A 221,827-nucleotide genomic window follows, 5' to 3' on the forward strand; every position below is an offset into this window, starting at 1 on the left:
CACGCCCACGAGCAGGGCGATCACGACGGTGAGCGCCATGGCGAGCACGGCCAGGGGCACGGTGAGCGCGAGGCGTTCGAGGATGAGGTCGAGCACGGGCGAGCTGTAGGCGTAGCTGTCGCCGAGGTTGCCGGTGAGCAGGCCGCCGATCCAGTGCCAGTAGCGCGTCCACGCGGGCTGGTCGAGGCCGAGCTTGGTGGCCAGGGCGGCCACGGCCTCGGGGGAGGCGTCGGGGCCCATGAGCATCTGCGCGGCGTTGCCGGGCAGGATCTCGAGCACGAGGAAGACGATGACCGAGGCGCCGATCAGGGTGCCGATCAGCGTCAGCGTGCGCTTCAGCAGGAACAGGCCCATCTCAGCCTCTCAGGTCGCTACTGGGGAGGCAGGGCGTCATGCTGCCGAGATGCATTCGGCGATGGCGCGGCCCACGTCCACGGTGTTCGCGGTGCCGCCCATGTCGCGGGTGCGGGGGCCTTCGCTGAGCACGGTCTCGATGGCGGAGAGCACGGCGGCCGAAGCCTGTGCATAGACGGGATCGTCGCCGCCGAGGTGGTCGAGCATCAGCGCGGCCGACCAGATCTGGCCGATCGGGTTGGCGATGCCCTTGCCCGCGATGTCGGGTGCGGAGCCGTGCACCGGTTCGAACAGCGACGGGAACTTGCGTTCGGGGTTGAGGTTGGCCGACGGCGCGATGCCGATGGTGCCGGTGCAGGCCGGGCCCAGGTCGGACAGGATGTCGCCGAAGAGGTTGGAGGCCACGACCACGTCGAACCAGTCGGGGTGCTGCACGAAGTGCGCGCACAGGATGTCGATGTGGAACTTGTTCGTCGCCACGTCGGGGTAGCGCTTGGCGATCTCGGCCAGGCGCTCGTCCCAGTAGGGCATGGTGATGGAGATGCCGTTCGACTTGGTTGCGGCCGTCAGGCTCTTGCGCTTGCGGCGGTTGGCGAGCGTGAACGCGTAGTCGATGATGCGGTCCACGCCGGTGCGGGTGAACACGGCTTCCTGGATCGCCATCTCGCGCGGCGTGCCCTCGAACAGGCGGCCGCCCACGGAGGTGTATTCGCCCTCGGTGTTCTCGCGCACCACCAGGAAGTCGATGTCGCCGGGCTTGCGGTGCGCCAGCGGGCCGGGCACGCCGGGCATCAGGCGCACCGGACGCAGGTTGACGTACTGGTCGAAGTCGCGGCGGATCTTGATGAGCAGGCCCCACACGGCGATGTGGTCGGGCACCTTGTCGGGCGCGCCCACGGCGCCGAAGTAGATGGCGTCGTGGCCCTGGATCTTGTCGGCCCAGTCGGCCGGCATCATCAGGCCGGTGCGCACGTAGTGGTCGGAACCCCAGTCGAAATGGTCGTAGGAGAAATCGATGCCGAAGCGGCGACCGACCGCGTCGAGAACGCGCAGCCCTTCGGGCATGACCTCGACGCCGATGCCGTCTCCGGGAATGACTGCAATCCTGTGCTTTTTCTGCATTGACTCAACCTGTTCAAAGTTCGTTTCGTTCGGGGGCACCGGCGCTCGTGACGCGGGCTTTCGAAAAAATTCTAGAAGCGAGAAACGGGCCTGCGCAGGGGGTTCGCACCCAGTTCGCCTTGACAAAATAAGAAGGCTGTGTCGACGCGTTTCCCTATAGAAATGAAGAAATCGTGTGTCACGGAACTGACTTCGAATTCGAATAATTAGAAGGCGAAAGCTCCCGATGACTCTCGCATGAAAGCCCTTGAGCCTCCTACATGAAGGCTTTCTGAAGCAGCCCGCGCGGCCCTGCCGGATACTCCGCGCGCTCGCGAGGCGCTCCGCAGAGACCGCTCGCCAGGAGACCCATGAATTTCTTGTCCGTTGCCGCGAAGGCGGTCGCACGCCGCATCCGACGGTGGCTCCAGCCCTCGCTGGTGCGGCGCCTGCTGTTCGCGCAGATCGCGGTGGCGGGGCTGCTGTGGTGCGCCACGCTGGCGCTCTTCCTGTATGACTCGAACCGCCTGCCCGAGCTGGTGCGCTACGACAAGGTCTTCGAAAGCATCATGGCCTGCGCGCAGAACCTGGCCTTCGATCCCGCGCGTCAGCAGCAGACGCTCAAGGCCTTCGACATGGCGCTGCAGGAGACTTCGAGCGACTTCAAATCCGATCAGGATCGGGCGCCCGTGCTGCAGGTGTGGCAGCAGGGCCGGCTCATCTACAACTCCGCGCCGAGTGCGCCGCTCATGCACACGCAGATGCCCGGGCGGGTGGAGCAGGTGCGCGCCGGCGATCGCGTCTGGCGCGCCCGCGCGATGACCTCGCCCCTGCTGGACACACGCGTGATGCTGGCCGAGCCCGACGTGCTGCGCCTGAACTTCACCATCGAACACCGCAGCTACTACCTGCTGCCGCTGGCCATCAGCCTGCCGTTCGTCGTCTTCCCGGCCTGGCTCTCGGTGATGCTTGCGCTGCGGCCGTGGCGGCAGGTGACGAAGGAGACGGCCGAGCGCGGCCCGGCCGATCTTTCGCCGCTGACCTTCGAGCCGCCGCACAAGGAACTGCAGCCCTTGGTGAACGGCATCAACGGCCTGCTGCGCAGCGTGCGCGACCGGGCATCGCGCGAGCGCGGCCTGATCGCCGACGCGGCCAACGAGCTGCGCACCCCGCTCGATGCGATGCGCGTGAACGTCGAGGCGCTGAAGGCCCGGACCTCCGACCCCGGGCAACGCGAGCTCATGGCCAACCTGCTGCGAAGCAACGACCGCGCGGCACGGCTGGTGGGCCAGCTGCGGCAACTGATGCGAAGCGACGAGATGCCGCTGGACGCCTTGCCCGCGACGCTGGCCTTCGATGCGCTGGTGCGCGACCGCATTCCGCTCGTCGAGGCACTGGCGCGGGCGCGCGGCATCGCGCTGGAGTTCGCCTCTGAAGTACCCGAACCGGTGCCGGTGCACGGCGAGAGGGAGAGCCTGATCTCGATGGTGAGCAACCTGGTGGAGAACGCCATCAAGTACAGCCCCGATGGCGGCACTGTCACGGTGCGCGTCGGGCGCGAGTCATCGGATGCGGTGCTGCGCGTGACGGACCAGGGCCCGGGCATTCCGCCCGCGCTGCGCGAGCGGGTGTTCGACCGCTTCTTCCGCAATCCGGACCAGACGCAGTCGGGCAGCGGACTGGGGCTGGCCATCGTCAGGTCGGTGCTGGAGAAGCATGGCGGGCGCATCGAGCTGTCCGACGGGGAGGGCGGGCGCGGCCTGCGCGCGACCGTGTGGCTGCCGCTGTCGGCTGGCTGACAAGCGGGCGCATCCCTCTTAGGATGGGGCGATGCGAACACTTCAACTCCCCACCGGCGGCGAGATGCCGGTCCTGGGCCTGGGCACATGGCGCATGGGCGAAGACGCGAAGCGCCGCGCCGACGAGGTCAAGGCCGTGCGCGAAGCCATCGTGCTCGGCTATCGCCTGATCGACACCGCCGAGATGTACGGCGAGGGCGGCGCCGAGACCGTGCTGGGCCAGGCCATCGCCGAGGCCCTGCGCGCGAACGATGTGCGGCGCGAAGAGCTCTTCATCGTCAGTAAGGTCTATCCGCACAACGCCAGCCGGCGCGGCACGCGAGATGCCTGCGAACGCAGCCTGAAGCGGCTCGGGCTCGACGCGCTCGATCTCTACCTGCTGCACTGGCGAGGCAACCATCCGCTGCGCGAGACGGTGGCGGCGATGCATTCGCTGGTCGACGATGGCCGCATCGCGCACTGGGGCGTGAGCAACTTCGACATCGACGACATGGAGGAACTGGAGGAGGCAGCCGGTGGCGATGGCCCGGCTTGTGCGGCCAACCAGGTCTACCTGTCGCTGGGCGAACGAGGGCCCGAGTTCGGCCTGCTGCCTTGGCAGCGCGAGCGCGGCATGCCCTTGATGGCCTACAGCCCCATCGACCAGGGCGCACTGGCCGAGGACGATGGGCTGGCGGAACTGGCCGAGCGACTGGGCGTGACGGCAGCGCAACTCGCATTGGCTGCCGTGATCGCTCGGCCCGGTGTGGCTGCGATTCCGAAGGCGGTTCGCAGCACCCACCTGAAGGAAAACCTGGCCGCTGCCGAATTGAAGCTCGATGGCGTGACCCTGGCCGAACTGGATCGCCTGCATCCGCCGCCGAAGCGCAAGACGCCCCTGGCGATGATCTGAGCGCCGCCGGCGATCAGTGGGCTTCGGCCTGCTTCGCCGCGGCGATCACGGCGCTCTCATCGTGCTTCGCGCCGTTGAGGAACAGGTTCAGCAGCACCGCCGCGATCGACGCCAGCAAAATGCCCGACTCGATCAGCGAGTGGATGGCGTGCGGCATCCATTGCTTGAAGTTGGGCGCGATCAGCGGAATCATGCCGATGCCCAGCGAGACCGCGACGATCATCGCGTTGTGGCGGTTGTTCCTGAAGTCCACGCCCGAGAGGATGCGGATGCCGGTGGCGGCCACCATGCCGAACATCACGAGGCCCGCGCCGCCGAGTACCACGGTGGGCAGCGATTCGACCAGCGCCGCCATCTTCGGCAGCAGGCCCAGCACGATCAGGATGATGCCGCCGGCCACGCACACATAACGGCTCTTGATGCCGGTGACGGCCACGAGGCCCACGTTCTGCGAGAAGCTGGTGTAGGGGAAGGTGTTGAAGACGCCGCCGATCAGCGTGCCCAGGCCGTCGGTGCGCAGGCCGCGCGCCAGATCCTTCTGGCTGATCTTGCGCTCGGTCATTTCGCCGAGTGCGAGGAACATGCCTGTCGATTCGATCATCACGACGATCATGATCAGCGTCATGGTGAGGATCAGGATCGGATCGAACTGCGGCATGCCGAAGTGGAAGGGCAGCACGATGTCGACCCACGCGGCCTTGCCCACCTTCTCGTAGGTCATGAGGCCGGTGAGCGAGGCCACGACGGCGCCGATCACGATGCCCAGCAGCACCGAGATGTTGGCGACGAAACCCTTGGCGTACTTCACGATCAGCAGGATCGACACCAGCACCAGCGCGGCCACGCCGAAGCCCGAGAGGTCCGCGTACTTGGGATTGGGCACCGTCGGCAGGATCGCGAAGCCCTTGGGCACGGCGGGAATGGAACTGCCGGGCGAGGTCACCTCGGCGAGCCACTTCGCATAGACCGGGTCGACCAGCGCGGGCGCGGTCGGGCCCACGGGGTTGCCGAAGATCCAGTTGATGCCCACGCGCATCAGGCTTATGCCGATGACCGCGATGATGGTGCCGGTGACCACCGGCGGGAAGAAGCGGAGCATGCGGCTGACCAGCGGCGCGATCAGTATCGACACCACGCCCGCGCCGATGATGGCGCCGAACAGCAGCTGCGCGCCGTTCTGGCCGGGGTTGGCGTTGGCGATGGCCACCATGGGCGCGACGGAGGCGAAGGTCACGCCCATCATCACCGGCAGCTTGATGCCGAAGAACTGCGTGGCGCCCAGCGCCTGGATCAGCGTGGCGATGCCGCAGCAGAACAGGTCGGCGGAGATCAGCAGTGCAACTTCGTCGGGGCTGAGCTTGAGCGCGCGGCCGACGATCAGCGGCACCGCGACGGCGCCCGCATACATCACCAGCACGTGCTGAAGGCCGAGGGCGGCGAGCTTGCCGGTGGGCAGCCGCTGATCCACGGGATGGACTGTTGAGGGGGTGCTGTCGGCCGTCATCGTGTTTCTCCTGCTGCGGCGAGAGAGGGATTGATCGAGGAGAGGCGGGCGACACGGCTCGGCATGCGCACACCTGTTTGTGTACGCCAAACTGTATACAACTTATGCAACAATCCGGATTCAGGAAAACCCGTATCCGGTCCGGGGCCTTGCCCCGGTCGTTTCTTGCTATGCGACGGGGTAGGGGCCGTTGTCGAAAGCCTCGGCGTGATAGCCCTTGCTGCCCACTTCGCGCGCGAGCTGGCTGCGGAAATCGCGGCCTTCGCGCAGGCTGCGCAGCACATGAGCGAAGTCATGACGCGGCTGCCATCCGAGGTCGCGCCGCGCGAGTTCGTTCACGTAGACGCGATCGAGCTGCCGGGGCAGCGTCCATCCCTGCTTCGCGTAGAGCGCCCCCGCCTCGGGAAACAGGCGATGCAGCACGGCGGAGGCGTTCTCCCGCAGCATTTGCAGGTCGTCGCGCGCGAAGGGCGTGGTGGCCGAGACGATGTAGCGGCCGAAGCCGATGCGCGGTGCGTGCCGGGCCGCAAGAAGATGCGCCTGCACTACGTCCTCGATGTCGGCGCGGCGATGCAGCAGCTCGTTGGCCTGCGCATTGTCCAGCGAGTGCAGGCTGCGCGCCGCGGCATCGTCGTCTTCCTCGGGGAAGAAGCGCGAAGTCTTGAGCACCACCACTGGCAGCTGTTGCTTGCGATGAAACAGCTCGCACAGGCTCTCGGCCGATGTCTTGGTCACGCCGTAGATGTTCTTCGGAGCGGGCGTCACGTCCTCGGTGATCCACGCAGCCGGCATACCCTCTGCAGGCGTGAGCGCGGAGCCGAAGGTGCTGGTCGTGCTCGTGAACACGAACGACTCGACACCCGCGGCGACAGCCTCTTCGAGCAGCACCAGCGTGCCCGTGATGTTGGTGTCGACGAACTCCTGCAGGCTGTGCGTTGCCACATGCGGCTTGTGCAGCGTGGCAGCGTGGATGACGGTGCGCACGCCCTTCATGCAGCCGCGCACGAAGGCGCGGTCGACGATGGAGCCGGTGCGGTCGGTGAACCCGGAGGAAGCGATGTCGATGCCGCGCGCCGCCTGCGAGCTTGCGCGCAGCGTGCGCATCAGGGCCTCGCCGAGGTGGCCTGCGCTGCCGGTGATGAGGATGGTCATGGCCGCAAGACTAGCTGCGGCCGCATGGACCGTCCACGCATAAGTTATGCGCGATTCAGGCGCGTGGCCTTGCTTCCCGCACCGTGAGCCCGGAGGCTGCCTGCTTGGCGTCGTGCTTCGCGATGGCCGCTTCGCTCGCCACGTCCTCGGCGTGCCGGAACATGCCCGGCGGAATGCGCACCGCGCCTATCGCCAGCGTGGCGAATGGCGTGAAGCGGACCACGCCGTGCCGGTCCTCGCCCTCGATGCCGCCGGACTGCCGGTCGGCTTCGTCGTAGAGGCCGGGCGCCTGCCGGTTGAACTCGGCGATCAGCCCGGCGCAGCGCCGGTGCCAGTCGGGGCTCTGGAACAGCATCAGGAAGTCGTCGCCGCCGATGTGGCCGACGAAGTCGCGATGCGCATCCGCATGCTGCGTCGCCAGCCGCGCGAGCAGCAGGATCATCTCGTCGCCGCGCCAGTAGCCGTAATGGTCGTTGAACACCTTGAAGCTGTTCAGGTCGGCATAGCAGGCCGAGAAGTCGGCGCCGCTGTCGAGCAGCCGCGCGATGTGGATGTTGATGGGGATGTTGCCCGGCAGCGAGGTCAGCGGGTTGGCGTGCCGCGCCGCCTCGATGCGCGCCTCGGTGACCGCGCGCACCAGCTGGTCGCCCGTGCCCAGCCCCGCATAGCGCTTCTGCTCCGTCACGATGAAGCCTTCGCTCAGGTAGCGCTGGTCTTCCGACATCAGGATGCCGAGCAGGCTCTCGACGTTCTCCTCGCGCTCCACGATCAAGGGCGTGCTGCTGCCATAGGCCAGGCAGGGACGCCGGCCATGCACCTCGCGAAAATACAGCCGCGCATAGTCGTTCATGAACGACTGCCGGTTGATCAGCGCGACCGGCGTCGCGCCCTCGACCACGGCCAGCGCATGCAGCTGTGGGTGCTTCTGGAAGACGGCCGCGACCTCGTCGACCGGCGTCAGCGGATGGAGTGCGGGCGCCTGGATGATCGACAGGCTGCGCAGCACATTGGGCTGCGAGGTTTGCGATGCGTGCGGCATCACCGCGATGCGGCTGTCGGTGATGGCGGCCGATACGGGCTCGGGCAGCGCCGGCAGCAGCCGCGGCGCCGGCGGGCCGAACAGGAAGCCCTGGCCGTGGGCGATGCCGAGGTCTCGCAGCACGCGCAGGTCCTTGGTGTTTTCCACGCCTTCAGCGATGAGTTCGCTGCCCATCGCGGTGCCCAGGGCGACGATGGCACGCACCATCGCCACGCTCTGCGGGGAGTCGCAGATGCCCTGGGTCAGCAGCTTGTCGAGCTTCACGAAGTCGGGCTGCAGGTCCTTCCAGCGCTGCAGGTTGGAGTGGCCCTGGCCGAAGTCGTCGAGCGCGACGCGCGCACCCAGCGCATGCAGCGCCTTGACCGCATCCTGCAGCGCTGCTGCATCGGCAGCGGCGGATTGCTCGGTGAGTTCCACTGTCACGTCGCGCGCCGCGATGCCGTGGTCTGCCGTCATGCGTTCGAACCGGCAGGCGCCGCCGGAGGCGTCCATGGCTTCGATCAGGGTGTCGGCGCTCATGTTCACGAAGAGCCGGCCCGGCTTGTCGAGCCGACCCCAGTGGGCGAATACCGCCTCCATGCAGTGCAGCTCGAAGCCCGTCAGCCGAGATTCGGCGGCCGCCTGTGCGAGCAGCGCCTCGGGGCCGGGAAGGGCGATGCCGGCGCCGCTGCGGATCAGGGCCTCGTGACCGAAGATCGTTCCCTGGCGCAGGTCCACGATCGGCTGGAAGAACGGAGCGATCGCAGGATGCGACGGGGCGCTGGGCGGGGAGGGCCGGGGCATGCTGTGGAGGTTGTTCGTCGGCGGCTCTCGCGCGGAAGAAAACAAGCAAGTAGCCTTTTTGGGCTACAGAATGCCGTATTTATATGACAGGTGCACGGGCCGCCCTGCCACTGCCGGGGTCAGGCGACGGTGGTGACGATGCGCCCCGCGCGCCCGTCGGACAGCGCGATGCGCTCCCACAGCACGCGTCCGGGAAGGATCGGCACGACGCGGTCGGTGTTCGGCCCCGTGGCGATCTCGAGCGACGACAGCTCGCCCGCGTGCCAGCCCAGAGCGTCGAGCGTGGCCTCGGCTTCGAGGATCTCCTGCGAGGCGTAGCCGATCAGCGAGCGGCCCATGAATTCGCTGGCGTCGGCGCGCCATTCGGCCTGCCGCGAAGGCGATGCGGCCAGCAGCCGGTGCGTGCGGTCGCAGACCAGGTGCACCTTGCGCGTGGACGATTCGACCAGCCGCTTCAGTGCCGCGTCCTGCGCCGAGTCGCAGGCCGCCGCGAGCAGCCTGTGCGCCATGGCTTGTTGTGCCGGCGAGAGCGTGAGCTGCCCGCGCTCCCAGCGCGACACCGTCGCCTGGTTCACGCCCATCAACTGCGCGAAGTGCGTCTGCTTGATGCCGCGCAGCAGCCGCATCTGTCGCAGCGCGAGGCCGAGGTTCTTCCGCATGCCGGGTCAGGCCAGCAGGGCCTTGACCAGGTCGAGCTGCCGGTCGGGCTTTTCGGTGCCGAGCTCGAGGCTGGCCTCGATGCGCTCCAGGTGCTCGGTCATGCTCTTCACGGCGGCTTCCACGTCGCCCTTGCGGCACAGCCGCAGGAACTCGGCGTGCTCGTCCGACGAGCAATGCGGGTCGTTCGACGAGTGGTACAGCATCGCGATCAGCGAGCTGCGCGCCACCAGTTCGCGCACCAGCTCGGCCAGCGTACGGTTGCCGGTGGCTTCGGCCAGCGCCACGTGGAAATCGCCCAGCAGTTTCTCGCGCACGGTGCCCATGGTGGTTGTCTGGCGCAGGGCGGTGCGCTCGAACTTGATGTGCTGCTCCAGCGCCTGGTAGTCACGCGCCTTGGCACATGCGATGAAGAGGCGCACCACCTCGCTCTCGAGGATGCGCCGCACGGCGAAGACCTCGCGAGCCTCCTCCACCGAGGGCTGGCTCACGAAGGCGCCCTTGTCGGGAATCATCTCGATGAGCTTGTCCTTCGACAGCATCAGCAGGGCGGCGCGCACCTTGGTGCGGCTCACCGAATACACGCGGCCCAGCGCTTCCTCGCGCAGCCAGGTGCCGGGCGGCAGCCGCTTCTCGACGATCGCGGTGGCGATGTCGTTGGCGATGCTCTCGATGGAGCTGTTCTTGTCGGTCACGGCTGAGCCGTTCTCGTCCGGAACGGCGGCAGCGGGGGGAGCGGAAGGTTTGGAACTGGCGCGGGGCATGCGCGGATTGTGGCCTAGCGCGAGAGTGTGAAGCTTTCGAGCGCACCGATGATGGGCTTCGGCAGGGGCTTTGCGAGCTCTCCGCGCTTGCTGGTGCGCAGCTTCAGCGCGACCAGCGACTCGATGAGCTTGGTGCCGGCGGCCACGCCGTCGATCACCGGCACGCCCAGCACGCCCTCGATGTGCTCGCACAGATCGGTCATGCCGGCGCAGCCGAGCACGATGCAGTCGGTGCCATCTTCGTCGAGCGCGCGGCGGCACTCGTCGACGATGCGCTCGCGGGCACGCGAGCCGGGCTCCTCCAGTTCGAGCACCGGCAGCTCGCAGGCGCGCACGTTGGCGCAGAAGCGCTCCATGCCGTAGATCTCGGCCAGGTGCCAGGCCTGCCCGATGGTGCGGCCCAGCGTGGTCACCACGCTGAAGCGGCTGCCGATCATGCTGGCCAGGTGCATCGCCGCCTCGGCGATGCCCACCACGGGACCGCGCGCCAGCTCGCGCGCGGCCTTCAGGCCGGGGTCGCCGAAGCAGGCGATCACGTAGCCGTCGATGCCGTCGCGCTCGCCCGCCGCGATTTCCTGCAACAGGCCCGGAACGGCCAGAGCCTCGTCGTAGTGGCTTTCGATGGACACCGGCCCCATGGCCGGGCTCACTGCGACGATCTCGGTGCCGGCCTGCGCCACGGCCCGGGCGCAGGCACCGATCTTCTCGGTCATGCTCCAGGTGGTGTTCGGATTGATGATCTTGATGCGCACGGCGCGGTCCCTTTCTTTCTGTCTATCTGACTAACCGATGATTCAAGTCTTGTCGCTGCGGTTCAGCACGGCATAGATGATGAAGCCCAGGCCCATGCCGATGAACCACGCATAGTTGGCGGCGCCGCGCAGCGTCGGCACCATCACGCAAAGAATGGGCACGATGGCCGCAGGCACCAGCGCCTGGATCGCCTTCGGGTTGTAGCCGCCGCTGTACCAGTACTCGCCCTTGGGGCTCATGCTGTAGAGCGCGTCCACGTCGATGCGCTGCCTGCGCACGATGTAGTAGTCGGCAATGAGGATGCCGAACAGCGGGCCGATGAAAGAGCCGAGGACGTCGAGCGTGTAGTGGATGACTTCGGGGCTGTTGTAGAGGTTCCACGGCGTGAGGAACACCGAGCCCACCGCAGCGATCATGCCGCCCGTGCGCCAGCTGATGTGCTGCGGCGCCACGTTGGAAAAGTCGAACGCGGGCGAGACGAAGTTCGCGACGATGTTGATGCCGATGGTGGCGATCATGAAGGTCAGCGCGCCCAGCACCACGGCGGTGGTGCTGTCGATCTTGCCCACGGTGTGCACCGGGTCGGTGATGAGCTCGCCGAACACCGGCAGCGTGGCCGCGGTGGTGATGACCGTCAGCAGCGAGAAGAACACGAAGTTCACCGGCAGGCCCCAGAAGTTGCCCTTCTTCACCGCCTCGAAGCTCTTGCCGTAGCGCGAGAAGTCGCCGAAGTTGAGCATCGGGCCGCTGAAGTAGCTCACCACGAGTGCAATGGCCGAGAGCATCACGGGCAGCGCGTCCCAGCCCTGGAACTTGATGCCGCCCAGGTTCAGGTCGATCTTGCTCCAGCCGGCCTTCCACACCAGCCAGCCGCACAGGATGGCCATGACCACGTACACGGCGGGACCGGCCCAGTCGATGAACTTGCGGATGGCGTCCATGCCGTGCCAGAACACGAAGGCCTGCAGGACCCACATGACCATGAAGGCGACCCAGCCCAGGGCGGACAGGCCCGCGAAGCCGTACCTGGTGACCTCGGCGTAAGGCGCCAGGCCCGGCGCCATGTGCAATGCGAGCACCATGAAGGCCGCCGAGGCGAGATAGGTCTGTACGCCGTACCAGGCCACCGCGATCAGTCCGCGGATGATGGCCGGGATGTTCGCGCCCAGCACGCCGAAGGGCGCGCGGCACACCACGGGGTAGGGCACGCCCGTCACCTGGCTGGGCTTGGCCACGAGGTTGCAGAAGATCTGCACGATCACGATGCCCACCAGCAGGGACACCAGCACCTGCCAGCTCGACAGGCCCAGCGCGAACAGGCTGCCCGCGGTGATGTAGCCGCCCACGCTGTGCACGTCGGACATCCAGAAGGCAAAGATGTTGTATTGGCCCCAGGTCTGCTTCTTCAGCGGAGCGAGGTCTTCGTTGGTCAGGCGCGGGTGGTAGCCGGGCTTGATGATGGCGTTGGATTCCGCGTGCGGCGCAATGCCGGCTTCGCTCGCCCCCGCGGGGGCCTGGCTGACGACTGTGCTCATGGTCTTCTTCCTCGTGCGAGTGGGTGGATCAGGACCTGTTTTGACGCAAATTTCGCGCCGGTTTTTCGGATGCGTTATTTGTATACAAAAAATGGGCGCAATCAAGCTCATTGGAGAACTCATATATCGGTGTAATCCCTGAGGTCTTGCGTTGGCGTCGGGTGCGGACCGGGCCGGGCGCCTCGGAACGGGGCGCGGCCGCGCAGCGGTGCACCCGTGAGGTGCACCGCTACGCGGCCGGTATCGCCCGATGCGGCGGCGTGAGGCGTGCGACGACCTTACTGGCCGTGCTCTTTCTTGTGCGGGGGAGCGCCGCGTTCATGGGGAGCCGGGGGATGCTCGGGGTGCCCATGTGGCGGCGCGGGCGGGCGCGGCCTCGGTACAGGAGCCGGCGCGGGTCTTGGCGGACGCCCTTCATGCGCCATTCGAGGATCTTCCCCGCGCGCCATACGGTGCGGCTCCACGGCGGCCGGCTTCGGTTGCTGGGACATCTCCGCGTGAGCCTGCGCGGGTGTCGGCGAGGCCATCGCTGCCTCGGGCCTCCTGGCGGGCGCTTCGGACATGAGCGGCTCGGGGCGTGCCCGAGGCGCGGAGGGCGGCTGCGAAGGCGGGCGAACCGCGGCAGTCTGCTGTGCGGCAGGAGCGCCCGGAGCCGTAGGGCGCACAGCCTCCGCCGGCCGTGCCACGGGTGGCGGCTGGCGGTCGGCCGGCAGCGCGGCGATCGGCTTCGGGCTCGCCGGAACGGGCGCCATCGAATGCACGACGGGCGGGAGCGCGGCGGCAAGGTGGGCGCTTGCCGGTATCGCAGCTTCGAACGGCCGTCCATTCGCAGTCGCGCTGGCTGGCGCCACCACTTTCACTGTCTGGTTGTTGTTGGTGATGTTCGTGACGTTGGTGATGTTGTTGACGGTCGTGTTGTTCGTCACGTTGTTGATCGTGGTGTTCTGCACGCGCATGCCGACGTTGGTAACGGGCGGCGCACTGACGACCACCGCCGGCGGCGTACCGATCGGCGCGGGCACGATCAGGCCGGGCCGCGAACCGGGAGGCGCGGGAACGAACACGCCAGGCGGCCCGATCGGAGCGATCCCCGCCACCACGCCGGCCGCCGCGATCGACACCGCGAGGCTCAGGCCCAACGGCGGCGGCACGAATGCAACGCCCGGCGGCGACCAATGGCCGGCGACGAAGACCACCACGTTGTCGCGATGCTCGTAATAGGGTTGCACCCATGCATAGCCCGGCTGTGGAGGCGCAGACCAGCGGCCCGCGGCCCACACCCAGTTGCCGTGCCATGTCCAGTAGCCGCCGGTCCACACGGCGCCCACGAATGGCGAGGGCGGTGGCACTTCCACGAGCATCGGCGGCGGAGCCCATGCCACCGCGATGGCAGGAGGCTGATACAGCGGCGGATCGACGTACACGCTCACGACCGGTGGCGCGGCGACGGCGACGTGTGCGGGCTGAACCACGGTGCGCACTGCCGTGGCCGGTGGTTGAACGACACAGCCTGCGATCAGGCTCACCATCAGAATTCCGGCGAGTTGAAAGGCGGGCAGAGAAGATGCTTTTCTCATTCGATATTCCCGGTGATGTGCACGTGGCACAGGGAACGACCCAACGGGCTCTCGAGAGCCGCCGATGACAGCGCCGGAATGAATTTCATGCGGTAACGATATTTCCACTGTCAAGTCGATCCGTGTCAGGCTGCGCTCAGCCTGGATCCCCTCGACGAGGAAGAAATCGAACGCTACACAAGCAGGAAGATGAAAGGACCAGTCATCTTCCTAAGTAATGAATTAGATCAATGATTTGCAGCAAACATATAACGGCACGGTAGTTCCATCTTGGCGCCTTGGAAGGAGAAACTGTGCGGCTGCTGGATTCCCAACTTTCGCTCGAGAACGAATCGGGTGGTTCATTCATCGGGGCTTCGAAAGGTCGAGTTAAGGGGCTCGCCGAAGATATCGATGCCACCCGGATATTGCTCGTCGATCATCGCTCCAGCTTTTGCGATTCGATGAATGAAGCGTTGCAACAGCGGGGGCTGCTGATCGATACGGCACGCGGCACCAATGCGATGGAGACTCCCGCGCTCGCACGGGACTATTCACTGGTTCTGCTGAACTCCATGCAACTCGGCGCCGCAGGACTCAGTGCCGTGCGATCGATCCGGCGAAAGACGAATGCGCCGCTGCTTGTTCTTACCGAGCGCGACAGCGTCGCCTTGCGCCTGGCGGGGCTGGAACTTGGCGCGAGCGACTATCTGGTCAAGCCTTTCACGATGCCCCAGCTGCTGGCGCGCATCAGGGCATTGGCGCGCAACAGCGTTGCACGTCCTCAGCCGATACTTTGGCTGGATGATCTGGAAATCAACGAGCGAGATGCGACGTGCTCCCGCGATGGCAAGGACCTCGGACTGACCAGGATGGAGTTCGTGCTGTTGCTTGCGCTGCTTCGCAATCAGGGGCGCGTGATGTCGCGCGAAACGCTCGCCCGCGAAGTCTGGGGCACGGAGTTCGATCCCGCCACCAATGCGATCAACGTGGCCATACTGCGCCTGCGCAACAAGGTCGATGCGCCCTTCGACGTGAAGCTGCTGCACACGGTGCGAGGCAAGGGCTACGTGCTCGAGCTCAGATCCGGCTCCTGAGCCGACGATCGGCAAGCAGCAGCCCTGCCGTCCGTCCTACGGCAGCTCGCGCGCACTCACAGGGTCTGCCGTTGGCGGCAGCGCACCGCGCAACGGGCTCGGCGCGAGCTTGCGATCGTCCGTGGCGGCGCGCGGTGGAGGGATGAGTTCGGTGCCTTCCATGCGGGTGCTGCCGTTTCGTCCCTGCGCAGGTACCGGCGGTGTTGCCGGCAGCAGCGGCGCCGCATCCACCGCGCGCAGCATGAGGTTGCCGGTGTCCGGCTGCGTGCGCTGCTGCATGCTGCGGATCTCGTCGTAGCGGCCATAGGAGAAGGACTCGATGGCGTCCGCATCGCGCATCACGGCGGGACGCAGGAACATCATCAGGTTGCTCTTGGTGCGCGTCCGGTTCTCGTTCTTGAACAGGTTTCCCACCACCGGCACGTCTGCGGCCAGCGGTACCTTCTCGATGGTGTTGTTGTAGGTGTCGGAAAGCAGGCCCCCGAGCATGACCAGGCCCCCGTCTTCCACCAGCACGTTCGACTCGATGGAGCGCTTGTTGGTGGTCGGCCCGTTCTGGTTGTTGACCGTGTTCTGGTCGACCGTCGAGGCCTCCTGGAAGATGGTGAGCTTCACCGTGCCGTTCTCGTTGATGGTCGGGCGCACGCGCAGCGTGAGGCCCACGTCCTTGCGTTCCACGGTGGTGAACGGATTGACGCCGGCCGAGCCGGCCGCGCTCGCGTACTGTCCCGTGACGAAGGGCACGTTCTGGCCGATGACGATACGGGCCTCCTCGTTGTCCAGCGTCAGCAGGTTGGGCGTGGAGAGGATGTTGGCATCGCCGTCGCTGCTGAAGAAGTTGGCGATGGCGCCCAGCACGTACTGGCCGCCGATCCTGCCGCCCACGCCGATGTTCAGCCCCGGCGCGATCTGGCCCGCCACGCCGGCGGCATTGCGTGTGGCCAGTGCCTGGGTGAGCGCGAGGATGTTGTTCCTGTTGAGGCTGGAGTTGGTGCCGATGACCGCGTTGCGGCCCAGCGCGCTCTGCCACTGCACGCCGAAGCTCGCGGCCTTGCTGGCGTTCACCTCGACGATCAGCGCTTCGATCATCACCTGCGCGCGCCGGCCGTCGAGCCTGTCGATCACCGCGCGCATCTGCCTGTATTGCGGCTCGGGCGCGGTGATGATCAGCGAGTTGGTCGACGGATCGGCCTGGATCTGGCCGCCGGTGGACGGCTGGTTCGCGTTGTTCAGGGGCGCGTCGGCGGCGCTCGAAGCGCTGCCCTGGCCGCCGCCGTTCAGGCCCACCGGCGAGGCTTGCTGTCCTTGCTGGGGCGAGCCGCCGCCTGCAGCCTGGGACGCGTTCTGCTGGCCCGCCGCCATCGCGGCACGCAGCGTAGCGGCGAGCCGCACCGCATCCGCATTCTTCAGGTAGACCACGTAGATGTTGCCGGCGGCGCCGTTGCCGGTGTCCGCCGGCGCGCGGTCGAGTTTGTCGATCAGCGCGCGCACGAGCTGCATGCGCGCCGGGTTGGCCGCCCGCACGAGCACCGAGTTGCTGCGCGGATCGGCCATCAGGGTGGTGCGGAACGATGTGTCCGCTGCGTTCACTACAGGCATCGCATCCGGTGACCCTGGCATGCTCGACATGCCGGAAATGGCCGGCCCGCCCGATGCACCCGAGCTGCCGCCGTCGATCAGCCGCTGCAGCATCGGCACGATGTCGGCGGCGAGTGCGTACCGCAGCTGGATGATCTCGACGTCTGATGCGTTTGGAACATCCAGCGACGCGATGACGCGCGCGAGCCGGCGCATGTTGTCCGCGTAGTCGGTGATCACGAGCGAGTTGGTGCCCGGGTTCACGTTGATGCTGTTGTTCGGCGCGATCAGTGGACGCAGCACCGGCAGCAGGTTGTTCGGCGACTCGTAGTTGAGCCTGAATATCTGCGTGACGACCTGGTTGCCGGCGTTCGGCGGGATGGCGCCGATCGAGGTGTTGACGCTACCGCTTTGCAGCTTGGCGCTGGCCTCGGGCACCACCTTGTAGAGCCCCTCGGCTTCCACCAGGGCGAAGCCCCGCAGCCGCAGCGCAAGGGCGAACTGGTCGAAGGCCGCGGCCGGAGGGATCGCGCGTTCGGTGACGAGGTTCATCGTGCCCTTCACCCTCGGGTCGATCACCACGTCGCGGCCGGTGACCACCGCCATGGTGCGGGCCACCGCCTCGATGTCTGCGTTGAAGAAGTTCAGGGTGATGGGCTCGCCGCCGGCGGGCGCTGCCTTGGCGCTTGCGGGCGTGCGAGCCTGCGTCGGGGAGGCGGCAGCGCCGGCGGACTGCAGTGTGACCTTGAGCGAACTGCCCTGTATCTCGGTCTTGTATGAAGCGGGCTGCCACAGGTTCAGCACGACCCGGCTGCGCTCTCCTGCCTGCACGACATTGATCGAACGCAGGTTGGCCTGGTTCACTTCGACGGCCGCGCGGCCGACTTCGCTGGCAACCCCGGGAAAGTCGAGCGCGATGCGCGGTGGGTTCTGTATGGCGAATCCGCCGGGCAGCTCATCGAGCGGCTGCGCCAGGTCGATCTGGACGACCGCGGTTCCATGCTGCACGTAGCCTGATACCGCCTTGACGGTGTTCTGCGCATGGGCCGCGCCCAGTGCGCCGCAAATCAGCAAGCCGAGGCATGCGGCGCGAACGCCGCGCGCGCCGTTGGGTGACGCCCTCATGCGTCAGTGCCCGCGCAACCTGGGGTCGCAGAGGTACTTCGCAGCTGCAAGGCTCGTCCGCCCTGGTATGACGCGGGCGGGTTCTTCGTGCATGTTCGAATCGCGAGGCAAAACGGCATCAGGGCCGACAACGATGGTTTGAGTTTCCGCACCGATCCACATCGTTGCTGCTTGGGGCTATGCCGGAAGACGGATGCGCTGTCCGGTACTTCCGGGCACGGATGCTCGCCGATCTGCCTTCATTCCACTAGCCATCGAAATGAGATTGAGAACCTCATTTTTGCACGCAATCGGCCAGCGCCCGGGCCGGGATCGCCGGCAATGCAATGGCCCATGAGGCGAGGGGACGCTGGCGCCAGGCGCGCGGGGACCCGTAAGATGCGCTCGCCCGCAGCGGCCGCCGGCCGCGCGTGCTGCAACCGCGTCGTTCCATGCTCGAACTTCTTACCGACCCTCAGGTCTGGATCGCCTTCGCCACCCTGACCGCCCTGGAGCTGGTCCTGGGGATCGACAACATCATCTTCATCTCGATCCTGGTCGACAAGCTGCCCCTGGCCCAGCGGGAGTTCGCGCGGCGCATCGGCCTTTTCATGGCCATGTTCATGCGCATCGGGCTGCTGCTGGTGCTCGCCTGGATCGTCGGCCTGGTGGCGCCGCTGTTCACCGTGTTCAACCAGGAGATCTCGGGGCGCGACCTGATCCTCATCCTGGGCGGGCTGTTCCTGATCTGGAAGAGCACGAGCGAGGTCCACCAGTCGCTCGAAGGCGAGCATGAGCACAAGCAGAGCGCCGTCAAGGCGACCTTCGCCTCGGTGATCCTCCAGATCATGATCATTGACCTGGTGTTCTCGCTCGACTCCATCATCACCGCCGTCGGCATGGTGGACGACGTGCGCGTGATGATCGCCGCGGTCATTGCCTCGGTGCTGCTGATGATGCTGTTCGCCGGCCCGATCGGCCGCTTCGTCTCGGCCCATCCGACCATCAAGATGCTGGCGCTGTCCTTCCTGGTGGTCGTGGGCGTGGTGCTCGTGGCCGAGGGCTTCGACCATCACGTGCCCAAGGGCTATGTGTACTTCGCGATGGCGTTCTCGCTGATCGTGGAAATGCTCAACATCCGCATGCGCACCAAGGCCGCCCGGCGCGTCGAACTGAACCCGCCGCGCATGCCCGGCGATTGAGCCGGGGCGCGCGGCGTTCGGCCGCCCGGCTACTGCGCGGCGACCTTCACGAACACCGGGTTCGAATAGAACCAGAGGTCGCTGTAGTTGCGCGCGTTGATCGCGTTGAAGCGGGCCACGTTGTCGGTGCCCGTGGTCTGCGCGTCGAACAGCGGCTCGCCGCCGGCCGTTTCGTTGGGCACGTCGGTACCCAGGTTGGTGCCGCGCAGGCGGAAGTACTGGTTGTTGCCGGCCTTCACCGTGTAGCTCACGGCGAAGTAGCCGTCGGCGTCGAGCTTCCAGTCGGCGCGCGTGAAGCGCTTGAGCACGCGCGTCGACGGGTTGGTGTCGCGCGAGTAGCCCGGCGTGCCCGGCAGCTCGGGGCCGGTCACGTCGCCCGCGATCAGGTCGATGTGGTCGACCACCGGCTTCACGTTGGCGAAGATGCCGCTGCCGAGCTGGTACTCGAAGTTGTTGCGCTCGGGGCTCTTGAAGCGGATGGTGATCTTCAGGTCTTCGCCCGACTTGGCGCCCAGCTCCGAACCCATCTCGCCCGTGCCCTTGGTGCCCTGCACCTTGAAGTCGAGCGCGTCGATCAGGCCGCCGTTCACCGCGAAGAGCTTGCCCGAGCGCATGGCCGCGAGCAGCGACTTCGGGTCCTTGATGTCGCCGAACAGATGGTTCTTGGCGTACTCGCCGGGCGCGTAGCCGCTGCTGTACAGGCCCTTCGAGATGGTGAAGTGGTAGTCGGAGTCGGCCACGTTCCAGATGCGGCGGCCTTCGGAGAGCAGCGCGTCCCAGGTGCCGCCGAGCTTGGCGACGAGGTAGTCCACGCCGCCGTAGGTGCGCGAAGGCAGGTTGGCGTCGGTGTAGGCACTCTCGTAGCCGCCGCGGTTCGGCTCCATCTGGTTGCCGACCATGCCTTCGAGCGAGAAGACGATGTTCGGCGCCAGGTCGTTCATCTCGCGCAGCTGCGCGATCGTGTACTTGCCGGGGTTGCGCGACGGGTGGTTGACCTGCAGGTAGCTGGTGTCGGGGTAGTTCTTCTTGAGCCAGGCGATCGCCCCCATGGTCTCGGCGTGCGTGTTGTAGCCGGTGCCGGCCTTGGGGCCCCAGGCGGCCACGTCGGCGGCCGGGAAGAGCGCCGGATCGCGGTTGGTGAAGAGGTACTCGAACTGGCTCACGGCCTTGAGCGCGGCGTCCGACATCGGGTTGTCGGTCAGGATGCCCACGTTGCCGTGGTCGTGCGAGGGCATGTCCCATTCGAAGGCCGCGAAGATGGTCTTGTCGGCGTACTTGCCGCTGGCCTGCAGCGCCTTGATGCGCGGCACCTGGTACTTGGCCATGCCTTCCGAGAACGGGATCGCCGAGGTCAGCTTGTTCCCGTCGTTGTCGTAGGAGAACAGGCGCAGGTGGTCCGAAATCGCGGCCCAGTCGAGCCCGAACTGGTCGAAGGCCTTGGCCAGCACCTGGTCGAGCGTGTTGACCTGCTGGGTGTCGTCCGACTGCATCGTGTGGACGTGCAGGTCGCCGACGGTCCAGCGGCCGGCCGGGGCGGGTGCCGCCGGGGGCGCCGCGGCCGGCGCCGGTGCGGGCGCGACCGCGGTGGGCGTGCCGGCGCTGGTGGGGAAGAGGGCCGGGGTGCTGGAGCCGCCTCCTCCACCGCAGCCGGCGAGCATGAGGGTGCCGATGGCGAGCGTGGAGAACAGGGTGCGGCGCAACGGAAGGACGCGCGGAAGAACGCGCGGGAGGCAGGGGATGGGGAGGGCAGTAGGAAGATTGGACATGGCAGGCCGAAAAAGAAGCGACGCGTACCTGAGGTGCGCGTCTCCGGGAAAGCCGCGAGTTTGGGAGGAGGCGATGACGTCCCGATGAAAGTTAAACGAAAGTTCGTTGTCACCACGCACCACTTGGGCGCCGATACGTCCTGCGCTCTATAAACTGTGCGCTTTCATGATTCCCCGCGCGCCTTCCCCACAGCTCTTCGCGTCCGTCGACGATGAGGTGCTGTCCCGCATGGTGCGCACCGACCAGATGGTGGCGGTGCGCCGCAGCGTGCTCGCCGCGATTCCCATCAACGTGGTGCTGAGCTGCGTCGCGGCGCTGGTCGCCCTCAACGCGGGCCGCGCGTTCGAAGGGATGTGCTGGCTGCTGCTGTCGCTCATGGTGAACGGGGTGCGCAGCTACATCTGCCGCTGGCCTTTCGCGCCGTGGCCGGGCATCGTGCCCGAAGCCGGCATCGCGACCTCGCCGGACGCTCACTCCGTCGAATGGCATCTGCGGGTCGCGGCGGCCATGGCGGCGGTGTCGGGCTGCGTTTGGGCGCTCATCCCGCTGTTGTGCGACGGGTACTCCTCGCCGCAGGCGGTGTTCTACCTGACGGTGGTGTGCGGCATCTGCGCAGGGGCCGTCACCTACGGCATCGCTTATGCATTCGTGCCTATCAGCTTCATCGTGCCGGCGCTGCTGTCGGTGGCCGGCTGCCTGGCCTATGCGGGCGGCTTCGACAACCTGAGCCTGGCGGCGATGGTGCTGCTGTACCTGGCGGCGCTCGTGCGTGGCGCGGTGCACAGCGACAGGAATTTCCGCGCAAGCAGCCGCATCCGCAACGAGGCCACCGCCATGGCGGTGCAGCTGCGCAAGGCGCACGCGCAGTCGCTCGACGCGACGCAGCAACTGGCCTTCCGCGCTTCGCACGATTCGCTCACCGGCCTGCTCAACCGCGAAGGCTTCACCGACGCGGCCACCCTGCACCTCGCAGCGCACGACGGCCGTCAGCACGCCGTGCTGCTGCTGGACCTCGACGGCTTCAAGGCGGTGAACGATGCCTTCGGCCACAAGGTTGGCGACCGCGTCCTGCAGGACGTGGCCCACTGGCTGCAGCGCGAAACTGCCGAGATGCAGGCCGTGCTCGGCCGTTGGGGCGGTGACGAGTTCGCCTTGCTCTACTGCCTGCGCAATGAACGCCAGGCGCCGCCCGAGATCGCGCAGGCGCTGATCCGCTCCATTTCCTTCGCCACGGCGCACTACGGCGGCCACCTGGGCGTGAGCATCGGCATTTCGCTCTCGGGCGAAGCCGAGGTGGCCGACATGATCAGCTTCGCCGACGAAGCCCTGCATGAGGCCAAGCGCACCGGACGCAACCGCTACCAGGTCTTCGACAGCGCGCTCAACCAGCGCCTGGCCACGCGCCGCGACGTGGAGCGCGACCTGCTGCAGGCCATCGAATCGCGCGGCATCGGCGTGTGGTACCAGCCGATCATGAGCAGCGACGGCAGCGAGGTCCACAGCCTGGAGGCGCTGATGCGCTGGAACCACCCCCGCCACGGCCACATCGCCCCGGAGGACGTGATCTACGCGGCCGCGAGCACCGGTGTGGCCGAGCCGCTGCTGCGGCACCTGGTCGACGAGGTCTGCCGGGGCATGCGCCAGATGGAGGCCGCCGGCTCGAGCCTCGCGGCCGTGCCGGTGGCCGTCAACGTCTCGCCGCGCGAAATGGCACAGCTGGCGGTGGACGACATCGTGCTCGGCATGCTGAAGCTGCGCGGCATCGCGCCGCGGCGGCTGCAGATCGAGATCACGGAAGAGGTGGCGCTCGACACCCACGCCACGCGCGGCCGGCTGAACGCGCTCTCGGCCGCGGGCGTGGCGATCGTGGTCGACGACTTCGGGGTGGGTTACTCGTCGCTGGCCTCGCTGCGCAGCGAATATGTGCGGCAGGTGAAGATCGACCGCAGCTTCATCCTCGATCTGTCGTCCTCGCCGAGCAACGAGGTGCTGGTGGATGCCATCGTGCAGCTCGGCCACTCGCTGGGCGTGCAGGTGGTGGCCGAGGGCGTGGAGACGCAGGCCGAGCTCGACGTGCTGCGCAACCTGGGGTGTGGGTTGGTGCAGGGCTATCACCTCGCGCGGCCCGCGCCGCTGCCCGAGGTGATGGCGTGGGCCGCCGCGCGCTCGGCGCCTGCGCCCGCCAGGGCAGGCTGAGCTGCCCCCGCCCGACCCGTTTGATTACGCCAGCAGGTCGCTGAGCGTGCGCGCGATCACCTTGGTCGCGCGGCGCAGGTCTTCCAGCACCACGCGCTCGTCGCTGCGCTTGGCGTGCGATTCGAGCACGGTGCGCGGGCCGGCGCCGTAGATCACGCCGGGAATACCGGCTTCCACGTACAGGCGCACGTCGGTATAGAGCGGGGTGCCCATGGCCTTGATCGGCTCGCCGAACAGCTCGCCGCCATGCTTCTGGATCGCGTCGACCAGCGGCTTGTTGCCCGCCAGGGGCTTCATCGAGTTGGCCAGCAGCAGGCGCTTGATCTCGACGGTGATGCCTTCGCTCTCGGCGGCCGCGTCGGCGATCACCTTGCGGATGGTGGCTTCGACCTCGACCGGATTCTCCTCGGGGATCATGCGGCGGTCGAGCTTGAACACCACCTTGCCCGGAACCACGTTGGTGTTGGTGCCGCCCTCGATGCGGCCGACGTTCAGGTAGGGGTGCGTGATGCCCTCGACCTTCGACGTGACCTGCTTGTAGAGGGTGTTCTGTGCATAGAGCGCGTTCAGGATCTTCGTGGCGCCCTGCAGCGCGTCGATGCCGGTGGCGGGCACGGCGGCGTGCGCCATCTTTCCGTGCACCGTCACCTCCATCTGCAGGCAGCCGTTGTGCGCCGTGACCACTTCGTAGCTGAAGCCGGCCGCGATCATCAGGTCGGGCTTGGTCAGCCCCTTCTCGAGCAGCCAGCCCGGGCCCAGGATGCCGCCGAACTCCTCGTCGTAGGTGAAGTGCAGCTCGATGCTGCCCTTGGCCGGCTTGGCCACCGCCTCGAGGGCGCGCAGCGCGAAGGTGAAGCTGGCGAAGTCGCTCTTGCTCACGGCGGCGGCGCGGCCGTAGAGGCTGCCGTCGACGATCTCGCCGCCGTACGGGTCGTGCGTCCAGCCTTCGCCGGGCGGCACCACGTCGCCGTGCGCGTTCAGCGCCACCGTGCGGCCGCCGTCGCCGTACTTGCGGCGCACGATCAGGTTGGTGATCGATTCGAGGCCGTAGTCCTTCACTTCCTGCGCGGGCACGGCGTGCTTCTCGGCCGTGAGGCCGAAGTCGTTCAGCAGCTCGGCGGTGCGCTCGGCGTGCGGCGCGTTGTTGCCCGGCGGCGTGTCGGTGGGCACCTGCACCAGTTGCTGCAGGAACTTCACTTCCTCGTCGAAGTGGGCGTCGATCCAGGCGTCGAGCTTGGCGTAGTCGGTCATGGCTTTTCTTCTATGTTTCAGTGGGCTTGTTCGGTCGCCAGGTTGTCCAGCAGGAGCTGGAAGGCCTCCACGGCGAGCTGGATGTCGTCGTTGGTGCTCGATTCGAGCGGGTTGTGGCTGATGCCCGAGTTGATGCCGCGCACGAACAGCATCGCCTGCGGCATCACCTCGTGCAGCTTCATGGCGTCGTGGCCGGCGCCGCTGGGCATGCGAAAGAGCGGAATGCCCAGCGCGTCGACAGCCTTTTCCCAGCGTTGCTGCCAGGCGGGCGCGCTGGGCGCGGCGGCCGCGCGCATGGTTTCCTCGAGCTCGTAGCGAACGCCGCGGCGCTCGCAGATGTCCTTCAGCGCCGCGACCACGTCGTTGGCCAGCGCGTCGCGCTGCGCGTTGTTGGGCGCGCGCAGGTCGAGGCTGAACTTGCAGCGCCCCGGTACCACGTTGATGGAACCGCTGGGCACTTCGAGCATGCCGACGGTGCCGACCGAGTCGCCGTCCTTCGCAGCGCGCTGCTCGGTGTAGAGGATCAGCTCGGCCACGGCCGCGGCCGCGTCGCGGCGGCGGTCCATGGGCGTAGTGCCGGCGTGGCTGGCCATGCCGATCACCTCGCCCACGTAGCGCACGCTGCCGTTGATGGAGGTGACGATGCCCAGCGGCAGGTCGAGCTCGGTGAGCACCGGGCCCTGCTCGATGTGCACCTCGACGAAGCCGAGGTAGCGGGCCGGGTCGCGCTGGATCTTCGGAATGTCTTCCTGCTTCAGTCCCGCGTGCTGCATGGCCTCGCGCATGGTGATGCCGTCGACGTCCTTCTGGTCGAGCCAGCGCTGGTCGAAGTGGCCGATGAGCGCGCCCGAGCCCAGGAAGGTCGCCTTGTAGCGCTGGCCTTCCTCTTCGGCGAAGCCCACCACCTCGAAGGCGAAGGGCAGGCGCCTGTTCTGGCGCTTGAGCTCGCGCACGCAGGCCATCGGCACGAAGATGCCGAGGCGGCCGTCGTACTTGCCGCCGTTGCGCACGGTGTCGTAGTGCGAGCCGGTCAGCAGGGTCTTTGCGTCGGGCGTGGCGCCTTCGTAGCGCCCGACCACGTTGCCCACGGCGTCGATGTGCACCGAGTCGAAGCCCACGTCGCGCATCAGCGCACTGATCTGCGCGGCGCAGGCGCGGTGCGCGTCGGTCAGGTAGGTGACGGTGAGCTGGCCCTTCTCGGCATAGCCGGGGTCGGTGTGCACCGAGAGCTGCTCCTGCCAGTCCCACACGTCGTTGCCGAGCGTGATGTCGGCGGCGAACTTGTCGTTCAGGCGGATCTCGGCGATGCGATGGATGTTGCGCAGCGCCTCGCCGAGTTCGAAGTCGGGGTGGTTGTGCAGCCGGCGAGCGAAGGTCTCGATGATCTCGCGCTTGGCCAGCCCGGTGCCGCGCGGGCCGCGCACCGCGAGGATGAAGGGAAAGCCGAACTTGGCGTTGTAGTCGGCGTTGAGCTGCTGGATCTTCGCGAACTCCTCGGGCGTGCAGTCGGTCAGGCCGGCCTTGCTCTGCTCGTTGGTCGATTCGGCTGTCAGCGTCTTGCTGACCATGGCCTTGCCGGCGAGCTCGGGGTGGGCGCGGATCAGGCCGATCTGGTCATCGGCCGACGAAGCGGCCAGCGCCTGCACCAGCGCGTGCTTGAGGTGCGCGAGCGAGCGGAATGGGCGCGCGGCGAGGGCGCGCTCGGCGATCCACGGCGAGTGCTCGTAGATGCCGTCGAGCAGTGCGACGGCATCGGCCGGCGCCGCGGCGTTGAGTTGGGCGATGGTGAGGCTCATGATGCGGCTCCGGCTTCAAAGGGATGCGCCTGCTTCCAGTGGCGCGCGATGTCCACGCGGCGGCAGACCCACACCTTGTCGTGCTTGGCGATGTGATCGAGGAAGCGCTGCAGCGCGGTGATGCGCCCGGGCCGGCCGAGCAGGCGGCAATGCATGCCGATGCTCATCATCTTCGGGCTGTCGTCGCCGTTCGGGTCGCCTTCGGCATAGAGCGCGTCGAAGCTGTCCTTCATGTACTGGAAGAACGGGTCGGCGTGCGAGTAGCCCTGCGGCAGCGCGAAGCGCATGTCGTTGCAGTCGAGCGTGTAGGGCACGATGAGCTGCGGCACGACGGTGCCGTCGGTCTTCTGCACCTTCATCCAGAAGGGCAGGTCGTCGCCGTAGTAGTCGCTGTCGTATTCGAAGCCGCCGTAGTCGGCCACGAGGCGGCGGGTGCGGGGGCTGTCGCGGCCGGTGTACCAGCCCACGGCGCGCTCGCCGGTGAGCTTCTCGATGGCTTCCATGCCCAGGCGCATGTGTTCGCGCTCGGTGGCCTCGTCGATGTTCTGGTAATGAATCCAGCGCCAGCCGTGGCAGGCGATCTCGTGGCCCAGTTCCTTGAAGGCGGCGGTCAGTTCGGGATAGCGCTGCAGCGCCATGCCCACGCCGAACACAGTGAGCGGCAGCCCGCGCTTCTCGAACTCGCGCAGGATGCGCCATACGCCGGCACGCGAGCCGTACTCGTAGATGCCTTCCATGCTGATGTGCCGGTCGGGGAAGCTCGCCGGGTTGAACATCTCCGAGAGGAACTGCTCGGAGCCCGCGTCGCCGTGCAGCGTGGCGTTCTCGCCGCCTTCCTCGTAGTTCAGCACGAACTGCACGGCGACGCGCGCGCCGTTCGGCCATTGCGCATGGGGCGGGTTGCGGCCGTAGCCGATCAGGTCGCGCGGATAGGGCAGGGTGGAGTCGTAGACAGTCATTGTGTGGATCAGGACAACGCCAGCGAGATGTCGTTGGTCGGGACCTTGCGGTCGAAGGTGAGGTTGGCCTCGACGTGCTCGAGGTGTTCGGTCATGAGGCGCACGGCGCGCTCCTCGTCGCGCGCGGCGAGTGCCTTCACGATGTCGGCGTGCTCGTCGTTGGAGTGCTCGGCCGCGCTGGCGCTCTGGTACATCAGCGTGATGAGGGCGCAGCGCGAGATGAGCTCGCCCAGAATCTGCGCCAGCACCTGGTTGCCCATGAGCTCGGCCATGCGCACGTGGAAGTCGCCCAGCAGCTCGGTGCGGCCGGAGACGTCTTCGCCCGACACGGCGGACTTCTCGAGCGCCACGTGCTCCTTCAGCGCCTTGATCTTGGCCGGGGTGACGGTGCGCACGAACTCGCGCGTCATCTCGGCCTCGAGCATGCGGCGCACCGCGAACACCTGCTTGGCCTCGTCGACCGCGGGCGCGGCCACGAAGGCGCCGCGCGCGGGCTCCAGCCGGATGAGCTTGTTCTGCGACAGCTGGAACAGCGCCTGGCGCACCAGCGTGCGCGAGACGCCGAAGTGATCGGCCAGCTTCTGCTCGGCCAGCTTGGTGCCGGGCTGAAGCCGGTGCTCGACGATGGCCTTCGTGAGGGCATCGACGATCGAACGGGTGGTGGAGGACTCCATGTTTTTCATGATAGACCCAAAGCCGGTAACTGTATACACTTTTGTCCACCGGAATTTCCCGCACCCGCCGATCCGAGCTTTTCGGACTTTCAAGGAGCGCCCCATGGGCCTTAGCACTCACGTACTAGACACGATGCACGGCGGCCCCGCGGCCGGCATGGAGGTCGCGCTGTACACCACCGACGGCGACGCCGCCACGCTGGTGAAGCGCTTCACGCTGAATTCGGACGGCCGCAGCGATGGCCCGCTGTACGACAACAACTCGCTGAAGGTCGGCACCTACCGGCTGGTGTTCGACGTGGCCGGCTACTTCAAGGCCCTGGGCGTCAAGCTGCCGGAGCCGAACTTCCTGAACAAGGTCTCGCTGGACTTCGGCGTGGCCCACACCGATCAGCACTACCACGTGCCGCTGCTCGTGAGCCCGTGGAGCTACTCCACCTACCGCGGCTCCTGAGCCGGGGCTTCAGTCGCCTTGTTGCTGGCCTTCGGTCAGGGTGTCGAGTTGGAAGCGTCCGCTCTCGTCCCACAGCCAGGTGTCCGTCCACGTGACGGAGCCCAGGCGCGTTGCCGGAGGGAAGGGCGACGCCTTCAGCACCGTGCGCTCGATCTCGGCAATCACTTCGGGCGCGTGCTTGGGCGCGCGCAGCCAGTGCATCGAACGCACCTTGCCGCCAGCGTCGATGTTCACCTCGAGCGTGCCGACCGCGTACAGCACCGGCGGCAGCTGGCCCTTGTAGATGCGCGAGCGGTTGGCTTCATAGACATGGCGCGCGGCATCGCGGCGATAGGCGCGCGCGGAAGAAGCACTGGATGCGGACGGCACCGGCCCGGCCCCGACATCGCCGCTGGCCCCGCTCAGCTGGCCGGGCACCGACCCGGTGGAGCCGCAGCCGGCAAGCCAGAGGGCCGAAACAACAGAAGCTGCAAGTGCGAGGCGGCGAGGCGTAAGCTGGCGATTCATGGCCGGGTTTATACCGTGAGTCGTCGCGCGCCCGGCAACCGAAGGTATCGATGACGATGAGCGGTGCGGTCGATCAATTGCTGGCGCGCCTGCGCCATGAAGACGCGGTGCTGGTGCGCGTCGAGTCCACGCAGGGCTCGGCGCCGCGCGAGGCCGGGACCTGGATGGCCGTGTGGGCCGGCGGCCTGACCGCCACCATCGGCGGCGGGCAGCTGGAGTTCCAGGCGACCAAGGAAGCGCGCGAGCTGCTGGCAGGCACGCGCAAGCCCTTCGACGGCATCCAGCGCTATCCGCTCGGACCCAGCCTGGGGCAGTGCTGCGGCGGGGTGATGTTCCTCTCCTACGAACGCATCACGGCCTCCGATGCGCCGAGGCTGCAGCAGGACCTGCTCGCTCAGCTCGAGCCGGTGGCCCTCTTCGGCGGCGGGCACGTGGGCGCGGCGCTGGCACGCCTGCTGTCGACGCTGCCGTTCTCGGTGCGCTGGATCGACAGCCGCGACGGCGTCTTCCCCGACGGGCTGCCCGCGCAGATCGACACCGAGCATTCCGAGCCCGTGCAGGACGCCGTGGCCGCGCTCGCGCCGGGCAGCCGCGTGCTCATCATGAGCTTCAGCCACGCCGAAGACCTGGACATCGTCATCGCCTGCCTCAAGCGCCTGCGCGAGCGCAACGACTTGCCCTACATCGGCCTGATCGGCAGCAAGACCAAATGGGCCACCTTCAGCCACCGGCTGGAGGCGCGCGGCTTCACGGCCGACGAACTGGCCCGCGTCACCTGCCCGATCGGCGTGCCCGGCATCACGGGCAAGGAGCCCGAGGTCATCGCGGTGGCGGTGGCGGCACAGTTGTTGCAATCGCTGGGCTGAACAGGGTTTTCCCGGCGGTCGCATCCCCAAAAAACCGCACCCTTCCTTGCCAAAACTGTATACACTTTCGGTCCACAACAAGCCGCAGCGGAGCGAGGCCCATCTGCCCATGGAGCCTGCGTTCGCGGCACTTTCTCTGCTTACAGCGCCCGCGGTGGTGAGCAGGCTGAAACCCTTTCCTGGCGTCCTCACGCGCCAATCGGGTTGAGAGAGAAGCATATGGAAAGCTACTACCTCGACTGGGCCAACCTGCTGCTGCGCTGGGTCCACGTCATCACCGCCATCGCCTGGATCGGCGCCTCCTTCTACTTCGTGATGCTGGACAACAGCCTCGAGAAGCCGCAGGACCAGGAATCGCTCGACAAGGGCGTGGGCGGCGAGCAATGGGCCGTGCACGGCGGCGGCTTCTACAACATGCAGAAGTACGCGCTGGCGCCCAAGAAGCTGCCGGACCACCTGCACTGGTCTTACTGGGAGAGCTACTCCACCTGGATCACGGGTTTCTCGCTGTTCACCATGTCGTACCTGTGGAACGCGAGCACCTACCTCATCGACAAGTCGAAGATGGACTGGCAGCCCGGCGCCGCCATTGCCGTGGCGCTGGCCTTCTTCGTCGTGTTCTGGATGGTCTACGACGGCATCTGCCAGATCTTCGGGCGCCGCAAGCACGGCGACACCATCGTCGGCGTGCTGATCGCCGTCTTCATCGCCTTCGCGACCTGGCTGGCCTGCCAGTGGTTCGCGGGACGCGCGGCCTTCCTGCTGGTGGGCGCCATGATGGCCACGACCATGAGCGGCAACGTGTTCTTCTGGATCATTCCCGGCCAGCGCAAGAACGTGGCGGCGCTGCGCGAAGGCAGGCCGGTGGACCCGGTGCACGGCCAGCGCGGCAAGCAGCGCAGCGTGCACAACACCTACTTCACGCTGCCGGTGCTGTTCGCGATGCTGAGCAACCACTACAGCTTCGCCTACACGCACAAGTACAACTGGATCGTGCTGCTGCTGATCATGCTCGGCGGCGCGGCCATCCGCCAGTTCTTCGTGGTGCGGCACCGCTTCAAGCTGGGCAACGCGGGCAATCCGCTGCCCTATGCGCTGGTCGGCATCGTGGTGCTGGGCCTGACGATCGTGTGGATGAAGCCAGAGCCGGTCGCCGCGCCCGCGGTGGCTGCTGCCGCTCCGGCCGTGCAGTTCAAGGACGTGCAGAAGGTGCTCGAGCAGCGCTGCTTCATGTGCCACGGCCCTGCCGTGCAGATGAAGAACGTGCGCGTCGATTCGCCCGAGCAGGTGGCGGCCCACGCGCAGGCCATCTACCAGCAGGTGGTGGTCACCAAGATCATGCCGATGAACAACGCCACGGGCATCACCGACGAAGAGCGGGCCCTGGTCGGCCGCTGGTTCCAGGCAGGCGCAAAGACCAACTAGTCAGACAGAAGTTGACCGGCGGCAAGCGGGGCCGGTCGCGGTCCGCAGCACAATCGCCGGATTGGAGACAAAGCAGCAATGACGACCGCATCGACCCCGGCCTTCGGCCCCGCCCCCGATCCGCGCGAAGCCCCGCGCGCCTTCCTCGAACATCTCTACCGCGTGGCGGTGGACCGCGCGCTGCCGCTGTCCACGCTGGGCGCCCACCTGCCGCCGCCACCCAAGGGCCGGACGCTGGTGCTGGGCGCCGGCAAGGCCGGCGGCTCGATGGTGCACGCACTGGAGGCCCTGTGGCCGGCCGACGCGCCGCTGTCGGGGCTGGTCGTCACGCGCTATGACCACATTCCGCCGCGCCCGGAAGGGCTGCCGCAGCGCATCGAGATCGTCGAGGCCGCGCACCCCGTGCCCGACGCGGCGGGCCAGCAGGCGGCCGAGCGCATCCTCGCGCTGACGCAGGGCCTCACAGCCGACGACCTCGTGCTGTGCCTCATCTCCGGTGGCGGCTCGTCGCTGCTGGTGCTGCCGGCCGAAGGGCTGACGCTGGCCGACAAGCAGCGTATCAACAAGCAACTGCTCGAAAGCGGCGCCGGCATCGGCGAGATGAACTGTGTGCGCAAGCACCTGTCGCGCATCAAGGGCGGCCGGCTGGCGGCGGCATGCGCGCCGGCCCGCGTGGTGACGCTGACCATCAGCGACGTGCCCGGCGACGATCCGGCCGTCATCGCCAGCGGCCCGACCGTGCCCGACGCCACCACCTGCGCCGACGCGCTGGCCATCCTCGACCGCTACGGTATCGAGGTGCCCGCGCCGGTGCGTGCGCGCCTCGAGAGCGGCGAACTCGAGACGCCCAAGCCCGACGACGCCGTCTTCAAGGGCCACGAGACGCACATGATCGCCACGCCCCAGCAGTCGCTCGAAGCGGCGGCGCGGGCGGCGCGCGAGGCCGGCATCGAGGCGCACATCCTCAGCGACGAGATGGAAGGCGAGTCGCGCGAAGTCGGCAAGGTGCATGCCGCGCTCGCACGCGCCGTGCCGCACCGCGGCGAGCCTTTCGCGCGGCCCTGCGTCATTCTTTCGGGCGGCGAGACCACCGTGACGATCCGTCCCCGCCAGCCGGGCCAGGCCAAGGGCAGGGGCGGGCGGGCCGGCGAGTTCTGCATGGGACTGGCCGGCGCGCTCATGGGCCAGCCGCAGGTGTGGGCGCTGGCGGCCGACACCGATGGCATCGACGGCGTGGAAGACAACGCCGGTGCCTTCGTCACCCCGGACACGCTGGCGCGCGCCACGGCCGCCGGAAAGAAGCTGTCCGACCACCTCGACCGCAACGACGCCTACGGCTACTTCGACGCCATCGGCGACCTGTTCGTGACCGGGCCCACGAACACCAACGTCAACGACTTCCGCGCGCTGCTGGTGCTCTGAAGGAGTCGGGCGAGGCGCCCGCTGGTCGTCGAGCACCATGTCGATGCGCCTGACCGCCGCAGCGATCGGCAGGCGACGGCCGCCCAGGCCGAGACCGCATGCAGGCGAGGTTTGTGAACTCGGGTTAACCTATGCCCCCGGCGGCCTCAGGCTGCCGTTGCCGTATGTACACCCGCCAGGGTGCCGCGCCGCACACCCAGAATTCCCCATTCTTCTTTTCATCATCCAGTCCTGAAGGAATAGCTCGCCATGACCGCCACCTACACCGACACCCGCCTGCTGATCGACAACGAGTGGGTCGACGCCACCGGCGGCAAGACGCTGGACGTCGTGAATCCCGCCACCGGCAAGGCCATCGGCAAGGTGGCGCATGCCAGCATCGCCGACCTGGACCGCGCCCTCGCCGCCGCGCAGCGCGGCTTCGAAACCTGGCGCAACACCCCCGCCAACGAGCGCGCCGCCGTCATGCGCCGCGCCGCGGGCCTGATCCGCGAACGCTCCCTCGAAATCGCCAAGCTGCTCACGCAGGAGCAGGGCAAACCGCTGGGCGAGGCCAAGGTCGAGACGATGGCCGCCGCCGACATCATCGAGTGGTTCGCCGACGAAGGCCGCCGCGTCTACGGCCGCATCGTGCCCTCGCGCAACCTGGCCGCGCAGCAGCTGGTGCTGAAGGAGCCGCTGGGCCCCGTCGCCGCCTTCACGCCCTGGAACTTCCCGATCAACCAGATCGTGCGCAAGCTTGGCGCGGCGCTGGCCACCGGCTGCTCGTTCCTGGTGAAGGCGCCCGAGGAAACCCCGGCGTCGCCCGCCGCGCTGCTGCGCGCCTTCGTCGACGCGGGCATCCCGCCCGGCGTGGTTGGCCTGGTGTTCGGCAACCCCGCCGAGATCTCGAACTACCTGATCGCCCACCCGATCATCCGCAAGGTCACCTTCACCGGCTCGACCCCGGTCGGCAAGCAGCTGGCCGCGCTGGCCGGCCAGCACATGAAGCGCGTGACGATGGAGCTCGGCGGCCATGCCCCGGTCATCGTCGCCGAAGACGCCGACGTGGCGCTGGCCGTGAAGGCCGCCGGTGCCGCCAAGTTCCGCAACGCGGGCCAGGTCTGCATCTCGCCGACCCGCTTCCTGGTGCACAACAGCCTGCGCAACGAGTTCGCCAGCCTGCTGGTCAAGCACGCCGAAGGCCTGAAGCTCGGCGACGGCCTTGCCGAAGGCACCAACCTCGGCCCGCTGGCCAATGCGCGCCGCCTCACGGCCATGGCCTACGTGCTGGAAGATGCCCGCAAGAAGGGCGCCACGGTCGCGACCGGCGGCGAACGCGTCGGCGATGCCGGCAACTTCTTCGCGCCCACCGTGCTGACCGACGTGCCGCTGGACGCCGACGTGTTCAACAACGAACCCTTCGGCCCCATCGCCGCCATCCGCGGCTTCGACACGCTGGAAGAAGCGATCGCCGAAGCCAACCGCCTGCCTTTCGGCCTGGCCGGCTACGCCTTCACCAAGTCGATCAAGAACGCCCACCTGCTGAGCCAGAAGCTCGAACTGGGCATGCTCTGGATCAACCAGCCGGCAACGCCCTCGCCGGAAATGCCTTTCGGCGGCGTGAAGGATTCGGGCTACGGCTCGGAAGGCGGCCCCGAGGCGCTCGAGGCCTACCTGAACACCAAGGCGGTTTCGATCCTCGGCGTTTGAGTTTCACTCTTCGGCGGTGGCATTCCAGAAGGCCTGCTGCACGCCGTCGAGTGCCTCCAGTTCCTCGATGACGCGGTCGAGCTCCTCGGGCTCGACCGCCGTCGCGTAGAGCGTCGCACCGATCTCGGTGTCGGCCGGCCCGAAGGGGTGCTGGTCGACGTCGCGCACCGGGTAGTTCGCGGCCTCCAGCAGCACCAGCAGATGGTCGAGCACGTCGGGCCGCGCCGCGCGCGAGCAGATCACGCGCACCACGTACGTCGCTTCGCTGCTCTCCTCGCTGATCGGCTGGCGGTTGATGCGGTTCACAACCGGCCGCAGCAACGTGTTGCTGGCCAGCACGAACAGCGCCGCAATGAGTGCTTCGCCGAGCAGGTCCGCGCCCGCGCAAGCGCCCACCGCCGCCGACCCCCACAGCGTCGCCGCCGTGTTCAACCCCGTGACGTTGGCGCCTTCCTTCATGATCGCGCCCGCGCCCAGGAAGCCGATGCCCGACACGACATAGGCCACCACGCGCACCGCGCCCCCGCTGCCGTCCAGCCGGTAGGCCATGTCGACGAACACCGCCGCGCCCACGGCCACCAGCGTGTTGGTGCGAAGGCCCGCCGTGCGCTGCCGTATCTGGCGCTCCAGGCCGATCACCGAGCCGAGGATGAACGCAGCGGCCACGCTGATGAAGGTGTCGAGCAGCGAAGCCAGGTTGATGTTGTGGATGGCTTGCATCGATGGATTCCCTCTTGTTGTTGATGTTGGTGCCGCAGTTTGAAGCCGCCCGGTGTCATGAACATGTCATGCAGCCCGGACGACCACGGGAAGTCACTGCCACCCGTACCTGCGCGCATACCACCCCTTCACCGCCTGCGTCAGCAGCGCGTAGCCCAGCAGCATCGCCGCCAGCCACGGGAAGTACGCCAGCGGCAGCGCCTGCAGCTTGAAGTAGTGCGACAGCGGCCCCATCGGCAGCCAGATGCCCACGGCGGCGATGGCGGCGCCCATGATCAGCAACGGCCATGCGGCGCGGCTTTGCAGGAACGGGATCTTGCGGGTGCGGATCAGGTGCACGATCAGCGTCTGCGACAGCAGGCCCTCGACGAACCAGCCTGACTGGAAGAGCGTCTGGTGATCCACCGAGTTGGCGGCGAAGACGAACCACATCACCGTGAAGGTGAGGATGTCGAACACCGAGCTCAGCGGGCCGAAGAACACCATGAAGCGGCCCAGGTCGGCCGGGTTCCAGCGCTGCGGGCTCTTGAGGAACTCGTCGTCGACGTTGTCGAACGGGATCGCGATCTGCGACACGTCGTACAGCAGGTTCTGCACCAGCAGGTGCAGCGGCAGCATCGGCAGGAAGGGCAGGAACGCGCTTGCCACCAGCACCGAGAACACGTTGCCGAAGTTCGAGCTCGCGGTGAGCTTGATGTACTTGAGCATGTTCGCGAAGGTGCGGCGGCCCTGGATGACGCCTTGCTCCAGCACCATCAGGCTCTTCTCGAGCAGGATGATGTCGGCCGACTCCTTGGCCACGTCCACCGCGCTGTCCACCGAGATGCCGATGTCCGCGGCGCGCAGCGCGGGCGCGTCGTTGATGCCGTCGCCCATGAAGCCCACCACGTGCCCGTTGGCATGCAGCGCGTGAACGATGCGTTCCTTGTGCGCGGGCGTGAGCTTGGCGAAGACCTGGTGCGCCTCGACGACCAGCTTCAGGTCGGCATCGACCATCTCCTCGATCTCCGCACCGAGAACGATGCGGCCCACTTCCAGGCCCACGTCGGCGCAGACCTTGCGCGTGACCAGCTCGTTGTCGCCCGTCAGCACCTTCACCGCCACGCCGTGCTCGGCGAGCGCGCGCAGCGCGGGCGCGGTCGATTCCTTCGGCGGATCGAGGAAAGCCACGTAGCCCAGCAGCGTGAGCCCCGATTCGTCAGCCACGCCGTAGGCCGGCTTCTGCTCATCGACTTTCAGCGAGCGGCTGGCCACGGCCACCACGCGAAGGCCCTGGGCATTGAGCTCCGAGGCCACGCTGTGGATGCGCGCGAGCACGTCGGCGTCGAGCGACAGCACTTCCGCGCCGCGTTCGACCGAGGTGCACACCGAGAGGATCTCTTCCAGCGCGCCCTTGCAGATCAGCAGGTGCTCGCTGCCGCCGTTGGCCACCACCACCGACATGCGGCGGCGCGAGAAGTCAAAGGGCACCTCGTCGATCTTGCGGTAGGCGGTCTGCAGGCGGGTTTCGAGCTGCATCTCGGCGTGGCTCAGCACGGCCTTGTCGAGCAGGTTCTTCAGTCCCGTCTGGTGGAAGCTGTTGAGGTAGGCCAGCTGCAGCACGTGGTCGGACCGCTCGCCCCATGCGTTGGTGTGGCGCTCGAGCACGATGCGGTCCTGCGTCAGCGTGCCGGTCTTGTCGGTGCACAGCACGTCCATCGCACCGAAGTTGTGGATGGCTTCGAGCCTTTTGACGATCACCTTCTGGCGCGACATCACCACCGCGCCCTTGGCCAGCGTGGCGGTCACGATCATCGGCAGCATCTCTGGCGTGAGGCCCACCGCGATCGACAGCGCGAACAGCGCCGCCTCCCACCAGTCGCCCTTGGCCACGCCGTTGATCACCAGCACCAGCGGCGCCATCACCAGCATGAAGCGGATCAGCACCCAGCTCACGCGGTTGATGCCGGCCTGGAAGGCGCTGGTGCCGCGGTCGGCGGCCGTCACGCGCTGGGCCAGCGCGCCGAAGAAGGTGCGGTCGCCGGTGTGCACGATCACCGCGGTGGCAGTGCCGCTGATCACGTTGGTGCCCATGAAGAGCAGGTTCTCGCGTTCCAGCACGCCTGCCGCATGGTCGCCACGGTCGACCACGAACTTCTCGACCGGCATCGCCTCGCCCGTCAGCGCCGACTGGCTGATGAAGAGGTCCTTGGCCGTGATCAGCCGGCAATCGGCCGGAATCATGTCGCCGGCCGAAAGCGCGATCACCTCGCCCGGCACGAGGTCGCGCATCGGCACCTCGACGCGCACCGTGCCGGCGTGCGTGGTGTCGAAGCCCTCGTCGCCGGCCGCGCCCGCCTTGTGGCCCGGGGCGGGGCGCAGCACGGTGGAGGTGTTGCTCACCATCGCCTTGAGCCGGTCGGCTGCCTTGTTGGAGCGCGACTCCTGCAGGAAGCGCAGCACCGTCGACAGCACCACCATGCTGCCGATCACCAGCGTGGCCTTCATGTCCTCGGTGACGTAGGAGACCAGCGCCAGCACTGTCAGCAGCAGGTTGAACGGGTTGCGGTAGCACTGCCACAGGTGCTGCCACCAGCGCAGCGGCTGCTCGTGACGCACCTCGTTGCTGCCCAGGCGTTTGCGCAGCACCTGCGCGTGTCCTTCGCTGAGGCCGCGCGGCGAGCTGCCGAGCTTGACCAGCATCTCGCCGGCATCGGTGCGCGAGGCCGCGTTCAGGGCCTTCGCGATGTCGGGCGGCATGCTGATGGAGCCGGTTCCGACGGGCTTCGAACCCAGCAGCGTCTGCCAGCGTTCGAAGTGGTGCAGCATGTGGCGGCTGCGCAGGAAGCTTTCGAAAAAGGACTTGAGGACGTTCTTCATGATGTTCTCCTTCGGAGCGGCCGCCACCGGCGCCCGCGGAAGGAGAACCCCGGCATCGATCAGCCGGCCGGGCTCAACCCTCTGCGAGGCGCGGCAGCGGGCCGCGTCGTTGTTGGAATAGGTCTTGGCGAAGGGGGCGCGCTATGGCGCCAACAAGAGGCGGGGTCCATGGTGTGCTCCTGGGTTGCTTGCGAGTTGTTCGAAAGGAAAAGGCGTGAAGCGCGGATCAGCGGCGGGGCACGCAGATCGGCTGCAGCAGCAGATAGCTGCGGATGCGGCGCGTGGTCCAGAGCGCTGCAGCCTGGTCGAGCTTGGCATCCACGGCAGGCGCTGCTTCCGCCGCCGCAGGGGCGGCGTGCGCAGGCACGTGCGCCGACGGACGAACACGCGGCTGTTCGTGCGGCTGACGACGAAGATGGAAGTGACGCATGACAAGGCTCCTTCGCACAGAAGGGCCTCGCGCACGGACGCACGCAAGCTGACTGAAATAGTCAGTGACGAGAACGACGGGAATCGGGAGGAGGGGAGCCGCTTGCCGGAATGGCAAACGGGTCACGCTGTGTGCAACGACCGGCACGCAGCGCGGGGGAAGCCTGCGCTAGAGGGCCGGATGTGTCACGCCTGCCGAGGCACGCGTCTTGTCACTGATCCAACTGGCACTGTCCACGCACGGGGCTCCGAAATGAAGATTTCCAGATTGTTGCACCGCATCACAGGGTGCGTCAACCCGCGGGACGGTGTTTTACGATGCGATTCGCGGGCTTATTGCCTCCATGTTGCGATTGGCCTGCAGCATTCGACGCGAACCTTTCAATCTGCATTCAATTCGATGAAGACACCGTCAGTCTTGTTCATCTGCACGGGGAATATCTGCCGCTCCCCGACAGCCCACGTTCTCCTGATGCACAAGGCTCGCGCAGCCGGCTTCGATGTCGAAGTCGACAGCGCCGCCATCTCCAATGAAGAGTGCGGCAACCCGCCGGATCCGCGCTCCGTGGCCGAGGCCAGGCGGCGCGGCATCGAGATGCACGCGCACTGCGCGCGGCAGGTTCGCAAGTCCGACTTCGATCGCTTCGAACTGATCATCGGCATGACCGCGCAGCACTGCGCGGCGCTGCGCAGGCTCGCGCCCGCCAGCACGGCCGGCAAGATCCATCTGTTCACCGAATACGCCGACGGCATCGAGGGCGACGTGCCCGATCCGTGGTACGGCGGGCAGAAGGATTTTGTCGAGGTCTTCGACTTGATCGACCTGGGCGTGGATGGCCTGCTCGCGCGACTGCAAGCCGACGCTGGGGCTACCAGCGCACCCGCACGCCCACCGAGGCGTTGAGCGAGCTCTTCATGCGCGTGTCTCCGCCGGTGGCCCACAGCTTGCCCAGCTCGCCGTAGATCGCCGTGCGCTCGCCGAGTGCGAGGGTGAAGCCGCCGGCCAGTTCGGTGCTGGTGCCGCCTGTTTCGCTGGCGATGCCGGTGCTGCCGGCCGGCCCTGTCAGGCGCGCGATGTCGGTGCCGCTCGATGCGCGGTTCACGTTGATGCGCGCGTAGGGCTGCAGCAAGCCGGCACCGGTGGCGATGGAGCCCTTGATGCGCACGCCGGCGCGCGCGATCAGGCCGTCGTGCGTGTCCTGCGTGATCCACGCGCCGGAGATGCTCGCGCCGTCCATGCTCAGGCGCTGGTGGATGAGCTGCAACTGCGGCTCCACGCGCCAGCCGCCTCCGATGTCGAAGGCCTTGCCCACTTCCAACGAAGCCAGGAAGCTGTCGCCCTTGCCCGAGCTGCCCATGCTCGCAAGAGGCCGCGCGGTGTAGCGGTGCTGGCCGCCTTGCAGCACGATGTCGGTGTACCAGCCGGCATCGTTGTGCCAACTGGCGTACACCCCGAGGTAGCGGCTGCGCAGATCGCTGCGGCCCACGCGCAGGCCCTGGATGCCGCTGGCGAAGCCGCGCACGTCGACGTCGCCCTCGAGCTGGCCGACGTAGATGCCGGCACGCCAGTTCGCATCGGCCCACAGGTCGGTGCCGGCCTGGAAGCCGGTGAGGCGGCCCTTGCTCTCGGGGCTCACGGTGCCGCGCTGGCGCACGTCGATGTCGGTGCTCAGCACGCGGCCCCATGCGCGGCGTCCGGCGTCGGCCCTTGTGCCGCCTGCGTCGTTGGCCTGCCGCATCTCGTCGCCGCCGCGCAGGTGCAGGTTGCCGAGCATCGCGACATTGGCCTGGCGCAACTGCTGGGGCAGGGCGGCATAGAGCGGAACTTCGGCGCGATAGGTCGGCAGGCCCGGCCCGCCCGGTGCACCTGGCACGCCTGGGCCGCCCGCGCCCGTGGTCGAGCGCAGGTACCAGTTCTCGCCCGCACCGTTCGCATCGGCGGGATAGAGGCGGTATTCGTAGGCACCGGCATCCACGTGCCCGCCGGCGAGCGTGAAGGCGTCCCTGGTGGTCTGCGCGGTGGTGGTCGCGCCGTTGAGGGCGCTGATCACCTCGATGCCGTTGCCCGTGGTCAGCGCGCCCAGGCCTGCGAGATTGACGATCTGCACGGTGGTGCGGCCGCTGGCCGTTGCGCCGGCGCCGTCGAGCACCAGCCGGTCGGACGGGCCGCTCGCGTTCAGCACCGCGCCCAGCCGCAGTACGCCGTTGTTGCCCACGTAAGGCCCGGTCACGGTGAGGCTGGTGCCGGCCGTCGCGCCCGGCAGCGAAACCGTGCCGCTGTTGTTCAGCGACGCGACGGTCTGGTTGAAGCCCGCGAGGTCGAGCGTCGCGCCCGCGGCCACGCCGTGGGCCGAAGTCGCGCTGAAGGCGTTGGCAGCACCGGCCTGCAGCGTGCCCGCATTCACCTGCGTCGCGCCGCCGTAGCTGTTCGAGCCGGCGAGGGTGAAGGTGCCGGTGCCCTGCTTCACGAGGCTGCCGCTGCCGCTCAGGCTGCCGCCGAACGTGGTGCTGGTGTTGTTGCCGCCGGTGGTGAGCGTCGCGCTGCCCAGCTTCAGTTCGCCGCCCGCGCTGCCCCCGCCCGAGAGCGAGCCGATGGTCTGGTCGAAGCCGTTCAGGTCCAGTGTGGCGCCGGCCTTGTCGGCCAGCGCGATCGTCGCCGCCGGGTTCAGCAGATCGGCCGCGCCGAGCCGCAGCGTGCCGGAGTCGACCACCGTGGCACCCGTGTGGTTGTTGGTGCCGGCCAGGGTCAGCGTGCCCTGGCCCGATTTGACGAGGGTGCCGCTGCCGCCCAGTGTGCCGCTCGCGGTGAAGTCGTGAGCCGCGTCGACGACCTCGATGCCGCCGCCCGCCGCGCCGATGTCGATGTCGCGTGCCGTACCGGCGAAGCCCGTGCCGGTGATCTGCAGGCGCCCGCCGTCGAGCGCGAGCCCGCCGCCGGCCGCGCCGAGGTTGGCATCGGCGGAAACCGACAGCACGCCACCCTGCACGGCCGTGCCGCCTGTGTAGGTGTTGGTGCCGCCCAGCACCAGCGTGCCCGCACCTGTCTTGGCGATGCCCGCGCTGCCGTCGATGGCGCTGTTCACCGTCGCGACGAAGCCCGTAGAGGCCGCGCTGCCGTCGCCCACGCGGATCTCGGCCTTGCCGCCGCCGGTGCCCAGCAGCGTGAGCGCATCGCCGGCCAGCGTATAGCCGCCGCTGGTGAACTGCATGCCCAGCGCCTGCACCGCGCCACCGGTCTTGTCGATGGTCACGGTGCCCGGCGCGCCGCCGAAGATGGCGAAGCCCGGCTGCGGCTGCATGGGCACGGTCACGGTACCGGCCGCGTCGGTCCAAACCGGGCTGGTGGTCGACCACGTGCCCGTGCCGCCGCCGGATTGCACGGGGCTGGCCAGGCCGTCGGCGTTCCAGAAATTCAGCGTCAGGCCGGTGGTGTTGAGCAGGTTGAAGCGCTTGTCGGCGCTGAGGTTCTGCAGCAGCACCGTGCTGCCGCCCGGCAAGCCGCCGAGCGAAAGGCTGCCGGCGCCCGTCAGCGAGCCGCCGTAGTCGACGAGCCGGTACACGCCGGGGCCGAAGCTGCCGGCGTTGGCGACGTTCAGCGTCACCGTGCCGCCGAGCGACAGGTCGCCGCCCACGCTCACGCTGTCGCTCGCGCCCGGCGTGCTGAAGTTGGGGCCAGGCGCGCCGAAATCGAAATCGAGCGTGCTGCCGGCGGCGAGCGAAAGATTGCCGCCCACGGCCAGCACGCCAAAGCTTCCGGCGGTGCCGGCGCCCGGAGCCAGCTTCGCGCCCGTGTTCAGGGTGACGTCGCCGCCGATGCGGCCGGTTCCGCCCAGCGTGGCGCCGGTCAGCACCGTGACCGCGCCGGTGCCCGTGGCGCTGCCGCTCGCATTGGTGGCCAGCAGCGTGCCCGAAGCGACGGTGGTGGTGCCTGCATAGGCGTTCGCGCCGCCAAGGCTCAGGATGCCGGTGCCGCTGTAGCTGAGGCCGGAGCCGCCACCGATCACGCCGCCCAGTGCGATGTTCTTCGCGCCCGTGACGCTCAGCGCGCCATCGAGCGTGACGTCGTTCGCCAGCGCGACGTCGGCGCTCGATGTCAGCGTGGCGGCGCCGCTCACAGTCAGCGTGCCCGTGCCCAGCGAGGTGCCGGTGCCCACGCCGAGCGTGCCGGCCTGCAGCGTCACACCGCCGCCGAAGTTGTTGGCGCCGCCGAGCACCAGCGTGCCGGCGCCGGTCTTGATGAGAGAGCCTCCGCCGCCGATGGGCCCGTTCAGCGTGAGATCGTTGGCGCCGCCCACCGTCAGGCCCGCGCCTGCGCCGAGCGATACGGCGTTGACCAGCGTCAGGGCGCCGGCCGTGCTTTGCAGGCCGGCGTTGCCCGTCACGCCGAGGGTGCCGCTGCCCAGCGAGGTGCTGGTGCCCAGCGAAAGAGTGCCGCCCGCCAGTGAAACGCCGCCCGAGAAGTCGCTCGCGCCGTCCAGCGTGACGCCGCCGGGACCGTTCACCGCGAGCGCGCCGGCGCCGGTGATGGTGCCGCCCAGCGCGAGCGCGTTGGCACCGGTCAGGCTCAGCGTGGTCCCGCTGCCCAGGGTTACGCCGTTGCCGAGCACGACGCCCGGCACGTTCGCCATGAGGCTCGCGTTGCCTGTCACGGCGAGCCCGCCGGTGCCCAGCGCGAGGTTGTTGCCCACGCCGAGCGTGCCGCTGCCCAGCGTGACGCCGCCGCTGAAGCCGGCGTTCGCGGCGTTCAGGCTCAGCTTGCCGGTGCCGTTGAACGACAGCGCACCCGCGCCCGACACCAGCCCGCCCAGCGCGATGTCGTTGCTGCCGCCCACATCCAGGCCCGCGTTGAGCGCCACCGCGTTGCCCAGGTTCACACCCGCGCTGGCATCGAGCGTGGCCGCGCCGTTGACCGTGAGCGCGCCGAGTCCCAGCGAGGTGTTGGTGCCCACGCCCAGTCCGCCGCCCAGCAGGTTCACTCCGCCGGCGAAACCGTTGGCGCCGCCCAAGGTGAGCTTGGCCGGCCCCGACTGCGTCAGTCCGCCGAGGCCGCCGATGGTGCCGTTGAGCGAGAGAGCGCTGCTGCTCGCAACGTTCAGCCCCGCATTCAGGTTGAAGTTGTTGGTCAGGCCCACGGGCGTATTCGCTGCCAGCGAACCGGCGCCACTCACCGTCACCGCGCCCGTGCCCAGCGCGAGGTTGTTGCCCACGGTGAGCTGGCCGCCCCCCAGGTTGAAGCCACCGCTGAAGTCGTTGGCACCGTTGAGCGTGAGCCCTGGCGCGCCGGCCAGGCTCATCCCGCCCGCGCCGCTGATCTTGCCGTTGAGCGTCAGCGCACCGCCGCTTCCGCCGCCGCCCAGGTTCAGCGTGTTGTTGAGCACGATGTCGTTGCTCAACGCGAGGCCGTTCTTGCCGGTCAGCGTGGCGGCGCCATCGACCGTCAATGCGCCGGAGCCGAGCGCGGTTGCGGAGCCGAGGTCTATCGAGCCGGCCTGCAGCACGGTGCCGCCGCTGTAGTTGTTGGCGCCGTTCAGCACCAGGTCGCCACTGGCGAGCGTCAGGCTGCCGCCGCCGTTGATGTTGCCGTTCAAGCTCAGCGTGCCCGCGCCGTTGAGCGTCAGCGCGCCGTTGAGCTGCACCTGATTGGTCAGCGTGCCGGTGAAGGCGGTGTTGAGCGTGGCGGGGCCGCCGACCAGGAACAGGCCCGTGCCGAGCGAACTCGCGTTGCCCAGCGTCAGGCCGCCGCCATTGAGGGCCAGCCCGCCGCTGAAGTCGTTGTTCCCCGACAGCGTGAGCGTGCCGCTGCCGTTCTTGATCAGCCCTCCGGCGCCGGTGACGGTGCCGCCCAGCGTCAGGGAGTTTGCGCCCTGAACGATCAGGCCGCCCGTGAGGCTGATGTTCTGCGTCAGCGTCAGGCCTGCCACCGAGGCCTGCATGGAACCACCGTTCGCCGTGAGCGTTCCGGTGCCGAAGGACAGCGCATCGTCGAAGATCGCGGTGCCGCCGTTGAGCGCGGCCGCGCCGCTCACCACGGGGCCCTCGAGCGTCCAGGTGCCGCTGTTGACGACGAGGTTCTCGAAGTTCAGGTACTGCAGGCTCGAGACCGTGCCCGCGCCGCCGCTGCCGGAGCCAGGCCCCGCCACGGTGTTCTGCAGCACCAGCGTGTCGTTGCCCCCTATGCCCGCGTCGACCGTACCCCCGGCGGCGAAGGTGAGGAAGCTCGGCGGCACCGCGGGCGTCGGAATGGTCACGCCGGGCAGCGGCACCAGCCCGCCGTTGATCGACGAGCCCGTGACCGCCACGAAAGTGTCGTTGCTCAGCGTCGTGCCCAGCGAGACGCTGCCGTTGATCGTGCCAGCGTTGACGAAGGCGTTGCCGCCGCTGTCGGGGCTCTGGAAGGCCACGCGGCCGGTGATCGTTCCGGTGTTGGTGAAGTTGACGTTGCCGCCGCCGTACACGGCGACGGCGATCGAGTTGATCGGATCGAAGAGCCCGAGCGCGCTCATGCCGATCGTGCCGCTGTTGTTGAAAGTCGTGGTCCCGGTGGTGGCGATGACGGCCGCCGCGCCCAGCAGGCCGAAGGTGCCGTCGAAGGTGCCTTCGATCATGCCCTGGTTGTTCACCGTGACGTTGCCGCTGCCGGGCACGACCAGGTTGCCGATCGTGAGGGCCCGCGAGAGCACGAGGGAGCCCGCTGCGTTGGCGTCGATGGCGCCCAGGTTGTTGAGCGTGATGCCGTTGCCGCCCAGCGTCATCGCCGTGCCGCCCGGCAGGGTGCTCATGATGCCGCCCGACTGCACCGTGACGGCAAGACCGTTGGCGTTGCTCAGGAAGCTGTTCGGGTTGGGGGGCAGCAGGATCGGAACGCCGGTGCAGGTGACCACGTCGTTGTCGACAGGCGAGGCGGGCGTGCAGGCCGCGAGCGCCGTGCCGCCATGCAGTGCCAGTGCGGCCAGAGCCGCGAGGGCCCCGAGCGCAGGAGCGGCGCCCCTGCGCGCGGTGCGCCTTCGTCCCCTGACTGCTGTCCCTCCGGAACCGCTGGCGCTCTTCGCCAGTTCGGAAACCACGCGATACCGGCTCTGCCGGCGGTCGAAGATCACACGGTAGACATGGTTCACGGCTCGCCTCCAAGCCTTTGTAATGCGTGTGATTATTTGTGAGGCATGGGCGAGGTGAATATCTGCCGAAAGGACTCAGGACGCGTGATGCGGCAAGAGAAAGAAGAAATATGGCGTAGGTGAAAACCAGCGCCGGGCAGGTGGCGCCGGCTTCGCGGCTATTCGCAGAGCACCCGTATGGAGGGCGGAATCGCCACGGCCCGGATCCCGCCGCCTTCGCGCTTCGCCCCGAAGATGCGCACTTCCTCGCACTCCAGGATCAGCTCGCTCCCGCGCGTCACGCGGTAGGTCTGCACGAAGCTCTTCTCGCGCCACTCGGTGATGCGCACCGCAATCTGCAGCGTGTCGCCGTAGCTCGCGGACTTCACGAAGCGCGTGTGCGTGTCGACCAGCGGCGTGCCGATCACGCCCAGCGTCTCGGTCGTTTCCTCCCAGCGCGGCACGCCGCATTCGGCGAAGAAGTGGCGCGAGGCCGCATCGATCCAGCGGAAGAAGTTCGGAAACCAGACGATGCCGGCGGGGTCGCAGTCGCCGAACTCCACGCGCACGGTGTAGACGACTTCCTTGGTTGCGTTGATGCTTGTATTGCTCATCAGCCCATTCTCGTCGGCAGCCACAGGGCAATGATGGGGAACGCGATCAGGATCACCAGCCGCACGATGTCGGTCACGATGAACGGCAGCACGCCCTTGAAGATGGTGGTGAAGCTCACGTCCTTCACCACGCTCTTGATGACGAACACGTTCATGCCCACCGGCGGGTGGATCAGGCCGAGTTCCACCGTCATCACGATGATCACGCCGAACCAGATCGGGTCGAAGCCCAGGTGCACGATCACCGGGTAGATGATCGGCACCGTGAGGATGATCATCGCCATCGCGTCCATCAGGCAGCCCAGCACCAGGTACATGAGCATGATGAGCGCGAGCACGCCGTAGCGGCCGATGCCCAGGCCGGTAAGAAACTCGGTGAGCTTCTGCGGGCTCTGCGTGATGGTGAGGAAGTAGCCGAACAGCAGCGCGCCGATCAGCACCGTGAACACCGCCGCCGCCGTGCGCGTGGCCGACAGCAGCGCCTCGCGGATCTTCGGCCCGTCGAGCTTGCGCCGTACCAGCCCGAGGATGAAGGCGCCGCTCGCGCCCACGCCGCCCGCCTCGGTCGGCGTGAAGAAGCCGCCGTACAGGCCGCCGATGACGAACACGAACAGCACCAGCGGCGCCCACACGTTCTTCAGGTCCTTGAGGCGTTCCGACCAGGGCTTGACCTCGCCGCCGGGCAGCCAGCCGGGCCGCGTCTTCACGATGACCGCGATGGTCAGCACGTACATCGCCATCGCGAGGATGCCGGGCACGATGCCCGCCATGAAGAGCTTGCCGATGTCCTGCTGCGTGAGGATGGCGTACACCGCAAGCACGGTCGATGGAGGCAGGATCGCGCCCAGCGTGCCGCCCGCGGCGATCACGCCGGTGGAGAAAGACTGCGGGTAGTTGAAGCGGCGCATCTCCGGATAGGCCACCGCCGAGAACGTGGCGGCCGTGGCCACCGACGAGCCGCAGATCGCCGCGAAGCCGCCGCATGCCACCACGGTGGCCACGCCCAGGCCGCCACGCAGGTGGCCGATCATCGAGTTGGCGGCCTTGAAGAGCTCGCGGCTCACGCCCGAGACCGACACCAGCGCTCCCATCAGCATGAACATCGGGATCACGCCGAAGGTGTAGTCGGTCACGGTGCGCATGGAGGTCTGGCCCACCAGCTTGAGCGCGGGGCCCGGCCCGACGAGGTAGCTGTAGCCCACCACGCCCACCAGGCCCATCGCCATGCCGACCGGCACGCGCAACAGCATCAAGACGAAAAGGGCGACGAAGCCCAACACTGCGACTGCATCGGGGCTCATTCGTCGGCCTTCTGTTCTGCGTGGACTTCCTCGAGCTGCTCCGGATGGAAGATCAGCCTGTAGGTGCGGATGGCGATCAGCAACACGGCGCACACGTCGCCGGCCCAGGCCACGGCGTAGAACGGCCAGGTCGGGATGTTGAGGTCGTAGGTCTGCACGTTGTCGACATAGGTGCCGCGCACCTTGTCGAACAGCATGATGGTCTGCACCGCCACCACGAAGAGCAGCACCAGCGTGGCGAACACGTCGATGGCGCGCTTCATGCGCGGGCCCGCCGCCGTCCACACCAGGTCGACCGTGATGTGGCCGCCGCGGTAGCTGGTGGCCGCGATGCCCCAGAAGATCAGGATGCCCAGCAGCATGCGGCCGAAGTCGTAGGCGTCGGGGATCGAGGTGTCGAAGAACTTGCGCAGCACCACGGCCACGAAGATGTTGAGCGCGACGATCCCCACGAAGATGGCGGCGAGCCATTCGATCGTGTTGATCGCGCGGTCCATATAGCTGGCGGACCGTGTAGCCATCGCTCAGAGCGCCGATTTGTACTTGGCGAGGCTGGCCTTCAGCGCGTCCATGACGGCCTTCGGATCTTCACCGGCCTTCTTCACGCTGTCGGCCCACTGCGCCTCGGCGGGTGCCGCCGCCTTGCGCCATGCATCCAGCTGATCGGGCGTGAGCTTGTAGATCTCGTGGCCCGACAGCGCCGCCATCTTGGCGTGCCCCGCAAACTCGAAGTCGGCCCACGGTCCTGCCACCTTCTGCGCCCATTCGCTGGTGCAGTGGTCGTCGATCACCTTCTTCTGCGCGGCGGACATGGCGTCGTACTTGCCCTTGTTCATTACCCACACGAAGGGCGTGACGTAAAGCGGCACGTCCATGTGGTACTTCACCACCTTGTCGATGCCGAAGAGGCCGATGGAGCCCCACGGGAAGGTGATGGCGTCGGCCACGCCGCGCTCGAGCATGTCGCGCGACTCGGGGGCCGAGGCCTGCACGTTGGTGCCGCCTAGCGAGGTGATGAGCTGGCCCACGGTGCTGGTGGCCGGGCGCACCTTCATGCCCTTGACGTCGCCGGGCACGGTGATCTTCTTGCGCGAGTGGAAGGTGCCGGGGTCGTGCACGAAGGCGAAGCAGTACTTCACGTCCTTCATTTCCTTGGCCGCGTAGTTGCGGTACCAGGCGTCGATGGCGGCGGAGCCTTCCTTGCCGTTGGCGAACAGGAAGGGCAGCGACGCGCCCGCCATCACCGGGAAGCGGCCCGGCTGGTAGCCCGGGTTCACGTACGAGAAGTCGGCGATGCCGTCGCGCGCCATGTCGTAGTGGTCGAATGCCTTGCCCAGCTGCTCCGAGGGGAAGAGGATCGCGGTGATGGTGCCGCCCGATTCCTTCTTGATGTCGTCGGCCCACGCCTGCAGCGCGGGGTTGAGCGGGTGCTGCGCGGGTACCCAGCTCGACAGCTTGAGCTGCACCGGCTTGTCCTGCGCCTGCACGGCCGGGGCGATCAGCGCGAGGGCTGCGGTGGCCGCCGCGAGGCTCGTGGCCAGGCGACGGGACGGACGGGATTGGCGATTGGCTTTCATGGTCTCCTTCGTTGTGTTGTGTGTCTCTACGAGTGAATCCGCAATCTAGGCAGCCGCGTGCGCGGGGTAAATGGAGGCTTTCCCGTGCGCCTGCACGGGTGCGGGCCCAGCCTGTTCGGCGTGCGAACGCGGCGCATGTATTTCGACGTGCCGGCGCCCGAGTTCGCCCACGCGCGAGGCACCGAGCAGGGTCATCGTGCGTTCGGTTTCCTGCGCGAGCAGCTGCAGCACCGAGAGCGCGCCCTGTTCGCCGCCGCAGGCCAGGCCGTAGACCGGCGCGCGGCCCACGAGCGCCGCGCTGGCGCCGAGCGCGAGCGCCTTGACGATGTCGCTGCCGCGCCGCATGCCGCTGTCCACCAGCACCGGAATGCGGCCGCCGACCGCATCGAGCATGGCCGGCAGCGCGGCGATGGTGGCCGGCGCGGCATCGAGCTGGCGGCCTCCGTGGTTGGAGACCACGATGCCGTCCGCCCCATGCCGCAGTGCGCGGCGCGCGTCCTCGGCGCCCAGCAGGCCCTTGACCAGCAGCGGCCCGTCCCAGAGCCTGCGCAGCCAGCCCAGGCTGTCCCAGGTCAGCGTGCGGTCCATGGCGCGCGAGAGCAGCGCGGCCTGCGTCTGCGCGGAGACCGGTGCGCCGTCTTCATCATCGGGAAGCAGGTTCGCGAACTGCGGCATGCCGCCGCCGGCCAGCCGCAGCAGCCACGCGGGATGCCGCGCCATGTCGAGCAGCGTGCCGGGCGTGAGCCGCATGGGCACACGGAAGCCGTGGCGCAGGTCGCGCTCGCGCAGGCCGCTCACGGGAACATCTACCGTGAGCACCAGCGCCTCGAAGCCTGCATTGCGCGCGCGGCGCACGATGCGCTCGGCGATGGCGCGCTCGCCCATCACGTACAGCTGCATCCAAAGCGCGGCATCGGGCGCGGCGTTGCGCACGTCCTCGATGCGCGTGTTGGAGGCGGTGGAAAGAACGAAGGGCACGCCGGCGGCCTGCGCTGCAGCGGCCAGCTGCGCATCGGCGCGCGGGCGCACCAGGCCGGCCAGCCCGATGGGCGCGATGCCGAAGGGCGCGCGCCAGCGGCGGCCGAAGAGTTCGATGCCGATGTCCACCTTGCTGGTGTCGCGCAGGCATTCGGGAATCAGCGGCAGCGCTTCGAGCGCGTCGCGGTTGCGCTGCATGCAGCGCTCGTCTTCCGCACCGCCGTCGATGTAGTCGAACACCAGCCGCGGCAGCGCGCTGCGGGCGCGGCGCCGGTAGTCTTGCACGTTGAGCAGTTGGGCCATCCTTGCTCAGTCCGCCGCGATCCGGCGCTCGCGGATCAGCGCGCCGAAGCGCTGGAAGTCCGTCGCCGCGCGCTGCTGGAACGCAGCCGGCGAGCCGGGCTGCGGCTCGCCGCCGATCGACGCGATGCGCTCCTGCACGGCCGGCAGCGCGAGCGTGCGGTTGATCTGCGCGTTGAGTTGCGCCACCACTTCGGGCGGCGTTCCGGCCGGAGCGTAGAAGCCGAACACGGTGTCGGCGTCGAAGCCGCGCAGCCCGGCCTCGTCGAGCGTGGGCACGTCGGGAAAGAGCGGCGAGCGCTTCGGGCTGCCGACGGCCAGCAGCCGCAGCTTGCCCGCGCGCACCTGCGTGAGCGCGATGCCGGGGTCGAAGGCGTAGTCGATCTGGCCGGCCAGCAGGTCCTGCAGCGCGGGCGCGGCGCCGCGGTAGGGCACATGCAGCGCGAACAGGTTGGCCTGCGTCTTGAACATCTCGCCCGCGAGGTGCGGCGAGCTGCCGTTGCCCGGCGAGCCGTACGACAGCTTGCCCGGGTTGGCCTTCACGTACGAGATGAACTCCTTCACGTTCGCCGGCGGCAGCGAGGGCCGCGTGACCAGGAACACCAGCACGCGCGCGGCGGCCGCCACCGGCACCAGGTCCTTCGCGGGGTCGAAGCTCATGCGCGAGTACAGGTGCGGGTTCACCGACACCATGCCGCCAGAGCTCATCAGCAGCGTGTAGCCGTCGGCCGGCGCGCGGGCCACGGCCTCTCCGCCGAGGTTGCCGTTGGCGCCGGCGCGGTTCTCGATCACCACCGGCTGCTTCAGCGACTCCTGCAGCGGCTGCGAGATGGCGCGCGCGATCTGGTCGGCGGCGCCGCCTGCGGGGAAGTTGACGATCACCTTGATCGGCTTGGCGGGCCATGTTGTGTTGGCATGCGCCGGGGCGAGCATGGCAGCGGCGGCCAGTGCCAGCAGGCATCGTCGCCAGGGAAGGGCGGGGCGGGTCATCGGTCTTGTCTCCTTTTCTTGTATTTCGCAGCGTCCGGTCAGGCCTTGACCGACGGGGGGCGCTTCATCCAGCGGATCGGCTGTGCCTGCACCGGACGTGGCGCGGCGCCGTGCGCGGCCAGCGTGGCGTCGAGCGCCTTGCCGCCCTCGTCGGCCAGTGCCGCTTCGCGCGCCGCCGCGATGGCCGTGGCACGGGCCGAGGCGGGCAGGGTGCTGCGGCCGGCGAGTTCGTCGATCACGTGCAGCAGGTTGTGCTTGCCGCGCTCGTTGGTGCTGCCGTAGCCCTTGATGAGCCGTCCGCACAGCGCCAGCTCGTGGCCCAGCGCCCAGGTCTCGCGCGTGCCTGCTTCCACGGCCTTGAGCCAGCGTTCGATGAGTGCCTGCTCCTGCGCGAAGCGGCTGCCCAGGCGGCGCAGCCAGCGCAGCGAGGCCAGCAGCCGCAGCGAGGCCATGCCCAGCACCGAGTGGCTGCCCACCTTCAGCGGCAGCGCCCAGGGCGCAAGGCCGCGAGACTGGCGGCCCCGGTCCCAGGCCGTGACGCGGCGCGAGAGCGAGGGCGGCAGCAGCGCCGCGAACTCGGCCGCGCCGGGCTTGAAGTGGTCGTAGACCTTCACGATGTCTTCCTCGCCGGCGCGCACCTCGCGCCGCACGCGCTGCGCGCGGCTGGCGCGGCCCTTGAGCGCGGCCACCCGCACGATGTCGTCGAAGGCCATCCACAGTGCGAGCCAGCGCGCGGCCTCGCGGGTGATGGCGAAGCCCCGCGCGCCGGCCGGATCGGCGGCGCGTTCGGCATCGAGCAGGCGGCCCAGCCGCTCGGCGTAGAGCGATGCGTAGGCGGCGTCCTGGTAATCGAGCACGCGGGCATGGCCCAGCGCGAGCATGTCGTGCACGGCCGGCGGAAAGCGCCGTGCCAGGTCGGAGGGCAGGGCCGCGGCGGGCGGCGGCGCGTCGTTGGTGTCGCCGGCCATCACGCTGCTGACGAAGGCGGCCTGCGCGCGCGGCGCGTTCACCGCATCGAAGGCCGAGGCGAAGCCGCGCAGGCTGGCGGCGGCCATCCTGCCGAGCTTTTCGGGCGCGCTGGTGTCGCCGCCGCGAACGACGTGCTCGTAGGCCTCGCGCGGGAACGGGAACAGCCCGCTGCCCGCGATGGCGCCGAGCATCACCGCGCTGACCACCGTGCCGCTGTCGCGCGCGATGGCGTTCATGTCGAACACATGGTGCTCGCGGCTGAAGGCCTTCACCACGTCGAGCAGCCGCTGCGCGTCGGCGCGGCCGTCGCCGGGCACCATGCGCTCGGCGGTGGTGAGGATGCGCGCCGACGAGCTGATGACCAGCGTGCGCTGCGGCGCGCTCATGCCGTTGCCGATCTGGCGCGCGGTTTCCAGCAGCTCCGAGGAGACGATGGCATCCAGCGCGCCCGGCACGGGGCTCAGGCTGAACACCGGGCGGCGCCCGCCGAGCTGCGCGAGCGGCACGGGGAACACTTCGATGTAGTAGGTGGTGGCGCCGGTGCGCTGCGCCACGCCGGGAATGGACGTGCTCTGCGCCGCGTAGCCGGCATGGCGCGCGGTGTCGACCAGCCATTCGGTGAGCACGCCGCCGCCTTCGCCGCCGAGGGCGCAGACGAGCAATGTGATGGGGCGGTTCTGTTCCATGGTTTCCTCGCCCCTCATGCCGGTTGCAGTGCGCGAACGAAGGCACCGCGCAGGCCGTGAAGAAGCCGCTCATGCCACTTCGGGTTCTGCACCACCTCGGCCCGGTAGAAGCTCGGGCACAGCGTGGCCGCATGGGCGTTCGCGCCGCACAGCCCGCAGCCGACGCAGCCGTCGATGACGGTGGCCACGGGGTCCACCTTCAGCGGATCGGGGTTGTCGCGCAGCGTGAGCGTGGGGCAGCCCGACAGGCGGATGCAGGCGTGGTCGCCGTTGCACACGTCCTCGTCCACGCCGTACTTCACGCGCACCACGCGCTCGCCCTTCTTCAGCAGGCTGGCGATCCACGGCTTGATGCGGCGCTGGCGCTCCAGCTGGCATTCGCCCTCGGCGATCACCACCTTCAGGCCGTCGAAGTCGCTGGTGAGCGCCTCGGTGAGCGTGCGGCGCATGCGCTCCACGTCATAGGTGGTCACGGTGCGCATCCACTGCACGCCCAGGCCCTTGAGCGTGGCCTCGATGGTCTGGTTCTTGTCGACCAGGCTCTGCTGCTTGTCCTCGGCGCGTTCCTTGATCTCGTCGTCCGGCGTGGAGATGATGTCCTGCGTGCCGGTGGCCGAGGTGTAGCCGTTCTTGAAGATCAGCAGCACCGCATCGTCGCCGTTGAAGAGCGCGCTCTGCACGCCGGTGAGCAGGCCGTTGTGCCAGAAGCCGCCGTCGCCCATGATCGACAGGGTGCGCCGGTTCATCATCGGAGCCACGCCCGCGCGGCTCGCGAGGCTCATGCCGTAGCCGAGGATGGAATGGCCCATCGAGAAAGGCTCGAAGGTGCCGAAGGCGTGGCAGCCGATGTCGGCGGCCACGTGCACCGGCCCGGTCTCCTGCTGCGCCAGCTTGAGCGCGGAGAACACCGGCCGCTCCGGGCAGCCGACGCAGAAGCTCGGCGGCCGGTTGGGCAGCGGAGAACTCAGACTGCGCGCCACGGCCTCGCGGCGTTCGCGGTTGCCTGCCAGCCAGGCCTGCGCCGAGTGCGAGGCCTCGTCCGGCTCGATGTACTTCGCGGCGAACGCGCCGATGCCTGCCGAGAGCACCTCCACGCCGTACTCGCCCGCCGGGGGCAGCATGTCCTTGCCGTGCAGCGGCGTCTGGATGTCGCGCCGGCGCAGCAGCGTGGCGATGTCCTGCTCGATGTACTCGGGCTGGCCTTCTTCCACTACCAGCACCGCGCGTTTGCCCACGCAGAAGTCGGCGACCTGCCCGGGCACCAGCGGGTAGGTCACGTTGAGCACCAGGATCGGGATGTCCGTCTCGCCAAAGGCGTCGGCCAGGCCCTGTTGCTGCAGGCTGCGGATCAGCGCGTTGTAGAGCCCGCCCTGCACCACGATGCCGAGGTCGGCATGGCGCCGCCCGGGCATCAGCTCGTTGAGGCCGTGCTCGGCGATGTAGCTGCGCGCGGCCGGGATGCGCGCATCGCCCTTGAGCTTCTCGTGCCTGAAGGTGACGGGCGGATGCGCGAGGCGCATGTAGTCGAAGCCGGCGGGCTCCTCCATCAGCGAGCGCGTGGAGACGGTGGGCGCGACGTTGTCCTTGCACTCGAAGCTGCCGCGCACGTGGCAGGTGCGGATGCGCAGTTCCATCAGGCAGGGCATGTTCGAGCTTTCCGAGAGGCGGAAGCCTTCCTCGACCATGCGCACCATCACGCCGAGATCGGGCCTCGGGTCGAGCAGGCACATGCTCGACTTGAGCGCGTAGGCATGCGTGCGTTCCTGGATCACGCTGGCGCCTTCGCCGTAGTCCTCGCCCACCACGATGAGCACGCCGCCGGTCACGCCCGGCGACGACAGGTTCGACAGCGCATCCGCCGCCACGTTGGTGCCGACGATCGACTTCCACGTCACCGCGCCGCGCAGCGGGTAGTGGATGGAGGCGCCGAGCATGGCGGCGGCCGAGGCTTCGTTGGAGCAGGCCTCGACGTGCACGCCCAGCTCGTCCATGTAGGCCTTGCCCTGGACCATCACGTCGAGCAGGTGCGACACCGGCGCGCCCTGGTAGCCGCCCACATACGCCACGCCCGACTGCAGCAGGCCCTTGGTGATCGCGAGGATGCCCTCGCCGTGAAAGGTGTCGCCCGCGCCGAGGCGCAGCATTTCCACTTCCTTGCTGAATGAAACTTCCAAGAGATTCGGCTCCGATGTTGAGGGGGTTGTTCGGGGTTCGGGGTGAGCCGTGCCCGCACCGCGCTTGTCCTGCGGGTGCCGCACGTCGGGTGATGGCGTCTATCTGGTGGGCGAAGAAGTCGGCTTTGCGGCGGCGCCGGGGAAGCGCGCCACGTAGTAGGCAAGGGTGTCCAGGTCTTCAGGCGACATGCGGCCCACCGCCTCGCTCATGGCCTGCGTGTAGCCCGGGCGCTTGCCCGTGCGGAAGCCCTGCAGGGTCAGCTGCAGGTAGTCCTCGTGCTGCTGCGCGATGCGCGGCACCTGCTGCCCGCCGGCCAGGTCGGCGCCATGGCACAGCAGGCAGCGGTTCTCCTGTGCCAGCGACTGGCCGCGTGCCATGCGCGCCGCGTCGGGCGGCGTGGCCGGCGGCGGCGCGGGCACGGCGGGCAGGGTGGCGATGAAGTCCGAGAAGCCGCGCAGGTCCTCGTCCTTCATGGTCCTGGCCACCGCGCTCATCGCGGGGTTGTCGCGCCGTCCTTCGCGGAACAGGTAGAGCTGCGTGATGGCGTAGAACGAATGCTGCCCGGCGAGCACCGGCGTGCCCGCCATGTCGCTGCGGCCGTTGGCGCCGTGGCACGAGGCGCACAGCTCGGCGTAGCGCTGGGCGTAGACGCTGCCCTTGGTGCCCTGCGCACCGGCCGGCGATGCCGCCGCTGCCAGGGTCATTGCTGCCACCGCGCATCGGAAGAGAAGGCTCGCAGGTGTCATCGGCCGCCGTAGCTGATGCGGTAGATGGCGCCGGCGTGGTCGTCGCTCACGAGCATGGAGCCGTCCTTCAGCACCAGGAAGTCGACCGGGCGGCCGAGGTAGTTGTTGTTCTCGACGAAGCCGGTCATGAAGGGCTCCACCTTCGCTCCACCCTTGCCGTCGGGCCAGGCGACGGCGATGTCGGCGTACTTGACGGTGCGGTTCCACGGGCCGTGGCGCGCGATGAACATGGCGCCGCGGTACCTGGCCGGGAACATCTTCCCGTTGTAGAAGGTCAGGCCCAGCGCGGCGGCGTGCGGGCCGAGCAGTGCGGCGGGCTTCTGGTAGTCGCTGCAGCTCTTGCCCCAGCCGAATTCCGAGTCGAGGATGTTGCCCTGGTGGCAGTACGGGTAGCCGAAGTGCTGGTCGGGCCTGGTGACCACGTTCAGCTCGTCGTTGGGCAGGTCTTCGCTGAGCCAGTCGCGGCCGTTGTCGGTGAACCAGAGGTTGCCGGTCTTGGGGTCGAAGTCGAAGCCCACCGTGTTGCGCACGCCGCGCGCCACGGTCTCGATGCCGCTGCCGTCGGGGTTCATGCGGAAGATGCGCGCATGCGCGTCGTCGGGTTCGCACAGGTTGCAGGGCGCGCCCACGGCGTAGTAGAGCTTGCCTTCGTGCATGCGCAGGTAGCGCCAGCTGTGGTCCTGCCCGCCGGGCAGCTTGTCGTTGAGCACCACCGGCGCGCCGGGGTTGTCGAGCTTGTCCTCGATGCCGTCGTAGCGAAGGATCTGCTTGTGCGTGGCGAGGTAGAGCGCGCCCTTGTCGAACTCGATGCCGGTGGCGAACTCGGTCTTGTCGATGATGGTCTTCGGCTTGCGGTCGCCCTTCTCGGCGATGGCATAGACCTTGTTGCCCACGAAGAGCGTGCTCACGAACACCGTGCCCTTGGCGCCCTGGCGCAGCTCGCGCGCGTCGAGCACGCCGGAGGCCCAGGTCTCGACCTTGAAGCCCGGCGGCAGCTTGAACTTGGCCGTGGGTAGCTGGTCGGGCGCTGTCGGAATGGGGAAGGAGGGCACCGGTGCCATGCGCGTGGCCGCTTCGGTCTTCGGCCGGCCCTTGGCCCAGCCAGGCTCTTCGGCCGGCGGCTGTTGTGCGGCGGCGGTGACGGCGGTGCAGAGCAGGGCGGCGAGCGCCGCATGCGCGCGGAACGCGCGGAGTGCACGAATCGGGGCCATGTCTCGTCTCCTTCTTGTCGTGGGGCGCCGGCCGGCGCCTTTCGAGGGGCGATCCGGACAGCGCCCGCCAGTGTGCGTGGCACCGCCGCCATGCTCAATAAAATGATCGAGCTAAGTAATATGAATGGCATGCATATGGAAGCGCTCGATCTCAACCTGCTGCGGCTCTTCGACGCGGTCTACCGCGAGCGCAACGTGAGCCGCGCGGCCGAGTCCCTGGGCCTCACGCAGCCGGCGGCCAGCCACGGGCTGGGGCGGCTGCGGCTGCTGCTGGCGGACGCGCTCTTCACCCGCGCCCCCGGCGGCGTGGCCCCCACGCCGCGCGCCGACCGGCTCGCGGTGGCGGTGCAGGCGGCGCTGAGCACGCTGGAAGAGGCGCTGCACGAGCCTGACCGCTTCGAGCCCCAGGTGTCGCGCAAGACCTTCCGCATCCACATGAGCGACATCGGCGAGGGCCGCTTCCTGCCGGCGCTGATGGCGCGGCTGCGCGAGCTGTCGCCGGGGGTGCGGCTGGAGACCATGCCGCTGGCGCCGGGCGACGTGGCGGCCGGCCTCGACAGCGGCAAGGTCGACTTCGCCTTCGGCTTCCTGCCCGGCGTGAAGGACACCCAGCGCGCCCAGCTGCTGAAGGACCGCTACATCGTGCTGCTGCGCAAGGACCACCCCTTCGTGAAGCGCAGGCGCAGCGGGCAGGTGCTGCTGGAGGCCCTGCAGGAGCTCGATTACGTGGCGGTGCGCACGCACGCCGAGACGCTGCGCATCCTGCAGCTGCTGAACCTGGAGGACCGGCTGCGCCTGACAACGGAGCATTTCATGGTGCTGCCGGCCATCGTGCGCGCGACCGACCTCGCGGTGGTGATGCCGCGCAACATCGCGCGCGGCTTCGCGCAGGAGGGCGGCTACGCCATCGTGGAGCCGCCGTTTCCGCTGCGCGACTTCACCGTGTCGCTGCACTGGAGCAAGCGCTTCGAGGCCGATCCGGGCAACCGCTGGCTCAGGCAGGTCATCACGGAGCTCTTCTCCGAGAAACCGTGAGCGGGCCCCGGGTCGGGGGCGCGGTTATTCTTGGGCAGGCGCCTTTCCTTGCTGTCCGCGCCTTCAGTTGCCCCCCCGATTGCCTCCGAATGTCCGTTCCGTCTCCCGCTTTCTTCCCCCACGCCTCCCGTTCCCGTTCCGCGCCTGCCGCCGCACTCTGAGCGAGCAGCCCGTGCAAGCGATTCTTTCCCAGGCCGGCCCCGTGCTGGTCTTCATGGCCTGCGTGGCCCTTGCCACCTACGCGCAGAACCTCACCGGCTTCGCGTTCAGCCTGATCCTGCTCGGGCTGGTGTCGGTGCTGCACGTCGCCAGCGTGAGCGACACGGCCAACGCAGCCACCGTGCTGAGCCTGATCAATGCCTGGACCTACTTCCGCGCCCGGCCCGGCGTGGTGCCCTGGCAACTGATGAAGCCGGCGCTCAACGGCAGCACCGTGGGCGTGATCGTCGGCCTGATGCTGCTGACCTGGCTCAGCGGTGGCGCGGTCGACTGGTTGCGCGGGCTGCTGGGCGTGTCGATCCTGGGCTGCGCGGTGCTGCTGGTGATGCAGGCGAAGCCGCTGCCGGTGGTGTCGGGGCGCGCGAGCTTCGCCGTCATCGGCGGGCTTTCGGGCGTGCTGGGCGGGCTCTTCTCAAGCTCGGGGCCGCCCATCGTGTTCCACATGTACCGCCAGCCGCTGGACCGCGAGCTGGTGCGCCGCGCGCTCTTGCTGATGTTCGCCTTCAACTCGCTGGTGCGGCTGGTGATCGTGGTGCCCACGGGGCACTTCTCGTGGCATTCGGCGCTGCTGGCCGGCTGCGCGATGCCGGTGGTCTACGGCGTGACGCGGCTGCATCACCGCCTGCCCAACAAGCTGCAGCCGCGCACGCTCAAGTGGCTGGTCGGCGGGCTGCTCGCGGTGGCGGGCTCGACGCTGGTGGCCACCGCCTGGGTGGCCATCGCGCAGCGCTGAACCCCGCCCGGGGCCACCCCAAAATCGCCGAGTGGCCCGGGAATTGCAACCCCCACGCAAGGGTTTCCCCGTACGTGGCATACCGGCCCCCACATACGCGTTATGGGCACCTGCGTATGCAAGACGCCGGACAAGCCGCTAACGTCCATGACTGACCCATGACGGGTCGCCCACGAGCCCCAAAAGCATGAGCACCGACAGCAGCAGCAAGATTCAACCGATCCGCTTCTTCCATCGCGGAAAGATCGTCGACGTCACCGGCGTCCATCCGACCCGTTCCGTGCTCGACTGGCTGCGCGAGGACGCCCGCTGCACCGGCACCAAGGAAGGCTGCAACGAAGGCGACTGCGGCGCCTGCACCGTCGTCATCGGCGAGCTGGCCGCCGACCCCCAGGCTCCCGGCACCGTCGACGGCCTGAGCCTGCAGACCGTCAATGCCTGCATCCAGTTCCTGCCCACGCTGCACGGCAAGGCCCTGTTCACCGTCGAAGACCTCAAGGCGCAGGCGCAGTGCCTGCCGAAGACACAGAGCGGCAGCAACGGCAAGCACCCGGTGCACACGCTGCACCCCGTGCAGCAGGCGATGGTCGACTGCCATGGCTCCCAGTGCGGCTTCTGCACGCCCGGCTTCGTGATGTCGCTGTGGGCCAGCTACGAGCACCACCAGGCCGAAGGCACCCAGCCCACGCGCCAGCAGCTGGCCGACGAGCTCTCGGGCAACCTGTGCCGCTGCACCGGCTACCGCCCCATCCTCGACGCAGGCCAGCGCATGTTCGACCTGCCCGCCGTGCGCCTCGACACCCAACCCGTGATCGCCGCGCTCACCGCGCTGAAGAACGAGGGCTTCGACTACGCCGCCCCGCTGGGCGCGCGCATCGACCACTTCCACGCCCCGAAGACCCTGGCCCAGCTCGCCGCCCTGCGCGAGCAGAAGCCGCGCGCGCAGCTGCTGGCCGGCTCCACCGACGTTGGCCTGTGGGTCAACAAGCAGTTCCGCGACCTGGGCGACATCATCTACGTGGGCGACGTGGCCGAGCTGAAGACCATCGAGGACCGCAAGGACAACGGCGGCGAGCTCTACATCGGCGCTGGCGCCTCGCTCGAGTCCGCCTTCGCGGCGCTGGTGGAGCGCGTGCCCAGCCTGGCCGAGGTGTGGCTGCGCTTCGCCTCGCCGCCGATCCGGCATGCCGGCACCATGGGCGGCAACGTGGCCAACGGCTCGCCCATCGGCGATTCGCCGCCGGTGCTGATGTCGCTCGATGCGCAGATCGAACTGCGCCGAGGCGATGTGGTGCGCCGCATGCCGCTGCCCGATTTCTACCTGGACTACATGAAGAACCAGCTGCAGCCGGGCGAGTTCGTCCAGGGCCTGGCCGTTCCGCACGCCGCGATGCGCCGCCAGGTGCGCGCCTACAAGATCAGCAAGCGCTTCGACTGCGACATCTCGGCGCTGTGCGCGGGCTTCGCCATCGAGCTCGAGGCGGGCAGCGACACGGTGAAGGCCGTGCGCCTGGCCTTCGGCGGCATGGCCGCCGTGGTCAAGCGCGCGGCGAACGCCGAGGCCGCGCTGGTCGGCAAGCCCTGGACGCAGGCCAGCGTCGCCACCGCCAGGCTCGCGCTGGCGCAGGACTTCAAGCCGCTGTCGGACATGCGCGCATCGGCCGACTACCGGCTGCTGGTGGCGCAGAACCTCATCCAGCGCCTCTGGCTCGAAACGCGCGCCGAGGACGCGCTGCCGATCGAGGAAACCAGCGTCTGGAGCGTGATGCCCCATGCCGTCAACGCGGCGGCGGAAGGAATCTGAACATGAACAAACCCATCGACGCCCGCCTGCTGCAGCCCGCCGAGGCCTTCGCCGACTACCTGGCCAACACCGCCGCGCGCATCGACGTGGGCGCCGAGGCGCTGGCGCACGAGCGCGGCATGCGCGTGGGCATCAGCCGCCCGCACGAGTCGGCCCACCTGCACGTGGCCGGCGAGGCCACCTACATCGACGACATTCCCGAGCTCGCCGGCACGCTGCACTGCGCGCTGGGGCTTTCACCGGCGGCCAACGGGCGCGTCACGGCGATCTCGCTGGACGCCATTCGCGCGATGCCGGGCGTGGTCGCGGTCATCACGGCTGACGACATTCCGGGCACCAACGACTGCGGCTCGATCATCCATGACGACCCGATCCTGCTGCCGGTGAACGACGGCGGCGAGATCCGCTACCTCGGCCAGCCGGTGTTCGCGGTGATCGCCGAGACCCGCGACGCCGCGCGCCGCGCCGCCGCGAAGGCCAAGGACGCGCTGACCATCGAGGCGCAGCCGCCGGTGCTCACGCCGCAGGCCGCGCACGAGCGCGGCCAGTACGTGGTGCCGCCGATGCACATCGTGCGCAGCGGCGGTGCCGCCAACGAGGGCGACGAGGCGGCCGTGCGCGCCGCCATCGCCGCGGCGCCGCACCGCCACAAGGCCACCTTCGACGTGGGCGGGCAGGAGCAGTTCTACCTGGAAGGCCAGATCAGCTACGCCATTCCGAAGGAAGGCGGCGCGCTGCACATCCACTGCTCCACGCAGCATCCGAGCGAGATGCAGCACCTGGTGGCGCATGCGCTGCACCTGCAGTCGAACGAGGTGCACGTCGAATGCCGGCGCATGGGCGGCGGCTTCGGCGGCAAGGAATCGCAGTCGGCGCTCTTCGCCTGCGTGGCCGCCATCGCGGCGCGGCAGCTGCAGCGCCCGGTGAAGCTGCGGCTGGACCGCGACGACGACTTCATGGTCACGGGCCGCCGCCACTGCTTCTGGTACGAGTACGAAGTGGGCTACGACGGCGAGGGCCGCATCCTGGGCGCGGAGATCACCATGGTCTCGCGCGCCGGCCACTCGGCCGACCTCTCGGGCCCGGTGATGACCCGCGCGCTGTGCCACTTCGACAACGCCTACTGGCTGCCCAACGTGGCCATGCACGGCTTCTCGGGCAAGACCAACACGCAGAGCAACACGGCCTTCCGCGGCTTCGGCGGCCCGCAGGGCGCGATCGCCATCGAGAACATCCTGGACTCGGTGGCCCGCGAACTGAAGCGCGATCCGCTCGACGTGCGGCGCATCAACTTCTACGGCAAGGCCGAGAACAACGTCACGCCGTACCGCCAGACCGTGACCGACAACATCGTCCACGAACTCGTGGCCGACCTGGAGGCCAGCAGCGACTACCGTGCGCGGCGCGAGGACATCGCCGCCTTCAACGCGAAGAGCCCGGTGCTCAAGCGCGGGCTGGCGCTGGCGCCGCTGAAGTTCGGCATCTCGTTCAACGTGAAGCACTTCAACCAGGCCGGCGCGCTGGTGCACGTGTACACCGACGGCTCGATCCTGGTGAACCATGGCGGCACCGAGATGGGGCAGGGCCTGAACACCAAGGTGGCCCAGGTGGTGGCGCACGAGCTGGGCGTGAGCTTCGAGCGCGTGCGCGTCACGGCCACCGACACGACCAAGGTGGCCAACACCTCGGCCACGGCCGCATCGACCGGCGCCGACCTGAACGGCAAGGCCGCGCAGGACGCGGCGCGCCAGATCCGCGAGCGCCTGGCCGAATGCGCGGCCGAGCGCCACGGCGGCAAGGCGAGCGAAGTGCGCTTCGCCAACGACACGGTCGAGGTCAACGGCCGCTCGCTGGCCTTCAGCACCGTGGTGGGCGAGGCGTACCTCGACCGCAGGCAGCTGTGGTCCGACGGCTTCTACGCCACGCCCGGCCTGAGCTGGGACAAGGACAAGATGCAGGGCCGCCCGTTCTACTACTACGCCTACGGCGCGGCGGTGAGCGAAGTGATCGTGGACACGCTCACCGGCGAATGGAAGCTGCTGCGCGCCGACATCCTGCACGACGCGGGCAAGTCGCTGAACCCGGCGGTGGACATCGGCCAGGTCGAGGGCGCGTTCATCCAGGGCATGGGCTGGCTCACGACCGAGGAGCTGGTGTGGCATCCGCAGAGCGGCAAGCTCACCACGCACGCGCCCAGCACCTACAAGATCCCCACGGCCAACGACTGCCCGCCGGTGTTCAACGTGCGCCTGTTCGAGGGCCAGAACTTCGAGGACTCGATCCACCGCAGCAAGGCCGTGGGCGAGCCGCCGCTGCTGCTGCCGTTCTCGGTGTTCTTCGCGATCCGCGACGCGGTCTCGGCCGCGGGCGGCCACAGGGTCGATCCGCCGCTGAAGGCGCCGGCCACGAGCGAGTCGATCCTGCGTGCGATCACTGCCGTGCAGGGGTGATGGCCGCCGTGAAAGCGGACAGCCGAACGCAGAGGACGCGAAGGTTTCGCGAAGGTCGCAGAAGGAAAACCGAAAAAATGTCTTCGGTCCCTTTCGCGACTTCTGCGCAACTTCTGTCTGCCTTCTGCGTTCGGCTGCCCGATTTCTTCCGGCGTATAACCATCCGCATTGCTCACTACCAGGCACGCGGCCATGAGAGACCAGGCTCTTTTCGACAAGATCGATCTGCACCTCATCCGGGTGCTTCACACCGTGCTGACCGACCGCAGCGTCTCTCGGGCGGCCATCCGGCTGGGCATGTACCAGCCGGCGGTGTCGGCGGCACTGAAGCGGCTGCGCGAGCTGTCGGGCGATCCGCTGCTGGTGCGATCCGGTTCGGGCATGGTGCCGACCGACGCGGGGCTGCGCATGATCGAGCCTGCGGCCAGCATCCTGCGCGCGGCGGAGATGCTGTTCTCGGATGCGCGCGGCTTCGATCCGCAGTCGGCGGCCACCACCTTCCGCATCGCGGCCAGCGACTACATGGACCCGCTGTTCCTGCCCATGCTGGTGGCGCAGGTCAAGCGCGACGCGCCGCTGTGTCAGATCGAGATCCACGCGCTCACGCCCGACTCGGACTACCACGGGCACCTGGCGCTCGGCCAGGTCGACCTGGTGATCGGCAACTGGCTCAAGCCGCCGGAAGACCTGCACATGGCGCGGCTCTTCGGGGACGACGTGGTCTCGCTGGTCAACAAGGACCATCCGGCGGTGCGCCGCGGCTGGGACCTGGAGACCTGGCTGGCGGCCGAGCACATCGCGCCCACGCCCATGCACCCGGGCGGGCGCGGCATCATCGACCAGATGCTCGACGAGCTGGGCCGGCAGCGCAACATCACGGCGCGCTGCGCGCACTTCGGGCTCATTCCGGACATGGTCGCCTCCAGCCTACTGGTGCTGACCACCGGCCGACAGTACTGCGAGCGCTTCGCTGCGCGGCTGCCGCTGAAGATCCTCGACTGCCCGGTGGCGCTGCCGCGCCTCATGTACTACCAGCTCTGGCACGAACGCACCCATTCGTCGAGCTCGGCGCGCTGGCTGCGCGAATGCATCAAGGAGGTGGCGGCGTCGCTGCGGCCTCCGGCTTCCGCCATATCAGGCGCCACGGCGCGCCCGCCCGCCGCACCTGAAACCTCGGATCCCTGAGAAAACCCCGTTCGCGCCGGCGTCGTGAGCGGGGCAACGATGAAACCGCCACTACAACAGCTGGAGACAAGCGAAATGAGTACGTTTGAACAGGCGCCCAAGGGCGCCGAGCCCCGCGCGCCGGGGCATGTCGAGTCCGCGCGCCCGCGCGCGGCTGTGGGCAGCGCAAGCGGCTCGGGTCTGCTTGAACGCCTGTTCAAGCTCGATGCGCACAACACCACGGTGCGCACCGAAGTCATCGCGGGGCTGACCACCTTCCTGACGATGGCCTACATCATCTTCGTGAACCCGTCGATCCTCGGCGACGCGGGCATGCCCAAGGGCGCGGTCTTCGTGGCCACCTGCCTGATCGCGGCGCTGGGCACGCTCATCATGGGCCTGTACGCCAACTACCCGATCGCCATGGCGCCGGGCATGGGCCTGAACGCCTACTTCTCCTACGTGGTGGTGCTGGGCATGGGCTACACGTGGCAGGTGGCGCTGGGCGCGGTCTTCATCTCGGGCTGCCTGTTCCTGATCGTCACGGTCACCGGGCTGCGGGAGCTCTTCATACAGGGCATACCGCAGTCGCTGCGAACGGCGATCACGGTGGGCATCGGCATGTTCCTGGCGCTCATCGCACTGAAGAGCGCCGGCGTGGTCGCCGCATCGCCCGCCACCTTCGTCACGCTGGGCGACCTGCACTCGGCGCCGGTGATCCTGGCGACGCTGGGCTTCCTCATCATCGTGGCGCTGGACAAGCTCAAGGTGCGCGGCGCGATCCTGATCGGGATCATCACGGTGACGGTGCTGTCCTTCTTCTTCGGCGGCAACAAGTTCCACGGCGTGTTCGACGCGCCGCCGTCCATCGCGCCGACCTTCATGCAGCTGGACATCCTGGGCGCGCTCAAGGGCGGCATCCTGAACGTGGTGCTGGTGTTCTTCCTGGTCGAGATGTTCGACGCCACCGGCACGCTGATGGGCGTGGCCAAGCGCGCAGGCCTGCTGGTACCGGGCAAGATGGAGCGCATGAACAAGGCGCTGCTGGCCGACAGCGGCGCGATCTTCGCGGGCTCGCTGCTCGGCACCTCGAGCACCACGGCCTACGTGGAGAGCGCGGCCGGCGTGCAGGCGGGCGGGCGCACCGGCCTCACCGCCGTGGTGGTGGCGCTGCTCTTCCTGGCCTGCCTGATGATCTCGCCGCTGGCGGGCTCAGTGCCGGCCTACGCCACCGCGCCGGCGCTGCTCTTCGTGGGCTGCCTGATGCTGCGCGACCTGGTCGAGCTCGACTGGGAGGACACCACCGAGGTCATCCCGGCGGCGGTGACCGCGCTGGCCATGCCCTTCACCTACTCGATCGCCAACGGCCTGGCCTTCGGCTTCATCACCTATGCGGTGCTGAAGCTGTGCACCGGGCGGGCACGGGAAGTGCATGCGATGGTCTGGGTCATCGCAGCCGTGTTCCTCTTCAAGTTCGCCTACATCGGCGGGCACTGAAGCAGTGAGCTGAGCGAAGCGCCGTCGGGCGCCGATGGTCGCGGGGACGCCATTAGACTCATGGCCGTTCCCGCTTTGTTGCTGTTGAACGAGACAAATCCACGAAACCCGGCATGACAACCCCCAGACTCCAGCTCGCTCACATCACCAAGCGGTATCCCGCGGTGGTGGCCAACAGCGACATCTCCCTGAGCGTCGCGCCCGGCGAAATCCACGCCGTGCTCGGCGAGAACGGCGCCGGCAAGTCGACCCTGATGAAGATCATCTACGGCTCGGTGAAGCCCGACGAAGGCACGGTGATGTTCGACGGCCAGGCCGTCAGCCTGCGCAACCCGCAGCAGGCGAGGGCGCTGGGCATCAGCATGGTGTTCCAGCACTTCAGCCTGTTCGACACGCTCACCGTGGCCGAGAACGTCTGGCTGGGACTCGACAAATCGCTGCAGCTGGCCGAGGTCACGCGCAGCATCACCGCCAAGGCCAGCGAGTACGGCCTGGACATCGACCCCTCGCGCCCGGTGCACACGCTGTCGGTGGGCGAGATGCAGCGGGTGGAGATTATCCGCGCGCTGCTCACCAACCCCAGGCTGCTGATCCTCGACGAGCCGACCTCTGTGCTGACGCCGCAGGCGGTGATCAAGCTCTTCACGGTGCTGAAGAAGCTGTCTTCCGAGGGCTGCAGCATCCTCTACATCAGCCACAAGCTGCACGAGATCCAGGAGCTGTGCAGCGCCTGCACCGTGCTGCGCGGCGGCAAGGTGACGGGGGTGTGCAATCCGCAGAACGAGAGCACGCAGTCGCTGTCGCGGCTGATGATCGGCAGCGAGCCGCCGCCGCTGCAGCACCGGCCGGTGCACGCGGGCGCGGTGGCGCTGCGCGTCGACGGGCTGTCGCTGGCGCGCGAGGACCAGTTCGGCGTCGATCTCGACGGCATTTCCTTCGAGGTGCGCGCGGGCGAGGTCGTCGGCATCGCGGGCGTTTCGGGCAACGGCCAGAAGGAACTGCTCTACGCGCTCTCGGGCGAGGACGTGCGCGCCGAGGCGCCGATGGTGCGCGTATTCGACAAGCCGGCAGGGCGGCTGCGCCCCCGGGCGCGACGCGCGCTGGGCCTGCACTTCGTGCCCGAGGAGCGGCTGGGCCGCGGCGCCGTGCCCACGCTGGGGCTCGCGCACAACCTGCTGCTCACGCGCAGCGAGGCGGTGGGCCGGGGCGGGTGGATCAGCACCGGCGCGCTGGAGCGCCAGGCCAAGGCCATCATCGAGCGTTTCAAGGTCAAGGCAGGAGGTCCGAAGGCAGCAGCGCGCTCGCTCTCGGGCGGCAACCTGCAGAAATTCATCGTCGGGCGCGAGATCGACGCGAACCCGAAGCTCTTCATCGTCTCGCAGCCGACCTGGGGGGTGGACGTGGGCGCGGCCGCGCTGATCCACGCCGAGATCCTCGCGCTGCGCGACGCGGGCTGCGCCGTGCTGGTCATCAGCGAGGAACTCGACGAACTGTTCAATATCAGCGACCGGCTGCATGTGATCGCCAAGGGGCGGCTGTCGCCTTCCATCGACCGCGCGGCCGCCACGCTGCAGCAGATCGGCGAGTGGATGAGTGGCCTGTGGCAGGGCGAAGGCAATAAAACCTCGGAGGCGGCCCATGCTCAAGCTTGAACCGCGTCCGGAGCTGTCCCGCTTCTGGAGCTATGCCTCGCCGATCCTGGCGCTGCTGATCACCGTGCTCATCGGCGTGGCGCTTTTCGCGGCGCTGGGCAAGGACCCGGTCAAGGGCCTGCTGGTGTTCTTCTACGAGCCCATCAAGAGCGGCTACGCCATCGGCGAGCTGATGGTGAAGGCCACGCCGCTGCTCATCATCGCGCTGGGGCTGGCGGTGTGCTTCCGCTCCAACGTGTGGAACATCGGCGCCGAGGGGCAGTTCGTGTTCGGCGCGATCGCGGCGGGCGGCGTGGCGCTTTTGGCCGACAAGAACACGGGGCAGTGGATCGTCGTGGCCATTCTGCTGGCGGGCATCGTCGGCGGCATGGTGTGGGCGGGCATCGTCGCCTTCCTGCGCGACAGGTGCAACGCCAACGAGATCCTGGTGAGCCTGATGCTGGTCTACGTAGCCACGCTGCTGCTGGGCTACATGGTCTACGGACCCTGGAAGGACCCGCACGGCTACAACTTCCCGCAGACCAAGACCTTCGAGGCGGTCACGCAGATCCCGCGCCTGTTCAAGGGCTCGCGCGTGAGCATCGGCCTCGTGATCGCGCTGGTGGGGGCGGGGGCGCTGTGGGTGTTCCTGTTCCGCACGCGCGCGGGCTTCGCGCAGCAGGTCGGCGGGCTGGCGCCTGCGGCCTCGCGCTACGCGGGCTTCTCTGCGCGGCGTGCTGTGTGGGTCGCGCTGCTTACCTCGGGCGCCGCAGCCGGCCTTGCCGGCGCGCTCGAAGTGGCCGGGCCGCTGGGCCAGCTCACTCCCTACGTGCCGGCGGGCTACGGCTTCGCGGCCATCATCGTGGCCTTCGTCGGGCGGCTGCATCCGGTGGGAATGATCTTCTCGGCCATCCTGATGAGCATGTTCTACATCGGCGGCGAACTGGCGCAGTCGCGCCTGGGGCTGCCCAAGTCGCTCACCGGCGTGTTCCAGGGGCTGCTGCTGTTCACGCTGCTGGCCTGCGACACGCTCATTGCCTACCGCATCCGGCGCAAGGCGGCCGCGAAGGCCGCCTCTTCCATGACCACGGCCTCGCTGCAGGCGAGCACGCCGATTACCGCACCCATTACTGCACCGGTCACGCGTGCCACCGAAGGGAGCAACTGACCATGGAGAGCTACGCACTCCTTTTGGGTTCCACGCTGAGCGCGGGCACCGTGCTCGCCATCGCTGCACTGGGCCTGCTCATCAACGAGAAGGCCGGCATCGTCAACCTCGGCGCCGAGGGCATGATGCTGTGCGCCGCCATCGCGGGCTTCGCGACGGTCGTCACCACGCACAACCCCTGGCTGGGCTTTCTTGCCGGCATGGCCGCGGGCGCCTTGCTCGCGGCCTTCTTCGGCGTGCTGGTGATCTGGCTCAACACCAACCAGTACGCGACCGGCCTCGCGCTGAGCCTGTTCGGCGTGGGCTTCTCCGCCTTCGCGGGCATCAGCTTCGTGCAGGCCAAGCTGCCGGAAAGCGCCTCGTACGCCATTCCGGTGCTGGGCGACATCCCGCTGGTCGGGCCGGCGCTGTTCCGCCATCACCCGATGGTGTATTTCGCGGTGGTGCTGACCTTCGGGCTGATCTGGTTCCTCTATCGCACGCGCGCGGGGCTGGTGCTGCGCTCGGTGGGCGAGTCGCCCGAGTCGGCGCATGCGCTGGGCTACCCGGTGCGGCGCATCCGCTTCATGGCGGTGATCGCGGGCGGCTCGCTGTGCGGGCTGGCGGGCGCGTATCTCTCGACCGTGTACACGCCGCTGTGGGTCGAGGGCATGGTGGCCGGCCGCGGCTGGATCGCGCTGGCGCTCACCACCTTCGCCACCTGGCGGCCGGTGCGCGTGCTGCTGGGCGCCTACCTGTTCGGCGGGGTGTCGATGCTGGGCTTCCACCTGCAAAGCAGCGGCGTGGACGTGCCGGCGCAGTTCCTCAGCATGCTGCAGTACATCGCGCCGATCGTGGTGCTGGCGCTGATCTCGCGCAACCCGGCTTTCATCCGCGCCAACATGCCGGCTTCCATCGGGAAACCGTTCTACCCCGGCTCATAATCGCGTTTTTCGTTTTCCCGCCAACCTGTCCTTTTGAGGATTTCCGACAATGAATGATCTGAACAAGCGCTCCCTGCTCAAGCTGGCCGCCCTCACGGCGGTCGCTTCGGCGGCCCTGATCGGCTGCGGCAAGAAAGAAGAAGCGGCGGCTCCTGCGGCTGCACCCGCGCCGGCCCCGGCACCCGCCGCGGCGGCTCCGGCCCCGGCAGCGCCGCTGAACATCGCATTCGCATACGTCGGACCGGTTGGCGACGGCGGCTGGACCTTCGCGCACGACAACGCCCGCAAGGCGCTCGAGAAGGAATTCGGCGACAAGATCAAGACCACCTTCGTCGAGAGCGTGCCGGAAGGCGCCGACGCCGAGCGCGTGTTCCGCGACATGGTCGGCCAGGGCAACAAGCTGATCTTCGGCACCACCTTCGGCTACATGGAACCCATGCTGAAGGTCGCGGCCGACAGCAAGGACGTGAAGTTCGAGCACGCCACCGGCTACAAGACCTCCGACAACATGCGCACCTACGACAGCCGCACGTACGAGGGCGCGTACATGGCCGGCATCATCGCGGGCGCCATGACCAAGAGCAACACGCTGGGCGTGGTTGGCTCGGTGCCTATTCCCGAAGTGCTGCGCAACATCAACAGCTTCACGCTGGGCGCGCAGTCGGTGAACCCGAAGATCACGACCAAGGTCGTGTGGGTGAACGAGTGGTTCAGCCCGCCGAAGGAAACCGAAGCCGCCACCGCCCTCATCAACGGCGGCGCCGACGTGCTGTTCCAGAACACCGACTCGCCGGCCGTGCTCAAGACCGCGCAGGAAAAGGGCAAGCGCGCCTTCGGCTGGGACTCCGACATGACCGCCTACGGTCCCAAGGCCCACCTGGCCTCGGCCACCATCAACTGGGCTCCGTACTACATCAAGGCCACCCAGGAAGCCCTGGACGGCAAGTGGACCACCGGCCAGGCCTGGTGGGGTGTGAAGGAAGGCGCGATCGACCTCGTCTCCATCGCCGAAGACGTGCCGGCCGAAACCAAGGCCAAGGTCGAGGAAGTGAAGAAGGGCCTGAAGGACGGCAGCTTCGTGATCTGGAAGGGCCCGATCCTCGGCCAGGACGGCAAGGAAGTGGTCGCCAAGGACGCGGTGGCCGACGACAAGTTCCTGTCGGGCGTGAACTTCTACGTCAAGGGCGTGGAAGGCAAGGTGCCCGGCGGCGACAAGAAGTAAAGCTCGCCCCCAGGCTGCGCGGACACTGCGTGCCCGCTGCGCCAACCCCCTGCCGGGGGCAACACCTGCGGCCCGGCAAAGCCGGTTCCGCGGTGTTCGCGAAGGAGCCCGGGCTGCGCCGGGCGCTTCATATACACCGAAAAGTTCTAACGACCCGCACATGTTGCGGGTTTTCTTTTTTTAAGGGGTTACCTACCTGAAACCTCTCGGCCTCCGCTAAAGTAACAATTAGTGTCACTATTGCGTGCCGTCGCAGGGCGGAACGCAGTCCGAGGCAAGTCCCGGAGGACCATCCACGCTCCATCACGACGAGACTGAAATGCAGGACGCAGTCACCAATCCCACGCACGCGGCGTCGCAGCCGAATTTGCCCGAGCCGCTGGAGATTCCGGGTTACGAGTTGCTGGAGGAGCTGGGCGCCGGCGGCTACGGCATCGTCTATCGCGCATTGCAGCGAAGCACGGGCACCGTGGTCGCGATCAAGGTCGTGAAGCTGCAGGTGGGCAGCCAGCGCGTGGCGCGCTTCCATCGCGAGACGAAGCTGTGCGCCTCGCTGCACCATCCGCACATCGTGCAGCTGCTCGACAAGGGCGAGCAGGGGCCCTGCGTCTACGGCGTCTTCGAGTACGTGCCCGGAGAAACGCTCACCAGCCTGATCCGGCGCAAGGGCGCGCTCACGGCCACCGAGACCGGCCACCTGATGGCCGAGGTGCTCGACGCACTCGACTGCGCGCACAGCGCGGGCATCGTGCACCGCGACCTGAAGCCCGACAACGTGATGGTCACGTTCACCGGCGCCGTTCCGCACGCGAAGGTGCTGGACTTCGGCATCGGCACCGTCATTCCCTCGAACCGCGGCGACGAGTTCCCCACGCTCACGATGACCGACGAGGCCCTGGGCACGCCGGCCTACAGCGCGCCCGAGCAGCTGCGCGGCGAGCCGCCGGGCGTGAAGTCCGACCTGTACGCGTGGGGCCTGATGTTCATCGAGTGCCTCACCGGTGCGCCCGCCATCCGCGGCGCCTCGGCGGCGGAGATCCTTCACCAGCAGCTCAGCCCGCAGGAGGTGCCGTTGCCCGCAGAGATCGCCAGCCACCCGGTCGCCTCCGTGCTGCGCCAGGCGCTGCGCAAGAAGGCGGCCGACCGCAGCGATTCCGCCGCCACCTTGCTGGCCGAACTCGGACGCCTGCGGCTGGACGACCTCGTGGGCGTGCTGCGTTCGGCCAAGCAGGCGCAGGACGAAGCGCTCGCGCAGACCGTGATCACCACGCGCGGCTTCTCCGAGAAGCGCCAGCTCACCGTGCTGTGCTGCAGCGTCTCGGTGTGGCCCGACGCGGCCGACGACGAGAGCGCCGACGAGGCCCTGCCTTCCGACATCGAGAACCTGGAGCTGCTGCAGCGCAACGAACTGGCCCTGTTCTCCGAGACCGCCACGCGCCGCGGCGGCCTGCTGGCGGGCACGCTGGGCGACCGGATGATCGTGCTCTTCGGCTATCCGCACGCCAGCGACACCGACGCGCGGCAGGCCGGCCGCACGGCCATGGAACTCATCGCCCTGAGCCGCCAGCGCTCCGCCGCCATCGAGCAGGAACACGGCGTGCACCTCGGCATCCGCATGGGCATGCACACCGGCATGGCGATCGTCGCGGCCGGCGAGATCCCCTCGGGCCATGCCGTCAACGTCGCGGTGCGGCTCGAAGGCGTGGCCGACACCGGCACGCTGCTGGCGAGCGAGAGCAGCTACCGCCTGCTGAGCCGCCACGCGAGCTTCGACAAGGCCGGCACCGTCACGCTGCCGGGCCAGTCAGGCGGCATCCAGACCTACCGCCTCGGTGGCGAGCAGCAGGCGCTGGCCTCCGACGGCTTCGCCGAGCAGGCGCTGCACAAGGCGTGCATCGGCCGCGAGGCCGAGCTGCAGCAGCTGCGCTCGGCATGGACCCGGGCCCGCGAAGGGCAGGGCGGCGCGGTGTGGATTCGCGGCGAGCCGGGCATCGGCAAGTCGTGCCTGGCCGACGTGCTGCGCGAGCAGGTCGCCAAGGAAGGCCTGCAGACTGTCGTCGCGCAGTGCCAGCCCGAGAACCAGAACAACGCGCTGACGCCGTTCCTCGCGCTGCTGCGCCAGCGGCTCGACGCCATGCCCGACGCCGCTTCGCCCGAGGCCCGCCGCGAGCGCCTGCGCGAGGCCCTGCAGGCCGCAGGCTGCGATGGCGAGGCCGTGCTGCCGATCTTCTGCGCGTGGCTGTCGCTGCCGCTGGGCGACCGTGCGCCGAGCCAGATGTCGCCGCCGATGCAGAAGGCGCTGCTGCTGCAGTCGATCGCGCAGTGGCTGCTGCACATGGCCGAGACCTCGCCGTTGCTGCTGCTTCTGGAGGACGTCCACTGGGCCGACCCCACGACCATCGAGTTCGTCGAGCAGCTCATCGCCCAGCTGCCGCAGCGGCGCGTGCTGCTGGTGCTCACCGCGCGCCCCGAATGGGTGAAGCCCGAGGCCATGCAGGCCGAGTGCATCGAGGTGCGCCGGCTCGAAGATGTGCAGGCCGCCGAGCTGGCGCGGCAGGCGCTGGCGCCGCGCGCCGTCGCGCCGCAGGTGATCGACAACGTGGTGCAGCGCACCGACGGCGTGCCGCTGTTCATCCAGGAAATGGCGCGCATGATGCTCGACGCCTACCTGGTCGAGAAGGACCACGTCTGGGTCTTCAAGGACACGGCGCAGCCGGCGGCGATTCCGGTCACGCTGCGGGACTCTCTGGTGAGCCGCTTCGACCGGCTCGGCGCCGTCAAGGGCCTGCTGCAGCTCGCCGCCACCATCGGGCGCCAGTTCGAGGCCGAACTGCTGTGCGCCTGCTCGGGCAAGAGCGCCGAGGCGATGGACAAGGACATGTCCGTGCTGCTCGACGCGGGCCTGGTCGCGCCTGCGGGCCAGCCGGGCAGCTTCATCTTCCGCCACGCGCTGATCCGCGACACCGCCTACGAGAGCATGCTGGTCGCGCAGCGCCGGCAGCTGCACCGCAACGTCGCGCAGACGCTGATCGACAGCCAGCCGCAGCACGTGGCTAGCGAGCCCGGCAGCGTGGCCCAGCACTGGGCCGACGCCGACGAGCACGCGCAGGCGGTGGCGCTGGCGGTGCGCCAGCTGCGCATCACGCAGCACCGCTCGCTCAACGACGAAACGATTTCCTACGCGCAACACATCGACGGCTGGATGGCGCACCTGGAAGGTGAGGCGCAGCGCGAGGCGCGGCTGGACGTGAACAGCTACGTCACGCAGGCCATGATGAACAAGTACGGCTGGGCGCATGCGCAGGTGGTCGACCGCATCGCGCTGTCGCAGGAACTGCTGTCCGACGAGGTGCCGCGCGAGAAGCAGGTGCAGCACCTGTGGACGCTGATCACCTTCCACCACGTGGCGAGCAACCGCGCCGAGGTGCAGCAGCTGAGCAACCGCCTGCTCGACCAGGCCGTGCAGCAGCAGGACCAGGGCGTGTTCGTCGCGGCGCAGACCTACCTCGGCCTCGCGCACTACTCCGACGGCGACTTCGAGCGCGCCGAGCAGTCGCTCACCGACGCCGTCGAGCGCTACAACCCCGAGGCCCACGCGCACCATGCGGCCGACTTCGGCTTCGACACCCGCGTGTGGGCGACCACCGGCCGCGCGCTGGTGCGCTGGTTCGCGGGCCACGACGCCGCCGCGCGCGCCGACGCCACCAATGCCGTGCGCTGGGCTCGCGAGATGTCGCACATCCCGTCGCTGAGCATGGCGCTGCTCTACCAGAGCCTGGGCCACCAGGGCCGCAACGACAAGGCGCGCGCGCTGGTGAGCACCGGCGAGCTGCTGGGCATCACGCAGCGCTACGGCCTGCCGGCGTTCCAGGGCTACGCCGAGATCATCCGCTGCTGGGCCACAGGCGACGTCGACAACATCGCGGCGGCCGATGCCTGGATACAGGCACTGTGGGCCATGGGCTGCCGCTATTGCCAGACCTACTACCGCGCCTTCGCCGCCGACACGCTGGCCGCCAACGGCCGCTGGGACGAGGCGCTGGAGCGCATCGACGAATGCCTGCGCATGACCGACGAGCTCAAGGAAGGGCTCTACCGCTCGGAGCTGCACCTGCAGAAGGCCCGCTACCTGCAGGCCGCCGGCGGCGACCGCGAGACGGTGGCCGCGTGCTTCGCGAAGGCGGCCGAGGTGGCGCGCGAGGGCGCCAAGCACAGAACCGAATACGAGGCCCTGGCGGCGATGCAGGCATTGGCGGATTCCGCCTCGCCGGACATTGCCGAGCGCCTGAAGAATCTGGCCGGCCTGCGGCCGGAGTTGCCCGCGCGCGTGCCGACGCACGCGCCGATTTCCTCTTGAACCAAGGATGAAGTAATCATGACTTTCCAAGTCCAAAGCGGTGATCCGCTGCTCGAGTTCCGCCTGGCCTACCTGCGCGCCATCGCCCGTTCGTGGCAGGACGACGCCTACCGCCGCGAACTGCTCGACCAGCAGGACATCCAGCCGATGCTGCACCGCGACTTCGGCCTGCCGACGGCCTGGCCGCAGCTGGACGTGTCGCTGTTCCAGAGCCCCGATCCGGCCCAGCGCGCCGAATGGAAGCCGATGCTCACCTCCGGCTGGGTCGGCCCCGACGATTCCTTCGTGATCGTTCTGCCGCAGGCACCGGCCTCGAACGCCACCGAAGCCCTGGCCGCCTACTACCAGCTGTTCCCGAACTTCATGGGTTCTTCCGCTGCCTTCGAGATTCCTCCCGGCATCGTGGGCGGCGCGCTGCCCACCGGCCTGGGCATTCCCGGCGGCAACGAGGGCTCGCTGCTGGCCTTCGGCGGCGTGGTGCTGCGCGCGATCGCCATCGCATGGCAGTCGCCCGAGCTGCAGTACGAGCTGACCCGCGACCCCGAGACCGACAAGGCGAACGTGCTGAGCCAATGGCTGGGCTACAACAACCCGTTCAACTTCAAGATCCTGTTCACCACCAACTCGGCCTTCACCTGGGACGCGACGAAGTGCGAATGGAACCAGAAGAACGCCGACGGCACCGCGATCAAGAACGCCATCCGCCTGAACTACCCGACGGCACCGGTGGAAGAGAACATGCGCGCCATCGCGCTGACCTCGTACAACAACACGGGCGACCCCTATCCCTTCACCTGCTGAGTCCGCGACAGGGCAGGAGCCGGCCGCAAGCGCGCCCGCGCTGCAGGGCGCCACGGCCACGCTCCTGCTGACGCTGGCCGCGCGCGCCAATTCCGGCGCCGTGGCCGATGCGTCGGTGTTCTCCGATCCCGAGGCACGGCGCATCGCCGCGTCGCTGCCTTTCGACATCTCGGCCTATGCGGCCGACCCGGCCTTCGTGCGCAGCATCGTGCTGCGCGCCGCGCTCTTCGACCGCTTCGCGGCCGGTTTTCTTTCGGATCATCCCGACGCCCTGTGCATCACGCTGGGCGCGGGGCTGTGCACGCGCCGCAGCCGGCTCGGCGCCGCCTCGGTGGCGCGCTCGCGCTGGCTCCACATCGACCTGCCCGATGCCATCGGGCTGCGGGCGCAACACGTACCGCACGCCGATGAAGGCGAGGGCGCCGACATTGCCTGCTCCGTGCTCGACGAGCGCTGGCTCGACACCGCCGGCCTGCCGGGCGACCGGCCGGTGCTCGTGATGCTGGAGGGCGTGTGCCCCTACCTGCCGCAGTCTCCGCTGGAGACCGTGCTGCGCAGCCTTGCCGATCGCTTCGCGCAAGGCACGGCACCCTGCGTCGTCGTGCTCGACCACGTGCATCCGGTGCTCGCGGCCCAGTCGATGGCCGTGGGCGGCATGCGGCTGCCGGTGGTTTCGGGCTTCGAGAACGCCGCGCAGATCGCGCGCCTGCATCCGTCGATGCGGGTGCTCTCGGAAGACCACATCTACGGGCAGTTCTCGGAAAAGCACCGGCTCTTCGAAGCGGCATTCCGGGCCACGACCGGCGCATCGCCCTACGGCGTGGTGCGCCTCGGACTGGGGCGCCACGGCGATGAATAGCGCCGTGGCGCCCGATTTCTTCTCCGACGTCTTCCGCTGGCACGACAGGTTCCTGCCGCCGGTGGTGCTTCAAGACCGCCTGCTGCTGGCCAGCGAGAACGACCTGCTGGTGCTGGGCTCGCCCGGCGTCATGGCCCTGGAGCGGGTGCTTCGCGAAGGCGTCAGCCTCGCCGCCTATTGCCGTACCGGGGAAGCCGCCGCGCAGCTCGCGCAGATGCTCCATGCGCTGGAGACGCTGGCGCGCCAGGGGCTGGTCCGGTCTGTCGCGAAGGGCGACACCGATTCCTGGCTGGTTCCCGATTATTCGGCGGTGCCCGTGCGCACCGCCCTGTCCGGCGATGTGGACGCGGTCGCGCTGTCGAAGGCCGTCGGCGGCGATGTGCCCGGCCACTGGGCACGGTCGCTGCCCGCCGGCACCGGCCTCACCCTGGTCTTCTGCGACGACTATCTCGACCCCCGGCTTGCCGTCATCGACGCGCAGCAGCGTGCCGCGGGCCGGCCCTGGCTGCTGGTCAAGCCGACCGGCGAGCAGGCCATGGCCGGCCCGGTCTTCAGGTCCTCCAGCCCGTGCTGGCACTGCCTCGCGCATCGCTGGCTCCGGAACCGCCCGGCACGTGCCTGGTGGCAATCGCGCCACGGAAACGAAGAAAGCGGCGCGCCGGTGCGTGCCGGCGAAGGGCTCGTCGCCGAGCGTCTCGGCCAGCTGCTCCCGATCGCGCTCGACATCGTGGCGCAGGCGGATGGCGCCCAGGTGCGGACGCTGGATTCGCCGCAGCCTCATTTCGTTGCCGTCCGCCCGCAATGCCCGCATTGCGGAACGCCGAATCTCGTGGCGCACCGGCAGCGCGAGCGCGTCGTGCTGGCGCCCGGCCTGCCCACCGCGAGCCACGACGGCGGCTGGCGCACCGTGCCGGCCTCGGTCACCGTGCAGCGGCTGATGCGCCATGTCAGCCCGCTCACCGGCGCGGTCGCGCGCATCGTGCCGCTGAACGCCGAGGCCGAGGGCGCGCTGACGGTCTACCGCAGCGAGATCTTCAGGACGCCGCCGGCCGGCGACGACGAACTGCCCGGCGTGCTGACCCAGGTGTGCCTGGGCAAGGGCATGGCGATGGAGCAGTCCCGCGCCAGCGCGCTTTGCGAGGCGGCCGAGCGGCATTCGGCCTTCTTCCAGGGCGACGAGGCCTGGGTGATCGCGCCCGCGGCCGACCTGGACGCGCCCTGCATCGAGCCGCAGGCGCTGGCGCTCTTCAGCGACCGGCAGCGCGAACGCTTCCACACGCACAAGCCGCCGCACGCCGTGGCCACGTCCGCCGCGCCGCAGGAAGCAGCGTCATGGTGGACGCCCGCCTGGTCGCTGACCGCCGACGAGCCCCGCTACCTGCCGCTGGCCTTCTGCTTCGCCAACGCACCGGCGCAGAGCCAGTTCCACGTGGGCTGGACCTCCAACGGCTGCGCGGCGGGGAATACGCGCGAGGAAGCCATCCTCCAGGGCTTTCTCGAACTGGTGGAGCGCGACGCCGCCGCCATCTGGTGGTACGGCCGGCACCGCAGGCCGGCGGTCGGGCTCGACAGCCTGTCTGCGGAGATCCTCCAGCGCATCGAGCGCACCTGCGGCCCGCGCTGGGAGCGCTGGGTGCTCGACATCACGCACGATTTCGGCATTCCGGTCGTCGTCGCCGTCGGTCGTCATCTGGACACGGGCGCCTGGGCCGTCGGCTTCGGGTGCAGCCCCGACCGGGCGCTGGCATGCGAGCGGGCGCTCACGGAGATGAGCCAGCTGATCGCGGCCGGCAAGAGCTTCGCGGTGCCGGCCGCCGAATCCGGGGAGGAGGGGCCGCCGGCCTTTCTCCTGCCGGCAGGCGCCGCGCCGGTTGCGGCGGCCCCCGCCGCCCGGTCCGACATCGCCGGGGAGATCCGCCGCTGCGTCGGCATCGCCGCCTCGCTCGGCCTGGAAACCATCGTCCTGGACCACACCCGCCCCGATCTCCCCCTGTGCACGGTGAAGGTGGTGGTGCCGGGCCTGTGCCACATCTGGCCGGAGCTTGGCAATCCGCGCCTGTACGGCGTGCCGGTCGCCCTCGGATGGCGCGACACTTCCCTGCGCGAAGGCGACCTGAATCCGCAGGCGCTGTACGTGTGAGATCGCGTAGGAGAATGCGGCGATGGCCATCTTCAGGAACAAGCTCGACCGGCGTGCCACCGTGCTGCGGCCGGTACATGCATTCGGCCGGCGCGCCTCGGTCTGCCAGACGGTGCTGCAGGCGCCCGACGTGTCCCAGGTCCACGCGATGGTGCGCTGGAGCCGGCAGGCGTGGGAAATCGCCGATCAGAGCCGCAACGGCACCACGCTGAACGGCCAGCGCCTGCCCAGCGGCCGCTGGACCGCGCTGCCGGCCGGCGCCGAGGTCCGCATGGGCATCGGCGACGAGTCGGTCTGGACCGTGGAAGACCTCTCGCCGCCGGCCACCTGCCTCTTTCCGTCCGGCGTCGACGAAGCCGGCGGCATCGTGGAGCTGAACCTGCGCGAGAACCTGCTGCCGGACGAGCACGAGCCCGAGGCGAACGTGTATTTCCAGGACGGCAAGTGGATGCTGGAGCACATCGACGGCATCGAGCTGCTGAGCGACGGCGCCACGGTGCGCACCTCGTCCGGCACCTGGGAGTTCGTGCTGTGCGACGACCTGGACCTCACCTCCGAGACGCCCATATCGACGCCCATGCCGGTGCCGATGTCGGCCGGCGTGGCCCTGCACTTCGAGGTCAGCCAGAACGAGGAGCACACCAGCCTGAACCTGGTGGCGCAGGGTAGGTCGGTGCCGCTGGGCGAGCGCATTCACCACTACACGCTGGTCACGCTGGCGCGCCTGCGCCAGAAGGACGCGCAGCGCGGCATCGCGCCGCAGAGCCAGGGCTGGGTCGGGCTCGACGAGCTGTCGCGCATGCTGGGGGTGGAGCCTTCCTACGTGAACATCCAGATCTTCCGCGCCAAGCACCAGATCCTGAACGCGCTGCCGGCGCACCTGGCCGAGCCGCCTTTGGTCGAGCGCCGGCGCGGTACCGTGCGCCTGGGCAACTACCCCTTCGAAATTCGTGGCGGAGCGCAACCTCTGTAATCGTCTGTAATTCAAATCACCCCCTGCGCTCCCTAGAGTGAGGTCCAGCACGGTGCCATCGTGGCCCGTACTGCCGCCCACCACTCTGTTTCATTCGGGAAGTCGTCATGGGAATGATCTATTCCGTCACGGTCAACAACCATGCAAGCCACTCGGCCTACTTCATGGTGTTCCAGAACGACCCGACGCAACTGGCGCCGAATGCGCTGTCGCTGGCCTGGTTCGCCAGGTTCTCCAACCCGGGGCCGACCTCCCGCGTCAAGTTCCAGTGGAGCGTCGATGTGGGCTTCGCCTGGGCCGAAACGGGCGAGCTGCAGCCCGGCGTGCAGTTCACCCCCACCGAAACCTACGAGCCGAGCGGCGCCAACAACAAGATCACGCTCGACTGCAATCGCACCTACCGGTTCGTGAATCCCTCGCAGGGGCCTGAGCAGTCGCGCCTCTATCTGGCCCAGTCGACGGCCATTCCGGCCAGGTCGGCCGCCGCCGTGGGCGTGACCATGGGCGGCAGCACCGTGTACGCGGTGCAGGCGCGCACCGGCCAGAACCTGACCTTCTCGCCGCATCCGAAGTACTTCATCGCCTACGGCGACTTCGAGGAAGGCGACGTGATCGACGTCGGCGCGATCGGCAACCCGCTGGAGCTGGCGTACCCGCCCGGCGTCTATGCACTGACCACCACGCTGAACGCGGACGGAAGCTGGGACCAGCCGGAGAGCCTGGCGCTTTCGAACGCAAGCCGCCTGCGCATGCTCGCGGCGGCATGAAGAACTCCAAGCCTGTCACACGCCTTGTGGCTTCGTTGAGGACGACGACCATGAAGAAAAGAAGCACCCGCCACCCTGTCCACCCAGCCCCCCCCGGCACGGTGCCGGCGGCGGCCATCGAATTCCAGGAGTCCGGCCATGCACATGCGGCAAGCAACAGTTGAGAGAGTGGCCATGCGGCGCGTGTGCCTGGTGCCTCGGGGCGGCCACCTGGAGGATCCGCAGGTCGACTGCCTGCCGATGGAGGAGGAGGTCTGGGAGCGCGGCTACACGCTGGTGATCGACGAGGTCAAGCGAGGTCTCCTGCAGGACTTCTGGAGGAACTACTACGGCGCCTCCGCCGAGATGGCGATGTCGGGCAACCGGCTGATGGAACTGCGCAAGGACATCATGGCGATCACGCCCGACTGCCTGGGCGAGCCGGCCGTGTTCCAGTTCCTGGTGCAGCTGACCCGCATGTGCGTGCGTGCCTACAGCCAGCAGGGCACGCTGCAGGTAGTGGCGGAATAGGTTCTCCCCCAGGCTGCGCGCACTTCGTGTCGCTTCGCCAACCCCCTTCCGGGGGCGACACCTGCGGCCCGGCGGAGCCGGTTCCGCGGTGTCCTGCGAATGGGGAGGGGCGCGCGAGGGGGTTAGGAATTTGGCGCTTGCAGCTGGGCGCCCATCTTCTGGTGGATCAGGTTCACGGCCTTCAGCGGGCGCAGCATCACCTTGAACTCGGTGATCTTCCCTTCGTCGTTCCACTTCATCATGTCGACGCCGTTGATCTGGATGCCGTCGAGTTCCAGCGCGAATTCGAGCACGGCGTCGCGCTCCGATTTCAGCTCCCGCACGTAGCGGAAGCTCTCGTTGAAGAAGACCTGGAATGCCGCCGCCAGGTATTTCTGCGTGATGCGCTTGCCCACCTGGGGCGTGTGCACCACCGGTGAATGGAATACCGCCGCGTCGTCGAGCAGGGCGTCGAGCCCTGCGACATCGCGTTCCTTGACGAGCCGGTGCCAGGTGGCGAGGGTGTCGATCGGCATGAGTCTCCTGGGGCTGTTGTGGTCGATGCCCGCCATTTGACGCACGCGCGGCGCCCCTGGCAAGGCGCCGCGCGCGCCTAGGCGACTCTGCAGCGACCCGTGCTTCAGGCCAGCCGGTCCAGCAGGCTGTACCACGCCACGCCGCCCGCGATATAGAAGCGTTGCAGTCCGTGCAGCGGTATCGGCCGGATCGGCGACACCGGGTACGGAAAATCCGCCCCCGCGCCCAGCATCCGCGCCGCCAGGTGCCGGCCCATGCTCGTGGCCAGCGCGATGCCCCGGCCGTTGTAGCCCAGCGCGATCGTCATGCCCGGCGCGGGCGTGTGCACGTGCGGCATGAAGTCGCGCGTGACGGCGATGCGGCCGGCCCAGCGGTACTCGTAGCGCAGCGGCCCGAGCTGCGGGAACAGCAGCTCCAGCGAGCGCTCCAGGTGCGCGAAATCGGCCGGACCGGCCGGATCGGCGAAATGGCCGCGCCCGCCCATCAGCAGGCGGCCCTGCGCGTCCTTGCGGAAATAGAGCAGCAGGCGCTGCGAGGTCGAAGCGGTTTCGCCGCGCGGCAGGATGGCGTCGGCCGCCGCGCCCTTCAGAGGCTCGGTGGCCACGATGAAGCTGTTGGCCGCCAGCACCGTGCGCTTCAGCCCCGGCCACAGCGCGCCGGTGTAGCCGTTGGTCGCGATGAGCACCTGCTCGGCCGTGACACTCGCGCCCGTAGCCGTGCTCGCGTGCCAGTGCGCGCCGCGCCGCTCCAGCGCCGTGACCTCGGTGCCGCCGTGCACCGCCGCGCCCAGGCTTTGCGCGGCGCGCACCAGCCCGCGCGTGTAGGCCAGCGGCTGGATGCCGCCGGCGCGGCCGTCGAGCCAGCCGCCGGCGAAGGTGTCGGTGCCCAGCCGCGCCGCGACGGCCGCTCGGTCCAGCGTTTCCGTCTTCGCGCCGCGCCTGGCCCATTGCGCGGCGCGCGCGTGCAGGCCGGCCACGTCCTTCTGCGAATAGGAAAGCTGCAGCCAGCCGTTGCGCACCGGCTGGCAGTCGATGCCGTGGCGCGCGATCAATTCGAACACCAGGTCGGCCGAGCGCGACACGGCGTCGATCAGCGGCTCGGCACGCCCGGCGCCGAAGATCCGCACGAGTTCGTCGGGGTCGTGCTTCAGCGTCGGGTTCACCTGTCCGCCGTTGCGCCCAGAGGCGCCCCAGCCGGGCTCGTGCGCTTCCAGCACGCAGACCTGTGCGCCGGCCTCGGCCAGGTGCAACGCGGCCGAGAGGCCCGTGAAGCCGCCACCGACGATCAGCACGTCGGCCCTGCGCGACTCGGCCAGCGGCGGCGTCGGCGGTGCCGGCGGCGCAGTGGCGGCCCAAAGGGAGGGTGGCAGTGCGCCAGCGCTCATCCGCGCACCTCCGCGGCCGCCGCGGCACCGGAAGGATGCAGCACGCGGCGCAGGAAGTCCTGCGTGCGCGCATGGCGCGGCGCGCCCAGCACCTGCGCGGACGGGCCTTCCTCCACGATGCTGCCGCTGTGCAGGAAGCACACGCGGTCGGCTACCTCGCGGGCGAAACCCATCTCGTGCGTGACCACGATCATCGTCATGCCCTCGTCGGCCAGCGCGCGCATCACGCCGAGCACGTCGCCGACCAGCTCGGGGTCGAGCGCCGACGTGGGCTCGTCGAACAGCATGGCCTCGGGCTTCATCGCGAGCGCGCGGGCGATCGCCACGCGCTGCTGCTGTCCGCCCGAGAGCTGCGCCGGCCAGGCCTGCGCCTTCTCGGCCAGCCCGACCTTGGCCAGTAGCGCCATCGCTTCCTCGCGCGCCTGCGCCGCGCTCTGGCGCAGCACGTAGACGGGGCCTTCCATCACGTTCTCCAGCACCGTGCGGTGCGGGAACAGGTTGAAGCGCTGGAACACCATGCCCATGCGGCTGCGCAGCCGGTGGATGTTCGGCGCGTTGCGGTCCACGCGCTCGCCGAAGGCGCGGATCTCGCCGCCCTCGTACGACTCCAGCGCGTTGATGCAGCGAAGCACCGTCGACTTGCCCGAGCCCGACGGGCCGATCAGGCACACCACCTCGCCCTTGTCCACATGCAGGCTCACGCCCTGCAGCACGCGGTGCGCGCCGAAGCGCTTTTCGAGTCCCTCGACGTGGATCATGGCTGCTTCCTCCCGGCGGCGAAGCGCTTCTCGAGCCGGCGCAGGCCGTACACCAGCGGCAGGCTCATCAGCAGGTAGAGCAGGGCGACCAGCGTGTAGACCGTCATGTTCTGGAAGGTGGACGAGGCGATGAGCTGGCCCGCGCGCGTCATCTCGGCCACGGTGATGGTCGAGACCAGCGAGGAGTCCTTCAGCATCATCACCAGCGTGTTGCCGTAGGGCGGCAGCGCGATGCGGAAGGCCTGCGGCAATATCACCCGCCGCATGATCAGCGCCGAGCGCATGCCCATGGCCTGCGCCGCCTCGCGCTGGCCCGGGTCGACCGCCTCGATGCCGGCGCGGAAGTTCTCCGCCTGGTAGGCCGAATAGGCGATGCCCAGCCCGATCACGCCGGCCTGGAAGGCCGTGAGTTGCACGCCGAAATCCGGCAGCACGAAGTAGATGTAGAAGAGCTGCACGATGATCGGCAGACCGCGGATCACGTTGATGACTGCGGTGGCCGCCATCGACAACGGGCGCACCGGCGAGAGCTTCATCAGCGCGAGCCCGAGGCCGAGCACGCTGCTCAGCAGGAACGAGAGCACGGTCACCTGCACGGTGACGATCGCGCCCTGCAGGAGGATCGGCAGGAAGTCCTGCGCGTGCTGGAGGAAGGAGGGAGCAGCCATCTACATCAGTCCTGTCGCGCGGTGCGCAGCCCGCCGAATCGACCGGCCGACGTAGGCAGGCCCGTTCGGGGAACACCGCGGAACCGGCTTTGCCGGGCCGCAGGTGTTGCCCCCTGCAAGGGGGTTGGCGCAGCGACACGAAGTGCGCGAAGCCTGGGGGTGTGCATCAGATCCCCCATTTCTGGACGATCTTCGCCAGGGTGCCGTCGGCCTTGATCGCCGCGATCGCCTTGTTGATGCGTGCCAGCGTCTCGGTGTCGCCCTTGCGCACCACCAAGCACACGTCGCCCACGTTCACTGCCTTGTAGCTGTCGACCAGCTTCACTCCCGGGAAGGTGTTCTGGCGGATCTGGTAGGCCATGATGGGCTGGTCGCCGAGGCCCGCCTTGATGCGCCCGAGCGAGAGGTCGCGCGTCATGTCGGCCACCGAGTCGTAGCTGCGCACCTCCTTGAAGATGCCCTTCTTGTTGAGCATGTCGAGGAACACCGTGCCGACCTGCGCGCCCACCACCTCGCCCTTGAGCTCGTCGAGCGAGACGTATGCGCGGGTGTCGTCGGCCTTGACGATCAGGCCCTCGCCGTAGGAGTACACCGGGTCGCTGAAGTCGACCACCTCCTGGCGCGCCGGCGTCTTCAGCATGGCGGCCGAGACGATGTCGATCTTGCGCGCGGTGAGCGAGGGGATCAGCGCCGAGAACACCGTCTGCTGCACGTTCACGCCGAAGCCGCCCGCCTTGCCCACGGCGGTGACGGTGTCGACCATCATTCCCTGGATGCTGTTGGTCTTCACGTCGAGGAAGGTGAAGGGCACGCCGGTGGCGGTGGCGCCCACGTTGTAGGTGGGCGCGGCGCCCTGCGCGGCGGCCAGCGAGGCGGCGCCGGCGATGCAAAGACCCAGGGCCAGGCGATGAAGGCGGCGAACGATGCGATTCATGGAAGCACTCCTCGAAGCAAGGGAAGTTGAAGAAAGAGACAAGAAAAAAGAGGCAGCGAAGGAAAGTGATGCGGGGCAGCGCGATGCAACATGCATGCCAATAATCGATTCTTTTGAATCTCTAGACAATAAATACAAACCACTAGTCGAATCATAAATATCGATGTTCGATATTCTTGAGGGATGTGGCTATACTCCACCGCCATGGACGCCACCCCCGACACAGCCCCCGAAGACAGCCAGAGCCTGCTTTTCAACCAGTCGCTGGAGAAGGGCCTGGCCGTGCTGCGCGCCTTCAGCGCCCGGCGCCGCACCATGACGCTGGCCGACGTGGCCGAGGCCACCGACATCACCAAGAGCTCGGCCCAGCGCATGGTCTTCACGCTCGAGAAGCTGGGCTACGTGCGCAAGCACCCGAAGACGCGGCGTTACCAGCTCACGCCCAGGGTCATGGAGATCGGCTTCAACTACCTTGCGGCCCATTCGCTGATCGACGTGGCCAACCCGTTCCTGTCGGAGCTCACCAAGGTGACGACCGAGACCTCCTGCCTCACCGAGCCCGACGGGCTGGACATGGTCTATGTGGCGCGCTTCGTCAGCGCGCAGTTCGTGCCGGTGCACATGCCCATCGGCAGCCGCATTCCCATGTATTGCACCGCTTCGGGGCGCGCCTTTCTCAGCGCGCTGCCCGAGGATGAGGCGCGCGCGCTCATCGAAGCCTCCGACCGCGTGGCGCACACCATGCACACCCGCACCGGCGTGGACGAGATCCTGGAAGAGCTTCGCCAGGCGCGCCAGCAGGGCTTCGCCACCAATGCCGAGGAGCTCTTTCTCGGCGACATGACCATCGCCGCGCCCGTGCTGGGCGCGCAGGGGCGGCCGGTGGCCTCGGTGCACGTGGTGGCGCCCACCAGCCGCTGGACGCTGGAGGAGGCGGTGCGCAAGCTGGCGCCCACGCTGCTGCTGTGCGCACGCTCGCTCACCAGTTCGGCACGCAGCATCGACTGAGACCTATACGGTTTCAGACATCGCGCCGGCAGGTGGCTGCCCTTATGCTGTGCGGGATCACAACGCAGCAGCAGTTCGCACCCACCATGACCGATTTCCGCCCCACCTACGACAAGAGCTTCGACCGCATCGCCGCCGACCGCCTGCCCGCGCTGCTGCGCGCCATGCCCAAGGCGGAGCTGCACATGCACATCGAAGGCTCGCTCGAACCCGAGCTCATCTTCGCGCTCGCGCAGCGCAACGGCGTGTCCATTCCCTACGCCAGCGTCGAGGAGCTGCGCAAGGCCTACGCCTTCACCAACCTGCAGAGCTTCCTGGACATCTACTACGCCGGCGCCAGCGTGCTGCTCAAGGAGCAGGACTTCTACGACATGGCCTGGGCCTACCTGGAGCGCGCCGCGGCCGACAACGTGGTGCACACCGAAATGTTCTTCGACCCGCAGACGCACACCGCGCGCGGCGTGCCGATGGAGACGGTGGTCAACGGCCTGCACCGCGCGTGCACCGATGCACGCTCGAAGCTGGGCGTGAGCGCCGCGCTCATCCTGTGCTTCCTGCGGCACCTGAGCGAGGAAGACGCCTTCGAGACGCTGGAGCAGGCGCTGCCCTACCGCGACAAGTTCATCGGCGTGGGGCTCGATTCGAGCGAGGTGGGCCATCCGCCCGAGAAGTTCGCCCGCGTGTTCGCGCGCTGCCGCGAGCTGGGCTTCCACCTCGTCGCGCATGCCGGTGAAGAAGGCCCGCCCGAATACGTCTGGAGCGCGCTCGACGTGCTGAAGGTCGAACGCGTCGACCACGGCGTGCAGAGCACCAAGGACCCGGAATTGATGAAGCGCCTGGCGAAGGACCGCATTCCGCTGACCGTCTGCCCGCTGTCGAACCTCAAGCTCTGCGTGTTCCCCGACCTGTCGAAGCACAACCTCGGCGCGCTGCTCGACGCGGGGCTGGTGGCCACCGTCAACTCGGACGACCCGGCCTACTTCGGCGGCTACATGAACCAGAACTTCACCGAGACCTTCGCCGCCACAGGCCTGAGCGTGCAGCAGGCCTGGCAGCTCGCGGCGAACAGCTTCGAGGGCAGCTTCATCGACGAGGCCGCCAGGCGCGCCTACGTCGAGCGGCTCAACGCCGTCTTCGCGAGCTTCTGATCGGCGGCGGCGGGCCGAGCCACCAGCAGCGGCATCGCCACGAGCGCACAGGCGCTGGCCGCCAGCCACACCATCGGCCAGCCCTGCAGCGCCAGCAGGTGCGGAATGGAGAAGGGCGTGACGAAGCACACCAGGAACACGCTGGTGTTCGCCATGCCCAGCGCGGTGCCGGCACGCGATGCGCCGGCCAGCGTGGCGAGCTCGGTGTAGGCCACGCCGTGCCATGCCGACACGCACACGCCGCTCACGCCCAGCAGCATCACCAGCGCGATGCGCAGCGCCGCCGAGTCGGCCGCGTGCGCGCCCGATGCCAGCGCCAGCACGGCGAGGCCCGCGAACAGGAGAACCGTGAGCCCGCTGCAGGCGCGCAGGTAGGCCGGCCGGTTCCTGTTGCGGTCGGTCCAGCGGCCGCTCCATACGCGCATGACCATCGCGCCGACCTGCACGAACACCATCGTCGCGGTGATGGTCGCCAGGCCCGCATGGCCGAAGTCGTGCAGGAACACCGTGCCGAAGGAGAGCACCGCGAACTGCGGCGCGCAAAGAATGCCGATGCCGGCCACGATGCGCCACGCGCGCGCGTCGCGCAGCGGTCCGCTCTTCGGCGCGGCGGCTGAAGCCGGCAAAGCCGTGTCGCCGGCCACCGCGATGGGCGGTTCATGCACCCACGCCCAACTCATGGCAGCGCTCAGCGCGCACAGCAGCGCGAGCAGGCCATAGAGCGCCGCGAAGCCAAAGTGCAGCGCGACGTAAGGCAGCACCAGCGCGCCGATGCCGCCGCCCATCGGCACGGCCGTCTGGCGGATGCTCATCGCGAGGCCGCGCTCGCTGGCGTCGAACCAGGTCATCACCGCGCGGCCGCTGGCGCCGTTGACACTGCCGCCGAGCAGCCCCACCAGCAGCAGCCCGCTGCCGAGCCAGCCCAGCCCGGGGATGTGCTCCGCGGCCGGCGCGGCCCACAGCGCCATCGCGACCAGCGCGAGCGCCGTGCTGCCCAGGCCCGCCAGCAGAACCGGGCGGTCGCCCCAGCGGTCGGTCAGCAGGCCCCAGGGCAGCTCGCTCACCGCGATGCCCAGCCCCATGAGGCCGAGCACCAGCCCGAGGGTGGCGTTGTCGAGCTGGTAGCCGGTGCGCATCAGCACGGCGGTCATCGGGATGCCGCTGAAGGCCACCGAGAAGGCGGCGTTGGCAGCCACGCCTGCCGCCAGCACCTTCCAGCGATGGCGCGGCGTGAATGAAGAGGGGATGGGGGAAAGGGGCGAATGGGTCATCTTGCCGGGCAGTTTCCGCCTCGGCGAAGGTTTTGAAAATCAGAAAATAATTGGCGAATCGTCCTGAAAAACAGGATGATCGCCACGAAACCCGAAGGAACCGCAATGAGCCAGGTGATGTTCGATCTAGACGTGCTGCGCACTTTCTCCACCGGCATCGCGCTCGGCAGCTTCGCCCGTGCGGCCGACAAGCTGGGGCGCTCCACCTCCGCCGTGAGCGCGCAACTGAAGAAGCTCGAATCGCAGGCCGGCACCGCGCTATTCCGCAAGGCGGGCCGGGGGCTGGAGCTCACCGATGCCGGCGAGACCTTGCTGGCGTATGCCCACCGCATGCTCGAACTCAACGACGAAGCCAGCGCCGCGATGCGCGGCGTCGACCTGCAGGGCTCGGTGCGGCTGGGCCTTCAGGAAGACTTCGGCGAGACGCTGCTGCCGGCCGTGCTGGGCCGCTTCGCACGCGCGCATCCCAAGGTGCGCATCGAGGCCTGCGTGGCGCGCAGCGGCGAACTGCGCGAGCGGCTCGAACTCGGCCAGCTCGACCTCGCGCTGGCCTGGGATGCGGGCGACCAGCCGCTGTCGCCGTATGCCGAGCGCGTCGCGCGGCTGCCCCTGCTGTGGATCGGGCCGCGCACGCCCGAGCGGGTCGAGGCGCCCTGGTGGACGCAGCGCGAGCAGCAACACGGCGCGGGCGCACGCCAGCCCGAGAGCAAGGAGCCGCTGCCGCTCATCATGCTCGACGCACCCTGTCCGCTGCGCGAGATCGTCATCACCGCGCTCGACAAGGCCGGCGTGCCGTGGCGCCGTGCCTTCGGCAGCGCCAGCCTCGCCGCGCTGTGGGCGGCGGCATCGGCCGGGCTGGGCCTGACGGTGCGCACGCCATTCGGCCTGCCGTCGCACGTGCGGGCCATCGACCGCTCCACGCTGGCGCTGCCCGCGCTGCCGCAGATATCGCTCGTGCTCTATCGTGCGCAGGCCCTGCCGGAGGCGCCCGCGAGCCGCCTTGCCGGGCTGCTGCTGGAGGCCGTTCGCCAGCACGTGCAGCCGGCCGGGTTGCCGATGCGTGAGAATCCGCCGCTGGAGACAAGAACAAAAGTGATACGGCATGGCAACGCAAAACTTCCTGCACCTGTGGGATGACAGGTTCCTCTACATCACACCGGCCATCCAGTCGGGCCTGACGGCCCGCTCGTCGGCCACGCTGCTGGCGTCGGTCAGCGGGCATCCCTTCACGCTCGAGGCGGTCGACGGCACCCGCGTGCACTGCACCGCCGCGCTGGTCGCGCCGCACGTGTCGCGGCGGCTCGACGTCGACGGCTGCGGGCTGCTTTCGCTCAACCTCGACCCCGCTTCCAGCGCCTACCGCATGCTCGCGCGCCGCATGGGCGGCCATGGCATCCAGCCCATAGACGCACGGCGCTTCGGCGCGCTGCGCGACGACTTCGGGCCCGCGCAATGCGGCGCGTTGCCCAACGAGCGGTTGCAGTCGCTCAGCGCGAAGATGGTCGAGACCATCACCGAGAGCCCCGAGCTGCAGGCGCCGCTCGATCCACGCATCGAACGCGTGCTGCAGGCCATCCGCGCGCATGCGGGGCAGATCGCGCTGCGCGATCTCGCGGCCGTGGCCTGCCTTTCGCCCGACAGGCTCACGCACCTGTTCGCCGAGCAGGTGGGCGTGTCGGTCAAGCGCTATGCGCTGTGGACCAAGGTGCGCCGCACGGTGCAGCAGTTCACCGGGCAGCGTTCGCTCACCGACGTTGCACTGGTCAGCGGCTTCACCGATGCGGCGCACATGAGCCGCACCTTCCAGCGCTACTTCGGCCTGCCGCCTTCGTTCCTGGCCAGCCAGGTGCGCGTGACGGCCGATGAGCATGCCTCGCACGCGTGGGGCCAGAACGCGCCGCTGCACTGACGCGATCGGCCGCAGGGGCCATCGCATGCAACGCAGCGGCTGCGTACAAGCCGCGAGCTGCGAGGCTGCCTAAGCTCCGGGACGCTCCGTCAAGAGAGCATCAGCATCAACTGGAGACATCATGAGACTTTCGATCCGTCGCGGCGTCGTGCCGCCGTCGTTGCTCGCGCTCGCCGCCGCCGCGCTCACCGCCTGCGGTGGCGGTGGCGGAGGCAACGGCTTCGTGTTCTTCCCGTCCTCGCCATCCACGCCGACGAATCCGCCGGCCGAGGCCACCTACAAGGCCGAGATCCGCCGCACGTCCATGGGCGTGCCGCACATCAAGGCCGACAGCTGGCCGGGCGTTGGCTATGGCTACGGCTACGCGCAGGCGGAGGACGACCTGTGCACCATGGCCGACTCGTTCCTCACCTACCGCGGCGAGCGCTCGCAGTATTTCGGCGCCGACGCGAAGCTGGTGGCCAGCAGCACCATCGGCCTGCCGAAGAACATCGACTCCGACTTCTTCCACCGGCATGTCATCTCGGCCGACGTGCTGCAGAAGATGATCGACGCCCAGCCCGACAACCTGAAGAAGCTCGTCGTCGGCTTCGCGGCCGGCTACAACCGCTACGTGCGCGAGGTGAAGGTCGGCGGCACGGCCCATGCGGCCTGCCGCAACGAAGCGTGGGTGCAGCCCATCACCGCCGAGGACATCTACCGCCGCATGTACGCGGCGAACCTCGCGGGCGGCTACAGCAACTTCCTCGCGAACATCGCCAACGCGACGGCGCCTGCCGTGGTTGCGCCTACCAAGGTGTCGGCGCATCGTCCCGCCCACAGGAAGGCGGCGACGCAGATGGCGGCACTGAAGCTCGAGGAGCCCGAACTGCAGGTGGGCGGCCATGAGGGCGTGGGTAGCAACATGATCGGCTTCGGCACTGCCGCCACCGGCGATTCGAGCCCGCTGCTCTTCGGCAACCCGCACTGGTACTGGCGCGGGCCCGATCGCTTCTACCAGGCGCAGCTCACCATTCCGGGCGAGCTGAACATCAGCGGCACCTCGTTCCTCGGCATTCCGGTGATCCTCATCGGCTTCAACGACAACATCGCGTGGAGCCACACCGTGTCGACTGCGCGGCGTTTCGGCTTCTTCCAGCTGAAGCTCGCAGCGGGCGACACCACCAGCTACATGCGCGACGGCGCCGCGGTGAGGATGCAGCCTTCCACCATCACCGTGAAGGTGAAGGCCACCGACGGCGCGATGACGCAGGTCACGCGCACGCTCTACAAGAGCGAATACGGCCCGATGGTCAACCTGGCCCCGATGAACTCGGCACTGGCCTGGAGCCAGACCACCGCGCTCGCGATGCGCGACATCAACGGCGAGAACTTCCGCACCTTCCGCAACTGGCTGCGCTGGAACCAAGCGAAGTCGCTCGACGAGTTCATCGCTATCCAGCGCGAAGAAACCGCGATTCCGTGGGTCAATACCGTCGCCGTGGGCCGTGGCAGCGCCAAGGCCTGGTACGCCGACATCGGCGCGGTGCCCAACGTGTCGCCCGCGCAGGTCACCGACTGCACCACCCCGGCGGGCGCGTCGATGCAGGCCGTGCTGCCGCGCGTGCCGATCTTCGACGGCTCGCGCAGCGCCTGCGACTGGCAGACCGATGCCGACTCGGCGCAGAAGGGCGCCATCGCCGCATCGCGCATGCCCAGCCTGCTGCGCGACGACTACGTGGCGAACATGAACGACAGCTACTGGCTCGCCAACCCGAAGGCGCCGATGACCGGCTTCCCGCCCATCATGGGCCCGGCCGGCTCCGACCCCGTGAGTTTCCGCACCCGCATGGGCAACGTGCTGGCGCAGGGACGCATCGACGGCTCCGACAGCTACGGCGCGAAGGGCGCGACGCCCGACACCGTCAAGCGCATGGTGCTCAATAGCCGCGTGCTGACGGCGGAGCTGTTCAAGGCCGACGTGCTGCCGATCGTGTGCGACGGCACGCCCATCGCGGTGACCAAGGACCCGCTGACCACCGAGGCCATCGGCCCGAGCGTGGATGTGGGCGCTGCATGTACCGCGCTCACGGCATGGGACGGCACGGGCGTGACCGGCGCGAAGGGGGCGCACCTGTGGGACGAGTTCTGGAATCGCGCTTCGCAGATTCCCGCAGCTTCGCTCTACACCGTGCCCTTCGATCCGGCAGACCCGATCCATACGCCGCGCGGCCTCAACAGTGCCGCCAGCACCCAGCTTCGCGAGGCCTTCGGAGCCGCAGTGGCACGCGTGCAGGCCAGCGGCTACGCAGTGGATGCCCCACGCGGCGACTACCTGTTCGCCACGCGCGGCGGCAAGAAGATCCCGCTGTACGGCGGCTGCGGCGGGCCGGGCTACTTCACCATCGCCTGCTCGGAGAACCGGCTCGACAAGGGCGGCTACGCCATGGACGGCAACCCGAACGGCAACAGCTACATGCAGGTCGTGCGTTTCCCCGACGGCGGCGTGGAAGCCCACACCTTCCTGACCTTCTCGCTCTCGGACGACCCGGCCTCGGCGCACAACGGCGACTACACGCGCGCCTACAGCGAGGGCAAGTGGCTCAAGGTGCCTTTCTCCGAACCGGAGATCAAGGCCGACGCGAACTACACCAGCAAGTCGATCGCCGAGTGATCGGCGCCCGGCAATCCTGTCGGGCAGTGAAAAAATGAAAAAAGCGCGTGCGGGGCGCGCCGTCTGCCGCTGGCCGTAAGATCGGCGGCGAACGCGCCACGCACGCTCAGGGCTTACGCAGCTGCGCTCCTCATCCAACAGGAACACACTGCATGCGCCCAAAACTCAGAGGCGGCCTCCGGCCGCTTTTTCTCTTGCCGGTTGCCATGGCCCTTGCGGCCTGTTCAGGCATTTCGAGCCGGTCTTCGACTTCTCAGTTCGATGCCTCGGCACGAGTGGAGCCCTCCAGTCCCGAGGCACGCTCTGCGGGCTACCAGGCCGAGATCCGCCGCACCGCCATGGGCGTGCCGCACATCAAGGCCCGCGACTGGGCCGGCGCGGGCTATGGCTACGGCTACGCACAGGCCCAGGACAACCTTTGCACCATGGCCGACGGCTTTCTCACCTACCGCGGCGAGCGCTCCGAGTTCTTCGGGGCGCAGGCGAAGCCGCCAGCCAGCAGCACCATCGGCAAGCCCGCGAACATCGATTCGGACTTCTTCCATCGCCACGTGATCACGGACGAAGTGATCGACGCCATGGACCGCGCGCAGCCCGCGGCCATCCGGGGCATGGTCGAAGGCTTCGCCGCCGGCTACAACCGATACGTGCGCGACCTGAAGAGCGGTGCCGTGGACAAGGGCAATGCCCACGCGGCCTGCCGCAACGAAGCGTGGGTGCGGCCGGTGAGCGCCACCGACATCTTCCGCCGCATGTACGCCACCAACCTCGCGGCGGGCTACAGCAACTTTCTCTCGAACATCGCGAACGCGGCACCGCCCGGCGCCGGGGTGTCGTCGCCCGGGGCGAGCGACGCGCAGCCGATGGCGCTCCAGGTCGGCGGCACGGCGGGCGTGGGCAGCAACATGATCGGCTTCGGCACGGCCGCCACCGGCGATTCGAGCCCGCTGCTCTTCGGCAACCCGCACTGGTACTGGCGCGGGCCTGACCGCTTCTATCAGGCGCAGCTCACCATTCCGGGGCAGCTCGACGCGAGCGGCACCTCCTTCCTCGGCGTGCCGGTGCTGCTGATCGGCTTCAACAACGACATCGCGTGGAGCCACACCGTGTCGGCGGCGCGGCGCTTCGGCCTGTATCAACTCGCGCTCGTGCCCGGCGACGCCACCAGCTATCTGCGCGACGGCAAGCCCGTGAAGATGCAGGCCCGTGCCATCACTGTGAAGGTGAAGCGGGCCTCGGGCCGTGTCGAGCCGGTGACGCGCACGCTCTACGCCTCGGAATACGGCCCGCTCGTGAACCTGGGCGCAATCAATCCGGCGCTGGCCTGGAATCAGTCCGCTGCCTTCGCCATTCGCGACATCAACGCCGACAACTTCCGCACCTTCCGCACCTGGCTGCGCTGGGCGCAGGCGAAGTCGCTCGACGAGCTCATCGCCATTCAGCGCGAAGAAGCTTCGATCCCCTGGGTCAACACCGTGGCCGTGGGCCGCGGCAGCGCCAAGGCCTGGTACAGCGACATCGGCGCAGTGCCCAACGTTTCGCCCGAGCAGGTGGCAAGCTGCACCACGCCGGCCGGCAAGGCGATGGCGTCCGTGCTGCCGCGCGTGCCCGTGTTCGACGGCTCGCGCAGTGCCTGCGACTGGCAGACCGATGCCGATTCGGTGCAGAAGGGTGCCATTGGCGCCTCGCGCATGCCGAACCTGCTGCGCGACGACTACGTCGCCAACATGAACGACAGCTACTGGCTCGCCAACCCGACGGCGCCGCTCACGGGCTACCCGGCCATCTTCGGACCGACCGGCAGCGACGCGCAGAGCTTCCGGACGCGGCTCGGTCACCTCATCGCGCAGGGCACGGCCAAGGGCGCGACGGTCCAAGCAGTCGAGCGCGCGACGCTCGACAGCCGCGCCTACACCGCCGAGCTGTTCAAGGCCCCCGCGCTGGAGATGGTGTGCGGCGTGCCCCGCATCGAAGTGAAGGGTGACGCGCAGACCGGAGAGTCGTTCTCGCCGCCGCGCGGTGTCGATACCGGTCCCGCCTGCGAGGTGCTGAAGGCATGGAACAACACCGGCGTGGCCTCCGCGCGCGGCGCCCACGTATGGGACGAGTTCTGGGCACGCGTCGTGCGCCTGCCTGCCGACAAGCTCTATGCCGTGCCCTTCAGCGCGAACGACCCCATCGGCACGCCACGCGGCCTCAAGGCCTCGGCCGCCGACGACTTGCGCCAGGCCTTCGGCGCGGCCGTGCTGCGCGTGCAGGCCAGCGGCTACGCGCTCGACGCGCCGCGCGGCGAAGCTCTTTTCGTGACGCGCAACGGCCGCAAGGTGCCGCTGTACGGCGGCTGCGACACCCAGGGCTACTTCACCGTCATGTGCTCGGAGAACCCGCTCGACAAGGGCGGCTACACCATGGACGGCGACCCCAACGGCAACAGCTACATGCAGATCGTGCGGTTCCCCGCCGGCGGCGTCGAGGCCCACACCTTGCTGAGCTTCTCGCTGTCGGACGACCCGGCCTCGCCGCACAACGGCGACTACACGCGGGCCTACAGCGCCGGACAGTGGCTGCGCCTGCCGTTCTCCGAGTCGGAGATCAAGGCCGATGCTGCCTATAGCAGCGTGACCATTCGCGAGTGAGGGCGAGCGCGAAGCGGCTGCACTTCATCAGCGCCGCTTCGCCAGCCAGTTCCACGCGGCACCCGCGGCCATCAGCACGCAGGTGCCGAGGAACACGGCGCGCATGCCGATGTGCCCGCCCACGAAGCCGCCGAGCAGCGGCCCCGCCACCTGGCCCGTGTACTGCGCCGAAGTCGAGTAGCCCAGCATGTTGCCGGCCACGCGCTCGGGCACGTTGTGGCGGATCACGCTCGCGATGCACGGCAGCAGGCCGCCGAGCGACAGCCCCATCAGGAAGCGCAGCACCACCAGCTGCCAGCCCGAGGTGACGAAAGCCTGCGGCACCAGCAGCAGCGCCGACACCGCGAGGCAGCCGACGATCACGTTCCAGTGACCCACGCGATCGGCCAGCTTGCCCAGCCGCGAGGCCGAGAGGATGCTGCCCAGCGCAGCCGCCGACATCACGAGGCCGGCCATTATCGTCACGCGGTTCGGGTCTTCCACCAGCGTGGCGACGTAGACGGTGATGATCGGCTCGATCGACATGTTCGCCAGCATCAGCAGCATGCCGGTGAAGAGCATCGCGACGAGTGGGCGCTTGTCGGGTACGGCGGCCCAGCCGGTTTGCTCGGAGTTGTCGCTACCTTGCTTGCGCGCGGCAGGCGCCTTGCGCTCCTCGCGGATCAGGAAGGCCGTCGCGAGAAAGGCCACGAAGATGATCGCGCCCGCCGCGAAGAAGGTGGCGCGGATGCCGATCAGCGGCGGCAGCGCGCCACCGACCAGCGGTCCCACGAGGTTGCCCGCCATGATGGCCGACGACATCGTGCCCAGCGCCCAGCCCGTGCGGTCCTTGGGCGTCTGGGTGGCCACCAGCACCATCGAGCCCGAGGCGTAGCCGCCCAGCAGCCCCGCCAGCAGCCGAAGGCCCACCAGCTGCCACACATTGCCCGCGACGCCGATCAGCGCCATTGCAACCGCCATGCCCAGGCTCGCGCGGATCAGCATCGGCTTGCGCCCGTAGCGGTCGGCCAGCCGGCCCCACAGCGGCGCCACCAGCGCGGCGCTCAGGAAGGTGGCGCCGTACGCCGCGCCCGACCACTGGACGATGGCCGCGTGGTCCTTTACGCCAAGCTGCTCGACGTACAGCGGCAGGAAGGGCAGCAGCAGCGTCATCGCGATGATGGTCGTGAAGGAGCCGAACATGCAGACGGCGAGGTTGCGCTGCCAGTGGAGATTGGCGCCCTGCTCGGCGGAAGGGGCGGTCGTTGTTGCGGTTGTCGTCGGTTGCGTCATGGGGAACACCCATTGTGGGACGACGCATGCGCGATGGCGCTTGCCGATTGGCGGCGGCGGCCATCGCAGCGAGGCAAGGCATGCCGCGAGCCCCTGATGCCTGCGCGGTTGGACCAGGTCGCGTAGTCTCGCGTCCTGCATCGTTCGTAAACCTCCTTTCAGGACATCGCCATGAAACGCATCGGCGTGCTCGTCTTCCCCGGCTTCCAGATCCTCGACCTCGCCGCCATCGCCGCGTTCGAGCTTGCGAACATTCACGCCGGCAAGCCGGTCTACCAGGTCGAGCTCCTGTCGGAGGAGGGAGGCCTCGTGGCCAGTTCGTCGGGCGTGAGCACGGACAGCAGGCGCTTCGGCACGGCGAGGTACGACACGCTCGTGCTGAGCGGCGCGCTCTTCATCGCGCCCACCTCCGAGAAGATGTGCCGCTTCCTGCGCGCCGGGCTGCGCAATGCGCGCCGAGTGGCCAGCATCTGCACCGGCGCCTTCGGGCTGGCCGATGCGGGGCTGCTCGACGGCCGCAAGGCGACCACGCACTGGTCCTTCGCGGGCGAACTGCAGAAGCGCCATCCCGCGGTGAAGGTGCAGCCCGATCGCATCTTCATCAACGATGGGCCGGTGTGGACATCGGCCGGCATGACGGCGGGCATCGACCTCGTGCTGGCGTTGGTGGAGGAAGACCTCGGCGTGGAGGCGGCGCGCTTCGCGGCGCGCAAGCTGGTTGTCTACCACCGGCGCGCAGGCGGGCAGTCGCAGTACTCCGCGCTGCTGGAGCTGGAGCCCAAGTCCGACCGCATCCAGAAGGCGCTGGTGCATGCGCGGGCCAACCTGCGCGACACGCTGTCGGTGGAGGAACTGGCCGAGGTCGCGCACCTGAGCCCGCGCCAGTTCAGCCGTGCCTTCAAGGCGGAGACAGGCCAGTCGCCCGCGCATGCGGTGGAGAACCTGCGCGTGGAGGCGGCGCGTGCGCTGATCGACGAAGGCAGCCTCGCGCTCGGCGTGGTCGCGCGCGAAACGGGCTTCGGCGACCCCGAGCGCATGCGTCGCGCCTTCCTGCGCACGCTGGGGCAGCCGCCACAGAGCGTGCGACGCGTGGCGCGCCGGGAGGCGGCCGTGGCCTGAGCGGCAAGATGTCCTGAAAGGTGGCTTATATGACATTTACGCCATAGCCTTGCAGGAGGAGACTTCCCCACTGCCGCACACATCGATGCGGCGAAAAAGGAAAGCTCCATGACTGCAACTACTACTGCTGCTGCCGCTGCTTCGGCAAATTCCCCCAAGGGCACGGCCCTCGTCACCGGCGCGTCGTCCGGCATCGGCGCCGTGTACGCGGACCGTCTCGCGCGGCGCGGCTTCGACCTGATCCTGGTCGCGCGCAACCGCGAACGCCTTGAGGCGCTGGCAGCGAAGCTGGTGCGCGAAACCGGCCGCAAGATCGAGGTTCTTCCCGCCGACCTGATGAGCCGCAAGGACATCGCGCCAGTCGAGGCCGCGCTGCGCACCCGCAGCGACATCACCATGCTGGTGAACAACGCCGGCGTCGGCGCCGCCGCGCCGCTGCTGGCCTCCGACGTCGACAAGATGGAAGAGATGATCGCGCTCAACGTGAGCGTGCTCACGCGGCTCACCTATGCGGCCGTGCCCGGCTTCGTGGAACGCGGCGCAGGCACGCTGGTGAACATCGCCTCCATCGTCGCGATCTCGCCGGAGACGCTCAACGGCGTGTACGGCGGCAGCAAGGCCTTCGTCCTCGCGTTGAGCCAGTCGCTGCAGCACGAGCTCAAGGACAAGGGCGTGCGTGTGCAGGCCGTGCTGCCAGGCGCGACGGCTACCGAGTTCTGGGGCATCGCAGGCGTGCCGATGGAACACCTGCCCAAGGAGATCGTCATGACAGCGCAAGACATGGTCGACGCCGCCCTGGCGGGGCTCGACCAGGGCGAGCAGGTCACGATCCCCGCGCTGCCCGACCTGGCTGAGTGGGAGGCCTTCGATACGGCGCGGCGTGCGATGTCGGGGCGGTTGTCCAGCACCGCTCCCGCGGCGCGCTACCGCGTGGGCGCCGACTCCGCCGCGTCACCGGCGTGAGGTCGTACCGAGGTCTTTCAGTTCAGATGCGGTTGGTCCGGCGCGCGTAGAGCGCCGCCAGCGCCAGCCCCGTGGCCGCCGCGCCGCACCAGGCGAGGGCAGGGCTGCGCAGCATGCCTCGAATGCGCGCGCGGCGGCCCGGTTCGGCATGCAGGCCGCGTGCGGCACGTTCCTTGGGCGTGAGCGGCCGTGCCGCGTTCGGGTTTTCTTCGCCTTCAAGCACGGCTTGAGAGATGTCGAGCGGGGTCAGCGAGTCGTTGACGGTGGATGCGGTCATGGTGGCTGGCCTTCCTTTCTCTCTTTCTGGATAGTGAATCGATCGGTGCTGCAAGCCTCCTGCATCCCGGCGCATCGGGCCTGAGGCGAAGCGCTGACATTGAAGTAGGCCAACGCCCCGGCCGCATCGCGGACTGCGGCGCCGTTTAAAATCCCGCCCCTCGCAATCGGGCGTCCCGGCCGGTTGCGGGGTTTTGCATCTCCGGGGCCATGTAGAGGAACACCATGTACAAAAACCTCGCGGGCCGCGCCGTTCTGGCGCTGGCGGCCGCCGGCTTTTTATCCCCCGCTTTTTCACAACAGCAGCCACAGCAGCAGGCCCAGGCGCCGCTGAAGATCGGGTTCGTCTACGTCACGCCTGTCACCGACGCCGGCTGGGTGCGCCAGCACGAGGAAGGCCGCAAGGCCGTCGAGGCCGCACTGGGCGCCAGGGTCAAGACCACCTACGTCGAGAACGTGGCCGAGGGCGCCGATGCGGAGCGCGTGATCCGCGACCTCGCGCAGCAGGGCAACAAGCTCATCTTCACGCCGAGCTTCGGCTACATGGAGCCGACGATGAAGGTCGCGAAGGACTTCCCCGACGCGAAGTTCGAGTCGATCACCGGCTACAAGACCGCGCCCAACGTGGCGACCGCCAACGCGCGCTATTACGAAGGCCGCTACTTGGCGGGCATCGCGGCCGGACGCATGACGAAGACCAACACAGCGGGCTATGTCGCGGGCTTTCCGATTCCGGAAGTGCTGCAGGGCATCAACGCCTTCACGCTGGGCATGCGCTCGGTGAACCCCTCGGCGCAGGTGCGCGTGGTGTGGCTCAACGAATGGTTCGATCCGCCCAAGGAGCGTGACGCCGCCATGGCGCTGTTCAACCAGAACGCCGACGTCGTCGCCTTCCACACCGGCTCCACCGCCGTGATGGCGGCGGCGCAGGAGCGCGGAAAGCTGGCCATCGCCTACCACTCCGACATGCGCAGGATCGCGCCCGACGCGCAGGTCGTCGCGGTCACGCACCAGTGGGGCGGCTACTACGCGCAGCGCGCGAAGGCGGTGCTCGACGGCAGCTGGAAGAGCGGCAACCTCTGGGGCGGCGTGAAGGAAGGGATGATCCGCGTCGGCGATTTCGGCACCAAGGTACCGAAGGCCGTGCAGGACGAGGTGCTGGCGCGGCAGAAGGACATCGCGGCGGGCAGGCTGCAGCCGTTCCGTGCTGTTTCGGCGGACGTGCGCGACAACGAGGGCCGCGTCGTGATCGCCAAGGGCGCGCAACTGAACGACGAGCAGATCCTGACGATGAACTGGCTGGCCGAGGGCGTGCAGGGGCGGGTCGGGCGCTAGCCCGGCTGGCGCCCGTCGCGAGAAACGCGAGGCAGCAGAGCCTTGATGCGCTGGCGAAGCAGCGCGGGCGTGACGGTCGGAGTCATCGCCAGCGGGCGTGCCCTTCGACATCCAGTCGCGCGCGCTGCCGCGTTAGGTAGGTGCGGCTCCGCGGCGAGTGCGCTGCGCATATAGCACTCATACGCCCATGGAAATTGCGGTGGGGCGGCGCTGGATTACCCTCCGCAACCACGATGAAAAAAGCCTACCGCGCCTCCCTCCTGCGCTTCGACGCCGCCGGCCAGCCCGTTTTCGACGAGGACGGCCTGCTGGTCGTCGCCCCCGACGCCACCGGCCGCCAGCGCGTGCTCGATGCCGGCAGCCATGCCGACCTCGCGGCCCGCCATCCCGGCGCACACACGACCCACCTGCCGGGGCGCATCCTCGCGCCGGGATTCGTGGACATGCACATCCACTATCCGCAGACCGACATCATCGGCTCGCCGGCGCCGGGCCTGCTGCCCTGGCTCGAGAACTACACCTTTCCCGCGGAGAGCAAGTTCGCCGACCCCGCGCATTCGAACGAAGTGGCGCAGTTCTTCCTCGACGAGCTGCTGCGCAACGGCGTGACCACCTCGCAGACCTTCGCGACTTCGCACGTGGCCTCGGTCGACGCGCTCTTCGAGGGCGCGCAGCGCCGCGGCATGCGCCTGATCACCGGCAAGGTGCTGCAGGACCGCCACTCGCCCGACGGCGTGCGCGACGAAACCGAGCAGAGCCTGGTCGACACCGAGGCGCTGATCCGCAAGTGGCACAAGGTCGACCGGCTGGGCTACGCCATCACGCCGCGCTTCGCGCCCGCGAGCACCGACGCCCAGATGCGCGGCGCGGGCGAGCTGGCCGCGAAGTACGCCGACACCTGGATCCAGTCGCACGTGGCGGAGAACCGCGACGAGGTGAGCTGGGTGCGCGAGCTGTACCCGAAGGCGCGCTCCTACCTCGACGTGTATGCAGGCTTCGGCCTGATGCGCGAGCGGGCCGTGTACGCCCACTGCATCTACCTCGACGAGGCCGACCGCGCCCTGCTGCGCGAGACGAAGACGGCGGCCGCGGTGAGCCCGACCAGCAACCTGTTCCTGGGCAGCGGCTTCTTCGACTTCGGCGCGGCCGACCGCGTGGGCTACCCCTACGGCCTGGCCAGCGACGTGGGCGGCGGCACCAGCTTCAGCCCTTTCCACACCATGATGGCCGCCTACTACGTCGGCCGTGAGGGCCAGACCAAGGCCGGCCTGAGCATCGCGCCGTCGGAACTCTGGTGGCGCCACACCGGCGGCGCCGCGCGCGCCCTGGGGCTCGACGGCGTGGTCGGCAACCTGCAGCCGGGCTGCGAGGCCGACTTCCTGGTGCTGAATCCGGCGGCCACGCCGCTGCTGGCTCGCAAGACGAAGCAGGCGAACTCGCTGGAGGAAATGCTCTTCGCGATGATCGTTCTGGGCGACGACCGGCTGGTCGAGCGCGCGGTGATCTCGCAGGCCGGCTAGGGCCCGGGAGGGCGGACCCGCCCATGCCACAATCGCCGACCCAGCGAGCGCGGCGAAACCCTTTCCAGGAACACCGCGGAACCGGCTTTGCCGGGCCGCTGGTGTTGCCCCTCGAGGGGTTGGCGTAGCGACACGAAGTGCGCGAAGACTGGGGTGTTTTTCAATGTCTATCAAGAGCGACAAATGGATCCGGCGCATGGCCGAGCAGCACGGCATGATCGAGCCTTTCGAGCCCGGCCAGGTGCGCGAGGCCTCGGGCCACAAGATCATCAGCTACGGCACCTCGAGCTACGGCTACGACATCCGGTGCGCGCCTGAATTCAAAGTCTTCACCAACATCCACAGCACGGTGGTCGACCCGAAGAACTTCGACGAGAAGAGCTTCGTGGACATGCACGGCGACTACTGCATCATCCCGCCCAACAGCTTCGCGCTGGCACGCACCGTCGAATACTTCCGCATCCCGCGCAACGTGCTGACCATCTGCCTGGGCAAGAGCACCTATGCGCGCTGCGGCATCATCGTCAACGTGACCCCCTTCGAGCCCGAATGGGAAGGCTACGTGACGCTCGAATTCAGCAACACCACGCCGCTGCCCGCCAAGATCTATGCGGGCGAGGGCTGCGCGCAGGTGCTGTTCTTCGAGAGCGACGAGGTCTGCGAAACCAGCTACAAGGACCGCGGCGGCAAGTACCAGGGCCAGCGTGGCGTGACCCTGCCGAAGACCTGATCGGTTCGGCATAAGCGCTTACACGGGTGCGCCGCACCCGAAGTACCATCCTGCGGTCACCGGCCATCACTCCTGCAAAAGGCCGGCAAGGAGAGCGCGATGAGATGGGAAGGCAACGAACAATCGGACAACGTCGAGGACCGCCGCGGTGAAGGAGGCGGAGGCGGCTTCATCGGGGGCCGCGGCATCGGCATCGGGACCATCGCGGTCGCGCTGATCGCCGGCTGGGTCTTCGGCATCAACCCGCTCACGGTGCTGAGCCTGCTCAGCGGCGGCGGTGGCCCGGCCCAGGTGCAACAGCAGCAACAGGGGCCCGCGCCCCGGCCGCCGTCGAACGACCGCGAGGCGGCCTTCGTTTCGACCGTGCTCAAGAACACAGAAGTTGTCTGGACGGATATCTTCCGCAAGAACGGCGGCACCTACCATCCGCCGCGGCTCGTGCTGTTCCGCAACGCGACGCCCACGGCCTGCGGCACAGGGCAGTCGGCCATGGGTCCGTTCTACTGCCCTGGCGACCAGAAGGTCTACATCGATCTCGGCTTCTACGACACGCTCAAGAACCAGCTCGGCGCGCCGGGCGAGTTCGCGCAGGCCTACGTCATCGCGCACGAGGTCGGCCATCACGTGCAGGACGAACTGGGCATCACCGCCAAGGTCGACGGCATGCGCAGCCGCCTGAGCCAGACGCAGAACAACGCGATGAGCGTGCGCGTCGAGCTGCAGGCCGACTGCTTCGCGGGCGTGTGGGCCCATCATTCGCAGGAGTCGAAGAAGTGGCTCGACCCGGGCGACATCGAGGCCGCCATGAATGCCGCGCAGAAGATCGGCGACGATGCGCTGCAGCGCTCCGCGGGCCGCGCGGTGGTGCCCGACAGCTTCACCCATGGCTCCAGCGCCCAGCGCCAGCGCTGGTTCGGCACGGGCTACCAGAGCGGCGACATCAAGGCCTGCGACACCTTCAATGCACGCAGCCTCTGAGCTGCGGTAGCTGCAAGCGCCCGTTGAAGCTGGCTTAAATGCTATGAAATAAATAGCAATTTGGCCGGCGCGGGCGTTGTCATGGCGCGGTCACTGCCGTTTTTTGCGGCAATGCGACAATAGCGGGCTCAATGACAAGCTCCTTCTCCAATCTACTGCTGGCTGAACCGCTGGCGCGCGCCGTGGCCGAAATGGGCTACGAGACCATGACTCCGATCCAGGCGCAGGCCATTCCGGTCGTGCTCTCGGGCCAGGACGTGATGGGCGCCGCCCAGACCGGCACCGGCAAGACGGCGGCTTTCTCCCTCCCGCTGCTGCAGCGCATGCTCAAGCATGAAAACGCCTCGACCTCGCCCGCGCGGCATCCGGTCCGGGCCCTGGTGCTGCTGCCCACGCGCGAGCTGGCCGACCAGGTTGCGCAGCAGATCAAGCTGTATGCCAAGTACACCAACCTGCGCAGCACGGTGGTGTTCGGCGGCATCGACATGAAGCCGCAGACGCTGGAACTGAAGAAGGGCGTCGAAGTGCTGGTGGCCACGCCGGGCCGGCTGCTCGATCACATCGAAGCCAAGAACGCGGTGCTCAACCAGGTCGAGTACGTGGTGCTCGACGAGGCCGACCGCATGCTCGACATCGGCTTCCTGCCCGACCTGCAGCGCATCCTGAGCTACCTGCCCAAGCAGCGCACCACGCTGCTGTTCTCCGCGACCTTCTCGCCCGAAATCAAGCGGCTGGCCGGCAGCTACCTGCAGAACCCGGTCACCATCGAAGTGGCACGGCCCAACGAGACGGCTTCCACCGTCGAGCAGCATTTCTACAGCGTGGCCGACGACGACAAGCGCCGCGCGCTCAGGCAGATCGTGCGCCAGCGCGGCATCACGCAGGCCTTCGTCTTCGTCAACAGCAAGCTTGGCTGCGCGCGGCTCGCGCGTTCGCTGGAGCGCGATGGCCTTCGCACCTCGGCCCTGCACGGCGACAAGAGCCAGGACGAGCGCCTGAAGTCGCTCGCGGCCTTCAAGGCCGGCGAGGTCGACCTGCTGGTGTGCACCGACGTCGCGGCCCGCGGCCTCGACATCAAGGACGTGCCCGCCGTCTTCAACTTCGACATTCCGTTCAACGCAGAAGACTACGTGCACCGCATCGGCCGCACCGGCCGCGCCGGCGCCTCGGGCCTGGCAGTGAGCTTCGCCAGCGGCGGCAACGATGCCCGCCTGGTGGCCGACATCGAGAAGCTGATCAAGAAGAAGATCGAACTCGAGCCCGTCGAATTCGAGGAGGACCGCCCGCGCGGCCGCATCAACGACGGACGCCGCCACTGGCGCGAGGAAGGCGAGGCGGGCGATGCACGCGACGTGCTCGACCAGCCGCGCGAACGCCGCGACGCCGACGCCCGTCGTGGCGGCGGCGGACGCCCGCATCGCGCACCCGCGGCGCCGCGCGACCCGTTCTTCGACAAGCCCTACGAGCCCGGCCAGCCCGACGCGACGCCGGCATGGGAAGCCGCCGCCAAGGCCTCGACGCCCGGACGCGGCATCTCCAGCAACATCAAGTCCAAGCGCAAGGTCCCGGCCCTGTTCAAGAGCGCCGAGCCGAGCTGATCGCCCGACAGGGCACTGGCGCTCCCTTTTTCTGATTCGAGAACACCGAGGAACCGGCTTTGCCGGGCCTCAGGTATCGCCCCCGTTAGGGGGCGCAGCGACACGAAGTGCGCGCAGCCGGGGGCGAGCCCGGTCACCTCCAGCCGCGATGCCAGCCGTATTGCGGGTGGTGCCAGCCCCAGCCATAGCGCGGGTGATATGCCCACACGAAGCCGACGCCCGGCGATACATACGTAGGCGCCACGTAGGCCACGCCAGGAGGCGCCGCGTACACGGGGGCGGGGGCGGCCGGCGCGACCACGCAGCCGGTGAGCGTGGCCGCCAGCACGGCGGTGGCGGACACTGCAAGAAGAGATGGGAATCTCATGGCAAAGCTCCTGGAACGAGTTGTTGTCGGTGTGAACCTCCAACGTCGTCCAGTACCGCCGGATGACGGCCTTTACCCGGGCGACACACTGTGACCGGCGTGTCTCTTTCCTTTCAGAACGCTTTCGCGCTTGCCAGGTCTTCAGATCGCCTTGAAATGGTGCGTTCCATCGCGACCCAACTGCGCGACAAGGCCGTACTCCCAATCCAGGTAAGCCTGCATCGCCTCGGCTGGCGCATCGGTGCCTTCATAGGGGCGGCGATAACGGTCGGTGCGCGCGGTCGCGAGGCGGGTTTCGCCGCTCTCCTGGTCGAGGCCCGCGGCGAACCATGCCGCATTGCCGCCGGCCAGTACCAGCACCTGCGCATCGCGCTGGCCGCGAGCATCGAGCAGTGCGCGCAGGTCGGCCGCGGCATAGCGGGCGAGCAGGCTGCTGCCGCAGGTCAGCACGTAGCGCGACGAGGGCGGGATGGCCGTGTCGATCGCCTGCGGCAACTGCGCGCGGATCGCATACCAGGCGCCCGGGATGTGGCGCTTCACGTAGTTGGCGCTGGTGGTCACGTCGATCACCGCGGTGCCCGGCTGCTTCAGCAGCGCAGCCAGCTCGGCCGGTGCGATCTCGCTCACCGCGACGGCAACCGGGGGGTATGCGCTCACGGGAGTAGTTGTCTCGCTGAAGTCGGCCGCTGCCGGCACCGTATCGAGCACATAGACCTCCCACCCCATCTGCGCCAGCCATGACGCACTCATCGATGCGCGCACGCCGTCGTCGTCCGCCAGCACGATGCGCGCACCGCGCACCGGCACCTGGTGATCGGTTTCCTGCACCAGCTGCCCGCCGGGCGCGCTGGCGAAGCCGGGCAGGTGGCCCGCCGCATATTCCCCGGGCGTGCGCACGTCGAAGCGGTAGACGGTGCGTCCGGGCGCTTCCAGTGTGTGCAGGGCGTCCAGCGCGATGCGATGCACGCCCGCCTTGTCGGCCACGCGTCGCGCATCGGCCTGCGCCTGCGCGCGATGGGCTTCGGACACGGCCGCCGGGGCCTGCCTGTCCGCGCCGTGGTCGAGCACCTGTCCGGCCAGCTTCCAGCCGATGGTGCCGTTGCGCAGCGCCGCCACGGGGTTCGGGATGCCCGCATTCACCAGCGACTGCGTGCCGATGATGCTGCGGGTGCGGCCCGCGCAGTTCACGATCACCCGCGTCGCCGGATCGGGCGCCAGCTCACGCACGCGCAGCACCAGCTCCGCGCCCGGCACGCTCGTGGCCGAGGGAATGCTCATCGTCTGGTATTCGTCGAAGCGGCGCGCGTCGAGCACCACCACGTCGGCCTTCGCGTCGATCAGCGCCTTCACCTCGGGCGCCGAGAGCGACGGCGTGTGCCGCTCGTGCTCGACCAGCTCGCCGAAGGACTTGCTCGGCACGTTCACGTCGCGGAACAGTTCGCCGCCGGCCTTGCGCCAGCCTTCGAGGCCGCCGTCGAGCAGGTGCACGTTGGTGTAGCCCAGGGCGGCGAGGGTGCGCGCGGCCTGCGGCGCGAGGTCGGTGCCGGCGTGTTCGCCGTACAGCACGATGAGCGTGTCGCGCCGCGGAATGCGCCGCCAGGCCTCGATCTCGATGCGCGACAGCGGCAGGTTGGCTGCCCACAGCGGGTGCTCCTGCGCGAACGGGTCTTCCTCGCGCACGTCGAGCAGCGCGGTCTCGTCGCGGGCGATGAGCCGCTCGCGCACGGCGGCGTAGGAAAGAACGGGAAAGCTGTTGGCGGTGGTCGTCGTCATGCGTCTGTCGAGGCTCTGAGTTCTGCGCTGCGGTCCCACAGGTTGGGCAGCAGCGTGTTGGAGTAACCGGAGACGAAGGGCTTGCGGCCGCCCTCCGCCGGGTAAGTATGCCGCCGCACGGCGCCGATGTTCGCGCCGTACACGTGGATGCTGATCGAGACCCGGTCGGCGTGCGCGTTGTGCACGCGGTGCAGGTCACCGACGGTGGGCGACACCGCCTCCACCTGGCCGGGGTCGAGCCGCACCGCCTCGCCATGCGGGCGCGCGTGGCCGTCGGCGCCCAGCGCATAGCCCTGGCTGTACTCCGAGCCGCGCAGCATGCCGATCAGTCCCCACACCGTGTGGTCGTGCACCGGCGTGGCCTGCCCCGGTCCCCACACGAAGCTCACGACCGAGAAACGCTCGGTGCTGTCGGCGTGCAGCAGGAACTGCCGGTAGTACACGGGGTCGGGTTGTGCGAAGGCTTCCGGCAGCCAGTCGTCGCGCGACACCAGCTTGCGCAGCAGCTCGCCGCCTTCCGAAAGAATGCGCGGCTCGTCGGGCGCGCCATCGAGCAGCCTGCCGAAGGCGCCGACGAATTCGCGAAGTGGGGTCAGGGAGTTTGTCGTCATGCGGGGCGTTTCCAGACCCCAGTGTCGGTGATTGCGCGCACGTCCACCCGCACCGGCAGGATGCCGTCCCGCGCCGAGCGGTCGGCCACCGTCTGCAGCGCGGCGATGTCGGCCTCGCTCACCGGCCGTCCCGCCACCGAGGCCCGCGCGGTGATGATGCGCGACGACTCGATGGGCAGCCGCGTGAGCTGGCTGTAGGCCTGGGCATATGCCTCGGGATTGGCCAGCGCCCAGTCGCCCGCGCGCGCGAGCCGGTCGAGGAACTGCACGATGGCCGCGCGCTTGGCAGGGTCGGCCAGCGAAGACTCGGTGGCCGTGATGAAGCCCAGCGCGGTGTTGATGCCGCGCCCGTCGCGCAGGATGCGCCCGCCCTGCTGCAGGGCGATGGTGTAGTAGGGGTCGAAGATGGCCCAGGCGTCGATCTGCTTCGAGGCGAAGGCGGCCGCCGCGTCGGTGGGCAGCACGAACTTCACCGTCACCTCCTCGCGCTTCACGCCGGCCTCTTCGAGCGCGCCGTAGAGCTGGTACTGCGAGATGCTGCCGCGCGCTGAAGACACGATCACCGTCTTGCCGCGCAGGTCCGCGACGCTGCGCAGCGGCGAATCGGGCTGCACCACGATGCCCAGCGATTCGGCCTTGCCGACGCGCGTGGCGACGATCTTCAGCGGCGTCTTGCCCACGGCTGCGGCAAGCACGGGCAGGTCGCCGGCCATGGCGGTGTCCACCGCCGAGCTGCGCTGCGCCTCGAAGAGCGGCGCGGCGCCCTGGAAGTTGGCCCAGCGGTAGGCAAAGGGGGCACCGTCGAGCGCGCGCGAGGCCTCGAACAGCGAGCGCAGGCCACCGGCCTGGTCGCCGAGCACCAACGCGGTCTGGGGCTGCGCAAAGGCGCGCAGCGAGCCGGCAGCGGTCAGCGACAGCGCGGCGCCTTGCTTGATCCAGCCACGCCGTGATGACCTGGAGAAGAGTGCAGACGTCATGCCGTAGCCCCCGAAGACAACAGCGCGCGCTTGCCCGCCGCCACCAGAATCGCGTCGTTCTGCGGCGTGTGGATGCGGCTGCACAGCACGTCGCGGTAGTGCCGCTCCAGCGGGTTGCGCCGCGAGAGGCCGTGGTTGCCGCTCAGCTGCAGCGCGAGCTCGACCACGCGGATCGCGTTGCCCGTCACCGTGTACTTGAGCAGGCCGCTGTCGGTGGCCGGCTGCGCATGGCCGCCGTCGACCGCTGCGGCGGCGTCGGCTAGCAGCACGCGGTTGGTGCGCAGCAGCGCCTCGATCTCGCCGACGTGCTCCTGCACGCGCGGCAGACTGGCCAGCGGCGCGCCGAGGCTGCCAGGCGCGCGCCGGTTCAGGAAGTCGACCAGCCAGTCGCGCGCGGCTTGCGCCACCGCGTCGTAGAGGCTGCCGAGCAGCACGGTCATCCACGCCTGCTGCGTGGCGTGGGCGTCGATGTCGGTCTGGCTGCCCGCGTCGGGCGCCCAGTCGGCCGGCGCGCGCAGGTCCACCGCATGGTCGGCATCGATGGCGACGTTCTCGAAGACGACTTCGTGGCTGCCCGAGGCGCGCAGGCCCAGGTGGTCCCAGCTCGCGATCACGCGCACGCCGGGTGCGTTGCGCGGCACCAGGAACACGCCGGTGCGCGGCTGCGCCTCGTCCGTGCGCGCCCACACGGCGAGCCAGCTCAGGCCTTCGATGCCGGTGGTATAGAGCTTGTGGCCGTCGATCTTCCAGCCGTCGCCGTCGCCGTCGCCATCACGCCGCGCGACCGTGCCCGGCAAGCCGCCGCGCGCGGGCGAGCCCAGCGCCGGCTCCACGCGCAGCGCGTTGATGAGCGCGCCGTTCTCCACCGCATCGCGCGCCACTCGCTCGCGCAGGTGCGCGGGCCAGCGGCTGTCCGGGCGCGTCAGCGCATGGTGCTGCAGGTAGGTCATCGTGAGGATCAGCGCCGTGGCCGGCTCGCCGCGCGCCACCGCCGAGATCACGCGCCGGGCCGTCGCCAGCGTGGCGCCGCCGCCGCCGTGCTCGGCGGGCGCGACCAGGCCGATCAGGCCGCGCGCCTGCAGCGCCGCGAAGTTCTCGCGAGGGAAGGCGCCGCTCAGGTCGTGGTCGGCGGCGGTGGCGGCGAACTGGGCCGTGAGGCGGGCCAGCACGGAAGCATCGACGGTGGCGGGGGAGGGGTGTTCGGGCGCGGCGCTGGCGCGGCGCAAGGGAAGTGCACTCATGGTTTCCGCACGGTAGCGGCCCGCCCGCCGCGCGAAAACGACGCATCCCGCATATGCAAACTCGTTTTTCTGCGTTCGTTTCCGCGCGGCGCCTGGTTACGGTCCGGGTGCATGAAATCAGACTCTCTTCCGGACCGTCGCCGGCTGCTGCAGACCGCCGCGGCGCTCGCCGCCACCGGCTCTGGCAGCTGGGCGCAAGCCACTGCGCCATCACGCGACCTCTCTGGCGTCACGTTGCGCGTGGGCACCTACAAGGGCCTGTGGCGGCCGTTGCTCACTGCGTCGGGCCAGGCCGGCACGCCGTACAAGATCGACTGGCGCGAGCTCAACAACGGCGTGCTGCACATCGAGGCCATCAACGGCGACGCGCTCGACCTCGGCTCGGGCAGCGAGATTCCGCCGGTGTTCGCGGCGCGGCAGAAATCCAGCGTGAAGCTGGTCGCCGTCACGCACGAGGACTTGAACAACCAGGCCACCTTGGCGCGCAAGGACGCGCCGATCCGCAGCATCGCCGACTTCAAGGGCAAGCGCGTGGGCTACGTACGCGCCACCACTTCGCACTACTACCTCGCCAAGCAGCTGGCCGAGGCGGGCCTCACGTTCAACGACATCCAGGCCGTGAGCCTCACGCCTTCGGACGGCCTCTCGGCCTTCGCGCGCGGCGACCTCGATGCCTGGGCCATCTACGGCTACAACGGCCAGCTCGCGCGCACCCAGTACGGGGCGCGGGTCATCAAGACCGGCGTGGGCTATCTCTCGGGCAACTTCCCGATCTACGCCAATCCGCGCGCGCTCGACGACCAGCTTCGCCGCGCCGCGCTGGCCGACCTGCTGCAGCGGCTGCAGCGTTCGTTCGCGTGGATCAACGGCAATTTCCTCGCCTACGCCCGCGCCCAGTCGGCCGAGACGCGCGTGCCGGTGGGCGACATCGTCGAGCTGTTCAACCGCCGCAGCGGCGACTACAGCCTGGGCCCCGTCAGCGACGCGGTGGTGCGCAGCCACCAGGACGTGGCCGACACCTTCCTGAAGATCGGCGTGCTCGACGGCCCGGCCGATGTGAAGCCGCTGTGGGACCGCAGCTTCGAGAGCGTGCTGCGCCTGCCGGCCGCATGACACCCTGACAACCATTTCCCGCCAACAGATACAGACAAGGACAGCACCATGAGCCAGCAGTCACAGCAACAAGACAGCGTCGTCGAATTCATCGGCATGATCCAGGGCCAGAAGGTCTCGGAGATCCATCCGGCCAAGGGCCCCTCGCTCGACCGCGACTACGTGCGCGCCTTCGCGCAGGCCCATGAGACGGCGGGCTTCGACCGCGTTCTCGTGCCGCACCACTCGACCAGCCCCGACGCGACGCTCACCGTGGCCTACGCCGCCTCGGTCACCGAGCGCATCCACTTCATGCTCGCGCACCGCCCAGGCTTCGTCGCGCCCACGCTGGCCGCGCGGCAGTTCGCCTCGCTCGACCAGTTCAGCGGCGGCCGGCTCGCGGTGCACTACATCTCCGGCGGCTCCGACGAGGAGCAGCGCCGCGACGGCGACTGGCTCGACCACGACCAGCGCTACGCGCGCACCGACGAGTACCTCGAGGTGCTGCACAAGGTGTGGACGGCGGAGAAGCCCTTCGACCACGAAGGCGCGCACTACCGCTTCCAGAACGCCTTCTCCGAAGTGAGGCCGCTGCAGACGCGCAACGGCAGGCCGCACGTGCCGGTGTACTTCGGCGGCGCCTCCGAAGCCGCCATTCCGGTGGCCGGCAAGTACGCCGACGTGTACGCGCTGTGGGGCGAATCGCTGGACCAGGCGCGCGAACTCACCGCGCGCGTGCGCGCCGAGGCGGCCAAGCACGGGCGCAGCGTGCGCTTCTCGGTGTCGTTCCGCCCGATCCTGGCGCAGACCGAAGAGGCCGCATGGGCGCGCGCCGAGAACATCCTGGCCGAGACCAAAAGGTTGCGCGTGGTGCAGGGCTACAACCGCGGCGGGCCCCAGCAGAGCGAAGGCGCCAAGCGCCTGCTGGCTGCGGCGGAGAAGGGCTCACGGCTCGACAAGCGGCTGTGGACGGCGGTCGCGCAGGAGATCGGCGGGCGCTCCAACAGCACCGCGCTGGTCGGCACGCCGGAGCAGGTGGCCGACGCGCTGCTCGACTACTACGACCTGGGCGTGACCACCTTCCTGATCCGCGGCTTCGACCCGCTGGAAGACGCGCTGGACTACGGCCGCGAGCTGATTCCGCGCACGCGCGAGCTGGTGGCGCAGCGCGCGGCCTCGGTCCGCAAGGCCGCCTGACCCCGCATCTCTCCCTCCCCCTCTGGGGGAGGGCGGAGGTGGGGGCAAGCGGCCTCGAACACCGTCATGGCGTTGAAGCCGTCGAGCCCCCATCCCAACCTTCCCCCAGAGGGGGAAGGAGCAAAAAACCGACACCCAGGAAATTCCATGAGCGCAGTTCTTTCCATCGACCGCAGCGCGGCCTCGCAGCCGCTGAAGCTCAACCCGAACCCGCAGCAGAAGTACTGGTTCGACCCGGTGCCGCCGCGCACCACCGTGCAGGCGGAGCGCCGCCACCGGCAGGAGCGCCTGGCGGGCGCCTTCCGCCTGTTCGCGCGCTTCGGTTTCGCGCAGGGGCTGGCCGGCCACATCACGGCGCGCGACCCGGAGCTCACCGACCACTTCTGGGTCAATCCCCTGGGCATCCATTTCTCGCGCATCAAGGTCTCCGACCTGCTGCTCGTCAACTCGAAGGGCGAGACCGTGATCGGCGACAGGCCGCTCAACAAGGCGGCCTTCGCGATCCACGCGGCCATCCACGAGCACAACCCGAAGATCGTCGCCGCCGCCCACACGCACTCGACCTACGGCAAGGCCTGGTCGACGCTGGGCCGCAAGCTCGACACCATCACGCAGGACAGCTGCGTGTTCCACGACGACGTGGCGCTGTTCGACGACTTCACCGGCATGGTGGTCGACACCAGCGAGGGCGAGCGCATCGCCCAGGCGCTGGGTGACAGGAAGGGCGCCATCCTCAAGAACCACGGCATCCTCACGGCGGGGCCCACGGTGGAAGCCGCCGCGTGGTGGTACATCGCGCTGGACAACGCCTGCCACACGCAGCTGCTGGCCGAGGCCGCCGGCAAGCCGCAGCCCATCGACGAAGCCACCGCGCGCCACACGCACGACCAGATCGGCGGGCCCGAAGGCGCCATCCATTCCTTCGACAGCCTCTACGAAGGCCTGGTCGAGGCCGAGCCCGAACTGCTGCTCTGACGCGAACATGATGACCCCCACTCTTTCCCGCCGCAGCGTGCTGCGCGCAGGCGGCGTCGCCGCCGTGGTCGCCTCGGGTGGCCTGATCGCCTCGCAGGCCTTCTCGCAGCAGTCCCGCAAGCTCACCTTCGCCTGGAACGCCTCGGCCTTCTGCCTTTCGCCCGTGGTGGTGGCGCAGGAGCGCGGTTATTTCGAGCGCAACGGCCTGCAGGTCGACCTCATCAACTACACGGGTTCCACCGACCAGCTGCTCGAATCGCTGGCCACCGCCAAGGCCGACGCCGCGGTGGGCATGATCCACCGCTGGCTCAAGCCGCTCGAATCGGGCTTCGACGTGAAGATCGTCGGCAGCTCGCATGGCGGCTGCGTGCGGCTGGTGGGCGCCAAGAGCGCGGGCGTCACCAATCTCGCGAGCCTGAAGGGCAAGACCATCGGCGTGTCGGACATCGCGAGCCCGGGCAAGAACTTCTTCTCGATCCTGCTCGCGAAGAACGGCATCGACGCCGACAGGGACGTGACCTGGCGCCAGTACCCTGCCGACCTGCTCGACATCGCAGTGAAGAAGGGCGAGATCCAGGCCATTGCCGACGGCGATCCCAACATCTACCTGATCGAGAAGCGCAACCAGGGCGCCTACGTCGAAGTGGCGAGCAACCTCTCGGGCGAATACAAGGACAAGGTCTGCTGCATCGTCGGCGCGCGCGGCGAGTTCGTGCGCAAGGACAAGGCGACGGTCGCCTCGCTGGTGCGCGCCATCGCGCAGGCCTCCGACTACGTGGCCGAGAACCCGAACGAGTCGGCCAGGCTCTTTTCGAAGTATTCGCCGAACGTGGCGGTGGAAGACCTGCGCGCGCTGCTGGGCACGCTCACGCACAAGCACCACCCGCTGGGTCGCAACCTGCGCGACGAGGTCGAGTTCTACGCCCGCGACTTCCGCGGCGTGGGCGTGCTCAAGAAGACCACCGACCCGGTGCGCTTCGCCGACTACGTTTCCTTCGATCCCCTGGCATGAACAGAAATACGAGCCGCATCCGCATGAGCCACAACAGTTCCCGTCGTCAGTTTCTTGTTCAGGGTTCGGCCGTTGCCGCTGCCGTCACCTTACCTGGCGTGGCATTCGCGCAGGGTCGCCCGGTGCTGAAAGCCGGCGACCAGAAGGGCGGGCTGCGAGCATTGCTCGAAGCCGCGGGTGGACTCGAAGGGCTCAGCTACGACATCCAGTGGTCGGAGTTCCCGGCCGCCGCGCCGCTGGCGGAGGCGCTCAATGCCGCCGCGGTCGATTCGGGCCCTATCGGCGACGCGCCACTGATCTTCGCGCTGGCGGCCGGCACGCGCGTGAAGGCCATCGGTGCGAACCGTTCCGACTCCTACGGCACGGCCGTGCTCGTGCGGCCCGACTCGCCGCTGAAGACCGCCGCAGACCTGAAGGGCAAGAGCGTCGCGACCAATCGCGGCTCCATCGGCCATTACGTCACGCTCAAGGCCATCACCTCGGCCGGCCTCAGGCCCGAGGACGTGAACCTGCGCTTCCTGGCGCCGGCGGACGCCAAGCTCGCGCTCACGCAGGGCTCGGTCGACGCCTGGGCCACCTGGGAGCCCTACACCGCGCTGGCCGAGGTGAGCAAGCACGCACGCGTGCTCGTGAGCGGGCGCGGGCTGCTGCCGGGGCTGAGCTACCTCGCGGCCACCGACAGCGCCATCGCGGCCAAGCGACCGGTGCTGCAGGACTTTCTGCAGCGCGTGGTGAAGGCGCAGCTCTGGTCGTACCGCAACGTCGATGCCTACTCGGCCGCGCTGGCGCGCATCATCGGCATCCCGCCCGAGGCGGCGAAGCTGCAGTTCGAGCGCAGGCAGCAGAAGTGGGTGGCCATCGACGCGCAGGTCATCGCCGACCAGCAGGGGACGGCCGACTTCTACCGGCAGGTCGGGCTCATCAGGCAGCCGCTGGACGTGAAGGGCACCTTCGACACCGGCTTCGGCGTGGCCGGCTGAACGAAAAATGCACGACCGTAGCTGAGTCCAAGACTCGCGTAGTTGCGTGCGCGAGGCGCGGAGTTGCGCTGGCTAGAGTCGTCGCATGACTTCCTATGCCATTTCCCCCGCACCCGTCCATTCGCTGCCCATCCAGGGCGATCAGGTCCGCTTCCCTGTCAATCGCATCTTCTGCGTGGGCCGCAACTACTCCGAGCACGCCCGCGAGATGGGCCACAACCCCGACCGCGAGCCGCCGTTCTTCTTCATGAAGCCGGCCAGCGCCATCGTGGCCGACGGCGGCGAGTTCGCCTATCCGCCGCTGTCGAACGACGTGCACCACGAGATCGAACTCGTGGTCGCGCTGAAGACCGGCGGCGCGAACATCGCCGCCGCCGACGCGCTCGGCCACGTCTACGGCTACGCCGTCGGCCTGGACATGACCCGCCGCGACCTGCAGGGCGAGGCCAAGAAGATGGGCCGTCCCTGGGACACCGGCAAGGCCTTCGACGGCTCCGCGCCCTGCGGCGAGCTGGTGCCGGTGGCCAGGGCCGGCCATCCGGCCAGCGGCGAAATCCGCCTCGACGTGAACGGCGCCCAGCGCCAGGTGGGCGACCTCGCCGACATGATCTGGAACGTGCCCGACACCATCGCCTACCTCTCGACGCTGTTCACGCTGCAGCCCGGCGACCTGATCTTCACCGGCACGCCGGCCGGCGTGGCGGCGGTGCAGCGCGGCGACCGCATGCGCGGCAGCGTGGCGGGCGTGGGCGTGCTCGAAGTCGCGGTCGTCTGAGCCCGAAGACAGAGCGCTCGCCAGATCCGGCGGGTGCGGTCGGATCGCCGGTGCGCAAGATGGCGTACGCTCACGGGCGAAAGACGAAGACGCCTGCCCCGATGCGCTCCTCCACCCCCACGTCAGTCCGCACCTACGGCATGCACGAGCGTGCCGACCACCTGGACTTCGACATCCGCTTCCAGGGCGCGCGCAACGAACTCACGCTGCCGCACCGGCACGCCTATTTCCAGATCCAGGTCGGCATCGAGGGCAGCTCGCAGCAGTCCATCGGCGGCGAGGTGCGCCCCTTCGGGCCGCGCCACCTGAGCTTCGTGCTGCCTTACCGGGTGCACGTGATCCCGCATCCGCCCGAGGCGCTGTACTGCATCGTCAACTTCGACCAGCGCTTCCTGTGGCCCGAGCTCGACGTCGACGCGCTCGACCTGGAAGACGTGCCGCTCGCCCGCCATCCCGACCTCGCGCCCTTCCTGTTCCAGGAGTACGTCGACTTCGCCTTCGACGAGGCCGACTTCGCGCGCATCCGCGGCTGGCTCGACGAGCTGCATGCGCTGAACGCGAGCCGCAGCTTCGGCGCAAAGACTGCCATGCGCGGCATCCTGCAGCAGATCGTCGGCCTGGCCTGCATGCGGCAGGAGAACGCGCTGATGCGGCTTTCGCTGCAGCACGACGGCAAGACTTCGCAGCGCGACGCCCTGCAGCGCGTGGTGCGCTACGTGCGCGACAACCTCGACAAGCCGCTGTCGCTGACCGACGCCGCGGCGGCCGCATTCCTTTCGCCCAACTACCTGGCCAACCTGCTGCGCAAGGAAACCGACCGAACCTTCACCGACCTCGTGACCGAGCGGCGCATCGAGCGCGCGAAGGAGCTGCTCGCGTCCACCTCGCTGCTGGTGCGGGAGATCGCGCACCAGTGCGGCTTTGCCGACGAGGCGTACTTCAACCGGCGCTTCCGGCAGGTGGTGGGGAGCACGCCGCGCAATTTCAGGCGCGAGCACGTGGTGGGAAAGCTCGGCTAGACGCCGCCGGGTTCCGAGGCCCGCGCGAGCTGCGACAGCCGCGTGACCAGCGGCGCGAAGAGCTCGCTCGCCGTGTTTCCATAGCCCAGCACCAGCCCGTTGTCCGATGGCATCGGCCGCATCGCGAAGCCCGACAGCGGCGTGGGCGCGATGCGCTGGCGCAGCGCCTCGGCGGCGATCCTCCGGTCGTCGAAGCGCCCGGGCAAGCGCACGGTGAGATGCATGCCGCAGTGGCCGCCGTCGATCTCGTGCGGCACCTCGAAATGCTTTTCGAGCGCGAGCCGCAGTGCCTGCTGTCGGTCGCGGTACAGCCTGCGCATGCGGCCCAGGTGCCTGCTGAACTGGCCGCTCTCGATGAAGTCGGCCATGGCGAGCTGCTCGTGGCGATGGCCGCCGCGCAGCATCTCCTCCAGCGGTGCCTGCACGGCGGACACCAGGCGCTCGGGCAGCACCAGGAAGCCGAGCCGCAGCGACGGGAACATGGTCTTGCTGAAGGAGCCGACGTAGAGCACCGGCGCGTCGTCCACCAGCCCCTGCATGGCCACGATGGGCTCGCCCGTGTGGCGGAACTCGCTGTCGTAGTCGTCCTCGACGATCCACGCGCCGTGCCGCCGGGCCTGCGCGATCAGTTCCAGCCGGCGCGCGATGCTCAGCACCGAGCCGGCCGGGTACTGGTGCGACGGCGTGGTGTAGACCAGCCGCGGCGGGTGCTTGCGCCAGTCGCGCTCGCTCACGCAGAGGCCCTCGGCATCGACGCGCATGGGCACGATGCGCATGTCGCCCGCATGCATGGCGGCTTTCGCGCCGCGGTAGCCCGGATCTTCGACCCAGCCGGTCTCGCCGGGGTTGGACAGCAGTCGCACGCACAGCGAAATGGCTTCCTGCGCGCCTTCGGCGATGACGACCTGCCGCGGCTCGCAGCGCACGCCGCGCGCCACCGACAGGTGCCGCGCAATGGCAGCGCGCAGCGCCGGCTCGCCCAGCGCGTCGCCGTAGCCCAGAGCCGCGCAGCCGCCGCCGCGGATCGCACGTTCCAGCGAGCGACGCCATGCGGCCAGCGGAAAGTGCGACAGCGCGGGCACCCCGGGACGCAGCGCCGCGCCCATGTCGGCACGTGAAGCGCTCGGCAGGATCCTTGCGAGGCGCTGCGCGGTGGCCGGCGTGCCGGCCTGCTTGCCAGCACGCTCACGCTTCGATGGCGTCGGCGACGAGAGCTCGGCCACGCGTGTGCCCTGCCTGTCGGGCCGCACATAGCCTTCGGCCGCCAGATGCTCGTAGGTGGCGGTGACCGTATTGCGCGAGATGCCGAGCGCCTCGGCCAGCGCACGCGAGCCCGGCAGGCGGCTGCCGGGGGCGAGGCTGCCGTCGAGGATGGCGTTCTTGAGGCGGTCGTGCAGCTGGCGCTGCATCGGGCCCGACCGGCGCTCCCTGGAGAGCGGGGATTCGAGCAAGGAAGAAGGCGGCAAGGGGGGAGGCGGCAAGGGGGAAGTGGAGCATGGCACCATGAAATTGCTTCTGCATGGCACTTCTCGTGGCGCCACGTTGCGGCTACTTTAGCGTTCTCCGGCCCCTGCCGTTCACCATCCACCGAAAGAGCTTCCACCCATGTCAGCCCGCCAGAACGAGTTCGGCCAGTCCATCGGCCCCGAGGTTCCCGAATGGACGCCCCGCGCCCTGCCGCCGCGCCGCGTCATCGAGGGCCGTTTCTGCAGGCTCGAGCCGCTCGACGTTGCGAAGCACGCCGACGATCTGTACGCCGCCTATGCGCAGGCGCCCGATGGTCGCGACTGGACCTACCTTGGCGTGGAGCGGCCCGCCGATCTGGCCGGCCTGCGGGCCTATGCCGAGCGCATCGCGAAGAGCAGCGATCCGCTGCACTTCGCCGTCGTCGACATGCGAAGCGGCCGCGCCGTGGGTTCGCTGGCGCTGATGCGCATCGACCCGGCCAACGGGGCCATCGAGGTGGGCACCGTCAACTTCTCGCCACTGCTCAAGAACACGCCGATGTCCACCGAGGCGCAGTACCTGCTGATGAAGTTCGCCTTCGACGAGCTGGGGTACCGCCGCTACGAATGGAAGTGCGACAACTTCAACGAGCCCTCGAAGCGCGCGGCGCTGCGGCTGGGCTTCAGGTACGAGGGGCTGTTCCGCCAGGCGGTGATCTACAAGGGCCGAACACGCGATACGGCGTGGTTCTCGATCATCGACAGCGAGTGGCCGGCGCTGCGCACGGCCTTCGAGCGCTGGCTGGCGCCCGGCAACTTCGACGAGAAGGGCGGCCAGCGCATGTCGCTCGACAAGTTTCGGCTGCCTTCTTCCTGATTCCTCCGCCGCCGGCTACTTGCCCGGCTTCTGCGCCTGCTCGCACTCGACCTGGATCAGCTCGCGCTCGTCCAGCGTCGCGCCGATGCGTACCGCGCTGAGGCAGCCGCCCCAGACGCAGCCGGTGTCGGTGGACAGCAGGTCGGGCCGCGAGAGCCAGCCCAGCGTGGACCAGTGGCCGAATGCGACGGTGGCGTTGGCCGTCTTGCGCCCGGGCACGTCGAACCACGGCATGTAGCCCTCGGGCGCGGTGGCGGCGCTGTCTTTCGCCTCGAACTCCATCACGCCGTCCGCGGTGCAGAAGCGCATGCGCGTCAGCGCGTTGACGATGGCGCGCAGGCGGGCGCTTCCGGTGAGCGTGTCGCTCCATCGGGCCGGCTCGTTGCCGTACATCGACATCAGGAATTCGCCCAGCGCCGGGCCGCGCAGCACCGACTCGAGTTCGGAGGCCAGCACCAGCGTGTCGCCCACCGTCCATTGCGGCAGCACGCCCGCATGCACCATCAGCAGGTCGCCGGCGCCTATGCGCATGTGCAGCGCCATGTGCTGGTTGCGCAGCCAGTCGAGCAGCGCCTCGGCATCCGCGGCGGCGAGAAGCTCGCCCAGCGTGTCCTTGCGGCCGGCCTTGCGCGCGCCGTGCGCTACGCCCAGCAGGTGCAGGTCGTGGTTGCCCAGCAGGCTCAGTGCCGAGGCGCCGTAGCCATGCACGTGGCGCAGCACCGCGAGCGAATCGGGGCCCCGGTTCACCAGGTCGCCCAGCAGCACGAGGGTGTCGCGGCTGGGGGAGAAGTCGATCTTTCGCAGCAGCCGCTGGAAGGGGGCGTCGCAGCCCTGCACGTCGCCGATCAAGAAAAGTGCCACGCCGGACTCAGAGTCTTGAGTAGTGCTGCCATGGGGCTGTTGTCCTTTGCGTCTTCGGCGGCTTCTATCTCGGTGATCTCGCGATTCACCTTGTCGAAGTTGAGGCCGAGCACGGTGCAGAACACAAGCGTTTGAGGGCGGGTGGGGAGGCGCTTGCGGTGCTTCCAGTTGCTCACGCGCGAGGCGGGGATCCCTGCTGCTGCGAGCTGGCGCACTTGATCTGCTGTCAGCTTGTCGAGCGCTTCAAAAAACATGTTGACACCTATTTGCCGATTTGGTAAATTACCAATACGGATTGCCAAATTGGCAATACCAGTTGGTTAGCCAATTTTGCCACTAGGAGCCGCCATGCACCAGACCTCTCTTCTCGATTGCGTACCTCCCGCCGATAGCGGCTCGATTGGCAGCTTGGCGGCTCTGGTCGAGTCCGTGCGGGAGGTGCGCTCCGGCCGTCGCCCGATCCACGCTGACGCTGCCGCTCGCGTCCGTGCTCACCGCGCCGCAAAGGCCCGCATCGACTTCACGGACGATCCGAAGATCAAGGCGACCATCGCCGGCATTGCTGATGAACTGGGCTGCTCTGAAGCCGATGTGCTGCGGTCGTTCACTCGCTTTGCTCTGACTAATCGCAACTGGAAGCAAGTCGGGCTCTATGGTTCTAAGGGGCTGTCGTCGTGAGCGCGCGACTTTGGGATGAGCTGGCGCATGCGACGTTCGTGCAGGGCCTGCTGCTGGAGTTGTTCTTTCTGGCGGCTGATGGGTCGCCTGAAGAGGCTGTTTTGCTCAAGGCTGGCACTGCGCAGGACCTGCGGGTTTTGGCACTTGAGCAGGCCTATGAGGCGTGCCGATGACCGCCGCCGAAAAGCTCGGATGGAAGCGCCGCGCCCACGTGGCGATCAGCGCTCCTATCCCTGCGTCGATCCGTAACGGCGGGGTCGTGGCCTCCGCTCAATACCGTGATGACGCTGCTATCTGCGCAGCGTTCGCGCGTCGTGGCGTCCAGCCTGAGCGCGCACGTTGCGCCATCCTTCGCCTCGAAGGCGTTCAGGGGCGGCTGTGAGGCTCATTCCGAAGCATCAGCAGGCCGGCTATGTCACGCCGCAGGCGCGCCCTTGCTGCCGTAACTGCCAGTTCATGACTGGCGAGGAAAACGGCCTGAACCAAGTCACCTACTGGTCTTGCCGCAAGCACGGTTTTGAGGTTCGCACTGGCGGTATCTGCCCGGACCATCCTCGTGCCGCATCGATTCCCGGTGTTGCTGCGCCTGTTCGCGTGTCGCGGCGGGTTGGTTTGATGGCGGTGCCTGCGGACCAGTACCCAGCTTGGGGAGAAAGGAGCCAGGCTCCTGCGTCCCCAGACTGGGGAGATTCCAGTCAGGCGGAAGACTCCCCGGAATGGGTGAATGCTCAGATGGCGTTCATCAGGGATGAAGAGGCTACGGGCTCTCCTGTGCTGATGGCGCTCGCTGCTGAGCGTCGTCGCCAGCTCGGCATGGAGCCGCGTGCATGACCTCCATGACGGCCTACGCGGCCGCCCAGCTCGCCCTACGCGCCTGGGCCTTCGCCTCGCCCCCTTCCTTGCCGAGCGGCTGTTCCATGGCGTGCAGCCATGGCCCGCACATCGCTGCGGCGCAAAGCGACGTAGCCCGCCAACGGCGTGTGATCCACCTGGAGCGCGAGGGATCGTTAGTCGCGCAAGCGATTGAGACACCGTACCCGGTGGCTCAACCCGAAGGGCCAGAGCCCGGTCCGCAGGACGCGCCCGGCCTCGATGGCGCCTGCCTTTTGCAATGCCTGTATCTGGCAGACCGCTGCGATCGCAACTGCGCAGGCTGCGCTGTGACTGCGAGCGCGCGGCGGGAAGGGGCCCCGCTTGCGGGGAAGGGCACCGCGCAAGCGAGCGGGCGGCAGTGCGGCAAGCGCCCCGATGGTAATCACGGGGAGAGTAATTCGACCGAAGGGGAGACGCCATGACCAGAGTCGCGGCTAAGAACGCATTGGTGTTGGATGGCAACACCGTCAAGCTGCGACTGATGGCGGAACGCCAGTTCAGCAAAGCCCTCGTTCATATCGACTGGCTGCGCTTCACCGTTCAGCTGCGCAACGCACCCCCGTTTCTCACGGACAAGCGCGCAGAGACCACCAGCATCTGGGACGAAGGCTACCGGTTGAACAAGCTGTTGAGCATCATCAACGAACTGCCCGACCCGGAACGCGACGCATGCGGACAAGCCGCAGGCCTTGCGGACCGCGTCTGCATGGCCCTCGGCTTCGAGTTCACCCGCGCGGCAGACCTCGGCAAGGGTCACGACTTCTACAAGCGCCGTTGGTCGATCCAGCGCAATGGTGCGGAGGTCGGATGGGTCGGCTTCGGCGCATCGTCGGACAGCCCGCGTCAGCGCAGTCAGGCGGAAACCATCCACGTGAACCTGTACGGCCTCGCCTGCACGTTCGCCGAGCACGGATGGAATGACCGCATGGCAAAGATCGTCGATGACCTCGATGCCAAGATCACCCGTGCAGACCTCGCGCTGGATTTCTTCGAAGGCTTCCAAGGCGGCATCGAGCGCGTCAGCGAAGAGTACAAGGCCGGTCTTTGCGATGTTAACGGCCAGCGCCCGAAGATGCGCGATATCAACTGGCTCAAGGGCAGTTCGCGCTCTCTCTACCTCGGCTCCAAAGAAGCGGGCAAGGAGACCAACATCTACGAAAAGGGCGATCAGCTCTTTGGCGAAGAAGCCGGTAGCGACTGGCTGCGCTTCGAGCTGCGGTACGGCAACAAACTGCGCTACCTCGAAAGCGACATCCTGCGGCGTCCGTCCGACTTCTTCGCGGGTGCCAGCGAATGGCATGCAGCCATCCTGCGTGAAGCAGGCGAGATAGCCCTCCCCGAACGTGTCAGCACCACGCCGAAGGCCGCGCTGATGAGCGTTAAGGCCGAATGTGTGCGCAATGCACGTTGGGCCATGGAAACCGCCGCGCCCACCATCGCCACGCTCTTCCAGTATCTCGATGAAGACCAGTTCTTGGAACTGGTGACCGGCAAGAAGCTGCCGAAGCGGCTCCAGTCCTTCTCGAAGGCCGATCTGCAAGAGGCGTTCGGCGAAGCCTTCAATCAATTCGTAGTCCCGCGATCTGGCCCAGTCGCGATGGGACTTCATTAACTCGGGCTCGGAGCATCCATCATGAAATTTCCCACGCAAGTCATCGTCCACGCCGTCAAGGAATCGAAGGGCGAATACAACGGCAAGCCCTTCAGCAGCTGCACGTTCCACTGCGAAGTCGATCTGAAGGAAAACAACGCAGGCCGGTCCATCGGTCGCGTGACGCGGCCTTTCAAGCTCGGCGATGCATCCGAGTTCGACAAGTGGGCGCACCTGGGCGGCTCGTTGCCCATCACCGCTGACGCCGTATTCGAGCTGGAAGCCGCCAAGGAGGACGGTAGCAAGCTCGTGCTGCTCGAAATCAAGCCTGTCACACGTGCCGGCCAGAAAGCCGCCACGCCGGCCTAACTGCCATGCGGCTCATTGTCCAAAGCTTGGCAACGGGGCGCTTCCTGGCGCCCTCGCAGGACGACGGCCAGCCCGAATGGGTTCGTTCACTTGCACAAGCTGGCGGCGGTGTGGTCGATGACGCGGAGCGCGCGGTGCAGCTCCTCCATGACTACGCCGACGCGGACGACGAACCGGTGATTGTGGACCTCGATGTACTCGGGACTGTCGAGGATACCGACGAACACCAATCGCATTTCGTTGCCGGTAACGGCGAAAGGGATCACTGATGCAAGCGCTGTTCGGCTTCGCTGCAGGCCTCGCGGTCTGCGCACTGATCTGGATCGATGGCGAGCGCGCTGAGAGGCGTGTGCGTATCGAACGTGCACGCCGTCGTGTGCATGCAAACGTGCCGGTGATCAAGTGATCCGGTACTTCATCCGTCGAGTCGTTGGCGCGATTGCGTCGCGGCTCGTTGGCCTTCTGTTCAAACTTTGGAGGTGATGGTTATGCGTTGTATGTGCTACATGTGCACGTATGTCGGTGATGTTGAGGAGTTCCAGAGCCATAACGAGGATCTCGCTCCTGACCTTGCCGAGACCGGCGTGTGCCCTTTCTGTGATGCGTTTTTCGACGATATCTCGGACGTAGTTGTTGAAGAGTGATGCGCTACCTCGTCTGCATTGTCGATGCTGATCCTTGTCCGACGGACAGCATCGCTTCACTGCCCTTTCTTGAGACTGTGGATTTCACGGCGATGGGCATCACGCCTGAGGTGTTGTTCTACGTCTTCGGATGGGGCTTCGCTGCGGTCTTCTTGTTCTGGCTATTGGGCCTCGGTACTGCTATAGCGCTGGCAATGATTCGCAAGCTCTGATCAGCCGATAGTCCTGCGTGCAGGTTTATCGGATGTCGGCTTCTCGGCATCGTTCATCACTTCAACTGCAAAGGAAATCGAAATGAAGGTCTTTACCATGGCTCGCAAGTATGGCTCGAAGGCGCTGGCCGTCGCTGCGCTGGCAACGGCTTCGGTGGGTGCGTTGGCTCAAACGAGCGAAAACCCCATCGTCACGGTGCTCAACAGTGTGTCGCTGGCCGGCGTGGCTGCCGCTATCGCTGCGCTGGCGCTCGTGATCGTGGCCATCGCGCTGACGATGAAGGGCCCGGACGTGGCCAAGCGCATCATCCGCAAGGTCTGACGGCCATGCTCGCGGGCGCACTCCTGGCCCTTTTCTGGGCGATCATTCTCCTGATTGGGGCCATGGGTGCGCTCGCGTTCGTGGCTGGCTACAAGGCTGCGCCATGAACTGGATTGTTGGCGCATTGGTCGCGTTTGCCCTTGCGTGGGCCGGTGCTCAGGACGTTCATGCTGCGCAGGTCGGGAAGGGTTCTGGGCTGTCGATAGGCCGCACTGGTCCGAGTACTGCAAGGGGGACAGTGAAGCCATCGGGTAGTAGTGACTTTGACAATCTGCTCAAAGGGCCTGCGAATCTCAAGGATGGCAAATCGGATTTCGAGCGTCTGCTCGATCTTCCTTTCAAGCTGCCCGATATTCCGGCGGACAAGGCTTCTCTTAAGGGCGTGCTCACGCCAAAGAACATCGGCAAGGCTCTGCGCGGTGGTGTTCAAGGTTATGTTGCTGGCGAAGCTTTCAAGCGTCTTGCGGAGGCCGCGTGCGTTCGCCTGATGGGTGGCTCGATGCAGATGACCGATAGTGGGGCATGGGAAGAGTGTGTGCCCGGTGCTCCCCCGTCCCCGCAGTCTGACGGCTATAACTATTCTCCGCAAAATGCAGCTCCATGGTTCCCTACTCGGCAAGGTGCGTGTGATCGCGCTGTGACTCTTCAATCTACTTCTGCTGGGTATACGAACTACACGAATTGGAGTGGTGAGGTTTTTACATCCGGTGTTGATGTTGGCAACTGTCTCGTTAAGGCGAAGTCTCCGGGTGGTGATCCCTTTAGCACGGTGTGGCGCATCTACCGTCAAGCGTCTACTTGCGCTGCTGGCAAGTATGTTTGGTCGGACGGTACATGTCATGATCAGCCTCAGGTTACTGATGTGACTTGGCGTCCTATCACGACCAATCAGGCGCAGCAAAAGTTGGAAGAGGCTATCAAGCTTCCTGGTAACGCTAACGATGTCTGGGATGCTATCCGCGACTATGTGGACAAGGGTGGCAAGATCGATATTGATGAGCCACTGTCTGTGACCGGTCCTGCTCAGTCTCCGGCCAGTGTCACGTCTTCACAGACTAGTAGCGGTGGTCAGACATTGACTACCACGAATACTACGGTGATCAACTACAACTATGCAGGTGACACCATTACGGTCAATCAGATGACTAGTAGTGTCACGCGAAATCAGGCCGGTGATGTGGTAAGTAGTACTACGTCTAGTGGTCCACCGCCGCCTAGTGATGAGGCGCCGACAGATACGCCTCTTCCCCCAGTTCCGGACCTCTATACGCGCAAGTATCCGCAGGGCATGGAAGGCATCTACGACCAGTACAAGGATCAGCTGAAGGGCACTCCGGTCGGGCAACTGGCTAAGCAGCTGATGCCTAATATCGGTGATGGTGGTGTGTGTCCGTCGTGGCCACTCAATTTGAATCTAGCTGACTGGGCTCAGTATGGTACGCATGATGTTGCTCCGCCTTGCTGGATATGGGACGTGGCGAAAGCCATCTTGATTCTTTCTGCCTTGTTGCTTGCACGCGCGCTTATCTTCGGGGGCTAATGTGGCTGCTGCATTCACGATGCTGTTTGCCAAGATCGCTGCGGTCTTGGTCTGGATTGGCGAGTTATTCGTAAAGTGCTGGCTTGCCGTTTGGGATCTGGTACGCGATGCTGCGTGCTGGCCTTTTGAACAGGTGATGAAGATCGTGCTGAAGGCTGTTCAGGGAATAGATCTGTCTGGTATTCAGCCCTATGTGAATGCCGCTGGTGGTTTGCCTGCTGAGATCATCAACATTCTCGGATTGCTCGGTGCCGGTACGTGCATATCGATCATCGTTGCGGCGATTGGCATTCGTCTCGTGCTCCAGTTGATTCCTTTTACGAGGCTCGGATCATGATCAACGGCCTGGAAGGTATCCCCGGCTCGGGGAAGAGTTATGAGGCGTGCGTCTTTCAGGTGCTCGCTGCGCTGAAACTCGGGCGCAAGGTGATCACGAATCTTCCCCTTGAAATCGATGCCTATGCGGCTATTGATCCGGCTTACCGTGAGCTCATCGAGATGCGCTATGTTGCCGCGCCTATACGTGGGTCGTGGGACGCTGATCGTGTTGATCCTGCGACTGGCAAGGGAAGTGCGTTTGAGCTGTTTGATGATGGTCACGTAGAGGGTCCTGCCGAAGGCTCGCGCCCTTTTGGTACTGTGTGGTGCTATTGGTCTGATTGGAAGCATCCAAAGACCGGGCAGGGTCCTTTGTTTCTGGTCGATGAGTGCCATGTGCCGATGCCTAAGCTCGGTACGTCGAAGGCTGTTGTCGAGTGGTACAAGCTTCACCGCCATTTCAACTGTGATGTGCTTTTGGCCACGCAGCGATTCAGGGCCCTCTGCCCTGATATCGCTGAGATCATGGCTATGGTGATCAAGGTGCGTAAGGCTGACGTGCTTGGTCGACCCGATGAGTACATTCGCAAGGTCCATGCTGGATACCGTGGTGCTGTGATTCAGGAAAGCGTCCGGAAGTATGAGCCGCACTATTTCTCTCTCTATCGCAGTCACACTCAGGGTAATGCGGTGATCGAAGCTCCTGCGTCGGATGTTGCGCCGGTGTCGGTCAGAGTGAAGCGGTGGACCCGTACCGCTTGGGCGTTGGTGGCTGTGGCGATCGCGTTTAATGTGTGGTTCTTTTCGCAGGGCGCGAAGCCTAAGGACAATGCTCCGGGCTTCCAAAGCGCTGTTATCAAGCCTGATGGAAAGACTGATTTCGAGGCGATAAAGCGTATAACGGATGCGGATGCTGCTCGCAGGGGTGATGTGGCGAAAGCCGCCACTTCGGCCGATGAGGGGGCTTCTGCTCAGGCGTCTCCTGTTGACCCTGAGCCCTATGGTGGCAAGGGGTTGCATCTGACCGGGATGATGCGTCTCGGTGGGCGAACTGTTTACACGTTCGCTGTGTCCTCGACGGGGTCTGTAGTGACGGCGGTCACCAGCGAGGATCTCGTGGCTGTGGGCTATCGTTGGCAACCGCTGACGGATTGCGCTGGCTATCTCCGGTGGGGCACTGTCGCCAAAGCAATCACGTGCGACGCGCCGCAGCGTGGTATTGGTTCGCCTGAGCGGCCGTTGGTTATGCGGGATGGTTACGGCTCTGATGGCCGTGTTCCTGTTGGTGCTCGCGGTGGTCAGGCGCCTGCGGGCAGCGCATCAGAGGTGCTGATCGACGGCCCGGGTTATCGTGATCCGCTCTCACTGAAAGGCGGTCGAGGCTGAGGCCTGTTTGTAGCGCCGTGGTGCTGCGGTTGGGCCGCCGGTATCGGCATCGAAAGATCGCGATTCGTTTCCGGTTACCGCGTCATTCGCCAAATGATGGCTATTAGCGCTGCGATGCAGAGCCACACCAGTAGCTGAATGGTCCAGTGCCAGTTTTCGCCCCATAGCTTGGGTGCGCTGCCGGCGTTGATTCTACGGATCATGGCATCTGGGTCTTGGTGCCTTGTAGTTGGCTCTGCCTCCGTCGTCTCTCGGTCCAGTTGTTCGCGCTGTGCTCTGTCTTTCCAGTACCAATCGCGGTCTTGCACTCCCATGGGGTTTCTCCTTTCCGGTAGTCTACAAGTGCTTACAAAGGTTTCAAGAGGTCGGGAGGGGCTGTTGTGCTGATTGGGTACGCGAGGGTGTCCACGAATGAGCAGGAAACGAGACTTCAGAGGGATGCACTGCGTCGCGCGGGTGTGAGGCAAGTGTTTGCCGAGAAGACCAGCTCTGTAGGGGCTAGGCCTGAATTGCAGCGTGCGTTGGCCAGTATGAAGCGAGGTGACGTGCTGGTCGTCTGGAAGATGGATCGCTTGGCGCGAAGCTTGAAGGATTTGCTGTCGTTGCTCGAGCGTCTTGAGGGGATGGGGTGTTCGTTTCGGTCGCTGACTGAGCCGGTAGACACCTCGAGTGCGATTGGTGAGCTGGTGCTGCAGATACTGGGGTCGGTCGCCCAGTTCGAGAGACGGTTGATTCGCGAGCGCGCTATTGCGGGTCAGGTTGCGGCGTATCAGCGAGGTGTTCGCTGGGGAGGGCAGCCGCGAGTTCTGTCTGATGAGGATGCTGAGGAGCTCGTGCGCTGCAAGCGGTCGGGTTACTTCTCGAATGAGCAGCTTTCGGAGATGTTTGGCTGTTCTATTTCGACGGTGTATCGGACTTGGTGGCTCGCTGAAAACCCGTCAGCAGCGAAGCTGAGAACGCGAGGATTGCCGGTCCTTGGCGCTTACATGTCTCCAATAAAGTAAAGTGCCATTCCCCCATTCTCTCCCTCAGTTCATGGATGTCTTCCTCCTGGCCTTGCTGACCACGCTGAACGCGTTGTTCGCAATGTCCGAAATGGCCCTTTCCACCAGCCGGCGCGCACGTCTCGCGGCATTGGCCGAAACGGGAGACGCCGGCGCGGTGGCCGCGCTGAAGCTGATGGAATCGCCCACGCAGTTCCTCTCGACGGTGCAGATCGGCATCACCTCCATCGGCATGCTCAGCGGCATCGTGGGCGAGGCCGCCTTCGCCGAGCCGCTCGGCGTGTGGATGGAAGGGCTGGGCATGGGCCGCGGCACGGCCAGCATCGCGTCGACCGCGCTGGTGGTCACCTGCATCACCTTCTTCACCATCATCTTCGGCGAGCTGGTGCCCAAGCGCATCGGCCAGCTCTATCCCGAGCCGGTGGCGCGCTGGGTGTCGCGTCCGATGCGCGGGCTGGCCAAGGGCGCAAAGCCCTTCGTGTGGCTGCTGGCGGGCGCCACCGCCACCACGCTGAAGGTGCTGCGCATCGACGCCAACGCGGCGCGTTCGGTGACCGAGGAGGAAATCTCCGCCAGCCTCGAAGAGGGCGTGGACGCCGGCGTCATCGAGCAGCACGAGCACCAGATGGTGCGCAACGTGTTCCACCTCGACGACAGGCGCCTGTCGTCGCTGATGATCCCGCGCGCCGACATCGAATGGCTCGACGCCTCCTTCACCGTGCAGCAGGCGCTGCAGAAGGTGGCCGACGCGGGCGCGCTCAATCTGGTGCACTCCTGGTATCCGGTGTGCCGCAATTCGCTGGACGACGTGGTCGGTGTGATCAGCGTTGCGCACCTGCTGCGCCTGGGCCCCGCGCATACCGGCGTGCTGGGCCAGGAGGCGTCGCCCGCCGTGTTCGTGCCCGAAACCCTCACCGGCATGGAGCTGCTGGAGCAGTTCCGCGCCCGCGCCGGCCGGCTCGTGTTCGTGGTCGACGAATACGGCGTGGTGCAGGGCCTCATGACGCCGCGCGACCTGCTCGAAGCCATCACCGGCGAGCTGCAGCCCGGCATGCAGACCGACGCCTGGGCGCACCAGCGCGCCGACGGCCTCTGGGAGCTCGACGGCCTCATGCCCGTGTCGGAGCTGCGCGCGCGCCTGGGCATTCGCGAGCTGCCCGACGAGGAGCGCGGCCTCTACAACACCGTGGCCGGCCTGCTGATGGCCGTGTCGGGCCACCTGCCGGAGGTGGGCGAGCAGATCGACTGCGCCGGCTGGTGCTTCGAGATCGTCGCGCTCGAAGGCCGCCGCATCGACCGCGTGCTGGCCTCGCCCGATCCGGCCGCGCCGCCCAGGGAAGAGTAGGGCGCGGGCCATGCTGTCGCTGCAGGCTCTCAGCTGCCCCCAATGCTCCGCGCCATTGCCGCGCGCCGCCCGTTGGCGCACGGTGAACTGCAGCTACTGCGGTGCCACCGTGGTGCGCGGCCAGGAGATCGTCGAGCGCGAGAGCTTCCGTGCCGCATGGCGCCGGGCCAATGCCGACGTGCCCGGCGGCCGCGTTCTTGCGTGGCGCGGCGGTCGCTACCGCGTGCTCGCGCCGCTGGCCACCGGCGAGCACAGCGATGTACTGCTGGCCGAACGACTGGGCGCGCTGCCCGAGCGCGTCACCTTCAAGCTTGCACGCGAGAGTTCGGCAGACGGCGTGCTGCAGCGCGAATTCACCGTGCTGCAAACCCTGCAGGATCTTTCCGTGCCCGGCGCGGCCTACTTCACCCGCCGCCTGCCGCAGCCGCTGGCCATCGGCGTGGCCGAAGGGCTGGCGAGCGCAATGAGCGACGGCTCGCGGCAGGCGCTGGTGTTGCGCCACCCGACCGGCTTCTGGGGCAGCCTGCAAGACGTGCGGCAGGCCAACCCGCAAGGCATCGACCCGCGCCACGCCGTATGGATCTGGCGCCGCATGCTGGAAGTGCTGGCCTTCGTTCATGGCGCCGGCTGGACGCACCGCGAACTGTCGCCCTCGCATGCGCTCGTGCATCCGCGCGACCATGGCGTGCTGCTCATCGGCTGGTCGCGCGCGCAGCAGGCCACCGGGCCGGCGCACGACGCGGCCGTCACGCGCGACCTGATGCAATCGGCCTGGGCCGTGCGCGCCGTTCTGCACGGCGCAGCAGCCGGCGAGCCCGGCCTTGGTGCCCACACACCCGCGCCTCTCGCCGCCTTGCTGCGCGAATGCAGCGAGGACGCAGCCGCCTGCGGGCGCCTGGGCGCGCAGGGCATCGAGCAGGCGCTGTCGGCGGCTTCGCGCGAAGCTTTCGGTGCGCCGCGGTTCGTCCATTTCGATCCGGCGCTCGCACCGCACGCCGGCGCCTGACGCAAGGCATACGTACAACAGTCACAGAGGAGCAGAACCCATGGGCTACGGAAACTACTCGCACGCCGCCCACACGGCACTCATCGCCGACCGCGCCGCGAGACCGGGCGCGGAAGTCTTCACGCAGCGTTCCACGCATCCGCTGATGAACCCGCAAGGGCTCAAGGTGCGCGAATCGCGCGACAACGCCGACCATCCGAACTCGCTGGGCATCGCCTTCGCGCTGGACGTGACCGGCTCCATGGGCGACATCCCGCAGATCCTCGCGCGCCGCGAGCTGCCCACCTTCATGAAGCTGCTGACCGATTGCGGCGTGGCGGACCCGCAGCTCCTGTTCATGGCCATCGGCGACGCCAACTCCGACCATGCACCGCTGCAGGTCGGCCAGTTCGAATCGACCGCCGACCTCATGGACCAGTGGCTCACCTGGAGCTACCTGGAAGGCGGTGGCGGCGGCACCGGCGAGGAAAGCTATGAACTCGCCTTCTACGTGATGGCGCAGCACACCGACATGGACTGCTGGGTCAAGCGCAGGAAGCGCGGCTACCTGTTCGTGACGGGCGACGAGCTACCCTATCCGGCCGTCTCGCGCCACCAGATCGAGGGCCTCATCGGCGAGAAGCTCGACGAGGACATTCCCATCGAGGAAGTCATCGCCGCCGCGGCCGAGACCACGCATCTGTTCTTCCTTATCCCCGACGCGCAGCGCCGCCGCCGCTGCGAAGGCCGCTGGCGCGAGCTGCTGGGCGACCACGTCATCTGCATGGACTCGCCCGACGACGCCTGCGCCGTGGCCGCCGGCATCGTCGCCCTCACCGAGAAGGCCGTGCCCAGCCTCGAAGCGCTGGCCGGCGTTATGAGCGCCACCGGCATGGAGAAGGAACGCGTGGGCGGCGTGCTGCACGCACTCGACGCCTATGCCGCGCTGCTCGACCCGGGCGCGCCACGTCATGCGCCGCCCAGCGTGGCGGCAGCCGCGGGCGGTGCGCGCTCGTCGTGGTGGAAGCGGCTGTTCGGCTGACAGCCGTGTGACGGCGCACGCTCGCACGCACTACGTCTCGCTGCTGGGCCTCGGCTTCGGGGACTGCGGCAAGGGGCTCTTCACCGACCACCTCGGCGGCGCGCTGGACGCCCACACCGTGGTGCGCTTCAACGGCGGCGCACAGGCCGGGCACAACGTCGTGCTGGCCGACGGGCGGCACCACACCTTCTCGCAGTTCGGCGCCGGCAGCTTCCATGCGGGCGTGGGCACCGTGCTTGCGAGCCCGGTGGTCGTGCACCCCACGGCGCTGCGCGTGGAGGAAGCCGCGCTGCGCCGGGTCGGCGTGGAAGACGCCTTCGGGCGGCTGCTCGTCGACGCGCGCTGCCGCGTGACCACGCCGTTCCACCAGGCCGCAGGCCGCCTGCGCGAATTGGAACGGGGCGAGGCCGCGCACGGCAGCTGCGGCGTCGGCGTGGGCGAGACCGCGCGGCAGGCGCTGGCCTCGCCCGATGAAGCGCTGCGCTATGGCGATCTGCGCGATCCTGCACGTGCATTCGAAAAGATCGAAGCGCTGCGCACCGCGCTTCTGCACGAGTTCGCGGCCAGCCCGGCGCTGCGGCACGCCGATGCCGCGCAGGAAATCGCCATGCTGCGCGACGACACGCTTGCGCGGCGCTGGCTGGAAGCCGCCGCACCATGCGTGGCGCAATCGCCGCCCGCGAGCATCGACCGCATCGCCGAACGCCTCGCACGGCCCGGCACCGTGATCTTCGAGGGCGCCCAGGGCGTGCTGCTCGACGAATGGCACGGCTTCCATCCGCACACCACCTGGAGCACCATCTCGACCGCCGCCGTCGAAGCCGTGCTGCACGATGCCGGCATCGACGCCGCCGTCCAGCATCTGGGCGTGCTGCGCAGCTACCTCACGCGCCATGGCCCCGGCCCGCTGCCCACGCACGACCGCATGCTCGATGCGCGGCTGGCCGAACCGCACAACGCCGACGAAGGCTGGCAGGGCGCATTCCGCAGGGGGCACCCCGATGCGGTGCTGCTGCGCTATGCGCTCGATGTGGTGGGAACGCTCGACGGGCTGGCGGTGAGTCACCTGGATGCCATCGAGAGGGCAGGTTTGCGATGGTGCGCGGGCTATCGCACGGACGATGCGGGGCGGATCGCTTCGCTGCCCCTGGGCGGCGTGCGGGACCTCGATCACCAGCAGGCGCTGACGCAGTTGCTGCAAGGCGCCGAGCCGATCTACGAGCCGCATTTCATCGCCACGCCGCATGCGTGGGTGGAGCACGCAGAGGCGCTGAGCGGCCTGCCGGTTCGTTTCGGCTCTTTCGGGCCGACGCGGGAGAGCGTGCGAGGGCGCAAGCATCTGCCCTGATCGAGAAGGCGGGGGGCAGCCGGCGGCGGCGCGTGACCTGTCCATTCAGCGGCAAAAAGCGGGTTCTGTTGCAACGAGCGCCTCGTTCCGGGCTCCTGGCATGCCGGCCGACGTCTCTGTACGCCTGCTACCGGTTTGTCGAGATGTGACTTTGTGCGGCATTTTCTTACAATACGTTGCGTTTCATTTCGCCGGTGCAACCCAAATCGCGCCTTCGTACATTCACCGCGCCCGCTCATGCCTTCGTCCAGACTTGCCTGCTTCTGCGTTCGCAATGCCCGCCTGGCCGCAGGCCTGATTTCCGCTGTGGCGTTGGCCGCGTGTGGCGGTGGCGGAGGCGGTGCGGGCAGCGGGGCATTCTTCGTTCCCCCCGCGCAGCAGCCCGCCGCGCCTGCGCCCGGCGGCACATCCGGCGAATCCACCGTCCTGATGCGCATCAAGCCGGAGGCGGTCGGCGTCAACTGCACCCTGGGCGGTGCACGCGTCGAGGCCGGCCTGGACGCCGACAACGATCACGTGCTCGCGGACAGCGAAGTCACGTCCACCCAGTACATCTGCAACGCCACCGCCGGGGCGGATGGCCTCAGCACGCTGGTGCGCATGCGGGCCGAGCCCGCCGGCAGCAACTGCGCGCAGGGCGGCTCGCAGGTGCTGGCCGGCAAGGACCTGAACCGAAATGACGTGCTCGAGGATGCGGAGGTGACGAGTTCTGCATACGTCTGCGGCGGTGCGCCGGGCGCCACCGGCGCAGCGGGTGCTGTAGGGTCGAATGGCCGCGACAGCCTGCTCGCATTCGCCGCCGAAGCACCGGGCGGCACCTGCGCCTATGGCGGTCAACGAGTGCAGTCCGGGCTGGACCTGAACGCCAACGGCGTGCTCGACGCCGCGGAGGTCACGGCCACGGCCTACGTGTGCGCGGCCGCGCCGGCCGACACGCGCTGGGTCAGCGTCACCGCCTCGAGTTTCCAGACCGAGTCGAACACCGGCTATCAGGCGAATTCGAGCACCGGCGTCACGCTCACGCTGCCGCCCGCGCCCACGGTGGGCGATTGGATCAAGGTGGTGGGGGTGGGCAGCGGCGGATGGACCATCGCGCAGAACGCGGGGCAGCGCATCGACACGCGCGGCCTGCCCGGCGGAACGGACTTCGACTGGCGCCCGGTGTCGCCCGCCGGCAGCTGGAGCGGCATTGCCTCGTCCGCCGATGCCACCCGCCTGGCGGCAGTGTCCACCAGCGGCGAGCTGTACACCTCGGATGATTCCGGTGCGACCTGGATCCCGCGCCTCATAGGACAGCCCTGGAGTGGGATCGCTTCTTCCAGCGATGGCCTCTCGCTGATCGCTGCATCCAACGGTGGTGCGCTTTACCGCTCGACCGATGGCGGCCTCAACTGGACCAACGACGGATCGTCCCGGGCCTGGAGCGCGGTGGCCAGTTCCGCCGACGGGTCGCGCCTGGTCGCGACCGCCTACCTCGGGCAGATCTGGACCTCGGCGGATGGCGGTGGCAGTTGGACGGCGCGTGAATCGAGCCGCGCCTGGCGCGCCGTGGCCTCTTCGGCCGATGGCCGGGTTCTGGTGGCGGCCACCAATGGCTCCCAGCTGTTTGTCTCGACCGACTATGGCGTGAACTGGGCCGCGCGCGCGAGCGGCCAGTTCTGGTGGTCGGTGGCGGCATCGGCGGACGGCAGCACCCTGTACGCCACCGTGGACACGGGCGCGATCTGGCTCTCCACCGATTCGGGTACCACATGGGAAGCGCAGACCGTCAGCCGTGATTGGCGAGGCATTGCCACGTCCGCCGACGGCCGCTACGTCGTGGCCGCCACCAGCGGTGGCCGCCTCTACGAGTCCGGCGACAGCGGCCGGACCTGGCGCGCGACCAGCGACGGCGGTAGCTGGACTGCGGTCGCGAGCAGCACCGACGGCCTGAAGGTGGCCGCCGCCAAGGCGGGCTCGGCCATCCAGCTCGGCACGCGTCGCACTTCGACCACCCTCGGCACGGCCGGGTCGATTTCCGGAGGGCAACAGGACTCGCTGGAGCTGCAATACGTGGGAGGCGGCGTGTTCACGCCCGTCGGCTATGTGCTGGCCAATGCGGCATTCGTCGTTCGCTGAAGCCGCCGGCCCACGACCAACCGATGCTGCACCCGCGCCTCACCACGCATACCCCGCCTGCACCCGAGCAGCCATCCGGCTGCCGCTCCCGCTGCTGGTCGCGGTCGAAACCCCCACGCCCAGGTTCAGGTTGTCGCTGACCTGATAGCCGAAGGCTACGCCCACCCCCGACGCGCCCGCGTAGTTGCCCACGGCGGCGCCCATCCATTTCTTCCCCGCAGCCAATGTCGGCATCGACGGCATGGCCAGCGCGGCCGCGACGCCCTGCGCGGCGAAGGCGTTCGCCTGGCTGGTCGCGTTGGCCACCGCCTGCTGCAGCTGGCCGAGGTTGACGGCGTCGGTGGCCAGCAGGCCGGGCGCGACATTCGTGATGCCGCGCAACTGGTTGGTGGCTGCGTTGCCGACCGACACGGTGTTGTCCCGGTCGGCCACGGAGCCCTGGCCCAGCGCCACCGCGTTGTTGCCGCTGGCCAGCGTGTTGGCGCCCAGCGCGACGGCGTTGTTGCCGGTGGCCACGGCGTTGTTGCCGACGGCGGTGGTCGGGTCGGCCAGCGCCCTCGCGCCCGCGCCGATGGCGACCGAGCCCGCATGGTTGGCCTGCGCGCCGTTGCCGACGGCCACGGTGTTCTCGCCGCTGGCCTGCGCGTTGGTGCCCATCGAGGTGCTGCCCGCGCCGCTGGCGCCCGCGCCCGGGCCGCAGGCCACCGAGCCGCTTGCGCTCACCGCGCACACGCCGCTGGACAGGGCCTGGTTCATCAGCGACTGCAGCGCGCTGACCTGCTGCACGGTGAAGTTGTTGGCGGTGGTGATGGCCGTCTGCTGCGCCTGCTGCACCTGGCCGACGTTGGCCGCGTCGCTGCTCGCCTGGCCGGCGGCCACGTTGTTGATGGTGGTGCCCGCGCCGCCGTTGGCGTTGAGCTGCAGCGCGGTGCCGCCGGCGCCGTACTGCGCCGAGCTCTGCGCAAGGCCCAGGGCCGTGTCGGAGGTCTGCTGCACGGTGTGGAGCTGGCTGCCGTTGACTGCGTCGGTGCTGGTGGCGTTCACCGCGCCCGCGCTCACGTTGACGAGGGTGCGCGTCTGGCCCGCCGAGCCGAAGGAAACCGTGTTCGCCGCGGTGGCGACCGAGTTGGCGCCGATGGCGATGCTGTTGGCAGCGCCGGCCGCGACCTGGCTGCCCGAGCCGATGGCCACGCCGCCGGTGGCCAGCGCCGACGCGCCGGCGGAACCGTTGTAGGCGCCGCCGATCGCCGTGCTGCCGTTGCCCGATGCCACCGCGCCCCGGGTGGTGCCCGATGCGCTGCCGATGGCGACCGCCGAGGTGCCCGATGCCTGTGCGCCGCTGCCGCCGGCCGTGCCGGGGAAGCCGCAGCAGCCTTCCGCGCCCTGGCCTCCCGCGCCGACCGCGATGGCCCCGCTGGCCGAGGCCTGCGCGCCGCTGCCGCCGGCGCCGCCCGTGCCACCCGCGAAGCCCTGGCCGGCAGTGCCGCCGCCGCCGATGGCCGTCGCGCCGTTCGCGCTCGCGCTGGCGCCGGCTCCGCCTATGCCGCCGCTTCCGCCGGCGGTTCCGTTGCTGCCGTCGCCGCCCGCGCCGATGGCGGTGGCGCCGTCACCCTGGACCGTGGCGGCGGCACCGCCGCTGGAACTCGTCCAGCCCGGCTGGTTGGGCCCCGGGTTGCCCGGGGCGCCGGCCACATAGCCTGCCGCGTGGGCGCTTCCGATGGCGAGCAATGCGGCGGCCTGCAGGCTTCTGAATACGTGTTTGGGCTGAATGGTCATGAGTTCCTCCTTCGCTGAAACGGCAGACAGACAAAAAAACTGCACGAGTGTGTGTTTTTGTTTCCAGTGCCGCCATCCCCGAGAACTGGTAAATCCGGCCCTTTCGGGGCCGGTCATGAGCCTTCGCCCGTCGGGCTGCCCTTCAGTGGGAACGCGAAGGGCGGCCGCCGCGATCGGACTGCTCAGCGGCCCTCGCGGGCGCCCTCGTCGCGATAGCCTTGCGGCGTCACCCCGTGCTGGCGCGCGAACGCGCGCTGCAGCGCATCCACCGAGCGGAAGCCGCTGCGGCTGGCGATCTTCTCCTGCGTCCAGCCCGTCTGCCGCAGCAGTTGCGCGGCGGCGGCCACGCGGGTCTGCTCGACGAAGCGCGCGGGCGTGCAGCCGGTCTGGGTGGCGAAGGCGCGCGCGAAATTGCGCGGGCTCATCTGCACGCGCCCTGCCATCGCCTCGACCGACAGGTCTTCCTGCGGATGCGTGCCTATCCACGCGACCAGCTCGCGCAGCCGGTGGCTGGCCGTGGCCTGTGCCTCCAGTGCCTGGCTCAGCTGCGGCTGCTCGCCGCCGCGCAGCATCGGCAGCGCCAGCGTGCGGGCGATGTCCATCGACACTGCATGGCCCAGGTCGTCTTCCACGAGGGCCAGCGCCAGCTCGATGCCGGTGGTGACGCCGGCGGAGGTCCACATCGGGCCGTCCTGCACGTAGATTCGCTCGCGCTGCACGCGCACCCGTGGGCGCAGCTGCTGCAGCATGTCGCAGGCGCTCCAGTGGGTGGTGGCCTCGCGCCCGTCGAGCAGGCCGGCGGCTGCGAGCGCGAAGGCTCCGGTGCATACGCTGCCCACGCGGCGCACGCGCGGCGCGACCTCTGCGATCCATTCGCTCACCTTCTGTTCGAGGATGGCAGAGCGCACCGAGGGCTCGTCGCCGCCGGCCACGATCAGCGTGTCGATCGCGGCCGGCAGTTCGCGCAGCGCCAGCGTGCCCGCGAAGCTCAGGCCGCCGTTGGTGGGCACGCTGCCGCCCGCGGGCGACGCGATGTGCAGCCGATAAGTGCCGGGGCGCATCTGCTCGGCCTTGCTGAAGACGCTGGCCGGGCCGGCGATGTCGATGGCCTCGACGCCATCGAAGGCGAGCAGCACCACCGCGCCGCCGGCGCCATGGCTGGCAGAAACAGCGGCTTCTTCGTCCTTGTGGGGCAGGGTGGGCATTCTTAGTCTCAGGGCATTGCTTGCAGCCATGGAGGAACGGCGATGTTCACGGAGTCATTTTCACGCGCGCTGGTTGCCGCCGGCATGGCGGTGCTCGTTCTGGCGGGCTGCTCCTCCGGCGCGCCGCTGCCGCCACCGCCGCGCGACGATGCGGCCGCGCTCCAGCGCGACCAGCAGGCCTTCGTCGATGCGATGAAGCCTCGCAGCCCGGGCGGCAGTCGGCCGGTGATCGCCGTGCTCGCGTCCAACGACGGCACCGAAATGACCGACCTGCTCCTGCCGTACGCGGTGCTCGGGCGCGCCGACATCGCCGACGTGCGCATCGTGGCGCCGCGCGCCGGCCGCATCGACCTGTTTCCCGCGCTGCAGGTGGACGGCGCGCAGGACTTCGCCGGCTTCGACCGCGCGCATCCCTCGGGTGCCGACTATGTGATCGTCCCCGCGATGCTCAAGGACGATGCGCCCGAGATCACCGCCTGGCTGCGGCGGCAGTCGCAGCAGGGCGCGCGGGTGATCGGCGTGTGTTCCGGCGCGCTTGTGGTGGGGCAGGCCGGGCTGCTCGACGGCCGGCGCTTCGCGGGCCACTGGTACGACCGTGGCACGCTGCTGAAGCGCCATGCGGGCTCGACGCACGTACCGCACCGGCGCTACGTGGTGGACCGCAGCGTGGCCACCACCACCGGCATCACCGCGTCGGTGCCCGCGATGCTGGCGCTGGTGGAGGCCATCGGCGGACGCGAAAAGGCCTCCGCGCTCGCGGCCGAACTGGGCGTGGCCTCGTGGAGCCCAGCGCACGACAGCACGCCCTTCGGCCTCGACGCCGGCAAGCGCTTCGCCTACCTGCTCAACAAGGCCGCGTTCTGGCGCGTCGAGCGCTGGAGCGTCGAGGTGCGCGACGGCACGGACGACGTGTCCCTCGCGCTGGCTGTGGACGCATGGGAGCGCACCGGGCGCGTGCGGGTCGAGGCGGTGTCGGCCTCGGGCCCGGTCAGGCTGCGCAGCGGACTGGTGCTGCTGGCCAGGCCCGCCTCCGCCGGCGATGGCGTCAGTGATGGCGCTCGCCGGCTGCCCCTGTCGGCCACGCTCAAGCCGGTGCCGCAGCTCGACCGCACGCTGTGCGAGATCGCTGGCCGCCACGGCGACGCGCGGCGCGACTGGGTGATGCTGGAGATGGAGTACCCGGCGCAGCAAGGCGCCGCCTGCGCCGGGTGACCGCGCCGGGCGGGGACACGGGGCAGCGCCGGCTGGCCGCCTAGGCGTTGCTGGTCGCGCGCACTTCCTCGATGCTGGTCTGCCCGGCCAGCACCTTCTCGATGCCGTCCTGGCGCAGCGTGCGCATGCCTTCCTGCAACGCGGCCTGCTGGAGCTCCTCGGCGCGCGCGCCGGTCTGCACCAGGCGCCGCAGCGTCTTCGACATGCTCATCAGCTCGTGGATGCCCACGCGGCCCTTGAAGCCGGTCTCGCCGCAGTGCTTGCAGCCCTTGCTGGTGTAGGTGTGCAGCCGTCCGTCGCGGCCATGGCGCTGCACCCAGCCGGCCAGCACCGCCTGGCGCTGGGCCGCGTCGCGCTGCTGCTCGGGGCCGAAGGCGTGCATGTAGTCGTCCAGCAGTTCCTCTACAGCCTCGGGGCTCGCGGGCGTGCCGGTGGTGCACTGCGTGCACAGGCGGCGCACCAGCCGCTGGGCGAGCACGGCCAGCAGCGAGTCGGCGAAGTTGAACGGGTCCATGCCCATGTCCAGCAGGCGGGTGACGGTCTCGGGCGCGCTGTTGGTGTGCAGGGTCGAGAGCACCAGATGGCCTGTCAGCGAGGCCTCGATGGCGGTCTTGGCGGTTTCCTCGTCGCGGATCTCGCCGACCATGATCACGTCCGGGTCGGCGCGCACGAAGGCGCGCAGCGCCTTGGCGAAGGTCCAGTCGATGCGCGGGTTGATCTGCACCTGCCGCAGCCCGGCCTGCGTGATTTCCACCGGGTCTTCCGCGGTCCAGATCTTGCGCTCGGGCGTGTTGATGTGCATCAGCGCCGAGTGCAGCGTGGTGGTCTTGCCCGAGCCCGTGGGGCCCACGCACAGCACCATGCCGTAGGGGCGCTCGACCGCCTTCGTCAGCTGCGCGAGGTTGTCGGGCGACAGGCCCAGCCGGTCCATCGGAATGGGCTTGGCCGACGCCAGGATGCGCATCACCACGTCTTCGAGGCCGTTGTTGGTGGGAATGGTCGCCACGCGCAGCTCGATGCGGTGCTGTGGCGAGTACTTCGCGAAGTTGATCTTGCCGTCCTGCGGGTTGCGCTTCTCGCTGATGTCGAGGTCGCACATGATCTTCACGCGCGCGACGATCGCGTTGCGGTAGCTCGGCGGCAGCTCCAGGTAGGTGTGGAGCAGGCCGTCGCGCCGGAAGCGGATGCGGGTCTTTTCCTGGCCCGGGTAGCTCTCGATGTGGATGTCGGAGACGCCCTCGCGGTGCGCCTCGATGATCATGCTGTTGATCATGCGCACCAGCGAGTTGTCGGACTGCTCGATGGGCGCCTCGCTTGCCGCCGGCGGCGCGGCGACTTCCTTCTCCAGCGTCTGCAGCAGCTCGCTCGTGCCGGCCACGTCGAAGTCCAGCGGCTGGCTCGGATCGAAGTGGGCCGCGAAGGGGTTTGGCGCCGCGCCCGTGTGCTCGCCGATCTTCTCGTACACCGCGTTCAGCACGCCGTCGAGGTCCAGGCACTGGCCCACCACCGGCGTGACCTTCAGCTGCGCGATGAACTCCACCTCGTCGAGCGCCGAATGCCGGCTGGTCGGATCGTCGATGGCGACGATGAGCCGCCCCTCGTGCAGCATCAGCGGCATGACCTGCAGCCGCCGCGCCACCGCGTGCGGCAGCTTGCGCAGCGCCTCGGCCGCCGGCGGATAGAGATGCAGGTTGACCAGCGGATAGCCCATCTTGCGAACCAGCGCCGTCTGCAACTGGCCCCGGCTCACCACGCCCATGCGCACCAGCGTCTCGCCCAGCGGCACCATCGGGTCCAGCTTCTGCCGGTCCAGGCCCGCGCGAAGCTGCTCCTGCGTGACCATCCCCAGCGAGATGAGCGCCTCGCCGATGCGCGCGATGGGCGTGCGGCTCTGGGCCTCCAGCGCGTTCAGCAATTGCTCCGGCATGACGACTTCGTTGATGGACATGGGGGACGTTCTCCTGCTCGATTTCGTGCATGGATCGTAGAGCGTGATCGGGTCCATTGCCACAGGTTCGAGCTTGAGTACGCAAGTACTCAAGTCAACAACAAGTTAACTCGTGACGGCAACCGGCGGCACGGTCCGTGCGCCGGATTTCCTTTCGTCCTACGGGCAGCAACCGCTGCTTCGCCAAACATCGCCGGAATGCATCGATTGATATTTGCCACCACTGCGCTGGTGGGCATGCTCGGCTTCGCGGCGAGGGCAGAGCCCATCAAGCTGCCTGTAGACAGCGACGAGAAGGGCTCCGTCTACGTCGCCCCCAACGTCAATCCCACCGAGACATCGGCCACCGTCAACGGCGCCACCGTCGGCATACAGCGCCCCGACGGCAGCGGCACCTACATCGGCACCGACACCTCCATGCCCCGGCCCACGTATTCGCTGGGCGCGAGCACCGGCGGCAATGTGTCGTTCTCGGGGGGCGTGCAGTCGGATGGAAAGGCCAACAACGGCGTGAAGGCCGGTCTGACGATCAAGTACTGAGCGCGGATCAGACCAGCGTGCCGTACACGATGAAGCCGTCGTGCGTCGCGACCTTGTCGTAGAGCGTGCGGCCCGCCGTGTTGGTGACGTGCGTCTGCCAGTACACGCGATGGCCGCCCGCGAGCTTCACGCGCTCGTATACACCGCTGATCAGTTGGCGGCCGACGCCCCTGCCGCGTTCGGAAGGCAGGGTGAACAGGTCCTGCAGGTAGCAGGTCGGCTCCAGCCGGGTGGTGCTGCGGTGAAAGAGGTAGTGGGTGAGGCCGACCAGTTGCCCGTCGCGCTCGGCGACCAGTGCATGCACGGGTTCGTAGGCGTCGAAGAAGCGCTGCCAGGTGGCCTGCGTGATCTCGTCGGCGAGGGCGCTCGGGCCCTCCCGGCCGTAGAAGGCGTTGTAGCCGTCCCAGAGCGGCTTCCATGCCGCGTAGTCTTCTGGCACCGGAGGGCGGATCAGCAGGGAAGAGGTCATGTCGTCGGAAACTGCGCGTTGAAAACGTGCAATTGCAACATGGGCAACGCGGCCGGTGCTCAGCGAACGAAGAATTCCTTCAGTGCCTTTTCAGGCAGCTGGCCATGCAGGCCGATGGCGACCACTCCGGCGCGGGCAAGCCCCGAGGGCGGTGCCGCCTTGCGCAGCGAGCCGTGGCGGCCGGCGTACTGCACCTCCGACCACTCCTCGCCGACGGCACCATGACCGGTGCGCAGCAGGCCTTTCAGGCGCAGCACGCCCGCCGGCATTTCGCGCAGCCAGGCGCGAAGCGCGGCCGCGGGAATCATCGCGTCGGGCTGCGCGCTCCAGGTCTGGAACAGTGCGCCGTGGTCGGGTGCGTGATGGCCGTGATCGCAGTCGGGGCCGCATGCGTGAGCGGTGCCCAAGGCCTGCTGCGGCAGCCCCGACAGCAGCGCCAGCGGCACCGCCGCTTCCGTGGTCTCGATGCACGGCGTTCCGGGCGCGTTCGCCTCGACCCATGACCTCGTCGCGACCAGCGCATCAGGCGCCGCGATGTCGGCCTTGTTCAGCACCACGAGATCGGCCGATTTCAACTGCCGCGCCAGCGTGTCGGCCAGCAGCGGGTCCGTCGACTGCCGCGCCGCCGCGCTCGCATCCACCATCACGATCACGCCCTCGAGGCTCAGCTCAGGCGCCGCCATGCCGATCTGCGCGATGCGCCACGGGTCCGAAACTCCGCTGGCCTCGATCACCACCGCGTCGAAGGGCGCCTTCGCCTCGATCACGTCCACCAGCGCCCGTCCCAGGTCGTCGCCGATCTGGCAGCACACGCAGCCGTTGGTCAGCGCCACCGTGTCGCCATGCGTGGCGGCGATCAGTCCGGCGTCGATATTGAGCGCGCCGAAGTCGTTCACCAGCACCGCCATGCGCAGGCCCTTGGCCTCGCGCAGCCAGCGGTTGAGCAGCGTGGTCTTGCCCGCGCCGAGGAAGCCGCCGATGACGGTGAACGGAAGCCTCCTTCCCGGCATCACGCGCCCTGGCCTCTCTGCGCCTCGAACACCCGGCCCGAGAGCACCGTGCCCCACACGCGGGCGTCCTTCAGCGCCATCGGGTCCATTTCGAGCGGGTCGTCTTCCAGCACGCAGAAGTCGGCGCGCTTGCCGCATTCGATGCTGCCGATCTCGCCGTCCAGCTTCAGCGTCCATGCCGCGCCGAGCGTGATGGCGCGCAGCGCCTGTGGCACGGTGATGCGCTCGGCCTCGCCCAGCAGCCGGCCCTTGGGCGTGATGCGGTTGACGGCGCACCAGGCGGTGAAGAGCGGCCCGAGCGGCGTCACCGGCGCGTCGGAGTGGATGGCCAGCGGAACACCCGCCGCCAGCGCGCTGCCACAGGCGTCGAGGCGGTTCGCGCGGTCGGGCCCCATGGTCATCTCGTAGTGCTGGTCGCCCCAGTACCAGATGTGGTTGGCGAACAGGTTCGCGCACAGGCCCAGGGCGGCCATGCGGCGGAACAGCGGTGCATCGATCATCTGGCCGTGCTGCAGCGTGTGGCGGTGGTCGGGCCGCGGCGCGCGCGCCAGCACGCGCTCGATGGCGTCGATGGCCACTTCGCTCGCTTCGTCGCCGTTGGTGTGCGTGTGGATGGTGAGGCCCGCGCGGTGGTAGGTCTCGAAATCGGTCTCGTACTGCGCGGGTGCCGTCACCCAGATGCCGTTGGGCGCGCCGTTGAAATGGCCCGGCCAGCGCAGCCGCGCCGAGAAGCCCTGGATCGAGCCGTCGAGCATCATCTTCACAAGGCCGTAGCGCAGCCGGTCGGTGTTGCGCGGCAGCAGCCACTTCACATGCTCCGCGCCTTGCGCGGCACCGTGCGTGCCGTGGAAGGCCTGGAACGCGGGGAGGATGCGCACGCCGAAGCCGTCGTCCGCCGTCACCGTCTCCAGCACGCCGCAGTCGTCGGGCGTGAGCTTGTTGACCAGGTCGGTCGCGGTGGTCACGCCCTGCAGGCAGGCCAGCCGCGCGAAGGAGCGCACGCCGGCCTCGGTCATCGGTGCGAGCAGGCCGGCGTTGCCGATCTTGCGCAGCACCAGGAACATCGCGGCCGGCTCCTGCAACTCGCCGGTGGGCTCGCCTTCATCGGCGCCGTCCGCGAACCTGACCACGCCTTCCACCTCGTTGTCGCGCGTGATCTCGGCAATGCGCAGCATCGCGCTGTTGACGTTCATCAGGTGGCCGTTGGCATGGCCGATGACGATGGGCCGCGTGTTGCTGGCCCGGTCGACGTGGTGCACCGTCATGCGCTCGCCGCCGAAGTAGATGGGATCGAAGCCCCAGGCGACGAGCGGTTCGGTGTCGGGCACGCCGTCGGCCGTCATCTTGGCGGCCACCTCCGACAGGCGGGAGACCACTTCGTCCATCGAGCGCAGGCCGCTCCACACCTTGCCCTCGGGGTCGCGGCGGTCAAACCAGCCGAGGTACGTCCAGTCCCACATGCTGCCTTCCTTCAGGTGGCAGTGGCCTTCGACAAGGCCGGGCATCACCACCTTGCCGGCGAAGCGCTCGTCGAGCGTGAACGGGCCCCAGCCCTGCATGTCCGCGAGCGCGCCTACGGCCAGCACGCGGCCGTCGCGCACCGCCACGTGGGTGGCGTGCGGCTGCATCGGGTTCATCGTGATGATCTTGCGGGCGGTGTAGACGGTGGTGGTCGTTTTGTTCGCTGTCTGTTGGCTCATGGCGATTCCGGAATCGAAAGAGGAGGGCGCGGCAGCCCGTCGACGATGTCGACGCGCCTGCAGCGTACCCAATGATCGGGCGCGACCTCGCGCAGCGGCGGCAGTTCGGCCGCGCAGGCCGCTTCCGCCACCGGGCAGCGCCCGGCGAAGCGGCAGCCCCTGGGCGGGTCGATGGGGCTGGGCGGGTCACCGCTCAGCTTGATGCGGTTGGCAGCGCGCCGGCGTCCGCCGCTCACCGTGGGCACGGCCGACATCAGCGCCACGCTGTACGGATGCAGCGGCCGCGCGAAGAAGCTGCGGCGCGGCGCGCGCTCGACGATCTGGCCCAGGTACATCACTGCGATGTCGTCGCAGATGTGCTCCACCACTGCCATGTCGTGCGAGATGAAGAGGTAGGTCAGGCCCAGTTCGCGCTGCAGCCGGGCCAGCAGGTTCAGTATCTGCGCGCGGATGGCGATGTCCAGCGCCGACACCGGCTCGTCGCACACCACCAGCTCCGGGTTGGTGGCCAGCGCCCGCGCGATGTTGATGCGTTGGCGCTGACCGCCCGAGAACTGGTGCGGAAAGAGGTGCTGCTGCTCCGGCCGCAGCCCCACCGCCTCGAAGAGTTCGGCCACGCGGCGCGTGCGCTCCTCGGGCGTGCCCACCCGCATCAGGTCCAGCGGCGCGCGCACGGCGGCGCCCGCGCGCTCGCGCGGGTTGAGCGAGGAGAACGGGTCCTGGAAGATGATCTGCATGCGCGTGCGCGCCTGCCGCAGCGCCTCGCCCTGCAGCGCGCCCAGGTCGGTGTCGCCCAGCTGCATGCGGCCCGATGTGACGGGCGCGAGCCGCATCACCGCCAGCGCGGTGGTGGTCTTGCCCGAGCCCGATTCGCCGACCACGGCGAGCGTGCTGCCCCGGCGCACCTCGAAGGAAACGCCGTCCACCGCTTTCACCATTTCGGGCGTGCGGCCCCAGCCGGCCTTGCCGCGCGGAAAGTGCACCTTCAGGTCGTCGACCGAAAGCAGCGTGTCGGTCTTGCCGATGAACGTCATGCGGCCTCTCTTTCGGGTTGGGCCGCGTGGGCCTCGGCATGCAGCCAGCAGGCGGCGCCGTGCGGCACGCCCGCCGCGACCTCGCCGTGCACGGCGAACATCGGCGGCACCTCGGCGGCGCAGCGCGGCATGGCACGCGGGCAGCGCTCGCGGAAGGCGCAGCCGGTGCCCAGCTCCCAGATCGAGGGCACCACGCCGGCGATCTCGGCCAGGTCTTCGCGCCCGTCGCCGTCCTGCGCCGTGCTGCTGCCCAGCTCGGGCAGGCAGTCGATCAGGCCGCGCGTGTAGGGATGGCCGGGTTCGGACAGCACCTGCTCGGTGGTGCCCTGCTCGATGACGCGGCCGGCATACATCACCATCACGCGGTCGGCCATCTCGGCCACCGCGCCCATGTCGTGCGTGATGAGCATGATGGCCGTGCCCTTCTCGCGCTGCAGCTCGCGCAGCAGGTCGAAGATTTGCGCCTGCACCGTCACGTCGAGCGCGGTGGTGGGCTCGTCGGCGATCAATATGTCGGGCCTGCAGGCCAGCGCCATCGCGATCATCACGCGCTGGCGCATGCCGCCGGAGAGCTGGTGCGGGTACTCGTCCACGCGCCGCTCGGGCGCCGGAATGCCCACCTGCCGCAGCATCTCGATGGCGCGCTGCCGCGCCGCGTGCGCGTTCATGCCGGCATGCAGCTGCAGCGATTCGCCGATCTGGTCGCCCACGGTGAACACCGGGTTCAGCGATGTCATCGGCTCCTGGAAGATCATCGAGATGCGGTTGCCGCGCACCTCGCGCATGCGGGCATCGGTGGCCTGCACCAGGTCTTCGTCCTGGAACAGCACCCGGCCGCCGCGGATGCGCCCCGGCGGCGACGGAATGAGCCGCAGCAGCGCCAGCGCCGTCATGCTCTTGCCGCAGCCCGACTCGCCGACCACGCACAGCGTTTCGCCGGCGCGAATCTCGAAGTCGACGCCGTTGAGCACCAGCGCCTGTCCGCGCCGCGTCTTGAACTCCACGTGCAGGTCCTGCACGCGCAGCAGCGTGCTATCGGAAGGCGAAGTCATGCAGAGATACCTTTCGCACGCAAATCTGCGGACATTCCCGGCGTGGCGTCTTTTCCGGGAATACCGCGGAACCGGCTTTGCCGGGCCGCAGGTATTGCCCCCTTCAAGGGGGTTGGCGGCCACACGAAGTGGGCAAGCGTGGGGGTGGACTTCATCTTTCCCTCAGCTTGGGGTTGAGGGCATCGTTCAGGCCGTCGCCGATCAGGCTCACGGCCAGCACGGTGATGAAGATGGCCGCGCCGGGGAAGGCCACCGCCCACCAGCACGAGAGCACATACTGCCGGCTCGAGCCGATCATCAGGCCCCAGCTCATCTGGTTCGGATCGCCCAGCCCGAGAAAGGACAGCCCCGCCTCGAACAGGATCGCCGCGCCGATGGCCAGCGTTGCCGACACCACCAGCGGCGGCAGCGCGTTCGGCAGGATCACCTTCCAGATGATGCGTGCGTCGCGCGCACCGATGGCCCGCTCCGCGCGCACGAACTCCAGCCCCCGGTACTTCATGAACTCCGCGCGCGTGAGCCGCGCGGTGCCGGTCCAGCTCACGATGCCGATGGCCAGCGTCACCGTCACCAGCGTGGGCGAGAACAGCGTCACCACCACCATCGCGAAGAGCAGCGCCGGCAGCACCTGGAAGAACTCGGTGAGCTTCATCAGCGCGGCATCGACCTTGCCGCCGTAGTAGCCCGCGAAGGCGCCCAGCGTGATGCCGATCAGCACCGAAAGCAGCGCGGCCACCGCGCCCACCAGCAGCGTGGCGCGCCCGCCGTAGATCAGCGCGGTGAGCACGTCGCGGCCGAGGTAGTCGCTGCCGAGCCAGGCGTCTTCGCTGAAGGGCGGGGTGAGCGGCGCGGCCTTGATCTCGAACGGGTCGGCCGGGTAGATCCACGGCCCCGCGATCGCGACCAGCAGCACGGCCAGTAGCATCACCATGCCGGCGATGGCCGCCGGGTTGCGCAGGAACATGCGCATCGCTTCCACGCCCGGGTGCTCGACGCGCACGGCGGGTCTGGAAGAGGCTGCGGCGGCAACGGAGGGCATTGCGATCACCTTGCTCATGAGGCTTTGATCCGTGGATCGATGAAGCGGTAGCACAGGTCGGTGAGCTGGTTCATCACCACCACCACGATGGAGGAGAACAGCAGCACGCCGAGGATGGTCGGGTAGTCGCGCCGCAGCACCGACTCGAAGGCCAGCCGGCCCAGGCCCGGCCAGTTGAACACCGTTTCCACCAGGATGGCGCCCGCCAGCACGTTGCCGAACTGCAGGCCCAGCACCGTCACCACCGGCAGCAGCGCGTTGCGCAGCGCGTGCTTGTAGAGCACCACGCGGTCGGCCAGGCCCTTGGCGCGCGCGGTGCGGATGAAGTCGGAGCCCAGCACGTCGAGCATCGACGAGCGCGCCAGCCGGCTGTACTGCGCGAGGTACACCAGGCTCAGCGTGAGCGTGGGCAGAACCAGGTGGTGCGCCACGTCGAGCATGTCGGCGAAGCCGCCGCCGCCCGTCGAGTCGATGGAGCGCATGCCTGCCACCGGCAGCACCGGAAACACCGAGGCCAGCAATATCACCAGCATGATCCCCAGCCAGAACACCGGCGCCGCGAAGCCCACCAGCGACAGCACGGTGATGAACTGCGAAAGCAGCCCGTTCGGCCTGCGCGACGAGAGCACGCCCAGGGCAGTGCCCACGAAGAAGGCCAGCAGCACCGCGCTGAGCACCAGCAGCAGCGTGGCCGGCACGCGCTCGGCGATCATGCTGGTCACCGGCAGGTTGAAGAAGTACGAGTAGCCCAGGTCGCCCTGCGCCACCTTGCCGAGGTACACGCCCAGTTGCACGGGTAGCGACCGGTCGAGCCCGTACTGCGTGCGCAGCTGCGCCATCAGCTCGGGCGACATGCCGCCGCTGGCGCCGGCGATGGTTTCCACCGGGTCGCCCGGCGCGGCGTGCACCAGGACGAAATTGAGAACCACCACGGCGAGCACCAGGCCCAGGGCCTGGAGCAGACGCGAGGCGGCGTAGCGAAGCGTGCCCATGATGTCGCGCCCGCCTGCCTACTTGATGTACACCTCGTCCAGCGGCGACAGCGGCCCCCAGATGGTGACCGGCACATTGGCCACCTTCTTGCTGGCAATGGTGTGGTACGGCACCTGGTTGATGAACTCGATGGGCAGTTCGTCGGTCACGATCTTCTGGAAGGTCGCGTAGTAGGCCTTGCGCTGCGTCGGGTCGATCAGCCCGCCCGCGGTGTTCAGCAGCTCGTCCACCTTCGGATTGGCGTAAGACTGTGTGTTGGTCCAGACGATGGGCTTGATGTTGGTCGACAGGTAGGTGCGGTGCACGCCGATGATCGGGTCTCCCCAGTTGAAGACCACGTCCATCGACATGTCGAAGTCGTGCGAGGCCAGCCGCTTGGCCCAGGCCGGGAAGTCGGCCGAGGCGCGCACCTCCACCGTGATGCCTACCTTCTTGAGCTGGCCCCGGATGTACTCGGCCACGTTCTTCTGCTGGTCGTCCGCGCCCGGCAGGTAGTCGATGGTGAGCTTGAAGCGCTCGCCGTTGGCGCCGGCCTTGTAGCCGGCAGCGTCGAGCATCTCGCCTGCCTTCTTCAGGTCGAGCGGGTAGCGCACCAGGTCGGGCACGGCGAAGGGGCTGTTCGCCACCAGCGGGCCGTCGGAGACGGTGGCGAAGCCGCCCATCAGCGCCTTGGCGATGAAGTTCTTGTCGATCGCCGTGGCGATGGCCTTGCGCACCTGCACGTCGGAAAGCGGCTTCTTCGCGGTGTTGAAGGCCAGCCAGTTGAGCGCGCCGATGCCGTCGTAGCCCTTGGGCGTGAGCGACACCCTCGGGTCGTTCGCGAAGCGCTTAAGGTCCGTGGGCAGCGTGGCGAAGGGCAGCATCTGGACATCGCCGCGCTCCAGCCCGAGCACCAGGCTCGCCATGTCGGGCGTGATGTTGACGATCACCTTGTCGAGGTATGGCTTGCCCGAAAGGAAGAACTTGTCGAAGCGCTCCAGCACGATCCGCTGCGAGGGCTTGAACTCGGTCACCCGGAACGGGCCCGAGCCGACCACATCGGTGGTGTTGCGCGGATGGTTCTTCAGGTCCTGCCCGTCGCCGTAGATGTGCTTGGGAAGAATGGGGCACAGTGCGGGCGACATCGCGAGCACGATGGCCGGGTGCGGCACGCCCATGCGGATGACGGCGGTGTACGGATCGGGCGTGTCCACCTTTTCCACCGGTCCCATCATGGTGGTGAACGGATGGTTGGCCTTGATGGCCATGATCGAGAAGGCCACGTCGGCCGAGGTGACGGGCTTGCCGTCGTGGAAGAGCGCGTCCTTGCGCAGCTTGAGCGTGAGCGACTTGCCGTCCTCGGCCAGCTTCCACGATTCGGCCAGGTAGGGCTGCGGGTTCCACTTGTCGTCGAAGCGCAGCGGGCTCGCGAAGATCTGCGTGGAAGGCATGGCGGTGGCGATACCGGATTGCACCGCGCCGTTCAGGTGCCGCGGCGTCTGCGTGCTGCCGATCACCAGCGTGCCGCCGCGCTTGGGTTCTTCGGCCGCGAAGGCGTAAAGCGGAAGCAGGTTGCTCGCGGCCAGCAGCGTTGCGGAGAGCAGGGTGGTGCGGCGCGTGAGCAGGGGAAGCTGGGGAGGGGGAAGCTGCATGACAGGACCTCGGAGAGTTCGACACAGGCAATCGGATTCGGCCTCATCGCAGTGGTGCGATGCGAAGGCCTTGTGTCGAAGATAGGCGCTGGGTGCATGCCGGCGAAGAGCCAACCCGCTGCGACTCGCAGGGCCAGAAGGGGCGGGTTTGCCCCGTTGTGCGGCGAGGCGGTGCGCCACTTCGGGGAATGCGCGACGGCGGTGCGCCGCGCTGCCTTTCTCCTTGCTTTCTTCTTTCCCTATTTCTCGTCGCGCAGCCAGTACCACTTGTAGAGCATGCGTTGCCCCATGCGCCTGAACGGCGCGAAGGCGCGCGACTCCACCACGCCCAGCACGTTGGGAAAAGGCAGCTGCGAGTGGTAGATGGGAAGCTCGAACACCTCCCGGCCGGCGTCCTTGCCCGCCACGCGCTCGGCCAGCCGCTTGCCGGCCCAGGTCGAGAACGACACGCCGTTGCCGCCATAGCCCACCGCGTACCAGATGCTCTTGCTCGCATCGGGCTGGGTGATGCGCGGCATCATGTCGTGGCTCATGTCGACCCAGCCCCACCACGAGTAGTCGATGCGGATGCCCGCCAGCGGCGGGAACTTGCGCGCGATGGCGTCGGTAAGCAGCTTCAGGTGCACCGCGCCCTCGGCATCGGCGCCGCTCACTGCGCTGCGGCTGCCGATCTGCAGCCTGTTGCCTTCGAGCAGCCGGTAGTAGAAGCGCAGCGTGCGCGTGTCGGTCAGAAAGGTCTTCGATCGGAAGTTGGTGGCCTGCAGTTCCGCATCGGTCAGCGGGCGCGTGACCACCGAGTTCGACAGGATCGGCATGATCCGGTCCTTCAGCGCCGGGTTGAGCGCCTGCCCCGTGTAGCCGCCGGTGCACACCGCCACGCGGCGCGCGCGCACCACGCCGCCGGGCGTGCGCAGGTGGTGCACGCCGTCGATGGTCTGCCAGCCCTGCACCGGGCTCGATGTGTGCACCTTCACGCCCAGCGCGCGGGCGCGCCGCATCAGGCCGAAGGTGAACTTCAGAGGGTGGATGCCGATGCCCTCAGCCTCATACAGCGCACCGACCGTCTCGCGCTCATCGCAGTAGTCGCACCGCACTTCATCGGCGCTCATCATGCGGGTGGCGTAGCCGAACTTCTCGCGCATCAGCCGCGCCTCGGCGTCGAGGACGGGCAGCTTCTCCTTGCGGTGCGCAAGATAGAGATGGCCGCCGTCGCAGGCGTCGCAATCGATCTGCGTGGTGAGGTGGCGGAAGTTCTCGAAGCCGCTGCGGATCTCGGCATCGAGCTTCTTCGCGGTGTCGAAGCCCCAGCGCTCGATCCATTGCGAGCGCTTGAGCCGGCCGCTCGCGTTCTGCCCCTGGCCGCCACTGCGGCTGGAGCAGCCCCAGGCTGCCTGGTTGGCTTCGAGCACCGTGGCCTGTATGCCGTGCTCCTGCGCGAGGTACAGCGCTGTCGACATTCCGGTCGCGCCCGAGCCGATGACGGCCACGTCGACATCGATGTCCTGCGTGAGCGGGCCGTCGTCCTCCGGCGGCGTGCCTGCGCTCGCTACCCACCAGGTGGGCGCGTAGGCGCGGCCGGCGCCGGGGTCGGGGGCCAGAAGCGGGTCGTACTGCGGGTCGTAGGGGCGGGACGGTGCCTTGGGCTGCTGCTGATGCTGGAGCGCCGCGCTGTCGATGCTGGCCGCGCTGGCGTCCAGGCGGCGCGCAGTGCTTGTCGTGGTCATGAAAGGCTCCAGTCGAAGAAGAGAGCTGTAGAACGGTTCACTTCGCGGCAGGCAGGTTGGGCCGCGCCTTGCGGAACACGTTCTTCAGGTGGATCTTTCCGTCCTTGAAGGTGAAGACGTCGATGCCGTCGGTCTCGATGCGGCTGCCGTCGGCGGCCGTGCCGGTGAAGGTCCACTGCGATGTGCCGAAGTCGCCATGCACGAAGTGCACGCCGTTTTTCCATTGCGCGTCCGGCACCGTGGCCCAGGCCGCGGCGAAGGCCGTGCGCACCGCATCGGTGCCGACGTGGCGCGTGCCGCAGGCATCAGGGCCGGCGGCGGTCTGGAAGATGCAGTCGGGCGTCATGAAGCTCATCAGCGCGTCGATGTCGTGGCGGTTCCAGGCATCGCTGAAGGCGGCGAGGGTGTCGGTGGTCACTGCGGGCGTGGCGGAAGAAGAAGGCATGGCGGTTGCACTGAGGCTGGGGAGTTCGATGGAGGCAAGAGTAGGCAGCGGGGTGCCGGCGCGATAGGGCCAGTTGCGGAGATTCGACCGAGCCAGAACGCCACGGATGCGCCACGGATCGGCATGCCTGCCCTAAACTGCGGCGCACCATGCCCCCGAATCCGCGAGCAACCCAATGGGCGCAGCTCTTCGCGCTGCCCGACCAGCCGGCGCTGCCCCTGCAGGCCCGCCTGCGCGCCAGCGTGGTGCAGGCCATCCTCGAAGAACACCTGGCGCCCGGCGCGCCGCTGCCCTCGTCGCGCGAACTTGCCGCGCTGCTGGGGCTGAGCCGCAACACCGTCACCTCGGCTTACCTGCAGCTGATCGACGAAGGCTTTCTGGAGGCGCGCCCGCGCAGCGGCGTGTTCGTGGCGCACGGCGCGCGCCCTCTCACCGCGGCGCCCGCCGAACCGCTTGTGGGCCGCAGCGGCCAGGCCAGCCAGCCGCCGGACTGGTCGGGCCGTGTACTGCGCTCGCTGGTCGACAAACCCACGCTTTCCAAGCCCGACCGGTGGCGCGACTACCCGTATCCGTTCGTCTACGGCAACTACGATCCGCAGCTGTTCCCCACCGAAGACTTCCGCGAATGCTGCGCGCGCAGCCTGGCGCGCTCGCAGCTGCCCCACTGGACGCCCGACTTCGAAACCGACGACGTCCCCGACCTGATCGAGCAGATCCGCACGCGCCTGCTGCCCAAGCGCGGCGTGTTCGCGCTGAAGGAAGAGATCCTCGTGACCATGGGCGCGCAGCACGCTTACTACCTGCTGGCCGAGGCGCTCTTCGACGAACAGACCCGCGTGGGGCTGGAGGAGCCGGGGCACCCGCATGCGCGCAATAGCTTTTCATTGCGGCAGCCGAAGTGGGTGGAGGTCGATGTGGATGAAGACGGGCTTGTGGTCGATGCGCTGCCTGCTGCCGACTATCTGTTCGTCACGCCCTCGCATCAGAGCCCGACGACCGCCACGCTGAGCCTGGAGCGGCGGCAGTGGCTGTTGCGCAAGGCGGAGCTGCAGGACTTCGTGATCATCGAGGATGACTACGAGGCGGAGAACCTTTATGAAGGTACGCCGATGCCTGCGCTCAAGAGCCTGGACAAGACGGGGCGGGTGATTTACGTGGGGTCTGTTTCTAAGAGCCTTTCGCCTGCGTTGCGGCTGGGGTTCATCGTGGCGCCTCGGGCGCTCATCAAGGAGCTGCGGGTGATCCGGCATGCGATGGTGCGGCATCCGAGTGCCTTTCTGCAGCATGCCTATGCGCTGTTTCTTTCGCTCGGACACCACGAGTCGCATGCACGGCGCGTCAATCACGCGATGCAGGAGCGGCTGGCCATTGCGGCGCAGGCGTTGCGGGAGCACTTGCCTGATTTCGAGTTTCGGCTGCCTTCCGGAGGGGCTTCCATATGGGTGCAGGCGCCTACTTGGGTGGATGCGACTGAGTTGGCGTTGATGGCTCGAAGCCATGGGGTGTTGATCGAGGCGGGGGATGTGTTCTTTGCTCGGCCTCCTTATCCTTGTCCGTTCTTTCGGTTGAGGCTTTCTTCTATTGCGGCTGCTCAGATTCCGGCGGGGATTCGGGCGTTGGCTTTGGCTGTGGGGGAGTTGGCGTTGGCTCGGGGTGAAGTTCGATCTCTTGGCGGGTTTACTCACTGAGTTGGTTTGCTTCCCGAGGCCGGGACTCGCCCCGGCGGGCGACCTACTTTCTTTTGCGTCGCCAAAAGAAAGTAGGCAAAGAAAAGGCGACCCCACTGTCTGCGACCCCTTCGCTGCGCTACGGGGCAACCTGCGGTGCTCGCGTTTCGCGGGGTCTCGCCCAAACTCGCTTCGCTCAGACAAGGGCGAGCCCTGATCCGCGAAACGCTGCGCTCCTCGGCGCAGCCAGAGGGGATTGGGGACACGCGGGCCATCGCTACGCTCGGCCGCGGGTGCCCAGCAGGCGCTTTGCGCCTGCTGGGCTTGGAATGGGATTGAGGGCCCGGACTGAAGGCGTTGAAGTTGCTTGAGGCGCGCGCTGCTGCTTTATTGAGAGCCTCTGAACCTGAAGCCCCGGCCGAGCAAAGCGAAGGCCAGTCCAAGGCTGCTCAGAAGCCGAGCAAAGCGATGGCGCGGATCGCTCCCTTCTGGCTACGTCGAGCACCGCAGGTTGCCCGTAGCGAAGCGAAGGGACGCAGACAGTAGGGTCGCCTTTCTTTTGCCTACGTTTCTTTGGCGAAGCAAAGAAAAGTAGGTCGGCCGCCGGGCCGAGACCCGGCCCCGGGAAGCAAACTCACCAAAAACAAGAAAACAGAGCGCACCTCCCCCGTGCAGAACGCACCACAACAAGGGTATTCACTCACCGACTGGCTCCATGCCGACACAGTCGCTGGTACTTCCTGGCTGCTCGCGATGGGTGCAAAGTCCGGCGAGATTCAATTCACCCACCGGAGCAACCAGATGACCATGTCCCGCCGTCTCCCCCTCCAGTTCGCCGTTCTCGCCGCCACGCTGTCAGCCCTGTGCGGCACGGCTTACGCCCAGCAGGCCAAGGAAGTCACCTTCGCCCACCAGGACATGCTTGTCCCACTGCGCCTGGTCATGGAATCCGGCGAGGTCGAGAAAGCCACGGGCTACAAGATCAACTGGCGCATGTTCTCCGGCGGCGGCGACGTGATCCGCGCGATGGCTTCAGGCGACGTGCAGATGGGTGAAACCGGCTCCAGCCCGCTGACCGCCGCGGCCAGCCAGGGACAGGACATCAAGCTGTTCTGGATCTCGGCCGACATCGCGAACGCCGAGGCGCTCATTGCCCGCAACGCGTCGGGCATCAACAGCATGAAGGACCTGGCCGGCAAGAAGGTGGCGACGCCCTTCGTGTCGACCGCGCACTACCAGCTGATGGCCGGCATGAAGATGGACGGTGTCGATGCCAAGAGCGTGAACGTGATGAACATGCGCCCGCCGGAGATCGCGGCCGCATGGGAGCGCGGCGACATCGACGCGACCTTCATCTGGGATCCGGTGCTCTCCAAGATCAAGGGCACGGGCAAGACCATCGCCACGTCGGGCAGCATCGGCAAGCGCGGCGCGCCCACCTTCGAGGGCATCGTGGTGAACGCCAGGTGGGCAGCCGCCAACGAGGCTTTCATGGTCGCGTTCGTGAAGGCGCTCAACCGCGCGAACGAGGAATACAAGGCCACGGGCAAGAGCTGGACACCCGATTCGCCGCAGACAAAAGCCATGGCCAAGTGGACCAAGGCCGACCCGAAGGACGTGGGCCCGGCGATGGCGCTCTATTCGTTCCCGACCATGGCCGAGCAGGTCTCGCCCACGTGGCTGGGTGGCGGCGCAGCCAAGGCGATGGCGAACACGGCCGTGTTCCTCAAGGAGCAGGGCCGGGTGCAGGAGGTGAAGCCCGACTACAGCGCCTACGTGACGACGGCGTACGTCGAAAAGGCCATGGGCAAGTGAACCGGAGCGGCACCACATGCCCACGCTCGACATTCGCGACCTGACGGTCAACTACGCGGTCAAGGGCGGCACGCTTCAGGCGCTGGCGCCCGTGAACCTCACCATGCACGACGGCGACTTCGTCGTCGCGCTCGGCGCCTCGGGCTGCGGCAAGACGACGCTGCTCAACAGCATCGCGGGCTTCCTGCCGCCCTCGACCGGCGAGATCCTGCTCGACGGCAAGCCGGTGGCCGGCCCCGGTGCCGACCGCGGCGTGGTGTTCCAGAAGCACGCGCTGATGCCCTGGCTCAACGTGCGCGACAACGTGGCGCTGGGCCTTCGGCTGGGCGGCATGGGCAAGGCGGAGCGCGACCGCATTGCCGAAGAGAAGCTGAATCTCGTCGGCCTGCAGAAGTACGCCGATCGCGCGGTGTACGAGCTCTCCGGCGGCATGCAGCAGCGCGTGGGCATTGCGCGCGCACTGGCGAGCGACCCGGCCGTGCTGCTGATGGACGAGCCCATGGGCGCGCTCGATGCGTTCACGCGCGAGCAGGTGCAGGAGATTCTTCTCCAAGCCTGGTCGAAGTCGAACAAGATGGTGTTCTTCATCACCCACTCGGTGGAGGAGGCGCTGTTCCTCGCCACCCGGCTGATCGTGATGAGCCCGAGCCCGGGGCGCATCTCGCACGTGTATGACGATGTGCCGTTCTCGCGCCAGTACCTCTCGCACGGCGATTCGCGCAAGGTGAAGTCGGAGCCCGATTTCATCCGCATGCGTGAAGAAGTCTTGTCGATCATTCATCATCGCGAGGTTGCACATGCCTGAGGTGTCGATCGCATCCCCCGTCGCCATGACGCCAACACCTTCCAAGCCCGCCGCATCGCCGACGCCTGCAGCACCACCGGCAACGGGCGCCAAGCTCAAGACCAGCTCCTTCAAGGTGCCGGGCGAGGGCTCCAGCCTGACGATCAGCATCGTCACGGTGATCGCGCTGGTGGCGCTGTGGTTCCTCGTCACGAACATGGGCTGGGTGAAGCCGCTCTTCCTGCCCACGCCGCAGGCGGTGTTCCAGCAGTTCTACGAATACCTCACCGGCCAGGCCAACGACAAGCCGCTGTGGCAGCACTTCCTGGCGAGCATGTTCCGTGTGTTCTCGGCCTTCCTGCTGGCCTGCGCCACGGCCATTCCGGTGGGCATCGCGATGGGCATGAGCCGCTTCTGGCGCGGCATCTTCGATCCGCCGCTGGAGTTCTACAGGCCGCTGCCGCCGCTGGCGTACCTGCCGCTCATCATCATCTGGTTCGGCATCGACGAGCTGCCGAAGGTGCTGCTGATCTTTCTGAGCTGCTTCGCGCCGCTGGCGCTGGCCGCGCGCTCGGGCATGCGCAGCGCCTCGCAGGAGCAGATCAACGCGGCTTACTCGATGGGTGCGAGCTACATGCAGGTGATCCGCCACGTGATCCTGCCCTCGGCGCTGCCAGACATCCTGGTGGGCATGCGCATCGCCATCGGCTTCGGCTGGACCACGCTGGTGGCCGCCGAGATGGTGGCGGCCAACATGGGGCTGGGTCAGATGGTGCTGAACGCGTCGAACTTCCTGCGCACCGACATCGTGATCATGGGCATCGTCGTCATTGGCGTGGTGGCCTATCTTTTCGACCTGCTGATGCGGTGGCTCGAGCGGCGCCTTGTGCCTTGGAAAGGGCGCATGTGACCGGTGGCGGCGGTGCCACCGTCACGGGCATCGGAGGCGGCAGGGCAGGGCCTTCGGTGAGCGCGTCCATCGACTGCTCGAGGTAGTCGAGCATCGCGCGCATCGCGGCGCTGTTGTGGCGGCGCTGCGAGTAGGCTGCGTACAGCCAGTGCTCGCGCGGCATGTGGTCGCGCAGCACCGGCACCAGGGCGCCGCGCTCCAGGTGCGACTGCGCCAGCGGCTCCGGCACGTAGGCCACGCCCACGCCGCGCAGCGCCAGTTCGATCAGCGCGACGGCATCGTTGGCTTCCATGCGGCTGTGCACCGGCACCTCGTACGGCTCGCCGTCGGTCTCGAAGGGCAGGTTGGTCGTCTGCTTGGCCGAGAAGCTCAGCACGTCGTGGCGGCTCAGGTCTTCGGGCACCTGCGGCATGCCGCGCTGCGCCCAGTAGGAAGGCGCCGCGCACACCACCATGTCGAACTGCACGAGGCGGCGCACGATCAGGTTCATGTCGTCGATGCGCCCGCCGGTCAGGTGGATGTCGATGCCTTCCTCGATCAGGTCGAGGTCGTCGTTGGTGAACACCAGGCTCACGTACACGTCGGGGTAGAGCTTGATGAAGCCCGCGATCACGTCGGAGAGCCAGCCGGCGATCAATCCGTGCGGCGCGCTCATGCGCAGCCGCCCGCGCGGATGCGAGCCATGCGCCTGCAGGTCGTTGAGCGTGTTCTCGGCCATCGTGACCAACTGCGTGCTGCGTTCCAGCAGCACCTGCCCGGCGTCGGTGAGGCTCAGGGAGCGGGTCGAGCGGTTGAGCAGCCGTACGCCGCTGCGGGCTTCGAGCTCGGCCACGTAGCGGCTCACGGTGGCCTTGGACATGCCCAGCGAGATCGCCGCGCGGGAAAAGCTGCGCCGGAAGGCGACTTCGCGAAATGTTTTGATGAGATCCAGACCGTCCATGGTGGACGGATTGTTCCAGCTTCCGGGATGAGGCCGTCGGGTGTAGGGACATCGCTGGTTTGGGGGCGATGTGATGAATACCTCCGTAGCTATACTGCGCCCCGTCACGTCAACAAAAGGCGTGACCGGGCTTGGACTCCCGAATCACCTCTGCGACGCAAGCCGCAGTCACTCCCGCAGGGTCTGCGGCTTCGTCATTCGTGCCTCCTTTTTTTGGCGGCTCGACGGGCGGGCGCAAGCCCGGCCGGTTCTCGCAAGAGGTGCCCGGTAGTCCAACCCGTCGAGCTGCCGCCCTCGCTTGGACTCGGGAGCGGTGGTTTCCACAAACCGCACCTCTTGGAGGCCATCGATGGCTGCATCCGCTCGCGCGTCCGCGCGTGTCTCTTCATTCCCCGACTCTCAAGAATCCACCGGCGTCGAATCGCTTGCGCTGCAGGCCTGCGATGACATCGATAGCCTGCACGAAGTGCGGCACGCCTACGCCGGCCTCGAAAGGCTCATCTGCCCGCAGCGCGTGAACGATGCGGAGGAGGTCTGCTCCAGCCGCTCCGAACTCAGCGCGCTGGTGCGCGTCGTCAACGACGAACTGCGCCGGCGCATCGAGGCGGCCGAGGGCACGCTGCGGTCGTTGCGTGCCGCCGTTGCTGCTAGATGAGTCCCCTGGTCGCGGCTTTCAGCGTCGCGGCCGCACGGGTCGTGCATCCGAGCTTCTGGAACACGCGCTCGACATGAGTGCGCACCGTGCTCGGGCTGATGCCCAGCACACGGGCCACTTCCTTCGTGTTGTGGCCCTGGCTGATGCAACGCAGGACTTCGAGTTCGCGCTGGGAAAGGGACGCATCGGCCTGTGCCGGCACAACGGGCTTTGAAACGCTGCCCGGCTGAACGCATGCGAGCAGCGCCGTGACGACTTCCTGATCGAAGCGGCCTGCCTTGGCGTCTTCCTTCATGCAGTCGAGCGCCTGTGCCTGCGTGAGTTCCGGCCGCCATGGACGTCGGGTGCGGTGCGATTGCCACTGCTCGGCCGCGGCGACGATCTGCCCCTCCAGCGGCATCGCCGAGCCCGAGCGGCCGCGGAAGTGGCCCGAGCCGTCACGCCGCTCGAAGGCGAAGGATGCGATCTCCGCTTCGGCTGCGAGACCGTCGATCTGCCCGGCGGCGCGCGAAGTCCAGTAGGGCACGAGCCGCACGCGCTCCAGCGACGACGCCGGCAGCGGCTCGGGTGCATTCCAGATCGCGTTGGGAACCGCCGCCCGACCGATGCCGTGGATCAGGCCGGCCTTGTACGTGCGGTGGCATGCGGCCTCGTCCAGACCGAGTTGTGCGCCGCAATCGCGCGCCAGGCTGGCCACGCGGCGCGAGTAGCCCGTCATCCACGGCAGCTTGAGGTCGATCACATCGCCGACCAGTTCCAGGCCCATGCGTCGCAGCATCGATGCGGGCTGCTCCGCGGGCTCGGTCCATGGCGCGGCGGGGGAATCCAGCTCCTTCATCCATGCCGGGGCGAAGGGCATGCTCGCATCGACGAGGAAGGCCGGGTAGAGACTGTCCGCACGTCCGCGCGCCACAGTGAGCGCTTCATCGATTCCGTAGAGACGCCCGAAGATTTCCAGATCGCTCGCCAGCGCCACCACGTAGGTCGCAAGCGGAACGTCTTCGCCCTGAAGCACGCCGGGCACGCCGCTGCCGTCGTAAGCCTCGAACACCGTGCGCAGCGCGGCTTCGGTCTCGCGGCTCAGCCCCAACGTGTTCGCGATGTCGCCGGCAATCTCGCAATGGATGTCGGCCATGGCCAGCACGGCATCGGGCACCGGCCCGCTGATGTGCGGCTGGCGCATGCGGGGTGCCCGCGATGCGAGCAGCGCTTGCCGGCCCTGTACATCGTCTTCGAGGAAATCCGCGAACTCCTGCGCATTGGCTGTGCAGCCCGACCAGCGCAACAGCGCGACATGCCGCACGGCCTCGACCTGCGACGCCTCGCACCCGGCCTCGGCGGCGATCTTCCCGGCCAGCCAGGCCGTGCGCAGCGAGTGGTCCGTCGGCTGGCCCATGCTCAGGTCGCCGATGAAGGCCAGCGCGCGGACCGCGTCGAAAACGGTGATGGTCGTCGTGTCGTCGGACATGGGGGCAGAAGGGAATCGCGGCGGCGGGCACCCAGCATCGCACAGTTTTTCGGGGCTCTGTCGGTCATCCGACGGATACCGCGTGCGGCGGGGAGGGAAAAGAATGGGTGCGTCCGTGCCGTTCACTCGATAGACGGCGATCTTTTCTCCTTTTCATTCCTCATCATGTCCGACCCCTTGAAAACCGAATCCCAGCGAGCCACCTGGTTGCGCAAGTACTACCTCGTCCGTGCCGCCTTCTCGTTCGCGTGGGTCGCGGCGGTCTTCACCGTCGCGAAGCAATCGCCCGCACTGGCGACCGTGCTGCTGATCGTCTACCCCGCATGGGATGCGTTTGCGAATCTGCTGGATGTGAGGATGACTGGCGGTGCGAAGGCCAATGCCACGCAATTGCTCAACATCTGGATCAGCGCACTCGTCACGCTGGCGGTTGCGGGCTCTCTGGTGTTCAAGCTGCAGATCGCGTTGGCGATCTTCGGGATCTGGGCGATCGTTGCAGGGCTGCTGCAACTGGCTACGGCCATTCGTCGCCGCAAGGACAACGGAGGGCAGTGGGTGATGATGCTGAGCGGGGCGCAGTCGGCGCTCGCTGGTGGGTTCTTTGTGGCGCAACAGGGGAGCGGTGCGCCAGTGCTTCAGACCATCGTGGGGTACGCGGCGGTCGGGGCCGTGTACTTTCTGATTTCGGGGGTGATGGTTCTGGTTCGGGAGAGCAGGCGGGGGGCTCGGGGGCTTGCTTCTGGGGGCGGTTGATGTCGACAGGGTGCTGGAGCGTTGGGCGGCAGCTTGGGGGCCGAAGCGGCCGCTAAGAACGTCCCAGCCCTGTCAGCGTCTCCAGCAGTCTTCAAGCTCATGAATGATCTCGATACCGCCGGTCGAGTACCGGCTCGATGGTGCATACATTACGGTGAATACCGCAGTGTCCACATCAGAGTCGCTTTTGGTGAAACTCACATAAGTTCGCGCAAGTGCGGCGCCTTGAACACCGGACTTTTCGACCGCGCTTTTAAATACTTCTCCACGCGCCAGTGCGAGGGCGTGCTCGCTGTCGTCGGATGTGCCTGCGTGTCGAGAGCTTGCAGTGACTTGGACGGACATATCGAGAACGCATTTGGGTTTTGCGGTCGGCTGTTTTATATCTTTCGATTCGCTCTCAATTTTCGCTTCTTGACCTGCTTGAAAATGAAGCGTTCCCGGAATGAATCTCGCCTCGATGAAATACCTCGCAGGCGATATGCACCACGCTGGTGTCGCGCATAGCAGGAGAAGCGCGAGGCCGATCGGACGCCTTGGCAGGTATCTGTTGATGCTCAGCATGGTCGGTTTGCCTCAGCCTGCGTAGGTCTGGTTTTGGCCGAATTACGGCCTTGGGCATGAAAGCGTGACCAGGGCAAGTTCACCATCACGGAACTCGTAGTGCACCCAGGCTTCAGGGCGCTCATGTCGGACCCAAGATGACTTGATGCCCAGGAGAGCATCGTCAACATGCCCAGTGGAATGACGAACTCCCGCGGCCTTGGCTGCACCCTCTGCATCCTCAAAAGAACCAAAAAAGGGTACCCCAACGTCGCTTGTTGAGATGGGGGTGAACCCGTCAATTGACGACGCATAGCAGAAGACCGTCTTCAGCACTTGGTGCTGGTCAAATCGGACCGCAAATCCGGACATCTTCGTTTCGGCCCAGTACTCGTCCTCGGTGCCCTCGCGTAGGCGGTCGAAGCCATATACGACATCGCCGACCTGATAGTCCTCCATGAGTTGAAGAATCTCTTCGTCTTTTAGCTTTTTGCCGAGCAAACTAGTCAATGTCATGCGGATTTATTGCTTAAAGCGCAAAGGTGGTCGAATTCTGCATGGCCGTGGCCAAACGTCGCTACGTGGCGATTTGGCCCAGACGGCCGGATGACGGCTTCTGGTCGGGCTCAGTCAGTCTTTGACCCGCTCCAAAGTAGCGCCAGTTTGAGGCGTTTGATGAGTCTTCCCCACATCGACCGACTCTTCGGAGTCTGCATTTTTCCCGCCCCTTTGTTGAATCAAGAAACTGAGCTCTGCTGAAAAGCGACTGCATCTGGCGGAAAGTGGGTGGTCTACGGTTGCTCAGGCAGCACGATTTCGGGCTCACCGTACAGGCTGGCGCTGGCACAGCGAACGACAAAGCCGGCGGTCGCATCGGACAGTTCGAAGCCGCGCGCCCCGTGCTGCCGACTGCACGTCTTTATGGTCAGGGCAGACTGCTCCCATCTAACAGGGCCGGCCAGGTAGGTGCAGTAGAAGAGCGAGAGTCCCACAGGTTCCTCAGACGCAGTTGGATGTTCGAGGCGCAGAATCAGTCGGTCGTGGTCATCGCGGTACGAATTCAGGGACACCGCGCCGCCGCTCCAATGCTCCAGATACTTTTGAAACTCCTCGACGTCGCACGCTTTTACGGTCATGAATGTCTGCTCCTCGTCGAATTCTGCGTCGACTGGAAATGTCCGCTACTGGCCGCAAGGCGCTCTACGCCCAGAACCACATCATGCCGAGGTGAGCGCCGCAAGCGCGGTCGAGAAACTCATTCAAGGCCCTGACGTCTGCAACCGCATCCTGCACGAGTTCTTGTTCGTCACTCCCCATCTCAGCGGCGTAGGCGTGCGCCCGTGCCTCGACTGTGACCACATCCAAGCCGCGCAATGCTGCTCTGAGCTCGGCTACCTGCGCCGCCCGAAACCCGTGCGCATGTCCAAGCCCTACTTCGCCAAGCTCGACTGCGAGCCCGAGCATCTCTCCCCTGTACCTTCCCCCGACGTTGGGAAAGTTCGTGACTCCTTCAACCTGGGCAGTCGTTCCGTTAAGGACGAAATAGAGCCCGCCCCTTGAGTAAAGATGCGTGCAGGCGATCTCCGATTCCGGCCAGGCGCAGCCGACCTCGACATCGACATCGACCTCCTTCGTCACCTCGCGCTTCGAGAACCAAGAGCCGACCTTCTCAGTCGAGGTCATCTTGGGGCGCCGGCCATCAAGGAAATCGCGCGTGTGCGACGTGTTGGCTCGCAAATGGTCCAACTGCGCATCGCTCACGGCGCACAAGTTCAGGTCATACCCCATCGCGTTCCTTCAAGTTAGGCGGTTGGTCTGAGTGTCTGGTTGTGGCCGAATGTAGCTGGACAGGTCGCCTGTACAAAGGGCCCGAAGCAGCCGGTCGCTAGATCCAGAAGCTGCCGTTCGAGTAGAGTAGTTTGCCTGCCAGCATCATCGAACTGCCATGCCAAAGACCTTGCCCAAAACCATCTGCCTCGTGACCTCGGGAATGGGCATCGTTCTTCACTCTCCGTGGGCGACTGCGAGCATCGCGCAAGGCGAGGACTTTCTCACCAGCAGGTTCAGCAATCCGACAGATGTTGCCGAGTTGGTCAATTCATCGAGAATCGCCGCGTTTTGCACCGGTTCTCCTGGTGCATGGCGTTTGCATCTGCGTACTGACCCGCCTGACGAAACCGCGCTAGTTCAGGCTGACTACAAGGTTCGACTGGGCATCGAGGTACGTGATGGCATTCTTCAGATTCGAGACCTGTTCGAGCTGATGTCCTGGGACGCCGCCTGCGATGATGAACAGGTGATTCAATTGACCGATGGGTTCTACCGGATCACCGCGTACACGTCGCCTCCAGAGAGTGGAATTCTCGGTGATGACCAAGACATCCACCTCCACCTAGAGGCGGTCTCTGAGCCCGCACAGCTAGTACACCGCGGCGTACCGCAACTCTGCGACTGAGCCTTCAAATCGCGCTCATGAAGGGCCGCTCTTGGCCGGATTCTGTCGATGAATGCGATCTTTCGGTTATGGCCGGGGTATGTCGCTGGGACAGACCCCTTGAGGCTTAGATTTCGAAGTCACGTATGCCGCCTTGAAAGATCCATTTCGGCGGCCACGCATCAATTGAGGCGGTGTCCCGCACCCAGTCATAAGAGTGACTTCCTACCAAGACCGTGTCCAGATGCACTCTCGCGGCCATTCCATCAATGCGGGCAAGGAGTTGCTCAAACTTGTCTAACCATGCGGGCCAATCAAATTCAACTTCCTTGAGTGAAGCCGCGAAATGGATTAGCCGATACGTGTAGTCGATAGCTACTCGATCGCTCTGCGATACCGAGAACATGTCGCGCACCAGAAAGGGCCATCCGTCGGTTTCGGGTAGGCCCGCGACGGCTGCGAGGTTCAACGAGTCGGCGTCAACATTGCCACGTCGCCCTTTGAAGCAGTCGATTACCCCGTACACAGTGCTCTGATGTCCCATGTTACCTCGCTTGATTGTCTATGTCCGCTATGAGCGCTCTTGTTGTGAGTGACGGCTTATGGCCGGATCCTGCCACACCTATATCGGCGCGCCACCCGGCACAATTCGCCGCGACATCGCTACTCGGCTTTGCCACTTGGCAGCATGCAGATTGTGGCGAGATACGCTTGCTGTTCGACATACCACCCCGACGGATAGTCCTCTCGATCCCATGGTTCGTCGCTCTCGTACGTTCCTCTGCCGAGAAATTCGTAGTAGACGTTCATCGCATCGAGATGACATCTCGCCCAGAAAACCCATACACACGTGCTCTTTCCGAGCAGGCGTCTAGCTGCATCGCCGGCAGGTCCGAGCGCGATACAAGTCTCAAGGCCTTCTTCATCAATCCAAACCTCGTGTAGATATCCCCTACGCGGTCGGAGCTGGTCATGCGGTGACATCGTCATCTGGAACGCCTGGTTATGGACGCATGCTGATTGGGGTTTGAAGGGCTGCTGTTGGCCGAATGTAGCCGGTCGCGCCGCTGTCGTGAACGGGCCCAACGCAGCCGTTCTCAGGCCGACGCCGGCCTTTCGCCGTGGCGCGCGGTTGCAGCGTCGACACGTCGCAGCCAACGCACCAGCGCCGCAACGACCGTTGCAGGCTGCTCTAGGATCGACATGTGACCCGCCTCGGCCACTGCCACAAGCTCGGCGTCCGGCAGAAGTGATGCCATCTCCTGGCTCAGGCTGAAGGGAGTGATTTGGTCCTCACGCCCGCATACCACTACGGCGGGAACGTGCAGGCGAGGCAGCAGGTCACGGGTATCGTCCCGGTTCATTGCGGCCCGTTGCTGCCGGACAAAGCCCTTGCTCCCCACGTTGGAAGCCATGTCGAGCAGCAGGTGGAACAACTCCCGGTCCTGCAGCCTCGATGCGTGAACGATTCGCGCGGCAAACCCTTGAGCGACCTGAACGAAGGTGGCAGTGCCCGCGCCTTCGGCGCCGTCCACGGCTTGGATCATCCTCTCTCGTGCCTGCTTCACTTCCTCGGTGTCGGCTCGGGCGCCCGTGTCCAGGAGGCCCAGCCCGGCAATGCGGCCGCCCGCCTGGCGGCAAACCTCCTGCGCGACGTACCCACCCAGCGAAAACCCTGCGACCGCGAATGATCCGGCTGGCATGGCCGCTATCGCATCGCGAGCCGACTCGACGATGCTGTCATGCAGCTGCGTAGGAGCGACATGCAACGTGCGCTCTCCGGCGATGGCGGTCGTCAGCGGACTCCAGATTCGGGCGTCGTTCATCAGACCGGGGAGGAGAAGAATGGGCGTCGGGTGGTTCATGACCGAGGTTATAACTATGCAGTTGGATGCATAGTCAAGACGGGGTACACGACAGATGTGGATCACTGAATTCGCGCGCCGCGCAGGAGTGAGGCAGACGACCGTCAGGCACTACCTGCGGGAAGGCCTGCTGTCGCCGCGTACCGGGCCCGCCGGCGGGTCGCGGCCTTACCTGGAGTTCACCGAATCCGACCTGCGCCTGCTCTCGGCCATCCAGGCGGGCCAGGCTCTGGGCCTCTCACTCCAGGAGATCAAGCTGCTCATCGGGGAGCGGCGTTCAGGAAGCGGACACGCCCGGATGCTCAAGGCCTTGACCGTGCAGCGCGACAAGTTGCGTGGCAGGGCTCTGGAATTGCAGGCGATGCTCACCTTCATCGAACGAAAGATAGCTTGGCTCGAAACGGGCGCGAAGGGGCCGCCGCCTTCACACCCAGCCAACCATGCCGCAAAGAGATGAGGTGGGGATGCGATGTCAGCTCATGGCCGCATTCTGCCGTCACCCAGATGTTCGCCGTACTTCGCCAAATCGCATCCGCCGAAGGTCGCCCTGCGATTCAAGTTGACCGGATTCGACAAGCAGCCCGACCCGCTTCGCGAAGAAGGCGTCGGGAACATCGCTTGGGAGGTCTCGCATCGACAAATCGCCATTCCGGCCACGCGTGCGACTTTTCTCAATCGCCGGAGACTTGCGAGAGAAGTGCCGTATCGAAGAGCGCCAGTTCAGCTTGAGACAGCTTTGCAACTCACGCACCCTCTGCAGGCGAAAGCTCGGCGTCGTAGGCGGCCGACTGTAGTTGCAGAAATGTCGACGCCGCACTCGCGGAGCCGTCAATGCATCGCTTCAAAGGAGCGCAAGACCTACTGCGGCCTTTCCTGATCGCTCACCCGAAGAACGGTGCCGTCCTCCGAAAACTCGAGCAGCAGCGGCGCATCGAGCATCTGATACTTCTGCGCGAGCTGAAACAACGCATCCTTGAACGACCCGCTGAAATGTCCGGCGCGTACCTCGGGTGTGAGGGTGTAGTCGCGAGTGCTGTCCCAGCGGACCTCTACGCCCACGGTGGAGCCCCAGTGCATGATCACGCGACGCAATGATTCATCCTCGATGGGCCACTGAGCGCGAACCGCACGGATTCTTCGCTCGGCGAGCGAGGCGGCCTCTGCCGCGGGCGTACTGGCTGCGGCGCTTGCAGGGACAACTTCATCCGGCCCCGGGAGCGCGACGCCTGCGGGCATGTCTCGCGATATCTTTTCCACCTGAACCCCCGCCGTTGCGCCGGCGAGCGTCGCGGCAAGGCTCATGCTGATGCCTACCCAGATTGATGGACGCAGCAGAGCCTTTCTCATCGGCGAGTCCGTGGGATGCAAGGAGTTTGGCAAGTGGTTGAGGAGCAGCGGCGCAGAGCCCGATGGGGCTTGGCCAGGGAAGCAGTCCCGCATTTTATCCGGCGGCATGGAGCACGGGCCCGCACGCGAGGCATCAGGTCTGCAGGGCGAGTGCTCCATGCTTACTGAAGCGAGGCGTTCTGAAGGCATATGTCTTCTTGCGTATGCCTTCCTATTTGCGAGGCAACCGAACTCCGGAAGGGCGAGCACGTCCGGCATCGTGGTCAGGCATCTGGAGTCGGCGAGAGCGATGCTTCTGACGCTTCTCTCCTCTGTGAAAGCTGGTATCGAACCGTTGGAGATCAACTTGATCGCCAGCCAGATCCGCAGAGTTCATGCGTCGCCAGGGCAAGAGAACAGCCGCCGCAGCAAGCAACAGCGCCCTGTTCCTCATGACTTTGGTCATTTCAGCTTCGCAAACATCAGAACTAAGATGCCCGCACCATGGCCAACGCTGCATCACTGTCTTCGCATGCCGCACCGCCGCGTAGCGAGGCCGGTGCCGCCATATCGGCGCGGGGCATCCTGGTGGTCGACGACCACGAGCTGGTGCGCCTGGGCCTTCGGGCGCTGCTGCTGGCCGAGACCGCAAGCGTGCCGGTGCATGAGGCACGCAGCCTCGCCGACGCATTGCGCTTGTACGAGTTCCATATCTCGTCGCATCTCCTGGTGCTGCTCGATCTCGATCTGCCCGATTCTCAGGGCCTGGATACGCTGGTGCGCTTCAGGCGCGCCTTTCCCGCATCGCGCGTGGTCGTGCTTTCGGGCAAGGACAGCCATGCGCTGATGCAGGGAGTGATGGCGCTCGGGGCTCAGGCCTTCCTGCCCAAGACCGGTCATCTGGGCGAGGTGTTGCGCTATGTGAGGGACAACGATCTGGTCGCCCAGCCGGGCTCGCAGCCTGCGCCTGCGGTCTCGATCTGCGCAACACCAGTACCAGCCGAGTTGCAGCCGCAGCTCAACGCGCGTCAGGTCGAGATCCTCGACTGGGTGCTGTCCGGCAAGTCGAACAAGGAGATCGCGCAGCTGTCGCATCTGACCGAAGGCACGGTGAAGAACCATGTGTCCACCCTGCTGTTGCTGTTCGGCATGCGCTCGCGGGCCCAGCTCATCAGCAGCCTTCGGTGAGCTGATCTCTTTGCGTCATGCGGCCTTCGATGTGGCGATGCCTGCATGAATGACCTGCATCCGCCCGAGCTGGCCCAGCGGGTGCTGCGCGAGCAGGTGGCCGCGGTCCATGCCAACGCGCCTGCGGCCTATCTTGCGGACTTCCTCACGGCGCAATCGCTGGGCATCGGCCTGTTCCTGGCCACGTGGCGCTGGCAAGTCCTGCTGTGGATGGCGCTGCACCTGGCGCTGACGCTGCGGCGCGCCTACAGGCGCTATCAGCGCAGCCCCGATGCGGCGGAGCACCCCGAGTACTGGGCGCGCTTCAATGCGCGCAATGTGCTGCTGCGCTCCTGCGTCTGGGGCCTTGCGCCTTGGTTGTGCGTTCCGGCGGGGCGCAACCTGGGGCTCTGGGTCATGGTCATCGTCATGATGATGGGCGGCTGCGCGGGCGGAGCGCTGTCGCTGGCGGTTCTCAAGCGCAACATCCCGCGCTTCATCGTGCCCAGCATGGCCAGCCTTACCCTGGCACTGGCTTGGCGAGGCGACAGCACGCACCTGTTCCTGGCCTGCGGCTGTCTGCTGTACATGTGCGTGATGATCATGTTCGCGCTGCAGCATCACCGGTTGCTGACCGCTTCATTGACGATGCGCTTCGAGAAAGAGGCGCTGGCTGAGCAACTGAGCCACCAGATTGCAGCCACGCAGCGCGCCAGCGAGGAGAAGACGCGCTTTCTTGCTGCGGCGAGCCACGACCTGCGCCAGCCCATGCATGCCATCGCGCTGTTCGGAGCCGTCATCGAGAAGAAGCTTCGCGGCAGCGAGGATTGGGATCACGCTGCGCGGCTGATGGATGCGGTCGGAACGCTCGGCGATTCGCTCGACACGCTGCTGGACATCTCGCGGCTGGATGCCGGCGAGGTGGCGCCGCAGATACGGCCCGTGGAGCTCAATCCACTGTTTCTCGCGCTCAACAATGTGTTTGCGGCACAGGCGGCCGACAAGGAGCTGCAGCTTCGCTTGCGCGCCACGCCGTGCTGGGTGCTGAGCGATCCGCAGCTGCTGCAGCGGCTGCTGTCCAATCTCGTCGACAACGCGCTCAAGTACACGCAGCGCGGCGGCGTGGTGGTGGCCGCCCGTGCGCGAGGGCCGGTGGTGTGGATCGACATCTGCGACACCGGCATCGGAATTGCGGACGAGCACCTCGGCCGGATCTTCGACGAGTTCTACCAGGTGGGCAATCCGGGACGCGACCGGGCGCGAGGGCTGGGCATCGGCCTGTCCATCGTGCAGCGTATCTCGCGCCTGCTGGCACATCCGCTGCAGGTGCGTTCGCGCCTGCATCGCGGCAGTCGCTTTCGCCTGGTGCTTCCTGCGGTGTCGGCCTTGGGTGTCGCGCCATCCGCTGCGCGCCAGGGCGCTGCCTTGCCATTGCCGCATCGCGTGCTGATCGTCGACGATGAAGTCGCGATCCGCCAGGCCGTCTCCGGGCTTTTGCAGGCCCATGGCGTGACCATCGATGCAGTGGCTGGCGAAGCCGAGGCTGAGGCCGTGCTGTCGCACGCCGCACATGGCAGTGCCCCTGTCGAAGTGCTGCTGTGCGATGTCCGCCTGGCCGATGGTGCCGACGGACTGGCTGTGGCGCAGCGATTGCGCGCGCGCTTCGGCCCCGGCCTGCAGGTGCTGCTGATCACCGGGGAAACCGCACCGCAACGACAACAGCAGATGCGCGACTCCGGGTTGCAGGTGCTGCTCAAGCCGGTGGCCGCCGAGAGGTTGCTGCAGGCCCTTTCAGCGTTGAAGCGACGCGATTCGACGGACACTTCCATGCACTCCTGAGCATCTTTTTTTCTGCGCAATCCGATGACCTTCGACACTGGATTGCGGGAGTTACGTTCCCTAACGTGAAGGCCTTCTCGTTCACTCCACTTGAAAAAAGGAAGGCCCATCATGATTGCCACTCGTACCGTTTCCCCTGCATGGCGTGCACCTGCCGCGCTGCTCATGACGAATCTCCTGCTGGCCGCCTGCGGCGGTGGCGGGGGAGGAGGCGGCGGGTTCCCCGGGTTCGCTGTGGCCCCCGCGCCCGCGCCCGCTTCGCAGGGAACACCGGCGCCTGCGCCCGCACCGGAAGACACCACACCTTTCATCACGACGCAGCCATCGGATACCACTGTTGGCCAGGGTGTGTCCGCCACGTTGAAGGTGCAAGCCGTGCGCGCCACGGCCTATCAGTGGCAGCGCAGCGACGATGGCGGCACCAGCTGGACGGATATCTCCGGGGCCACTGGAGACAGCTTCACCACTGCCGCGAATCAACTGGCCGACAGCGGCCAGCAACTGCGCGTACGGGTGACGGGCGCAGACGGCAGCGTGACCAGCCATGCCGCCACGCTGACGGTCAAGCCATGGGTCGCCAACGTGCTGGCGACCACGGGTGTGAGCTACAACCATCCCTATCAACTGCTTCTGGATGCGAGCGGCGCGAACCTCTACGTGGCCATGGGCGGCAATGGCTCGGTCTACAAAATCGACACGGCCAGCGGCAACGGCACAGAGGTGACACCAGGCACGACCATGAATACGCCGTATGGCCTGGCGCTTGGAGCCGATGGCACGCTGTACGTGAGCGACCAGCACCGCATCAACAAGATCGCCCCCAACGCCACGACCTTCAGCACCTGGGTTGGCGACAGCACGAGCGGCTATGCCGACAGCCCGGCCACTCCGCTGTTCCACAACCCCGCCAGCATTGCGCTGGACAGCGCGGGCAACCTGTTCGTGGCAGACACGGAGAACAAGCGCGTGCGCAAGGTCGCGGCCGACGGCACCACCAGCACGCTTGCGGGCGACGGCACGCAGGCCTACCTGGACGGAGTGGGCACGGCCGCCCAGATGGCTCGTCCGCAGGGCCTGGCGATCAGCCGCGATGGCAGCACGCTGTACGACACGGACACCGACAGCCCCTGCCTGCGCAAGATCGACGTGGCCAGCGCCACGGTGAGCACGCTGTTGGGCGATTGCGCCAACGGCAATGCGGGCGCCGGCGTGGTCGACGGCACCTCCGCTACGCCGGCCAAGCTCGGCTATTCCTACGGCGTGACGGTCGACGCGAACAACAATGTGTTCCTGACCCAGGCATGGGATGGCGTCGCGCGCGTGGTCTCGCCATCGGGTGAGATCAGCACGCTGCGGGACAGCAGCGGCACGGCCTTGGCGTTCAACTTCCCGATCGGCGTGGCCGTTGCCGGCGACGGGACCATCTACGTGGGCGCATCGAACGGCAACCAGATCTTCAAGCTCACGCTTGCGCCTTGAGCTCTTCTGAAGTCCCGAGGGCCAGGCATCCGGTCAGCCTGCCGGCCCTATAGTGTTGGCAACCCGGAGTGCGCCGGCTCATCAAGATCGCCGGCCGCTTCGACGAAGTCAACACGAGACACATGAAGAAGAGACTTGGCATTCCCCTGTTCGTGATCTGTTCTTTCCTGGCGGGCTGCACATCGGCATCTGACCTGGATCGAAAGGCAGACCGCACGCAAAGCCCCTCCGCGGATGCACGCTGGCTGACGCTGATCGTGAAGGCTGCGGATGGTGTGGAGCCCCAGCCCGTCACGCTGCAGTACGCGTCTGAGAAATGCAAGGAAGCGACGCACTACGGCGTTGGCGGCCAGTCGCAAAGCGGCACTGCCATGATGCGAGCCTTGAACTTCGAGAAGGTCGAGCTCGTCAGGGAGGCCTCGGGTAACGCCTACAAGGCGCGCTTCGCCATCGATGCAGGAGGTGCTTGCCAGTGGAAACTTGTATCGCTGGAAACTTCATTCAAGTACCGCAGCAACCATCGGCTGGTCAAAGGCAGGGAAGTGATCTCGCATGGAAACGAGTTCAACTTCAGGAGCGCGAAGGATGCCATTCGCACCCCGAACGTGAAGGCGGAGTTCGCGTACTTCCCTGTGATCCTTGTGAAGGACGATCCTTCGAAGAATGAACTTCGGCTGCGGCCCAAGTCACTCTTCTTTCCGCCGAACCTCGATCCCTCGGCATCTGGAACCATGACCCTGGAAGTGAGAGTTGTCGAAGACATGGCCATGACGGTTCGCGCCGACCCTCAGGAGGGCCACCGCTATCTGGTGACCTACCCCGACGGTGCGACGGGGACGAGTCCATACCTCGATACGGTAGGTGTGGAGGATGAGCGGATGCAATGCCTGCTTTCTGCAGGCAAGAAGTCCTGCGCCGAGTTAGGCCCTCGAAGAAGATGATGCGTGAGTGCTTTTATCAGAGGTCGCGCGCAGGGTTGCATATCTTGCTGATCGAGCCGGTTCTTACCCGAGCTGCTCGGCAAGCCCGACGATGATGCCCTCGGGCCCGCGAATATATGCGAGCCGGTACGACTCCCCGTACTGCATCTGGCCGATGATCTCCGCGCCATGGGCCTGCATCCGGTCAACGACGGCATCGATGTCGTCCACGCCGAACATGATGCGGCGAAGGCCCAGCGTGTTCACCGGCGCATTCACGGGGCCGAACCTCACCGCATCCGGCGTGTGGAACTTGTCCAGCTCGATTCCTTGCCCATCCGGAGTCCGGAGCATCGCGAGGGTGGCGCGAACGTCTCCAAGCCCTATGAGGCTGCCGACGGAAGGCCCTTCGACCGTGGTCTGGCCTTCGAGCTCCAGACCGAGTTCGACGAAGAATGCTTTCACCGCTTCCAGGTCATCGACAACGATCAGGATGTTGTCCATTCGCTTGACTGCCATGTCTCCCACTCCTTTCATCGATCAGGTGGAGTTCGCGAGCAGTGCCTTGGCCCGCGCCAGCAATTCCTTGGTCGCCTTCTTGGCCGGGCGGCGTTCCGCGATCTTTGTGGCGAGCCGTTCGACGATGGGCCGATGCTCCATGCCGATGGCGATCTCCAGCAGTTCTTCCTGATGCGGGTGGATCGCCGTGTAGTCCCTGTCGACTTCGGCGCATCGCGACACGGCTTCATCGAACAGTTGCGCAAAGCGCTCCGGCTCTTGCCGGGCATTCAGCAGCAGCTGGTAGAAGGCCCACTCGACCATGTGCCTGTCGTTCGAAAGTCCGTTTCCGGCCCAATCGAAGGCGATGGCCTGGCGCAGCAATGGTTCCGCGGTCTCGATCTCCGCTGCGCGGTTGAACGCGATGCCCGCCCGCACGAGATGGTTCATCGCCTGATTGGGCCTGGACTGATCCGCGCGATGCTCGGCATCGGCTCTTTCAGCTGCAAGGCAGAAGAGCAGGGCTGCCTCCGCATGGAATTGCCTGTCCTGGCGGTGATGGGCGCGGGTGGCCACATCGAACGCGGAGAAAGGCGCGCCGGCTTTCTCCTTCATCAGGTCGCGCGCCGCGTCGCGGTCGAAATTCGGCAGGTTCATTGGTGGATGAAAAGCGAAGAGCGAGTTGTGTGGTGGCCGTACGGGGCTGCCGATGGCCGAACGGAAACTACATGACGTGAATGTCGTTCAACCGCACCGTCAGCCCATCCGGGCCTTCTTCGATGTAGAAGGTCGCGGTGAGGTCGGAGGCATATCCGTCGATGTTCAGGTCGTACCATATCTCGCCGATGCTGCCATGGCCATCATCCTGCCAGCGCGTGACTTCCTTTCGCTGGTGGATGTCGGTGGGTTCGCCGTTCAGCGTGACCTTCTGGCCGGCGCTGCATTCGCAGTACGACTTGATGACCTGCCGGATCAGTTCCGGCGTCCATTGCATCGATGGTTCCTGCGCGGTGAATCCGAAGGCTGCCGCGTAGTCTTCGGCTTCCAGGAGCCTTGCCCATTCGTCTGCGAACTTGATGAGGTCTTCATCGGAAGCGGAGATTGGTAGGTGAGCCATGGCTGCGAGTGCGAGGGTATGAAGTCCTGAGTTGCTGGCCGATTGTTGTCCATCAGAGGGCGGACAGGGTGCTCACTCTCGCCCCTTCGCCCGGGAAATCTGCTCTCGGCTTGCGAGGTCTAAACTGTCGCTCCGCTTTTTGCAGGAGACGACCCCATGTCCCGATTGCTTGTGCGCAGCTTCGGTGTTTCGCTGGACGGCTTCGCGGCCGGCCCCGATCAGAGCCTGGAGCACCCACTGGGTGTTCGCGGTCCCGAACTCATGGACTGGTTCTTTCCCACGCGCGTCTGGCAGCAGATGCAGAAGACGGGTGAGGCCAATGGCGAGACCGGCATCGACAACGAGATCGCCGAGCAGGGCTTCGCCGAGATGGGCGCCTGGATCCTCGGGCGCAACATGTTCGGCCCGGTGCGCGGCCCCTGGCCCGACGAAAGCTGGAAGGGCTGGTGGGGCGACGAGCCTCCGTACCACGTGCCCGTATTCGTGCTGACCCACCATCCCCGTGCGCCGCTGACGATGAAGGGCGGTACTACCTTCCACTTCGTCACCGGCGGCGTCCACGATGCGCTGGCGCAGGCGCGGGCCGCCGCGGGCGGGCGCGATGTGCGCGTGGGAGGCGGCGCGGCCACCGTGCGCGAATACCTGAAGGCCGGGCTGATCGACGAACTGCACCTTGCAGTGCGCCCGGTACTGCTTGGCAAGGGCGAGGCACTGTTCGCGGGCCTGGATCTGCCGGCGCTGGGCTACCGCTGCGAACGGCAGGTGGCGGGCGAGCGCGCCACGCACATGTTCCTGAGTCGCGTCGCGCCCTGATACGTTATCGGCTCAGGCTGCCTGCTGATTCTCCCGCGCGGACTTCGGCGCCTCGCTTCGCGCCAGCCACAGCCCGCTCGCGATGATCAATGCGCCGCCGCCCAGCGTCCAGGTGTCAGGCGCGGTCTGCCAGAACAGCCAGTCGATCAAGAGCGCCCATGCGAGCGCGCTGTATTCGAAGGGGGCGATGGCGGCGGCCTGGCCATGGCGGAAGGCCTCGGCGATGGCCAACTGGCCAAGGAAGCCACTCATGGCCAGGCCGGCGAGCACCCACGTGTGCTGGGGCTGGATCGGCACCCACTGCGGCGCCGACAGCAGGCCTCCGCCCACGGCCATGCCGATCGTCGTCCAGAAGACCAGCGCGGCGCTCGGCTCGGTACGGCTGATGAGCCGGCCCAGCATGTTCGACAGCGCATAGCAGACCGCGGCCACGAGGATCGCCAGCGCACCCGTCGAAAGGAAGGCTCCCTGCTCGGGCCGCAGCGCGATCACCACCCCTGTGAAGCCCAGCCCGATGGCGACCCAGTGCCGCGGCAGTATCGATTCGCCCAGCATCGGCACCGCGATGAGCACCATCAGCAACGGCGCGATGAAGGTGAGCGTGTAGGCCTCTGCCAGGCCCAGGGTCTTCAGGCCGTGGACGAAGAGCACGAGCATCGTCATGTTCAGCACGGCGCGCAGAAGATGCAGGCGCCAGCGCAGCTTGCGGTTGAAAACGCCGCCCATCTCGCGCCGCCAGGCGATGTACATGCACACCAGGGGCAGGGCGGTGAGGCCGCGCAGCGCCATCACCTGCAGCGGCGGATAGTGCCCCGCCAGGGTCTTGAGCATGGCGTCCATGCAGGCAAAGAAGGCGCAGGCCAGCAGCATTGCGGCGATGCCGCGCAGGGTTCCGGTCGGTTGCATGGGGTTGTCTCCCGGCGGTGGCCGGATGTGGAGGCTCAGCGAGGGCCGAGCACGATGTCCGACTGCAGGGCGTACTCGACGCCCTCAAGACTTCAGCAGCTCAGAGGCCGATCACAGTCCCTCGACAACCCGCAGATCCCGCTCGGCGCCATCACCCAGCGCAGCAAGCGCCGCCTGGTATTCAGGGCTGTCATGCGTGGCCGTGGCCTGCTCGATGCTGTCGAATTCGATCAGAACGGTGCGCTCCGACAGGCCGTACTCGTAGACCTTCGTGGGCAGGCCGCGTGCCAGGAAGCGGCCGCCGCCTGCGGTGATTGCCGGGGCTGCCAGCTTTGCGTATGCCGCGAGCTTGTCGGCGTTCTTGATGGCGCGGTATGCGCTGACCCAGTAGGCTTTTGCCATGTCGGCTTCTCTCGTTTTGGTTGGGAGCGGGCAATATAGCTTGCCTGTTTGCCCTCCGCTTGAAAGGGCCGTTGCGAGAGAGCGGGCGTGGCTGCCTGCAGACTCCTCAGCAGAGCGCTGAACTCTGCGTGCGAACCACGGCGACCGGCGCGCCCTCGTCGCGCCACATCAGCAGTCCTCGCTGCATTGCCTCCCGCACGGCCTGCGTGCGCGAACGCACGCCGAGCTTGCGGTACATGCTCTTCACCTGCGCCTCGATGGTGTTGATGGAGCGGTGGGTCGCGTCCGCGATCTGGCGGTTGGTCGAGCCGCCCGCGATCATGCAAAGCACCTTGAGCTCGCGCGACGACAGCGGGGCGGCGGGGGCGTCGGACGCTGGTTCGCATCGGGCCGCCGAAGACGCGATGGCGCCAAGGATGCCCTGCGCGGCGCGGGCCGCGGCCGGTGCGTCGCCCGTCTCGATCGAGCGAAGCAGGAACGCCAGCTGAACTTCGCTGGCCTGGGTGAACAGTTCGCACAGGGCGCCGGCCACCGCCATGGCGTGGGCGGAGTGGCCTGGGTGCATGGGCACGGCGATTTCCTCTGGGGCGTGGAGGGACTGCATCATGAAAAGTGGTGGAAGGCTGCACTGGCCTGCGGCTGGCGGATCGTTGTCTTGTCCGGGGCGCCGGAGAGCGAAGTCGATGGTATTAATCGCCTTGCCCTCGCGCACCTGCTTTCGGGGCGCAGATGTGCTGCGCATCACATTCCGGTGCAAAGAGTCTCGCAGTCCCCGAACAGGCTCCAGCAGCGCATCGGTTCGAATGCTGGTCAGGCGGCCGGCGCCTGGAAAGCCCCCGCTGCGGGAGCCGTACTGTTTAACGGGGCGTGCTGCACCAGCTCACGCAACTGGCGCGCGTGCGCGAGGGCGGCTACGACAAGCGCATCTCGCAATCGATGATCGCCTCGTACTCGGGCCTGTCGCGCGAGGTGGTAAACAAGACCATGCGCGACATGGAGCAGCGCGGCCTGCTGCGTCGCGATGCGCATGCGGTGCATGTGATGCATACATTTGCGCAGCCTGCCTGAGCGGATCGGATGCACGGCCTCCCATGTTTGTGTGTTCCCTCGAAGCGGCCTTGGGAAGCACCATTCGATGATGTACCTACATCCCCTGATGGCGAGTCTGCCGCTGGCGGAGCGCACCAAGCTCGGCGAGTCCACCCGCCTGCATTCCTACAAGCGCAACGAAGTCGTGTTGGCCGCCGGCGATTCGACCGACCAGATCTACTGCGTGGCGAGCGGCTTGCTGCGCGTGGTTTCGTTGAACCAGCGCGGCGACACGGAGATGACCACGGAGTTCATCGGACCCAACGACTTCTTCTTCCATCTGTCGATGCAGGAAGACAGCTACTGCTCGAAGAAGACGCTGGTTGCCGCACTGCCTTCGTCGGTGTACCTGATTCCGGTCGGGGAGATGCGCAGCCTCTGCAAGAGACATCCGGAAGTGGCGCTCGGCCTGCTGGGCCTTGCGATGAAGCGCATGAGCACGCTGCGGGGCCAGTTCCACCGCATCTCCGTGCACACGGCCGAAGACTCGGTGCTTCGCGTGCTGCAGCAGCTCACGCGGCTCGCGCCCGCGGGCGAGCAAGGCTATGACAAGCGCATCACCCAATCGGTGATCGCCTCTTATTCGGGACTGTCGCGCGAGGTGGTCAACAAGACCATGCGCGACTTCGAACTGCGTGGCCTGGTGCGCCGCGACGATGACGGCGTGCACGTCGCCAACGATTTCGCGACGACCGACTTCGCCTGAAGGAAAGCCCGGCGTTCGCATTCGCCGCCGGGCGCACGTTTTCAATCCTTGCCGGGTTCGGCTTCGCGCCGCGTGCGTGGCAGGTCGAAGAATTCCGGCGGCAGCATCGGGTCGTGCTGCCGCGGCTCGACCGAAGACAGGTTCTGCTCCAGCGGCAGCAGGCCGCCGAAGTCGGTTGCGGCGAAGTCGGGCTGCACATGCACGCCGTGCTCGTCGCGCCGCACGAGGCCGCGGCTTTCCATGTCGCGCATGGTCTTGTTGACCACCTCGCGCGACAGTCCCGAATAAGAGGCGATCACCGATTGGGTGATGCGCTTGTCGTAGCCGCCAGTGCCAGCGGGCGCCAGCAGCGTGAGCTGGTGCAGCACACGCCCCACCAGGTCCTCGGCCGAGAGCGCGGAGATGCGGCGCAGCTGGCTGCGGATGACGCTCATGCGCTTCATCGCAAGCCCGAGCAGGCCGATGGCCACTTCGGGGTGCGCACCGCAGATGCGGCGGATGGCGGCCACGGGCACCAGGTAGACGGCCGAAGGCAGCGCGGCGACCAGCGTCTGCATGGCCTGGTAGCGGTCTTCGGTGAATGAGGGGCTCAGGAAGAAGTCGTCCTGGCGGATGAAATCGGTGGTGACGTCGCTGGCCTGCGCGCTGCCCCTGCCGTGGGCGACGACACGCAGCAGCCCGCTGGCCACGCAATAGATGCGGTCGGTCCAGGTGTCGGCCTCCAGCACGATCTCGTTGCGCCTGAATGAGCGCAGCTCGCAGCTCTGGACGAGCGCCGCTCGCTCCGCCGGCGGCACGTTGGTGATGAGGGGATGCAGGTACATGGTTCGCGCGAATGCCCGGCCCGGAGGCGGGCGGAAAAAGCCCCGGCAGGGCGCGCAGCGCACCGGCCGGGGCAAGGGGGGGCGACGCTCAGCGGGCCGAGGCGATCGTCGACACGGCGGAGTTGCCCACCGCGGTCGCCGTCACCTGGTTGCCTGCCGCGCGCAGCGTGCTGCCGGCGGCCGCACCGGTCACGCCCACGCCGTAGTTCACGGCGGTGGCGGTCGCGGTGATGGCGCCGCTGTTGGTCTGGTAGTTGCCCACCGCGACCGTCGGACGGTTGGCTGCCGTGGCCGCCACGGTCACCGCGTTGGTGGCCGAGTTGCCGTAGGCCTGCGCGGCGACGGTGTTGTTCGTCAGCGCGGCGGTGCCGTTCGTGATGCCGGGCGCCGTGCCGGCGGTCACGCCGTTGAGCGCGACCTGGTACGTGCCGCTCGCGCTGGCCGTCACGTTACCCGTGTTGCCCTGCGTGTTGAGCAATGCCGCCGTGGCCTGCGTGGCCTGCATCGCGCCGCCGGCCGAGCTGCCCGCGACCGGCGCTGCCGCGGCGTAGCCGCTGCCTGCCGACACGTTCAGCGCGTTGCTGGCTGCGTTGCCGCGTGCCAGCGCCGTGGTGCTGTTGCCGTCGATGGTGATGCTGCTGTTCAGCGCCGCGGCCGTTGCCGGCGAGGTGCCTTCGAGCTTGAACGTGGCCGAGGTCGAGGCGTTGGCCGTCACGGCCGCGCTGCTGGTCTGCGTGTTGTTCAGGCCGGCGTTCGCGCCCAGCACCGCTGCGCCGTTGAGCGCCACGCTGTTGTCGGCACGGTTGGCCGAGGCTTCGGCGGTCGTGCTGTTGCCGCTGATGGTCGCCGTGCTGTTGGCCAGGCCCGTCGTGGCCGAAGCCGTCTGGTCCTGGTTGTACAGGCGCGTCGTCGCGGTGCTGCTCACCGAGGTGGTGGCCGACTGCGCGTTGTTCAGCACGTTGTCACCCGTGGCGGTGCCGGCCACCAGCTGCGCGTTGGCGGTGGTGCCGGCCGGCGTCGCGTTGGAGGCCTTCACGCTCAGCGTGTTGGTGACGTCGTTGATCACGCCCAATGACACGTTCTTGTTGCGCGACAGGTCCACCGACGAGGCCGAGACCGCGCCCGGTGCGTACAGCTCCAGGTCGGAAGCCGCCGAGACGGCCGCGTTGCCCGACTGCGCCGACGACAGGGCCGTGGTGCTCGACACGTTGGTGCCGCTCAGGCTCAGGCTGTTGGTGGCCGTGTTCGCCACCGCGCTGCCGCGCTGGCTGTTGTCGGACACGCTCAGCGTCGAGCCGGAGATGGCCGCGCCGGCCGTCGCGTCGATGGCGTAGGTGCCGTAGACGCTGGTCGACAGCGTCGCAGCACCGGTGACCTGCTGCAGGTTCGACACCGTGTGGTCGGCCTGTGCACCGGTCGCGCCGCCCGTGAGGCTGCCCGCGCTGGCCGTGGTCGCGGCACCGCCCGAGGCGATGGTGTTGCCGGTGACCGAGGCGCTGTTGGTGGCGCTGTTGCCGGTGACGGCGGCGCTGCTGCTGTTGCCGTTGACGGCGAGCTGCGAACCCGTGACGTTGCCGCCCACCGCGACCGTGACGCCGCCCTGGTTCGGGATGGCGGCGACGGCCGACGTGCCGGGGATGGTGGCGCCGAACGGGACCGACTGTGCGTTGCGCAGGTTGTCGTAGGTGGCGGTGGTCACCGTGCCCAGGATGCTCGCCGGTGCCGTGAGCAGGCCGGTGTTCGCGCCGGTGCCGACCGTCCAGCCGTTCGAGGTCAGGTAGGCGATCTCCTGCGAAGTCAGGCTCGACTGAAGTACGCCCAGCGTGCCGCTGGTGATGGTCGTGTTGCCGCCGAGTGTGCTGCCGCCAAGGGCATCAGGGTCCAGCACATGAGCGCTGTACGTGAACGGCGTGGCAGGCGACGCAGGCGTGCCCGGCGTGCCGGCCTGGCCCGCGAGTGCCTGCACCGAAGCGCTGCTGTTCTGTACGTTCTGCACCGCGCTGGAGGTCGACAGGCCGTTGCCCGCGAGCGTCAGGCCGTTGGCGGCGCTGTTGGCCGTTGCGGCCGCGCTGGCGCCGTTGCCGTTCGATGCCACGCTGGAGCCCGTCACGTCGCCGCCGATCTGGGTGCGGATCTGCGAAGCGGTCGCGCCCGGGGCGTCTTCGGAGCGCAGGGAGGCAGTGAGGCTGCCCGAGGCGTTCTGCACGCTCTGCACGCTGAAGGCCGCATCGGCGATGGCCGTGCCGCCGTTGCTCACGGCGCGCGGCTGTGCGCTGACGGTGGCCAGCGTGTTGCCCGACACGTCGAGGGTGTTGCCGCTCGCGCGGTTGCCGTAGGCCAGTGCCTGCAGCTGGTTGCCCGAAGTCGCGACCGTGGATGCGGCCACGTCGTCCTCGATGGCCGTGTTCACCACGTTGCCGCCCGAGGCGGTCGCCGTGACGACCGAGCCGGCGGCGTTCTGCACGCTGGTGAGGTTGCCCACCGAGGCCGCGCCGGCCACGGTGGCTCCGGTGCCCAGCGCCAGCTTGGCGGCGTTGGTCGCGTCGTTGCCATAGGCGGCGGCGACGAAGGCGTTGCCCTGGTTCGACACGCTGCTGCGGGTGACGTTGCCTTCGATCAGCACAGTCTGCGCGCCCACGGGCAGGAAGCCCGTGCCGTCGGCCACCGCGCTCACGGCGCCGGCGGCGGTCTGGTTGCTCAGCAGGCCGTAGGCCGCGGTGACACCGGCCGAGCCGGCTGCGGGCACTGCGACCGAGGCGGGCGCCTCGGAGGGAGCCACGGTGGCGCTGTTGGCCGTCACGTTCAGGCTGTTGGCCGCCGAGTTGCCGTAGGCCACGGCGCGCTGCAGGTTGTTGGTGAGCGCCACGGTGCTGTCGGTGGCGTGCGTGCCGAGGTAGGCCGCGGCGGTGGAACCCGCGAGCAGGGCGCCGACCGGCGAGCCGCCGTCGGTCACCTGCACGTTGGCCACGCCCGCGCCCGAGCCCACGGTGGTGCCGGTCAGCGACAGCGCATTGCCGGCGCTGTTGCTCACGGCCACCGCTTCCTGTGTGTTGCCGCCCACGGTGAAGCTGCTGCCGTGGATGGTGTCGCCGCCGGTGCCGCGCGAGTCGCCCATCAGGCCGACGACGGAACCCACCGTCTGCGCCGAGACCGGTGCCGAGTAGTTGCCCTGCAGGTTCGTCACGGTGGCCGCGCCGGATGCGGTGACGTTGCCGTCGGGCAGGCTGCCGCCCGACAGCACGGCGGCGGAACCCGAAAGCGGCAGCGCATTGGCCGCGAGCGCGAGGCTCTGGCTGGCGTTGTTGCCATAGGCGGTGGCGGCCGAGCGGTTGCCCGTGACCGAGACGGCGCTGGCGTTGTTGGTGCCATCCTCGGAGCCGGTCATCGCGCCGATGACGCCCAGGCTCGAGAGGGCGCTCACGCCGCCGTTGTAGTTGCTCTGCTGGTTGGCCAGCGCGGCGGTCGCGGTGAACGCGGCGGCATCCTTGCCGCTGAGGATCGCGTTCGACGCTGCGTTGCCGGTGGCCGAGGCGGTGGCAGCGTTGTTCGCTACGGTGACCGCGCCGCCGTCCACCGACTGCACGGCGGCGATGACGCCCGAACCCTGCGTGGCGGCGGAGAGCGACACGCCCACGTTGCCCTGGCTGCTCGACACGGCGAGGTCGGCCGCGAGCGTGCTCGACAGGCTGCCGCCGTTGTAGGCGCCGGTGTTGGCCGTCGCGCCGCCCGAGCCTGAGACCGACACGCCGTCGGCCAGCACGATGCGGTTGCCGGCCGTGCCGGCGGTGGCGCCGAGGGCTTCATTGCCCGTGGCGGCGCTGGAGATGGTGTTGCCCTGGACCGAGAGCGAGCCCTTCAGCGTATTGGTGTCGCCGGCGGCGTTGCCGCCGATGGAGGCGGTCACACTGTCGCCGTTGGCCGAAGCCGAGTGCGTGACCGGCGTGGCCGACTGGTTCACCTGCTGGTTGGAGACGACGGCCGAGCCGGTGAAGGCCGGAGCACCGCCCGACTGCACACTGATCGTGCTGTTGGCGGTGTTGCCCTTGAGCGTGGCGGATACCGTGTTGCCGTCGAGCGCCGGTGCGGCGGCAACGCTGTTTTCGCCGTCGGCGGTCAGCGTGAGCGTCACCGTGTTGCCGCTGGCCGAGGCGGAGGAAGCCCCGCCGGTGCCCTGCTGCACCGAGGTCGCGACCAGGCTGCCGTGCGCCGCGCTGCTGGAGCCGGCAGGCGAGTAGCTCAGAGTCACCGAGCCGGGGCTGGTCGAGGCGTAGTCCACCGGCACCGTGCCGGAGACGGTCGACGAGCCGCTGTTGATGGTGGTGCTCGCCGAGATGGTGTTGGCGGTGTTGGCCGCGCCGCCGCCGGAGAAGCCGTCGAGGTCGACCTTCACCGTGTTGCCGGTGGCGCTGCTGGAGACCACGCCGCTGTTGGTCTGCACGCCCAGCGAGGCCGCGCCTTCGGCCGGCACCTGGCCGCTGCCGCCCGCGAGCGACAGGTCGACGGCGTTGGTGAATGCGTTGGCCGTGGCGCTGGCCTTCACGCTGTTCTGCGTGACGGTGTTGCTGCCGCCGGTCTGCGGGCCTGCGGTGGTGACGTCGATGACGCTGCCGGCGGCCGTGGCCGTCACGGGCTGCGTCTTGTCCTGCACCGACTGCACGCTCTGGTAGGCCGTGGTGTTGACGGCCACCGTGGGAATGGTGGAGACCGTCGTGTCGGCCGCTTGCGCGCCGCCGGCCACGAGCGTGGCCAGCACGGCAAGGCCGATGCTGCTGAGCGGCGCGCCGTTGGCACGGCCGCGCGAATTCTTGCTGCGGTTCTTCTGCATGGTTCTTCCTTTGATGAATCTGGAAAAAAAGACTGGTTCGATGAAAAGCGAAATGACGGACGTCGCGTCGTCCTGGGATGAAGACTTCGTGGTGCCTCTCGGTGACTTACTTCCCTCCGGTTGCGTTCTCCTCACGGACCGGACGGGCCGGCCCACCCCTCCCCGCGCCCTGGACGCGGAGCTTGGCGATCTCCTGCAGGCCGGGGCCGTCGCGGTGGATCGACGTGTCGGCCTTGTCTGGACGCCATGTGACGCTGATGCCGCCGGGCGCGAGGCCGCGCGAGGCGAGTGCGGTGGTGACCATGCCGATGCGCTGGTCGGTCAGCATGTCGCGCTTGCCCGCGTCCCAGTTCTCGGTGTCGCGCGCGACCAGCACCACCTCGGTGGGCGCCTTGGCCGCGGCCGCCGCGATCTGGTCGATGAGGTTCAGCGTGCCGCCGGTGAGCGCGGCCGCGCCGAACTCGAAGGGGATCTGCAGGCTCGAGCCCGTGAGGCTCGCGCCCGTCTGGCTGGCCGCGTTGACGGCCTCGCCCTGCTGCACCGGCGCGCCCGAGGCGTCGACCAGCGGGTTGGGCACCTTGCGCATCTGCTCGGCGGGCGTGAGGGTCAGCTCGCCCGTCATGCGCATGCCCAGGCACGGGTTCGGATCGACCTTGGACACGGCGGCCACCAGGCGCACCACGCCTTCCTCGAGCGCCGCGCGCACGCCCATCTGCACCGGCTCCTGGCCCTTGGCGCCCACGTCGATGTCGTAGAGCTTGCTGCCGAAGAAGCGGAAGACGTTGAAGCCGACTTCGTAGCCGTTGAACTGCTTCGTCAGGCTGATGGTCTTCACGATCATCAGCGTCTTGGTGTCGACGATGCGCAGGTCGATGCCCACCGACTGGCTGAAGGTGCGCGCCTTCACGCCCACCTGGTTCACGCCGATCTCGGCGCCGCCGGAGTTGATGTTGTAGTTGAGCTCGGTGATGCCGCCGACGATGAAGTAGTCGGACTTGTTGATCGAGCCGCCGAAGTACGGCAGCCATGGCACCGTCTGGCCGCCGTTCGGGCCCGCGAGCTGATGGGTGCGGCCGTCGCCGAGCTGGCGGCGGTCGGCATAGCCGAGTTCGCGCTCGGCGATCACCGGGTCGAAGCGCTCGGCCACCTGCACCGCGCCGCCGAGCTTGCCCAGCGCCGAATACACCATGAGCGCGCCGCCCTGCGTGATGGCGTTGCCTTCGTTGATGCTGTACTTGCCGGTGTAGTCCTTCACGTCGCCCACGGTGATGACGATGGGCGGGCGCTGCGTTGCGGTCATCGCGGACGCCACGTGATCTCCGAAGCAGGCGAGCACCGCCTCCATGGGCGTCACGTTCTCGCGCACGGCGGGGCCGAGCACCACGGGCGCTTCCTTCGGCGCCATCTGCTGCTGCGGCGCGACGACGCAGCCGGCCAGGCTCATGACGGCTGCGGCTGCAACCAGTCCGCGTGATGCGGCTTTTTTTCCGAGCGGCAACGCGCGGATCGACTTGAATGCGGTCATTCCTTTTTCTTCCCTGTCGGTTGGGTGGTCAGTTGAGTGCGCCGAAGGCGCAGGCCGTGCTGCCGCTGATGCTTGCGCTCTGGCTGCCGGTGTTGGTCTGGTTGGAGTTCAGGGCCTGACTCGACCAGCCCTGCACGTTGCTGGTGGTGGAGCCGATCACCGCGGAGCCCACGGCGCCGCTGTTGGCCTGGGCCGTGCTCACCGTGCCGGTGCCGCCGACGCCCGTGCTCGAGTTGCCGGTGGAATTGGCCGACGCGCCGCTGGTGCCGGGCGAGTTGGCGGTGGTGCTGTTGGTGCCCTGGTTGCCCTGCGCGGTCGAGGTGACGTCGCAGTTGTATTGCTTGCCGACGTAGTTGTTGGTCGTGTAGTTGGCCGCGCCGTAGGAGCCGGCCTTCTTGCGCTGGATCATGTCCTGCACCGCCGCCTGGTTGGCCTTGTCGGCGGAGGTCTGGAACTGCCAGGCGCTGTTCTCGCCGACGTTGTTGGCAGAGGCGCACGCGGCCGCGACGGCGAGCAGCATGCACAGCGCTGCGCGTGCGGCGTTCGAGGAAAGAGAGCGCGCGGCGAAGGAGGGCGACGCGCCGCTGGGGGCCAGGGCAAATTGGATTGGCATGGGAGTCCTGCGTAGGGAAATGGGAAAGACGGGAACCGGGTGTGAGCGCCTGAAGCTCATGCGCGCATCGCCCGTTGCACGGGTTGGGGAAAGCCGGGCCATGCGAGCAGCTCGCCGCCCTCGTTGGTTGCTTCGTTGCGCGATGGCGAAGCCGCCCCGGGCGCGTGCAATGCGGCTTCGAGCGCGCGGTACTGCGCGGCGGCGATGAGGTCGTGCTCGCTGGCCTCTGGGTCCTGCGGGCCGCACTCCTGCATGAGTTCCAGCACGGCGCGCTGCATCTGCAGCAGGTCGGTGCTCAAGCGCGCGAGGCGCAGCTGCATGTCGGCGGGAATGCTCATGGCCTGCCTCCGTCGCGGCCGATGCCGTAGCCCTGCAGCCATTGCGCGCCGGCGTGCGATGCGATGTGCACGTCGTCGTCGCGCTCCACGCCGTCGACCACCACGTGCGGCGCGAAGTGCGCGCACATCGCGAGCATTCCGCGCAGGCATTCCCGGCCGAACTCGTTGTCGCGCGCGCGGCGCAGCAGAGCAGCGTCGAGCTTCACGATGTCGGGCCCGCAGGCCTGCACGGCCGCGAGGTTGTCGGTGCCGCTGCCGAAGTCGCGGATGGCGATGCGGCAGCCGCGCAGCTGCAGCTGCACGCAGAAGTCGTGCGCTGCCTCGAGGTCGGGCAGCGCGGCGCTGTCCGCGATCTCGATCACGAGCCGCGAGGCCAGCGCGGGCTCCCTGTCGAGCACCGCGAGCAGCGAAGCCCACCAGTGGTCGACCTGGATGCCCTGCGCCGAGATGCTCACGCCGATATGCGACGAAGGCTGCAGCCGCAGCGCGGCCACGGCACGCCGCATCACGGTGCGGTCGAAGGCGCGCGTGAGGCCCAGGCGCTGCAGGCAGGGCATGAAGACTTCGGGCAGGAGCGAGGCCGCTTCGCCGTGGCTCGGCGCGATGCGCGCACGGCCGGCGCGGTAGAGAGTGGTGGCCACGCTGCCCGGGTGCACCACCGGTTGCCACGAGAACGAGAGGTCTTCGGCGCGCAGCGCTTCGCTCACGCGCACGGCGACGTCCATGTCGGCGCGGTAAAGCTGGCGCCAGCCGTCGGCTCGGCTCTCGCGCGAGTCGGGGAAGGGCTGCGCGGTCCACAGAGTGAGCTCGATCTCGGAGGCGCCGAGCTGCTGCGGCGAGCGCACATCGATCCAGTCGGCATGCAACTGCACCAGCGCGGCGATGCCGCCGGCCCGCACGGGCTCGGCGCCGAGCACCGCGAGCAGCGTCTCGATGGGGCGGGAGGCATGCGGCGCATCACCTCGATCGCGCATGCCGTGGGCCGCGCAATCGAATGCCTCGTTCTCCCACAGCAGGAAGCAGTCGTCACGCAGCCGGGCCATGTCGGACGAGGGCAGCGAGATGAAGTTGGCGCACAGCCGGCGCTGCACTTCGAGGCTCGTGGCGGACGCGAAGTCCTGCCCGTAGGCCTCGACCAGATGCGGCAGGTTCGCGATGAACACGAAGGCGCAGGCCCTGCGAGCGGCGATGCGTTCCGCAGCCGCGGTGGAGTTCCGGGCCACGGGCTCGGCATGCGGTCCATGTGCGCCGTGAACGCGGCTTCCTGCGGGCGTGCGCTGCGCCCAGGCGGCGGGCCGGTGCGTGCCTGCAGGCCAGGCGGTCGGTGATGAGAGAGCGGCCATTTGCGTCCTCGATCGAATTTCTTTTGCTCGAACCCGGTGAAGAGAGAAGAAAGAGGCCGCGCTTCTTGCGGCAGCACTTCTCCATCCCGCGCCGCGGCGCAGGATCAAGACGGAAGACAGGAAATCACCGGACGAGCGAAGGCATCACGCGACACGCACCCCTTCGAGGAGTGCCGGCGATCGGCTATCGGGTCACGGGAGAGAGGGCGTGCGGTTCGCGCGAGAACTTCGGCGCGACACGCGGGAACGGCTAGGTGTACGGCATGGACGTGGCCTTCGGCTCAGCGGGGCCACGCGTTCGTGCGGCGGACCCGCGAACCGCATTCAGCGGCTCGTACGTTCGGTGGAACGAGGGTCTGCAGGCCATCACGTGCAAGCTCCGTAGGACAGTTGTGAAACAAAATGAATACTACGGATTGCAGTAGGAGGCCGCATTCGCTTTCGGACGGCGAATGTGTGCCAGTTCACATTTGTCAACATGACCACCGGAGATCGCAGTCTCTGGGTGGAAGCGGGCTTTGGAAGGCGGGTCCGGCCTGTCCTTGGGAACGTGCCCGGCACTCGCATGCAGAATGCCGGGCACCGATCTTCCAAACCTTCTCTTCACACCGACCGATGGAACATTCCGAGCGAGAAGAGCCAGGCAGGGCGCCGACACCCGCATCGGCGGAAGCCATGCTGCTGTATCTGTTCGATCTCGCCGGCGTTGCCGTGTTCGCGGTCAGCGGCGTGCTGGCCGCAGGCCGCGCGGGACTCGACTGGCTGGGCGTGCTGGTGATCGCCTCCGTCACCGCGGTGGGGGGCGGAACCCTGCGCGACCTGCTGCTCAACCGCCATCCGGTGTTCTGGATCAGTGACGTGCGCCATGTCTACGTGATCCTCGCGGCGACCGTGGCGAGCATCGCGTGGGTGCACTTCATACCGATACCGGAGCACGCGCTGGCATTGGCCGATGCGCTGGGACTGGGGCTCTTCGCGATCACCGGGGCGCAGATCGCCGAAGAGCGGCGGCTGCCGGCGGTCATCGTGACACTGGTCGGCACCATGACCGGTGCAGCCGGCGGCCTGATGCGCGATGTGTTCACCGCGCATGTTCCGCTGCTGCTGAGCAGCGGCATCTATGGTTCTGCCGCCATCGCGGGCATCGCCGCCTATCTGCTGCTCCAGGCCGCGGGAGCGAGCAGGCGCTGGGCCTTCCATGCGGGCGTGGTGCTGATCGTGGCGCTGCGCGTGGGTGGCATCTACGGCGGCTGGCACCTGCCGCTGCTGCAACTGCCGGCCTAGGGCTTCCTGTTCACGAGAGCCGCGGCCTTGCAGGGCTCCTTAGCAGGCTCACCACGCTCCCCGCCAGGGCAGCCAGCGCCGCCATCGTGAGCCCCAGGTGCACGGCACTGTGCGAAGGCAGTACCCCGAACACCAGGCTCATCGCCAGGCTCCCGAGCGTCAGCCCGGTGAGCCGCGCGGTTCCTTGCGCTCCACCGGCCGCGCCGCTGCGTTCCTTGGGCGCCGAGAGCAGCATGTTCTGGTTGTTGGGCGTCTGGAAGAGGCCGAAGCCGAAGCCGGCGAGGCTTGTGAAGAGCGCGATCGGCAAGGCCGGGTTGCCGTGTATGGGCCACAGTGCGCACAGCGCCAGCCCGGTTGCGAGAAACGCGCTTCCCGCCGCGCAGAGCCATGCGGTCGGCACCCGCTGCGCCATGCGTGCCGACAGCGGCGCGGCCAGCATCACCGCCAATGGCCAGGGCGTCATCAGCAGGCCGGTGGCAGTTGTGCTCTGGCCGAGTTCGTGCTGGATGTAGAAGGGCAGTGCCACGTAGCTCGCCATCTGGCCGGTGAAGCAGCAGACCGAAGCGATGACGGAGATGCGGAACGAGTGCACGCGCAGCAGGTCGAGCGGGACCAGCGGCGCCTTCTTCGCCATCTCGCGGCGCACCAGCAGGGCCATCGAGGCGATCGCCACGCCGAGCAGCGCGCCGCCGTGCGGCAGGCTCGACGGCAGCCGGTCGCTGCCGAGCACGAAGGCGGCGAACATGATCGCGTTGAGCGCAATGCTCCAGAGGTCGATGCTGTCCTTCGTCGACTCGGGGCGCGGCAGCTTCGTGCAAGCGGCGAGCACGAGGAGGCCGATGGGCAGGTTCACCGCGAAGAGCCACGGCCAGCTCGCCGCCGAGAGAATGAATGCGCCGGTGGAAGGCCCCGCCGCCGTGGCGCCCGCAATGGCGAGTGCGTTCCAGCCTATCGCGCTCGCCAGCAGCCGGCGCGGATAGGTGAAGCGCAGCAGCGCCAGGCCGAGCGGCATCACTGCCGCCGCGCCCAGCCCTTGCAGGCATCGCGCGGCGACCAGCCATGGCAGCGATGGAGAAAGCGCGCACAGCACCGACGCCGCGGTGAACAGCGCGACGCCGCCGGCGAACACTCGGTGATAGCCGAGTCGCGCGCCGACGGCGGAAGCAGGCAGCAGGAACATCACGACCGCGAGCTGGTACGCCGTGATGATCCAGACCGCATCGGCAGGCGTCGCCTGCAGTTGCCGGGAGATGCTCGGCAGCGCCACGTTGGCGATCGCGCCGTCGAGCACCACCAGGGTGGCCGCGCCGAGGATGGCGGCGACGGCCGCGATGCGCCGGGGCATCGGCAGGCCGTCGATATCGTTCGCTGCCTCGGTCCCGATGGAAGAAGTGCTGGAGCGGAGTGAAGGTGAGAGAAGCATGGGAGTGGCCTTGATGGAAGACGCTCGATTGCGTCGGCCCAGAATAGGTCGCGAAGACGCGCCGGCCCAGAGCGTGGCGCGCAGGTTGTTCCTGCATGCGGCGCCTGCCTGGATCCGCGCGCCTGTGCTAGCGTCGGGCATGCAAGACGCCGATCTCAACCTGCTGACCGCGCTGAACGCACTGCTTTCAGAAGGCAACGTGGCGAAGGCCGCCGAGCGCATGAGCCTGAGCGAATCGGCCATGAGCCGCACGCTGGCGCGGCTGCGGGAGGCCACAGGCGACCAGCTCCTGGTGCGCGCCGGGCGCGGCATGGTGCCCACGCCGCATGCGCTGGCGCTGCGCGATCGCGTGAGAGACCTGGTGCAGGAGTCGCACGCGGTCCTGCAACCCGCCGACGCGAGCCTGGACCCGCGCACGCTGCAGCGCCTCTTCACCATGCGGGCCAACGACGGCTTCATCGAGGCCTTCGCGCATGTGCTGGTGGCCCGTGTCGCGAAGGAGGCGCCCGGCGTTCGCCTGCGCTTCGCGCCCAAGCCCGACAAGGACGTGCGCCCGCTGCGCGAAGGACTGATCGATCTCGACGTCGGCGTGCTGGGCGACTCGGCGGGGCCGGAGGTGCGCGTCCAGGCGCTCTATCGGGACCGCTTCATCGCCGCGGTGCGCGAAGGCCACCCGCTGCTGGCCGAGGCCGGGATCACGCCCGAGCGCTATGCCGCCTGCGACCACGTGGTCATGTCGCGCCACGGCCGCAAGGAAGGGCCGGCGGACGTGGCTCTCGCGGCGATGGGGCTGGCGCGCAACGTCGCGGTCACGGTGCCGAGCTTCGGTGCTGCCTTGTCGATAGCGGCGGCGACCGATCTCGTGGCCTTGGTACCGGCCTCGTACTTCGAACGCTTGAGGGCGCAGAGCACGCTGCGCTCGTTCCCGCTGCCGATGCACACGGAGCAGATCACCATTTCGCAGATGTGGCATCCGCGGATGGACCGCGATCCCGCGCACCGATGGCTGCGCGGCATGGTGCTGGAGCTGTGCCGGGGCTTTGCGGAAGGCGAAACCTAGTCCGCAGCGGGCTCGCTCGTCGCACCGGGCGCCGACTGTGCCAGGTGCCTGCCCACCGTCGACAGCAGCCCGCGCAGCCAGCGATGCGCGCCCTGGTGCTGCGAGCGCTCGTGCCACAGCTGGTAGAAGCGCATGCGCGGAAATCCTTCGGGCGCGGGCAGGTTCACCACCGGCAGGCTGCGCGTGAACTGCTCGGCGAAGTGGCGCGCGGTGGTGAAGACGAGGTCGCTCTCGGCCACGAGGTAGGGGGCCATTGCGTAGTAGGGCACGAAGACGCGTGCGTCGCGGGTCTGCCTGAGCCCGGCGAGGTGGCTGTCGACGACCGCGCGGTGCGACTTGGCGAAGGGCGTGGGCACGACATGGGCGGCCGCCAGGTAGCGCTGCAGCGTCATCGCGCCCGGCGCGGCCAGCGGATTGGTCGGGCTCATCATGCAGACCAGGTCGTCCTCGATCAGCAGAGACAGGTGCATGCGCTCCGGCGGCAGCGGCCAGTTGCCGATGACGATGTCGAGCTCGCCCTGCGCCAGCGCGCGCTCGTAGTCGTAGCCGGGAGTGAGGGGGTGGATCAGCAGGCGTGCCTGCGGCGCCTCGGCGCGAAAGCGCGCCACCGCCTCGGCCATGAAGCTCGCGGCCAGGTAGTCCGGCGTGGCGATGGTGAAGGTCATGGTGCTGGAGCCGGGCTCGAAGCGCTCGGGGCCGGCCAGCATGCGGTCGATTTCTCCGAGCACCTCGCGCGCGCTGTCGCGCAGCTGCAGCGCGCGGGCGGTGGGCACCATGCCGCCGCGCTCGCGCACCAGGATCGGATCGCCGAAGGCGTCGCGCAGGCGCCGCAGGGCCGCGCTGACGGCCGGCTGCGTCTGGTTCATGCGGACCGCCGCGCGAGAAACGCTGCGCTCGGCCACCAGCACCGCCAGCACGCGCAGCAGATGGATGTCGACAAGGTCCTGGCTTCTCGTCATGTGTCTAGGGGTTCGACCGGATGGCGCACCCTCGCGGGGCGCGACCTATCGCTCTGGTTTATGCCGCACATTCCGCGCGCCGTGCGCGCGGCGGGACCATTGTGCCTACAGTGCCCCGGCAGGCGGCGTTCCTTCTCGGCGATGGAGCCGATCGCGAAGCCCCACACCAAGGACCTGGAGACAAAGCATGACATCGACAACCACGGCGGCCGCACCCGCCCGGCCTTCCGACACCCCGTCCGAGCTGGACGGGGTCTACCGCAAGATCATCTGGCGGCTCATTCCCTTCCTGATGCTGCTGTGGGTGCTGGCCTGGATCGACCGGGTCAACATCGGCTTCATCAAGCTGACCATGCTCGACGAGCTCAAGTGGAGCGAGGCGATGTACGGCCTGGGCGCGGGCATCTTCTTCCTGGGCTACTTCTTCTTCGAGGTGCCCAGCAACCTGCTGCTGCAGCGCATCGGGGCCAAGAAGACCATCATGCGCATCACCATCGGCTGGGGCCTGACCTCCATCGCCACGATGTTCGTGAAGACGCCGGAGATGTTCTATTTCCTGCGCTTCCTGCTGGGCGTGTTCGAGGCGGGTTTCTACCCCGGCATCATCCTGTACCTGACCTACTGGTTCCCCAATGACCGGCGGGCCAAGGCCTTCGGCATGTTCATGTCGGCCTCGGCCTTCGCGGGCGTGATCGGCGGGCCGCTGGCCGGCGCCATCATGACCGGCATGCACGGCGTGAACGGCTGGTCGGGCTGGCAGTGGGTGCTGCTGCTCGAAGGCATTCCCTCGGTCATTGCCGGCTTCGTCACGTACTTCTACCTGACCGACAGGCCCGAGCAGGCCCGATGGCTCACGGCGCGCGAACGCCAGCTGGTGCATGAAGACCTCGAGCGCGACGGCCGCTCGCTGGGCCAGCGCGAGCACAGCATGCTGGCCTCGCTCAGGAGCGGGCGCATCTGGCTGCTGATCCTGATCTTCTTCTGCATCATCGCGGCCAATTCCTCTTTGACCTTCTACGGCCCCACGCTGGTCAAGGAAGTGGGCTTCACCAGCCCGGTGACGGTGGGCTGGATCATGGCCGTGGCCTACCTGTGCGGCGCGGCCGGCATGATCTGGAACGGCTTCCACTCCGACAGGCAGCAGGAATCGCGCTGGCACTGCGCCCTGGCCGCCGCGCTGGGCGCTGCCTCGCTGCTGGTCGTGGCGCTCTTCCTGGGGCACAGCGCGCTGGCTGTGCTTGTTGGGCTCACGCTGGCCATCGTCGGCACCATGAGCGCCATTCCGGTGTTCTGGCAGATGCCCAACCGCTTCCTGGCCGGCACCGCGGCCGCCGGCGGCGTGGCGCTGATCAACTCCATCGCCAACCTGGCCGGCTTCGGCGCGCCCTGGATGCTGGGGCTCATCAAGACATCCACCGGCAGCCTCTCGCCCGGCCTCTACGTGGTGGCGGCGGTCGAGGTCTGCGCCACCCTGCTGATCCTGGCCTGCGTGCCTTCGCATCGCAAGCAGTCATGAAAGAGAACAACCAATGACCCTCACCGCCACCCGCCTGGACCTGGCCGCGCTCAACGCCATGGACCGCGACGCCTTCGTCGCCGCCGTCGGGCCCACTTTCGAGAACTCTCCCTGGGTCGCGCAGGCCGCGTGGGCTCGCAGGCCCTTCGCGGACACCGACGCGCTGCATGCCGCAATGCTCGACGTGGTTCGCGAGGCGCCTCTGGAGCGCCGCATCGCCTTCCTCTGCGGCCACCCCGAGCTGGCCGGCCGCGAAGCCCAGGCCGGCACGATGACCACCGAATCCGTCGGCGAGCAGCGCAGCGCCGGGCTCGACGCGCTCAGCCGCGAAGAGCTGGACGAGATGCAACGGCTGAACCGTGCGTACCGCGAGCGCCACGGCTTCCCCTTCATCATCGCCGTGCGCCGCAACACCAAGCAGCAGATCTTCGAGGCAATGCGCGCGCGCGCCGAAGCGAGCACGCAGGCCGAGCACCGCGCCGCGCTCGACCAGATCGGGCTCATCACCCGGGGGCGCATCGACGCGCTGCTGGACGGCTGAAGCCGCCTTTCCTCTCTCTTCCCGACGACACGTTCCCGTTCCCGCCGGCTGGTGCACTCCCATGCACCGGCGAGGCCTTCCATCGCCCGAAAAAGGCAACAACGACAGGAGACAACAGCATGGCGAATCAAGTCGTATCCCAACCCGCGCGCAGGCAGTTCGCGCTCTCGGGGCTGGCGCTGGGTGCCGCGGCGCTGACCGCACGTGGAGCACTCGCGCAACAACAGCCGAACGCCGCGCCGGCCGGCCCGGCCCAGGCCAGCGGCCCCATCGTGCTGCATGGCGCGAGCCCGCGCCTGACGGTGCATGCGCTGGACACCTTCCACGGCGCGGCCGCCACCGGCCTGCGCATCGATTTCTCGCGGCTGGAAGGCGGCAGCTACAGGCCGCTGCGCAGCGTCGTCATGAACGGCAACGGCCGCTCCGAAGAACCGCTGCTGATCGGCGACAGCTACCAGGCCGGCGACTACGAGCTGCTGCTGCACGTGGACGACTACTTCGCCAGCAGGAAGGCCGTGCTGCCCATGCCGCCCTTCCTGACCAGGCTGCCGGTGCGCATCCGCGTAGCCAACGTCGCCGAGCGCATCCACCTGCCGATCCAGTTCGGCCCGTGGAGCTACACCTATTCGCGCGGCAGCTGAACTCACCGGATTCACGAAAGGACACGACATGACCGGCATCTCGACCCACGTGCTCAACATCACCAACGGAAGGCCCCTTGCGGGCCTGCAGGTGGAGCTCTACGACATGGCGACCACTCCGCCCACGCGCCTGAACAGCACCCGCACCAACGCCGACGGCCGCACCGACGCGCCCATGCTCGCGGCCAAGGACGCGCGCACCGGCCACTTCGAACTGCGCTTCCACGTCGGCGACCACTTCAAGGCCGCCGATGGGCTCTCGGACGTGGTGCCCGTTCGCTTCTCCATCTTCGACGCCGCGCAGCACTACCACGTGCCGATGCTGTGCGCGCCCTGGTTCTTTTCAACGTATCGCGGCAGCTGACTGCCGCCGGAGCCCCTAGCGATGACCCAACCCCAACTCCAATCCGAACCCAACGCAGAGAAATACATGGTCGACGCCATCCGCCTGGCCATGCGCAACGTGCGCGAGCGCAGGACCTGGCCCTTCGGCGCCGTGCTGGTGCGCAACGGCAAGGTGCTGGCCCATGCCGTCAACGAGGTCGATGCCCTGTGCGACCCCACGGCCCATGCCGAGATGCAGGCCGTGCGCATCGCCGCCAAGGCGCAGGGCGGCACCGACCTGTCGGGCAGCGTGGTGTACGCCAGCGGCTATCCGTGCCCGATGTGCCTCACCGCCATGTACCTGGCGGGCGTGAAGGAGGTCTACTACGCCTACTCCAATGAGGACGGCGAGCCGCACGACCTGTCGGCCGAGCGCGGCTACCTGGAGATCGCGCGGCCCATCGAGCAGCGCGAAATGCCCGTGCGCGCGCTGCCGGTGCGCGACGAGGGCGAGGACCTGTACGAGGCCTGGTCGCGTGCGACGCGCTGATCGATCTCCCCGGAGTCAGGCCGCTGGCTCGCTGCAGACCGCCTCGATGTTGTGCCCGTCCGGGCCGATGACGAAGGCCGCATAGTAGTTCGCGTGGTATTGCGGGCGCAGGCCGGGCGGTCCGTTGTCCCTGCCTCCCGCCTCCAGCGCCGCGCGATAAAACGCGTCGACCTGCTGGCGGGTCTCGGCCTTGAACGCGAGGTGAAGGTGCGCCGGCTTCTCTTCGGTCTGGAACAGGCACAGCGAGGCCTTGCTCTTCGAGGCGAGTTCGACGCCGTAGCTCGGTACGCCCTCGGAAACGATGGCGACGCCGAGCGGTTCGAGCGCCCTTAAGAAAAACGCCTTGCTCGCCGCGTAGTCGCTCACGCCGAATTTGACATGGTCAAACATGAGTTTCCTGTTGTTTCGAGATCTGTGGAGGCCGGGCGGCCCGAGGCCGGCGCAAGCATAAACCCGTGATTCCGGGGGCGCCACGCGGCCCGAAAGCCTCCTGGCGACGGGGGAACCGCTGCCGGGGCCGCTTCGCCGTCAAAATGCCGGCCATGGAATCTCTGATCGAACAACTCTCCGACTCGGTGGCTTCGGCCCGGACGCTGGAAGACCTGACCCGTCCGATGCTCGAGATGCTCGGCGCGGTGACCGGGCTGGAGTCGACCTACCTCACCACCATCGACCTCGACAAGGGACAGCAGCACATCCTCTTCTCGCGCAATGTGCGGCAGCTGAGCATTCCAGAGGGCCTCACCGTGCCTTGGGCCGACACGCTTTGCAAGCGCGCCATGGAAGAGGGCCGCACCTACACCGGCGACGTCGCCAGCTGCTGGGGCGATTCCGACGCGGCAAAGGAGCTCGGCATCCAGACGTACGTAAGCACGCCGGTCAAGACCGAGGGCGGCGACCTGTTCGGCACCCTGTGCGCCGCGAGCTCGACGCAGCAGCCCCTGGCGCCGCATGCCGAGCCCGTGCTGCAGCTGTTCGCGCGGCTGATCGGCCAGCAGGTGGAGCGCGAGCTGCTCTACAGGAAGCTGGAGAAGGCCCATGCCGAAGTCGTCACCCTCGCGTCCACCGACGCGCTCACGGGCCTGCCGAACCGCCGCACGCTCGTCGACGGCCTGCGCAGGCTGATGGCGCAGGCCGAGCGCGACGGCACCAGCGTGCTGGTCGGCTTCATCGACATGGACGGCTTCAAGAAGATCAACGACACCCACGGCCACGACATCGGCGACGAGTTTCTCGTCGCCATGACCGCCCGCATGTTGGCCTCGCTGCGCGCGGGCGACATGCTGGCGCGCAACGGCGGCGACGAGTTCGTGGTGATCGGCGCCGGCCCCGCCTTCGACCAGGCGCCGAACGCCGCGGCGCGTTCGCTCGCCGAGCGGCTGGGCGAAAGCACCGTGGGCGAACTGCGGCTGCAGGGCGCCACGCTCGACTACCGCGGCGCGAGCGTCGGCGTGGTCGCCATCGACCCGCGCACCACCTCCGCGGCGCAGGCGCTGCGGCTGGCCGACGAGGCCATGTACTCCGTCAAGCGCGGGCGCCGCGCCGTGGCGAACCACCGGGAAACGGCTTCGGCCTGAGCGGCGCAGCCAGGTGCCGTCGCCGCCCCGGCTCGCGGCGGGGGCGGCGCGCAGCCCGGGGGAAGGGCCTCGCGATGCGGCATCGAACCTGGTGAAGATGCTGGAGCCGTCGCGCGCGCAGCCGTCGATTTCGATGGCGATGCCCTGGCTCAGGCAACGGCGCGAAGAACCACCGGACCTCCTTTTTGCGGCTGTGGATGAAGCCTGCGAAAGCGCATGGGAGTGGTCAGGGAGTGTTCATAAACCCGCTCCAGTATTGAACTCCAAAGTACTACTTCTGCTCGTGGGCTGCGGCCTCGCCTTCGTTCGGGGGCTGGAGTCCGGAAAGCGTTCCGGAGGTGCTGCCATGCGCTTGACCAGCATGAATTCCGTCGGGACTTCGGGGCCGGCGACATATCGGGTCTGGACCGACGACCCCGAGGGGTTCTCGACCCAGCGCATCACGCCGATGCACCACAACTTCCACGAGCATCCGCTGTTCCAGGTGCCCGAACTCGTGAAGCTCGGCATGGAGCTCTCGAAGGTGGACCAGTGCAGGTTCATGGACCCGAAGAGAACGATCTCCTCGGCGCTCTCGCACGAGGGCAGGCCGCCGGGCGGGCGCAGCATCGACGAGTTCTTCGAGCGCATGGAGGAGCCGGGCTCGTCGTGCGCCTTCTACAACATCGAAGTCGTTCCCCGCTACCAGGCCTTGCTGATGTCGGTGGTGAACTCCATGCGCGCGCTCGTGGAGCGCGAGCAGCCGGACATCTTCAGGGTGAACGGCTTCGTGTTCTTCTCGGTGCCGCCTTCCGTCACGCCCTTCCACATCGACCGTGAGAACAACTTCTGGCTGCAGCTGCATGGGCACAAGATCCTCAACGTGTGGGACCACCGCGACCGCGGCATCGTGCCGGCCGACGCCGTGGAGGATTTCATCGTCACGCAGTCGCTGAAGAAGGTGCGCTTCAGCGAAGCGTTCATGCCGCTGGGGCTGGAGTTCGACGCGCGGCCGGGCGATGCCATCTACTTCCCCAGCACCTCGCCCCACATGACCCGCTCGGAGGTCGGCGGGACCGGCGCCGGCGATCGCCTGTCGATCTCGATCGGCGTGACCTTCTACACCGCCGCCACGCGCGAGGTGGCCCGCATCCACCAGGTGAACCGGCTGATGCGCAAGTGCGGCCTGTCGCCCTCATACCCGCGGGAGTCGCCGGTAGCGGATGCGGTGAAGTCGGCCATCGGCGGTTTCGTCGGTGCCGGCCGTGCCCGGCTCGGCGCTGCGCGTGCGCGCTTCATCAGCATGGCCACGTCGCGGCGAATGAGGCACACGCCGCCGCCGGGGTCTTACTGAGCCTGTGCCGGTCGCGGCATCGCTTCCCCCGTGGGGGATTCGCCAGCGTCACGTTCTCGAGCGCCTTGATCCGCCACTCGCCGGCCAGCCGCGTCAGTACGGCGAGGATCTGCGTATCGACGACGTGAGGCCCCGCAGGATGTGCCGCACCTGCCGCGAGGTGGTGTCGTCTCTTCTCTGAAGCCGGCGTCCGTCAGCAGAGGTGCGCAGACGGCGCTATTGCGAAGCGGCCAGGAATTTGCTGATCAACCCGACCGTAACGCCGGTACTCTCTTCCATCAACCAGTGTCCTGCACCCGGCACGACTTCTCCGCGCACATTGGTCGCCGCATTGCGCATGACGATCGCCATGTTGTCGCCGAAGGACTTCTCTCCGCCAATGGCGAGCACCGGCATGGCGAGCCTGGTCTTGGAGAACGCGATGTTGTCGGCAACGTCGTTGCTGGCGATGGTGTTGAATTGCGCGAAGGCGGCGCGCATCGCGCCCGGCTGAGCATAGAGCCTGGCGTAGTGCCGCCGCGTCGCCTCGTCGATCTTCGAAGGCGTGCCGGCAAACTCGTTCCAGAACCGGTCGAGATAGATGCGCTCCCTGCCGGCGACCAGTCGCTCGAAATCGCGGCCGCCAGCGTTGAAGTGCCACAGCGCGGGCCACAGGATGATCTGGTCCCATGGCGCGACGCCGGGCACGGGCGCGTCCATCACGACGAGTTTGTCGACCTTGTCGGGGTAGCTGGCCGCATATGCATAGGCGACCATCGTGCCGATGTCATGCCCGACGACGGCGCTCTGGTCCTGCTTCAGGGCAGTCACGACCGCGCGTATGTCGGCAGCCTGCGACTTCTTGTCGTAGCCACTGGTGGCCTTCGACGATTTCCCCATGCCGCGGAGGTCCGGCACGATCACCAGGTGCGTCTTCGCGAGCTCTTGCGCCAGCGGGGCCCACATGTCGCCCGTGTCGCCGAACCCGTGGATGAGCACCACGGCGGGGCCGGCACCGCCGGAGCGGACAAAGATGCTCGCGCCATCCGCCAGGGTGACGGTCCGGGTCTTGAAGCTGCTCGGGAAGGCCGGTTGTGCTCCGGCATTGGCTGTGCACAGCACGGCAATCAACAGGGCCAATACCAGCGCAAGGCGATTCTTCATGTCGGAGCTCCACTGTCGAGGACCAGATAGGCGCGACGCATTCTGAGGCTTTGTTGCGCAGCGAGCCAACGATATTTGGTTCAAGCCGGGCGCCGGCCCCGCTCATCGCTCGCGAACCAGCCGGAAATATCGCCACATTCCCCACACGACGCCGACGGCGAGACCGATCCCGACGCTCCAGCCGGCCGGCAAGCCGAATCCGAGTGCCAGGAGCAGCATCAATCCGGCGCAGGCCAGGCCGATGAAAACGAGGGTGACGAAGTCGAACCGGGCGACCGCCAGCGTGTCTTCGGCAAGGTTGCGGTCACGGTGGCCGCGCTTGTGGCGCAGACGCCGGAACAGGAAGACATCGGCAACGAAATCGAAGATGCCGACGAAAAGATCGGTCAGGATGCTCCACATCAGGGGGCTCCATTTGCGGTGACACCCCGGAGTTGTCGTTGTTCTCAAGGTGGTCCGACCAGGGTGGGGCGGCGGAGCACGCAGAAATGTTACCGCCCTTTCAGCTGGGGTTGCCGCCGTAGCCGGTGTCGGTGCGAGGTCACGCAGGTGACCCGTTCGACCGATGGCGCACCGGCAATCGCGCCCTAGACCCTGAACCAGATCCTGAGCGTCACGTACAGCGCATAGCCCAGGGCCAGCACCATCCACACCATGAAGAGCACGTTGGCCCAGAATTCGCCGGGATTGGCCGCCAGGGTGTAGAGCTGTCCCGCACAGCCCTTGCCGATGCATGGCACCTCTGCCCGGACCAGCGCGCGCAGCACGCCGAAGAAGAGGTAGCAGGCGATGCCGCCAGCCATCAGGAAGCCCACGGGGCCCACGATTCCCTTGGTGAGCTCGCCGTTCTCGTCGCGGTTGCCCTTGCGCAGCAGGTTCTGCCCGAACCTGTACCAGGCGAAGCCCAGCAGGAGCATCAACGAGTAGTAGAGAACGTCACGCATGTCTTCGGGATGTGGGTAAGGTCGTGGCCGACTTTAGCCGAGGCTCATCCAAAACCCGATTCGCCGCGTACACCTGTCCATGCACGCCCCCGCGCGTGTCCCTAGAGGAAAGACCAGACGCACATGCCGCAGGACATCGCATTCGCCATCCGCCGGGCCGGGAGGGGGCTGCTGCCGTTCTCCTGCTTCGACCACCGGAAGCGCCGCCCGGTGGACCGCCATCTCTTCGAGTGCCGCGCATGAGCAGCGGCATGACCGTGGTCGCTCTTGCGGGCCTGGCGTGGACCGCATCGCTGGCGCTGCCGACCTGGGCCGTGAGCCTCGCACGGCACGACGCGAGCCTCGTCGACCGGATGTGGTCGGTCTTCATTGCGGGTGCCGGCCTCGTGTACTTCCTGCTGCTGCCCGCGCAGACCGCGCGCGGACTGTGCATGGCGGTATTGGGCACCGCTTGGGCGCTGCGGCTGTGCATCTACGTCACGTGGCGCAACTGGGGGCATGGCGAAGACCGCCGATACCAGGCGATACGCGCGCGCAACCAGCCGAACTTCGGCTTCAGGAGCCTGTATCTGGTGTTCGCGCTGCAGGCGGTGCTGGCTTGGATCGTGTCGGCGCCTTTCCTTCCGGGCATGGCGGCTGCGCGGCCGCTCGGTCCGCTCGATGCGGTCGGCGGCGCGCTGGCGCTCTTCGGCATCCTCTTCGAAGCCATCGGCGACGCGCAGATGGCGCGCTTCAAGGCCGACCCCGCGAACCGTGGCCAGGTGATGGACCGCGGCCTGTGGCGCTACACGCGGCATCCCAACTACTTCGGCGAGGCCTGCACATGGTGGGGCATCTGGCTCATGGCCATCGGCGGCGCGGGGTGGGGCGGGGCGTGGAGCATCGTGTCGCCGCTGCTCATGACCTGGTTGCTGCTGAAGGTCTCGGGTGTGCGCATGCTCGAAAGCGACATCGGCGAGCGCCGCCCCGCCTATCTCGACTACATGGCGCGCACCAACGCCTTCGTGCCGGGGCCGGTGCGCGGCGATCGCTCGAAGCATTAGCCGGTGGCCTTGGCCGCCTGGCGGTGGCACCATGGCCGCGGTGAAGCCTTCGTCGAACAGATCTTCCTTGGTGATGATGCGCATCGTCTTCTGGAGCACGGCACTTCTCGCGCTGGCCGTCCTCGCGGGCGTGGTGTACGAGCAGGTCGGCCGCTACCGGGCGCAGCGGGACTTCCCCGCGCCGGGAAAGATGGTCGATGTCGGCGGCGGGCGCCGTATCCAGCTCGACTGCCGGGGCTCCGGTTCGCCCACGGTCGTGTTCGAGGCCGGGCTCAGCGTCGATGGCTCGTTGAGCTGGTCGGCGGTGCAGCCGGCCATCGCGGCGCGCACGCGGGCGTGCGCCTACAGCCGCGCGGGGCTGATGTGGAGCGACCCGTCGGGTGCGCCGATCAGCGCGAAGCAGGTGGCAAGCGATCTTCACGAGGCTCTGGCGCGAGCGGGCGAGCGCGGGCCTTTCGTGCTGGTCGGGCAGTCGCTGGGTGGACTGTTCGCCACGACCTTCACGCGGTACTTCGGCGACGAGGTGGCGGGGCTGGTTCTGGTGGACCCGTCGCATCCCGACCAGGTGGCGCGCGTCGCGGCCTACATGACGGAAACCCGCTCGCTGCGTTCGCGCATCGCGGTGTCGCTCGCGTGGACCGGCCTGCTGAGGGCGGCGGCCCCGAGGCTGCTGCCCCGTGCGCCGAACCAGAGCGAGCGCGATGCGCGGGCGGTCCGGGCCTACGCGCCGAAGTCGATGGTCACGCAGATGGCGGAGAGCGACGCGACCGATGCCATGCTCGCCGAGGCGGGCGCCTTCCGCGACCTGGGCAGGCGTGCGCTGGTGGTGCTCACCGCGATGGCGCCGTACACCGAGGCCGAGCTCCGGGGAATGAAGATCACGCCCGCACAGGGCCGCGAGGTGCTGGCCATCTGGCAGCAGCTCCACATGGAAGAAGCGGAGTGGTCTTCGCGCGGCAGGCACCTGTCGCTGCCGAACTCCAGCCACGACATCCAGTTCGACGACCCGGAGGCGGTGATCGAGGCGGTGCTGTCGGTCGTCGAGATGGTTCGCGCGGACGACGGCGGGCGGCGTTGAGCGCCCCGCCGCGTCCGTGCATTACCAGCGGAACTTCACGCCCACGCTGCCCTCGATGCCGCTGCTCTTCGTGCGCACGCCGCCGCCCGAGGCCCAGAGCTTGCCCAGCTCCGCGTACAGGCTCGCGTTCTGCGTGAGCTGCAGCGTGGCGCCCGCCGCCAGTTCGGTGCTGGTGCCGCCGGTGCGCGTGGCGATATCGGTGTAGGCCGCGGGTCCGATGAAGCGGGCGGTGTCGGTGCCGCTGCCGTTGCGGTAGACGTTGAAGCGCACATAGGGCTGCAGCAGGCCGGCGGAGGTGGCGATCTCCCCTTTCACCCGCACGCCGGCGCGCGCCATCCAGCCGCTGTGGCTGTGCTGCTGCACCAGCGCGGCGGCGATGCCGCCGTCGTCCAGGCTGATGCGCTGGTGCACCAGCTGCAGCTGCGGCTCGATGGTCCAGCCCGGCGCGATGGCGAATGACTGGCCGACCTCGATGGAGGCCAGCAGGCTGCTGCCCTTGCCGGAGCTGGAATAGCTCAGCGCGGGCGATGCCGTGTAGTGATGGCGCCCGGCCTGCAGCACGCCGTCGACGTACAGGCCGCTGTCGTTCTTCCAGGTGGCGTAGGCGCCCAGGTACTGGCTGCGCAGGTCGTTGGAGCCGGCCGCGTAGTTGACGATGCCGCGCGCGAAGCCGTTCACGCGCATGTCGCCGTTGAGTTCGCCGAGGTAGACGCCGGCGCGCCAGTGGGCGTCGGCCCAGAGATCGGTGCCGGCCTGGAAGCCGGTGAGGCGTCCCTTGCTCGTGGGGTTCACGGTGCCGCCCTGGCTGATGGTGCGGTCGGTGCTGACGATGCGGGCCCAGACCTGGCGGTAGCTCCGGTCCTGCATGGCCGGGCCGGCGTCGTTGCTGCCGGGCGGGCCGTCGTCGCCGAAGCGCTGGCGCATGCTGCCGAGCATCGACAGGTTGGCCTGGCGGAACTGCTCGGGCAGCGCGGCGTACAGCGGCACTTCGGTGCGGTAGGTGGGCACGCTCACGCCCCCGCCGGTGCCGCCGCCGCTACCGGTGCCGCCGGTGCTTCCGCCTCCGCCGCCGTTGGCGGGAGGCGTGACCACGGCGCTGGAGCGCAGGTACCAGTTCTCGCCCGCGCCGCTCGCATCGGCGGCGTACAGCCGGTACTCGTAGGCGCCGGCATCGACGTGGCCGCCCGCGAGCGCAAAGGCGTTCTTCGTGGTCTGCGCGGTGGTGGTGGCGCCGTTGATCGCGCTGACGACCTCGATGCCATTGCCGGTGGTCAGCGCGCCGAGTCCGCCGAGGTTGGTGATCTGCACATTGGTCGTGCCGCTGGCGATGGCGGTCGCGCCGCTGAGCACCAGCCGGTCGCTCGCGCTGCTGCTGTCGCCCAGCGCGGTGCCCAGGCGCAAGGTGCCGCCGTTGCCGACCCACGGGCCGGTCACGGTGAGCGTGGTGCCCGGCGCGGAGCCGACGAGCGAGACGGTGCCGCCATTGGCCATCGACGCGATGGTCTGGCTCTGGCCGGCGAGGTCCAGCGTGGCGCCCGACGCGACCGTGAATGCGCTCGCGTTGCTGAGCGCATTGGCTGCTCCGGCGCGCAGGGTGCCGGCGTTGACGCTGGTGGCGCCGGTGTAGACGTTGGCGCCCGACAGCGTCAGCGTGCCCGCGCCGCTCTTCACCAGGCCGGCGGTTCCGGAGACGGGGCCCGACCAGCCCATGTCGTGCCCGTTGGTGTCGATGGTGCCGGTGCCGCCCAGCAGCAGCGGGCTGCTCAGGCTCAGCCCATCGGCGCCCGCGACGATGCTGGCGGTGGCGCCGCCGTCGATGGCCACGGCGCCCGTCAGCGCCGCGCCGGCGTTCAGCGTCAGGCTGTTGCTGCCGCCGGTGAACTCCACGGCCGCCGCGCGGGTGACGCCGTCGCCGCCCATGCCGCCGGTAATGCTGCCGCTGTGCACGATGCCGAGGTTGGCGCCCGACACGCCCACACCGCCCGCGCCGTTGGCGCCGCTCGCGCCCCCGTTGCTGCTGGCGCCGCCGACGCCGCCGTTGCCGCCGGTGATGGAGCCGCTGTTGGTGATCGTCGTGCTGGCGCCCGTCGCACGCAGGCCGATGCCGCCATCGCCGCCGGCGCCCGGTGAGCCGGTTCCGCCCGCGCCGCCGCCGCCGGCCCCCCCCGCGCCACCGGCGCCGCCGCTGACCGCCCCCGTGTTGGTCACCGAGACCGCGCTGCCCGCCAGCGTGATGCCGCTGCCGCCCGCGCCGCCGCCGCCGCCCGATGCGTTGGCGCGCGCCGGCAGCAGCTCGGAGCCGCCCGCGCCGCCGGCACCGCCGGCGACGACGCCGTTGTTGGTGAAGACGATGCCCGAGGTCGTCGCATTCAGGAAGAAGCCGGCGCCGCCGCTGCCGCCGCCACCGGCTTGCGAGAAGGCGTCGCCGCCCTTGCCGCCGGCGCCGCCGGTCGAGCTGCCGGTGGCGGTGTAGTTGCCGGTCGGCCCGATGAGGATGGAGCCGTAGCCTCCCGCACCGCCCCCGCCGGCCGCCCAGTAGCCGTTGCCGCCCGCGCCGCCAGCGCCGCCCGTGTAGCTGTCGGAAGAGGTGGTGACGCCACTGCCGATGGACGCGCCCTGGAAGCCGCCGCCGCCGCCGCCGCCGTAGCCGTTTCCGTTGCTGAAGTCGCCGGTCTGCGACTGGCCGGCCGCGCCGTTGTCGCCCTGCAGCACGCCGGGGCTGACGACGTTGCTGCCCGCGCCCGCCGCGCCGCCCGTGCCGGCGGTGGCGCCGGCGAAGGAGCCGATGTTGGCTGCGGAGCCGGCCGTCGGACCCGCGTCGGTCGACGATCCGCCGGCGCCGCCGTTCGCATTCACCGTGGTGTCGTTGAGCCCGCCGCTGCCGCCACTGCCGTCGGCACCGCCCGAGCCGGCGTGCAGCGAGGTGTCGTTGACGGGCTGGCCGCCCGCGCCGCCCGCCGCCAACGCCGGGCCGGCACCCAGCAGCAGCGCAGCGAAGGCAGGGGCGAGCGCGAAGGCAATGGCCATCGCCTCGGCCGGCTGTTGCGCCGAGCGCGCATGGCCGCGCGAGGTCTCGGGTGCGGCGACCCAGGTGCCGCGGGCTTGATTCCAGAGGGTCCGAAAAACCTTGTTCATGGCTTCCCAACTTGTTCGTTCGTCGCCTGAACGGGCAGGCTCCCGCGTGCGGGCGCGAGTCTGTCCTCCGCCTGCACATGCCGTCGTTTTCGATTTGCAAGCCAAAAATGTAAGTACGCGTTGCGGCGGGCGATATGCCCGGAAGCGGGTACCCAGGCGGGGGCCGATGGCTGCCGAGGCGGGTGCGGGCAATGCTCGCCTGCACCGCCGGTTGAGGCCCAGCGCGCTACGGGCGCAATGCCGTGTGGCGCAGGCATACCCTGAACTGCATCAAGAGGTAAGCGGTGTTTCGCGCGAAATACAAAGACAAAGGCGCGAGGGCTAGAGGCCTGCCGGTCGGCGAGGGCGCTTCTTCTTCTGCCCGTGCCCGAGGCTCTGGAGGTAGGCGCAGAACATGTCGGCCATGGCGTCCGAATAGATCTTGATCTCCGCGTCGGTGCGCGGACTTTCCGAGAACTGCTTGCCCACCGAGCTGAACGTGGTCGTGATCAGGTCGGCCGCCAGCGCCCGCGTATCTTCGCCGGCGTCGGGCAAGGCCTCGCGCATGAAGGCCTGCATGATGCGGTCGCCGGCGGCGCGTGCCTCGTGCGCCTCGGGCGCGTCGCGGTAGAGCGGGGCGGCGTCGTTGAGCGCCACGCGCATTCCGGCTTCCTCGCACTCCGACCGCACGAAGGCGTGCACCAGCATGCGCAGCCGCTCCAGCGGCGGGCGCTGCGCGTCTTCGAGGATGCCGCAGAGCATGTCGCTCGTCTGCTTCCACTCGTCGCTCTGCAGCCGGAAGAGGATCGACGCCTTGTTGGGGAAGTACTGATACACCGACCCGACGCTGACGCCGGCCCTCTCGGCCACGCGCGTGGTGGTGAAGCGCTGCGCGCCTTCCTTCTCCAGAACCTGAAGGGCTGCCTCGAGGATGGCCGCGACGAGGTCGTTGGAGCGGGCCTGCTTGGGCTTTCTTCGGGAGGAGATCGGCGGGTTCTGACGGTCGGCCATGGGCGAGGTTCGCAACGCGAATAGGAAATGTGAATGTTCCTTCATATTATTGGCCAACCTTCACTCCGACACGAAGAACCCCGTGACAACCCTCACCAACAAACCACTGGCGCCCCTGCTGGAGCGCCTGTTCGCCGAGGCCGCCGAGGCATCGCCCGCGATGAGCGCGGCGGTCGCCGGCCTGTCCGACGAAGAGCGCTCGAAGCTGATGCGCAGCAAGACCGGTTACATCGATCTCTACGCGCGGCTCAAGGACGTTCCGCTGCCCGTCTCGCGCGAGACCGGCCTGCTGCTCTACATGCTGGCGCGCAGCGGCGGCGCGCGGAACATCGTCGAGTTCGGCACTTCCTTCGGCATCTCGACGCTGCACCTCGCCGCCGCCCTGCGCGACAACGGCGGCGGCCGCGTCGTCACCACAGAGTTCGAGCCCTCCAAGTTGGCGCGCGCCCGCCGCAACCTCGAGGCTGGCGGCCTCGCCGACCTGGTCGAGATTCGCGAGGGAGACGCGCTGCGCACGCTCGCAGCCGACTTGCCCGGGTCGATCGACCTGCTGCTGCTCGACGGCGCCAAGGCGCTCTACCCGGAGATCCTCGCGCTGGTCGAAAGCCGCCTGAGGCCCGGCGCATTCGTCGTCGCCGACAACGCCGACTACTGCCCCGAGTACCTCGCGCATGTGCGCTCGCCCGCTTCGGGCTACATGTCCACGCCCTTCGGCGATGACGTCGAACTGTCGATGCGGCTCGCATGAAACCGGCCGGCCTTCGTCTGTCGAGCGGCATCGAGCAGCCCGGCTGACTACCGCCACCACTCCAACGCGGACGCCACGGTGTCCGCAGTGCCAGTCGCACTGGCCGTAAGCGTCTGACGTCAACCAACGCACTCCACGACCCTTGCCGGTCGGGGTGCGTTCGCATGCGCGCTCCGGTCGGCCAGGAGAACACCACGAACCTGGACGACACCATGACTTCTCCATCGACACGGGCCACGACTTCATCGTCATCGCCACCATCATCGACGCGCGACCCCGCGCAGGGCCGCCTGCTGCTGCTGACGGTCATCCTCTTCATTTCCTATCTCTGCGTCGGCATGTCCCTGCCCGTCGTTCCGATCTTCGTGACGGGGCAGCTCGGGCTGGGCAACGCGTGGGCCGGGCTCGGCGTCGGCATTGCCTTTCTCGCCACCGTGCTGAGCCGGGCCCATGCCGGCACGCAGTCCGACCGCGCCGGGGCCAAGGCCGCGGTGTCGCGCGGACTGGTCTTCTACGTGAGCGGCGCACTGGTCTCGCTGGTCGCCGGCCTGCTGGTGCAGTCGCCCTGGACGGCCTACCTCGTCCTGCTGGCGGGCCGGCTGCTGGTCGGCCTCGGCGAAAGCCTGGTCGGCGTCGGCATCATCGGCTGGGGCATCGGGCTCGTCGGCCCGGTGCGCTCGGGCAAGGTGCTGGCGCTGGTGGGCGCCGCCATCTACGGCGCGCTGGCGGTCGGCGGGCCGATCGGCCTCGCGCTGCAGCAGCGCTTCGGATACGCCGGCGTGATGAGCGTCGGCGTGATCCTGCCCTGCCTCGGAATGCTCGCGATCTGGCGCATGGCCGGCGTGCCCGCGCATCCGGGCGCCGAGCGGCCGCCGTTCTGGCGCGTGATCGGCCAGGTCTGGCCGCACGGCACCATCGTGTGCCTGCAGGGCATCGGCTTCGCGGCGATCGGCGCGTTCTTCACGCTGCATTTCCTCGACCAGCACTGGCGCTACGCCGGGCTGGGCCTGACGGCCTTTGGCGGCGGCTTCGTGCTGGTGCGCGTGCTCTTCGGCCACCTGCCGGACCGCGTGGGCGGACTGCCTGTGGCCATCGGCTCGCTTGCGGTAGAGACGGTGGGTCAGGCGCTGATCTGGAGCGCTTCCGATCCTGTGGTTGCCCTTGTCGGCGCGTTCCTCACGGGGCTCGGCTGCTCGATGATCTTTCCGTCCATGGGGCGAGAGGTCGTGCATCTGGTGCAGCCTCATCTGCGCGGCACGGCGCTGGGCGGGTTCTCCGCCTTCCAGGACGTCGCCTACGGGCTGACGGGCCCGCTGGCCGGGCTGCTCGCGGACAGGGCTGGGTACGGCGGCGTGTTCCTTGCCGGCTGCGGCGCCGCGGCGATGGGGCTGGTTATCGCGATCAGCCTTCGCCGGGCTCGGACACGCTCTCGGCCCTGACCTCGAAGGCGGCCTTCGCCTTCAGTTCGGCCTCGAGTCCGGCCTTCAGTTCGACGGCGACCCTCTCGGGGTCGCGGCGCAACTCCACGATGTCGCGCTCGCCGACGCACAAGCCCTCGAGCCGCACGTAGATGCGCGAGAAGTCGCCACCCATTGCGCGCGCCACGTCGCCGAGGCATTCGGCCAGCGTGGCGAAGCCGCCGTTGCGGTACGAGCTGGGAGGTATCACGCCCCTGGAGCGGGGCGCGCGAACGGAGTAGGCGTAGGACGAAACTTCCTTCCGCAGCTCCACCACGGGCTGCAGGCAGCGCTGTGCTTCCCCTGTTCTCTTCATGGCCGCAGTGTAGATGCGGCGATACCCGGTGGCCAGCCGGCCATCGGTCAGCCAAGAGTCAGGGACCGGCCGGCGGCGCAGCGACCGCCGCGGCCGGCTCAGCTGTCAGGCGGGCAACTTCTGCGCGGCAGGCGCCTGCAGCGGCGGCGTGCCGGTCTTGAACATGCTCGCGAGCTGCTTGCGCAGCTCGGGCGTGTCGGTGTGGCCGTGAACGGTCACGGCGTGCTGCACGGCGGCATCGAGCAGCTCGCTCTCGCTGTCGGCGCTGAGCGCGACGCTGCAGTTCATGGTGCTCGGGTATTCGCGGCAGTCGATGTATTGGCGTGACATGGCGGCAGCTCCTTGGATGTCCTCACGGACGTGCTTCGAAGATCAGGTTGAAGGGCGTCTCGCTGGCGCGGCGGAAATGCGCGAAGCCGCCCTTGGAAGCCACGTCGCGAAGCCGCGCCTCGCCGGCCTGCGCGCCAAGGCACAGTCCCACTTCCTGCGAGCGCGAGGCGGGCGTGCAGATGAAGTTCGAGGCCGAATAGAACACGCGCCCCACCGGGTTCATGTTGTCCTCCAGGCGGTCGTTGGCGAAGGGCTCCACCAGCATCCAGGTGCCCTGCGGCTTCAGGCTGCCGCGCACGTGCGCCGCCGCGCCCACCGGGTCGCCCATGTCGTGCAGGCAGTCGAAGAAAGCGACGAGGTCGTAGTCCTTGCCCGGGAAGTCCTTCGCGCTCGCGACCTCGAAGCTCAGGCGCTTCGGATCGTCGATGCCTGCCTTGCGCGCCGTCTCGCGCGCACGCTCGATCGAGGGGGCGTGGTAGTCGAAGCCGACGAAGCTCGACTCGGGGTAGGCCTGTGCCATCAGCAGCGTGGAGGCGCCGTGTCCGCAGCCCACGTCGGCCACGCGCGCGCCGCGTTCGAGCGCGGCGGAAACGCCTTCGAGCGCCGGTATCCACTGGCTCACAAGGTTGGCCGCATAGCCCGGCCTGAAGAAGCGCTCGGTGCCGTGGAAGAGGGCGGGGTCGTGCTCGTGCCAGCCGATGCCCAGGCCGGTGCGCATGGCCTGGACCATCTTGGGTACGGCCTTGAACTGCGCCACGGCGATCTGGAACGCGCCAGGCACGAAGGCCGGGCTGCCTTCCTCGGCGAGCGCGAAGGCCTGCTCTTCGGTGAGCGAGAAGCGCTCGCTCTTAGGGTCGTACTCCACATAACCGCTGGCGGCCTGTGCCGAGAGCCACTCGCGCAGGTAGCGCGGATCGGTCTCGGTGCGTTTGGCCAGCTCTTCCACGGTGCCCGGTCCTTTCGCCATTTCCTTGTACAGGCCGAGCTGGTCGCCCACGACGATGGTTGCGGCGTGCATCACGGCGCCGATGTCATGGACGAAGTTACCCATGAACGCGTTAAGCCTTGTTTCGTCGATAGCCATGTGTTTCCCCTTCGCCGGCGGACGGCTCGCGCGCCTCTTGCCTGCATATACTGGGCTCGCGGCAGAGGGACGAAGAGCGATCCTCCGTCCCGATGCGTACGGGCGCCATACGCAGCAATGCGTATGCACGAAGAAAGGGGCATGCCATGACGCATCTCACGCGCGGCGACTGCGCGAGCGCACTCCGCCTGCTGGAACAGCTGGAATCCGGGCAGTCGCCCGTGCGGCATCACGGCGTGCATGCAATCCGGCGCAACGCCGCGAAGGCGCCGGGCCGGCGAGAGTTCCGCCGCGCCTCGATGCAGGCCGAGCACTATCGCCGCGCGGGGCTGGAGCATGTGGTCGCGGTGGCGTTGCTGTACCGGCTGACCTGCGCGGATGTATCCGCGCGCGCCGTCTCGCCGCCAAAGCGCACTCCGGCCCTCACGCCGCGCGAAGGCGAGGTCATGCACTGGCTGGCGCGCGGCAAGACCGACGCCGAGATCGCCGCCCTGCTCCAGATCAGTCCGCGCACGGTGCACAAGCACCTGCAGCACGTGTACGTGAAGCTGGGCGTGGAGACGCGCACCGCGGCCGTGATGCGCGCGCTCGGCATAGGCAGCGCGCTCTGAAAGGTTTGCGCGGCCCTCAGCGCGAGGCCACCGCCGCCGGTGCATCCGCAGGCGAGGCACCGCGCCCGATCATCCACGCGCACACCGCCGACACCACGCCCGCGAACAGCACGTACAGGCAGATCTGCCATGGCTCGCCGCCGCCCGACTTCAGCAGCGCCGTCGCGATGATCGGCGTGATGCCCGAGGCGAAGATGCCCGAGAACTGGTAGACGAAGCTGATGCCCGTGTAGCGCACCTTCGCGTCGAACAGGTCGCAGAAGAGGGCGGCCTCCGGTCCGTACACCGAGGCGTAGAGGATGCCGAAGGGCACGATGATCGACAGCCACACCAGCAGCACGTTGCCGCCGCTGTGCGTCATGAGCCAGAAGCCCGGGAACGCCGACACGGCCGTGATGAGCGAACCCCACATGTACACGCGCGGGCGCCCCAGCCGGTCGGACATGCGCCCGAAGAAGGGAATGGCGAAGCACATCACCACCGCCGCGGCCATCACGCCCAGCAGCGCCTCGGTGCGGTTGATCTTGATCGTGCTCGTGAGGTAGTTGATGGAGAACACGCCGAAGATGTTGAAGAACACGCCGTCGATGTAGCGCGCGCCCATGCCCTTCAACACGTTGCCGGGGTAGCGGCGCAGCATGTCCATGAAGGGAATGCGCAGCTCGGCGTTGCGCGCCTTCACGGCCGCGAACTCCGGCGTTTCCTTCACGTGCAGGCGGATGTACATGCCCACCATCACCATCGCGCCCGAGATCAGGAAGGCGATGCGCCAGCCCCACGAGAGGAACTGCTCGTCGGTCAGCAGCCACGACAGCAGCGCCACCACGCCCGAGGCCATGCACAGGCCGATGGCCAGCCCGATCTGCGGCAGCGAGGCGTAGAAGCCGCGCTTCTCCTTCGGCGCGTATTCGTAGGCCATGAGCACCGCGCCGCCCCATTCGCCACCCAGCCCGATGCCCTGCGCCACGCGCAGCAGCAACAAAAGCAGCGGCGCCGCGATGCCGATCTGCGCGTAGGTGGGCACCAGTCCGATGAGGAAGGTGGCCACGCCCATGATCATCAGCGTGATGATGAGCATGCTCTTGCGGCCGATCTTGTCGCCGAAGTGGCCGAAGATCACGCCGCCCAGCGGCCGCGTGACGAAGCCCACCGCGAAGGTCGTGTAGGCCAGCAGGGTCGACACCACCGGGTCGCTGCCCGGGAAGTAGAGCTTGTTGAACACGATGCCGGCCACCACGCCGTACAGGAAGAAGTCGTACCACTCGATGGTGGCGCCCACCAGGGCCGAAACCACCACCCTGCGAATCGCTTTCTCGTCGCTTGCGCTCATGTCTGTCTCCGATGAGGTTGTCGTGGCGGTCTCTGCGGACCGTGGGGTTCGTTCGATGCGGGAACTCACTGCGCGGCGGCTGCCGCTCTCGCGTCCTCTCTGATCAGGTCGACGGCCTTCTCGGCCATCATCACGGCGGGCGCGTTGGTGTTGCCCGACACCAGCGTCGGCATCGCCGAGCAGTCGATCACGCGCAGCCCCGCCACGCCGTGCACGCGCAGGCGCGCGTCGACCACCGCGAGCGCATCGGCGCCCATGCGGCAGGTGCCGGTGGGGTGGAAGATGGTGGCGCCGTTGTTGCGGCAGAACTCCAGCAGGTCGGCGTCGCTCGCCGCGCCGGGGCCGGGCTTCACCTCGCGCTTGACGTAGGGGCGCATCGCGGGCGAATCGGCGATGGCGCGCGCGGCCTTCACGCCGGCCACGGTGGTCGCGCGGTCCAGTTCGGTCGAAAGGTAGTTGGGCTGCATCTCGGGGGGCTCGGCCGCGTCGAGCGAGCGGATGCGCACGTGGCCGCGCGACTCGGGCCGCAGCTGGCACACCGACATCGTGAAGCCCGAATACGGATGCACCTTGCCGCCCGCCATGTCGGCCGAGAGCGTGGCCACGTGGAACTGGATGTCGGGCGTGGCCGCCACCGGCCGGCCCTCGGCATCCTTCAGCGCGCGCATGAAGCAGCCGCCCTGGTTGATGCCCACCGCCAGCGGGCCGGTGCGGTGCAGCAGCCATTCGAGGCCCATGCCCATCTGTCCGAACCAGGAGTTGAGCTGGTCGTTGGTGGTGATGGGCTTGGTGCATTCGTAGCCCAGGCGGATCTGCAGGTGGTCCTGCAGGTTCTCGCCGACGCCGGGCAGCTCTTGCACCACCGGAATGCCGAAGCGATCGAGCAGCGCGCGCGGCCCGATGCCCGAGAGCTGCAGCAGCTGCGGCGACTGCAGCGAGCCGGCCGACAGCAGCACCTCGCCACGGCAGCGTGCGGTCTTCAGTTCGCCGCGCTGGCGGTAGGCGATGCCCGTGGCGCGCCTGCCATCGAACAGCAGCCGCCCGGCCATCGCCTCGGTCTCGATGCGCAGGTTGGGGCGCCGCTTCACCGCCGGCGTCAGGTAGGCCTTGGCCGTGCTGCAGCGCCAGCCCTTGTGCGTGGTGAGCTGGTAGTAGCCGGCGCCTTCCTGCGCGGCGCCGTTGAAGTCCTTCGTGCGCGGCACGCCGGTCTGCACGGCGCCGTCGATGAAGGCTTCGATGAGTTCGTGCTTCGCCGCGATGTCCGAAACCTTCAGCGGCCCCTCGCCACCGTGGAAGGCGTCGCCGCCGCGCTGGTTGCCTTCCGACCTGATGAAGTAGGGCAGCACTTCGTCGTAGCCCCAGCCGGCGTTGCCCAGCGCGGCCCAGTGGTCGTAGTCCTGGCGCTGGCCGCGGATGTAGATCAGGCCGTTGATCGAGCTGCTGCCGCCCAGGGTCTTGCCGCGCGGCCAGTAGATGCGCCGGCCGTTCATGTTCGGGTCGGGGTCGGTCTCGAAGCGCCAGTTGTAGGTGGGGCTCCACATCGTCTTGCCGTAGCCGATGGGCAGGTGGATCCACAGCGACCGGTCCGCCGGGCCGGCTTCGAGCAGCAGCACCCGCGTGGCTGGGTCTTCACTGAGCCGGCCGGCCAGCACGCAGCCGGCGGAGCCCGCGCCGACGACGATGTAGTCGAACTCTTCTTCAGGCATGCAATGGTCCCGGGGGAAGTTCTGGAAGGGCGAGCGCCCTTGTTCGAACCGATCCTAGATCATTGATTTTCGGAACGCAATGTTCCGTTTTTAACGTTTACCCGCATGCCGAGCCGGGTGGCGGCGGGGCGGGCCTTCCGATTCCTAAGCCAGTGCGCTATCCGCCGAGAGCCGAAGCACCGGCTCGGCGGCGCGCTCGGCAACGGCGCCGGGATGCGGCTTGCCGACCCGGAAGGCCGAGACCGCCTGCATCAGCTGCTCGACCTGGATGTTCATGCTCTGTGCCGCGGCCGCGCTCTGTTCGACCAGCGCCGCGTTCTGCTGCGTGGCCTGGTCCAGCTGCGTCACGGCTGCGTTGACCTGCGCGACACCGGCGCTTTGCGCGGAGCTGGCCGTGCTGATCTCGCCGACGATGGTTGCGACCCGCCTGATGGAATCGACGACCTCCGCCATGGTGGCGCCCGCGCGGTCGACCAGCGCCGAGCCGGCCTCGACGCGATCGACGCTCGCGCCGATCAGCGCCTTGATCTCCTTCGCGGCGTCGGCCGAGCGTCCCGCGAGGCTGCGCACTTCGGAGGCGACCACCGCGAAGCCCCGGCCCTTCTCGCCCGCGCGCGCGGCCTCCACGGCGGCGTTCAGCGCAAGGATGTTGGTCTGGAACGCGATGCCGTCGATCACGCCGATGATGTCCGCGATCCGCTTGCTGCCGTCGTTGATGCTCTTCATCGTCTCCACGACCTGCACCACGACTTCGCCGCCGCGCATCGCCACGCTGCTCGCGCCGTGGGCGAGCCTGTTGGCTTCGGTCGCGCTGGCGGCGTTGCGCCTGACGGCGGCGTTGAGTTCTTCCATGGAGGCCGCGGTTTCCTGAAGGGAGGAGGCCTCGGCCTCCGTCCGGCGGGAAAGGTCGTTGTTGCCCTGGGCGATCTCCGCGCTCGCGACGGCGATGCTGTCGGCGCAGGAGCGGACCTGCCCGATCAGCGCGACCAGCTGGCGCCGCATGGCGACCATGGATGCCAGCACGCTGCCCTGCGGCGCCTCGTGCGCGCCGTCGATCTCGCTCAGGTCGCCGTCGGCGACCCTGTGGGCCGCCACGCTGAGCATGGCTGGCTCGCCGCCCAGCGCCGAGAAGAGACGGCGCGCAATGAAGACGCCGAGCGCCACCGCCGCGAGCACCGCGAAGCAGCTCAGCGCGAGCAGCAGCGTCAGTTGCCTTGAATAGGCCGCCGCGGAAGCCTCGACATCCTTTTGCGATATTTCCGCGTTGTAGTCCGCGTATTCGACCGAGGCGAGCAGCAGCTGCAGGAGCAACGGCCTGCACGCGGTATTCATTCTTTCGATCGCCTCCTCGCGTTTTCCGGCGGCGGCGAGTTCGACGATGGAAAGGGCAATGGGCAGGTATTCCCTCTCGGTTTTTTCCATCTTTTCGAAGATGGCCAGTTCGCGCTGCGTCACATCGCTTTCCGTGTCGAGCGCTTTCTTGAGTTGCTTCAGCGCGGATTGCAGCTTCTCGTTGCTGTCGACCGCCATCGCCTTGGCCCGATCGCGCTCCGCCGCCGATTGCACGAGCACCATTTCGCGCACGCCGATGGCCCTCCGGCTGGCGGCGATGCCGATCTCGGCCGTCAGCGCCTTGCGGTGCGCGATGCCGGCGACGTAGCTGGAGAACCGGTGGTCGGCCGCATTCAGCGAACGCAGTGCCAGCAGGCTCACAAGCAGCACCAGCAGCGCGAGGATCGTGAAAGTCCCGGCGAGCAGTTTCCGGGTCGAGATATTTTTCATGGGTCCGGTGTCAGGGTAGGAAAAAGCGGGATCGCAATAAGCGCCGTCGGAATTGGGCGCTCTTCGATCGGCGCGAATTCCGTGCTTTTCTTTTCGGTCGGGATTTCAGGTTCTTGAGGCCATGCGCGGCCTTTTTTTTGATCACAAATTCATCGAATTTGTTTACGAAAAAATTCCCGGACATTCTTTTGGGAGCCCAGCCGAATCCGCCTGCCTTTTGCCGCACTGCATGCGCTGAATGGGGCCTGGAGATAGCGGGGCCGGGCAGTGGAACAATCGCCGTGGCCAGGCTGCGTCCATGGCCATACCTTTCCGGACCGACTTCTTTTCTTCACAAGGTTTATCCGCATGCCACGTTCCGCGCGCGCATCCGCCGCAGTGATTCCCGCCGCAGCGCCCCTCCAGGACGACGCGGAGTCCGCCGGCGTCTCCGGTTCCTCCGCCGAGCGCAGCCTGCGCCTGCTGGCGCTGCTCGCCAGCGAAGGCCGCGCGCTCACGCTGGCCGACCTGGCCGCGCAGCTCGGCCTGCCCAAGGGCACGGCGCACCGCATCTGCACGCAGCTGCTGGCAACCGGCTTCCTGGCGCGCGACGTGGACGAGCGCTCGTTCACCGTCGGCCCCGCGCTGCGCCGGCTGGCCTTCGACACGCTCAACCACGGCGTGGTGCGCGGGCTGCGGCACGAGGTGTTGTCGGCCCTGGTGCGCCAGGTCGGCGAGACCTGCAACCTCACCACCCTCGACGGCGCGCAGGTGCTCTACCTCGACCGCGTCGAGGCGCAATGGCCTCTGCGCCTGACGCTCGACGTGGGCTCGCACGTGCCGCTGCACTGCACGGCCAGCGGCAAGCTCTTCCTGGCGCAGATGCAGGCAAAGGAGCGCGATGCGTTCATCGACGGACTGCCGCTGGAGCGCATGACGCCCAACACCATCGTCAAGGCAGGCGCGCTGCGCGCCGAGTGCGAGGCAATCGCGAAGCAGGGCTACTCCTGCGACCGCGAGGAATTCATCGCCGGCCTCGTGGCGGTGGCCGTGCCGGTGCGCGATGCGGCCGGCGCGGTGCGCGCAGCGCTGGCCGTGCATGCGCCCACGGCGCGCATGTCGATGGACGACGCGATCGGACGCATCGATGCGCTGAAGGCGGCGGCGCAGAAGATGGCCGGGCTGCTCTGACTTCGGCCTCTTCAGCCTCGCAGCTTCGTCAGCTTCGAGTGGGCGAGCGGCAGCAGAATCCGCCGCTCGCGACCCGCGCAAGAGGAAGAAAGACGAAACGCATGCCCAACGCCGCCAAGACCATCCGCAGCTTCAACGCCGGGCGCGATCCGGAACGATTGGCGATGAAATACGCCAACCTGCGCTCCAGCCCCTTCGTCTTCCTGCGCGGCACCTGCCACCTGTTCTACGACCGCCTGCCGGCCGGCGCGCTCTTTTCCAAGGCCCCCACTGCATGGCTGTGCGGCGACGCGCACCTGGAGAACTTCGGCAGCTACAAGGGCGACAACCGGCTCGTCTACTTCGACCTCAACGACTTCGACGAAGCCGCGCTCGCGCCGGTGACGTGGGAGCTGGCGCGCTTCCTCTCCAGCATCCTGGTGGCGGGCGAGGGCCTGTGCAAGAGCACCGCCGATGCAGATGCCCTGTGCAGGACCTTCCTCGATGCCTATGCCGGCGCGCTCGTGCTGGGCAAGGCCCGCTGGATCGAGCGCGACACCGCAGGCGGTCTCGTCAGGGACCTGCTCGACACCCTCAAGGCACGCACCCGCCCCGCGTTCCTCGACCGGCGCAGCGACCGCAAGGGCCGCAGGCGCTCCATCCGCTGCGACGGCAAGCACGCGCTGCAGGCCACCGAGGCGCAGCGCGAGCGGGTCACCAGGCTCATCGACAACTTCGCCGCCTCGCAGCCCAACCCCGGCTTCTTCAAGGTGCTCGACGTGGCCCGCCGCATCGCCGGCACCGGCAGCCTCGGCGTGGAGCGCTACATCGTGCTGATCGAAGGCAAGGGCTCGCCCGACGCCAACTTCCTGCTCGACCTGAAGCAGGCGCTGCCGTCCTCGCTCGTGCCGCACCTGAAGAAGACGAAGCAGCCCGAATGGCCTTCGGAGGCGCACCGCGTGGTCGGCCTGCAGCGCCGCATGCAGGCCGTGTCGATGGCCTTCCTGCATCCCATCGTCGGCCGCAAGTCTTCGTACGTGCTGCGCGGCCTCCAACCCAGCGAAGACCGCGTGATGCTCGATGTGAACCGCACGCGCCTCGCCGACATCCGCGGCGTGATCGCCGAGATGGGCCAGCTCATGGCCTGGGCGCAACTGCGCAGCTCGGGCCGCCAGGGCTCGGCCATCGCCGATGCGCTGATCGACTTCGGCGCATCGGCGAAATCATGGCGCAGGGACTTGCTGGATGCTGCGCATGAGTGTGCGGCGCAGGTGGTGGAGGATTGGGGCCTGTATTGCGAGGCGTATGACGCGGGGGCTATGGTTCCGTCCTGATTGAGCCATGGTTTCCTAGTCCCGTGTCGCTCAGCATGTTGGATCCGGTGTCTTGTCGCTTCGCCTTCAATAGAAATTGGGCTGCCTCTGGTTCTCCAGAGGCAGCCCAACACTCACTCACAAGCAGTTCGCGGATTACTGCCAGTTTGCGGCGATTACCGAGTTCAACCCACTTTGATGGGTGTTTGGCAACGTTGTTTGTCCTGCGGCCGGCGGTGAGAATGCAGCCATCGCGTCTACAAGACTTTGCACTCGGCTGTCGAGCAAAGTCTTCCCGTCCGCTGTCTTGAACTGCTCGATGCGATAACTGCTCGATGCGTACCAGTTACTGATGGTCAGCCGGTTGTCGGTGCCAATGATGTCGATCGAGAGATCGCTGCCACTCCTGCTGAACCAAAGCTGGTCTGCTGAAACATTTACCCCGAACCGAGCAATGTCGATGTTGCCTGAGGTGGTGTCGTAGTCGTAGACGGTATCGCGTCCGGAGCCGCGTCCGAAGAGGTAGGAGTCGTTGCCGACACCGCCATTGAGCGTGTCGTTGCCTGCGCCGCCGTCGAGCGTGTCGTTGCCGGCCTCGCCGTTGAGCGTGTCGTTGCCGTCGCCGCCTTGCAGCAGGTCGGCACCGTAGCCGCCGTTCAAGGTGTCGTCCTGCGCACCGCCGAA

Annotated in this window: 198 protein-coding genes; 102 read left to right on the plus strand and 96 right to left on the minus strand. The window is 67.9% G+C overall.

Annotated features, from left to right (window positions below; all coding sequences use genetic code 11):
- Nucleotides 1–354, minus strand: a 354-nt coding sequence (locus EJP67_RS24250; protein ID WP_133373063.1) for an ABC transporter permease family protein, incomplete at its 3' end; no start/stop codon positions are given.
- Between the two features lie 36 nt (nt 355–390).
- On the minus strand, nt 391–1,476 hold the full coding sequence (locus tag EJP67_RS24255; protein WP_126024279.1) for a tartrate dehydrogenase: 1,086 nt from the start codon (nt 1,474–1,476) through the stop codon (nt 391–393).
- 350 nt (nt 1,477–1,826) lie between these two features.
- On the opposite strand from EJP67_RS24255, the gene EJP67_RS24260 reads away from it, so the two are divergent.
- Nucleotides 1,827–3,254 (plus strand): sensor histidine kinase, encoded by a 1,428-nt coding sequence (locus EJP67_RS24260; RefSeq protein WP_126024280.1) that lies wholly within the window; start codon nt 1,827–1,829, stop codon nt 3,252–3,254.
- 31 nt (nt 3,255–3,285) lie between these two features.
- Nucleotides 3,286–4,146 (plus strand): aldo/keto reductase, encoded by an 861-nt coding sequence (locus EJP67_RS24265; protein WP_126024281.1) that lies wholly within the window; start codon nt 3,286–3,288, stop codon nt 4,144–4,146.
- A gap of 13 nt (nt 4,147–4,159) precedes the next feature.
- On the opposite strand, the gene EJP67_RS24270 is transcribed toward EJP67_RS24265, so the two are convergent.
- The 8 genes from EJP67_RS24270 to EJP67_RS24305 form a co-directional block, all read right to left on the minus strand.
- The gene (locus tag EJP67_RS24270) at nt 4,160–5,650 is read right to left on the minus strand and encodes a nucleobase:cation symporter-2 family protein (protein ID WP_126024282.1); all 1,491 of its coding nucleotides are present in this window, start codon (nt 5,648–5,650) and stop codon (nt 4,160–4,162) included.
- 168 nt (nt 5,651–5,818) lie between these two features.
- Nucleotides 5,819–6,802 (minus strand): NAD-dependent epimerase/dehydratase family protein, encoded by a 984-nt coding sequence (locus EJP67_RS24275; protein WP_126024283.1) that lies wholly within the window; start codon nt 6,800–6,802, stop codon nt 5,819–5,821.
- A 55-nt stretch (nt 6,803–6,857) separates the two neighbouring features.
- A complete protein-coding gene (locus EJP67_RS24280) occupies nt 6,858–8,624 on the minus strand; it encodes an EAL domain-containing protein (RefSeq protein WP_126024284.1) in 1,767 nt (588 codons plus the stop codon).
- Nucleotides 8,625–8,743: 119 nt separating this feature from the next.
- On the minus strand, nt 8,744–9,283 hold the full coding sequence (locus EJP67_RS24285; RefSeq protein WP_126024285.1) for a helix-turn-helix transcriptional regulator: 540 nt from the start codon (nt 9,281–9,283) through the stop codon (nt 8,744–8,746).
- Nucleotides 9,284–9,289: 6 nt separating this feature from the next.
- Complete coding sequence (locus EJP67_RS24290) at nt 9,290–10,045, minus strand: GntR family transcriptional regulator (protein ID WP_126024286.1); 756 nt, start codon at nt 10,043–10,045, stop codon at nt 9,290–9,292.
- Nucleotides 10,046–10,059: 14 nt separating this feature from the next.
- Complete coding sequence (locus EJP67_RS24295; RefSeq protein ID WP_126024287.1) at nt 10,060–10,797, minus strand: aspartate/glutamate racemase family protein; 738 nt, start codon at nt 10,795–10,797, stop codon at nt 10,060–10,062.
- A gap of 42 nt (nt 10,798–10,839) precedes the next feature.
- Entirely contained in the window at nt 10,840–12,333 is a 1,494-nt protein-coding gene (locus EJP67_RS24300; protein ID WP_126024288.1) for an NCS1 family nucleobase:cation symporter-1, read from the minus strand.
- Nucleotides 12,334–12,611: 278 nt separating this feature from the next.
- Entirely contained in the window at nt 12,612–13,859 is a 1,248-nt protein-coding gene (locus EJP67_RS24305) for a hypothetical protein (RefSeq protein WP_126024289.1), read from the minus strand.
- Between the two features lie 344 nt (nt 13,860–14,203).
- Here EJP67_RS24305 and EJP67_RS24310 point away from each other — a divergent pair, with 344 nt between their 5' ends.
- A complete protein-coding gene (locus EJP67_RS24310) occupies nt 14,204–14,986 on the plus strand; it encodes a winged helix-turn-helix domain-containing protein (RefSeq protein WP_126024290.1) in 783 nt (260 codons plus the stop codon).
- A gap of 36 nt (nt 14,987–15,022) precedes the next feature.
- Here EJP67_RS24310 and gspD read toward each other — a convergent pair whose 3' ends face one another.
- Nucleotides 15,023–17,689, minus strand: coding sequence for a type II secretion system secretin GspD (gspD, locus tag EJP67_RS24315; protein WP_126024291.1), 2,667 nt, complete (start codon nt 17,687–17,689; stop codon nt 15,023–15,025).
- A 431-nt stretch (nt 17,690–18,120) separates the two neighbouring features.
- On the opposite strand from gspD, the gene EJP67_RS24320 reads away from it, so the two are divergent.
- A complete protein-coding gene (locus tag EJP67_RS24320; RefSeq protein ID WP_126024292.1) occupies nt 18,121–18,870 on the plus strand; it encodes a TerC family protein in 750 nt (249 codons plus the stop codon).
- A gap of 29 nt (nt 18,871–18,899) precedes the next feature.
- On the opposite strand, the gene EJP67_RS24325 is transcribed toward EJP67_RS24320, so the two are convergent.
- Complete coding sequence (locus EJP67_RS24325) at nt 18,900–20,528, minus strand: CehA/McbA family metallohydrolase domain-containing protein (protein WP_240650782.1); 1,629 nt, start codon at nt 20,526–20,528, stop codon at nt 18,900–18,902.
- A gap of 274 nt (nt 20,529–20,802) precedes the next feature.
- On the opposite strand from EJP67_RS24325, the gene EJP67_RS24330 reads away from it, so the two are divergent.
- Nucleotides 20,803–22,833, plus strand: coding sequence for a putative bifunctional diguanylate cyclase/phosphodiesterase (locus EJP67_RS24330; RefSeq protein WP_126024293.1), 2,031 nt, complete (start codon nt 20,803–20,805; stop codon nt 22,831–22,833).
- A 24-nt stretch (nt 22,834–22,857) separates the two neighbouring features.
- Here the strand turns inward: EJP67_RS24330 and EJP67_RS24335 are convergent, their stop codons facing one another.
- Genes EJP67_RS24335 through EJP67_RS24350 form a run of 4 tightly spaced genes read right to left on the minus strand, consistent with a single transcriptional unit; the run spans nt 22,858 to nt 27,522 of the window.
- Nucleotides 22,858–24,084, minus strand: coding sequence for a M20 family metallopeptidase (locus EJP67_RS24335; protein ID WP_126024294.1), 1,227 nt, complete (start codon nt 24,082–24,084; stop codon nt 22,858–22,860).
- A gap of 17 nt (nt 24,085–24,101) precedes the next feature.
- Complete coding sequence (gene uraD / locus EJP67_RS24340) at nt 24,102–25,880, minus strand: 2-oxo-4-hydroxy-4-carboxy-5-ureidoimidazoline decarboxylase (protein WP_126024295.1); 1,779 nt, start codon at nt 25,878–25,880, stop codon at nt 24,102–24,104.
- Nucleotides 25,877–26,839 carry an allantoinase PuuE gene (puuE, locus tag EJP67_RS24345; protein WP_126024296.1) on the minus strand — a complete coding sequence of 321 codons (963 nt, stop codon included), beginning with the start codon at nt 26,837–26,839 and terminating at the stop codon, nt 25,877–25,879. Before puuE ends, uraD (EJP67_RS24340) begins: the two co-directional genes overlap by 4 nt.
- 8 nt (nt 26,840–26,847) lie before the next feature.
- Nucleotides 26,848–27,522, minus strand: a complete 675-nt coding sequence (locus EJP67_RS24350; protein WP_019655080.1) for a GntR family transcriptional regulator — start codon at nt 27,520–27,522, stop codon at nt 26,848–26,850.
- A gap of 94 nt (nt 27,523–27,616) precedes the next feature.
- Here EJP67_RS24350 and uraH (EJP67_RS24355) point away from each other — a divergent pair, with 94 nt between their 5' ends.
- Entirely contained in the window at nt 27,617–27,967 is a 351-nt protein-coding gene (gene uraH, locus EJP67_RS24355) for a hydroxyisourate hydrolase (protein ID WP_126024297.1), read from the plus strand.
- A gap of 9 nt (nt 27,968–27,976) precedes the next feature.
- Here uraH (EJP67_RS24355) and EJP67_RS24360 read toward each other — a convergent pair whose 3' ends face one another.
- Nucleotides 27,977–28,474 carry a hypothetical protein gene (locus EJP67_RS24360; RefSeq protein WP_126024298.1) on the minus strand — a complete coding sequence of 166 codons (498 nt, stop codon included), beginning with the start codon at nt 28,472–28,474 and terminating at the stop codon, nt 27,977–27,979.
- Between the two features lie 56 nt (nt 28,475–28,530).
- On the opposite strand from EJP67_RS24360, the gene xdhC reads away from it, so the two are divergent.
- From xdhC to EJP67_RS24380, 4 genes are all read left to right on the plus strand, one after another.
- Nucleotides 28,531–29,340, plus strand: coding sequence for a xanthine dehydrogenase accessory protein XdhC (xdhC, locus tag EJP67_RS24365; RefSeq protein WP_126024478.1), 810 nt, complete (start codon nt 28,531–28,533; stop codon nt 29,338–29,340).
- A 219-nt stretch (nt 29,341–29,559) separates the two neighbouring features.
- On the plus strand, nt 29,560–30,765 hold the full coding sequence (locus EJP67_RS24370) for a urate hydroxylase PuuD (RefSeq protein ID WP_126024299.1): 1,206 nt from the start codon (nt 29,560–29,562) through the stop codon (nt 30,763–30,765).
- 78 nt (nt 30,766–30,843) lie between these two features.
- Entirely contained in the window at nt 30,844–32,187 is a 1,344-nt protein-coding gene (locus tag EJP67_RS24375) for a glycerate kinase type-2 family protein (protein ID WP_126024300.1), read from the plus strand.
- A gap of 249 nt (nt 32,188–32,436) precedes the next feature.
- Nucleotides 32,437–33,879, plus strand: a complete 1,443-nt coding sequence (locus tag EJP67_RS24380) for an NAD-dependent succinate-semialdehyde dehydrogenase (RefSeq protein WP_126024301.1) — start codon at nt 32,437–32,439, stop codon at nt 33,877–33,879.
- Nucleotides 33,880–33,882: 3 nt separating this feature from the next.
- Here EJP67_RS24380 and EJP67_RS24385 read toward each other — a convergent pair whose 3' ends face one another.
- From EJP67_RS24385 to EJP67_RS24395, 3 genes are all read right to left on the minus strand, one after another.
- Entirely contained in the window at nt 33,883–34,599 is a 717-nt protein-coding gene (locus EJP67_RS24385; protein ID WP_126024302.1) for an MgtC/SapB family protein, read from the minus strand.
- 93 nt (nt 34,600–34,692) lie between these two features.
- Nucleotides 34,693–37,458: a magnesium-translocating P-type ATPase gene (gene mgtA / locus EJP67_RS24390; protein WP_126024303.1), complete on the minus strand. Its 2,766-nt coding sequence runs from the start codon at nt 37,456–37,458 to the stop codon at nt 34,693–34,695.
- Between the two features lie 226 nt (nt 37,459–37,684).
- Entirely contained in the window at nt 37,685–37,888 is a 204-nt protein-coding gene (locus EJP67_RS24395) for a hypothetical protein (protein WP_126024304.1), read from the minus strand.
- 252 nt (nt 37,889–38,140) lie between these two features.
- Here EJP67_RS24395 and EJP67_RS24400 point away from each other — a divergent pair, with 252 nt between their 5' ends.
- Nucleotides 38,141–38,791, plus strand: a complete 651-nt coding sequence (locus EJP67_RS24400) for a low molecular weight protein-tyrosine-phosphatase (RefSeq protein ID WP_240650769.1) — start codon at nt 38,141–38,143, stop codon at nt 38,789–38,791.
- Here the strand turns inward: EJP67_RS24400 and EJP67_RS24405 are convergent.
- The 11 genes from EJP67_RS24405 to EJP67_RS24455 form a co-directional block, all read right to left on the minus strand.
- Entirely contained in the window at nt 38,757–45,002 is a 6,246-nt protein-coding gene (locus EJP67_RS24405) for an autotransporter outer membrane beta-barrel domain-containing protein (protein ID WP_165909689.1), read from the minus strand. The two genes, EJP67_RS24400 and EJP67_RS24405, sit on opposite strands and share 35 nt — an antisense overlap.
- Nucleotides 45,003–45,160: 158 nt before the next feature.
- A complete protein-coding gene (locus tag EJP67_RS24410; RefSeq protein WP_126024305.1) occupies nt 45,161–45,595 on the minus strand; it encodes an acyl-CoA thioesterase in 435 nt (144 codons plus the stop codon).
- A complete protein-coding gene (locus EJP67_RS24415) occupies nt 45,595–46,896 on the minus strand; it encodes a TRAP transporter large permease (RefSeq protein ID WP_019655093.1) in 1,302 nt (433 codons plus the stop codon). Before EJP67_RS24415 ends, EJP67_RS24410 begins: the two co-directional genes overlap by 1 nt.
- The gene (locus EJP67_RS24420) at nt 46,893–47,417 is read right to left on the minus strand and encodes a TRAP transporter small permease (protein ID WP_240650770.1); all 525 of its coding nucleotides are present in this window, start codon (nt 47,415–47,417) and stop codon (nt 46,893–46,895) included. Before EJP67_RS24420 ends, EJP67_RS24415 begins: the two co-directional genes overlap by 4 nt.
- Before the next feature lie 3 nt (nt 47,418–47,420).
- Nucleotides 47,421–48,473: a TRAP transporter substrate-binding protein gene (locus EJP67_RS24425; protein ID WP_206169550.1), complete on the minus strand. Its 1,053-nt coding sequence runs from the start codon at nt 48,471–48,473 to the stop codon at nt 47,421–47,423.
- Between the two features lie 45 nt (nt 48,474–48,518).
- Nucleotides 48,519–49,754, minus strand: coding sequence for an alpha-hydroxy acid oxidase (locus tag EJP67_RS24430; RefSeq protein WP_126024306.1), 1,236 nt, complete (start codon nt 49,752–49,754; stop codon nt 48,519–48,521).
- Nucleotides 49,755–49,760: 6 nt separating this feature from the next.
- Nucleotides 49,761–50,741 (minus strand): Bug family tripartite tricarboxylate transporter substrate binding protein, encoded by a 981-nt coding sequence (locus tag EJP67_RS24435; RefSeq protein ID WP_126024307.1) that lies wholly within the window; start codon nt 50,739–50,741, stop codon nt 49,761–49,763.
- Between the two features lie 38 nt (nt 50,742–50,779).
- The gene (locus EJP67_RS24440; protein WP_126024308.1) at nt 50,780–52,396 is read right to left on the minus strand and encodes an indolepyruvate oxidoreductase subunit beta family protein; all 1,617 of its coding nucleotides are present in this window, start codon (nt 52,394–52,396) and stop codon (nt 50,780–50,782) included.
- 14 nt (nt 52,397–52,410) lie between these two features.
- Entirely contained in the window at nt 52,411–54,570 is a 2,160-nt protein-coding gene (locus EJP67_RS24445; RefSeq protein WP_126024309.1) for a thiamine pyrophosphate-dependent enzyme, read from the minus strand.
- 99 nt (nt 54,571–54,669) lie between these two features.
- Complete coding sequence (locus EJP67_RS24450; RefSeq protein ID WP_165909690.1) at nt 54,670–55,275, minus strand: c-type cytochrome; 606 nt, start codon at nt 55,273–55,275, stop codon at nt 54,670–54,672.
- 38 nt (nt 55,276–55,313) lie between these two features.
- Nucleotides 55,314–56,528: a PQQ-dependent sugar dehydrogenase gene (locus tag EJP67_RS24455; protein WP_206169551.1), complete on the minus strand. Its 1,215-nt coding sequence runs from the start codon at nt 56,526–56,528 to the stop codon at nt 55,314–55,316.
- Between the two features lie 129 nt (nt 56,529–56,657).
- On the opposite strand from EJP67_RS24455, the gene EJP67_RS24460 reads away from it, so the two are divergent.
- The 17 genes from EJP67_RS24460 (at nt 56,658) to EJP67_RS24540 (ending at nt 80,781) form a co-directional block, all read left to right on the plus strand.
- Entirely contained in the window at nt 56,658–57,563 is a 906-nt protein-coding gene (locus EJP67_RS24460) for a LysR family transcriptional regulator (protein ID WP_240650783.1), read from the plus strand.
- Between the two features lie 172 nt (nt 57,564–57,735).
- Nucleotides 57,736–58,515, plus strand: coding sequence for a sulfite exporter TauE/SafE family protein (locus EJP67_RS24465; protein WP_126024312.1), 780 nt, complete (start codon nt 57,736–57,738; stop codon nt 58,513–58,515).
- Nucleotides 58,516–58,702: 187 nt separating this feature from the next.
- Nucleotides 58,703–60,319 (plus strand): xanthine dehydrogenase small subunit, encoded by a 1,617-nt coding sequence (gene xdhA, locus EJP67_RS24470; protein ID WP_126024313.1) that lies wholly within the window; start codon nt 58,703–58,705, stop codon nt 60,317–60,319.
- 2 nt (nt 60,320–60,321) lie between these two features.
- Nucleotides 60,322–62,769, plus strand: a complete 2,448-nt coding sequence (xdhB, locus tag EJP67_RS24475) for a xanthine dehydrogenase molybdopterin binding subunit (protein ID WP_126024314.1) — start codon at nt 60,322–60,324, stop codon at nt 62,767–62,769.
- A gap of 192 nt (nt 62,770–62,961) precedes the next feature.
- On the plus strand, nt 62,962–63,954 hold the full coding sequence (locus tag EJP67_RS24480) for a LysR family transcriptional regulator (RefSeq protein ID WP_126024315.1): 993 nt from the start codon (nt 62,962–62,964) through the stop codon (nt 63,952–63,954).
- Between the two features lie 75 nt (nt 63,955–64,029).
- Nucleotides 64,030–65,430 carry an NCS2 family permease gene (locus tag EJP67_RS24485; protein WP_126024316.1) on the plus strand — a complete coding sequence of 467 codons (1,401 nt, stop codon included), beginning with the start codon at nt 64,030–64,032 and terminating at the stop codon, nt 65,428–65,430.
- Between the two features lie 113 nt (nt 65,431–65,543).
- On the plus strand, nt 65,544–67,082 hold the full coding sequence (locus EJP67_RS24490; protein ID WP_126024317.1) for an ABC transporter ATP-binding protein: 1,539 nt from the start codon (nt 65,544–65,546) through the stop codon (nt 67,080–67,082).
- Complete coding sequence (locus EJP67_RS24495; RefSeq protein ID WP_126024318.1) at nt 67,069–68,229, plus strand: ABC transporter permease; 1,161 nt, start codon at nt 67,069–67,071, stop codon at nt 68,227–68,229. Before EJP67_RS24490 ends, EJP67_RS24495 begins: the two co-directional genes overlap by 14 nt.
- Nucleotides 68,230–68,231: 2 nt before the next feature.
- Entirely contained in the window at nt 68,232–69,152 is a 921-nt protein-coding gene (locus EJP67_RS24500; RefSeq protein ID WP_126024319.1) for an ABC transporter permease, read from the plus strand.
- 49 nt (nt 69,153–69,201) lie between these two features.
- Nucleotides 69,202–70,374: a BMP family ABC transporter substrate-binding protein gene (locus EJP67_RS24505; protein WP_126024320.1), complete on the plus strand. Its 1,173-nt coding sequence runs from the start codon at nt 69,202–69,204 to the stop codon at nt 70,372–70,374.
- 319 nt (nt 70,375–70,693) lie between these two features.
- Nucleotides 70,694–74,731, plus strand: a complete 4,038-nt coding sequence (locus tag EJP67_RS24510) for a TOMM system kinase/cyclase fusion protein (RefSeq protein WP_126024321.1) — start codon at nt 70,694–70,696, stop codon at nt 74,729–74,731.
- Between the two features lie 18 nt (nt 74,732–74,749).
- Nucleotides 74,750–75,532 carry a BMA_0021/BMA_0022 family TOMM bacteriocin gene (locus EJP67_RS24515; protein ID WP_126024322.1) on the plus strand — a complete coding sequence of 261 codons (783 nt, stop codon included), beginning with the start codon at nt 74,750–74,752 and terminating at the stop codon, nt 75,530–75,532.
- A 100-nt stretch (nt 75,533–75,632) separates the two neighbouring features.
- The gene (locus tag EJP67_RS24520) at nt 75,633–76,391 is read left to right on the plus strand and encodes a class I SAM-dependent methyltransferase (RefSeq protein ID WP_126024323.1); all 759 of its coding nucleotides are present in this window, start codon (nt 75,633–75,635) and stop codon (nt 76,389–76,391) included.
- The gene (locus EJP67_RS24525; protein ID WP_126024324.1) at nt 76,384–78,531 is read left to right on the plus strand and encodes a TOMM precursor leader peptide-binding protein; all 2,148 of its coding nucleotides are present in this window, start codon (nt 76,384–76,386) and stop codon (nt 78,529–78,531) included. The genes EJP67_RS24520 and EJP67_RS24525 overlap by 8 nt, the downstream gene beginning before the upstream one ends.
- A gap of 22 nt (nt 78,532–78,553) precedes the next feature.
- Nucleotides 78,554–79,504 (plus strand): FHA domain-containing protein, encoded by a 951-nt coding sequence (locus tag EJP67_RS24530; RefSeq protein ID WP_126024325.1) that lies wholly within the window; start codon nt 78,554–78,556, stop codon nt 79,502–79,504.
- A gap of 107 nt (nt 79,505–79,611) precedes the next feature.
- Nucleotides 79,612–80,271: a hypothetical protein gene (locus tag EJP67_RS24535; RefSeq protein WP_240650771.1), complete on the plus strand. Its 660-nt coding sequence runs from the start codon at nt 79,612–79,614 to the stop codon at nt 80,269–80,271.
- 174 nt (nt 80,272–80,445) lie between these two features.
- Nucleotides 80,446–80,781 (plus strand): hypothetical protein, encoded by a 336-nt coding sequence (locus EJP67_RS24540; RefSeq protein WP_126024326.1) that lies wholly within the window; start codon nt 80,446–80,448, stop codon nt 80,779–80,781.
- 122 nt (nt 80,782–80,903) lie between these two features.
- On the opposite strand, the gene EJP67_RS24545 is transcribed toward EJP67_RS24540, so the two are convergent.
- The 5 genes from EJP67_RS24545 to EJP67_RS24565 form a co-directional block, all read right to left on the minus strand.
- Nucleotides 80,904–81,296 (minus strand): nuclear transport factor 2 family protein, encoded by a 393-nt coding sequence (locus EJP67_RS24545; protein WP_126024327.1) that lies wholly within the window; start codon nt 81,294–81,296, stop codon nt 80,904–80,906.
- Between the two features lie 104 nt (nt 81,297–81,400).
- On the minus strand, nt 81,401–82,681 hold the full coding sequence (locus tag EJP67_RS24550; RefSeq protein ID WP_126024328.1) for an NAD(P)/FAD-dependent oxidoreductase: 1,281 nt from the start codon (nt 82,679–82,681) through the stop codon (nt 81,401–81,403).
- Nucleotides 82,678–83,439, minus strand: coding sequence for an amino acid ABC transporter ATP-binding protein (locus tag EJP67_RS24555; protein WP_126024329.1), 762 nt, complete (start codon nt 83,437–83,439; stop codon nt 82,678–82,680). Before EJP67_RS24555 ends, EJP67_RS24550 begins: the two co-directional genes overlap by 4 nt.
- Nucleotides 83,436–84,107 carry an ectoine/hydroxyectoine ABC transporter permease subunit EhuD gene (ehuD, locus tag EJP67_RS24560; protein WP_126024330.1) on the minus strand — a complete coding sequence of 224 codons (672 nt, stop codon included), beginning with the start codon at nt 84,105–84,107 and terminating at the stop codon, nt 83,436–83,438. Before ehuD ends, EJP67_RS24555 begins: the two co-directional genes overlap by 4 nt.
- Before the next feature lie 166 nt (nt 84,108–84,273).
- Complete coding sequence (locus EJP67_RS24565) at nt 84,274–85,041, minus strand: ABC transporter substrate-binding protein (protein WP_126024331.1); 768 nt, start codon at nt 85,039–85,041, stop codon at nt 84,274–84,276.
- On the opposite strand from EJP67_RS24565, the gene EJP67_RS33695 reads away from it, so the two are divergent.
- The 3 genes from EJP67_RS33695 to EJP67_RS24575 all read left to right on the plus strand — a co-directional run bounded on the left by EJP67_RS33695 (nt 85,040) and on the right by EJP67_RS24575 (nt 87,197).
- Entirely contained in the window at nt 85,040–85,198 is a 159-nt protein-coding gene (locus tag EJP67_RS33695) for a hypothetical protein (RefSeq protein WP_165909691.1), read from the plus strand. The two genes, EJP67_RS24565 and EJP67_RS33695, sit on opposite strands and share 2 nt — an antisense overlap.
- 47 nt (nt 85,199–85,245) lie before the next feature.
- The gene (locus tag EJP67_RS24570) at nt 85,246–86,049 is read left to right on the plus strand and encodes an IclR family transcriptional regulator (protein WP_126024332.1); all 804 of its coding nucleotides are present in this window, start codon (nt 85,246–85,248) and stop codon (nt 86,047–86,049) included.
- An 86-nt stretch (nt 86,050–86,135) separates the two neighbouring features.
- The gene (locus EJP67_RS24575) at nt 86,136–87,197 is read left to right on the plus strand and encodes an adenosine deaminase (protein WP_206169552.1); all 1,062 of its coding nucleotides are present in this window, start codon (nt 86,136–86,138) and stop codon (nt 87,195–87,197) included.
- On the opposite strand, the gene EJP67_RS24580 is transcribed toward EJP67_RS24575, so the two are convergent.
- A complete protein-coding gene (locus EJP67_RS24580) occupies nt 87,158–88,468 on the minus strand; it encodes an MFS transporter (protein WP_126024334.1) in 1,311 nt (436 codons plus the stop codon). The two genes, EJP67_RS24575 and EJP67_RS24580, sit on opposite strands and share 40 nt — an antisense overlap.
- Before the next feature lie 105 nt (nt 88,469–88,573).
- On the opposite strand from EJP67_RS24580, the gene EJP67_RS24585 reads away from it, so the two are divergent.
- The 4 genes from EJP67_RS24585 (at nt 88,574) to EJP67_RS24600 (ending at nt 95,666) form a co-directional block, all read left to right on the plus strand.
- Nucleotides 88,574–89,605, plus strand: a complete 1,032-nt coding sequence (locus EJP67_RS24585; RefSeq protein ID WP_126024335.1) for a LysR substrate-binding domain-containing protein — start codon at nt 88,574–88,576, stop codon at nt 89,603–89,605.
- Nucleotides 89,571–90,377 carry a helix-turn-helix domain-containing protein gene (locus EJP67_RS24590; RefSeq protein ID WP_126024336.1) on the plus strand — a complete coding sequence of 269 codons (807 nt, stop codon included), beginning with the start codon at nt 89,571–89,573 and terminating at the stop codon, nt 90,375–90,377. Before EJP67_RS24585 ends, EJP67_RS24590 begins: the two co-directional genes overlap by 35 nt.
- A gap of 121 nt (nt 90,378–90,498) precedes the next feature.
- Nucleotides 90,499–93,030: a penicillin acylase family protein gene (locus EJP67_RS24595; protein ID WP_126024337.1), complete on the plus strand. Its 2,532-nt coding sequence runs from the start codon at nt 90,499–90,501 to the stop codon at nt 93,028–93,030.
- A gap of 152 nt (nt 93,031–93,182) precedes the next feature.
- Complete coding sequence (locus EJP67_RS24600; RefSeq protein WP_126024338.1) at nt 93,183–95,666, plus strand: penicillin acylase family protein; 2,484 nt, start codon at nt 93,183–93,185, stop codon at nt 95,664–95,666.
- Between the two features lie 27 nt (nt 95,667–95,693).
- Here the strand turns inward: EJP67_RS24600 and EJP67_RS24605 are convergent, their stop codons facing one another.
- Complete coding sequence (locus EJP67_RS24605; RefSeq protein ID WP_165909692.1) at nt 95,694–96,938, minus strand: MFS transporter; 1,245 nt, start codon at nt 96,936–96,938, stop codon at nt 95,694–95,696.
- A 171-nt stretch (nt 96,939–97,109) separates the two neighbouring features.
- Here EJP67_RS24605 and EJP67_RS24610 point away from each other — a divergent pair, with 171 nt between their 5' ends.
- Both EJP67_RS24610 and EJP67_RS24615 read left to right on the plus strand, forming a co-directional pair.
- A complete protein-coding gene (locus EJP67_RS24610) occupies nt 97,110–98,057 on the plus strand; it encodes a GlxA family transcriptional regulator (protein WP_126024339.1) in 948 nt (315 codons plus the stop codon).
- 108 nt (nt 98,058–98,165) lie between these two features.
- On the plus strand, nt 98,166–99,020 hold the full coding sequence (locus EJP67_RS24615) for an SDR family NAD(P)-dependent oxidoreductase (protein ID WP_126024340.1): 855 nt from the start codon (nt 98,166–98,168) through the stop codon (nt 99,018–99,020).
- Between the two features lie 22 nt (nt 99,021–99,042).
- On the opposite strand, the gene EJP67_RS24620 is transcribed toward EJP67_RS24615, so the two are convergent.
- Complete coding sequence (locus EJP67_RS24620) at nt 99,043–99,297, minus strand: hypothetical protein (protein ID WP_126024341.1); 255 nt, start codon at nt 99,295–99,297, stop codon at nt 99,043–99,045.
- A 224-nt stretch (nt 99,298–99,521) separates the two neighbouring features.
- On the opposite strand from EJP67_RS24620, the gene EJP67_RS24625 reads away from it, so the two are divergent.
- From EJP67_RS24625 to EJP67_RS24650, 5 genes are all read left to right on the plus strand, one after another.
- Nucleotides 99,522–100,631 (plus strand): BMP family ABC transporter substrate-binding protein, encoded by a 1,110-nt coding sequence (locus EJP67_RS24625; protein WP_126024342.1) that lies wholly within the window; start codon nt 99,522–99,524, stop codon nt 100,629–100,631.
- 233 nt (nt 100,632–100,864) lie between these two features.
- Complete coding sequence (guaD, locus tag EJP67_RS24630; RefSeq protein WP_126024343.1) at nt 100,865–102,151, plus strand: guanine deaminase; 1,287 nt, start codon at nt 100,865–100,867, stop codon at nt 102,149–102,151.
- Nucleotides 102,152–102,314: 163 nt separating this feature from the next.
- A complete protein-coding gene (gene dcd / locus EJP67_RS24640) occupies nt 102,315–102,881 on the plus strand; it encodes a dCTP deaminase (RefSeq protein WP_019655140.1) in 567 nt (188 codons plus the stop codon).
- A gap of 99 nt (nt 102,882–102,980) precedes the next feature.
- A complete protein-coding gene (gene ypfJ / locus EJP67_RS24645) occupies nt 102,981–103,859 on the plus strand; it encodes a KPN_02809 family neutral zinc metallopeptidase (protein ID WP_126024344.1) in 879 nt (292 codons plus the stop codon).
- Between the two features lie 131 nt (nt 103,860–103,990).
- Nucleotides 103,991–105,457 (plus strand): DEAD/DEAH box helicase, encoded by a 1,467-nt coding sequence (locus EJP67_RS24650; RefSeq protein WP_126024345.1) that lies wholly within the window; start codon nt 103,991–103,993, stop codon nt 105,455–105,457.
- A 133-nt stretch (nt 105,458–105,590) separates the two neighbouring features.
- Here the strand turns inward: EJP67_RS24650 and EJP67_RS24655 are convergent, their stop codons facing one another.
- From EJP67_RS24655 to EJP67_RS24675, 5 genes are all read right to left on the minus strand, one after another.
- Nucleotides 105,591–105,824 (minus strand): hypothetical protein, encoded by a 234-nt coding sequence (locus EJP67_RS24655; RefSeq protein WP_126024346.1) that lies wholly within the window; start codon nt 105,822–105,824, stop codon nt 105,591–105,593.
- A 141-nt stretch (nt 105,825–105,965) separates the two neighbouring features.
- The gene (locus EJP67_RS24660) at nt 105,966–107,597 is read right to left on the minus strand and encodes a rhodanese-related sulfurtransferase (RefSeq protein WP_126024347.1); all 1,632 of its coding nucleotides are present in this window, start codon (nt 107,595–107,597) and stop codon (nt 105,966–105,968) included.
- Nucleotides 107,594–108,208, minus strand: coding sequence for a cysteine dioxygenase family protein (locus EJP67_RS24665; RefSeq protein ID WP_126024348.1), 615 nt, complete (start codon nt 108,206–108,208; stop codon nt 107,594–107,596). The genes EJP67_RS24660 and EJP67_RS24665 overlap by 4 nt, the downstream gene beginning before the upstream one ends.
- Complete coding sequence (locus EJP67_RS24670; RefSeq protein ID WP_126024349.1) at nt 108,205–109,185, minus strand: ABC transporter substrate-binding protein; 981 nt, start codon at nt 109,183–109,185, stop codon at nt 108,205–108,207. Before EJP67_RS24670 ends, EJP67_RS24665 begins: the two co-directional genes overlap by 4 nt.
- Nucleotides 109,182–110,426 carry an acyl-CoA dehydrogenase family protein gene (locus EJP67_RS24675; protein ID WP_126024350.1) on the minus strand — a complete coding sequence of 415 codons (1,245 nt, stop codon included), beginning with the start codon at nt 110,424–110,426 and terminating at the stop codon, nt 109,182–109,184. Before EJP67_RS24675 ends, EJP67_RS24670 begins: the two co-directional genes overlap by 4 nt.
- Nucleotides 110,427–110,537: 111 nt before the next feature.
- Here EJP67_RS24675 and EJP67_RS24680 point away from each other — a divergent pair, with 111 nt between their 5' ends.
- From EJP67_RS24680 to EJP67_RS24710, 7 genes are all read left to right on the plus strand, one after another.
- A complete protein-coding gene (locus tag EJP67_RS24680; protein ID WP_126024351.1) occupies nt 110,538–111,539 on the plus strand; it encodes an ABC transporter substrate-binding protein in 1,002 nt (333 codons plus the stop codon).
- A 48-nt stretch (nt 111,540–111,587) separates the two neighbouring features.
- A complete protein-coding gene (locus EJP67_RS24685; protein WP_126024352.1) occupies nt 111,588–112,715 on the plus strand; it encodes an LLM class flavin-dependent oxidoreductase in 1,128 nt (375 codons plus the stop codon).
- 147 nt (nt 112,716–112,862) lie between these two features.
- The gene (locus EJP67_RS24690) at nt 112,863–113,690 is read left to right on the plus strand and encodes a class II aldolase/adducin family protein (RefSeq protein WP_126024353.1); all 828 of its coding nucleotides are present in this window, start codon (nt 112,863–112,865) and stop codon (nt 113,688–113,690) included.
- A gap of 10 nt (nt 113,691–113,700) precedes the next feature.
- Nucleotides 113,701–114,702: an ABC transporter substrate-binding protein gene (locus tag EJP67_RS24695; protein WP_126024485.1), complete on the plus strand. Its 1,002-nt coding sequence runs from the start codon at nt 113,701–113,703 to the stop codon at nt 114,700–114,702.
- Nucleotides 114,699–115,682, plus strand: a complete 984-nt coding sequence (locus tag EJP67_RS24700) for an ABC transporter substrate-binding protein (protein WP_420824279.1) — start codon at nt 114,699–114,701, stop codon at nt 115,680–115,682. The genes EJP67_RS24695 and EJP67_RS24700 overlap by 4 nt, the downstream gene beginning before the upstream one ends.
- An 85-nt stretch (nt 115,683–115,767) precedes the next feature.
- Entirely contained in the window at nt 115,768–116,457 is a 690-nt protein-coding gene (locus tag EJP67_RS24705; RefSeq protein WP_126024355.1) for a fumarylacetoacetate hydrolase family protein, read from the plus strand.
- Nucleotides 116,458–116,558: 101 nt separating this feature from the next.
- The gene (locus EJP67_RS24710) at nt 116,559–117,476 is read left to right on the plus strand and encodes a helix-turn-helix transcriptional regulator (protein WP_240650772.1); all 918 of its coding nucleotides are present in this window, start codon (nt 116,559–116,561) and stop codon (nt 117,474–117,476) included.
- Here the strand turns inward: EJP67_RS24710 and pdxR (EJP67_RS24715) are convergent.
- The gene (pdxR, locus tag EJP67_RS24715) at nt 117,473–118,981 is read right to left on the minus strand and encodes a MocR-like pyridoxine biosynthesis transcription factor PdxR (protein WP_126024356.1); all 1,509 of its coding nucleotides are present in this window, start codon (nt 118,979–118,981) and stop codon (nt 117,473–117,475) included. The genes EJP67_RS24710 and pdxR (EJP67_RS24715) overlap by 4 nt on opposite strands.
- A gap of 100 nt (nt 118,982–119,081) precedes the next feature.
- On the opposite strand from pdxR (EJP67_RS24715), the gene EJP67_RS24720 reads away from it, so the two are divergent.
- Nucleotides 119,082–119,798: a GNAT family N-acetyltransferase gene (locus EJP67_RS24720; protein ID WP_126024357.1), complete on the plus strand. Its 717-nt coding sequence runs from the start codon at nt 119,082–119,084 to the stop codon at nt 119,796–119,798.
- Nucleotides 119,799–119,813: 15 nt separating this feature from the next.
- Here EJP67_RS24720 and EJP67_RS24725 read toward each other — a convergent pair whose 3' ends face one another.
- A complete protein-coding gene (locus EJP67_RS24725; RefSeq protein WP_126024358.1) occupies nt 119,814–120,659 on the minus strand; it encodes a symmetrical bis(5'-nucleosyl)-tetraphosphatase in 846 nt (281 codons plus the stop codon).
- Nucleotides 120,644–120,913, minus strand: a complete 270-nt coding sequence (locus EJP67_RS24730) for a hypothetical protein (protein ID WP_126024359.1) — start codon at nt 120,911–120,913, stop codon at nt 120,644–120,646. Before EJP67_RS24730 ends, EJP67_RS24725 begins: the two co-directional genes overlap by 16 nt.
- A 94-nt stretch (nt 120,914–121,007) precedes the next feature.
- Here EJP67_RS24730 and EJP67_RS24735 point away from each other — a divergent pair, with 94 nt between their 5' ends.
- The 19 genes from EJP67_RS24735 to EJP67_RS24815 all read left to right on the plus strand — a co-directional run bounded on the left by EJP67_RS24735 (nt 121,008) and on the right by EJP67_RS24815 (nt 136,434).
- Entirely contained in the window at nt 121,008–121,337 is a 330-nt protein-coding gene (locus tag EJP67_RS24735; RefSeq protein ID WP_126024360.1) for a hypothetical protein, read from the plus strand.
- Nucleotides 121,334–121,510, plus strand: a complete 177-nt coding sequence (locus tag EJP67_RS33700) for a hypothetical protein (protein WP_165909693.1) — start codon at nt 121,334–121,336, stop codon at nt 121,508–121,510. Before EJP67_RS24735 ends, EJP67_RS33700 begins: the two co-directional genes overlap by 4 nt.
- Nucleotides 121,507–121,719, plus strand: a complete 213-nt coding sequence (locus EJP67_RS24740; protein WP_126024361.1) for a hypothetical protein — start codon at nt 121,507–121,509, stop codon at nt 121,717–121,719. The genes EJP67_RS33700 and EJP67_RS24740 overlap by 4 nt, the downstream gene beginning before the upstream one ends.
- Nucleotides 121,716–122,168, plus strand: a complete 453-nt coding sequence (locus EJP67_RS24745) for a hypothetical protein (RefSeq protein WP_206169553.1) — start codon at nt 121,716–121,718, stop codon at nt 122,166–122,168. Before EJP67_RS24740 ends, EJP67_RS24745 begins: the two co-directional genes overlap by 4 nt.
- 460 nt (nt 122,169–122,628) lie before the next feature.
- Nucleotides 122,629–123,822 carry a replication initiation factor domain-containing protein gene (locus EJP67_RS24750; RefSeq protein ID WP_126024363.1) on the plus strand — a complete coding sequence of 398 codons (1,194 nt, stop codon included), beginning with the start codon at nt 122,629–122,631 and terminating at the stop codon, nt 123,820–123,822.
- 21 nt (nt 123,823–123,843) lie between these two features.
- Entirely contained in the window at nt 123,844–124,170 is a 327-nt protein-coding gene (locus tag EJP67_RS24755; protein ID WP_126024364.1) for a hypothetical protein, read from the plus strand.
- Between the two features lie 5 nt (nt 124,171–124,175).
- On the plus strand, nt 124,176–124,439 hold the full coding sequence (locus tag EJP67_RS24760; protein WP_126024365.1) for a hypothetical protein: 264 nt from the start codon (nt 124,176–124,178) through the stop codon (nt 124,437–124,439).
- On the plus strand, nt 124,439–124,576 hold the full coding sequence (locus EJP67_RS33705; RefSeq protein WP_165909694.1) for a hypothetical protein: 138 nt from the start codon (nt 124,439–124,441) through the stop codon (nt 124,574–124,576). The genes EJP67_RS24760 and EJP67_RS33705 overlap by 1 nt, the downstream gene beginning before the upstream one ends.
- A 237-nt stretch (nt 124,577–124,813) precedes the next feature.
- The gene (locus tag EJP67_RS24765; RefSeq protein ID WP_126024366.1) at nt 124,814–125,026 is read left to right on the plus strand and encodes a hypothetical protein; all 213 of its coding nucleotides are present in this window, start codon (nt 124,814–124,816) and stop codon (nt 125,024–125,026) included.
- A 97-nt stretch (nt 125,027–125,123) separates the two neighbouring features.
- A complete protein-coding gene (locus EJP67_RS24770; protein ID WP_126024367.1) occupies nt 125,124–125,348 on the plus strand; it encodes a hypothetical protein in 225 nt (74 codons plus the stop codon).
- A 103-nt stretch (nt 125,349–125,451) separates the two neighbouring features.
- Nucleotides 125,452–126,888: a hypothetical protein gene (locus EJP67_RS24775; protein WP_126024368.1), complete on the plus strand. Its 1,437-nt coding sequence runs from the start codon at nt 125,452–125,454 to the stop codon at nt 126,886–126,888.
- A 19-nt stretch (nt 126,889–126,907) separates the two neighbouring features.
- Entirely contained in the window at nt 126,908–127,225 is a 318-nt protein-coding gene (locus EJP67_RS24780; protein WP_240650773.1) for a DUF2523 family protein, read from the plus strand.
- Nucleotides 127,222–128,592, plus strand: coding sequence for a zonular occludens toxin domain-containing protein (locus EJP67_RS24785; RefSeq protein ID WP_126024370.1), 1,371 nt, complete (start codon nt 127,222–127,224; stop codon nt 128,590–128,592). The genes EJP67_RS24780 and EJP67_RS24785 overlap by 4 nt, the downstream gene beginning before the upstream one ends.
- A 401-nt stretch (nt 128,593–128,993) precedes the next feature.
- Nucleotides 128,994–129,596: a recombinase family protein gene (locus EJP67_RS24790; protein WP_240650774.1), complete on the plus strand. Its 603-nt coding sequence runs from the start codon at nt 128,994–128,996 to the stop codon at nt 129,594–129,596.
- 31 nt (nt 129,597–129,627) lie between these two features.
- Entirely contained in the window at nt 129,628–130,941 is a 1,314-nt protein-coding gene (locus EJP67_RS24795; RefSeq protein ID WP_126024372.1) for a hemolysin family protein, read from the plus strand.
- Between the two features lie 10 nt (nt 130,942–130,951).
- A complete protein-coding gene (locus EJP67_RS24800; protein ID WP_126024373.1) occupies nt 130,952–131,947 on the plus strand; it encodes a serine/threonine-protein kinase in 996 nt (331 codons plus the stop codon).
- 40 nt (nt 131,948–131,987) lie between these two features.
- A complete protein-coding gene (locus tag EJP67_RS24805; protein ID WP_126024375.1) occupies nt 131,988–132,968 on the plus strand; it encodes a VWA domain-containing protein in 981 nt (326 codons plus the stop codon).
- Nucleotides 132,969–132,975: 7 nt separating this feature from the next.
- Nucleotides 132,976–134,316 carry an adenylosuccinate synthetase gene (locus tag EJP67_RS24810; RefSeq protein ID WP_126024376.1) on the plus strand — a complete coding sequence of 447 codons (1,341 nt, stop codon included), beginning with the start codon at nt 132,976–132,978 and terminating at the stop codon, nt 134,314–134,316.
- Nucleotides 134,317–134,553: 237 nt separating this feature from the next.
- Nucleotides 134,554–136,434: a WD40/YVTN/BNR-like repeat-containing protein gene (locus EJP67_RS24815; RefSeq protein WP_126024377.1), complete on the plus strand. Its 1,881-nt coding sequence runs from the start codon at nt 134,554–134,556 to the stop codon at nt 136,432–136,434.
- 39 nt (nt 136,435–136,473) lie between these two features.
- Here the strand turns inward: EJP67_RS24815 and EJP67_RS24820 are convergent, their stop codons facing one another.
- On the minus strand, nt 136,474–138,210 hold the full coding sequence (locus tag EJP67_RS24820) for a YadA family autotransporter adhesin (RefSeq protein ID WP_126024378.1): 1,737 nt from the start codon (nt 138,208–138,210) through the stop codon (nt 136,474–136,476).
- A 182-nt stretch (nt 138,211–138,392) separates the two neighbouring features.
- Nucleotides 138,393–139,415 carry a GlxA family transcriptional regulator gene (locus EJP67_RS24825; protein ID WP_126024379.1) on the minus strand — a complete coding sequence of 341 codons (1,023 nt, stop codon included), beginning with the start codon at nt 139,413–139,415 and terminating at the stop codon, nt 138,393–138,395.
- Nucleotides 139,416–139,457: 42 nt separating this feature from the next.
- On the opposite strand from EJP67_RS24825, the gene EJP67_RS24830 reads away from it, so the two are divergent.
- Nucleotides 139,458–140,627, plus strand: coding sequence for a DJ-1/PfpI family protein (locus EJP67_RS24830; protein ID WP_126024381.1), 1,170 nt, complete (start codon nt 139,458–139,460; stop codon nt 140,625–140,627).
- A gap of 40 nt (nt 140,628–140,667) precedes the next feature.
- Here the strand turns inward: EJP67_RS24830 and EJP67_RS24835 are convergent, their stop codons facing one another.
- On the minus strand, nt 140,668–142,575 hold the full coding sequence (locus tag EJP67_RS24835) for a GspE/PulE family protein (RefSeq protein WP_126024383.1): 1,908 nt from the start codon (nt 142,573–142,575) through the stop codon (nt 140,668–140,670).
- 198 nt (nt 142,576–142,773) lie between these two features.
- Here EJP67_RS24835 and EJP67_RS24840 point away from each other — a divergent pair, with 198 nt between their 5' ends.
- A complete protein-coding gene (locus EJP67_RS24840) occupies nt 142,774–143,115 on the plus strand; it encodes a hypothetical protein (protein WP_126024384.1) in 342 nt (113 codons plus the stop codon).
- A gap of 7 nt (nt 143,116–143,122) precedes the next feature.
- Here EJP67_RS24840 and EJP67_RS24845 read toward each other — a convergent pair whose 3' ends face one another.
- The 10 genes from EJP67_RS24845 to EJP67_RS24890 all read right to left on the minus strand — a co-directional run bounded on the left by EJP67_RS24845 (nt 143,123) and on the right by EJP67_RS24890 (nt 154,212).
- Entirely contained in the window at nt 143,123–143,584 is a 462-nt protein-coding gene (locus tag EJP67_RS24845; RefSeq protein ID WP_126024385.1) for a GNAT family N-acetyltransferase, read from the minus strand.
- Nucleotides 143,585–143,643: 59 nt separating this feature from the next.
- Nucleotides 143,644–144,594: a CobW family GTP-binding protein gene (locus EJP67_RS24850; protein ID WP_126024387.1), complete on the minus strand. Its 951-nt coding sequence runs from the start codon at nt 144,592–144,594 to the stop codon at nt 143,644–143,646.
- Nucleotides 144,594–146,294 carry an amidohydrolase gene (locus EJP67_RS24855; RefSeq protein WP_126024389.1) on the minus strand — a complete coding sequence of 567 codons (1,701 nt, stop codon included), beginning with the start codon at nt 146,292–146,294 and terminating at the stop codon, nt 144,594–144,596. The genes EJP67_RS24850 and EJP67_RS24855 overlap by 1 nt, the downstream gene beginning before the upstream one ends.
- Nucleotides 146,291–147,328 (minus strand): ABC transporter ATP-binding protein, encoded by a 1,038-nt coding sequence (locus tag EJP67_RS24860; RefSeq protein ID WP_126024390.1) that lies wholly within the window; start codon nt 147,326–147,328, stop codon nt 146,291–146,293. The genes EJP67_RS24855 and EJP67_RS24860 overlap by 4 nt, the downstream gene beginning before the upstream one ends.
- The gene (locus EJP67_RS24865; protein ID WP_126024392.1) at nt 147,325–148,380 is read right to left on the minus strand and encodes an ABC transporter ATP-binding protein; all 1,056 of its coding nucleotides are present in this window, start codon (nt 148,378–148,380) and stop codon (nt 147,325–147,327) included. Before EJP67_RS24865 ends, EJP67_RS24860 begins: the two co-directional genes overlap by 4 nt.
- A gap of 151 nt (nt 148,381–148,531) precedes the next feature.
- Nucleotides 148,532–149,437: an ABC transporter permease gene (locus tag EJP67_RS24870; protein WP_126024393.1), complete on the minus strand. Its 906-nt coding sequence runs from the start codon at nt 149,435–149,437 to the stop codon at nt 148,532–148,534.
- Nucleotides 149,434–150,411, minus strand: a complete 978-nt coding sequence (locus EJP67_RS24875; protein ID WP_093199972.1) for an ABC transporter permease — start codon at nt 150,409–150,411, stop codon at nt 149,434–149,436. Before EJP67_RS24875 ends, EJP67_RS24870 begins: the two co-directional genes overlap by 4 nt.
- A gap of 18 nt (nt 150,412–150,429) precedes the next feature.
- Nucleotides 150,430–152,043 (minus strand): ABC transporter substrate-binding protein, encoded by a 1,614-nt coding sequence (locus EJP67_RS24880; RefSeq protein ID WP_206169554.1) that lies wholly within the window; start codon nt 152,041–152,043, stop codon nt 150,430–150,432.
- 239 nt (nt 152,044–152,282) lie between these two features.
- Complete coding sequence (locus EJP67_RS24885; RefSeq protein WP_240650775.1) at nt 152,283–153,767, minus strand: NAD(P)/FAD-dependent oxidoreductase; 1,485 nt, start codon at nt 153,765–153,767, stop codon at nt 152,283–152,285.
- Nucleotides 153,768–153,804: 37 nt separating this feature from the next.
- Complete coding sequence (locus EJP67_RS24890; protein ID WP_126024395.1) at nt 153,805–154,212, minus strand: nuclear transport factor 2 family protein; 408 nt, start codon at nt 154,210–154,212, stop codon at nt 153,805–153,807.
- A 149-nt stretch (nt 154,213–154,361) separates the two neighbouring features.
- Here EJP67_RS24890 and pdxR (EJP67_RS24895) point away from each other — a divergent pair, with 149 nt between their 5' ends.
- From pdxR (EJP67_RS24895) to EJP67_RS24915, 4 genes are all read left to right on the plus strand, one after another.
- Nucleotides 154,362–155,900, plus strand: a complete 1,539-nt coding sequence (gene pdxR, locus EJP67_RS24895; protein ID WP_126024396.1) for a MocR-like pyridoxine biosynthesis transcription factor PdxR — start codon at nt 154,362–154,364, stop codon at nt 155,898–155,900.
- Nucleotides 155,901–156,680: 780 nt separating this feature from the next.
- The gene (gene tauA, locus EJP67_RS24905; protein ID WP_126024398.1) at nt 156,681–157,694 is read left to right on the plus strand and encodes a taurine ABC transporter substrate-binding protein; all 1,014 of its coding nucleotides are present in this window, start codon (nt 156,681–156,683) and stop codon (nt 157,692–157,694) included.
- Nucleotides 157,695–157,710: 16 nt separating this feature from the next.
- Entirely contained in the window at nt 157,711–158,499 is a 789-nt protein-coding gene (locus tag EJP67_RS24910; protein ID WP_126024400.1) for a taurine ABC transporter ATP-binding protein, read from the plus strand.
- Nucleotides 158,492–159,388 carry an ABC transporter permease subunit gene (locus EJP67_RS24915; RefSeq protein ID WP_126024402.1) on the plus strand — a complete coding sequence of 299 codons (897 nt, stop codon included), beginning with the start codon at nt 158,492–158,494 and terminating at the stop codon, nt 159,386–159,388. Before EJP67_RS24910 ends, EJP67_RS24915 begins: the two co-directional genes overlap by 8 nt.
- On the opposite strand, the gene EJP67_RS24920 is transcribed toward EJP67_RS24915, so the two are convergent.
- Entirely contained in the window at nt 159,306–160,328 is a 1,023-nt protein-coding gene (locus EJP67_RS24920; RefSeq protein ID WP_126024404.1) for a LysR family transcriptional regulator, read from the minus strand. The two genes, EJP67_RS24915 and EJP67_RS24920, sit on opposite strands and share 83 nt — an antisense overlap.
- 349 nt (nt 160,329–160,677) lie before the next feature.
- On the opposite strand from EJP67_RS24920, the gene EJP67_RS34000 reads away from it, so the two are divergent.
- The gene (locus tag EJP67_RS34000) at nt 160,678–160,983 is read left to right on the plus strand and encodes a hypothetical protein (protein WP_240650777.1); all 306 of its coding nucleotides are present in this window, start codon (nt 160,678–160,680) and stop codon (nt 160,981–160,983) included.
- Here EJP67_RS34000 and EJP67_RS24930 read toward each other — a convergent pair.
- Complete coding sequence (locus EJP67_RS24930; RefSeq protein WP_126024406.1) at nt 160,976–162,451, minus strand: HD domain-containing phosphohydrolase; 1,476 nt, start codon at nt 162,449–162,451, stop codon at nt 160,976–160,978. The genes EJP67_RS34000 and EJP67_RS24930 overlap by 8 nt on opposite strands.
- A 165-nt stretch (nt 162,452–162,616) precedes the next feature.
- Between EJP67_RS24930 and EJP67_RS24935 the strand changes: the two genes are divergently transcribed.
- Complete coding sequence (locus tag EJP67_RS24935) at nt 162,617–163,204, plus strand: DUF308 domain-containing protein (RefSeq protein ID WP_126024408.1); 588 nt, start codon at nt 162,617–162,619, stop codon at nt 163,202–163,204.
- Between the two features lie 72 nt (nt 163,205–163,276).
- On the opposite strand, the gene EJP67_RS24940 is transcribed toward EJP67_RS24935, so the two are convergent.
- The 4 genes from EJP67_RS24940 to EJP67_RS24955 form a co-directional block, all read right to left on the minus strand.
- Nucleotides 163,277–163,768, minus strand: coding sequence for a hypothetical protein (locus tag EJP67_RS24940; RefSeq protein ID WP_126024410.1), 492 nt, complete (start codon nt 163,766–163,768; stop codon nt 163,277–163,279).
- Between the two features lie 42 nt (nt 163,769–163,810).
- Nucleotides 163,811–164,263: a hypothetical protein gene (locus EJP67_RS24945; RefSeq protein ID WP_126024412.1), complete on the minus strand. Its 453-nt coding sequence runs from the start codon at nt 164,261–164,263 to the stop codon at nt 163,811–163,813.
- A gap of 275 nt (nt 164,264–164,538) precedes the next feature.
- Entirely contained in the window at nt 164,539–164,883 is a 345-nt protein-coding gene (locus EJP67_RS24950; protein WP_126024413.1) for a hypothetical protein, read from the minus strand.
- A gap of 64 nt (nt 164,884–164,947) precedes the next feature.
- Nucleotides 164,948–165,508: a hypothetical protein gene (locus EJP67_RS24955; RefSeq protein WP_126024415.1), complete on the minus strand. Its 561-nt coding sequence runs from the start codon at nt 165,506–165,508 to the stop codon at nt 164,948–164,950.
- A 184-nt stretch (nt 165,509–165,692) separates the two neighbouring features.
- Between EJP67_RS24955 and EJP67_RS24960 the strand changes: the two genes are divergently transcribed.
- Nucleotides 165,693–166,202, plus strand: a complete 510-nt coding sequence (locus tag EJP67_RS24960; RefSeq protein WP_126024416.1) for a hypothetical protein — start codon at nt 165,693–165,695, stop codon at nt 166,200–166,202.
- 106 nt (nt 166,203–166,308) lie between these two features.
- Here the strand turns inward: EJP67_RS24960 and EJP67_RS24965 are convergent, their stop codons facing one another.
- Nucleotides 166,309–166,725: a hypothetical protein gene (locus tag EJP67_RS24965; protein WP_126024417.1), complete on the minus strand. Its 417-nt coding sequence runs from the start codon at nt 166,723–166,725 to the stop codon at nt 166,309–166,311.
- Nucleotides 166,726–167,278: 553 nt separating this feature from the next.
- A complete protein-coding gene (locus EJP67_RS24975) occupies nt 167,279–168,046 on the minus strand; it encodes an alpha/beta fold hydrolase (RefSeq protein ID WP_126024421.1) in 768 nt (255 codons plus the stop codon).
- 55 nt (nt 168,047–168,101) lie between these two features.
- Here EJP67_RS24975 and EJP67_RS24980 point away from each other — a divergent pair, with 55 nt between their 5' ends.
- A complete protein-coding gene (locus EJP67_RS24980) occupies nt 168,102–168,503 on the plus strand; it encodes a helix-turn-helix domain-containing protein (RefSeq protein WP_126024422.1) in 402 nt (133 codons plus the stop codon).
- A 401-nt stretch (nt 168,504–168,904) separates the two neighbouring features.
- Here EJP67_RS24980 and EJP67_RS24985 read toward each other — a convergent pair whose 3' ends face one another.
- Entirely contained in the window at nt 168,905–169,393 is a 489-nt protein-coding gene (locus tag EJP67_RS24985; protein ID WP_165909695.1) for a TcpQ domain-containing protein, read from the minus strand.
- 483 nt (nt 169,394–169,876) lie between these two features.
- On the opposite strand from EJP67_RS24985, the gene EJP67_RS24990 reads away from it, so the two are divergent.
- From EJP67_RS24990 to EJP67_RS25005, 4 genes are all read left to right on the plus strand, one after another.
- Complete coding sequence (locus tag EJP67_RS24990; RefSeq protein WP_126024425.1) at nt 169,877–170,560, plus strand: response regulator transcription factor; 684 nt, start codon at nt 169,877–169,879, stop codon at nt 170,558–170,560.
- 45 nt (nt 170,561–170,605) lie between these two features.
- A complete protein-coding gene (locus tag EJP67_RS24995) occupies nt 170,606–172,378 on the plus strand; it encodes an ATP-binding response regulator (RefSeq protein WP_126024426.1) in 1,773 nt (590 codons plus the stop codon).
- A gap of 348 nt (nt 172,379–172,726) precedes the next feature.
- Nucleotides 172,727–173,857: an NHL repeat-containing protein gene (locus EJP67_RS25000; RefSeq protein WP_165909696.1), complete on the plus strand. Its 1,131-nt coding sequence runs from the start codon at nt 172,727–172,729 to the stop codon at nt 173,855–173,857.
- Nucleotides 173,858–173,979: 122 nt separating this feature from the next.
- Nucleotides 173,980–174,798: a hypothetical protein gene (locus EJP67_RS25005; RefSeq protein WP_126024430.1), complete on the plus strand. Its 819-nt coding sequence runs from the start codon at nt 173,980–173,982 to the stop codon at nt 174,796–174,798.
- Between the two features lie 63 nt (nt 174,799–174,861).
- On the opposite strand, the gene EJP67_RS25010 is transcribed toward EJP67_RS25005, so the two are convergent.
- From EJP67_RS25010 to EJP67_RS25020, 3 genes are all read right to left on the minus strand, one after another.
- Nucleotides 174,862–175,296, minus strand: a complete 435-nt coding sequence (locus tag EJP67_RS25010) for a VOC family protein (RefSeq protein WP_126024431.1) — start codon at nt 175,294–175,296, stop codon at nt 174,862–174,864.
- A 21-nt stretch (nt 175,297–175,317) separates the two neighbouring features.
- Nucleotides 175,318–175,932, minus strand: a complete 615-nt coding sequence (locus tag EJP67_RS25015; RefSeq protein ID WP_126024433.1) for a hypothetical protein — start codon at nt 175,930–175,932, stop codon at nt 175,318–175,320.
- Between the two features lie 67 nt (nt 175,933–175,999).
- Nucleotides 176,000–176,392: a DUF7668 domain-containing protein gene (locus EJP67_RS25020; RefSeq protein ID WP_126024434.1), complete on the minus strand. Its 393-nt coding sequence runs from the start codon at nt 176,390–176,392 to the stop codon at nt 176,000–176,002.
- A gap of 156 nt (nt 176,393–176,548) precedes the next feature.
- On the opposite strand from EJP67_RS25020, the gene EJP67_RS25025 reads away from it, so the two are divergent.
- Nucleotides 176,549–177,205, plus strand: a complete 657-nt coding sequence (locus EJP67_RS25025; protein ID WP_126024436.1) for a dihydrofolate reductase family protein — start codon at nt 176,549–176,551, stop codon at nt 177,203–177,205.
- Between the two features lie 12 nt (nt 177,206–177,217).
- On the opposite strand, the gene EJP67_RS25030 is transcribed toward EJP67_RS25025, so the two are convergent.
- The 3 genes from EJP67_RS25030 to EJP67_RS25040 all read right to left on the minus strand — a co-directional run bounded on the left by EJP67_RS25030 (nt 177,218) and on the right by EJP67_RS25040 (nt 179,078).
- The gene (locus EJP67_RS25030; protein WP_126024438.1) at nt 177,218–178,111 is read right to left on the minus strand and encodes a DMT family transporter; all 894 of its coding nucleotides are present in this window, start codon (nt 178,109–178,111) and stop codon (nt 177,218–177,220) included.
- A gap of 111 nt (nt 178,112–178,222) precedes the next feature.
- Complete coding sequence (locus tag EJP67_RS25035) at nt 178,223–178,513, minus strand: DUF1330 domain-containing protein (RefSeq protein WP_126024439.1); 291 nt, start codon at nt 178,511–178,513, stop codon at nt 178,223–178,225.
- 106 nt (nt 178,514–178,619) lie between these two features.
- Nucleotides 178,620–179,078 carry a response regulator transcription factor gene (locus EJP67_RS25040; protein ID WP_240650784.1) on the minus strand — a complete coding sequence of 153 codons (459 nt, stop codon included), beginning with the start codon at nt 179,076–179,078 and terminating at the stop codon, nt 178,620–178,622.
- Nucleotides 179,079–179,380: 302 nt separating this feature from the next.
- Between EJP67_RS25040 and EJP67_RS34005 the strand changes: the two genes are divergently transcribed.
- The gene (locus tag EJP67_RS34005; RefSeq protein ID WP_240650778.1) at nt 179,381–179,581 is read left to right on the plus strand and encodes a helix-turn-helix domain-containing protein; all 201 of its coding nucleotides are present in this window, start codon (nt 179,381–179,383) and stop codon (nt 179,579–179,581) included.
- 88 nt (nt 179,582–179,669) lie between these two features.
- Nucleotides 179,670–180,308: a Crp/Fnr family transcriptional regulator gene (locus tag EJP67_RS25050; RefSeq protein WP_240650779.1), complete on the plus strand. Its 639-nt coding sequence runs from the start codon at nt 179,670–179,672 to the stop codon at nt 180,306–180,308.
- Between the two features lie 41 nt (nt 180,309–180,349).
- On the opposite strand, the gene EJP67_RS25055 is transcribed toward EJP67_RS25050, so the two are convergent.
- The 6 genes from EJP67_RS25055 to EJP67_RS25080 form a co-directional block, all read right to left on the minus strand.
- The gene (locus EJP67_RS25055; RefSeq protein ID WP_126024442.1) at nt 180,350–181,132 is read right to left on the minus strand and encodes a Crp/Fnr family transcriptional regulator; all 783 of its coding nucleotides are present in this window, start codon (nt 181,130–181,132) and stop codon (nt 180,350–180,352) included.
- Nucleotides 181,133–181,220: 88 nt separating this feature from the next.
- Nucleotides 181,221–185,957 (minus strand): beta strand repeat-containing protein, encoded by a 4,737-nt coding sequence (locus EJP67_RS25060; RefSeq protein WP_126024443.1) that lies wholly within the window; start codon nt 185,955–185,957, stop codon nt 181,221–181,223.
- A 106-nt stretch (nt 185,958–186,063) separates the two neighbouring features.
- Nucleotides 186,064–187,482 (minus strand): CsgG/HfaB family protein, encoded by a 1,419-nt coding sequence (locus tag EJP67_RS25065; protein WP_126024444.1) that lies wholly within the window; start codon nt 187,480–187,482, stop codon nt 186,064–186,066.
- Nucleotides 187,483–187,510: 28 nt separating this feature from the next.
- On the minus strand, nt 187,511–188,095 hold the full coding sequence (locus EJP67_RS25070; RefSeq protein WP_126024445.1) for a hypothetical protein: 585 nt from the start codon (nt 188,093–188,095) through the stop codon (nt 187,511–187,513).
- A gap of 56 nt (nt 188,096–188,151) precedes the next feature.
- Complete coding sequence (locus tag EJP67_RS25075) at nt 188,152–188,433, minus strand: hypothetical protein (RefSeq protein WP_126024446.1); 282 nt, start codon at nt 188,431–188,433, stop codon at nt 188,152–188,154.
- Nucleotides 188,430–189,776, minus strand: a complete 1,347-nt coding sequence (locus EJP67_RS25080) for an EAL domain-containing protein (protein WP_126024447.1) — start codon at nt 189,774–189,776, stop codon at nt 188,430–188,432. Before EJP67_RS25080 ends, EJP67_RS25075 begins: the two co-directional genes overlap by 4 nt.
- A gap of 675 nt (nt 189,777–190,451) precedes the next feature.
- Here EJP67_RS25080 and EJP67_RS25085 point away from each other — a divergent pair.
- The gene (locus EJP67_RS25085; protein ID WP_126024448.1) at nt 190,452–191,060 is read left to right on the plus strand and encodes a trimeric intracellular cation channel family protein; all 609 of its coding nucleotides are present in this window, start codon (nt 190,452–190,454) and stop codon (nt 191,058–191,060) included.
- Nucleotides 191,061–191,070: 10 nt separating this feature from the next.
- On the opposite strand, the gene EJP67_RS25090 is transcribed toward EJP67_RS25085, so the two are convergent.
- Nucleotides 191,071–192,483, minus strand: coding sequence for an MFS transporter (locus tag EJP67_RS25090; protein WP_126024449.1), 1,413 nt, complete (start codon nt 192,481–192,483; stop codon nt 191,071–191,073).
- Between the two features lie 139 nt (nt 192,484–192,622).
- Here EJP67_RS25090 and EJP67_RS25095 point away from each other — a divergent pair, with 139 nt between their 5' ends.
- Nucleotides 192,623–193,543: a LysR family transcriptional regulator gene (locus tag EJP67_RS25095; protein ID WP_126024450.1), complete on the plus strand. Its 921-nt coding sequence runs from the start codon at nt 192,623–192,625 to the stop codon at nt 193,541–193,543.
- Here the strand turns inward: EJP67_RS25095 and EJP67_RS25100 are convergent.
- Complete coding sequence (locus EJP67_RS25100) at nt 193,540–194,502, minus strand: LysR substrate-binding domain-containing protein (protein WP_126024451.1); 963 nt, start codon at nt 194,500–194,502, stop codon at nt 193,540–193,542. The two genes, EJP67_RS25095 and EJP67_RS25100, sit on opposite strands and share 4 nt — an antisense overlap.
- A 187-nt stretch (nt 194,503–194,689) precedes the next feature.
- Between EJP67_RS25100 and EJP67_RS25105 the strand changes: the two genes are divergently transcribed.
- From EJP67_RS25105 to EJP67_RS25125, 5 genes are all read left to right on the plus strand, one after another.
- Nucleotides 194,690–196,018 carry an MFS transporter gene (locus tag EJP67_RS25105; RefSeq protein WP_126024452.1) on the plus strand — a complete coding sequence of 443 codons (1,329 nt, stop codon included), beginning with the start codon at nt 194,690–194,692 and terminating at the stop codon, nt 196,016–196,018.
- Between the two features lie 13 nt (nt 196,019–196,031).
- Nucleotides 196,032–196,559 (plus strand): 2-oxo-4-hydroxy-4-carboxy-5-ureidoimidazoline decarboxylase, encoded by a 528-nt coding sequence (gene uraD, locus EJP67_RS25110; RefSeq protein WP_126024453.1) that lies wholly within the window; start codon nt 196,032–196,034, stop codon nt 196,557–196,559.
- A 119-nt stretch (nt 196,560–196,678) separates the two neighbouring features.
- Nucleotides 196,679–197,200, plus strand: coding sequence for a hydroxyisourate hydrolase (locus EJP67_RS25115; RefSeq protein WP_126024454.1), 522 nt, complete (start codon nt 196,679–196,681; stop codon nt 197,198–197,200).
- Between the two features lie 28 nt (nt 197,201–197,228).
- Nucleotides 197,229–197,564: a hydroxyisourate hydrolase gene (uraH, locus tag EJP67_RS25120; protein ID WP_126024455.1), complete on the plus strand. Its 336-nt coding sequence runs from the start codon at nt 197,229–197,231 to the stop codon at nt 197,562–197,564.
- Nucleotides 197,565–197,585: 21 nt separating this feature from the next.
- Nucleotides 197,586–198,074, plus strand: coding sequence for a nucleoside deaminase (locus EJP67_RS25125; protein ID WP_126024456.1), 489 nt, complete (start codon nt 197,586–197,588; stop codon nt 198,072–198,074).
- Nucleotides 198,075–198,089: 15 nt separating this feature from the next.
- Here EJP67_RS25125 and EJP67_RS25130 read toward each other — a convergent pair whose 3' ends face one another.
- Entirely contained in the window at nt 198,090–198,464 is a 375-nt protein-coding gene (locus tag EJP67_RS25130) for a VOC family protein (protein ID WP_126024457.1), read from the minus strand.
- Between the two features lie 152 nt (nt 198,465–198,616).
- On the opposite strand from EJP67_RS25130, the gene EJP67_RS25135 reads away from it, so the two are divergent.
- Together EJP67_RS25135 and EJP67_RS25140 are read left to right on the plus strand one after the other, a co-directional pair.
- Nucleotides 198,617–199,651 (plus strand): sensor domain-containing diguanylate cyclase, encoded by a 1,035-nt coding sequence (locus EJP67_RS25135; protein WP_126024458.1) that lies wholly within the window; start codon nt 198,617–198,619, stop codon nt 199,649–199,651.
- A 346-nt stretch (nt 199,652–199,997) separates the two neighbouring features.
- A complete protein-coding gene (locus tag EJP67_RS25140; RefSeq protein WP_126024459.1) occupies nt 199,998–200,984 on the plus strand; it encodes a JmjC domain-containing protein in 987 nt (328 codons plus the stop codon).
- Between the two features lie 216 nt (nt 200,985–201,200).
- On the opposite strand, the gene EJP67_RS25150 is transcribed toward EJP67_RS25140, so the two are convergent.
- The 3 genes from EJP67_RS25150 to EJP67_RS25160 form a co-directional block, all read right to left on the minus strand.
- On the minus strand, nt 201,201–202,127 hold the full coding sequence (locus tag EJP67_RS25150; RefSeq protein WP_126024460.1) for an alpha/beta fold hydrolase: 927 nt from the start codon (nt 202,125–202,127) through the stop codon (nt 201,201–201,203).
- A gap of 102 nt (nt 202,128–202,229) precedes the next feature.
- Nucleotides 202,230–202,529 (minus strand): hypothetical protein, encoded by a 300-nt coding sequence (locus EJP67_RS25155; RefSeq protein WP_126024461.1) that lies wholly within the window; start codon nt 202,527–202,529, stop codon nt 202,230–202,232.
- Nucleotides 202,530–202,714: 185 nt separating this feature from the next.
- Nucleotides 202,715–203,071 (minus strand): hypothetical protein, encoded by a 357-nt coding sequence (locus EJP67_RS25160; RefSeq protein ID WP_126024462.1) that lies wholly within the window; start codon nt 203,069–203,071, stop codon nt 202,715–202,717.
- A 251-nt stretch (nt 203,072–203,322) separates the two neighbouring features.
- Here EJP67_RS25160 and EJP67_RS25165 point away from each other — a divergent pair, with 251 nt between their 5' ends.
- Entirely contained in the window at nt 203,323–204,114 is a 792-nt protein-coding gene (locus EJP67_RS25165) for a DUF1295 domain-containing protein (RefSeq protein WP_240650780.1), read from the plus strand.
- A 73-nt stretch (nt 204,115–204,187) separates the two neighbouring features.
- A complete protein-coding gene (locus EJP67_RS25170) occupies nt 204,188–205,192 on the plus strand; it encodes an alpha/beta fold hydrolase (RefSeq protein ID WP_240650781.1) in 1,005 nt (334 codons plus the stop codon).
- A 21-nt stretch (nt 205,193–205,213) separates the two neighbouring features.
- On the opposite strand, the gene EJP67_RS25175 is transcribed toward EJP67_RS25170, so the two are convergent.
- Together EJP67_RS25175 and EJP67_RS25180 are read right to left on the minus strand one after the other, a co-directional pair.
- Complete coding sequence (locus EJP67_RS25175) at nt 205,214–208,327, minus strand: autotransporter outer membrane beta-barrel domain-containing protein (protein ID WP_126024464.1); 3,114 nt, start codon at nt 208,325–208,327, stop codon at nt 205,214–205,216.
- A 321-nt stretch (nt 208,328–208,648) separates the two neighbouring features.
- Nucleotides 208,649–209,317: a TetR/AcrR family transcriptional regulator gene (locus EJP67_RS25180; RefSeq protein WP_126024465.1), complete on the minus strand. Its 669-nt coding sequence runs from the start codon at nt 209,315–209,317 to the stop codon at nt 208,649–208,651.
- A gap of 82 nt (nt 209,318–209,399) precedes the next feature.
- On the opposite strand from EJP67_RS25180, the gene EJP67_RS25185 reads away from it, so the two are divergent.
- Together EJP67_RS25185 and EJP67_RS25190 are read left to right on the plus strand one after the other, a co-directional pair.
- On the plus strand, nt 209,400–210,065 hold the full coding sequence (locus EJP67_RS25185) for an O-methyltransferase (protein ID WP_126024466.1): 666 nt from the start codon (nt 209,400–209,402) through the stop codon (nt 210,063–210,065).
- A gap of 212 nt (nt 210,066–210,277) precedes the next feature.
- Nucleotides 210,278–211,504, plus strand: a complete 1,227-nt coding sequence (locus EJP67_RS25190) for an MFS transporter (RefSeq protein ID WP_165909698.1) — start codon at nt 210,278–210,280, stop codon at nt 211,502–211,504.
- On the opposite strand, the gene EJP67_RS25195 is transcribed toward EJP67_RS25190, so the two are convergent.
- From EJP67_RS25195 to EJP67_RS25205, 3 genes are all read right to left on the minus strand, one after another.
- Nucleotides 211,467–211,838: a hypothetical protein gene (locus EJP67_RS25195; RefSeq protein WP_126024468.1), complete on the minus strand. Its 372-nt coding sequence runs from the start codon at nt 211,836–211,838 to the stop codon at nt 211,467–211,469. The genes EJP67_RS25190 and EJP67_RS25195 overlap by 38 nt on opposite strands.
- A gap of 105 nt (nt 211,839–211,943) precedes the next feature.
- On the minus strand, nt 211,944–212,168 hold the full coding sequence (locus EJP67_RS25200) for a DUF1059 domain-containing protein (protein WP_126024469.1): 225 nt from the start codon (nt 212,166–212,168) through the stop codon (nt 211,944–211,946).
- Between the two features lie 22 nt (nt 212,169–212,190).
- Nucleotides 212,191–213,252: a class I SAM-dependent methyltransferase gene (locus EJP67_RS25205; RefSeq protein WP_126024470.1), complete on the minus strand. Its 1,062-nt coding sequence runs from the start codon at nt 213,250–213,252 to the stop codon at nt 212,191–212,193.
- Nucleotides 213,253–213,398: 146 nt separating this feature from the next.
- Here EJP67_RS25205 and EJP67_RS34185 point away from each other — a divergent pair, with 146 nt between their 5' ends.
- A complete protein-coding gene (locus tag EJP67_RS34185; protein ID WP_126024471.1) occupies nt 213,399–213,863 on the plus strand; it encodes a helix-turn-helix transcriptional regulator in 465 nt (154 codons plus the stop codon).
- A 16-nt stretch (nt 213,864–213,879) separates the two neighbouring features.
- Here the strand turns inward: EJP67_RS34185 and EJP67_RS25215 are convergent, their stop codons facing one another.
- The 3 genes from EJP67_RS25215 to EJP67_RS25225 all read right to left on the minus strand — a co-directional run bounded on the left by EJP67_RS25215 (nt 213,880) and on the right by EJP67_RS25225 (nt 218,681).
- Nucleotides 213,880–215,193: an MFS transporter gene (locus EJP67_RS25215; protein ID WP_126024472.1), complete on the minus strand. Its 1,314-nt coding sequence runs from the start codon at nt 215,191–215,193 to the stop codon at nt 213,880–213,882.
- Between the two features lie 65 nt (nt 215,194–215,258).
- Nucleotides 215,259–216,899 (minus strand): GMC family oxidoreductase, encoded by a 1,641-nt coding sequence (locus EJP67_RS25220; RefSeq protein ID WP_126024473.1) that lies wholly within the window; start codon nt 216,897–216,899, stop codon nt 215,259–215,261.
- A 144-nt stretch (nt 216,900–217,043) separates the two neighbouring features.
- Nucleotides 217,044–218,681, minus strand: a complete 1,638-nt coding sequence (locus tag EJP67_RS25225) for a methyl-accepting chemotaxis protein (protein WP_126024474.1) — start codon at nt 218,679–218,681, stop codon at nt 217,044–217,046.
- A 348-nt stretch (nt 218,682–219,029) separates the two neighbouring features.
- Between EJP67_RS25225 and EJP67_RS25230 the strand changes: the two genes are divergently transcribed.
- Nucleotides 219,030–219,851, plus strand: coding sequence for an IclR family transcriptional regulator (locus tag EJP67_RS25230; protein ID WP_126024475.1), 822 nt, complete (start codon nt 219,030–219,032; stop codon nt 219,849–219,851).
- Between the two features lie 101 nt (nt 219,852–219,952).
- Nucleotides 219,953–221,164: a DUF2252 domain-containing protein gene (locus EJP67_RS25235; protein WP_126024476.1), complete on the plus strand. Its 1,212-nt coding sequence runs from the start codon at nt 219,953–219,955 to the stop codon at nt 221,162–221,164.
- Between the two features lie 135 nt (nt 221,165–221,299).
- On the opposite strand, the gene EJP67_RS25240 is transcribed toward EJP67_RS25235, so the two are convergent.
- The coding region (locus tag EJP67_RS25240) for a calcium-binding protein (protein ID WP_276312264.1) at nt 221,300–221,827 on the minus strand (528 nt) is incomplete at its 5' end.

The organism is Variovorax guangxiensis (genome assembly GCF_003952165.1).
In the GTDB taxonomy this organism is placed as follows: domain Bacteria; phylum Pseudomonadota; class Gammaproteobacteria; order Burkholderiales; family Burkholderiaceae_C; genus Variovorax; species Variovorax guangxiensis.

What these genes read in the sequence shown, in the direction of transcription:
- EJP67_RS24420 (WP_240650770.1), bottom strand. Translation starts at nt 47,417, where the DNA reads ATGGCTACACGGTCCGCCAGCTATATGGACCGCGCGATCAACACGATC.
- EJP67_RS24450 (WP_165909690.1), bottom strand. Translation starts at nt 55,275, where the DNA reads ATGACCCTGGCAGCGGCGGCATCGCCGGCCGGTGCGCAGGGCACCAAG.
- EJP67_RS24755 (WP_126024364.1), top strand. Translation starts at nt 123,844, where the DNA reads ATGAAATTTCCCACGCAAGTCATCGTCCACGCCGTCAAGGAATCGAAG.
- EJP67_RS25090 (WP_126024449.1), bottom strand. Translation starts at nt 192,483, where the DNA reads ATGCTTCTCTCACCTTCACTCCGCTCCAGCACTTCTTCCATCGGGACC.
- EJP67_RS24400 (WP_240650769.1), top strand. Translation starts at nt 38,141, where the DNA reads ATGAAGATTTCCAGATTGTTGCACCGCATCACAGGGTGCGTCAACCCG.
- EJP67_RS24260 (WP_126024280.1), top strand. Translation starts at nt 1,827, where the DNA reads ATGAATTTCTTGTCCGTTGCCGCGAAGGCGGTCGCACGCCGCATCCGA.
- EJP67_RS24335 (WP_126024294.1), bottom strand. Translation starts at nt 24,084, where the DNA reads ATGACCGACTACGCCAAGCTCGACGCCTGGATCGACGCCCACTTCGAC.
- EJP67_RS24840 (WP_126024384.1), top strand. Translation starts at nt 142,774, where the DNA reads ATGCATCGATTGATATTTGCCACCACTGCGCTGGTGGGCATGCTCGGC.
- EJP67_RS24985 (WP_165909695.1), bottom strand. Translation starts at nt 169,393, where the DNA reads ATGAGAAAGGCTCTGCTGCGTCCATCAATCTGGGTAGGCATCAGCATG.
- EJP67_RS24550 (WP_126024328.1), bottom strand. Translation starts at nt 82,681, where the DNA reads ATGAGCGCTGGCGCACTGCCACCCTCCCTTTGGGCCGCCACTGCGCCG.
- EJP67_RS25175 (WP_126024464.1), bottom strand. Translation starts at nt 208,327, where the DNA reads ATGAACAAGGTTTTTCGGACCCTCTGGAATCAAGCCCGCGGCACCTGG.
- EJP67_RS24990 (WP_126024425.1), top strand. Translation starts at nt 169,877, where the DNA reads ATGGCCAACGCTGCATCACTGTCTTCGCATGCCGCACCGCCGCGTAGC.
- dcd (WP_019655140.1), top strand. Translation starts at nt 102,315, where the DNA reads ATGTCTATCAAGAGCGACAAATGGATCCGGCGCATGGCCGAGCAGCAC.
- EJP67_RS24395 (WP_126024304.1), bottom strand. Translation starts at nt 37,888, where the DNA reads ATGCGTCACTTCCATCTTCGTCGTCAGCCGCACGAACAGCCGCGTGTT.
- EJP67_RS25225 (WP_126024474.1), bottom strand. Translation starts at nt 218,681, where the DNA reads ATGAAAAATATCTCGACCCGGAAACTGCTCGCCGGGACTTTCACGATC.
- EJP67_RS25030 (WP_126024438.1), bottom strand. Translation starts at nt 178,111, where the DNA reads ATGCAACCGACCGGAACCCTGCGCGGCATCGCCGCAATGCTGCTGGCC.
- EJP67_RS25055 (WP_126024442.1), bottom strand. Translation starts at nt 181,132, where the DNA reads ATGTACCTGCATCCCCTCATCACCAACGTGCCGCCGGCGGAGCGAGCG.
- EJP67_RS24410 (WP_126024305.1), bottom strand. Translation starts at nt 45,595, where the DNA reads ATGAGCAATACAAGCATCAACGCAACCAAGGAAGTCGTCTACACCGTG.
- EJP67_RS24285 (WP_126024285.1), bottom strand. Translation starts at nt 9,283, where the DNA reads ATGCGGAAGAACCTCGGCCTCGCGCTGCGACAGATGCGGCTGCTGCGC.
- EJP67_RS25205 (WP_126024470.1), bottom strand. Translation starts at nt 213,252, where the DNA reads ATGGCTATCGACGAAACAAGGCTTAACGCGTTCATGGGTAACTTCGTC.
- EJP67_RS24740 (WP_126024361.1), top strand. Translation starts at nt 121,507, where the DNA reads ATGACCGCCGCCGAAAAGCTCGGATGGAAGCGCCGCGCCCACGTGGCG.
- EJP67_RS24975 (WP_126024421.1), bottom strand. Translation starts at nt 168,046, where the DNA reads ATGAACCACCCGACGCCCATTCTTCTCCTCCCCGGTCTGATGAACGAC.
- EJP67_RS24860 (WP_126024390.1), bottom strand. Translation starts at nt 147,328, where the DNA reads ATGACGTTCATCGGCAAGACCGACACGCTGCTTTCGGTCGACGACCTG.
- EJP67_RS24460 (WP_240650783.1), top strand. Translation starts at nt 56,658, where the DNA reads ATGCATATGGAAGCGCTCGATCTCAACCTGCTGCGGCTCTTCGACGCG.
- tauA (WP_126024398.1), top strand. Translation starts at nt 156,681, where the DNA reads ATGACCATGTCCCGCCGTCTCCCCCTCCAGTTCGCCGTTCTCGCCGCC.
- EJP67_RS24435 (WP_126024307.1), bottom strand. Translation starts at nt 50,741, where the DNA reads ATGACCCGCCCCGCCCTTCCCTGGCGACGATGCCTGCTGGCACTGGCC.
- EJP67_RS24815 (WP_126024377.1), top strand. Translation starts at nt 134,554, where the DNA reads ATGCCTTCGTCCAGACTTGCCTGCTTCTGCGTTCGCAATGCCCGCCTG.
- EJP67_RS25115 (WP_126024454.1), top strand. Translation starts at nt 196,679, where the DNA reads ATGGCGAATCAAGTCGTATCCCAACCCGCGCGCAGGCAGTTCGCGCTC.
- EJP67_RS24850 (WP_126024387.1), bottom strand. Translation starts at nt 144,594, where the DNA reads ATGCCGGGAAGGAGGCTTCCGTTCACCGTCATCGGCGGCTTCCTCGGC.
- EJP67_RS25105 (WP_126024452.1), top strand. Translation starts at nt 194,690, where the DNA reads ATGACATCGACAACCACGGCGGCCGCACCCGCCCGGCCTTCCGACACC.
- EJP67_RS24270 (WP_126024282.1), bottom strand. Translation starts at nt 5,650, where the DNA reads ATGACGGCCGACAGCACCCCCTCAACAGTCCATCCCGTGGATCAGCGG.
- EJP67_RS24350 (WP_019655080.1), bottom strand. Translation starts at nt 27,522, where the DNA reads ATGAAAAACATGGAGTCCTCCACCACCCGTTCGATCGTCGATGCCCTC.
- EJP67_RS24575 (WP_206169552.1), top strand. Translation starts at nt 86,136, where the DNA reads ATGACCGATTTCCGCCCCACCTACGACAAGAGCTTCGACCGCATCGCC.
- pdxR (WP_126024396.1), top strand. Translation starts at nt 154,362, where the DNA reads ATGCCCCCGAATCCGCGAGCAACCCAATGGGCGCAGCTCTTCGCGCTG.
- EJP67_RS25040 (WP_240650784.1), bottom strand. Translation starts at nt 179,078, where the DNA reads ATGCACCCAGGCCACTCCGCCCACGCCATGGCGGTGGCCGGCGCCCTG.
- EJP67_RS25070 (WP_126024445.1), bottom strand. Translation starts at nt 188,095, where the DNA reads ATGCCAATCCAATTTGCCCTGGCCCCCAGCGGCGCGTCGCCCTCCTTC.
- EJP67_RS24770 (WP_126024367.1), top strand. Translation starts at nt 125,124, where the DNA reads ATGGCTCGCAAGTATGGCTCGAAGGCGCTGGCCGTCGCTGCGCTGGCA.
- EJP67_RS34185 (WP_126024471.1), top strand. Translation starts at nt 213,399, where the DNA reads ATGACGCATCTCACGCGCGGCGACTGCGCGAGCGCACTCCGCCTGCTG.
- EJP67_RS24480 (WP_126024315.1), top strand. Translation starts at nt 62,962, where the DNA reads ATGAGAGACCAGGCTCTTTTCGACAAGATCGATCTGCACCTCATCCGG.
- EJP67_RS24545 (WP_126024327.1), bottom strand. Translation starts at nt 81,296, where the DNA reads ATGCCGATCGACACCCTCGCCACCTGGCACCGGCTCGTCAAGGAACGC.
- EJP67_RS24760 (WP_126024365.1), top strand. Translation starts at nt 124,176, where the DNA reads ATGCGGCTCATTGTCCAAAGCTTGGCAACGGGGCGCTTCCTGGCGCCC.
- EJP67_RS25065 (WP_126024444.1), bottom strand. Translation starts at nt 187,482, where the DNA reads ATGACCGCATTCAAGTCGATCCGCGCGTTGCCGCTCGGAAAAAAAGCC.
- EJP67_RS24705 (WP_126024355.1), top strand. Translation starts at nt 115,768, where the DNA reads ATGACTTCCTATGCCATTTCCCCCGCACCCGTCCATTCGCTGCCCATC.
- EJP67_RS24360 (WP_126024298.1), bottom strand. Translation starts at nt 28,474, where the DNA reads ATGAATCGCCAGCTTACGCCTCGCCGCCTCGCACTTGCAGCTTCTGTT.
- EJP67_RS24665 (WP_126024348.1), bottom strand. Translation starts at nt 108,208, where the DNA reads ATGACGACAAACTCCCTGACCCCACTTCGCGAATTCGTCGGCGCCTTC.
- EJP67_RS24885 (WP_240650775.1), bottom strand. Translation starts at nt 153,767, where the DNA reads ATGACCACGACAAGCACTGCGCGCCGCCTGGACGCCAGCGCGGCCAGC.
- EJP67_RS25180 (WP_126024465.1), bottom strand. Translation starts at nt 209,317, where the DNA reads ATGGCCGACCGTCAGAACCCGCCGATCTCCTCCCGAAGAAAGCCCAAG.
- EJP67_RS24655 (WP_126024346.1), bottom strand. Translation starts at nt 105,824, where the DNA reads ATGAGATTCCCATCTCTTCTTGCAGTGTCCGCCACCGCCGTGCTGGCG.
- EJP67_RS25080 (WP_126024447.1), bottom strand. Translation starts at nt 189,776, where the DNA reads ATGGCCGCTCTCTCATCACCGACCGCCTGGCCTGCAGGCACGCACCGG.
- EJP67_RS24865 (WP_126024392.1), bottom strand. Translation starts at nt 148,380, where the DNA reads ATGACTTCGCCTTCCGATAGCACGCTGCTGCGCGTGCAGGACCTGCAC.
- EJP67_RS25150 (WP_126024460.1), bottom strand. Translation starts at nt 202,127, where the DNA reads ATGAAGAATCGCCTTGCGCTGGTATTGGCCCTGTTGATTGCCGTGCTG.
- EJP67_RS25010 (WP_126024431.1), bottom strand. Translation starts at nt 175,296, where the DNA reads ATGGCAGTCAAGCGAATGGACAACATCCTGATCGTTGTCGATGACCTG.
- EJP67_RS24680 (WP_126024351.1), top strand. Translation starts at nt 110,538, where the DNA reads ATGAAATCAGACTCTCTTCCGGACCGTCGCCGGCTGCTGCAGACCGCC.
- EJP67_RS24890 (WP_126024395.1), bottom strand. Translation starts at nt 154,212, where the DNA reads ATGCCTTCTTCTTCCGCCACGCCCGCAGTGACCACCGACACCCTCGCC.
- EJP67_RS24500 (WP_126024319.1), top strand. Translation starts at nt 68,232, where the DNA reads ATGGAGAGCTACGCACTCCTTTTGGGTTCCACGCTGAGCGCGGGCACC.
- EJP67_RS33705 (WP_165909694.1), top strand. Translation starts at nt 124,439, where the DNA reads ATGCAAGCGCTGTTCGGCTTCGCTGCAGGCCTCGCGGTCTGCGCACTG.
- EJP67_RS24415 (WP_019655093.1), bottom strand. Translation starts at nt 46,896, where the DNA reads ATGAGCCCCGATGCAGTCGCAGTGTTGGGCTTCGTCGCCCTTTTCGTC.
- ypfJ (WP_126024344.1), top strand. Translation starts at nt 102,981, where the DNA reads ATGAGATGGGAAGGCAACGAACAATCGGACAACGTCGAGGACCGCCGC.
- EJP67_RS24505 (WP_126024320.1), top strand. Translation starts at nt 69,202, where the DNA reads ATGAATGATCTGAACAAGCGCTCCCTGCTCAAGCTGGCCGCCCTCACG.
- EJP67_RS24455 (WP_206169551.1), bottom strand. Translation starts at nt 56,528, where the DNA reads ATGGCCCCGATTCGTGCACTCCGCGCGTTCCGCGCGCATGCGGCGCTC.
- EJP67_RS24695 (WP_126024485.1), top strand. Translation starts at nt 113,701, where the DNA reads ATGACCCCCACTCTTTCCCGCCGCAGCGTGCTGCGCGCAGGCGGCGTC.
- EJP67_RS24830 (WP_126024381.1), top strand. Translation starts at nt 139,458, where the DNA reads ATGTTCACGGAGTCATTTTCACGCGCGCTGGTTGCCGCCGGCATGGCG.
- EJP67_RS24915 (WP_126024402.1), top strand. Translation starts at nt 158,492, where the DNA reads ATGCCTGAGGTGTCGATCGCATCCCCCGTCGCCATGACGCCAACACCT.
- EJP67_RS24660 (WP_126024347.1), bottom strand. Translation starts at nt 107,597, where the DNA reads ATGACGACGACCACCGCCAACAGCTTTCCCGTTCTTTCCTACGCCGCC.
- EJP67_RS24735 (WP_126024360.1), top strand. Translation starts at nt 121,008, where the DNA reads ATGCACCAGACCTCTCTTCTCGATTGCGTACCTCCCGCCGATAGCGGC.
- EJP67_RS25220 (WP_126024473.1), bottom strand. Translation starts at nt 216,899, where the DNA reads ATGCCTGAAGAAGAGTTCGACTACATCGTCGTCGGCGCGGGCTCCGCC.
- EJP67_RS24615 (WP_126024340.1), top strand. Translation starts at nt 98,166, where the DNA reads ATGACTGCAACTACTACTGCTGCTGCCGCTGCTTCGGCAAATTCCCCC.
- EJP67_RS24950 (WP_126024413.1), bottom strand. Translation starts at nt 164,883, where the DNA reads ATGACCGTAAAAGCGTGCGACGTCGAGGAGTTTCAAAAGTATCTGGAG.
- guaD (WP_126024343.1), top strand. Translation starts at nt 100,865, where the DNA reads ATGAAAAAAGCCTACCGCGCCTCCCTCCTGCGCTTCGACGCCGCCGGC.
- EJP67_RS24280 (WP_126024284.1), bottom strand. Translation starts at nt 8,624, where the DNA reads ATGCCCCGGCCCTCCCCGCCCAGCGCCCCGTCGCATCCTGCGATCGCT.
- EJP67_RS24300 (WP_126024288.1), bottom strand. Translation starts at nt 12,333, where the DNA reads ATGAGCACAGTCGTCAGCCAGGCCCCCGCGGGGGCGAGCGAAGCCGGC.
- EJP67_RS24765 (WP_126024366.1), top strand. Translation starts at nt 124,814, where the DNA reads ATGCGCTACCTCGTCTGCATTGTCGATGCTGATCCTTGTCCGACGGAC.
- EJP67_RS24620 (WP_126024341.1), bottom strand. Translation starts at nt 99,297, where the DNA reads ATGACCGCATCCACCGTCAACGACTCGCTGACCCCGCTCGACATCTCT.
- uraH (WP_126024297.1), top strand. Translation starts at nt 27,617, where the DNA reads ATGGGCCTTAGCACTCACGTACTAGACACGATGCACGGCGGCCCCGCG.
- EJP67_RS25170 (WP_240650781.1), top strand. Translation starts at nt 204,188, where the DNA reads ATGATGCGCATCGTCTTCTGGAGCACGGCACTTCTCGCGCTGGCCGTC.
- EJP67_RS24425 (WP_206169550.1), bottom strand. Translation starts at nt 48,473, where the DNA reads ATGAAAGCCAATCGCCAATCCCGTCCGTCCCGTCGCCTGGCCACGAGC.
- EJP67_RS24700 (WP_420824279.1), top strand. Translation starts at nt 114,699, where the DNA reads ATGAACAGAAATACGAGCCGCATCCGCATGAGCCACAACAGTTCCCGT.
- uraH (WP_126024455.1), top strand. Translation starts at nt 197,229, where the DNA reads ATGACCGGCATCTCGACCCACGTGCTCAACATCACCAACGGAAGGCCC.
- EJP67_RS24555 (WP_126024329.1), bottom strand. Translation starts at nt 83,439, where the DNA reads ATGATCCACGTCGAGGGACTCGAAAAGCGCTTCGGCGCGCACCGCGTG.
- EJP67_RS24375 (WP_126024300.1), top strand. Translation starts at nt 30,844, where the DNA reads ATGACGACCGCATCGACCCCGGCCTTCGGCCCCGCCCCCGATCCGCGC.
- EJP67_RS25155 (WP_126024461.1), bottom strand. Translation starts at nt 202,529, where the DNA reads ATGTGGAGCATCCTGACCGATCTTTTCGTCGGCATCTTCGATTTCGTT.
- EJP67_RS25060 (WP_126024443.1), bottom strand. Translation starts at nt 185,957, where the DNA reads ATGCAGAAGAACCGCAGCAAGAATTCGCGCGGCCGTGCCAACGGCGCG.
- EJP67_RS24490 (WP_126024317.1), top strand. Translation starts at nt 65,544, where the DNA reads ATGACAACCCCCAGACTCCAGCTCGCTCACATCACCAAGCGGTATCCC.
- EJP67_RS25135 (WP_126024458.1), top strand. Translation starts at nt 198,617, where the DNA reads ATGGAATCTCTGATCGAACAACTCTCCGACTCGGTGGCTTCGGCCCGG.
- EJP67_RS24820 (WP_126024378.1), bottom strand. Translation starts at nt 138,210, where the DNA reads ATGACCATTCAGCCCAAACACGTATTCAGAAGCCTGCAGGCCGCCGCA.
- pdxR (WP_126024356.1), bottom strand. Translation starts at nt 118,981, where the DNA reads ATGGTGCCATGCTCCACTTCCCCCTTGCCGCCTCCCCCCTTGCCGCCT.
- EJP67_RS25195 (WP_126024468.1), bottom strand. Translation starts at nt 211,838, where the DNA reads ATGAAGAGAACAGGGGAAGCACAGCGCTGCCTGCAGCCCGTGGTGGAG.
- EJP67_RS24600 (WP_126024338.1), top strand. Translation starts at nt 93,183, where the DNA reads ATGCGCCCAAAACTCAGAGGCGGCCTCCGGCCGCTTTTTCTCTTGCCG.
- EJP67_RS25235 (WP_126024476.1), top strand. Translation starts at nt 219,953, where the DNA reads ATGCCCAACGCCGCCAAGACCATCCGCAGCTTCAACGCCGGGCGCGAT.
- EJP67_RS24495 (WP_126024318.1), top strand. Translation starts at nt 67,069, where the DNA reads ATGCTCAAGCTTGAACCGCGTCCGGAGCTGTCCCGCTTCTGGAGCTAT.
- EJP67_RS24265 (WP_126024281.1), top strand. Translation starts at nt 3,286, where the DNA reads ATGCGAACACTTCAACTCCCCACCGGCGGCGAGATGCCGGTCCTGGGC.
- EJP67_RS24255 (WP_126024279.1), bottom strand. Translation starts at nt 1,476, where the DNA reads ATGCAGAAAAAGCACAGGATTGCAGTCATTCCCGGAGACGGCATCGGC.
- EJP67_RS24440 (WP_126024308.1), bottom strand. Translation starts at nt 52,396, where the DNA reads ATGGAACAGAACCGCCCCATCACATTGCTCGTCTGCGCCCTCGGCGGC.
- EJP67_RS24320 (WP_126024292.1), top strand. Translation starts at nt 18,121, where the DNA reads ATGCTCGAACTTCTTACCGACCCTCAGGTCTGGATCGCCTTCGCCACC.
- uraD (WP_126024295.1), bottom strand. Translation starts at nt 25,880, where the DNA reads ATGAGCCTCACCATCGCCCAACTCAACGCCGCGGCGCCGGCCGATGCC.
- EJP67_RS24920 (WP_126024404.1), bottom strand. Translation starts at nt 160,328, where the DNA reads ATGGACGGTCTGGATCTCATCAAAACATTTCGCGAAGTCGCCTTCCGG.
- EJP67_RS24995 (WP_126024426.1), top strand. Translation starts at nt 170,606, where the DNA reads ATGAATGACCTGCATCCGCCCGAGCTGGCCCAGCGGGTGCTGCGCGAG.
- EJP67_RS25035 (WP_126024439.1), bottom strand. Translation starts at nt 178,513, where the DNA reads ATGGCAAAAGCCTACTGGGTCAGCGCATACCGCGCCATCAAGAACGCC.
- EJP67_RS25125 (WP_126024456.1), top strand. Translation starts at nt 197,586, where the DNA reads ATGACCCAACCCCAACTCCAATCCGAACCCAACGCAGAGAAATACATG.
- EJP67_RS24780 (WP_240650773.1), top strand. Translation starts at nt 126,908, where the DNA reads ATGCTGTTTGCCAAGATCGCTGCGGTCTTGGTCTGGATTGGCGAGTTA.
- EJP67_RS24910 (WP_126024400.1), top strand. Translation starts at nt 157,711, where the DNA reads ATGCCCACGCTCGACATTCGCGACCTGACGGTCAACTACGCGGTCAAG.
- EJP67_RS24750 (WP_126024363.1), top strand. Translation starts at nt 122,629, where the DNA reads ATGACCAGAGTCGCGGCTAAGAACGCATTGGTGTTGGATGGCAACACC.
- EJP67_RS33695 (WP_165909691.1), top strand. Translation starts at nt 85,040, where the DNA reads ATGGAAGCACTCCTCGAAGCAAGGGAAGTTGAAGAAAGAGACAAGAAA.
- EJP67_RS25075 (WP_126024446.1), bottom strand. Translation starts at nt 188,433, where the DNA reads ATGAGCATTCCCGCCGACATGCAGCTGCGCCTCGCGCGCTTGAGCACC.
- mgtA (WP_126024303.1), bottom strand. Translation starts at nt 37,458, where the DNA reads ATGAAGAACGTCCTCAAGTCCTTTTTCGAAAGCTTCCTGCGCAGCCGC.
- EJP67_RS25215 (WP_126024472.1), bottom strand. Translation starts at nt 215,193, where the DNA reads ATGAGCGCAAGCGACGAGAAAGCGATTCGCAGGGTGGTGGTTTCGGCC.
- EJP67_RS25085 (WP_126024448.1), top strand. Translation starts at nt 190,452, where the DNA reads ATGCTGCTGTATCTGTTCGATCTCGCCGGCGTTGCCGTGTTCGCGGTC.
- EJP67_RS24580 (WP_126024334.1), bottom strand. Translation starts at nt 88,468, where the DNA reads ATGACCCATTCGCCCCTTTCCCCCATCCCCTCTTCATTCACGCCGCGC.
- EJP67_RS24855 (WP_126024389.1), bottom strand. Translation starts at nt 146,294, where the DNA reads ATGAGCCAACAGACAGCGAACAAAACGACCACCACCGTCTACACCGCC.
- EJP67_RS25050 (WP_240650779.1), top strand. Translation starts at nt 179,670, where the DNA reads ATGGCGAGTCTGCCGCTGGCGGAGCGCACCAAGCTCGGCGAGTCCACC.
- EJP67_RS24675 (WP_126024350.1), bottom strand. Translation starts at nt 110,426, where the DNA reads ATGAGTGCACTTCCCTTGCGCCGCGCCAGCGCCGCGCCCGAACACCCC.
- EJP67_RS24965 (WP_126024417.1), bottom strand. Translation starts at nt 166,725, where the DNA reads ATGGGACATCAGAGCACTGTGTACGGGGTAATCGACTGCTTCAAAGGG.
- EJP67_RS24730 (WP_126024359.1), bottom strand. Translation starts at nt 120,913, where the DNA reads ATGTTTTTTGAAGCGCTCGACAAGCTGACAGCAGATCAAGTGCGCCAG.
- EJP67_RS24960 (WP_126024416.1), top strand. Translation starts at nt 165,693, where the DNA reads ATGCCAAAGACCTTGCCCAAAACCATCTGCCTCGTGACCTCGGGAATG.
- EJP67_RS24845 (WP_126024385.1), bottom strand. Translation starts at nt 143,584, where the DNA reads ATGACCTCTTCCCTGCTGATCCGCCCTCCGGTGCCAGAAGACTACGCG.
- EJP67_RS24590 (WP_126024336.1), top strand. Translation starts at nt 89,571, where the DNA reads ATGGCAACGCAAAACTTCCTGCACCTGTGGGATGACAGGTTCCTCTAC.
- EJP67_RS24385 (WP_126024302.1), bottom strand. Translation starts at nt 34,599, where the DNA reads ATGCAAGCCATCCACAACATCAACCTGGCTTCGCTGCTCGACACCTTC.
- EJP67_RS34000 (WP_240650777.1), top strand. Translation starts at nt 160,678, where the DNA reads ATGGCTGCATCCGCTCGCGCGTCCGCGCGTGTCTCTTCATTCCCCGAC.
- EJP67_RS24800 (WP_126024373.1), top strand. Translation starts at nt 130,952, where the DNA reads ATGCTGTCGCTGCAGGCTCTCAGCTGCCCCCAATGCTCCGCGCCATTG.
- EJP67_RS24565 (WP_126024331.1), bottom strand. Translation starts at nt 85,041, where the DNA reads ATGAATCGCATCGTTCGCCGCCTTCATCGCCTGGCCCTGGGTCTTTGC.
- EJP67_RS25230 (WP_126024475.1), top strand. Translation starts at nt 219,030, where the DNA reads ATGCCACGTTCCGCGCGCGCATCCGCCGCAGTGATTCCCGCCGCAGCG.
- EJP67_RS25140 (WP_126024459.1), top strand. Translation starts at nt 199,998, where the DNA reads ATGCGCTTGACCAGCATGAATTCCGTCGGGACTTCGGGGCCGGCGACA.
- EJP67_RS24825 (WP_126024379.1), bottom strand. Translation starts at nt 139,415, where the DNA reads ATGCCCACCCTGCCCCACAAGGACGAAGAAGCCGCTGTTTCTGCCAGC.
- EJP67_RS25020 (WP_126024434.1), bottom strand. Translation starts at nt 176,392, where the DNA reads ATGGCTCACCTACCAATCTCCGCTTCCGATGAAGACCTCATCAAGTTC.
- xdhB (WP_126024314.1), top strand. Translation starts at nt 60,322, where the DNA reads ATGAACAAACCCATCGACGCCCGCCTGCTGCAGCCCGCCGAGGCCTTC.
- EJP67_RS24380 (WP_126024301.1), top strand. Translation starts at nt 32,437, where the DNA reads ATGACCGCCACCTACACCGACACCCGCCTGCTGATCGACAACGAGTGG.
- EJP67_RS24535 (WP_240650771.1), top strand. Translation starts at nt 79,612, where the DNA reads ATGGGAATGATCTATTCCGTCACGGTCAACAACCATGCAAGCCACTCG.
- EJP67_RS25160 (WP_126024462.1), bottom strand. Translation starts at nt 203,071, where the DNA reads ATGCGTGACGTTCTCTACTACTCGTTGATGCTCCTGCTGGGCTTCGCC.
- EJP67_RS24940 (WP_126024410.1), bottom strand. Translation starts at nt 163,768, where the DNA reads ATGCTGAGCATCAACAGATACCTGCCAAGGCGTCCGATCGGCCTCGCG.
- EJP67_RS24485 (WP_126024316.1), top strand. Translation starts at nt 64,030, where the DNA reads ATGAGTACGTTTGAACAGGCGCCCAAGGGCGCCGAGCCCCGCGCGCCG.
- EJP67_RS24570 (WP_126024332.1), top strand. Translation starts at nt 85,246, where the DNA reads ATGGACGCCACCCCCGACACAGCCCCCGAAGACAGCCAGAGCCTGCTT.
- puuE (WP_126024296.1), bottom strand. Translation starts at nt 26,839, where the DNA reads ATGACTGTCTACGACTCCACCCTGCCCTATCCGCGCGACCTGATCGGC.
- gspD (WP_126024291.1), bottom strand. Translation starts at nt 17,689, where the DNA reads ATGAGGGCGTCACCCAACGGCGCGCGCGGCGTTCGCGCCGCATGCCTC.
- xdhA (WP_126024313.1), top strand. Translation starts at nt 58,703, where the DNA reads ATGAGCACCGACAGCAGCAGCAAGATTCAACCGATCCGCTTCTTCCAT.
- EJP67_RS24540 (WP_126024326.1), top strand. Translation starts at nt 80,446, where the DNA reads ATGCGGCGCGTGTGCCTGGTGCCTCGGGGCGGCCACCTGGAGGATCCG.
- EJP67_RS25200 (WP_126024469.1), bottom strand. Translation starts at nt 212,168, where the DNA reads ATGTCACGCCAATACATCGACTGCCGCGAATACCCGAGCACCATGAAC.
- EJP67_RS24650 (WP_126024345.1), top strand. Translation starts at nt 103,991, where the DNA reads ATGACAAGCTCCTTCTCCAATCTACTGCTGGCTGAACCGCTGGCGCGC.
- EJP67_RS24670 (WP_126024349.1), bottom strand. Translation starts at nt 109,185, where the DNA reads ATGACGTCTGCACTCTTCTCCAGGTCATCACGGCGTGGCTGGATCAAG.
- EJP67_RS25190 (WP_165909698.1), top strand. Translation starts at nt 210,278, where the DNA reads ATGACTTCTCCATCGACACGGGCCACGACTTCATCGTCATCGCCACCA.
- EJP67_RS24795 (WP_126024372.1), top strand. Translation starts at nt 129,628, where the DNA reads ATGGATGTCTTCCTCCTGGCCTTGCTGACCACGCTGAACGCGTTGTTC.
- EJP67_RS24515 (WP_126024322.1), top strand. Translation starts at nt 74,750, where the DNA reads ATGACTTTCCAAGTCCAAAGCGGTGATCCGCTGCTCGAGTTCCGCCTG.
- ehuD (WP_126024330.1), bottom strand. Translation starts at nt 84,107, where the DNA reads ATGGCTGCTCCCTCCTTCCTCCAGCACGCGCAGGACTTCCTGCCGATC.
- EJP67_RS24290 (WP_126024286.1), bottom strand. Translation starts at nt 10,045, where the DNA reads ATGCCCCGCGCCAGTTCCAAACCTTCCGCTCCCCCCGCTGCCGCCGTT.
- EJP67_RS24945 (WP_126024412.1), bottom strand. Translation starts at nt 164,263, where the DNA reads ATGACATTGACTAGTTTGCTCGGCAAAAAGCTAAAAGACGAAGAGATT.
- EJP67_RS24610 (WP_126024339.1), top strand. Translation starts at nt 97,110, where the DNA reads ATGAAACGCATCGGCGTGCTCGTCTTCCCCGGCTTCCAGATCCTCGAC.
- EJP67_RS25130 (WP_126024457.1), bottom strand. Translation starts at nt 198,464, where the DNA reads ATGTTTGACCATGTCAAATTCGGCGTGAGCGACTACGCGGCGAGCAAG.
- EJP67_RS24875 (WP_093199972.1), bottom strand. Translation starts at nt 150,411, where the DNA reads ATGGGCACGCTTCGCTACGCCGCCTCGCGTCTGCTCCAGGCCCTGGGC.
- EJP67_RS24805 (WP_126024375.1), top strand. Translation starts at nt 131,988, where the DNA reads ATGGGCTACGGAAACTACTCGCACGCCGCCCACACGGCACTCATCGCC.
- EJP67_RS25100 (WP_126024451.1), bottom strand. Translation starts at nt 194,502, where the DNA reads ATGACGAGAAGCCAGGACCTTGTCGACATCCATCTGCTGCGCGTGCTG.
- EJP67_RS24430 (WP_126024306.1), bottom strand. Translation starts at nt 49,754, where the DNA reads ATGGCCCAACTGCTCAACGTGCAAGACTACCGGCGCCGCGCCCGCAGC.
- EJP67_RS24935 (WP_126024408.1), top strand. Translation starts at nt 162,617, where the DNA reads ATGTCCGACCCCTTGAAAACCGAATCCCAGCGAGCCACCTGGTTGCGC.
- EJP67_RS24710 (WP_240650772.1), top strand. Translation starts at nt 116,559, where the DNA reads ATGCGCTCCTCCACCCCCACGTCAGTCCGCACCTACGGCATGCACGAG.
- EJP67_RS24835 (WP_126024383.1), bottom strand. Translation starts at nt 142,575, where the DNA reads ATGTCCATCAACGAAGTCGTCATGCCGGAGCAATTGCTGAACGCGCTG.
- EJP67_RS24785 (WP_126024370.1), top strand. Translation starts at nt 127,222, where the DNA reads ATGATCAACGGCCTGGAAGGTATCCCCGGCTCGGGGAAGAGTTATGAG.
- EJP67_RS24605 (WP_165909692.1), bottom strand. Translation starts at nt 96,938, where the DNA reads ATGACGCAACCGACGACAACCGCAACAACGACCGCCCCTTCCGCCGAG.
- EJP67_RS24980 (WP_126024422.1), top strand. Translation starts at nt 168,102, where the DNA reads ATGTGGATCACTGAATTCGCGCGCCGCGCAGGAGTGAGGCAGACGACC.
- EJP67_RS25095 (WP_126024450.1), top strand. Translation starts at nt 192,623, where the DNA reads ATGCAAGACGCCGATCTCAACCTGCTGACCGCGCTGAACGCACTGCTT.
- EJP67_RS24525 (WP_126024324.1), top strand. Translation starts at nt 76,384, where the DNA reads ATGAATAGCGCCGTGGCGCCCGATTTCTTCTCCGACGTCTTCCGCTGG.
- EJP67_RS25015 (WP_126024433.1), bottom strand. Translation starts at nt 175,932, where the DNA reads ATGAACCTGCCGAATTTCGACCGCGACGCGGCGCGCGACCTGATGAAG.
- EJP67_RS24325 (WP_240650782.1), bottom strand. Translation starts at nt 20,528, where the DNA reads ATGCTCGCCGGCTGCGGTGGAGGAGGCGGCTCCAGCACCCCGGCCCTC.
- EJP67_RS24585 (WP_126024335.1), top strand. Translation starts at nt 88,574, where the DNA reads ATGAGCCAGGTGATGTTCGATCTAGACGTGCTGCGCACTTTCTCCACC.
- EJP67_RS24690 (WP_126024353.1), top strand. Translation starts at nt 112,863, where the DNA reads ATGAGCGCAGTTCTTTCCATCGACCGCAGCGCGGCCTCGCAGCCGCTG.
- EJP67_RS25005 (WP_126024430.1), top strand. Translation starts at nt 173,980, where the DNA reads ATGAAGAAGAGACTTGGCATTCCCCTGTTCGTGATCTGTTCTTTCCTG.
- EJP67_RS24530 (WP_126024325.1), top strand. Translation starts at nt 78,554, where the DNA reads ATGGCCATCTTCAGGAACAAGCTCGACCGGCGTGCCACCGTGCTGCGG.
- EJP67_RS24595 (WP_126024337.1), top strand. Translation starts at nt 90,499, where the DNA reads ATGAGACTTTCGATCCGTCGCGGCGTCGTGCCGCCGTCGTTGCTCGCG.
- EJP67_RS25165 (WP_240650780.1), top strand. Translation starts at nt 203,323, where the DNA reads ATGACCGTGGTCGCTCTTGCGGGCCTGGCGTGGACCGCATCGCTGGCG.
- EJP67_RS24625 (WP_126024342.1), top strand. Translation starts at nt 99,522, where the DNA reads ATGTACAAAAACCTCGCGGGCCGCGCCGTTCTGGCGCTGGCGGCCGCC.
- EJP67_RS24880 (WP_206169554.1), bottom strand. Translation starts at nt 152,043, where the DNA reads ATGCAGCTTCCCCCTCCCCAGCTTCCCCTGCTCACGCGCCGCACCACC.
- EJP67_RS24720 (WP_126024357.1), top strand. Translation starts at nt 119,082, where the DNA reads ATGTCAGCCCGCCAGAACGAGTTCGGCCAGTCCATCGGCCCCGAGGTT.
- EJP67_RS24370 (WP_126024299.1), top strand. Translation starts at nt 29,560, where the DNA reads ATGGAAAGCTACTACCTCGACTGGGCCAACCTGCTGCTGCGCTGGGTC.
- EJP67_RS24330 (WP_126024293.1), top strand. Translation starts at nt 20,803, where the DNA reads ATGATTCCCCGCGCGCCTTCCCCACAGCTCTTCGCGTCCGTCGACGAT.
- uraD (WP_126024453.1), top strand. Translation starts at nt 196,032, where the DNA reads ATGACCCTCACCGCCACCCGCCTGGACCTGGCCGCGCTCAACGCCATG.
- EJP67_RS24510 (WP_126024321.1), top strand. Translation starts at nt 70,694, where the DNA reads ATGCAGGACGCAGTCACCAATCCCACGCACGCGGCGTCGCAGCCGAAT.
- EJP67_RS25025 (WP_126024436.1), top strand. Translation starts at nt 176,549, where the DNA reads ATGTCCCGATTGCTTGTGCGCAGCTTCGGTGTTTCGCTGGACGGCTTC.
- EJP67_RS24775 (WP_126024368.1), top strand. Translation starts at nt 125,452, where the DNA reads ATGAACTGGATTGTTGGCGCATTGGTCGCGTTTGCCCTTGCGTGGGCC.
- EJP67_RS24275 (WP_126024283.1), bottom strand. Translation starts at nt 6,802, where the DNA reads ATGACCATCCTCATCACCGGCAGCGCAGGCCACCTCGGCGAGGCCCTG.
- EJP67_RS24870 (WP_126024393.1), bottom strand. Translation starts at nt 149,437, where the DNA reads ATGAGCAAGGTGATCGCAATGCCCTCCGTTGCCGCCGCAGCCTCTTCC.
- xdhC (WP_126024478.1), top strand. Translation starts at nt 28,531, where the DNA reads ATGAGCGGTGCGGTCGATCAATTGCTGGCGCGCCTGCGCCATGAAGAC.
- EJP67_RS24930 (WP_126024406.1), bottom strand. Translation starts at nt 162,451, where the DNA reads ATGTCCGACGACACGACGACCATCACCGTTTTCGACGCGGTCCGCGCG.
- EJP67_RS24685 (WP_126024352.1), top strand. Translation starts at nt 111,588, where the DNA reads ATGAGCCAGCAGTCACAGCAACAAGACAGCGTCGTCGAATTCATCGGC.